Here is a 230,686-nt window from a genome sequence, read left to right on the forward strand (position 1 = left end):
CCTGCCGCTTGCAGGCGCCGCGCAAAACGCTCGACCACCGTGGGCGTTGCTTTGATGCAGGCCTGACGCAGCGGGCTGCTCAACTCCGGCACATCACTCTCGGAGTGTCCCAACCGCCGGTAGCCGACCAGATCGATAAAGACATCGGCGCTGAAGCGGCTGCGATAGGCCAAGGCCAATGCCGCCGCCCGCGCCAGCAGTTCCGGCGCATCGGCGTTCACTCGCAGCACCGGTGCATCGATCATCCGTGCCACATCGGTGCAATAGCGTGGCGCCTGGGCATCGGGCTGCTGGGCTTCGGTGAAACCAACCTGGTTGTTGATGACGATATGCACTGCGCCGCCGATGCCATAGCCCTGCTTGTGCGCCAGCATCAGTGTTTCCATCACCACGCCCTGGCCCGCCAATGCCGCGTCGCCATGCAGCAGCAAGGCCATCGCCCGCCGCCGCTGCGGGCCATCGTCGCCATCTTGGCTGGCCCGCGTCATCCCGCAGATCACCGGTTGCACACTTTGCAGGTGCGATGGGTTGTCTGCCAGGCGCAGGCGCAAAGGCCCGTGCGGCGTCTGCAGCACGCGCTCGGCGCCGCGATGGTAGATAAGGTCATTGCCGTCCGCCGAATCTTTGCCGGATGCGGGCGTCAGCAGCTCGAAGGCCGCCAGCACCCGCTCAGGCGGCAGTCCCAGCAGATTCACCAGCACATTGAGACGGCCGCGGTGCGGCATGCCCATCATCACCTGCTCGACACCATGGGCGCAGGCCGCCTCGAGCACGGCATCGAGCAGCGGCAGCAAGGCCTCCAGCCCCTGCAGCGAGAAACGCTTGCCCTGCGGGAAGCTGTTCGCCGCATGCTGCTCCCAGCATTGCGCCGCCACCAAGCGTTCCAGCAAAGCCAGGGCCTGCTCGCGCTGCTGCAGGTCGGGAGGCGCTTCAGCCTCCATCGCTGCGAACAGCCATTCGCGCCGCGTCGGGTTGCGCACGGCGCTGGCATCGAGCGTCATTTCGCCGCAATAGCAGGCGCGCAAACGCGCTTGCAAGTCGCCGACATCGCTGGCGGCCAGCACCCAGGAATGCCCGGCAAGCTGAGCGCTGGCCCGCTCTGCGCCAAGCTCGTGAGTTGGCTCATCGAGTTTGAGCCCGAACTGTGCCGCATCCAGCTGGGCCGGATCGACCGGGCTGGCCAGCCCCAGCGGATCCAATGTTGCGCAGCGGTGCCCCTGTTCCCGGTAGGCCTCGACCAGCGACTGCAAGGCCAGGCGCAGGCCCGGCCTCGCGGTGATCAACTGCTCACCGAGCAAAAACATCGGGGTGTGCTCCACCCCGCCACGGCCCTCAGGCCTGGCTGTAGTCATGATGGTTCTCCTCCGCCGGGCACCCCGTCGCGGGGCCCCGCCAAGCGGCTACAGCACGAAAGAGCGGACGACCTCGTTCAGCTGCCGCGCCTGGTCTTGCAAGGAGCTGGCCGACGCCGTGCTCTGCTCGACCATGGCCGCGTTCTTCTGCGTCGAGTCGTCCATCTGCACAATGGCCTCGTTGACCTGCTCGATGCCCAGGCTCTGCTCTCGGCCCGAGGCGCTGATGGCCGCCACCACCTCACTGACCTGGCGGATGCTGGACACCACCTGCTGCATCGTCGCGCCGGCCTGCTCGACCATCTGGCTGCCCTTGTCGACCTGCTCCACCGAGTTGTCGATCAGCGACTTGATCTCCTTGGCCGCCACCGCGCTGCGCTGCGCGAGGCTGCGCACCTCGGCCGCGACCACGGCAAAGCCACGTCCATGCTCGCCCGCCCGGGCGGCCTCGACGGCGGCGTTCAGCGCCAGGATATTGGTCTGGAAGGCGATGCCATCGATGACGCTGATGATCTCGACGATGCGCTTCGAGGAGTCGGCGATCGAACTCATCGTCGCCACTACCTGTCCAACCACCTCGCCGCCCTGGCTGGCTACCGACGAGGCCTGCTGGGCCGAGGCATTGGCCTGCTGGGCGTTGTCGGCGCTGAGCTTGACGGCGGCAGTCAGCTGCTCCATCGCCGAGGCAGTTTGCTGCAGCGCGCTGGCCTGCTGCTCGGTGCGGGCCGACAAATCCATATTGCCCTGTGCGACCTGATGCGACGCTGTGGCGATCAGATCAGCGCCCGAGCGCACTTCGGAAACGATGCGATGCAGGCTGTTCACCATATGTTCCAGCGCGCCCAACAAGCGGCCCACTTCATCCTTGCTGCTGTGATCGATGCGGCAGGTCAGCTCGCCCTCGGCAACCGCCTCAGCCAGCGAGATCGCGTGGTCAATCGGCCGGGTAATCGAACGGGTGATGAAGATGGCCGTGCCCACACCCAGCAGCACGGCAAAGGCCGAGAACAGCACCATGCCAAAGCGACCGCGCTGGGTCGCCGCCTTGGCCTCGCTCACATCATCGGCCATGCCCTTCTCCTGGTGGGCGACCATCTTGTCGATCAGCGCGTAATAGCGCGGCTGCAGCGTCGCCATCTCACCTTGATAGACGGCCATCGCCTCCTCGCGCTTGCCTGCGCCCTGCAGCTCGAAGAACTTGCGCACCGCGGCACCATAGGCTTTGCGCGCCTCGGTCTGCTCGGCAAAGATGGCCTTGCTTTCGTCGGTGTGCAGCAGCTTCTCGAAGCGGGCGAAGTTCTCGGTGTTCTGTGCCCGCAGCGCCGCGTACTGATCGATATATTTCTTGGCTTCGTCAGCGCTGTTGGACAGCAGGATGCGGCCGATGGTGACGACACCCTTGTCGCCCACATCCTTGATGGCGCTGCTCAGGGCGATCTGGGCGTAGCGGTCATCAACGACCTGTTCCATCGTCACACTGACATGATTGAGCACTGTGATCCCAGCGGCCAGGCTGGCCAGCAGCAGGGCAATGACGATAGCAAAGGCAAGCCCCAGCCGCGTGCCAATACGCAGATTGTTCAACATCATCTTTTCCCCCTGTTTACCGGCTGCGGCTGCTGAGCCGCAGCGTGACGTCGAGCGTCACCCCCCATACTCTAGGGATATCTAACCACCAGGGGAACTGTCTGACCTTACAGCTTCCTGAGCGGCTGTACCCGCTGGCAGGCGCCGCCAAGGTGACAAAAGGCCAGCTCTGCCGAGCCTATGATCGGCAGTTGACGTTGCCGGCACCAGCGCTCCAGGAGTAGCAGATGAGTATCAACCGCCCGATCCATGCCTATGCCGCCCACAGTGCCGGCGCGCCCCTGCAGGCCTTCAGCTATGAACCCGGTCCGCTGGGCGACGACGAGATCGAGATCCGGGTGGAACACTGCGGCATCTGCCATTCCGATCTGGCGATGATCGATAGCGAATGGTTCCCGGCCAGCTACCCGGTCGTGCCCGGTCATGAGGTGGTAGGCATCATCACCGCGATGGGGCCACAGGCCCGCGGTCGCCAGATCGGCCAGCGCGTGGGGGTGGGCTGGCACAGCAACAGCTGCATGCACTGCAATTTCTGCCTGGGCGGCGAACAAAACCTCTGCGGCAAGCGCCAACCGACCATCGTCGGCCGCCACGGCGGCTTTGCCGACCGGCTGCGCGCCCACTGGAGCTGGGCCGTGCCCATCCCCGATGCACTGGACCCGGCGGCCGCCGGCCCGCTGATGTGCGGCGGTGGCACGGTATTCCTGCCCTTCGTCATCCACTCGATCAAGCCGACCGATCGGGTCGGCGTCGTCGGCATCGGCGGCCTGGGGCATATGGCCGTCAAGTTTGCCCGCGCCTGGGGCTGCGAGGTCACGGCCTTCACCTCGTCGCCATCAAAGCGCGAAGAAGCGCTGGCGCTGGGCGCGCACAAGGCCGTCTCCAGCGTCGAGCTGAAGGAGCTGAAGGCCGCCGCAGGCAGCCTGGACTTTCTGCTGATCACCGTCGGCGCCAGCCTGGAGTGGGACGCACTGCTCAACACCCTGGCGCCCAAGGGCCGCATGCATATGGTCGGCGTGGTGACCGACAAGATGGCGTTCAAGAGCGGCGGCCTGCTGTCCTGGCAGCGCAGCCTGTCGGCCTCGCCGACGCCGCCGCCCACGGTGCTGAGCAAGATGCTGGAATTCGCCGCACGGCACCAGATCCTGCCCCAGGTAGAGCGCTTCCCGATGAGCCGGGTCAACGAGGCGATCGAGCATTTGAGAAGCAACAAGGCCCGCTACCGGGTCGTGCTCGATGCCGACTTCTGAATCCCTCCGGTCGAGTGGCGTGACGATCAGGTTGTCACAAGCCTCTCGATAGAATTCTCCGCTTCTCGCTGCCGGTGCGCCCAAGACGCGCCGTGGCGATCATGGGTCGCCCCGCGAGCGCACCCGTTTCTGCGATATCTGGAGGGAATTCTGATGTACATCGACAAGAACCGCCTGCTGGCGGTCGGCGCCGCCGTGGCTGCCCTGACCTTGAGCGCCTGTGGCGGCGGCGGCGGCGGCGGCAGCGCCGAACCGACCCCTGGGCCAACGCCCGGCCCCGGCCCGATCGCCGCAACGCTGAGCAAGGACAACTACCTCGACGCCTTTGCGCTGGTCAGCTTGGCCGCAATGCGCCTGGATGCAGTCACCACGGTGATCGACGGCAGCTTCCGCGTCGTACTGAGCACCAACGACACGCCCGGCACCTACCCCTGCCCGCAAGGTGGTACGGTCAGTGTCGCTCGCATCGATGCAAACACTCGCAGTTTCAGTACCAACAACTGCAATCTGGGCGGCGTCATTGTGAACAGCGGCAAGCTGACCGCCGTTGGCGCCGGCGCGACCGTGGTCGGTGGCGTCAGCTACCTGGCCGGCGGCGATTTCACGGCCGACCAGCTGCGCTTCACCATCCCCGACGGCATCGTCGGAGAACAAACCTTGAGCGGCCAGATCAAGCTCAAGCGCAATGCCGACCTGACGCTCAGTGGCAGCGGCAATGCCACGGTGCTGCGCAACGGCCGCAGCGATGTCTACAAGGACATCATCGTCGCCACCAGCACGCCAGACAGCCATCACGACGTCAGCATCGATACGCTGAACTTCACACTGGACACGCCGCGCTTCCCGGTGCAGCTGAACGTGAAGGCTGGCGCCACGCTGGCCACAGTAAGCGCCCCGGATGGCGCGCAGCTGCGCGTCGACACCAACGCCAAGGACGACAGCATCAAGCTGGAGCTGCGTCAGAGCGCCACCGCCTCGCCTTCGCTGACGACGACGCTCAAGGCCGCTGAACAAACAGTGCTTGACGCCTTCAGCCGCGTACTGAAGTAAGCCTACCCAGTCGCGCCGCGCCCTCAGCCGGCGCGCTGGTGCAGCACCCGCTGCGGAAACGGAATCTCGACGCCTAGCTCGGTCAGCCGGCGCAGGATGGCGAGGTTCACATCGGAGCGCACGCCGCCCTGGCCGTTGTGCGGATCGGCGATCCAGAACACCACGGTCAGCTCCAGGCCATCGGCGGCGAAATTGCTCAGCTGCACCGAGGGCTCTGGCGTCGCCAGCACGCGCGGCACGGCGCTCACCACCTCGACCAGCGCCGCCATCACCGCCTCGACGTCGCTGCCATAGGCGATCTGCACGACCGTGGTCAGCAGCACCTGCGGATCGGCCAGCGAGGAGTTCTCGACCCGCTGCGTGATCAGCAGCTCGTTCGGGATGATGGCCTCACGGCCATTCAGCGCGCGAACCACCGTGTAGCGAGTCTTGATGTCGGAGATGCGGCCCTCGAAATTGTCGACCTTGACCATATCGCCGATGCGCAGGCTGCGTTCGGCCAGGATGACGAAGCCGCTGATGTAGTTGGCCGCCAGCTTCTGCAAGCCAAAGCCGATGCCGACGCCCAGCGCGCCGCCGAGCACGCCCAAGGCGGTCAGGTCGATGCCGGCCGCGGTCAGCGCGAACAGCAGGCCCAGAAAGAGCAGCACCGCGCGGGTCAGATTGACCGCGATCTTGCGCAGCGACAGATCGGTGGTCGCATTGCGCAGCAGCCGCGCCTCGATCACCGAGGACAGCCACAGCGCCAGCACCAGCACGAAGACGGCAGTCAGACCGCCCTCGATCATCGCCCGCAGCGTGACATGGCTGGCGCCGATCTTGAACTCGATGTTCTCGAACTCCTCCATGATGGCCGGCAGGATGCCGGTGATCCACAGGATGGAGCCGCCCCAGGCCAGCCAGGACACGCTGCGCTCGAGGAACTTCACCCAGCGCGAGTCCGGCATCACCGCACGCAACACCTTGGCACTGAGCCGTATCGCCACCAGGGCAGACAGCACCGGGATGATCAGCTTGAAGACCAGCACCTTCATGCCCAGCAGCGGCATCAGCCGCCGCGCCCCGAAAGCCAGCAGCAGGGCCAGCACCGGGAACAGCACGCCGTCAACCACATGCTGACCGAACAGCACCGAGCCATGGCGCTGCATCACCACCCGCTGCAGCCGTGACACGACCAGCCAGGACAGCGCCATGCAGGCCACCAGCAGGCCCAGCTCCATCAGGGCGGTAGGTTTCAGAAAGGACGCCAGCAGCGCCAGCAGATCGTCAAAGCCGAGGGAGGATTGATTCATTCGAAAACGATCAGGCCGCGCAAAGCGCGGCCGGCAATAGCCAGAACAGGTATTTGCAGGCTGTTGAAAAACGTCGCGAGGACGGCCAGATGCTAGGCGCGCGGCGCACAGGAACCGCAACGTACGCCCTGTACGTGAGGATTCCGAGCACCGCGCAACGACACAGATGGTCGCCGCAGTAGTTTTGCAATAGTCTGCTAGACGCCGGCCAGCACGCGCAGATGCGTCCCCACGCTGCGCGCCAGCGCCCCCAGATGGTAGCCGCCCTCCAGGCAGGAGACGATGCGGCCGCGCGCATGGCGTTCGGCGATGGCCTTGATGCGCATCGTCATCCACTCGTAATCGGCCTCGACCAGACCGAGCTGGCCGAGGTCGTCCTCGCGATGGGCATCAAAGCCGGCCGAGATGAAGATCATCTCCGGCTTGAAGGCTTCCAGTGCCGGCATCCACATCGCTTCGATCATTTCGCGGATCTCGGCGCCACGGGTGTAGGCCGGAATCGGCACATTGACCATGTTCTCGCCCTTGGGCACCGCGCCGCTATAGGGATAGAGCGGGTGCTGGAAGATGCTGACCATCAGCACGCGCTCGTCGCCGGCCAGGATGTCCTCGGTGCCGTTGCCGTGGTGCACATCGAAGTCAACCACCGCCACCCGCTTCAGGCCACGCACATCGAGCGCATGGCGGGCCGCAATCGCCACATTGTTGAAGAAGCAAAAACCCATGCTCTGGTCGCGCGTCGCATGGTGGCCGGGCGGCCGCACCGAGCAGAAGGCGTTCTCGGCCTGACCGTCCAGCACCAGATCGGTGGCCCGTACTGCGGCCCCGGCGGCACGCAGCGCGGCCGACCAGGTGTAGGGATTGGCAATGGTGTCCGGGTCGATGGCCTTGCACTCGCCGCTGGCGGCCAAGGCCTCCAGCTGATCGCGGACCTCGGCGACATAGCCATGGGTATGCGCCAGCTCGATATCGGTGATGCGCGCCGCCGGCGCCTCATGGTGATCCAGCGCGATGTCCAGGCCATTGGCGATCAGCCAGTCGCTGATCGCATCCAGGCGCTGCGGGCACTCGGGATGGCCGGCGCCCATATCGTGGCGGCGGCAATCGGGGTGGCTCAGAAAGGCGGTCGACATGGGCGCGCTTGTCTCCATCGTTATCGTCTGCGCTTTTGCGCTATGGTGCAGGACATCATGCAGGACACCGACACCAGCGCGCTGCTGCAGCAGCTTCGACACCAGATTAGCACGATCATCAAGGGCAAAACGGCACAGATCGACGACTGTCTGACCTGCCTCATGGCCGGCGGCCATTTGCTGATCGAAGACCAGCCCGGTGTCGGCAAAACCACCTTGGCGCACGCGCTGGCGCTGTCGCTGGGCCTGCAATGGGCCCGCGTGCAGTTCACCGCCGACCTGATGCCCTCGGACCTGCTCGGCGTCAGCATCTATGCCCGCGCCGCCGACGGCAGCGGCAGCTTCCAGTTCCACCCCGGGCCGGTGTTCGCCCAGGTCTTGCTGGCCGACGAGATCAACCGCGCCGGGCCACGCACGCAGAGCGCCCTGCTGGAAGCGATGGAAGAGCGCCAGGTCAGCGCCGATGGCCGGCGCCACGCGCTGCCCGAGCCCTTTTTCGTGATCGCCACCCAAAATCCCAGCGATCAGCTCGGCACCCATGCCCTGCCGGAGTCGCAGCTGGACCGCTTTCTGATGTGCATCAGCCTGGGCCTGCCCGACCACGCCGCCGAGCGCGAGCTGCTGACCGGCATCGACAGCCGCGAGCTGCTGCGCCGCCTGCAGCCGGTGATGCAGCCCGAGCAGCTGCTCGCCGTGCAAGCGGCGGTGCAGCGCGTGCATGTGGCCCCGGCCTTGCTGGACTATCTGCAGGCGCTGCTGGCGGCCACCCGCTCGGGCCAGTGGTTTGTTCAGGGCCTGAGCCCGCGCGCCGGCCTGGCACTGCTGCGTGCGGCACGGGCACGGGCGCTGCTGCAAGGGCGCGGCCATGTCTCGCCCGACGATCTGCAGGCCATCTTGCCGCAGTGCATTGCCCACCGGCTGACGCCGCGCGCCGGCAGCGGCCGTGGCGCACGCGAGCAGGTCCGCGCGATGGTCGAAGCCATCGCCCTGCCCTGAGCCTCAAGATGCCACTGCAGGCCTGGCGCCAGCGTGCGCGAGATCGGTGGCGGGCCTGGTGGCAGGCCCGGCATCCGCGCAGCGATGCGCATCTGATGACGCAGCGCAATCTCTACATCCTGCCCACACGGCCGGGCCTGTTCTTCTGCCTGACCCTCCTGGTGCTGCTGCTGGCCTCGATCAACGAGCAGCTGAGCCTGGGCTTCGCGCTCAGCTTCATTCTGGCGGGAGCAGGTTTTGCCTCGATGCACGCCACCCATGCGGTCTTGCGCGGCCTGCGGCTGACGCTGCAAGCGCCGGCCGCAGGGCAGGCCGGCAGCGAGCTGCCGCTGCAGATCCAGCTGCACAACGAGGCCGCGGCGCGCTGGGGCATAGGGCTCAGGGTGCTCGGCGCGAGCGAAGCACAAATCGCCTGGACCGATGTACCGGCCGGCGGCCATGCCCAGCTGCAGCTGCGCCTGCCCGCGCTGCCGCGCGGCCATCACCCGCTGCCGGTGCTGCAAATCGAAACCCGCTTTCCGCTCGGGCTGTTCCGCGCCTGGAGCGTCTGGCGCCCGGCCAGCGCGGTGTGGGTCTATCCGCTGCCCGAGGCGCCCTGCCCGGCCTGGCCGGCGCAGCCTGGCAACAGCCAGCGCGGCCCGGCCCGGCTCCAGGCCGCGGGCGGCGACGATGAAGACGACATCCGCCCCTACCGCCCCGGTGACGCGCCTCAGCGCATTCTCTGGCGCAAGGCCGCCCAGGGCGACGGGCAGGCCGACAGCCTGCTGGTGCGCGAACCGCGCCGCCAGAGCCATGCGGAATTGCAGTTCACTTGGGCCCACAGCGCCGGCCGGCCGCTGGAATCGCGACTCTCAAGGCTGTCCGCCTGGCTGATACGCGCCGAGGCCGAGCAGCAGCGCTATGGGCTGGATTTGCCGGCCGGTCTGTTTGACGGCGGCGAAGCGCTGCAGCTGGCCAGCGCCACCGGCCCGGCCCATCTGGACGCCTGCCTGCGCGCGCTGGCCCGCGTCAGCACCGGGGCGGGAGCGCCGCCATGAGGCTACCCCTGCTGAGCGCCTTGGCCCGCCTGCCCCGCGAGGCGCGCGACACCCTGTTCCTGCTCGCCGCGCTGGCCGCCACCGCCTTGCCCCATATCAGCCACCTGCCGCTGTGGTGCAGCGCGCTGACGGCCGCCGTGCTGCTCTGGCGCGGCCGGCTGGCCTGGCGCGGCGCGCCGCTGCCGGGCCGGCGCAGCCTGCTGCTGGTGCTGCTGCTGACCCTGGTGGCGGGCTGGGCCAGCCACCGCAGCCTGTTCGGGCGCGAGGCCGGCATCACGCTGCTGGTCGTGCTGATGGCGCTGAAAACGCTGGAGCTGCACGCGCGGCGCGACGCCTTCGTCGTCTTCTTTCTCGGCTTCTTCCTGGTGCTGACGCAGTACTTCTACTCGCAGTCGCTGCTGACCGCGCTGTGGTCTCTGGCCTGCGTCTGGGCACTGCTGAGCGCCCTGGTGCTGGCGCAGATGCCGGTGGGCCAGCCGCACCTGGCCCTGGCGGCACGGCAGGCGCTGCGTACCACGCTGTGGGGGCTGCCCATCATGGTGCTGCTGTTCCTGCTGTTCCCGCGCATCGGGCCGCTGTGGGGCCTGCCCAGCGATGCCATCGGCCGCACCGGCTTGAGCGACAAGCTGCAGTTCGGCGCGATGAGCGAAATCGCCAACGACGACAGCATCGCGCTGCGCCTGCGCTTCGAGGGCGCGCGGCCGCCCGGCGCCCAGCTCTATCTGCGCGGGCCGGTGCTGAGCCAGTTCGATGGCAAGACCTGGCTGCCGCGCAGCGACAAGGGCACAGCGATTGGCATGCCCGAGGCGGCGCGGCTGGCCGTCAAGCCCGAGGGCGAGCCGCTGCGCTATGAGATGACGCTGGAGCCGCTGCGCCTGCCGCTGCTGCCGGTGCTGGAGCTGGGCGCCGAGGCCCCGGGCAGCCCGCTGCAGATCGACGAGCTGACGTTGACGCGCGACCGCGAGCTGGTCTGGCAGGCCGACAGGCCCATCACCGAGCGGCTGCGCCTGCGCCAGCGCGCCTGGCTGCAGTCCAGCAGCGGCGTGGGCGCCCGGCCTGGCGATCTGGCGCCCTATCTGCAGCTGCCCGCCGGCCTCAACCCGCGGCTGCTGGACTGGGCCCGGACGCTGCGCGACACCAAGTTCAGCGGCGATCAGCAGGCCGGCGCCGAGCAGCTCGCGGGCGCGCTGCTGGACCATATCCGCCATGGCGACTTCATCTACACGCTGGCCCCGGGCCGCTATGGCGAAGTCACGCCCCATGCGCTGGACGAATTCTGGTTCGACCGCCGGCTGGGCTTTTGCGAGCACTATGCCAGCGCCTTTGTGATCGCCATGCGAGCCATGGGCGTGCCCAGCCGCCTGGTCAGCGGCTTCCAGGGGGCCGATGCCGAGCTGCAGGACGGCGATGTCGTCGTGCGCCAATCCCAAGCCCATGCCTGGGCCGAGTACTGGGCACCGGGCCTGGGTTGGCGGCGCGCCGACCCGACCGCGGCGGTGGCGCCCGAGCGGGTGCTGCGGGGTCAGGTCTTGCGCCCACCGCCCGGCCTGCTGGCCGGCGCGCTGGGCCAGGTCGACCCGCAGCTGTGGACGCGCCTGCGCGGCGCCTGGGAGACACTGGACCACCGCTGGCAGCAATGGGTGCTCAACTATTCGCGTGGCGACCAGTTCCGGCTGCTGGAGCAACTCGGCTGGCAGCAAGCCGACTGGCAGGCGCTCGGCCAGGCCAGCGCGGCGGTGATAGCAGCGCTGGCCAGCGCCGCTGCGCTGTGGTCGGCCTGGAGCAGCCGCCCGCACGACGACTGGAGCCGCCAGCGTGCCTTCATCGTGCGCCGGCTGCGCCGTCTGGGCCTGCCGGCCGAGCCGCATCAGGGGCCGCGGCAATGGACGGAGATGCTCAGGCTGCAATATGGCGATCGTGCAGCGGCTTTGGCCGCACTGCTGCTGGCGCTGGACGCCGAGCGCTACGGCCCAGCCGCTGCGCCAGCACCCCGCTGGGGCTGGGGCTGGCGCTGGCGGCGTATGTTCAGGCAGGCACTGCGTCAGGCTCGAACGCCGGACTGATCGCCTCGCCCTCGATGAACACCTCGCTGACCTGCATCTCGCTGTCCAGCACCACCAGATCGGCCCACTGGCCGACGGCGATCTGGCCACGATCGGCCAGGCCCAGATAGCGCGCCGGATTGCGCGACAGCCGGTTCGAGGCATCGGCCAGATCCAGCCCCAGGCTGAGCAGATTGCGCAGCGCCTGGTCCATGGTCAGCGCGCTGCCGGCCAGGCCGCCGTCAGCCAGGCGCACGCCGCCCAGGCATTTGCAGACCATCTGCGAGCCCAGCGGGTAATTGCCATCGGGCATATCGGTCGCCGCGGTGGCATCGGTGACGCAGTAGAGCTCCGGAATCGCCCGCAGCGCCGCCCGGATCGCGCCGGGATGCACATGCAGCAGATCGGGAATCAGCTCGGCATGGCGGGCATGGGCCAGCGCTGCGCCGACCATGCCTGGCTCGTAATGATTGAGCCCGCGCATTGCATTGAACAAATGGGTGAAGCCGGCCGCGCCGGCCCGCAGCGCCGCCACGCCGTCCTCATAGCTGCCCAGCGTGTGGCCGACCTGCGGCCGCACACCCAACTGCGCCAGCTCGGTGATGATGTCCAGATGGCGCGCCACTTCCGGCGCGATGGTGACCACCTTGATCGGCGCGATCGCCATGTACTCGCGCAGCAGCGCCATCGTCGCTGCGCAGACCTGGCCCGGCTGCGCGCCGAGCTTACCGGGGCTCAGGAACGGCCCTTCCAGATGCACGCCGAGCAGCCGCGCCGCGCCGCTCGCACGCTCGGCGCAGGCGCTGGCCAGGCCGGCCAGCGCGTGGCGGATGTCGCCGTCGGGCGCCGTCATCGTCGTGCCCAGCATGGCCGTCGTGCCATGGCGGGCATGGGCGCGGGCGACCTGCTGGGCCGCATCGCCGCCCTCCATGATGTCGACACCGAGACCGCCATGCACATGCAGATCGATGAAGCCGGGCAGGATGATGGGCAGCTCGGCGCTGGCGCTACTCGATGCGCTCGCATCGGCTTCGATGCTCAGCAGCCGGCTGTCAAAGCGCAGGCTGCCGCCGACCCATCCCGTGCTCGTCAGGATGCGGCCTTTGAGGGTACGGCTCATGGTGTCAGTCGACCAAAATCAGTTCAATGCCCAGGCGCTGCAGGCCTTCGCGGTATTCGGCGCTGATGCCGCCATCGGTGATCACCGCCTGGACACGGTCCAGGCCGATGATGCGATGCAGGCTGACGCGGCCGAACTTGGACGAATCGGTCAGCACCACGGTGCGGCGCGAGCGCTCGACCATTTTGCGATTCAGGCTGGCCTCGCGCTCGCTGTGCGTGGTGATGCCGAACTGCAGGTCAAAGCCGTCGACGCCGAGAAACAGCTTGTCGAAGCTGTAGGCGGCCAGGCTGGCTTCGGCCTGGCTGCCCTGGAAGGACAGCGACTGCTTGCGCAGCACGCCGCCGGTCAGCATCACCTGCACGCCTTCGGCCTCGGCCAGCTCGGAGACGATGTTCAGGCCGTTGGTCATCACCGTCAGGTCCTGGCGATCGCGCAGATAACGGGCCAGTTGGTGGGTCGTGGTGCCGGAGTCGATGATGATGTTGTCGCCCGGCGTGATCATCTCGGCCGCACGGGCGCCGATGCGCTCCTTCAGCGTCGGGTTGAGCGAATCGCGCTGGCGGATGTCCTGCTCGGGCAGGGTCTGGCGGCGGAAGAAGGCGCCGCCGTAATTGCGCGTCACCAGGCCCTGGCCCTCAAAGTGATCCAGGTCGTGGCGGATGGTGACGGCCGAAACGCCCATCATCTCGACCAGATCGGACACCTGCACGCTGCCCTGCTCCATCAGCAGTTTCAGGATCTGTTCACGGCGCTGGCTGGTGTTTCTCATGATGACTCGGGTCCCGGCGGAAGCCGCGACTTTACCCGCGCCGGCGCTCATGAGGGAGCTCCTTCGTGACGATTGTGCTGGCAGGCCCGCGCATAGCGGCCGAGCAGCTGGCCGACCCGGTGCTCGGCCAGCGCCCGCGCCCGAGGCAAGAGCTGCCCCTGTACCACCGCCTCATGCTGCTCGGGCAGGTACTGGCTGAGCAGTGGCAGCGGAATCTGCACGCCGTCCAGATTAGCGAGCAGGCGCTGCAAGGCGGCCTGCACCTCGGCATCGGCCCAGTAATAACGGCAGCGATCGCTGAGCGAGAACTGGCGCAGCAGGCGCTGCTGGGCGGCATCGCCGCCGTAGTACTTCTGCCAGTGGCCGGGCTGGGCCAGCATGCGCCGCTCCAGCACGGCCGGCAGATCGGCCCGGGCCTCGGGCGGCAGCAGCTGGGCCTCGATGGCCGACAGCGCAAACCAGGCCTCGCGCAGCGCAAAAGTCACCGCCGGGCCGACCTTCAGGATGGCGAAGTGATCGTGCACCAGGCGATGCAGCGCCGCCTCGGTCTGGTAGTCGGTCGAATGGGCCTCAAACACCATGCCGGGCAGCTCGGTGCGGCCAAATTCGGCCAGGGCCGCGGCCTGCTCGGGCCGGTAATGCAGCACGGCGCTGTGGTCGAAGTCGACACCGGGCTGCACCACCAGGGCCAGCACCCGCGGCCAGGCCGCGCCCACACCGGCGCGCTCGAAGGCCTCGCGATGCACGGCCACCGTGCGCGCCGCGGCGGCAACCGCGGTCACGGCAATGCCGCTGGCCCCGCTGCCCTCGCCGGTCTCGCCGCCCGGCACCGGCACCTCGGTGCCGATCACATAGACCGGCGCCGGCCGCCCGGCGCGCCTTGCGGCCGCCTCGGCCACAGCGCAGAGCTGGGCCGAGCGCACGGCGATGGTGTCGTCGCTGAGCACGGCCGGGTCATCAGCACAGCGCATGCTGCAATCCAGATGGATTTTTTCGAAGCCGGCCTCGACATAGGCGGCAATCAGATCGCGGGCATGGCCCATCGCCGCCTCGGCCGGCAGGCTTTGCCAGGCATTGGGGCCCAGGTGGTCACCGCCCAGGGCCAGGCGCTCGGCGGCCAAGCCACGGGCTGCCGCCAGGCCCAGCACCCAGTCGCGGAATAGCGCCGGCTGCATGCCGGTGTAGCCGCCGAACTGATCGACCTGGTTGGAGGTCGATTCGATCAGCAGGCCGCTGCCATGGGCCAGGGCCACATCGATGGCGGCATTCAGCACATGCTCATTGGCCGAGCAGACGCTGTACACGCCCACGCTGTGGCCCGCTTTGTGCGCGGCAATGGTGTCAAGAATCCAGGACATTGAATCAGCTCTCCAGCGAGCGCAAGGAAGGGAGTCAGTCGGCCAGCAGCAGCGCCGCCCCCCGGGTGCCGGCCGCATCGCCGTACAGCGGCGGCAGGATGGGCGGTGCCTTGAAGGCGCCGAACAGATGGTTGGCGATCGCTGCCGGCAGGGCCTCGTACAGCAAGCCCAGTTGCGACAGCCCACCGCCCAGCACGATGACCTCGGGGTCCAGCGCCAGCACCAGGCTGGCCAGGCCGTAGCCGAGCAGATCGAGGTAACAGGCCAGCGTGCGGGTGGCCAGTGCATCGCCGGATTCGGCCAGCGCCACGATGCGTGGCACCTGCGCCTCGGGCTCGGCCGCTGAGCCAGCGATGTGCTGATACAGCCGCGCCATGCCGCGCCCGGACACATAGCATTCCAGGCAGCCCATCAGCCCGCAGCCGCACAGCCAGACGGGCAGCTCATGGCGCAGCGCCAGCTTGGCCGGCAGCGACCAATGGCCCCACTCGCCGGCCACGCCCTGGCGCCCGGCGTTGAGCCGGCCCTCGCGGCAGAAACCGCCGCCGGCACCGGTGCCGAGGATGGCGCCGAACATGCTGCGGTAGCCCGCCGCCGCCCCACCATGCGCCTCGGACAGCGCAAAGCACTGGCAGTCGTTGCCGAAGGCGATGCGGCGATCCAGGCGCGCCGCCAGCGTCGTCTGCGCCGGCTGGCCGCGCAGTGCCGGCACATTGCTGCTCAGCTGCAAGCCGGTCTGCGGATCGGCCAGGCCCGGCAGGCCGATGCCCAGCGGCGCGCACTGGCCGAGCTGCGCATCGGCCTCATCGACCAGGCCGCACAGCGCGGCGCAAAAGGCCTCAAAGCTCTCGCTCGGCGTGGCGATCCGTTTGCGCCACAGCGGCTGCAGCGCCGTGTCGTAGGCGACCAGCTCGATCTTGCTGCCGCCGACATCGATGCCGTAGCTGGTCTGCTGCAAACCGGGCATTTCAGCCTCCTGCCAGCGGGTAGATCGTGACACCCTGGACGACGCGGTTGACCGTGCCGCTGGGGAAGGGATTGTCCGGCGTGCAGCCCAGCGCCATCGAGCGCTGCAAGGCCACCTGCTGGGCCAGCAGCAGCCACAGCGGCGCCAGCCAGGCCTCGGGGAAGCTGGCACAGGGGCCGGTGGCGAAGATCAGGTCGTCGGCATCGGCCGGCGCGTCATGGGTCCACAGCGGCTGCGTGCTGATCGCCAGCACCCGGCCGGCCACCTGGTCGCGGCGCAGCTCGGCCAGCAGGTCCAGCTGATAACGGCGTGCATGGGCGTCATTGCCGAAGAACAGCAGCACCACGCTGTGCGGGTTCAACACCGCCTTGGGGCCATGGCGGAAGCCAAGGAAGCTGTCGGCAAAGGCAGTCACGCGGCCGGCGGTCAGCTCCAGCATCTTGAGCGCGCCCTCGCGGGCCAGCGCCTCCAGCGGGCCGTCGCCCAGCAGCACCAGGCGCGAGAATGGCTGCTCGGCCAGCGCCGCCAGCGGCTGCGCCGATTGCTGCAGCAGCTGCTCGCCGGCCTCGGCCAGCTGCGTGAGGCGCTGCAGCCGCGGCGCCCAGGGTTCGCGGCCCAGCACCGTCAGCGCGGCCAGCAGCATCGAGGAGAAGCTGCTGGTCATCGCAAAACCGCGGTCGCAGGTGCCCGCCGGCATCAGCAGATTGAAGCTGTCGGCGCGGCCCTGGCTGCCGCTGTAGAGCTCGCCCTCGGCATTGCAGGTGATGTTCAGAAAGCCGCTGTGGCCAACCTGACCGCGCAGCAGCTCGACGGCCGCCAGACTCTCCGGGCTGTTGCCGCTGCGGGCAAAGGAGATCAGCAGCGTCGGCCGCTCGCGACGCAGGTACAGCGCCGGCTGGGTCAGGAGGCTGGTGGTGGCGATGGCGCGCACCTCGGCCGGCCACTGGCAATTGATCTCATCGGCGACGACCTGGCCGATATAGGCCGAGCTGCCGGCGCCGGTCAGGATGATCAAGGCATCGGGCGAGCTGAGCCAGGGCTGCAGGAACTCGCTGACCGCGGCCTGTTGCTGCTGCAGCTCGGTGGCCAGCTGGCGCCACACCCGCGGCTGGCTCAGCACCTCCTCGGCCGTTGCCAGGCCCTCGGCCTGCTGCCAATCGGAGCTGCTGCGTGTCAGAAGAATGCTCATGAATTTTGCGGTCTGAGTGTTTGATTGTGCGGGCGCGCCACAGTGCGCGAGCGCAGGTACGGGGTTTGCAGGCAGGGGCCGCCTTCAGTGCGGCTGGCGGCCCTGCTTGAGTTGATCCAGCGTGACGGCGATCAGCAAGATGCCGCCGCGCACCACGTATTGGTAGAAGGCATCGATATTGAGCAGGTTCATCGCGTTCTGCACCGTGCCCATGATCAGCACGCCAATCAGCATGCCGAAGATCGAGGCCTTGCCGCCCATCAGCGAAACGCCGCCGAGCACGCAGGCCGAGATCACATTCAGCTCGAAGCCGCTGCCGGCATTGGGCTGGCCACTGGTGATGCGCGAGGCCAGCACCACACCGGCCAGTGCCGCCACCAGGCCCTGGATCAGGAAGATCTGCACCCGCAGCCGCGCCACCGGAATGCCGGCCAGGCGCGCGGCCTCGGGATTGCCGCCGATGGCCAGCGTGTTGCGGCCATAGACGGTCTTGTTCAGCAGCACGCCAAAGACCAGCACGCAAAGGGCTGTCAGCCAGACCGGCGCCGGCACGCCCAGCCAGAAGGCGCTGCCCAGCTCGAAGAATTCATCGCGGGCGATGCCCACCGCCTGGCCGCCGGAGGCGATGAAGGCCAGTCCGCGAACGATTTCCATCGTCGCCAGCGTGGCGATCAGCGCATTGATGCGCAGCCGCGCAATCAGCGTGCCATTGATCCAGCCGATCACCGCGCCGGCGGCCAGCGCCGCGGCCACACCGAGCACGATGGAATCGCTGCGGTTGATGACCACCGCGCAGAGCACGCCGGCCAGGGCCACCGTCGAGCCAATCGAGAGATCGAAGTCGCGCGAGGCCAGGCAGAAGGTCATGGCGCAGGCCACCATGCCGATCTGCGAGACCGACAGCGCCAGGCCGATCATGTTGGGCAGGGTCAGGAAATAGTCGACCGTCAGGCCCAGGCCGGCGAACAGGGCCAGAAAGACCAGGGTCAGGCTGTGCGCGTCCAGCAGCGCGCGAAAGTTCTTGTTCATAGGTCTCGTTCTTGTGTTTGTTGTTGCTGCGGGCCTGCCCATGGGCCTCAGGCCGCGGCCAGCTCCACCGTGCTCATCGGCAGGGGCTGGGCCGCTGGCGGCGCTTCGCCGGCCGGGAAGGCCAGCTGCAGCACGGCCGCCTCGCTGGCCTGCTCGCGCGCCAGCGTGCCGACGATCTCGCCCTCACGCATCACCACGATGCGGTCGGCCAGGCCCAGCACCTCGGGCAACTCGCTGGAGATGATGATCACCGTCACGCCCTGGTCGGCCAGGCCGTGCAGCACCTCATAAATCTCGCGCTTGGCGCCGATGTCGATGCCGCGGGTCGGCTCGTCGATGATCAGCACGCGCAAGGCCTGCTCCGACAACCAGCGCGCCAGCAGCGCCTTCTGCTGGTTGCCGCCGGACAGGCGCTGAATCTCCTGCTCCGGGCCACTGCAGCGGATGCGCAGCCGCTTGATGAAGCGCTCGGCCATCTCGGCCTCGGCCGCTTCGTCGACAAAGCCCCAGCGCGCGCTGTGCCGGCGGCTGGAGATGTTGATGTTTTCGGCCACCGAGCGGCAGCCAACGATGCCGTCTTCCTTGCGATCCTCGGAGCAGAACATCAGCCCGGCGGCAATGCTGCGCCCGACCTCGCCGGCCAGCGGCTGCCCATCCAGCAGCACCTGGCCCTGCAGCCGCGTATCGGCACCGTAGACGGCACGCAGCAGCTCGCTGCGCCCGGCGCCGACCAGGCCGAAGAACCCGAGGATCTCGCCATGCCGCGCCTCAAAGCTGGCCGGCGACTTCATCCGCGCGCTGTGCAGGCCGCTGACCTGCAATCGCACCGCGCCTTGCGGCCGCGGCGCCCAGCCGTAGACATCGCTGATCTCGCGGCCGACCATGGCCTGCACCAGCGCATCGCGGCCTATGCCCTGCAGGCTGTCGAACTCGGCGACGCTGCGGCCATCGCGCAGCACGGTGGCGCTGTCGCAGAGCGCGAAGATCTCGTCCATCCGGTGCGACACATAGACCAGCGCCTTGCCCGCGGCCCGCAGCTCGCGCACCAGGCGGAACAGCTGTTCGGCCTCGCGGTGCGAGAGCGAGCTGGTCGGCTCGTCCAGCGCGATCACGCGTGCATCGCGCAGCAAGGCCTTGCAGATCTCGACCATTTGGCGCTGGCCGGTGGACAGGTCCTTCAGCCGGGCAGCAAGGTCCATGGGCACTCCCATGGCCTGCAAACGCGCAGCGATCTCGCGCACCGCCGTGGCGCTGCGCACAAAGCCAAAGCGCTGCGGCAGCCGGCCCAGCAGCAGGTTCTCGAACACCGTCATCTCGGGCACGTACTGCAGCTCCTGATGGATGACGGCCACGCCGGCCGCCAGCGCATCGGCAGCGCTGTGATAACGCTGCGGCTGCCCGTCCAACAGCAGCTCGCCGCCGTCGGCCTGCAAGTCGCCGCTGAGTATCTTCAAGAGCGTGCTCTTGCCGGCGCCGTTCTCGCCCATCAGCGCGTGAACACGCCCAGGCCGCAGGCACAGCGAGACGCCGTCCAGCGCACGCACGCCGGGGAACTGCTTGGCGATCTGGCGGAATTCGAGCTGGCTCATCACAAGGCTTTCGCAGGCAGGAGGCTCAGAGGCCCAGACGGGCACGGACCTGTTTGACGTTGCCGCGATCAGCCACCTCGCCGGAGGTCAGCGTCAGCGGCGCCGGCGCGCGGCCTTCGACGATCCACTGGTACATGGCCAGTGCGGTGTCATAGCCGTGGCGGCGCGGGCTGATCATCACGGTCGAGGCAAAGCCGGTCAGCTCGCTCTTGGCGAATTCGTTCATGGCCGCGGCGCTGCCGCCAATGCCCACGCCCACCAGCCGGTCCGCGCGCAAGCCCTTGCCCTCGCCGGCCCGCACGGCGCCAAGCACCGCCTCGTCGTTCGGGCCAAAGGCAATCCACTGCTTGAACTGCGGCTTTTGCGTCAGCACCGAGCTGGACGCATTGAAGGCGTTCTCGGTATCGGCCTTGGGCATGGGCGCATTGAAGATATTGGCAGCCGGCAGACCGGCCTTGATCAGCACCGCGCTGGCGCCGTCGGTGCGTTCCTTGGAGGTGGCCAGCTGGTCGTAGGTGACGCGGATGGCGCCCACCTCGGCCAGCTTCCAGCCGCGCTTCTTGACCTCGGCCAGCAGCGCCTCGCCGACCTGTTCGCCAATGCCCTTGGCCGAGATGCCGACATGAGGGACGGCCTCCATCACCGCACCGGCGCCGTTGACCAGACGGTCGTCAACCGTCAACAGCTTCAGACCTGCTTGCCGTGCCCGCGCCACCAGGGCCGGGCCCAGCTTCACATCGGGCACGCAGACCACCATGCCCTGCACGCGCTGGGCGGCCAGGTTGTCGATGGCGGCCAGCAGCTTGTCGCCATCCTGCGCGGCGATCTTGACCAGCTTGAAGCCCTTCTCCTTGGCGGCCATCTCGGCAAAGCGCCACTCGTCCTGGAACCAGGATTCATCAGGCTGCTTGATCACGAAACCGATCTTGACCTCTTCGGCCGCCAGCGCCAGCGGCGCGCTCAGCACGCCAGCCAGACCGATCAGACTGCCCAGCAAGCCCTGCTGCAGGCGACGACGCGCCAGCTTGAATTCCGCACTCATGTCTCTTCCTCTTGGTTTTGTTTGGCAGCGTGGCCAGATGGACGATGGGCCGCAATCAACGGTTGATTGCAGGATTGATCGGCACTTGCTCGAACTCGCGCCCCGATCAGACTGCGTCCAGGGCGGCTTGCCAAGCGAATCGCCAGACACAGATTCCGCTCAGCGATGTATCCGGCCAACGATGTAAAACGAAAGACAACGAACTGAAGTTTAGCAATGGAATGATTTTTTTCGCAAGCTTTCTTTCGTTTCTTTCCGAAGTCAAAACTTAACTAGGTATTTCCTCTAGATGTTTTCTTGTCATCACAAGGAACACAATTCAAACCCAAGGGAAATTACCGGTGTTCCTGCCGTCGTTTTGGCCAACATCGCAGCAAATCGAAAGTTTGCGCAAATATTTCCAAACAAACGAAAGATAAGCTCAAAGGCCTGGTGCCGGCGAGCGCAGCAGGAGCAGTCAACGCCATGAAGCCCAAGATCCACCATGCCCTGGCCCTCAGCCTGCTGGCCTGCCAGTTGCCGCTTGTGGCGGCGACCATGCCGGCCCTGAAGCAGCTGACGCCGGTGGCCGCGCCCGAGGTGGCCGCGCAATGGGACTTGAGCACCCAAGGCAAGGCGCGCGTGCGCCTGCAACTGCTGCAGGACGGCCTGTTCCGCATCTGGGCCAGCCCGAGCAGCGAGTTCAGCGGCGCCGGCGACAAGGCCGCGTCCATCGTCTTGCCGCTGGCCCCAGGCAAGGTCGAGCACCAGTTCAGCGATGCCGGCGATCACCACCTGCTGCGCACGAACAAGTTCGCGCTGCGCATCTACAAGAAGCCGCTGCGCTTTGCGCTCTACAAGGCCGACAACCAGACCCTGCTGTGGCGCGAGCTGCAAGGCCTGGACCTGAGCGACAAGCTCAGCGTACAGACGCTGTCCAGCCAAAAGGACGAGCGCTTCTTCGGCGGCGGCCAGCAGAACGGCCGCTTCGAGTTCAAGGGCAAGCAGCTGGAGGTGTCCTACTCCGGCGGCTGGGAAGAAGGCGACCGGCCCAGCCCGGCGCCCTTTCTGATGAGCTCGCGCGGCTGGGGCATGCTGCGCAACACCTGGAGCAATGGCAGCTACGACCTGCGCCAGCCCGAGCTGATCTCCTTGCAGCACCAGGAAGGCCGCTTCGATGCCTATTACTTCGTCGGCGACTCGATCAAGGACGTGCTGGCCGGCTACACCCAGCTGACCGGCCGCGCCAAGCTGCTGCCTCGCTGGGCCTATGAATACGGCGATGCCGACTGCTACAACGACGGCGACAACATCAAGAAGCCGGGCACCGTGCCCAAGGGCTGGAACGACGGCCCGAGCGGCACCACGCCCGACGTCATCAACTCGGTGGCCAAGAAGTACCGCGAGCACGATATGCCCGGCGGCTGGATCCTGCCCAACGATGGCTATGGCTGCGGCTATACCGATCTGCCCCGCGTTGTGAAGGAGCTGCAGCAGCTGGGTTTCAAGACCGGCCTGTGGACCGAGAACGGTGTCGACAAGATCAGCTGGGAAGTCGGCAGCGCCGGCACCCGCGCGCAAAAGCTCGACGTCGCCTGGACCGGCAAGGGCTACCAGTTCGCGCTCGATGCCAATCAATCGGCCTACAACGGCATCCTGAACAACTCCGATGCCCGCCCCTTCCTCTGGACGGTGATGGGCTGGGCCGGCATCCAACGCTATGCGGTGACGTGGACCGGCGACCAGAGCAGCAGCTGGGACTACATCCGCTGGCACATCCCGACGCTGATCGGCTCGGCGCTGTCCGGGCAGGTCTATGCCAGCGGCGATGTCGATGCCATCTTTGGCGGCAGCCCCGAGACCTTCACCCGCGACCTGCAGTGGAAGACCTTCACGCCGGTGCTGATGGGCATGAGCGGCTGGGCCGAGGGCGCGCGCAAGCACCCCTGGTGGTACGACGAACCCTATCGCAGCATCAACCGCAAATACCTGAAGCTGAAGATGCGGCTGATGCCCTATATGTACACCCTGGCCCAGGAGGCCGAGGCCAGCGGCGCGCCCATCGTGCGCGGCCTGATGTGGGACCACCCCGAGGACGCCAGCGCCTTCACCGAAGCGCATAAATACCAGTTCCTGCTCGGCCGCGATCTGCTGGTCGCGCCGGTCTACCGCAGCCAGGCTGCCAGCCAGGGCTGGCGCAAGAGCATCTACCTGCCTGAGGGCAAGTGGTTTGAATACTGGGACGGCCGTCAGGTCGAGGCCGTCAAGAACGGCCAGCAGATCGATCTGCAGGTCAGCCTGGACAAGCTGCCCGTCTTTGTGCGCGCCGGCGCCATCCTGCCGATGTACCCCGAAATGCTGTTCGACGGCGAAAAGCCCAAGGACCAGCTGACCCTGGACCTCTACCCTCATGGCAGCTCCAGCTACACGCTGTATGAAGACGATGGCCTGACCCGCCAGTACGCCAACGGCCAGCACAGCCGCCAGCTGATCACCATGCAGGCGCCGACGGCGGGCAGCGGCGCCATCGATGGTGACATCAGCGTGCAGGTCGGCGCCGTCGAGGGCGAGTACGCCGGCCAGGAAGCGCAGCGCAGCCTGGCGCTGCAGTTGCACAGCCACGCGGCGCCCACGGCCGTCGAGCTCGGGGGTCAGGTCTTGCCTCAGCTGGCCGACCGCGCAGGCTTTGAGGCCGCCAGCCAGGGCTGGTTCTATGACGCCAGCGCCCAGCTGGGCACCGTCTTCGTCAAGACGGCCAAGCGCAATATCCGCCAGGCCAGCAGCTTCACGATCCGCTTTGCCGCCGGAACTGCGCAGACGATCAGCAGCGACTTCCCCGCCGCGCCGGCCGCCGGCCGCGAGGTGCCGACAGATGCGATCACCGTCGTCAACCGCCCGGCCGAGGAGCCCGGCCACGGCATCGAGCGCGCCTTCGACGGCAAGCCCGACACCTGGTTCCGCACCTCGCGCAACCAGGCCATGCGCGCCGGCCCGCACGAATGGGTGCTGGGCCTGGGCGAGCGCCGGCTGATCGACGGCATCGAACTCGCACCGCGCAACGACAAGAACTGGAAGTACGGTCAGATCCGCGACTACGAGATCTACCTGGGCGACAACAACGGCGACTGGGGCACCCCGGCCGCGAAGGGCAGACTGGCCCTGCAGGAAGGCAAGCAGACGATCAGCTTCAAGCCCGCCGCCGGCCGCCTGCTGCGCTTCCGCGTGCTGTCCACCCACAACCCGGACGGCGAGGAAAGCGCCGGTGCCGATCCGATGGTCACGGCGGCCAATGCGCCGGCAGGCGCTGCCAAGGCCTACAACGCTTTTGCCACCAGCGATGTCGAGCCCATCGTGTTGTCGGAATTCCATGTGCTGGAGCACCGCGGCAGCGACAAGCCCGAGCAGCTGCGCTATCTGTCCGAGCTACCGCTGGCCCTGCCGGCCAGCAAGGACAAGCCCGCCAGCGGCGCCCGCGAGATGCGCATGAATGGCCTGCAGTTCCACAAGGGCCTGGGCGTCGGAGCTAGCAGCCGCATTGATCTGAAGCTGCAGGGCGACTGGTCGCTGTTCCGCGCCGATCTGGGCATCGACGACAGTTGCCGCGCCAACGGCGGTCTGCAGTTCCAGGTCTGGGCCGATGGCCGCCTGATCTACGACAGCGGCCTGGTGCAGGCACCGGCCGTCGTCAAGCCCGAGCTGGATTTGCGCGGCATCGGCCAGCTGAGCCTGCGCACACTGGGGGCGCGCGGCAGCGCAGCAGCCAAGGTGTGCGCCAACTGGGCCAATGCCGCGCTGAGCGGGGCTGACGATGCACGCCTTGAACTGATGCGGCCCGGCCGTTAACCGCGCAGCGACACAGGCGCACTTTTCCACTCCATACCAACGCGTCCCACCCGGGTTGCAGCGCCGCTGTGCCCGACAAACGAGGAGAGAGACAGATGAAACTGAACAAACTGGTGCTCTTGCTGGCCGCCTCCGGCCTGTGCAGCTGGACCGCAGCCCAGGCGGCCGATGAGAAGCTGGAGCGGGTCGAGATCACCGGCTCCAGCCTGAAGCGCATCAATGCCGAAACCGCATCGCCGGTGCAGGTGGTCAATCGCCAGCAGATCGAGGCGATGGGCGCACGCACGCTGCAACAGGTGCTGGCCAATATGCCGGCGGCTGTGGTCACGCTGGAAGACAGCCGCTCGATGTTCACCGGCACCGATGGCGCCTCGCAGGCCAATCTGCGCGGCCTGGGGCCGCAGGCCACGCTGGTGCTGCTCAACGGCCGCCGCATCGCACCCTATGGCGCACCGGACAGCTTCCAATACCTGTTCGTCAATATCGACACCCTGCCCGCCGCCGCCATCGAACGGCTGGAAATCCTGACCGACGGCGCCTCGGCCATCTACGGCTCCGACGCCGTGGCCGGTGTCGTCAACGTGATCACCAAGCGCGACTACCAGGGCTTCGAGATCAGCGCCGGCACCGAGTTCGCCCGCCGCGTGCCGGCCTTTGGCGAGCATCAGGCCAGCGCGACCTACGGCTTTGGCAATATCGATCGCGACGGCTACAACGTCTTCGGCTCGATCAATCTGTTCCGCCGCGATGCCGTCTACCCCAGTGACGATTACGACAAATTCCCGGCCGGCTACTACGTCGACAACCCGGCCTATATCCGCAACTTCCGCATCGGCGACGGCAGCCAGCCCGGCGTGCTCAATCCCGGCACCGAGTTCGTGTTCGACAGCAAGGGCGCGCGCCGCAATATGGCCATGCCGGGCTGCACCAGCGTCGTCGCCTCCGGCAGCAATACCAGCTGCGCCGTCAACACCCTGCCCTATGCACTGGCCCACAAGCCGGCCAGCGACCGCGCGACGCTGTTCCTGAGCGGCCGCTACCTGCTCGAGGGCAAGCAGGAGCTGTTTGCCGACCTCAGCTACACCACGGTGGACATGCGCTCGCACAACACGCCGCGCGCCTTCAACAGCGGCTCGACCAGCACCTGGTATTCGCGCGACACCGGCTACACGGCCAACACCTTCACCGTGCCCTTCCTCGGGCCCAACAACGTCTACAACAAGCTGACGCCGGAATTGCGCGGCCTGATGGGCGGCGTGGCCGGCCTGAACTACATCCCGCTGGATGAGCCCGGCCATTTCGGCCAGCGCAACACCGACGCCAACTACCGCGTGATGGCCGGCCTGCGCGGCAGCTGGGGCGACTGGGACTACGAGACCGCCGCGACCATCGGCGGCGCCAAGTCGGTGCTCTACCAGACCACCAACATCAGCAAGTCTGGCTTCCAGAAGGCCTTCGGCCCGATCACCATCGATCCGGCCACCAAGCGCGCCATCATTGCCGACAAGCCGGCCTACCAGTTCGGCGTGCAGAGCGAGGCCAATGCGGCGCTGCTGCGCGAGGCCTTCCCGACCTTCGACATCCCGTCCTGGACCCAGATCGCCTCGCTGGACGCCAAGATCGAGGGCAGCGTCTACAAGCTGCCGGCCGGCGAGGTGCGCATGGCCGTCGGCGCCAGCCTGATGCATGAGGGGCTGGAGGTGCCGGGCAATCCGCAGGCCGCCGCCGGTGACATCACCCAGCAGGGCGGCTCCTGGTTCAAGGGCTCGCGCAATGTGCTGGGCGTGTTCACCGAAGCCGTCGCCCCGCTGAGCAAGGACCTGGAACTCAATGCCGCGCTGCGCCTGGACAAGTACCCCAACTTCGGCGCCAATCTGGCCCCCAAGATCGGCCTGAAGTACCGCGCCCTGCCCCAGCTGCTGCTGCGCGGCACCTTCTCCGAAGGCTTCCGAGCGCCCAATCTGGCCGAGTCCGGCAATGGCGGCGTGTTCGCGCAAACCGTCGTCAAGGACGATGTGCGCTGCGCCGAGACCAATGCCATCGCCTCGCTGCTGCGCAAGTCGGTCACCGCCGGCGAGGTGCAACGCGGCAACGAGCTCTACAACAGCCAGTGCTCACCGGGCACGGTGATTGGCGGCGTCACTGCGCCGAACACACAGCTCAAGCCGGAGACGGCCAAGATCAGCACGCTGGGCTTTGTGTTCCAGCCGACCAAGGACATCGACCTCTCGGCCGACTACTGGTTCACCTACCGCCGCAACGAAATCATCCGCGAGGATTTCCGCGCCACCTTCCTGGGCGCGACCAAGCAGTACGGCCCCTCGCTCAAGGGTGCACCCAATGCCTTCCGCTCCGAGCTGACCGACAACGACCGCGCCATCGTGGCCGAGGTGGCCGCGATGTGCGCCAACCCGGCCAATGCCGCCGCCTGCGCCGCCAGCAAGCCCGGCTACACGGTGGGCAATCTGTCCGGCGTGATCACCAACTACGTGAACCGCGGCCGCACGCTGATCGACGGCTTCGACATCGACGCCCAGGCGCGCTTCTCGCTCGGCGAGATGGGCAAGCTCAAGCTCGGTGCCAAGCTGACGATCGCCAACCGCAACAAGTTCAATGCCGATGACGACGCGGGCTGGACGGAAAACTTCGTCGGCTACTACTACAACCCCAAGCTGCGCGCGATCTTCAATGCCGACTGGAGCTATCGCAATGTGACCACCAGCGTCTTCGTCAACCACATCGGTTCGCACAAATGGGATGGTGACCCGCGCTACATCAGCTACGACGAGCAGAGCTGCGCCGATGCCGGCGGGGCACTGACCGGCGCGCAATGCGCGGCCGGCACGCCGGCCTACACCACCGTCAATCTGAATGTCGATTGGAAGGTCACGCCGGCGTTCTCGCTCGGCCTCAACGTCAAGAACCTGTTCGGCAAGCAGCCCTACTACGACCCGAACGGCTGGGAAGGCTTCGACCACCGCTTCAATATCTTCGGCCGCATCATTGGCGTGAACGCCAGCTACACCTTCAAGTAAGCCAGCGGGCGGGCGGCCAACGCCGCCGCCCCATCCCCTCCTCATTTCCCAGTCATCCGGCCCCTTGCAGGGGCCAGGTGAGCCCCTGGCGTGGCCGCGAGTGTCCACGCCGGAGCCTACAAGGACGTCTCCATGACCCCGTTCGCCCCGCCGCCTGCCGCCACCGCGCGTCTCACCCCGCTGGCCCGCGCGCTGACCCTCGCCGTGCTGCTCGGCGCCAGCCTGGGTGCCCAGGCCCAGTCCAATGCCACCAGCACCATCTATGGCGCGGTCCCGGCCGGCGCCAGCATCGTGCTGCGCAATCTCGCCACCGGTGCCCAGCGCGTCGTCAGTCCCGATGCCAATGGCAAGTTCCAGGCCACCTCGATGGCCCCAGGCCGCTACGAGGTCCAGCTGCTGCGTGGCGGCACGGTAGAAAGCAGGCTGGAGGTCGAGGCCCGCGTCGGCAGCGGCGTTGAAGCCAATTTCGCCAACGCAGAGAACACGCTGCAGACGGTCACCGTGAGCGGCCGCAGCAGCCGCATCGACGTCAGCAATACCAACAACGGCATCTCGCTGAGCGCCAAGGAGCTGAGCAAGCTGCCGGTGGCCAATGACGTCGCCTCGGTGGTTCTGCTGGCCCCCGGTGTCAACAAGTACAGCCATTCGCAGTACGGCAACGCGGCCAGCTTCGGCGGCTCCGGGGCCTCGGAGAACGCCTTCTACATCAACGGCTTCCCGGTCGTGAACCTGCTGACCCAGGTCGGTGCCTCGGAGCTGCCCTTCGGCGCCATCGCCGATACGCAGATCCTCTCCGGCGGCTACGGCGCTGAGTTCGGCCGTTCGACCGGCGGCGTGGTCAACATCACCACCAAGAGCGGCAGCAACAAGTTCGAGTTCGGCGGCAAGTTCAGCTACACGCCCAATGGTCTGCGCAGCAAGGCCAAGCAGGAGTACTACCCGAACACCGGCGTCAATCCGGAGACGGACGGCAAGCCGGTCGACAACCCCGGCGCTTCGCGCACCGACACCAAGGTCTATGGTCTCTACGCCGGCGGCGCACTGATCCGCAACACCCTGTTCGCCTTTGCCGCGCTGGAACGCACCCGCACCGAGCGCGAAACGCTGGCCGATGCCAATGGCAAGACCTTTCTACCCAGCGGCTTCAGCCGCAGCAACACCGACGTCAACCGTTCGCTGCTGAAGCTGGACTACCACCTCAGTGACGCGCATCACTTCGAGCTGACCAAGATCCTGGACAAGACCACCACGGTGAGCACGTCCTATGGCTACCACTACGACACCCAGACCCGCGACGAGCAGCCCAGCGGCGGCGGCACGCCCTTCGTCAACTGTTGCGACGCTGGCGGCGCTCCAGGTGCCAACAACACGCTGCTGAAGTACACCGGCTACCTCAGCGATGACTGGACCGTCACCGCGCTGTATGGTGACTCCAGCACCAAGCACAGCCGCACGCCGCCGAACTACGACCCGAACCTGGCGCAGACCTCGTCGTCCGCTTCGACCCGCGTGCCCGGTCTGGTCTACAACAGCCCGCAGCTGGTGACCGGCTCGCTGCCGCTGGCGGACTCCGGCGAGAGCCAGAAAGTGCTGCGCCTGGACACCGAGTACCAGCTCGGCAAGCACCAGCTGCGCGCCGGCATCGACTATGTGAAGGTCAAGGCCGTCGTCGGCAGCAGCTCCGCGGGCGGCCGCACCTGGACCTACAAGCGCCAGGCCGATCCGGCCAAGAAGGCCTTCGGCATGACCGAATCGCCGCTGCAGGGTGGCGGCTTCGGCAGCCAGGGCTTTTACGTCAGCGAGGACATCGCCTGGTCCATCGCCACACCGAGCAGCACCCAGTCCGCCCGCTACATCCAGGACCGCTACCAGGCCACCAAGACCCTGTTGCTGGACATCGGCCTGCGCGACGAGCAGTTCACCAACAACAACAGCCATGGCGAGCCCTTCATCTCGCAGCCACACCAGATCGCGCCGCGCTTCGGCGCTGCCTGGGACTATCACGGCGATGGCTCGCTGAAGCTGTTCGCCAATGCCGGCCGCTACCACGTGCCGGTGCCTTCGAATTTGTCGAGCAATGTGGCCAGCCCCTTCGCGCGCTATTCCAACTACTACACGTATACCGGTGTTGACCCGGCGACCGGCGCGCCGACCGGCCTGCATGCGATCAGCGGCAAGGTCTCGGCCAACAATGCCTTCGGCCAGGAACGCGATCCGCGCACCATCACCGCCATCGATCTGAAGCCGCTGTACCAGGACGAGCTGTCGCTGGGCTTCGAGCGCGCCCACTCGCCGAGCCTGAACTACGGCGTCAGCGCGCTCTACCGCACGCTGCGCAGCACCAACGACGACAGCTGCGATCAGCGCCCCATCGATGCCTGGGGCGAGGCCAACGGCGTGGACACCAGCCACTTCGGCTTTGCCTGCGCCATCATCAACCCCGGCGAGGCCAACAGCCTGTGGCTGGACTTGAAGGGCGACGGCAAGCTGACCCGTGTCGACATCAGCGCCGAGGCCTGGGGCAATCCCAAGGTCAAGCGGACCTACACCGCGTTGACCTTCTTCGCCGAGCATCCGCTGCGCGACGGCTGGTACGGCAAGCTGAGCTACACCTGGTCGCGCAGCACGGGCAATATGGAGGGCCAGGTCGACTCGATCGGCGGCGGCGACGTCGGCCTGACCGTCAGCACCGATCACCATGAGCTGATGCTGAACTCGGACGGCTATCTGGCCAACGACCACACGCACCAGATCAAGGCCTATGGCTTCTACCAGCTGCGCCCGGATGTGTCGGTCGGCGCCAATCTGGCCCTGAGCTCGGGCAAGCCGCGCAACTGCCTGGGCTTCCTGCCCGAGTCCATCGCCAAGGACCTGGGCTATGGCGCGTCCTACTTCTTCTGCGACGGCAAGCCGGCCCCACGGGGCAGCGAGGGCCGCGCGCCGTGGATCGCGCAGCTGGACCTCAACGCGGCCTACTCGCCCAGCTTCGCCAAGGGCCTGACGCTGCGGGCCGACATCTTCAATGTGCTGAACCGCCAGACGCCGACCTCCTACTACGAGGTGCACGACAGCGAGGAAGCCGCCATCGACAAGAACTACGGCCGCATCAAGACCCGCACCGCGCCACGCTCGGTGCGCCTGACGGCCGAGTACCTGTTCTAAGCCCGCCCCACCACCCACGCCGAGCCAACGCGCTCGGCGCTTTCGATGACTGCAAGGAAAGCGACCATGTTTGACCTTCGAATTCAGCGTCCCACCCGCGTGCTGGGCCAGCTCGCCCTGAGCCTCGGCCTGCTGGCTCTGGCCAGCGTCGCTGCCAGCGTGCAAGCAGCCAGCAGCAGCCCCGCCGCGACCGTGGCCAAGGCCCCTGCCCCGGTGGTGTCGCCCGTTGGCAATGCCTTCTTCACCCGCTTTGGCGACAACGACGGCGCCTGGATGGACTACGACAGCCGCACGCTGCGCGACTGGAGCGATCCCAGCACCGTGATCAGCAGCTGGGTGCGCGTTGCCCAGCCCGGCAAGCTCAGCGTCGCGCTCAAGGCCAGCCTGCCTCAGGGCGGTGCCAGCACGCTGCGGCTGAGCGTCAACGGCAAGTCGGTGCCGATCAAGCTCAGCGCCGTGCCCGGCCCGGTCGCCTCGCTGGCCAGCTTCGACATCGCCCAGGCCGGCTATGTGCGCATTGATCTGCAAGGCGTCAGCCGCACCGGCCCCGAGTTTGCCGTCGTCAGCGGGCTGGAGCTGGGCGGTACCGCCGCCCCCGGCCTGGTCTATGCCAACGACGCCGAGAACTACTACTGGTCGCGCCGCGGCCCCTCGGTCCACCTGGGCTTCACGACGCCGGCCAACACCGAGTACTTCTACAGCGAGCTGACCGTGCCCACCGGCGAGGACACGCTGGGCTCCTACTTCATGACCAACGGCTTCAACGAAGGCTATATGGGCGTGCAGGTGAACGGCCCGAACGAGCGCTGGGTGCTGTTCTCGGTCTGGGATCCGGCCGTGGGTTCGACCACGTTGCTGCGCAAGGGCCCCGATGTGATCACCAATGGCTTCGGCGGCGAAGGCACCGGCGGCCAGTCGCACCTGGTCTTCCCCTGGGTCGCCGGCAACACCTACAAGTTCATCACCCGCGCCCGTCCGGACGGCCAGGGCGCCACCGACTACTCGGCCTGGTTCTTTGCGCCGGAGCTGGGCCAGTGGCGCTTCATCGCCACCTGGCACCGCCCCAACACCAACACCTGGCTGAAGGGCGCCTACAGCTTCCTGGAGAACTTCTACGACGAGAACGGCTTCGCCGGCCGCCGCGCGCTCTATGGCCAGCAATGGGCGGTCAGCAGCACCGGCGTGTGGACCGAGCTGAACAAGGCCCGCTTCACCGTCGACGCCACTGGCGCAGCGAAGCAGCGCATGGACTTCGCCGGCGGCCTCGATGCCAGCGGCAAGTTCTATCTGCGCAACGGCGGTTTCTTCAACGAAACCGTGCCGGCCAACCAGAACTTCACCCGTCCGCTGACCGGCATGCAACCGCAGGTGCAGCTGAACACCCTGCCCTGAGCGACTTCGCCCCTTACGGAGAAAAACCATGATCACCACCACGCTTGCCCGCTCCACGCTGGCCCTCGCGCTGGGCACGGCCTGCCTCATTGCCCAGGCCAGCACCGGCACCAGCACCAACACGCTGAATGTCGACGTCAGCCATATCGCCAGCCAGGGCCTGCTCGGCGCCAGCGGCAACACCGTGCTGAGCCTCAATCTCGGCGCCAACACCCAGATCAACAGCCTGGACTGGGATGTGACGCTGCAGGCCTTCGCACCCAGCTGGCTGTCCGAGCTGCAGGTAACGCTGAGTTCTTCCGACAGCAGCAGCGCCGTGTCGCTGGCGCCTGGCTTCGGCGTCGACCAGGCCGGCAGCCAGCACTTCAGCGGCCACATCGACCTCACCGAGCAGGGCCTGAACTTCAGCGTCGGCACCGATGGCGTGCTGCGCCTGGAATTCAGCGAGCGCTCGGCCGATGGCTTGTCGCCCGACGGGCTCTGGCAATCCGGCCGCCTCAGCCTGGGCCTGGCGCCCGCCGTCCCCGAGCCAGCGAGCTACGGTCTGATGGCACTGGGCTTGCTGGCCGTGGGTGCGGCGACGCGGCGCCGCCGCTGAGCGGCAGACGTTCGGCCATGGCATGCAGAAGAGAGGAGCGTGCCACGACAAGGGTTTGCGCCGGGCCGGTAGAAGCCGGCGCAAGACCTGACCCCAGCCCTGGCGCCCCCGCGCATCGGTGACGCCAGGCGGCCTTGCCCGCCTCAGCTGGGACGCAGCTTCGCAGTCCCCCTCAACCCTCAAGAAGGTCTGTGCCCATGTTCTACTTCTCCACCGTCGCGGCCCTGTCGCGAACACTGTCCCAGCGGCTGTCGCTGACCCTGCGCCGCTCGGCGCGCTGGGCCGCGCTGAGCCTGCTCGGCGCCTGCGCGCTGGCTCAGGCGGCCAGCAGCGTCAAGCTCGGCGGCAACGCCTACATCACCACCACCGCGCCCAACGGCAGCGAAACCGTCAGCAACAGCGGCCTCAGCGGTTGGACCAGCAGCAGCGCCGTCATCAGCAGCTATGTGCGCGTGGCGCAGCCGGGCAGCCTGACACTGGCGCTGCGTGCCACGCCGGCCAGCGGCACGATCTCCTATGTGCGCGTCAGCGTCGCCGGCAGCAGCTTCACCGTCAAGCTGCAGCCCAACGGGGGAGCGGCTTTCCCGGTTGGCACCGTCAATATCGGCAGCGCCGGCTATCTGCGCATCGATCTGCAAGGCATCAGCAAGAACAGCAGCCAGTACCCCGCGGTTCAGGGCTTCGATCTCAGCGGCAGCGCCAGCACCGGCCTGGTCTATGCCAATGACGCGAGCAATTTCTACTGGTCGCGCCGCGGCCCCTCGGTCCATATGGGCTATACCGCGCCGGCGCAGACCGAGTACTTCTACAACGAGCTGACCATTCCCAGCGGCGCCGATCCGATCGGCTCCTACTTCATGGCCAATGGCTTCGGCGAGGGCAATTTCGGCATCCAGGTCAAGAGCAGCACCGAACGCTGGGTGCTGTTCTCGGTCTGGGACCCGAGCAGCGGCAGGACCACGCTGACACGCAAGGGCCCGGGCGTCGTCGACGCCAGCTTCGGCGGCGAAGGCACCGGCGGCCAGAGCTATCTGGTCTACCCCTGGGTGGCCGGGCGCACCTATGCCTTCATCAACCGCGTGCGGCCCGATGGCCAGGGCAATACCGAATACACCGCCTGGTTCTACCCGCCCGAGACCGGCCAATGGCGCCTGATTGCCAGCTTCAAGCGCCCCAACACGACGACCTGGCTGACCGGCCCCTATTCCTTCGCCGAGAACTTCATCGATACCCAGGGCTATCTGGGCCGCAAGATGCTGATCGGCCGCCAATGGGCGGTCAACAACCAAGGTGTGTGGACCGAGCTGCGTGATGGCCGCTTCACCACCGATGCCACCGGCAATGCCAGACAGCGGCTGGACTACGCTGGCGGCATCGACGCTGCCAGCGGCAAGTTCTATCTGCGCATGGGCGGTTTTTTCAACGACACCGTCAGCGCCGGCCAGAACTTCAGCCGGCCCACAGCCACCAGCCAACCCCAGGTGCAGCTGAACCTGCTGCCCTGAGCAAGGCTACATTCCCAAGCAGGCCACAGATCGGCCTGTGTCTCACCAGCCTTCATCAAGCACCATGCAAAGAAGAGACTTCCTCCGTCACGGCAGCCACGCTGCACTCGCCGCCACCACGCTGGGCAGCCTGCCCGCCCTGGCCAAACCCGGTCGCGACAAGCTGCGCCTGGGCCTGATTGGCACCGGCATGCGGGGTCAGGTCTTGCTGCGCGAACTGCTACGCCGCGAGGACGTGGAACTGGCCGCGCTGTGCGATATTGAGCCCATCATGCTGGGCCGCGCGCTGGCCATGGTGAATAAGGCTGGACGCTCCAAGCCCGAGACCTTTGGCGAAGATGGCGATCTGCAGGCCTACCGCCGCCTGCTCGACGCCAGGAAGCTTGATGCCGTCATCATCGCCACGCCCTGGGAGTGGCATGCCGAGATGGCCATTGCCGCGATGCAGGCCAAGGTGGCGGTCGGCTGCGAGGTGGTGGCCGGGGTCACGCTGCAGGACCACTGGGACGTGCTGCGCGCCCAGCAAAGCACCGGCACGCCCTATATGCTCCTGGAGAACGTCTGCTTCCGCCGCGATGTGATGGCCGTGCTGCAGATGGTGCGCGCCGGCCTGTTCGGCGAACTGGTGCACCTGCAAGGCGGCTACCAGCATGATCTGCGCGCGGTGAAGTTCAATAACGGCGACCCGAGCAAGCCCTATGGCAGCGGCGCCGAATTCGGCGCCAAGGGCTGGAGCGAAGCGCGCTGGCGCACCGAGCATGCACGCCGCCGCAATGGCGAGCTCTACCCCAGCCACGGCATCGGCCCGCTGGCCATGTATGCCAATATCCATCGCGGCAATCGCTTCACCCATATCAACAGCTTCGCCAGCAAGTCGCGTGGGCTGAAAGACTACCTGGGCCGCAAGCTCGGCGCCAAGGACCATCCCAATGCCAAGCTCGACTGGGCCTTGGGCGACATCGTCACCACCACCCTGGCCTGCGAGAACGGCGAGACCATCCTGCTGCAGCACGACACTTCGCTGCCGCGTCCCTACTCGCTGGGCTTTCGCGTGCAGGGCACCGACGGCCTCTGGATGGACCTCAACCACGGCATCCACATCGAGGGCCGCAGCCCGGCCCACCAATGGGAGGATTTCCAGGCCTACCAGGACCGCTTCGACCACCCGCTGTGGAAGAAATACGCCGCGCAAGCAGAAGGTGCCGGCCATGGCGGCATGGACTTCTTCGTCATCCACGCCTTCATCGAAGCGGTCAAGGCCAATGCGGCCATGCCCATCGACATCTACGACGCGGTGGCCTGGAGCGCGATCACGCCGCTGTCCGAGCAGTCGATCGTCGAGGGCTTCAAGACCCTGCCCTTCCCTGACTTCACCGGCGGCCAATGGAAGACGCGCAAGCCGATCTTTGCCTTTGACGATCGCTATTGAGGCGTTCTCGGCCCGCGCCCAGCGGACGCGCCATCTGAGCGTTTCTCCCCATGCCCTGACACCCAGCCCGCCCACCATAATTGCGCCCCAGCAGCGAGGCATCCGCCTCGATTCAACCGGGCGCGCCCTGACCCGCCAGCAGTACAAGAGCAAGACTGCGCGACGCCCCCCTGGAGGGCCTTGTGCGTCAAGCCATTAGTTCTTGCGGTCAGGCAATCGCCGGCCTCAGCCTTGCCATGCTGGCCGCCTGTGGTGGTGGCTCGGGCGGTAGTGTCTCGCCAAGCAGCAACACCACACCACCGCCCGCCGATCCCCCGGTGGAGGTGGGCCGCGCGCTTTTGCGGCCAGCACCCTTGCAAACCGCCGGCAAGTCCGGCGGCACAGCCTTGGCCGAAGTACCACTCGGAAGCCGGCTTGGCGACCTCGCAAGCTTCGCGCGGCTGGCCTTCCAGGTGCAGTTCTATCACCCGTCGGACGGTGTCGCCGAAACCAATTGGGATGAGTTTCTGCAGTACGGCATGTATTCGGTGGCCAGCCGCCCCGCAGCGGAACCGCTCGCGACCAGGCTGTCGGCCTTGTTCTCCACGATGGCGCCGGCCCTGCGGCTGGATCCGGACGCGAGCCCGGCGACGCTGCCCGACGGCCGTGCACTGGTTGCCTGGTACCACCGGGGCTATGTTGACCGCCTCGAACCCTACGATCCGGAGCAGGCTTACGAGAACGTGCGCAAGCTGCTGGACCGCAACAGCCTGGAAATGCCAACGCAAGGCCCGACGCGCAGCCACGCGCGCTATCGGCTTGGCGATATTGAGGTCGAACTGCCGCTGGTACAGGTCTGGCGCAACGAGCATAGCGTGCCGGCCAGCCGTGGCTTCGAACCGCCCGCTGGCGTGCAGCTGGCAGTTCATGTCACCGACCCGTATCTCTGCCTGACCGTGGCCGCCAAGGCTTGGGGCACGCTGCGCCACTTCTTCCCCTACTTCCCCGACCTCCCGCAGCTGGACTGGGAGGCCGAACTCGCACCCCTGCTCAAGGCCTGTGACGCGCCTGCCGCCGAGCGTCCGGAGTCACTGTTCCAGGCCATGCGCCTCGCACTGACCAAGCTGCAGGACAACCATGTCGGCCTCACGCCCCTGGACCTGAACCGTCCGGCTCAAGGCCGGCTGCCGCTGCGCTTCGACCGCATCGAGGGGCGTGCCACGGTCAGCCTGGCACGCGCGGACTTCACCGACGTCAAGGTTGGCGATGAACTGCTGTCCATCAATGGTGTTTCAAGCAGCGACTGGCTGGCACGTGAGATGCCCAAGACGCTGCGCAACCCGCACCTGGGCTTCGCCGCCGCGCTCAACGCAGCGACGCTGGCGCCCAAGGACAGCCTGGTGAGCATGGAGTTCAGGGATGCGAATGGGCAAGTCTATGAACGCCAGCTGCGGGCCAACCAGGGCAGCGACATCATCGTGGAAGGCGCACAGGCCCTGCTCTTCCCCGGCAAGCCCCTGACCTACTGGCTGGACGCGGACACGCTGTATGTCAACCTGTCCGACATGCTGCCCGAGCAGCGCCAGTCGGTGGAGGCCGAGATGGACAAGGCGCGCGCCTGGGTGCTCGATCTGCGCCGCTATCCCAAGACCTTCGCGCTGAACCAGACACTGGCGCGCTTCGCTGCCGGCCAGATCCGTGCGCTGCCCATGAACATGGTCCAGCCCTTCGACCCGACGCAGCCGCCGCGGCGGCTGCCCGAGCTTCAGAACGCCGAGGCCAGCAAGAAGCTGAAAGGCCCGGTCATCGCACTCTGCGCGGCGCAAAGCCAGAGTTTCAACGAGCACATGCTCGGCTTCGCGCAGAGCGCCGGCATCCCGCTGATCGGCGAGCGCACGTCCGGTGCCAATGGCGACATGACCAGCATCCGGCTGAGCCAGAACCCCGCCTTCAATCTGACCTTCACCGGCCTGGAAGTCCGACGCCATGACGGCAGCGGCTTCCACGCACGCGGTCTGCAGCCGGATATCGTGATGCCGCGCAGCACGCAGAGCCTGCGCCAAGGCAGCGACGAAGTCCTGATGGCCGCGCACGCCTGGGTCCGAGAGCGGCTGCCGCGCTGAAGACGCCTGGCGCACCGCCATGACCCCTGACTTTGGTCAGACCAGCGGTGTAGTCCGACCGCACCACCATGCTGCTTTCACCACGCCGTGTAGCCGCAGTCCTCGAAAGCTGCGCTCACGGTCGTGCACGAGGGCGCGCCGCTTTGCGCCTGCGCCCGCCGCCAAGCCTGTGCAGCGCAGTGGCACAAGTTCGAGCCGGCCAGGTTCAGTCAGCTGCTATCACCGAGGCCATCAAGTGATGGCTGTTCGCGAGAACGTTTGTCGTCCGTACTGCACTGCGCGGTCGGGCCGCAGAAGCAAACAATGCACCCTCACAAAGATCAAGTCAGGAAAGCACGTATTTGCGTCAAATGGGCGCTCGACAATAGTCCGCGCTCTGCGTGCCTTTCCAGATTTGCTGTTGCCTTGCAGCCGCCGTTCGCCTGCAGCCATTTTGCTTAGGTGTAGTGGAGCTCTCCCCGTAGTCTGGAGCTCCCAATGTGCCGATCGACATAGCGTCGCCACCGTGCGCCTTAGGTCTGGATAGTCCCGTCGATGCTCAGAGAAGCGTAGTAGAGCCTCTGGTCACGATTGATCGAGACTGCGCCCGAGCTTTGCTGGCGGGCTTCATGTACTGCAGGTCGGGCTCGCCCTTGGAGCGCCCACCTGGTCTGCGGCGATGGACCGAATTTTTCATTCCATCGCAACGAATTGGAGTGTGCGCTGACATGACTTTCCAGTTGATTGACCCGATGCTGCCTCGGCCGCTTTCATTTGCACAGGAGCGCCTGTGGCTGATCGAACAATTCTCAGAGGACAAGTCTCTCTACAACACCGCCATAGTGTTTGAACTGAGCGGCTCACTGGATGTGTCAGTCCTAGAACAGTCCTTCACCGAATTGATGAAGCGCCATGAGGTCTTGCGCACAGGGTTTGAGATGCAGGACGGCGCGGTCCGCATCTGTCTCGCAGAGCCAGCACCGATCGCCCTTGTCGTTCACGATCTGCGCCAAATGCCCGAAGCACGGGAATGGGCCAAGCAAGACCAGGCGCGTGTGCTCAGACTGCCTTTTGATCTGGCCCGCCCCCCGCTCTTGCGCGCCCATCTGTACCGCGAGCATGAGCGCAGGCATCAACTGGCCATTACCGTGCACCATATGGTCTTCGACGGCGCCTCGACCGAGGTGCTGATGAAGGAGCTCGCCAGCATCTATGCCGCGTTGCGGGCTGGAACAACGCACGAGCTGCCCTCGCTGCCTCTGCAGATGCATGAGGCTGCAGCCAGAGAACGCACTCGCATGCAGGGCGCGCGCCGTGAAGCCCTCCTGCAGTACTGGACACATGCACTCGCAGGCGAACTCGCGGTGCTCTCGCTGCCTTCAGACCGTCCGCGTCCACTCGCGCAAACGCACCGCGGTGCAACACTCTGCACCTCACTCTCAGCGGATTGGATGGCGGGCCTGGAGCAGGCCTGCCGTCGTGAGCGTGTGACGCCTTTCATGTACGTGCTGGCCGCCTACGCAGCCTGGCTTGGAGCCTACTCAGGTCAGCAGGACTTGCTGATCGGCTCGCCGTTCAATCTGCGCTCGGACGCTGAATCACAGTCCCTGATCGGCTACCTCGTAAACACAGTGGCACTGCGGGTTCGCCTGCAAGGCCGCAGCAGCTTCAGGCAGCTGCTTTGCGACGTTCGTTCGACCTGCTTGCAGGCCTATCAACACGGCGAACTGCCTTTCGGCGATCTTGTCGCGGCGCTGGGCGGTCAGCGCGATCTGGCACACACGCCGGTCTTTCAATCGATGCTGGTGGTGCAGAGTCGCAAGCCGACGGTGCAGCTCGGACCGGAGCTGAGCCTGCGCTGTGCCGGAGAGGTGCCCGCTGAACACGCGCGCTTTGATCTTGTAGTGGTCCTGGACCCGCAAGACTCCGGTGCAAGGCTGAGCATGGAGTACAGCAGCGATCTGTTCGACGTGCCGACGGCCGAACGCATGCTTGCTCATTTTCAGGCCCTGCTCTCCGACGCCATTGAGAATCCGGGCAAACGCACCGATGAGCTACACATGCTGAGCCGCGCTGAGCGGGAGCGAGCCATCGTGACTTGGAACGCGACCGGTGGCCAGGCGCAGCAGGGCTTGGCGCATCAATTGTTCGATGCCCAGGCTCGGGCAAACCCGCAAGCGATTGCCCTCATCTCCGGCACGACGGTCTGGCGCTATGGCGAGCTCCAGCGTCGTGCCAATCAGCTTGCCAACCGGCTGCGATCTCGGGGCGTCGGGCCGGAAGTGCCTGTGGCTGTGCTTCTGGAGCGCGGCCCCGAACTCGTCTGCAGCATGTTGGCCATCTTCAAGGCCGGTGGCGTCTACCTGCCACTTGACCCCGCGCTTCCCGACGAGCGCATTGCCTTCATGATTGGCGATTCGCGTCCGCAGCAGCTCATCACCGGCAGTGGCCAGCGCCGGCGCTGCACCGCGTTCGAGGCCCTGTTTGTCGACGCCGCCTGTGTCTGGGACTGGGATCACGACAGTGCCGAACTGGCCGAGCAGGCCGAGCGTGCCCCTGCCCCGGCGTTCACGGCCTGCAGCCTGGCCTACATCATCTACACGTCCGGCTCAACAGGCCGGCCCAAGGGCGTTGAAGTCACGCATGCAGCGTTCTACAACCTTGTCTTGGCAAAGATCGAGGGTTTCGGCGTCGACCCGGATAGTTGTGTACTCCAGTTTGTCTCCTTCGGTTTTGACGTTTCCGTCTCCGATGTCTGCATGACGCTGGCCGCGGGCGCAAGATTGCTGCTTCGGCCGGCTGAGATCGTCGGCGGAGACGCTCTGGCGAGCTTTCTGCGTGAACAGGCTGTCAGCATCATCGTCCTGCCCGCGTCCGTATTGGCAACGATTCCCTGCATCGATCTTCCGGACTTGAAATCTGTCATTGCTGGCGGCGAAGCCTGCTCCGCCGCCCTCGTCGACCGTTGGGCACCCGGACGCCGATTCATCAATGCCTATGGTCCGACCGAGGCCACGATCTGCACGACGATGGCGACTTGCAAGCCTGACGGCGGAGCGCCGTCAATCGGTCGGCCGATTCCACATGCCCGGGTCTATGTGCTGAACAGCAATCTTGAACCGGTGCCTCCCGGGGTGACCGGTGAGATCTACATCGGCGGCGCCGGTGTAGCGCGCGCCTACCGTGGCCGACCAGGGCTGAGCGCCGAGAGGTTCATTCCGGACCCGTTTGCCGGCCTCGACCCGAGCATTGCGCCTGGCTCGCGTCTGTATCGAACCGGGGATCACGCGCGCTATCTCACCGATGGTTCCATCAGCTTTGTCGAGCGCATCGATGAGCAGGTCAAGATTCGCGGCTTTCGCATTGAGCTCGGCGAGATCGAAGCAGCACTCACCCAGATTGATGGCATCCAGGACGCCGTTGTCAGCACCTACACCAGCGGCCCAGGCGGCAAGCAACTGGTCGCCTATGTCGTGGCGTTGGACGCCGTGGCCATCGACACGCAGTCATTGTTGCAAGCACTCAGATCCAAGCTGCCCGAGCACATGGTGCCCTCCCGAATCATTCCCTTGCCCGAATTTGTGCGAACGCCAAACGGCAAAGTTGACCGGCAGGCGCTGCCAGCGCCGACGACGCGGGTCCCGACCGGTGGGGCCGACAGCCATATCGCACCTCGCAACGTGATCGAGGAGGTCTTGGCAGCGCTCTATGGCGAGGTCTTGGGTGTGCCGGACGTGAGCGTTGAGCACGACTTTTTCGCATTGGGCGGGCACTCCATTCTGGCAGCCCAGCTCATCGCGCGAGCGAGCGATCGCTTCGAACTCGGCTTGTCCCTGAGGCTGGCATTTGAAGCGCCGAGCGTCGCGGCATTGGCGCTGCGCATCGAAGCACTGCTGACCGCGCAGATCGACAGCATGAACGAGGCCGAAGTGGCGCAGGAGCTGAGCCAGCACGAGCCGCCTCCAAAAACCAGCCCACGGGCCATAGAGGGGATCCGCGTATGAGCGCACAGGACACGCAGGAGGACGCAAGGCGCCGTCTGCTGGAGCAGCGCCTGCGCAAGGCTCAGTCCGCAACGCGCCCCGCCACGCAACTGCTAAAGCGTCCGGCCATGGCGGGCATTCCGATGTCCTCGGTACAACGACGCTTGTGGTTCCTGGATCAATGGCAACCAGGTAATGCGGCCTACAACATTCCGCTTCTGCTGAGCCTTCACGGCGAGCTCGACATGCAACGGCTGAGTGACGCGCTGCTTGCCGTCGCGCAGCGCCATGAAATCCTGCGTACCAGCTACCGGGACCAGGGCGGCGAGCCTGAGCCCTTCCTCCGCGATGTCAGCGAATGTCGCCTGCACATCATCGATGTCGAGCCGGACGTCGCCCTTTCCGAGCTTCAAGCCCTGGCCACACAAGAAGCAGGCCGCGCGTTCTCGCTGGACCAAGAGCCCCCACTGCGGGCTTGCCTCTGGCGCGCCGGCGCGCAGCGGAGCCTGCTGCTCCTCAATCTGCATCACATCGCTGCGGATGGTTGGTCGGTCGGTCTGCTGCTGCGTGAGCTGAGTGCCGCCTACAAGGGCAGAAGCAGCGCTGCAGCACCGGATGCGACGCAGCTTCAGTACGCCGATTTCGCGCATTGGCAGGCACAGACGCTCGACCCGGCGAGTGTTGAGCGCCAACTCGAGATCTGGGAGCGCAAACTGGTCGGGGCACCGGCACTGCTCGAATTGCCCACTGATAGAGCGCGACCACAAGTGCAAAGCAACGCGGGCGCCATTGAATGGTTTCAGCTGGACATGCAGACGCAGCAGCGCTTGCATGAGGTCGCACAGCAGGAGCGCGTCACCCCATTCATCATCTTCCTGGCCGCTCTTGCCACGCTTTACCAGCGCTACACCGGGCAAGGCGATCTGGTACTTGGCACGCCGGTTGCAGGTCGGCATGCGCCTGAGTGGGAAGCGCTGATTGGCTGCTTCGTCAACACGGTGGCCATGCGAGTGAGGCCAGCGCATGTGAGGACGGCTAGGCAGTTGCTGCAGCAAACGCGGGAAGACTGGATGACGGTGCTGGACCACCAATCCCTTCCCTTCGAAAAGCTGGTGGAGCGACTGGCACCGGAGCGCCAGTTCGCGCATACGCCAGTCTTCCAGGTCATGCTGTCCATCAACAACATCCCGCGCGCAGCGCTGGAACTGGAGGGCGTCACCGCGCAAGAGCTGGCGATTGACATCGGCCGTTCCAAGTTCGATCTCAGCTGGGCCATCGACGACCTGCAAGAGGGCCTGGGCGGCTCGGTGACCTACAACACCGATCTCTTCGAGCGCGACACGGTCAGGCGCATGCTCACTCATCTGCAGACGCTGCTGAGCGACATGCTGCAACGCCTGGATGCGCCACTTTCGCAGCTTGCCTGGCTGCCAGAGAACGAGCGCCAAGCCCTGCTGACGCAGTTCAACAACAGCGCGCAAGACTATCCGGAGCTGCGCGACGTCCTCGCGCTCTTCTCAGCCCATGTCACCAGAGCACCAGCTGCCCCAGCCGTCGTTCACGAGGGCAACGTACTCAGCTACCGGGAACTCGACGAGTGGAGCAATCGTGTCGCGGCCTGCCTTCGCGCCAAGGGGGCGGGTCCGGACCAACGCGTTGGCGTCTACATGGAGCGCTCGCACCGGACCGTGGTCGCCATCATGGGCATACTCAAGGCCGGCGCCGCCTATGTCCCGATCGATTCCAGCTACCCGGTCGATCGCGTGCGCTTCATGCTCGAAGATGCGGATGCCCGGCTTTGTCTGACCGAAGCCCATCTGCTTGCCCCGTTCGAGCCGGGCGGTCGCATTGAGGCGATTTGTCTGGATAGGGACGCCGCGATGATTGCGGCCTACCCGCTTGAGCCTGTACCCGTGCTGCACGACGAGCGGCATCTGATGTACGTCTTGTTCACCTCAGGCTCAACCGGACGCCCCAAAGGCGTCGGCGTCGAACACCGGCATTACCTCAACTACCTGCAAGGCGCCATGCGCAGGCTGAACCTGCCGCAAGCCTGCCACTTTGCGATGGTTTCCACCTTCGCTGCCGATCTTGGCACCACCATGCTTTACGGTGCTCTGAGCAGCGGGGGCTGCGTGCATGTCATGTCCCATGCCCGCGTGACCGACCCACAGGCATTTGCCGCCTACATGCGCCAGCACCGCCCTGACGTGCTAAAGCTGGTACCCAGCCATTTCGAGACGCTCAGTTCGCTGGCGCCGCTGGCGGATCTTTTGCCGCAGCGCTGCCTCGTCTTCGCCGGTGAAGCTTGCCACTGGGACATGGTGGCACGCGTACGAGCCGAACGCCCAGGGCTGGACATTCAGAACCACTACGGGCCGACCGAGAGCAGCGTTGCCGCGCTGGCCTACACCGTGCCTGCCGAACTGCCGGCGCAGGAGGGTCCGCTTCCCTTGGGTGAGCCGCTTGGCAATGTTCAGACCTACGTCCTAGACCCAGGACTTCAACTGGTCGGTATCGGCATCCCGGGTGAGTTGCACATCGGTGGTACGGGCATTACCCGCGGCTATCTGGCACGCCCGGCGCTGAGCGCTGAGCGCTTCGTTCCGGATCCGTTCGGTCCGCCGGGTGCTCGCCTCTATCGAACCGGCGATCTTGCGCGCGTGGGCGCCGACGGCCGGGTCGAATTCCTCGGTCGGATTGATCATCAGGTCAAGATCCGCGGCTACCGGGTGGAGACCGCGGAGATTGAAGCCTTGATCACGGACGAAGCCGTGCTCGAGGCGCGCGTCATCCTCCGCGAAGACACGCCGGGAGACAAACGTCTGGTTGCCTACCTGGTATTCGCGCCGACGACGCCGCCATCCGAGTATGTCGAAACGATCGAGGCGCTGCGCCACTCGCTGCGCAAGGTCTTGCCGGACTACATGGTGCCCACAGCCTTCGTTCCGCTCGCAGGGCTGCCCCTTAACGCCAATGGCAAGCTCGACCGCTTCGCCCTGCCCGCCCCTTCCCAAGAGCACCGTCGTTCGGTGGCCACGTCCCGCCCGCCAAGTTCGGCACTGGAGATGGAGATCGCAGGCGTCTGGTCGGCGCTGCTGGGCATCGATTCTTTCGGTGTCGACGAAGACTTCTTTGAACTGGGCGGTGACTCCTTCAAGGCGGTGCGCGCCGTGCGTGGCATAGGGCACGGTCTGAGCGTGATGGACCTGTTCCGCCACCCGACGGTGGCGGCGCTAGCTGTCCATCTGAGTGGCGCTGCGCCCCTGCAGCACGAGGGCCTGCTTCACCGGCTCAGCGCCAATGTGGCGAGTGCAGACGGGGTCAGTTGGGTCTGCGTTCCCTTTGGTGGCGGTAGCGCCATCTCCTACCTGTCACTCTCGGCAGCCATTCCCGACGGAGACGCCTTGCATGCCATTGAGCTGCCGGGCCATGACTTCGCCCGGCGCGACGATCCGCTGCAAGACTTCGATGGCGTCGCCCGGCGCTGCGCCGATGAGATCGTGGACAGCATCCAGGGCGACGTGCTGCTGTATGGCCACTGCCTCGGCGCAGGCATGGCCGTGGCGATCGCGCAGCAGCTCCAAGCCCGTGGCTTCACACGGCTGCTGGGCGTCCTGGTCGGCGGCTCGTTTCCGATGCCACGCCTGCCTGGCCGGATCTTCGACGCCATCAGCCGCGTACTGCCAACCGACGGTTTGATCTCGAATCGATCCATCCTGGACGGCTTGCTGGTGACAGGCGGTGCGGCGGGCGATGAAGCCGAAGAGGAGCTGGAATTCCTGGTCCGAAATATGCGCCATGACGGACGCCAGGCCGAAGATTTCTACACACGCCACTATCGCGCGCCCGATGCACCATTGCTGGATGTGCCCTTGCTATGCGTTGTCGGCGAACGCGACCGTGCGACCGAGTTCCATGCGGAGGAATACCTCGAGTGGCGTCGCTTCAGCCGGCACGTGACGCTGCAAAGCATTCCTCGCGCAGGACACTTCTTCCAGAAGCACCAGGCACGCGAACTCGCCGCGCTTGGCAGCCATCAGGCGCGCATGTGGCGCAGCGCGCAGCGTGAAGCGCCGGCGAGCAGAACCGCTGCGCTCGCGTCGCCGGCTTCCACGCGGCCGGCGCTCGGCACGCTGTGGCCCTTCGTGCTGGTGTCCCTGGGACAGTTGGTATCGGTGATTGGTAGCGGCTTGTCCACGTTTGCACTGGGCGTCTGGGTCTACCAGCAGACGGGTGCGATTTCTGACTTTGCCACCATCTCCGCCTTGGGCATCCTGCCCGGCATCCTCGTTCTACCGATTGCAGGCGCCATCGCTGACCGTTGGGACCGTCGCACGATCATGTTGTGCTGCGACGCCGCCGGGCTGAGCCTTGCAGCGACCGCTGCTGCGCTCGCCTGGAGTCAGCAGCTGAGCATTGCCGCGCTCTACATCGTGGCGACGCTGAGCGCGGTCGCGAGCGCGTTCCGTCAACCGGCCTACACAGCCGCCATCGCCCAACTGGCGCCCAAGCGCTACCTCGGGCACGCCAATGGCTTTGTTCAACTCGGCGGTGCCTCTGGCCTGTTGATCGGTCAGCTATTTGGTGGCGTCCTCATGCTGCGCCTGGGCTTGGACCGCGTCCTGATGCTGGACATCGCCAGCTTTGCATTGGCGTTTGCCGCCCTGCTCGCCGTGCGCTTTCCCCAAGCACTCTTCAAGCGTCAGGAAGAGCCTTTCTGGAAGGAAATGACATATGGCTGGCGCTACATCCTGAAGCGCCAGGGGCTCGTTGCCCTGGCCGTCTTCTTTGCGCTTGGCAACTGCCTCGCCAGCATGGTGCTGGTGCTTGTAACGCCTTTGGTGATGAGCTTCTCCGGCGCCATCCCCCTCGGTGAAGTCATGGCGATGAATGGCGCGGGCATGTTGCTGGGCAGCTTGATCATGAGCATCTGGGGCGGCCTGCGCGACCGTGTCCTTGGTATGGTGGGCTTTGTAGCTTTGTTCGGCGGCTCTGCCATCGCGATTTCCATCGCCCCGCAGCTCAGCTTCGCGATGGCCGGCATGTTCGGCATCGGCCTTTGCACCGCCTTCATCAATGCGCACTGGCTCTCCCTCGTGCAGGTCAAGGTCGGCCTGGAGTTGCAAGGGCGGGTCGTTGCCGCGAACCAGATGCTGGCGCGCTCCTTGATGCCCCTGGGCACCGTTCTGGCGGGCTGGATGGTCGACAGCGTGATTCACCCGCTGTTCAAGGAGGGCGCAGGCGGCACGCTGTTCCAGCAGTGGGCCGCCTACGGGAACTCGCGTGCAGCCGCCGTCATGATCGTGACACTGGGTCTGCTGTCGATCATCCTCACCGCGTTGGGCCTGCTCTATCAGCCCTTGCGGCGCCTGGAGCGCCTGCTTCCAGACGCCATCCCTGACGCCGTCATTCTGGACAAGGACGCGATCCAGCAGCAGGCCGACGCAGCCTTGGCCCGACCGGGATCACCACCCGCGCGCGCCTCAACAAGCACCAGCGGCTCACCGGCATGACGCAAGTTCAAAGCATGTGCTGCGTTCGCTGGCCGCAGCGCAGCGCCGTCCCAGTGCCGAGGCGGCCTCGCCCGGTTCCTGACAGCAAGGCCACTCCCGAGGAGCATTCATGCTAGTTCGACAGCAAGCAGCCTCGTCAACTGCGGCCGCCGCAGGCCTCAGTGTGATGCGCAACAACGCCCCGCTCTTCCCGCCGGCGCGCCACCTGGCTCAAGCCTTCGCCCACGTCGTCCAGGCCCAGCCAGATCGCACAGCGCTGATCGACGGTCAGCGACATCTGAGCTATCGCGAGCTGGACCGACTCTCCGATGTGGCCGCTCAAGCGCTGGTGAAGCGAGGCGTCGGACGCGGCCATTTTGTCGGACTGCACATGCAGCGGTCTGCCGAGGCAGTGGTCGCGATCCTTGCCATCCTCAAGCTAGGCGCGACCTATGCGCCCTTCGATCCTGCAGCGCCGGGTGTACGCCTCGCCGAGCAGGCAAAGGCAGCGCAGATCCAGGTCCTGATGATCGCGCAGGCAGCAAGCGCCCCTTCATGGTTTGTCGGTGAGGTGCTTCGGGTGGACGCAGGCACGGCACAGCGCTGCGAGCCTCTACCGCCGCTGAATCTGCACCCGCTGGAGCTGGCGCATGTGATCTACACCTCGGGCTCGACCAACGAACCCAAGGGCGTGTGCATCACGCATCGCGGCGTGCTCGACCTGATCCAGGGCGCCAACTATTGCGACTTCATGCCGGACGACGTGGTCTACCACGGCATGTCCATCGCTTTCGACGGCTCGACGTTCGAGATCTGGGGTGCTCTGCTCAGCGGTGCCTGCCTCGTCGTCGCCCCCCCGCGCATCACGGGCGAGGAAATGGAGGCCCTGGTCAATCGCCATGGCGTGACGATCATGTTGCTGACCACCGGGCTGTTCAATGCCCTGGGCGGTCCCGCCCTGGCGCGCATGCGCAGCCTGCGTGTGCTGATGGCCGGCGGTGATGTGATGTCGCCGCATGTCGCGAACGACTACCTGGCGTCGGGCGGCCGAACGCTGGTGAACGGCTATGGTCCCACCGAAATCACGACGTTCTCGCATTGTCATGTGATCACGGCCCCATCGACAGAGCCACAGCCCATCCCCGTCGGTTCGCCGGTGCCCGGCACAGCTGCCTATGTGCTCGATGCCGAAGGCAAGGCCGTGGGCGTCGGTGAGGAAGGTGAACTCTTTATTGCCGGGACCGGTCTGGCACAGGGCTATCTCGGCAGGCCCGCGCTCACCGCCGAACGCTTCCTCCCTGATCCGTTCGCGGCCGACGGATCACGGATGTACCGCTCGGGCGATCTGGTTCGACAAAGCAGGAAGCGTTGGCTCGAGTTCCTCGTCCGCGTAGACACCCAGGTCAAGATTCGCGGATTTCGCGTTGAACTCGGTGAAATCGAAACACAGCTTCGCGCGAGCGGCGCCTTATCTGATGCCTGCGTCATCTACGCAAAGCGTGCTGGCGACATGGCGGTCTTGCATGCCTACGTCGTCGCGAATCAGAGTGACGCGGGTGTAGCGGCGCCGGCCCTGCTTGAACAGCTGCGCGCCAGATTGCCGGAGTACATGGTGCCCAGGGGAGTCAGCTTTCTGGACGCCTTGCCGCTCACGATCAATGGAAAAGTCGATCGACATGCGCTGGCCGAGGCGTGGCTGCATGAACAGGAGCGCGGGACGCAGAGGACGCCCGTGGCCGACGCCGGAACTGACGAACTTGAACACGCTGTATTGCAACTTGTTCGGCAGTTGCTGGAACAGCCACTGGCCACACTGGGCGACAACTTTCTCGATCTCGGTGGCGACTCCATCAGCGCGATGCGCTTTTGTGCTGCCGTCAATGAGCAACTGGGCGCCCATCTGCCGCTCATCAGCCTGTTCGAGGCTGAGGACCTGAAGCAACTGGTCAGCCTCGTGCGCCAGGGCAGCGCATCCCCGACGGCGGGCGTGGCGGCACTCAGCCTGGCCTGAAACCGAGGGATGCCAATCCCGGTCCGCCGACCGGATCTCGAACCACGTAGGCCGGATGGCCAAGGAGCCGAACCATGCAAGCAGCAGCTGACGATCACTTCCTCGTGGTCCTGAACGAGGAGTTGCAGTACTCGATCTGGCCCTATGGGCGCGACATTCCCTTGGGCTGGCGAGCGGAGGGCTTCCAAGGCCCGCGCGCCGACTGCCTCTCGCACATCGAGCGTGTCTGGGTGGATATGCGCCCGCTCAGTGTGCGCCAGCACGTCACAGCGACCCGCTGAGCGCGCGCCGGGCTGCCCCTGTCTGGGCCCGAGCAGCCCACCTGGAACCAGCCTCCATGCGGCAGACGCACTCGCATGTGCTGACTTGACCGAATCCCCCTTTGAAAGGGGCATGTAGCCCGACGGCGCGGCGTTTTGCGACGGGCTACTGCCGCGCAGCAGTCGTGGTGCGGCGACCTGATGAACCCTTCAGCCTCAACCTTGAAGAGTCGCACCATGACTGATACCCCAAGCTGTGCGCCAGCACACCCGGTTCTTCCCCCGCTGCTGGCCCTGGATGTCAATGCCGACCTTGGACACCCTGCGGCCCGCTTGATCGCCGATTGGGCCAGGGACTACCTGTGCGCTCCGCATCAGGAGCTCGGCCGCAACGGCCCGGTCTGCCCTTTTGTGCCCGCCTCACTGGCCAAACGTTTGATCTTCGCGACCATTTACGAGGATGCAGACCTGGATCTGAATAGCGTGAAGGCCATTCTCTTGCGTGAGATGGCGCGCTTCATCGCGCTAGAGCCCGTCTCAGGCAACGAAGCCCAGTTCAAATCCCTGATGGTGCTGTTTCCGCGCATCGACGCAAATGATGTCGAGGCCTTGATCGAGCGCGCGCAAGCCGAGCTGCAGCAGCACTTCGTCCCTAACGGCCTGATGGTCGGCGAGTTTCACGCCGGACCGCCGGACAAACGAGGACTCTGGAATCCAGAGTTCCGCCCACTCCACAGCCCCATTCCCATGCTGGTGATCCGCCACATGGTGCCCACGGACATACTGTTCCTGAACAACAATGCGCAACTGTTCCGTGCGTATGCAAATATCTACGGCACCGCCGTCCCGGAGCGCTTTCGGAACCAATTCGAGGAGGCCGCCCAGCGGTTCGACATGAAGATTGCTGCACCAGACCAACGCCCTGCCGCACCGCGAGTCCTCCAAGCCCTGGACGAACAGAAGGCTTCGTACCAGGTGCACTGCCACGATGACTTTGATCGCCCAATTCGTACCCCGGCCGACTTCGCTGCTGCGCTGGGCTACGAGCTCTCCCGCATTACCAAGACCTTGTTTCTGAAAGGACGCACCAGTGCGACGCACTACCTGCTGGTCTGCAGTATGGACAAGCGCGTTGACCTGGCAAGCCTCGCGGACAAGCTGAACGCAGGGCGGCTTGAGATGGCCTCGCTGGATGACTTGCGCGATCTGGTCGGCTACCCCCCGACCTCTGTCACTCCTATTGGCGTGGCGGGCATCCCTGTGTTTATCGACGAGAGCCTGTTCAAGCACGCGACGGTGCTGACCGGCGCGGGCGTCCCTCGTGTCGAGATCGAGGTCTCTCCGGACACGCTCGCAACGCTGTGCCAGGCGCGGTCGATGGCGATGGGCTGAGCACTCTTGTGCCGAGCACGCCGGACGGTCAGGCCGGCGAGGCAACAACGAACCGTTCAAACTGCGCGCGCCGATGTATGCCGCAGCGCAGCGACGCCCAATACTTGGACATCAGAACGCTGGCCGACATTGACGCGGGCCATTGCATCGTTCGTGCTCGCCTGAGCGATGACGCACATCGCGACACAGCCAGACCTGCACAACGCGCTTTGCCGGCGCGTAAGCCCGCAAGCCGATGCCTGGTTCCCGGACCATGTCGACAACACCGATGACATGGCACGGACCCTGTCTATGCAACGGCGCTTCACCGTTGGTGACGACAGCGGTGTGAGCCGCGAGGAAAAGTTGCGGCACGTCGTCACCCTGGGCACCTATCAACGTGGCAACGCCGGCCATGAATAGCGTTCGCTGATTCGCTGCGGTGGCACGAGTCACGAGAGCGGCGCGCCGCCGCCCTCCCGGAGACCTAGCACGGCCCCGTCTCCATTCGCGCGCCGCTTTCTCAACGCCAGCGCCACTCCCTACGATGGCCGCGGCCGCCCTTTCTGGATGGCTTGTTCAATTTTCGCCGCTTCACTACGACTACCGATGCTCATCAGCAGTGATCGACCGGACATCCAAATCTGGCCGATCTCCAATACGCCAAGCACTCGCCCCCGGTTGACGAGAAGGATGTTTCGCCTAGGATCAGCGTCTTTGGCCCACTCGACGTACTCCTTGCCAATACGCTCTCGCGCGGCCTCCGCTATCTCCACGCTAACGACCGCCCAACCTTGTGGCATGCGAGTCACGGGCAGGATTGAAAAGCCCTGCACCTCCGCTGACGAAACCAACGGAACTGAGTCAGCTTCAAATTTCGTTCCAGCATCGGGCGGGGTCTTGCCTTCACTGATCAGATAGTAGTTCGGCATGTAGAACTCGACGCGCGGTACGCCTTGCGGAACCTCTCCCCAATAGCCGTAATAGAACGCCAGATCGAAGTCCGCTCCAAAAGCGGGAGCAGCAAGCAGCGACAGGAGCAAGAACAAGCGCGAGAACATTCGAACCGAACCTTGGTAAATCCAGCGCATGCGTTAGCACCCCCTGGCACGCGGCCCATCGAAGCAGCAAAACTCCGATCGCAAGTGGCGTCACAGCACGGGCAAGGGCGCGATTGTGCACGTGCAGGAACACCGCGCATTGCATGGAATTCCCTTTGGCTTCGCGGCAAACCCAACGAGAGCATGAGTGTTAGCCGGACAGGTGCGCCGCCCATCGGCACGACTCAAGATGCTGTACTCGGCGCCAGCGAGACAGGTCGAGCTCGCAGCATTCCGGAGTCTTCGACCGCTGGCAATGAGGACTGCTAGTGTCCACAGCCTGCTTCCGTTTGGTTCGACGCGGTTGGAGCCACGCTCAACCGCTATGCTGCAAGCCTCGCAAACTGCTGATTTCCGATGTCTGATGCTCTCTGGCGCCGCGCTGCGCCGCTGGCGCTGGTCTTCGCCACGCTGTTGACTCCACCCGCTACTGAAGCCGCACCGCCCAGCGGGCCGAAGCACCAAGCCAAGCACCGGGCCAAGGCCCGGCCGAGCGCCCAGGCCGCCGCAGCGGCCTACGGGCAGCGTGCCGATGTCGTCGCCTTTGCCGAAGTGCAGGCCGAAGGTCTGGGACTCAGTCCCGACGCGCTCGCCCAGTTGCTGGCCCAGGCCAGAAAAGTCCCGGCGGTCCAGAAGCTGATCATGCCGCCGCCGGTGGGTACGGCCAAGGATTGGAGCGCCTACCGCGCCCGCTTTGTCGAGCCCCGCCGGCTGCAGGCCGGTCTGGCCTTCTGGCAGGCCCATGAGGCAGCGCTGACGCGGGCCGAGGAACAGTTCGGCGTGCCGGCCGAGATCATCGCCGGCATCATCGGCGTCGAGACCTTTTACGGCCAGATCATGGGCGGCTTTCGGGTGCTGGATGCGCTGGCCACACTGAGCTTTGACTTCCCGCCCGGCCGCAAGGACCGCAGCGAGTTCTTCCGCAGCGAGCTGATCGAGTTCCTGCGCCTGACCAAACGCGAAGGCCTGGATCCGCTCGCCGTGAAAGGCTCTTACGCCGGCGCCATCGGCTACGGCCAGTTCATGCCGGGCAGCTGGAATCGCCATGCCGTTGATTTCGATGCTGATGGCCGCATCGACCTGATCGCCAGTCCCGCCGACGCCATCGGCTCGGTCGCCAACTTTCTCGCTCAGCATGGCTGGCAGCGCGGCATGCCGACGCACTACAGCGTCCAGCTGCCGGTCGACACGACGGCCCGCGCGGCGCTGCTGGCCCCGGACATCACGCCCAGCTTCAGCGCCGCGCAGCTCGCCGAGCGAGGCGCGCAGTTGTCCGAGGCTGGTCAAGAACATGCCGGCCTGCTCGCCGTGGTCGAGCTGCAGAACGGTTCGGCCGCGCCCAGCTATCTGGCCGGCACGCAGAATTTCTACACGCTGACCCGCTACAACTGGAGCGCCTATTACGCGATGGGCGTGATCGAACTGGGCCGCAGCCTGGCAACGCTGCGCCGCGCACAGTAAGGAGCCGCCACCATGAGTCTTGCCGACAAGATCAGCCAGCGCCAGGGCGGCATCCTGCTCTACGGCATCACGCCGCCCAAGGCCGGCCACAGCGAGGACAAGATCACCGAGATCGCCGCACTGCAGATGCAGCGGCTGAACTCGATCGCCGACGCCCGGCTCGACGGCCTGGTGCTCTACGACATCCAGGACGAGGCCGAGCGCACCGAGCAGGTCCGTCCCTTCCCCTTCATGGCCACGCTGGACCCCTTGCGCTATGCCACGCAAGACCTGGCCCCGCTGGCGCTGCCCAAGATCGTCTATCGCGCCGTCGGCAAATACACGCCGCCAGCCTTCGAGGCCGATCTGCAGCGGCTGGGCGCCGGCCCGGCGGTATTTGTGGGTGCCGCCTCGCGCCAGCAGGCGGTGCAGCTGAGCCTGAAGGACGCCTATGCGCTGCGCCGCAGCCGCCAGCCCGCCCTGCAGCTCGGCGGCGTGGCCATCCCCGAGCGCCATCTGGCCAGCCAGGACGAACACCTGCGCATGGCCGCCAAGGTGGCGCAGGGCTGCAGCTTTTTCATCAGCCAGTGCGTCTACCACGTCGAGGCAACCAAGAACCTGCTGTCCGACTACTTCTATGCCTGCGAGGCCGCCGAGCAGCCCATGGTGCCGCTGGTCCTGACGCTGACGCCCTGTGGCTCGGTGAAGACGCTGGACTTCATGAAGTGGCTGGGCATCAGCATCCCGCGCTGGCTGGAAAACGATCTGGCCCGCTCGGGCGACATCCTGCAGCAATCGCTCAAGGCCTGCACCGCCATCTTTGCCGAGCTGCTCGACTATGCGCAGGCCAAGGGCATTCCGCTGGGCTGCAATGTCGAGAGCGTGGCGATTCGCCGCGAGGAAATCGAGGCCTCGCTGCAGCTGGTGCGTGAAGTCAGGCGCCTGCTCGATTCGAGCCGCATAGCATGAATCGACAAGGCCTTGCCCAGGCAGGCCTTCGCCGCAGCGACTATCTTCTCGGCCTCGATCTCTCACACGCAGTCCACCATGCCTACCCTCTTCTCCGAACTCCAGCTTGGCGCCATCCGCGCGCCCAACCGCATCCTGATGGCGCCGCTGACCCGCGCGCGCGCCGGTGAGGAACATCTGCCCAATGCGATGATGGCGGAGTACTACGCGCAGCGCGCCAGCGGCGGCCTGCTGATCGCCGAGGCGACGATGATCGCGGCCGGCAACTCGGCCTTCTGGAAGGAGCCCGGCATCCACTCGGAGGCCCAGGTGCAGGGCTGGAAGCTGGTCACCGACGCGGTGCATGCTGCCGGCGGCCGCATCGTGCTGCAACTCTGGCATGGGGGCCGCGCCTGCCACCCGCTGCTCAATGGCGGCCAGCAACCGGTGGCGCCCAGCGCGATTGCCATCGCCAACGAGGAAGTCCACACGCCGGCCGGCAAGCAGCCCTACGTCGTGCCGCATGCACTGACCGATGAAGAGATCCCCGGCATCGTCGAGAGCTTCCGCACCGCCGCCCAGAACGCGCGCGCCGCCGGCTTCGACGGCGTCGAGGTGCACGGCGCCAACGGCTATCTGCTCGACCAGTTCCTGCGCGATGGCAGCAACCAACGCACGGACGCCTATGGCGGCAGCCGCGAGAACCGCGCACGGCTGCTGTTCGAGGTGCTGACGGCCGTCAGCGAGGTCTGGGGCAGCGAGCGCGTCGGCCTGCGCCTCTCGCCACTGAACAGCTACAACGATATGCGCGACAGCGATCCCGTCGGCCTGGTCAGCTGGCTGGCCGAGCAGCTGAACCGCTTCAATCTGGCCTATCTGCACCTGATGCGCGCCGACTTCTTCGGCAAGCAGCACGGCGACGTGGTGACGCCGGTGCGCGCCCACTACAAGGGCGTGCTGATCGGCAATATGGGCTACAGCGCCGACGAGGCCGAGGCCGCCATCGCCGCCGGTCAGCTCGACGCGGTCGCCTTCGGCAGCGCCTTCCTGGCCAACCCCGATCTGCCGGCCCGCATCCGCGCCAAGGCGCCATTGAATGCGCCGAATCCGGCCACCTTCTACACGCCGGGCCCCGAGGGCTATACCGACTATCCGACGATGGCCGGCTGAGGCGAGACCGTTCGCCAACGCCGCGCCAGCGACAGGCTCAGCCCTCGGCGCTGACGCAGCAGTTCCGGCCGGCGGCCTTGGCGCGGTAGAGCGCCTGATCCGCGCGTTCGATCAGGCGCTGGTAGTCGGGATGACCATCGTGGGTTGCCACGCCCAGGCTGACGGTCATCGTCAGCTGCTGCTGCTGGCCCAGCGCCACCGGCTCGGCCTGGACGGCCAGGCGAATCTTCTCCGCCACCTGCAGCGCCTGTGCTGCATTGAGTTCCACGCCGACAACCAGGAACTCCTCGCCGCCATAGCGAAACAGGAAGTCGCCGCTGCGGATGCTGTCAACCAGCACATTGGCCAGCTGTTGCAAAAGACGATCGCCGGCTTCATGCCCGTGCTGATCGTTGACCCGCTTGAAGTGGTCGACGTCGAGCAGGATGACAGAGAACTGCTTGCCGGTGTTGCGACACAGGTCAACCTCGCGGGACAGAATCGGTGCCAGGAAGCGCCGGTTCAGCAACTGGGTCAGCGCATCGCGGCCACCTTCCAGATGGACGAATTGGTCGAACAGGGCATCGGTGAGGTAGCGCAGTTGCTCGAGCTCAGACAGCACCTCGGCGACCCGGTGGCGCAGCGTCTCCAGGGCGCCATGCCGCAGTTCAGCCACACACAGGGGCAACATGACCTGATCGACACGGTCCAGCAATTGAAGAATATTGCCCAGCTCACTGCTCTGGCTGAACAGGGCGCTGGCCTTGTGGCGAACCCAGAGGCCATATGAGCATTGGCCGATGCGGACCAGTTCAGCGTCCAGTCGCGCGGTCATCATGGCCTGCAGAAAGCGATTCTCCCAGTCGATCAGCGCATTGCGCTGACGCTCCCGCTCCAGCGACATATTCATCGTGGCCGCATGGCTGCGATAGGCCTCGTCGGTACGCACGGCAGCGTCGTTGGCGCTGCCATACTGCGCGCTCATCAACTCGACGGCCAGATCGATCAGCTGATGGGCGGTCAGCGCGGCACGCGCCGCCAGCGCCGGATCGGCGCCTGCCTGCAGCAGCAAGGGCAGCAGTCCCGATTTGATACGCCGCGCCCCGCGCATCACCAGATCGACCCGCACCCGAATGCGCGCATGGACCAGTCCGATATGGCGTTGCCGCGCCAGGCATTCATCAAGTCGCGAAAGGTCCCACAGGCCCAACAGCTCGATCAACCAGCGCTGCATCGAAGCGTGCAGCCGATGTTCGACATCCTGGTGGCTCAGAAAGGCCCGTGCCTCCTCGTCATCAAGCATCGCGGCATAGAACTGGTCGGCCAACAGTGCCGCCTGACTCTGCACCATCGCTTTCAGCAGCGCCTGCTCGTCAAGCGGCGTTTGCGCCAGAACGCTCTGCCATTGCGACTGCAGTTGCAGCTGTGCCGCTTGGGCGCGTCCATCGAGATCTTTTGCCATTACAGACTGCATCGAACTACTTCCTTCGCCAGCTTCAACAACGCGCCCGGCCAGCATGCGCCCAGCCAGACCGGAACTCAAGCGAAGCCCTATCTAGGGTTCACACGCATTGCCAATGGGCAAGTCATCCAGCCTCTGTGCATCAGGGTGTAGGTACAAGCTCTGGCCCCAGGTCGGCTGGCCGCTCCGCGCCCGTCTGAGCTCGAGTGCTCGGCACTGGCTGCCAATAGCGCCTGTCCAGCTCTCGCTGGCACTGCGGTTCAAGTCCCCAGCTTTGCCAGCGCCAGGCGCCGCAATCGGCACTCAGCAGCAGCGGCACGCCGGCCGCCTGGTAGCCTGCCTGCACGCTGAGCGCCGGGTGGCCGAAGCGGTTGCGGTAGCCAGCCTGCACCAGGCCCCAGCGCGGCGCCACCGCAGCAATGAAGGCCTGGCTGGAGGACGTTTGGCTGCCGTGATGCGGCACCAACAGCAGCTCGCTGCGCAAGCGTGCGGGATCGCGCTGCAGCAAGGCCTGTTCCTGCGCCACCTCGAGGTCGCCGGTCAGCAAGGCGCTGTGCCCGCTGACCGCTTGCACGCGCAGCACGCAGGACAGCGCGTTGGGCTTCAAGCCCTGCTCATACTGGGAGGCCTGCGGCTGCAGCAGTTCAAACAGCACGCCATCCCAGACCCAGTGCTGCCCCGCCAGGCAGCGGGTCGCAGACGAAGCCGCCGGCAGCTGGCGCAGCAAGACATGCCCTGCTTCCAGCGAGCTGGACAGCGCCGCCACCGGCAGGCCGCGCAGCAGCGACGCGGCCCCGCCCACGTGGTCGAGATCGCGGTGCGAAAGCATCAGCAGATCCAGCCGCCGTTCGCCCAGCGCATGCAGCAGCGGCAACAGCACACGCTGGCCAGCATCGGCCGTGGGCGACCACTGCGGGCCGCTGTCGTACATCAGGCTGTGCGTGGCAGTGCGCAGCAGCACGGCGCTGCCCTGGCCGATATCAGCGGCCAGCAGTTCAAACTCGCCCGGTGGTGGTCGCTGCAGCGGCGGCCAAAGCAGCGGCAAGAGCATTGGCAGGCTCAAGGCCCGAAGGCGCCCTGGCAGAGGCAGCACCAGCAGGACGGCCGCCAGCAAGCCGCTCACTTGCGCCCATAGCGGCGCCACCGGCACGACCCACACCGCCAGCGGCCAGCTGGCCAGCCATTGCAGCCAGGCCATCAGGAGCGCAATCGCCCAGCCGGCCGCCACCCAGAGCAAGGGCACCAGGGCACCGAGCAGGGCCAGCGGCGTGATCACAAAGCTAACCAAGGGGATGGCCAGCAGATTGGCCAGCAAGCCGACGATGGACAGCTGCTGAAAGAACAGCAGGCTCAGCGGCGCCAGGCCCAGCGTGGCCACCCATTGAGCCTGCCAGGCGCTTTTCAAGGCGGCCCGCCAGCCTGCCGGTGCGGGCTCGCCCTGGGCCATCAACAAGGCCACAGCCACAAAGGACAGCCAGAAACCCGGCTGGCTCAGCGCCCAAGGGTCGATGGCCGTCACCAGCACCGCGCTGGCCAACAGGCACAGCGGCCAGGGCCAACGCACGCCAATGTGGCGCAGCAGGGCCAGCGTCAATAGCATCCAGACGGTGCGCTGCGAGGGCACGCCCCAGCCCGAGAAGGCCGCGTAGAGCGCCGCCGCCGCCGCGCCCAGCCACTGCGCAGCCAGCGGTGCCGGCAGCCACAGGCAGGCCACCGTGCTGCGCCGCCACAGCCGCCCGGCCAGGCCGCCGAGCAGCCAGGCAAACATCGTCACGTGCATGCCCGAGATCGACACCAGGTGGGCAATGCCGGTGTCGCGGAACAAGGCCCAATCCTCCCGCGAGATCGCCGCCTGTTCACCGAGGCTGAGCGCCGCGATCAACGCCGCCTGGCGCGGGTCGCTGACGCTTCTCTGTATCGTCTCGCGCAGACCCTCGCGCCAATGGTCCAGGCACAGCCAGGGCGATGGGGCCAGGCGCTGCCCGGCGTCGCGGATCACGCCGGTGGCGCGAAAGCCTTGCTCGAACAGCCACAACTCGTAGTCAAAACCATGCGGATTGACCAGACCATGCGGCTGGCGCAGGCGCACCCGCAGCCGCCAGCGCTCGCAGGCGCGCCAGTCGGGCAAGGGGCGGCTGGCGTCGCCATAGCCGACCAGCAACAGGCGTTCAGGCAAGGCGATCGGAGCTCCCTGCCCCTGGGCATCGCGGGCGCCCTCGACGGCAAAGGCAAAGCGCCAGCCAGCCTGGGCCGCCATGCCGCTGCTGGCCGACGGCAGGCTGTCGATACGCCCTTCGACGATCAGGTCCCGCCCCTCCCAGGCCGGGCTCAGCGCCTGATCCAGCCGCAGCTGAGCGCGCCAGCCGCCCCAGGCCAGGGCCAGGCCGGCCGTCAGCAGCGCCATCGCTGGCCACACCAGGCGCGGCAAACGCCAGCGCGTCAGCAGCACGCCCAGCGCGCCCAGCAGAGTGGCGCCCAAGGCCCAGGCCGGCAGCGGCAACTGGGCACACTGATGCAGGCCGGCCAAGGCGGCCAGCCAGATCAGCGCCAAGCCGGCCCAGGCCGATGCGGTGTTCACGCGCTTGCCTCCCTCGGCAGCTTCTTGGCCCCGCGGCTCAGCGCGGGGCGCGGTGTACCATGCGCGCCAACTTTTGCACTTTTCTCTCTCCCTGAGTAGCCCCATGAGCACCACCGACAACGCCAGCAACGCCAGCAACGTCTACGACCGCCTGCAAACCCTGGGCATCAGCCTGCCGCCGCTCGCCGTGCCGGTTGCCGCCTATGTGCCCTTTGTGCGCACTGGCAACCAGCTGTATCTCTCTGGCCATATCGCCAAGAAGGACGGCAAGCCCTGGGTCGGCCAACTCGGCCGCGACACCGACACCGCCACCGGCAAGGCCGCGGCTCGCGCCATCGCCATCGATCTGATGGGCACGCTGCATGCGGCCGTCGGCGATCTGAACAAGGTGCGCCGCATCGTCAAGCTGATGAGCCTGGTCAACAGCACGCCGGACTTTACCGAGCAGCACCTGGTCACCAACGGCGCCTCCGAGTTGCTGGCCGAGGTCTTCGGCGATCGCGGCGCCCATGCGCGCAGCGCCTTTGGCGTGGCGCAGATTCCGCTGGGCGCCTGCGTCGAGATGGACCTGGTCGTGGAAGTGGACGCCGACTGATGTTTCTGCAGCCCTCCAAACTGCCGGCCCAGACGCTTGCCATCACCTGCCTGGCCAGCTTCGCCGCCCTGACCGCCGCCTTGGTGGCTCAACACGCCTTCGGTGTGCGGCCCTGCGCCTGGTGTGTGCTGCAACGCGGCGTGTTTCTGCTGCTCGGCGTGGTGGCCGGGCTCGGCTGGCTGCTGAAGCGCAATACCAGTCTGCGCAGCGTCTTTCTGGCGCTCAGCGCCGCACTGGGCCTGAGCGGCTTTGCGGCGGCCTACTACCAGTGGACGGTGGCCTCGAAGCTGGTCTCCTGTGATATGACGCTGGCTGACCGCATCGTTACCGCCCTCGATCTGGAAACCCTGCTGCCCAAGGTCTTCATGATCACCGGCTCCTGTGCCGATGCCGACAAGTACCGCCTGATCGGCCTGCCCTACGAGGTCTGGAGCGGCCTGCTCTTCGCCGGCCTGACCGTGCTGGCCCTGCTGGCCGTGCGCAAGCGCTGAAGCGCGATCCGCAGCCGACAAGCCCCGCCGATGCGGGGCTTTTTTGTCACTGCGCGGCGCCGCAAGCCATCGCACTGACCGGCATCAAAGCCGCAGGGAGCAGCAAGCGCTAGGCTGGCGCGATGGCTTCCACCTCCCCCGTCCTCATCATCGGCGCCGGCCCGGCCGGCCTCAGCATGGCCTGCGCGCTGGCCGATATCGGCATCGCCTGCACGGTGCTCGAACAGGCCCCGCTGGCCAGCATTGCCGAGCCCGCCGAAGATGGCCGCGAGATTGCGCTGACCCACCGCGGCATGGCCCAGCTGCAGCGCCTGGGCGCCTGGCAAGACCTGCCCCCGGCGCAGATTTCGCCGCTGCGCGCCGCCCGCGTCTTCAATGGCAGCGACACCGGTTTTCTCAGCTTTGCCGCCGAAGGCAGCCAGGATCGCCTTGGCAGCCTGGTGCCCAATCACTGGCTGCGCCGCATTGCCTACCAAGGCGCGCTGCGCCGCGCCGAGCACATCACCCTGCGCGGCGAGTCCCGCGTTCAGGCCATCGAGCTGGGTGCGCAGCAGGCCAGCGTCCGCCTGGCCGGCGGCGAGGTCTTGCAGGCCCAGCTGCTGATTGCCGCCGACAGCCGCTTCTCCAGCAGCCGCCGCGCCGCCGGCATCGGCGCCGAGATGCGCGACTTCGGCCGCAGCGTGATCGTCTGCCGCATGGCTCATCAGCTGAGCCATGATGGTGCCGCGCTGGAATGCTTCCACCATGGCCACACCATGGCCTGGCTGCCGCTGAATGACGAGGCCGAGACGGCGGCGCAGACCGGCCTGCCACACCTGAGCTCGCTGGTGCTGACCCTGCCCAGCGACCACGCTCAGGCCATGCTGGGCTGGGACGGTGACCGCTTTACCGCCTGGGTGCAGCAGCACAGCCAGGATCGCCTCGGCCGGCTGGCGCTGTGCGGGCCGCGCCACCACTACCCGCTGGTGGCCACCTACGCGCATCGCTTCGTTGCCCAACGCTTTGCGCTGATAGGCGACGCGGCCGTGGGCATGCACCCCGTCACCGCCCATGGCTACAACTTCGGGCTCTATGGCGTGCAGACGCTGGCGGAATTGCTGCAAACCCAGCCTGGCGACGATTGCGGCAATGCCGCGCTGCTGGCCCGCTTTGAGCGCATCCACCGCCAGGCCACCTGGGCGATCTACCAGGGCACCAACACCGTCGTGCGCCTGTTCACCGACGAAAGCCCACCGGCCCGGCTGCTGCGCCGTGGTGTGCTGCAGGCGGCCCAGCACCTGCCGCCGCTGAAGGCTGCCATCACCGCCCAGTTGACCGGCCGCCAGCCCCCTTGGCTGCGCCAGCTGCAGCAGCTGGGCGCGAGCTGGCGTTGATCGAGCCCTGGAGTCGCCCGCTTCAATCGCCCAGCACCACCCCTTCGCGTCGCGGGTCGGCGCCGCCCAACCAGCCGCCGTCTCGCCGCTCGATGGCCTGCAGCCCGCTGGTGAATTCGCGTTCCAGCACGATGTGGCCGCGCTCGCGCAGCGCCGCGGCCGTTGTTGCCGGGAACCGGCCGCGCTCCAGCACCGTCGGCCCATTGAAGTTGCCGACATTGGGCAGCTCGATGGCGCGCTGCACGTCCAGGCCCCAGTCGTGGCTGGCCAGCAGGGTCTTGGCAACGAAATGAATGATGGTCTGCCCGCCGGGTGAACCCAGCGTCATCAAGAGCCGGCCATCGCGGCCATCGAACACCAGCGTCGGGCTCATGCTGGAGCGCGGCCGTTTGCCGGGCTCGACCCGGTTGGCCACCGGGCGCCCCTGGTCATCACGCGGCCGCAGCGCAAAGTCGGTCAACTCATTGTTGAGCAGAAAGCCGCCGGCCCGGCCGCTGCCGCCATCGCTCATCAGCCGCGAGCCGAAGCCGGCCTCTATCGTCGTCGTCATCGCGACCGCCCGGCCTGCCGCATCGACAACGCTGATATGGCTGGTGCCATGCTCCTGCTGCGCCGCCTGCGGCGCCCAGGCCAGGCTCAAGTCACCGGGCCGCCCGGCCTCGGCAATGCCCATGCTGCGCGGACCGATCAGGGCGGCACGTTGGCGCAGATAGGCCGGCGCCAGCAGGCTGTCCCAGCGACCGCCGGGCGCCGGCACAAAGTCGGGATCAGCGATGTACAAGTCGCGGTCGGCATAGGCGAGCTTGGCCGCCTCGCTGTAGCGATGCAACCAGCCGGGCGCCTGCAGGCCTTGAGCCAACCCTGTGGCCGCTTCACTGGCCGGCAGCAGGGTCAGGATTTGCATCAGCGCCAGATGGCCGGACGACGGCGGCGGAAACCCACAGACGCGCCAGGCCGGTGCCTCGCGCCAATCAGTGCAGATCGCCTCCCGGCGCTTGACCTGGTAGGCGGCCAGATCGGCCTCGCTGAGCAGGCCGGGATTGCGTTCGTGGCCGCGCACGCGCCGCACGATGTCGGCGGCCACCGGGCCGCGATAGAAAGCATCGGCCCCCTCCTTGGCCAGGCGGCGCAGCACGGCTGCCAGGGCCGGGTTGCGCAAGACATGACCCTCGGGCCAGGGCTTGCCCGCTGAATCAAAGAAATAGGCTCTTGCCTGCGCGTCTGCCGCCAGGGCCGTCTCATCGCGCAACAGAGTGGCCAGCCGCTTGCCGATCGGAAATCCCTGCTCGGCCAAACGTATCGCCGGCTCGAACAGTCGCGCCCAGGCCAGCTTGCCCTTAGCGCGGTGCGCTGCCTCCATCAGCCGCAGCAGACCGGGCGTTCCCACCGAGCGACCGCCCACCACGGCCTCGCCATAGCTCATGCTCTGACCGTTGGGTTTCACAAACAGGGATTCGTCGGCAGCGGCCGGCGCCGTTTCGCGGCCATCCCAGGCAGTGATCTGCTGGCCGTCCCAGCTCATCAGCAGCGCACCGGCACCCAGGCCGCTGGACTGCGGCTCAACCAGCGCCAGCACCAGCTGCGCCGCCAGCGCGGCGTCGACCGCCGTGCCGCCTTCGCGCAGCATCTGCAAACCTGCCTCGGACGCCAGCGGATGGGCCGCAGCCACGGCCTGACGCTGATAGCGCCAACCCGGCTTGGCCTGCCAGCCGCTCGCCGCCTCGGGTTCCACGGGCGGTCCAGTCTCCCGCGCTGAAGCGGCAGGCGCCACCAAGGGCAAGGGCTGCGGCGCGACACAGCCACACAGCACAGCCACCAACAAGGGGACAGTGAACAAACGCATTGGAATAGCAGACCGCTCGCTTTGTCCGAACGGCCGAGAGATGAGCAAGAGCTCGACGATGCTAAGCGAATGCATGCGCCCAGCGCACGCCAGCTTGCTCAGCACTGGACTGCGAGGGCACGGGCCATGTCAACCCTGCGTTTCCCCTTGCGTAATCACCCGGCCCGCGAACGCGGGGTGCCCAGAGGCACAGACGTCCATTACCGTCGCGTGTGCGAACTGTGAACTAGTTCACACATGCAAGAAACTGGCGTTGCCAAACCCTGATGGGCTTTGTTCGCGGCCTATGGCCGCAAAACCGGAGGATTTATGAAGTCTGTGACATCCAAGCTGTTCACGGTCGTTGGTCTGAGCGCCCTGCTCGCCGCGCCACAGGCCTTTGCAGCAAAGACCGGCGTGACCGATCTGCGCGCAGCCGTCGGCCATGCCCAAACCAGCAATGTTGGCCGTCTGCCGACCGCTGCCGGCAGCTACACCATCACCTTCGACGAAGGCCGCGTCGCCGAGGGTGATTGGCTGGACAACCAGTACGCCGACTGGGGCGTGACATTCCTTGCCCCCGCCTTCGAAGGCAATGACAGCCCCAACGGTGCCTGGGCCACCAACACCGACATGACCATCGTCACGATCGGCAATGGCAACCATGGCGGCCTCGGCAGCCCCTCGCTGGCCAGTGGCAACATCTTGCACTCCTACGATGGCTGGCTGGGTGAAGACGGTGATCCGAGCTTCTACCTGGCCTTCTCGGCCCCGATCAAGCACTTCAGCGTCGACTTCGCCGGCGTGGCGCTGCCGGACAGCACCTCGATCCAGGTCTATGACGTCAACGCCAGTTTCCTCGGCTACGCCGTGGCCAGCTCGACCGGCCAACTGACGCTGACTTATGACAGCGCCACCCCAATCGGCTATGTCGCCATCACCGCCGGCGAGTACAACGACTGGGTCGGCGTCGACAACATCAGCTTCACCGTCGCCGGTGTCCCGGAACCCGAGACCTATGCGCTGATGGCCATGGGCCTGGGCGCCCTGGCGCTGGTGCGCCGCCGCCGCCAGCAGTAAGCAGGACCGGCGCACCGAGCGCTCGGTGCACCGCAGCAAAGGGCCGATAACGTCGGCCCTTTTTTCCTTTCCGCAAGCGCCCTGCCGGGGGTCAGGTCTTGCCATAGCCCGGTGCTCAGGCAAACAAGCCCAGATCCTTCAGGCTGTAATTGCCGATCTGCGGCATCACCCGGGGCAGCTCGCTGGCGCTCACCCCCATCCAGCGGGCCAGCGTGGCGCCAAGCTGATCAACTGCGGTGCTCGGCAGCAAACGCCCCTGCCCCACATCGTCCGGCCCGTTGACGGCCACCACGGGCAGCTGTCCCCAGAAGCGCCCGCCCTGGACCGCACCACCGAGCACAAAGTGATGACTGCCCCAGCCGTGGTCGGAACCATCGCCGTTGGAGCTCAGCGTGCGCCCGAAGTCCGAGGCGGTGAAGGCGGTCACCTGGTTGGCCACGCCCAGCTCGACTGTCGCGTTGTAGAAGCTGCTCAGCGCATCGCCCATACTGCTCAGCAGGCCGGGATGCTGCGCCAGCAGGAAATCGTGCAGGTCGAAGCCGCCCAATGAAACAAAGAAGACCTGGCGCGCGGCTCCCAGCGCCTGCCGTGCGGCAATCATCCGCGCCACCATCTGCAACTGCATGGCCAAGCTGTTGGCCGTGTCGAAACTGGTTTTCAGCGCCGGCAGACTGCTCAGGGCCGAGGCGACCGCACTCTGCGCACCGATGGAGCGGCTGAGCACGCGATTGAGCTCCTGCTCCATCCAGTGCGTACGCGGCGCAGTGATCAGGCCGCGCAAGGCATCGGCACAGGCTTGCGAGCCGAACAGCGGACGGCTGATGCCATTGATGGCCACCGCGCCGTTGGTCGACATCTGGTACTGCACCGCCTGCTGGCCCGACATGAAGACCGCGTTGCCGCTCACATTGACGCAGCTGAAGGTCGCATTGCCATTGCTGGCCAGGAACTGATCGCCGATGCGCCCGCCCCAGCCGCTGGTGGCCCCTTCCGGGTTGGAGGCCTGCCAGACGCTTTGCTGATCGTTGTGCGAGAACAGCTTGGGCGGCAGCGGCACGCTTTGCGCCTTGTACTGTGCCAAGGTGGTCGGCTGCACCAGCGTGCCGACATTGAGCAGCACGCCCAGCTTGCCGGCATCAAAAATGGGTTTGAGCTTGGTCAGTTGCGGCGCCAGCGCCAGCTGCCGCCCGCCGGGCAGCGGCACGCTGGGCGTCAGGGCCGTGGCGGCCAGCTGTTCGCGCGGCGTCGCCAGGCTCTGGCGAATCGTGGCATAGGCCTGGTAGCTGGCGCTGTCATAGGGCACGACGGTATTGCCGTAGTCATTGCCGCCGTACAGAAAGACGCAGACCAGCGCCTTGTAGTCGCCCGGCTGCGTCGCCGCCGCGGCCTCGCCGATGGCGGCCAGGTTCAGCGCCCAGGGGCTGGCCACGCCGGCCACCGAAACCGCCGAGGCCCGGCGCAGGAATTCGCGGCGCTGGAGTTGTTGAAGTCTTGTCATCGTCATTGCTCCGCCGCGTTCACTTCTGCACCAGGTACTCGGGCGAGGCCATCACCAGCAGAATGCTGGCCAGCACCCGGTTCAAGCGGCCCGTCTCCGTATCAGCCTTGATGCTGCCGACGGCATTGCTGATGCTCTGCCGCGTCACCGTGCTCAAGCCATCAGCAGCCAGCAGCAAGGCATGGCGATTGACCAGGGCCGGCGCATCAGTGGCCAGCGGTAGCTCCGCCGAGTAGTCGGGCTTGAGCTCGCCGAGGCCGGCGGGCAGCACCGATTGCATGAAGTTCAGGTAGGCCGCGACCGTGCTTTCATTGCAGAGTTGGAACTCCGGCGCGGTGACAGCCTGGCTGCCCAACGTCGAGTTCGGCGGCAGATAGCCAGGCCGGAAGAAGTTGAACGCCGTCGGGCTGCGCAAGGGGCTCTGGCCCAGGCGCGTCGCACTGTTGGAGAGGTCGCCGATATTCCACAGCTCGGTCGGCGACTTCAAACCGAAGCTGCGCGCCCACTGGATGAAGCGAAGCACCGGCTCGCGCAGCTTGCCGCTATCAAGACCTGACCCCACGGTGCGCGCCTCGCTATCCAGCAGAATCGCCTTGATGACGGCTTTCATATCGCCTCGCTGACCCTGGCCGTTGTTGTTGAACGCCTGCGCCACTCTTTGCACATAGGCCGGCGAGGGGTTGGAACAAACCAGACGCTGTATCAGTTGCCTGCCGATGAAGGGGCCCACATTGGCATGGCCGGCCAAGGTGTCCAACGCGATCTTCATGGCCGTGGGCCCATCGGCCGTGGCCGGAATATCGACCTGCAGCACCCGCTTGGCGCCGCTGGAGAATCGCGCCGGCTTGTGTGTCATCGGCCATTGCACAAAGGCCGGATCGGTAGGGCTTGCCCCGTCGGCGTCCCAGCCGGTGAACACGCGGGCCAACTCGCTGATCTGCGCTTGGCTGTAGGTCTCGATCGGCTTGCCAGCCACCAGTCTCGGGCTGCCATCGAGATTCAACTCATACAGACCGATCGTGAACAGCTGCATCAGTTCGCGGGCATAGTTCTCGTCCGGCAGGCGGCCGCTGGCCGCGTCTTCCTTCAGATTGCCACGCAAATTCAGATAACTGCCCATGCCGACCGACAGCGTCACACCCTCGATCAGGGCACGAAAACTGCCGAAGGCGCGGGCCTCCAGCATGTCGACATAGCTGGCCACCGCCAGGCCTCGCCAGCTGATCGGCAGCCCATTCATCGAAACGACAAAGATTTCGCTCAGGGCCAGCACCACCCGCTGACGCAGCACATCGGGCGAGCTGATGAACTTGCGCCACAGCGTGTTGTCGACGCCGGCAAAGTCATTGCGGTGATCGACCGTGGCATAGCCCTTGGCCACCATCCAGTCATAGTGCGATAGCGTGCGCGGCGCGGCAAACTGATCATCCAGCCAGGCCGCATAGCCCGTCGCCTTGACCCGCGCGATCTCGGCCCCGGTAGCCGCAAAGCCGGCCTGCGCCAGAAAACGCGCGGCCTCGGCATCAGTGGCGGGAGGTGGCGGTGAGGGCACCGGTACGGGTACCGGTGCCGGTGCCGGAGTCGGGGCCGGTGTCGGACCGGGACTTGCAGGCTCAGCCCCGCCGCCACCGCAGGCGCTGAGCAGTGCGGCTGCCCCCAGCGCCGTCGTCAGCGCCGCGGCCGATGTGAGCGGCGGCCTCTCGGTGTCGGTCGGTTCTTGCACGGCAGGCGCTCCTCGAATCACTGGACAAAGCCGCGCAGCCTAGCAGCGGCGCAGGCTGCTGCACGGCCGGCAATGTATCCACCGGTAAGCCGGCCGCGAGCAACTCCAGCAACGAAAAAGGGCCGGCAATGGCCGACCCTTGATGCTGAACTTGAGGCTTCTTTAGGCGATGGTGCTCACAGCAGCGGGACGCCAGTCTTGGCCTGCACCTGTTCGCGCGTCACGCCATCGGCCAGTTCGACCAGCTTCAGCCCCTCTGGGGTCACGTCCATCACGGCCAGGTCGGTGATGATGCGATTGACCACGCCCTTGCCGGTCAGCGGCAGCGTGCACTCGGGCAGGATCTTCAAATCTTCGCTGCCATCCTTCTTCTTGGCCACGTGCTCCATCAGCACGATGACGCGCTTGACGCCAGCGACCAGATCCATCGCGCCGCCCATGCCCTTGACCATCTTGCCGGGGATCATCCAGTTGGCCAGATCGCCGCGCGCGGTGACCTGCATCGCGCCGAGAATGGACAGATTGATCTTGCCGCCGCGGATCATCGCGAACGAATCATGGCTGCCGAAGATCGACGAGCCCGGGATGGTGGTGACGGTCTGCTTGCCGGCATTGATCAGATCGGCATCAACCTCGTCCTCGGTCGGGAAGGGACCAATGCCCAGCATGCCGTTCTCGCTTTGCAGCCAGACTTCGACATCAGCCGGCACATGGCTGGCCACCAACGTCGGGATGCCGATGCCGAGGTTTACATAGAAGCCGTCTTGCAGTTCTTGGGCAGCACGGGCCGCCATTTGGTCTTGGGTCCAGGCCATATCGTTCTCCTCAGACGGCAGCGCGAGTGATGCGCTTCTCAATGCGCTTTTCGGGATTCGGGTTGTGCACGATGCGATGCACATAGATGCCCGGCAGGTGGATCGCGTCCGGATCCAGCTCGCCGATCTCGACGACCTGCTCGACCTCCACCACCGTGATTTTGCCGGCCATTGCGGCGGCGGGATTGAAGTTGCGCGCGGTGCGGCGGAAGACCAGATTGCCGCTCTTGTCGGCGATATGCGCCTTGACCAGGGCCACATCGGGCGCCAGCGCCCGCTCCATCACATAGGTCTGGCCGTCAAACTCGCGCAGCTCCTTGCCATCGGCCACGATGGTGCCGACGCCGGTGCGAGTGAAGAAGGCCGGAATGCCGGCGCCACCGGCGCGCAGTTTCTCGGCCAGGGTGCCCTGGGGCGTGAACTCCAATTCCAACTCTCCGGCCAGGTACTGGCGCTCGAACTCCTTGTTCTCGCCGACATAGCTGGAGATCATCTTCCTGATCTGGCGGGTTTCCAGCAGCTGGCCAAGGCCAAAGCCATCAACACCGGCGTTGTTCGAGATCACCGTCAGATTCTTGACACCGCTATCGCGCAGTGCGGCGATCAGCGCCTCAGGAATGCCGCAAAGGCCAAAGCCGCCAACGGCCATCAGCTGGCCGTCTTTGACGATGCCGTCCAGCGCAGCAGCGGCGCTGGGAAAGAGCTTGTTCATCAGGATCTCCAAAAACAATCGGTGACTCAGACCGCGCCGAAGCGTACACCGGAAGCGCGGCACTGGGCATTACGTAGATTTGATTATCGGGTCGTATCAGTTACACAAAAGACTTCAAGTCCGCAGCCTGCCATACGATATGCAGCGAAGGAGCGGCACTGCCCCAGGGATGGATGGGCTGCACCGGTCAAATGGGAGTCAGGATGTTTGAGTGCCTCCTTCGCTGCGGCGGACCGCGCGGCGTCGTGAACCGGACAGTTCAAGCACTGCGGCTTGCGCCGCTGCTTGTGCCGCTGCTGGCGGCCACCACGGCCCATGCCGGCATCGAGGGCGAGGGCTGGTTGCTTGAAGGCTTCGGCAGTCTGGCATTGAACCGCTCCAACGACGCCGTCGCCACCGTCCGCGCCGATCCGCGCAATGCCAGCGGCACCACGCTGGGGCGGCACCAATGGGACGGCGATTCGCTCGCCTCGCTGCAGTTGACCGTCAACCCCCAAGGCAGCCTGCGCGGCGTCTGGCAGGTGCTGGCCAAGGACGATATCGCCGACCGCTTCCGCCCCCGCAGCGAATGGCTGTACGCCAGCTGGGATGCCAGCGCCCAGTGGAACGTCAAGCTCGGCCGCATCGTGCTGCCGGTGTTCATGCTCTCGGACACGCGCAACCTCGGCTATGCGCAAACCAATGCCCGGCCGCCTACGGTGCTCTACGGCGTCAACCCGATCAGCAATATGGACGGCGCCAGCACTTCCTGGACCGGGCGCGCCTGGGGTGGCGTGCTGGCTGCCGACGTCGCACTGGGGCGTACCCGCGTCACGCTGGCCCAGGGCGACCTGCACTTCGATCGCATCGGCGGCCTGGCGGCCCGCTGGAGCCGCGGCGGCCTGACACTGCGTGCCGGCCTCACCTCCTACCGGGCCGATCTGAATTCCCCCACCGTCACCGCGGCGCTGCAGGCGCTGGCCTCGGGCGCCACCGCCTGCATCAACTGCGCCACCGTGCTGGCCGATCGGGTCCGGCAGAAAGGCTTCAGCGGCCGCATCCTCGCCCTGGGCGCCAGCTATGACGCCGGCCCCTATGTGCTGCAGGCCGAGCTGGCACAGCGCAGCAGCAACAGCACCCTGGCCAACAACGCGATCGGCTGGTACGCACTGGCCGGCTACCGCTTCGGCAGCCTGACCCCCTATATCGGCGCCGGCAGCGTGCAGGACCAGGAACCGCCGCTGGGTCTGCAGACCGCACCCGGCGCGCCGCCGCAGGCCGTGGCGGCCAATGCGGCCTTCGAGCAATACCTGCGCTCGCAGGGCGGCCGGCGCAGCACCGAGCTCGGCCTGCGCTGGGATGTGCAGGAGGGTGTGGCACTGAAGCTGCAATGGGAACACCTGCTCAAGGTGCGGGATCGTGTCTACAGCGGCGGTGCCGTGCTGGCCTTCCCGGCGCCGCCACCGATCGGCAGCTACCGCGGGCCCGCCTTTGATGGCAGCGTCGAGCTGTTGACCTTGAAGCTGGACTGGGTCTTCTGAGTCGCGGCCGCCATGAAGTCCCCGCCCCTGCTCCAGCTCCTTACGCCCTGGCTCAAGCTGAGCCTGGTCTGGCTGCTGACGGGGCTGGTCCTCGGCGGCGAGGCCTGGAGCCAGAGCCGCCCGCTGCGGGTGCCCGCCGTGACGTCCTGGGGCATGCCGTTCGCGATGTACCGCGACGGCAAGCTGGTCGGCGGCATCAACTACGACATCGTGCAGGCCGTGGCCGATCAACTGCATCTGCAAACGAATTACATCAGCTACCCGCGGCCGCGCGTCGACCTGGCCGCCGTGGCCGGCGAATTCGATCTGCGCTGCCAGATCAGCCCGGAATGGGTGCGCTCGCCCGAGGCCTATGTCTGGAGCAGTGCCCTGTTCGAGATGACCGACAACCTGATCGGCCATGACGCGATCGGCGCGCCGCGCACACTCGAGCAGTTGCCGGTGGGCGCCGCCATCAGCACGGTGCTGGGCTTTGTCTACCCGCAGCTTGAAGAACGCTTTCAGGACGGCCGGCTCAAGCGGGAAGACACCGTCGCCGTCGATCGGATGCTGCGCAAGCTGAGCCTGCGCCGCACGCCCTACGCGGTGGCCAATCAGCGCGATATCGCCTGGTACCAGCGCAACACGCCCGACCACAATATCGCCAGCTGGCGTCTGCCCGTGGCCCGCTACGACTATCGCTGCGCCGTGCCCAAGGCCAGCCCGGTCGATGCGGCGGAGCTGATGGGCGCGCTGGAGCGGCTCAAGCAGCAAGGCCTGATCGAGAAGATCCTGCAACGCTATGCCTTGCCGCAGTACGTGCTGGCGGTGTCCACACGCAGCAACCTGAACCGCCTGAGCCGCCAGGAGGTGATTGACCTCTTCCTCGGCCAGTTGCGCGAGCTGCCCGACGGCCACACGGCCTTGCTGGCCACGGTAGCCGGCTTGGCCCGCGAGGAGTTCTACCGCAGCCTGCTCGAGAAAGACGCGGCCCAGCTCAAGGCCATCTGGTCGCGCCAGGTCTTCAGCGGCCGGGCCAAGGCACCTAAGGAGTTCGGCGATGCCGAAGCCGCCCGCGCCTGGCTGCTGGCCACGCCCAACGCACTGCTGCTGCTGCCGGCCGAGGCCGTGGACGCCAGCGTGCGCGTGGTGTTCAGTCCCTGAGCCCCCTGTACCGCTGCCCACCGGCGCAAGCTGCGGATATGCTGCAGGGCTGTCACCGCCACTCCTACTTTCCTCATGGACGCCAGCCAGCTGCAAGCGCAAATCCCCGCCATCTTCGCCCCCTGGATCGCCGAACTTGGCCTGCAGGTGCTGAGCGCGGCCGGTGGTCAGGTTGAACTGGAGCTGCCGGTCAAGCCCAGCTTCATCCACAGCGGCGGCGTGATGTGCGGTCAGACGGTGATGGCCGCCGCCGACACCGCCATGGTGCTGGCGATGATGAGCCAACTCGGCGAGTTCCGCCCGATGACGACCGTACAGCTGCAGACCAGCTTCCTGCGTCCGATCAGCACGGCCAGTTGCCGCATCAAGGCCCAGGTGCTGCGCAGCGGCAAGAGTCTGGCCTTCGGCAGCATCGACATCGTCGATGGCGAGGGTCGGCTGGCGGCCCAGGCCACCACGACCTACGCGCTGCTGTGAGGCTGGCTGCATGCCCGGCGTGACGCTCGATTACCGCACCGCCTTCGAACTCGCACCGGTCGGCCTGGTGCTGAGCGAGAACCGGCTGATGCAGGACTGCAATGCCCAGGTGCTGGCGATGTTCGGCGCCGAGCGGGGCCAGTTCATTGGCCAGAGCTTTGAACTGCTCTACCCCAGCTCCGACGAATTCCAGCGCACCGGAGAACGGATCGTCGCCAGCCTCGATCGCCACGGCTACTACGCCGACAATCGCATCATGCGCCGCCTCGGCGGCCCCAGAGCCGGCGAGCTGTTCTGGTGCCACGTCGCCGGCCGCGCGCTCGACCCGGCGCGCCCTCACGCTCAGGGCATCTGGAGCTTCGAGGACCTGTCGCCACAGCGCCAGCAACTCAAGGCGGCATTGACGCCGCGCGAACGCGAGATCGCCGCACTGCTGATTGAAGGCCTGACCAGCAAGCTGATCGGCAAGCGCCTGGCGATCAGCCCGCGCACCGTCGATGTCTACCGCGCCCGGCTGATGAAGAAGTACGGCGCCGCCACCACACCGGAGTTGGTACACAAGCTGATGTTGGGCTGAGCTCAGTCCGGCCCGGTGGCAGGCCTGGCGCCGAGCAGGACCAGCATGGCCGTCAGCACGGCGCCCAGCCCGAACAACTGTCTGGCGCCCAGCATCTCGTCGAGCAGCAGCACCGACAGCAGCATGGCGGAAACCGGCATCAGCGCCGTCAGCATCGCAGCCTCGGCGGCCTGCAGCCGCTGAGCACCGCCATACCAGAGCAGAAAGCCTCCCACCGTTGGCAGCAGCGCGTAATACAGCACGCTGAGCCAGGCTGAAGCCGGCACGTCCCCGACGGCTGCCGCCCCACCCCACCACTCAGCCAGGGCCAACGGCAGCGACAAGAGCAGCCCGCAAGCGGCCATCACGGCGGACAGCTGCAAGGGCGCCAAGGGCTGGCGCAGCGCCTTGTTGAGCAAAATGAAGAGAGCCTCGCAGACGACGGCCCCGAGCAGCAGCAGATGGCCGAGTTGCAGCCCGGCGCCGCGCCCGGTGCCGGCCTCGGCGGCGCTGCCATGCTGAAGGATCAGCACGCCGGCGCTGGCCAGCAGCAGGGCCAGCAGCTGACGTGCGGTCGGCCATTGCCGCACAAGCAACAGCCCCAGCAGCGCGCTGACCGCCGGCAGCGTGCCCGAGATGACGCCGGCTTCGCTGCCCGCGCTCAAGGCCATGCCCTTGATCAGCAATACCGTATAGCCAACACTGCCGGCGCCGGACTGCAACAGCAACAGGCCCAGGTCGCGCCGCCCCAGTCGCGGCCAGGGCTGCGGCCGCCAGCGCATCAGCAGCAGGAACAAGGGCAGCGCCAGCGCGAAACGCAGCGCTGTCGCGCTGAATGGTGGCAAGCCGCCAGCAATCAGCTTGCTGGCGACCACCGTGCTGCCGACCAGCGTCATCGCCGCTCCCGCCATCAGCAGCGCCTTCGATCGTTCAGACATGCCGGCTTCCCCTCGTACGCAGGCAAAAGCGCCTGGCCCGCAGTCTGGCCGCCGCGCGGCATGAAAATCTTGAACGATATTGCGCGAGCGGCTCAGCGCTGTGCGCGGCGGTAGGCGCCCGGGCTCAGGCCGTAGCAGCGTTTGAACAGGCGGCTGAGATGGGCCTGATCAGCGAAGCCCGAACACAGCGCGGCCTCGACGAGGCTGCTGCCGGCGGCGATCGCCCGTCGGGCATGCGCCAGACGCAGCTGTTGCAGATAGGCATGCGGCGGCAGCCCGTAGCAGCGTGTAAAGCCGCGCAGCAGCTGAAAGCGGCTCATGCCGCTGTCAGTCGCGAGCCTCGCCAGGCTGGGCGCTTCCAGCATGTGCGCATGCAAACGGTCGCGCACCTCGCGCATGCAGGGATCGGCACTGGCAGGCGCCAGCCGCCGGCCGGCCAAGGGCAGCAGCGCCGCAAGCAACTCCAGCAGTGCCGCCTCCTGGGCCATCGGCGCAGCGGCCGCGCTGACGCAGCTGTCGAGCAAGCGCAGCAGGCCGTGCCGCGCGGGGCAGGCATCGAAGACCGGCGGCGTCAGCAGCTCTGGCAACGCCGGCTTCTGTTGCAAATCGCTGCACAGCTCGGCCAGCAAGGCCGGTTCCAGGTAGAACATGGTCCAGCGCCGGCCGCGCTCATCGAGCGCAACGCCATCGTGGACCTCGCCGGGGTTGACACTGACCAGTTGGCCCGCGCAGGCCTGCACCGGCCCGCGACCGCTACCCGAACGCTGACCGCCCTGCTCGATCAGGCCGATGCCATAGACATCGTGGCTGTGCCTGGGAAAGCAGTGTGAGCTTTGCATGCGCAGGCCAAACAGGCCGGCGACATGGCTGGGCAGCGCTTGGCTCAGATTGGACGAGGTCATCGGCCGAGCATGCCACGGCCGGGCCTGCGCTGCCGAAACTCACCGCCGGTTCAGCATCGCTCCGGCTTGGCATCGCCGTGATGCCCATCGCCGAGACTCGGCGCGGCGCCGGCGAAGCCGATAAACAGGGCGTTTGGCGGCCGCGTTGGCAAGACATGGCCCTGTTCATCGGCACTGGATGCAAACCCTTGCCAAAAAGCGCCTGTTTATCGGCCACAATACCGCCGCCCGGACTGATCGGGCTCAACCAAACTTTCGACGAATGAACAAGACCGAACTGATCGAACACCTGGCTTCCAAGCACGAGCTGACCAAGGCCGAAGCCGGCCGCATCCTCGAAACCCTGCTGGACGCCGTGGTCACCACGGTGAAGAAGGGTGGCGCCGTGTCCATCCCCGGCTTTGGCTCCTTCAAGCAGCACGCCCGTGCCGCTCGCACCGGCGTGAACCCCAGCACCGGCGACAAGATCAAGATCGCTGCCGCCAAGCTGCCCAAGTTCACCCCCGGCGCTGGCTTCAAGGCTGCCGTGGACCCCAAGGCTGCCGCTCGCAAGGCTGCCAAGGCTGACGCCAAGCCGGCCGCCAAGGCAGCTGCCAAGCCTGCCAAGAAGGCCGCCAAGAAGTAAATCAAGCGCGAGGCCTCGCGGCCTCTGATCGCCTGATCGCTAGCCCGACGCTGCAGCCGCAGCCTCGGGCTGTTTTATTTGCCGGGCCCAGCGCGGCGCCGGCGCGCCACTGCCCCCTTTGACGGTCGGGCCCTGAGATACTTGGGCTCGACGCCCTCCGCCCCGAATGCCTGGTCCGATGTCCGCCCCTGCCCCGCGCGTGCTCTCGCTCATCCCGCCGATGACGCAGCTGAACACGCCCTACCCGTCCACCGCCTATCTGACGGGCTTTCTGCGTTCGCGCGGCTTCGATGCGCAGCAGCGCGATCTGGCCCTGGCCCTGGTGCTGGCGCTGCTGTCGCGCGAAGGCCTCGCCGCGGTGCACGAGCAGGTGCTGGCCAAGCCGGAATTCGAACGCGGCCCGCAGCTGCAGAGCTTTGCGGCGCAGTTCGAGCGCTACCTGGCCACCATAGTCCCGGTGATCGCATTTCTGCAGGGCCGCGACAGCACGCTGGCGCACCGCATCAACACCCGGCAGTTTCTGCCCGAGGGCAAGCGCTTCGAATCGCTCGATGTCTATGTCGACGAAGACGGCGGCGATCCGCTGGCCTGGGCCTTTGGCGCGCTGGGCCTGCAGGACCGCGCCCGCCATCTGGCCACGCTCTACTTGAACGACCTGGCCGATGTGCTGCGCGAGGCGGTCGATGAGCGCTTTGAATTCGTCCGCTATGCCGAACAGCTGGCCACCAGCCAGCCGAGCTTCGACCCGATGGCTGCGGCGCTGTCAGCGCCACCCAATCTCGTTGACCAGACACTGGCGCGGCTGACGCTGCAGGCGCTGGACGAGACCGCGCCGGACCTCGTGCTGCTCTCGGTGCCCTTCCCCGGCAATGTCTATGCGGCGCTGCGCATTGCGCAGACCATCAAGGCCGCGCGGCCTTCGGTGCGCATCGTGCTGGGCGGCGGCTTCGTCAATACCGAGCTGCGCGAGCTGGCCGAGCCGCGCTTGTTCGCGCACATCGACTTCATCACGCTGGACGCCGGCGAGCGGCCGCTGCTGGCGCTGCTCGAGCATCTGCAGGGCCGCCGTTCGCAGCAGCGCCTGGTGCGCACCTTTGTCCGTGACGCCGAGTCGGGCGCGGTGCGCTACATCAATTTCGTCGAGCCCGAGGTGCCCTTCGAGGAGGTCGGCACGCCGACCTGGGACGGCCTGCCGCTGCAGGACTATCTGTCGCTGCTGGACATGCTCAACCCGATGAACCGGCTGTGGAGCGACGGGCGCTGGAACAAGCTGACCGTTGCCCATGGCTGCTACTGGAAGAAGTGCAGCTTCTGCGACATCTCGTTGGACTACATCTCGCGCTACGAGACCGCCTCGGCCGCCACTTTGGCCGACCGCATGCAGGCCATCGTCGCCGAGACCGGCCAGACCGGCTTTCATTTCGTTGACGAGGCCGCGCCGCCCAAGGCCTTGAAGGCGCTGGCCAGCGAGCTGATCGCGCGCGGCAGCAGTGTCTCCTGGTGGGGCAATGTGCGTTTCGAGAAAACCTTCACGCCCGAGCTCTGCCAGCTGCTGGCCGACAGCGGCTGCATCGCCATCTCCGGCGGCCTGGAAGTGGCCTCGGATCGGCTCCTGAAGCTGATGCAAAAAGGCGTGTCAGTCGAGCAGGTGGCGCGCGTCACCCGCGGCTTTGCCGATGCCGGCATCCTGGTCCACGCCTATCTGATGTACGGCTTTCCGACGCAGACGGTGCAGGACACCGTCGATGCGCTGGAATATGTGCGCCAGCTGTTCGAGAACGGCTGCATCCACAGCGGCTTCTTCCACCGCTTCGCCTGCACCGTGCATTCGCCGGTGGGCAAAAACCCCGAGGCCTATGGCGTGCAGCTGCTGCCGCTGCCCGACAGCCCTTTTGCCAAGAACGACGTCGGCTTCATCGACCCTAGCGGTGTCGACCACGATCAGCTCGGCCGCGCGCTGAAGAAGGCGATCTACAACTACATGCACGGCATCGGCCTGGACGAAGACGTGCGCAGCTGGTTCGGCGGCCGCGTGCCGCGCACTACCGTGCCTAGGCACAAGATTGCCAAGGCGCTCAGCCAGCCGGGCTGAGGCCATCGAACTTGGTGCAGAATGCGCGGCAGAAACGGGCGAGACAGCCCGAGGCCGCGGTCGCGGCAGCAGCAGCCGCGCGGGCACAAGGGTCACCCGCGGGCCATCGGTTCTATGCGGAGGAATTCATGCCCAGCCCCATCGACAACTCACTCAGCGCGCGCCCCTGCCCCGCGGCGCCAACACCCCCATCTTTTGCCAAGGCTGTTCAGCACGGCAGCCTGTGGCTGAGCCTCGCGCTGCTGAGCGCCTGCGGTGGCAGCCCCTCGCCGGCGCCAGCGCCAAAGCCCCCCGAACCCGAACCCGTGATCACCGGCCCCGGTGAATTCAAGGCTGCGGCGGCGCTGCCCGCGGTCAGCATCGAGGCCATCAATACCGCGTTGCGCGCGGCCGGCGCCAAGGCACCGGCCATCACGCCGCGCTATGCTGTCACGCCCTACCGGATTGAATACCTGACCATCGATGGCAGCGGCCAGACGGTGCGCGCCTCAGGCCTGGTCTGCGTGCCGGCCAAACCCAGCGGCGCGCTGAGCCCGCTGCTGGCTTACCAGCATGGCACGACCGCGCATGACGCCGAAGTGCCCAGCAACCATGCGGTGGCTGACGAAGCGGCCGTGGTGATGGCCTCGGCCGGCTATATCGTGCTGGCGCCGGATTACGTCGGCTATGGCGTCAGCAAGGGCCAGCCCCACCCCTATCTGTTGTCGGCGCCGTCGGCAGCCGCGGTCAATGACCTGCTGACCGCCTCGGCAACCTGGCGCAAGAGTGTCGGCATCGCCGACAACCAGCAGCTCTTCCTGGCCGGCTACTCCGAAGGCGGCTACACGACCGTGGCGGCCGCGCGAGCGCTGAGCACGGCGACCACCAAGCCACTCAGCACGCACCGCGCGCAGCTGCAAAGTGTGGTCGTCGGTGCCGGCCCCTACCAGACCAGCGTCACCATGGACGAGCTGCTGCGCCTGGTGAAGGCCGACAACCCGCTGCTGGCGGCGGTGCTGAACCCCGGCTTCCTGAAGCTCCTGGGCAGCGATGTGCGCGCCAAGGTGCGCAACGAGTTGCTGAAGAAGGCGCTGGGCAGCGATGCCGATGTGGTCTTCCAGAGCACTTTCCTGGACAACTACCTGGCCGACGATAACGAGGCAATTGAACGGCTCAGCAACGTTCACAACTGGAAGCCGGAAAAGCCGCTGCGCTTCTACCATGGCCGGGACGACCGCACGGTGCCTTACCCCAGCTCGACCGTCACGCTGCAGGCCATGCAGGCCCAGGGCGCCGGCGCCCTGCTGAGCCTGACCGACTGCGGCGCGCAGCCGGCCGGCCACCTGGAATGCGTGAAACCCTACTGGGACTTCATGATGGGCGAATTCGCCCGGGACGCTCGCGACTTGTAAACCGTTCCAAGCCCTACTCGTAGGGCCGCAGCAGGGCCGCCAGCCGGCCCTGCCGCTCCAGCGTCTCGAGCGCGGCATGCAGGCGCTGCAGCAGAGATTCGGGCAGATCCTTGCGGGCATACAAGGCGTAGCTGAGCTCATTGACGACGAAGGTCGGCGCAAACTGGCTCATTTCAAGACCACTCTGCCGCAGCGCGTGCTTCAGCAGATAGTCCGACGAGATCACCGCGTCGAGGCGACCGGCCGCCAACATGCGCACGCCCTGGAATGGGTCGGTGATGCCGAACTTGCGTATCTCATCGTCGTTATTGATGCTCTCCGAATAGAAGGCGCCGCGGGCCATGCCAAGCTGCTTTCCCTTCAGCTGCGAGACTGCCGAGATCGGCGCCAAATGGCGACTGATGATGATCGAGCGAAAGCTGTGCATACGCCCGACCCACACCGCTTCCGCGTCCATCTCGGGGTTCTTCAGCGCCAGCACCAGATCGGCCCAGCCATCCTTGAAACCCCGGATCAGGCGAGCATAGGCGCCCGATCGCATTTCCATGTCCACCTCGGCCTGCTCAGCCAAGGCGCGCATAAGATCGACGTGCATGCCAACGATGACATCGTCTCGACGCCAGGAGTACGGGGCAACATCATTGATCATGACCTTGAGCATCGGCTTCTCGGCCCGCACAGGCAGACCGACGGCGGCTAGCGCCACGCCCAGGCTGAGGCACAGGCTCAGCCGCCGCGCTGAGAAGAACTGACTCATCGGGGGAATACGACGTGGCTCATGGACGCATGACGATGCGGAAGAAAGCCGGCCCTTGCAAAAAACCGGTCGTGGCACAGTTTACGTGCGCATTCCGCCCGCGGGCGCGCCTTCTTCAAGCAAGGCGCCAGCCAGCCGCCAACTTGTCAACAATTCCTCTGGCCAACGGCCCTCCTGCATCAGCGCTGCGAGCGCCTGTGCCTCGGCGTCGCAGACCAAGCCCTGGGCCTGCAGCCAGTGGTCATCGTGATAACTGTGCCGGTAGCGTTCTCCGCCATCGCAGAGCAGCGTGACGATGGAGCCTCGCTCACCACGCTGCCGCATTTGCCGTGCGCAGGCCAAAGCGGCCAGCAGATTGGTGCCGGTCGAGGCGCCCACCGGTCGGCCCAGACGCGCGGACAAGGCCTGCATCGCGGCTATCGACCACAGATCAGGCAGCTTGACCATCGCGTCGATGGCGCGCGGCAGGAACGAGGCCTCAACGCGTGGCCGGCCTATGCCCTCAATGCGCGAGCCCTGTTCGATGCGCAGGCTGGCGTCGCCGCTCAGGTAATAGTCGAAAAACACTGAACGCTCTGCGTCAGCGCCGCAAACGCCTGTCTGGTGGCGGCCGTAGCGTACAAAGCGCCCCATGGTCGCCAAGGTCCCGCCGGTGCCAGCCGAACAAACGATCCAGCGCGGCACGGGGTGACGCTCACGCGCCATCTGAACAAAGATGGACTCGGCGATATTGTTGTTGCCGCGCCAGTCGGTGGCCCGTTCCGCGTAGGTGAACTGGTCCATGTAATGACCGCCAAGCTCGGCGGCCAGACGCTGCGACTCGGCATAGATCCGCGTCGGGTCTTGCACCAGATGGCAACGCCCACCCTGGAATTCGATCGCACGGATCTTCTCTGCCGATACGGTGGCCGGCATCACCGCCACGAAGGGCAAGCCAAGCAGGCGGGCGAAATAGGCTTCCGAGACGGCGGTCGAGCCGCTGCTGGACTCGACCACGGTCGAGCCCTCACGCAGCCAGCCATTGCACAGCGCGTAGAGAAACAGCGAACGCGCCAGGCGGTGCTTCAGGCTGCCCGTCGGATGGCTGGACTCGTCCTTCAGATAGACATCAATGCCATCGAAGCCAGGCAGCGCCAGCGGAATCAGATGAGTATCAGCCGAGCGCTGAAAGTCGGCCTCGATGCGGCGCAGCGCTTCGCGCACCCAGTCGCGCGAACGCTCAGCATCGACGAAAGCAGGTACGGAAAACGACGACGCAGTCATCTCCCGACTTTACCCGGCCCCAGGACGCATCCGGCCAAAAACGTTGCGCCCAAGGCTGGCTGACGCCCTTCAGCGCCCGGGCGTTGACGCGCCGCTATTGAGGACAGTCCGCCCCATGGTGCTCAGTGCATTGGGGCTCTCGCCGTCCAGGACGGTGACACCGATCTTCGCATCCTTCCCCTTGCGCGGGATTCGAGAACCAGTGATCAGCATGCCTTCGTCGCGCTCAGCAGCCGCCACTTCGGACTTGCCGGCGACCTCGGTCGTTGAGCAACCTGGCAGCGTCGACAGCGCCAATATGCCAATGCAAAGCATAGATGCAAGACGCATCTTCATAGAAACTCCCTCAAAACGTTATTGCTGCCGCAGCAGCTTATGTGCGGTCGTTGACCGGCGGTGGAACAGCCGCGCGATGATAATCAGTGCGAAGGCCCACGCCATCGTCCGGAGCCGTTGGCTGGCATTGGACGTGCGGCAGACGCCCAAGCAGCAAGCAGCAAGCAGCAGCTGGCTTTGCCTGGCACCAATCCGCCACGTAAAGCCCCGGCAGCTGCCAGCCGGCACGACGCCCGCTGCCACGGCCACCGGTACTGGTCGATCAGCCGCTCTGTTGATCGCCTATTTCGCGCCGCGTACGTCTGTGCCACTCAGCGGCACGTTGAGCGACTCTCGAATCTTCTCCTTGTCTTCCATAACGCTGACCTTCAGCTTCGACGCCGGTTCGCGCTTCGGGATGTTGGAGCCCGTTACATAGTTCTTTTCCGCCGGCTCATCGGCCGCATCGCCGGTCGGCGATTGCCCTGTGCTCGCACAGCCTGTCAGCCACGCTGCCAGGCTCACCGCGGCAATCAGTTGCACACCAGTTGCTGCATTCATCGTCACTCCCTCCTCATCGCTAGGTTCCGGACACGCATGACGGCAAGCACCGTGCTCGATCAGCTGCATCAGGATCGCTTGATTCTGGCCGGAGACGTGAAGCTTTTGAGTTAGTGCTTCTCACTAAGGCACACACGCCGGGCGGCATTCGCCCAGTGGACACCACGAGCGGGTGGGCAAGCTCAGTCAAGCACGCCGAGCGAGGCGCGCAGCGATGCCAGTTGCGCGCGCAAGGTCTCGACTTCAGCACGCAAGGCACGCTGCTCGCTTCTGAGCGCCTCTATCGCCTCATCGCGCAGCATGCCTTCCGATGCCGCCTCGGCGGCCTCAGGCAGGACCGGCTCACCCGACAGCAGATGCGCCCAGCGCTGCTCCCGAGCACCCGGCGCACGCGGCAGCTTGCGCACCAGCGCCGGCTCACGCTCGGCCAGTTCCTCGAGAAAACCCTCGACCGATGAGATGTCGGCAAAGCGGTGCAGGCGCTCGGTGTGCAGGCGCAGTTCGGCGGCGGTCAAAGGGCCACGCAGCATCAGCAGCGTCAGCAGGGCCTCGGCCTGGCCCGGCACACCGAACACCCGGCGCAGATTGTGTTCAAAGCGAACCACCCGGCTGCCGCTGACCGTGTTGACCAGATGCATGGCCTTGAGTTCGTCGACCGCCTGCAGCACCTCGGCCTCGCTCAGGTTCATCACCGGCTCACGCGCCGTCTTCTGGTTGCACCCCAGCGTCAGTGCATTGGCCGACAGCGGATAGCTGTCAGGCACCGTGTGCTGTTTCTCCACCAGCACGGCCAGCACACGCGCCTCGACGGCGCTCAGGATTCTCAAAGTCATCAGCGATTCACTCTTGTCGTGTCAAGGAACTCAGACACCAAAGCCATCGTCGGCCTGAATCACCGCGCCATTGATGAAGTTGCTTTCATTGGCGCACAGCATCAGCAGCGTGGTGTCCAGATCGCGGGGTTGGCCCACACGCTTGCGCGGCAACAACTCGACCAGCTTCTTGCCCTGCTCGGTGCCCCAGTGGTGGTGGTTGATCTCGGTGTCGATATAGCCGGGGCAGATCGCATTCACATTGATGCCGTACTTGCCCCACTCCAGCGCCATCGCCCGCGTCATGTGGATGACGGCCGCCTTGCTCATCGAATAGATGCCGATCTGGCTCAGCACCCTGAGGCCGGCCATCGACGCGATATTGACGATGCGCCCCCCGGTGAAGGTGCCCGGCGCAGCACCGCGTGCCCGCGCCAGCATCCGTTTGCCGACTTCCTGGGCGACGAAGAAGGCGCCGCGCACATTGGTGTCCATCACGAAGTCGTAATCGTCGGGGCTGACCTCGGTGAGCTTTTGCGTGGTGCTGACGCCGGAGTTGTTGACCAGGATGTCAATCGTGCCCATCTCGGTCTCGGCATGGGCCACGGCGGACTTGATGCTGTCCAGGTCGGTGACATCCAGCTGCACCACATGAGCGTCGCCGCCATTGCCTTCAATCTCGGCGCGCAGGGTCTTGAGCCGCTCGATGCGCCGCCCGGCCAGCACCACCCCGGCGCCAGCCCGCGCCAGCGTCTTGGCAAACTGCGCGCCCAGGCCACTCGAGGCCCCGGTCACCAGGGCCACCCGGCCCTCCAGATCAATGCTGTAACTCATCGCTGCCGTCCTTCAGAAAAGCTGCCGTGACGATAGCATGCAGCCCCTGTTGCGACGGTGAAAAGCAGCCTCTGTGCTGCACTTCAGCGCGGCCCCGACATCGACTCTAGAGCGGCATGACTAGGCATAAAAAGCACGATCGTTCTATTTTCCACTGACACCAGTAGAATGCGCCGCAATCCCACGGTGGCCGATGCCGCATCGACCGCCCCAGCAAACTAGAAGGATCCCCATGACCAGCGCAGAACTGATCGCCCAATACGGCCCCCGAGAGAGCATGGATTACGACGTGGTGATCGTCGGCGGCGGCCCCGGCGGCCTGGCCACGGCCATCCGCATCAAGCAGCAGGCGGTGGCCAAGGGTCAGGAAGTCTCGGTCGTCGTGCTGGAAAAGGGTTCCGAGCCGGGCGCGCATATCCTGTCCGGCGCGGTCATGGACCCACGTGCGATCACCGAGCTGTTCCCGAACTGGAAGGAACTCGGCGCCCCGCTGAATCAGCCGGTCACCGGCGATGACATCCTCTTCCTCAGCGAAACCGAGGCCAAGCGCACACCGGACTGGCTGGTGCCGCGCAATTTCCACAACCACGGCAACTATGTGGTGGCGCTGGGCAGCGTCGTCAAATGGCTGGGCGAACAGGCGGAGAGCCTGGGCGTCGAGATCTTCCCCGGCTTCACCGCCGCGGAAGTGCTCTACGACGACAAGGGCGCCGTGCGTGGCGTGGCCACCGGCAATCTGGGCATTGGCAAGGATGGCGAGCCGCACGACGGTTTCCAGCTCGGCATGGAACTGCTGGGCAAGTACACGATCTTTGCCGAAGGCGCCCGTGGCCATCTGGGCAAGCAGCTGATCGCCAACTACAAGCTCGACCAGGGCCGCGATCCGCAGAGCTTTGCCATCGGCATCAAGGAGTTGTGGGAGATCCCGGCCGAGAAGGCGCAACCCGGCCGCGTCGTGCACACCGCCGGCTGGCCGATGACGGACAACACCTTCGGCGGCGGCTTCCTCTACCACCTGGAAGGCAACAAGGTCACGCTGGGCTTTGTGATCGGCCTCGATTACCAGAACCCCTGGATGAGTCCCTTCGAGGAAATGCAGCGCTGGAAGGCCCACCCCGCCATTCGCGCCCATATCGAAGGCGGCAAGCGCATCGGCTATGGCGCTCGTGCCATCAACAACGGCACACCGCAGGCCCTGCCCAAGACCGTGTTCCCCGGCGGCGCGCTGATTGGTTGCGATGCCGGCTATCTGAACGCCGCGCGCATCAAGGGCAGCCATGCGGCGATCAAGTCCGGCATGCTCTGCGCCGACGCCGTGGTCGACGCCCTGGCGGCGGGCCGCAGCGCCGATGAGTTGAGCGCCTACCCGGCGGCCTTCGAGCAAAGCTGGCTGAAGGAGGAGCTGGACCAGTCGCGCAACTTCAAGCTCTGGTTCAAGAAGGGCCCGCTGATGGGCCCGCTGATGACCGGCATCGAGCAATGGCTGCTGCCCAAGCTGGGCATCGCCAGCCCGCCGTGGACGCTGCATGGCAGCAAGCCCGATCATCTGGCCCTGCGCCCGGCGGCCGAGATGCCCAAGATCGACTATCCCAAGCCTGACGGCAAGATCACCTTCGACCGGCTCTCCTCGGTGTTCATCTCCAACACCAACCATGAAGAGAACCAGCCGGCGCATCTGACGCTGAAAGACGCGTCGGTGCCGGTCAAGCTGAACCTGGCCACCTATGCGGGCCCGGAGGGCCGCTACTGCCCGGCCGGCGTCTACGAATTCGTCAAGAACGACGACGGCAGCGACCGCTTGCAGATCAACGCGCAGAACTGCGTGCACTGCAAGACCTGCGACATCAAGGATCCGAGCCAGAACATCGTCTGGGTCACGCCCGAAGGCGGTGGCGGGCCGAACTACGCCGGCATGTAACGCCGAGCATCGGCGGCCAGGCCTGGCAAGACCTGACCCCAATCCAGTGCGCCCTCAAGCCATCGGCAGGTCGTAGCGCACAAAGCCACGGTGCTCGCCAACGCGGTCATAGAGCGCCCGGGCGCGGGCATTGTCGCGATGCGTGAGCCAGTAGCAGCGCGCGGCGCCCGCCGCCGCGGCACGCTCGCCCACGGCGGCAATCAAGGCCGCAGCCAGGCCCCGACCGCGCGCCGGCTCGGCCACGAACAGGTCTTGCAAATAGCAGACGGAATCGCTCCAGCTGCTGGCATGGAAGAGGTAATGCGCCAGTCCCTGCACCTGGCCATTGACGTCAGCCACCAGCGCCTGCACCTGCTGCCCCAGCTGCAGCTTCTGCCAGGCCTGCTCGTAGTCCTGATCGCTCAGCTCGGTCTCGTAGAAGCGCTTGTAGCCGCGCGCCAGCACTTCCCAGGCGCCACGATCTTCCGGCCGCAGGCCGCGGATCTCCATCGTCATCGCCCTGCCCCTCACAGTCCCAGACGGCGCATCCACAGCGCCAACTCCTGCCCGCGGCCGGTTTGCTGATCCAACTCGGCCAGCAGGCTGGCCCGCTCGCCCGCCGCACGGTTCTGGCTCAGCTTGGCCTTGCATTCCCAATGCTCGACGCGGATGCGAAAGCCGACGATGGCGCGCAGCAGCTGCTGTTGGAAGTCCTGCGGCAGGCGGTCCCAATGGGCCGCATAACCGGGTTCGTGGTCGGCGATCAGGCGTTTCAGCACCGCCTCGGTGGCGGCCTCGTCTTCGAGCAGTTCGATGCGACCGCGCACTTGAACCGCGAGGAAGTTCCAGGTCGGCACGTTCAGCTCGCTGTCGTAATGTCGTGGCGAGACATAGCCATCCGGCCCGGTAAAGACGGCCTGGACCGCCGGCTGCGCCGACAACCACCGCCACTGCGGGTTGCCGCGCGCCATATGCCCTTCCAGCGCCAGCGCGCCATCGGCCGCCTCGATCAGCGTCAGCGGCAGGTGGCTGAGCTGGATCTGACCCTCGGCATCCGGCCCCAGCAGCAGCGCCAGCGGCCGCTCCTGGATCAGCTGGCGCGCCAGGGCAAAGTCATCGACACGAAAATGGCGCGGGGTATACATGGCAGCGTGTGCTCCTCGTTGTTGAAGGCCCATTCTGCAATCCATCTTGGTACGATGAAAGTACCAATCTTTTCTATTTTCATGGAACCAATTTCGGAACAGGCGCTGGCACTGGAGTTCGCCGGCCTGCAGCTTGATCACGGCAGACCGCTGACCCAGCAGCTGCATGCCAGGCTGAAGCAGCTGCTGCTTGCTGGCGGCCTGCGTCCCGGCGCGCAGATGCCGACGACGCGCGCACTCGCGCAGCAGCTGGGCGTCTCGCGCAACACCGTCGTTCACGCCTATGAGCGGCTGCACGACGAAGGCTTTCTGCTGGCCCGCGTCGGTGCCGGCAGCTATGTGGCCGGCCTGCCGGCCGCGCACAGCGTGGCCAAGGACGATGCCGCAACGCCGCCGGCCCGGCCCGACACTGCCATCTGGCAGCAGATGCAGGCCTTGCATCTGCCCCGTGTTCACGGCCCCGAGGCGCAGGCCTTTCGCTACGGGCTGCCGGTCATCGACCAGTTCCCGACGGCCATCTGGGCCCGGCTGCAGGCGCGTTTCTGGCGGCAGAGCGCCCGGCATCAGCTGGGCTACTCCGATCCCGCCGGCCTGCCCCGACTGCGTGCACAGATCGCCGCCTATCTGAGCCATGCGCGCGGGCTGCACTGCGAGCCGGAGCAAGTCATCATCACCAGCGGTGCACAGCAGGCCATCAGCCTGGCCGCGCTGGCCCTGCTGAAGCCCGGCGACCGCGTCGCGATGGAGTCGCCCGGCTATCGCGCCGCCGCTGCGGCGCTGGCGCTGCCCAACACCCAGGTGCTGCGCGTCCCAGTGGATGGCGAAGGCCTGCGCATCGCCGCGCTACAGGCACTGGGCCCGGCGCGGCTCTGCTACGTGACACCGTCGCACCAGTTCCCGACCGGCGTGACGATGAGCCTCGCACGCCGTCTGGCGCTGCTGGACTGGGCCCGCCAGCAAAACGCCTTCATTCTTGAAGACGACTACGACGGCGAGTTCCGTTTCAGCGGCGCACCGCTGGCGCCGCTGGCCTCGCTGGACAGGCATGGCCGCACGCTCTATCTCGGCAGCTTTTCCAAGCTGCTGCTGCCGGGCTTGCGACTGGGCTATCTGGTCGTTCCCGGCGGCTGGGCCGAAGGCATGGCCAAGCTGCGCGGCATGCTGGACCGCCATGCACCGATCGCCGACCAGACGGTGCTGGCCGATTTCATCGAGCAGGGCCACTTCCTGCGCCATCTGCGCCGCGTCCGCCGTGCGGCTCATGCCCGGCGCGATGCGCTGCTGAAAGCCTGGCAGCAGCGCTTTGGCGAGCGACTGCCCTTGGCCGAGGTTTCAGCCGGCCTGCATGCGCTGCTGCCACTGCGCCACGCCGAGCAAGAAAACCGGCTGGCCCAGCTGGCACGTCAGCACCGCGTCGAAGTGGGCCGCCTGCGTGAGATTGGCGAAGTGCCGTCCTGCAGCGGCCGCGCCGGCCTGGTGCTCGGCTTTGCGCCGAGCACACCGGCGCAGATCAGCGCCGCGGTCGACCAGCTGGCACAGGCCTGGCAGACGGCGCTCGACTGAAGCACTGCGCTACTGCAACGCGCTTGCGAGTCAGTGCATCGCCGCCGACTCAGTCGCAGGCTCCACCGGCACCGCCGCGGCCTGGACCCAGGTAGCGCTGCTCAAGCCAACGATCAAAGCGCGGCGCGAGGCCATGCAGCAGACGCAGATTGAGCACGATCAGCAGCAGCATGCCCAGGCTCCAGGCCAGCAGCGGCAGCCAGGGCAGCGGTGTCAGCGCTGGCAGCTGCAACGCCGCGTAGCCGGCAAACGCGAGGCTCAGCACACTGCTGTAAACAAAGGGGCAGTAGACCCGCAGGATCAGCCACTGCAGCAGATGGGCGACGATGTGCAGCGTGTAGGCCGCCAAGAGCCCCGCCCAGACCAGATAGAGCCGCTGCTCGACGCAGACAACGACGATGGCGACCAGCAACAGCAGCTGCTCAAGAATGGCCAGGGCCAGCGCCGAGGGCGACAGCCGCTCGTACAGCATCAGCACCCGCGGGCCCAGGCGCGGAAAGCGCTGCTTGATGCTGCTGCCCTGCTTGGCCAGCCAAGGCTTGAGCATGATCATCTCCTCGAACTCGTGGGCGATGAACACGGCCACCAGCATCCACATCAGGCTCGCCGCGCTCATGGGCGCCGCTCGCCCGGCTCCGGCGCAGCCGCCGCAAAGACTTCCTCATAGCAGCCCTTGAGGCTGCGCGCCGAAATCCCGGCCGCCTCGCAACGCCGCAGGAACTCGCGGATCTCAAGCAGCTGCGGGCTGTCCGGCTCATAGGCCAGGCCCATCAAATGCTTCATCCAGGGCTCCTGGCCCATTGCATAGACGAAAACCTGGCGGCTGCCCAGGGCTTGAAGCGCGGCCCAGGCACGTTCGCAGTTCGAGCCCGAGAAACGGCGCGATTGATCATTGCGACGGCTCAGCGCCTCGGGCAGCAAGGGGCCGTACAACCAGCTGACCGGTGCGCCGCAGCACTCCATGCCAACGAAAAGGATGTCCACCGGCCCGATGCGCTCGACCAGTCGCTCGGTCAGCCGCGGATCGACCGCATCGCTGTCGACCATGAAAAGGATGCTGCGCCCCTGGCAGCGCAGCAGCAGGCTGTGCTTGCTGGCGATGTCCAGCCCGCCATGCTCGCCGACGAAGGGCAGGCTGACGATCTCACCGCCAGCAATAGGCAAGCGCTCAAAGGGCTCCATGGAACGGATCGAGCGGAAGCCCAGCTGCTGCAGCATCAGGCGCAGCGAAGGGTCGGCCAGATTGCCACGGTCGTTGGCGGGAACCACGACGGTGCCGATGCGCTCCCGCAACTGCAGCAGCGTTTCGGCCACCAGATGGTCCTGGTGGGCATGGGAGATCAGCACATAGTCGATGTGATCGGGCAGGTCATCGAAGCACAGCGTGGCGTCTTCGCCCTGACGCTGCCAGGCCGTGACAGGATCGATCAGCACCGCGGTATCGCGGCTCTGTATCAGCACACAGGCATGGCCAAAATAGCGCATGCGCAGGCCATCGCCGCGATAGTCCGGCTGCTGTCGCTGCAGCGCTTCGGTAATGAACATCTGGCGCAAAGTCGCTCTTGGCACGCTGCTTTGCGCGATCAGAGACAACAGCGACTCGGGCAGGCCTGGCCGCCAACGCGTGGCGAGCACCTCGGCCAGCAGTGGATCATCGAAACGCCGGTGAATGAAGAGCCGGTCAGGCGCGTCCAGCAGCGGCGTGCTGAGGAAGAAGGGCCGTTGATCATCGTCCTGCAGGTGCAGACAGACCGACTGGGCATCGCTGATGTCCAGTGGACTGGCATAAAGCAGATCTTCGAACAGCCGCATCGTTGGATGATTATGCAAGTCATAGAGCAGCTCCACCAGGCCGCTCAGACTGGCCGGCAAATCGGCATAGAGCTGGTCCAGCGCGTAGCCATCGGCCTGCTGCTGCAAGGCCTTGTCGAAGGACTTGAAGTCCTCGGCAAAACGCAAGAGAGCGGCATGCTGACGGCGCAGCTGCGCGAGGTAGCGGCTCACCTCATCGAGCGCCGATTCGGCTAGCGCGACAAAGGGGCCACCAAACAGCGCCGGGTCCTTGCAGGCTGCTGCATGGGCCTTTGGCCGCTGAAGAAAGGACTCCAGCAGCGGGATCAGCCGGAAGGCCAGGTTGAAGGCATAGGGGGCTGGCGCCAGCAAATGCGGCCAGAGTGGCCAACGCGCCATCAGCGGCTCCAGCTTCAGTCGTGGAGCCAGGCGCCCCCGCTGGCGCAGGGCATCAAGATCCAGCCCAGCTTCGTCAACACCACCTGGCACTGCGGTCTCATTCATCGCTTTGCTTTCGTTCTGGCAAGAATCTGTGGGAGGGGACGCTTGCGTTCAGCCACGCTCGCCGGCCAGCGAGGTGTTGCGCGCCCGCGGTGAGATGGCCTCGGCCGCCAGCGCCAGGCGCCGGTTGGCGCGCTGCTCGCCTTGCCCCTGCGACTCTGGCAGCGCCCTGCCCTGGTCCAGGAAGCGCGCCAAGGCGACGACGCTGGGATGCTCGAACACGTCGCTGACACTGACGCTGCCCTCGCCGCGCCCTTCATTGATCTGGACCACCAGATCGACCAGGTCCAGCGAGGTGATGCCGATATCAAGCAGATGCTCATGGGGTTGGAATTGCGCACTGCCCAATTTGTGAGCGACCAGACCAAACAGCCAACGTTCCGTCTCGTTCTGGCCCTTCAGTGCCTGCGCCTCGACGGCGCTCGCAGCGGCAAGGCCCGCGAAGTCGATCTTGCCGCTCAGTGTCACGGGCAGTTGCTGGCACAGGCCGATCCGCGACGGCACCATATAGGCAGGCAGCGTCTGCCTCAGCGTTTCACGAAGCAGTGATTCGCTGCAGGCGGCGCTGGACGGGACAACCAGCGCCACCAACGCGGCATCGCTACTGCCTGGGAGCTGCTGCACGCCGACCGCGCAGCACTCAATCAAGCCGCTGGCCTGCAAGGCGGCCTCGACTTCGGCCGGCTCGATCCGATAGCCCCGCACCTTCAGCTGGCGGTCCAGCCGGCCGAGAAAGTCCAGCTGTCCGTCGGCCGCGATGCGCCCGAGGTCGCCGGTACGAAAGCCGGCGCCAGAGGGGGTGTTGATGAAGCGCGCCGCGGTCTCCTCGGGTCGACGCAGATAGCCTTCGCCGACACCCAGCCCGGCGACGACGATCTCGCCCGGCGTGCCTTGCAAGGCCAGCTGGCCATCGGGCCGCAGCAGGTAGATGGCCGCGCCGGCGATCGCTTGGCCAATGATGCTGCGGCGCCCATTCAGATCCTGCTCACGCAAGCGATGCCAGGTGGAGAGGACCGTCGCCTCGGTCGGTCCGTAGAGATTGACAATGGGGCAGTGCTGCAGCGGATGCTGCGCCACCCAGTCACGCAGGCTGTTGAAGTTCAGAGCCTCACCACCCAGGAACAGCCAGCGCGGCCGCAGCCGTCCGCCCTGGCGCTGGTCCTCTGCCACCAGGCCTTTGAACTCGCTGGGCGTGTGATTCATGATGCTGACGCCCTCCTCGTGCAGCAGCCGGTAGAGGCTGGCCGGATCGCGACTGCTCAGATGATCGACCAGCACCAGCTTGCCGCCGTGCAGCAGGCAGGCAAACATCTCCCAGATTGAATAATCGAAGTTGAAAGAGTGGAACAGGGTCCAGACATCGTCGGGGCCGAACGCGAAGTCCTTGCCGCAGGCAAGGATCCGGCTGAGCAGGTTCGACTGCGACAGCACAGCGCCCTTGGGGCGGCCGGTCGACCCCGAGGTGTAGATGATGTAGGCCTCGGCCTCGGGCTCGGCGGGCAGGCCCAAGGGCAGGTTTGGCAGCGCGGCGCAGCCGGTACGGAGCTGCTCCAGCGTCATCCCGTTCCAGCTGCCCGTCAGGCCCTCGCTGATGACATAGGCCTGGCCCAGATCCTCCACCATCATCTGCAGGCGATCGAGCGGCGAGCGCGGGTCCAGCGGCACATAGCATTTGTTCAGCTTGATCACGGCCAGCATCAGCGCCACGGCCCAAGGGCCGCGCTCCAGCGCCACGACGATGCAGGGCTCGGCCTCGGCTTCACGCTGCAGCAAGCGCGCCATCTGATTGGCCAGACTGTCAAGCTGCTGGTAGCTCCAGTCGCTGCCTTGCCAGCGCAGCGCGGTGCGCTGGCCATGCCGGCCAACCACGCGCTCGAAGGCGGCAGCCAGGCTCAGCCCCTCGATGCGCTGTGCCAGGGCCTGCTGCGCGGGCAGGTCGATCATCACGGAGGCTTCCAGCGGCAAGGATTCCAACGCCGCATCTGGCGTCTGCATCAGCCCGTCAAGCAGCGCCCTGTACGCCGCCCCGACATCCAGCTCGCTGAAAAAGCGGCCGAGGTCCAGGGCGAAATGGTAGGCCTCGGCACGCACTTCCACAGTCAGGCGCAACTCGGCCACGAGATGCTCGCGTGCGATGCTCAGCGCGCGGGTTTGGCAACCCTCCAGCGACAAACGCAACTCCTGTGCGTACAGCGTGAACAGGCAGTTCATCCGCGGTGCCAGGCCGGGCCATTGATCCGGGTCGAAGTCCTGGTAACGGTGCAGACGAAACAGCTTCTGGTCAATCTGCCGGGCCAGCTCCGGGAGGCGGTCACAGCCGGCGACGTCCAATAGCAGCGGCACCGTGTTGACGAAGCAACCAATCGCCTGCCGATTGGCCGCGCTGCGGGCCGGCACCGCATAGCCGATCACGGGCGCCGTCTCGGGCACCAGGCGCTGCAGCAAGAGCGCATAGACAGCCAGAAACAGGCGGGTCGGATTGAACCCCTGTGCCTGCATCCAGGCGTCCAGCGGTGCCCGAGGCAGCTGGAACTCATGCATACGGCCGCGCAGTGCGCCCACGCTGTCGCGCGGCTGGGCGATGCTTTCCAGCTCAAGTGCCTGACGACCGGCGAGCTCAGCGTCATAGAACGCCCGGCTACGGGCATCGCTCTGGGCGTCGACCCAGGAGCTCGACTCAGCCGCAGCAGGCCCGCCCGCGCGCAAGTCGCGGTAGCAGCGGGCTACCCGGTCGAGGTAGAAGGCGTAGCCGTATCCATCCAGCAGCAGGTGCGGAATCGACTGCAGCAAATAGGCGCTGCCCTCACCCTCCAAGTACAGACTGACCTGAACCGCCGGCCATTGCACCGGCGGACGCACCCGATGCTGGGCCTGTTCGGCCTCGCGCTGCACATGCTCGGCAAAGGCTTCGACGCTCAGCCCCGCCGCGCGGTGCAGCACCTGGATCCTCACTTCACGGTCCGTGTCGATGCGCTGCCAGGGCTGACCATCACGTTCGACAAAGTCAGACTTGAAGCAGTCGGCACCGTTGAGCACCTGTTGCAAGGCCTGCTCCAACAGGGCCACATCCAGCGGACCTTGGATATGGGTCAGCGTCGTCAGGTTGTAGGCCGAATCACCGGGGTAGAACTGCTGATGCCGGTAGAGGCTGCGTTGGCCAGCGTTCAGAGGACGAAAGGAGATCATGGCAAGCACCTATTCAAAGTCGACGGGATGAGCAGGGTGGACTGACGGCACGGCGGCTGCGTGCCGCACCAGTCAGCCCATCGGCTCCAGCACCTGACGGCAATTGACAAGCAGGTTTTCCATCATCGAGGCGATGGCAATCGGCCCAAGGCCGCCCACCGACGGCGTCACATGACTGGCTTTGCGCAGCGCGGCCTCGACGTTGACACCGGTCTTGAGCACCGGCACCAGCCGCCCCTTGGACTCCGAGTACTTTTCGCCAACCTGGATGGGCAGAAAATCAACCACCACTGCGCCCTGCTTCAGATAGCTGTCGTCGACCAGTTCGGCCGTGGACACCGAGATCACCACCAGATCGGCATTGCGGGTGATCGAGCGGGCCTGCGGGTCCTGGGTGCTGGCGACCGCCACCTGCACGCCAGCCCGCGATGCCATCACCAGGAGGCGCGCAACGATTGGGTTATCTCGAATCCGGTCTTCGGTCAGGAAAACGATGCGGCTGCGCCAGGCGTCAAAGCCGATCTCATCGAGCAGGCGCTGCAAGGCCGTGATCGTGCTGCTGGGCTTGACAGGCGCGGTTTCCGCTTGCGCTGCAGCGCCCTCGCTGTCGTCGTCGTCGCCGTCGAGCAGGCCTTCGAGTTCCTTGCCCGGGTCGATCTCAGCGAACACCGCGCTCTGGTCGATATGCTCAGGCAGAGGCAGCAGCACCAGCACGCCATCAATGGCAGCGTCCCGATTCGCGGCATGGATGGCGGCGATCAGCTCATCCTGGCTTGCCTCGGCCGGCAGGATCTGCTTGCGCACTTGAATGCCCAGCGCCTGTGCCGTGCTCTCATGAATCAGCACCTCACTTTGCTTGGCGACGGTGCCCGGGTCGGCCGTGATGATGGCCAGTCCCGGACGCCGCCCATGTCTGGCATACAGCCCATCGACATCGCTCTTGATGCCGGCGCGAATACGTTCCGCAATTGCTTTTCCCAGTACCAATGTGCCCACGGTCGATTCCATTCTGATCAAAAAGTGAAGGGGAACAGGCGGGCGCTGCGATCGCATCACAGCATCACGCCCTCAACTTGCGCTTGCGCCGACGGCCGGTCGCAGCATCAGCGCCGGTCCGCTGCCGGCGCAGACAGCAGTTCGGCCATCACGACGTCGAATTCACGTGCGAGCAGGCGGACCTTGTCAGCATCGCCAAACATCGTGAAGTGATCGCCGCTCACCGGGCGCAATCGCGGCTCAGCCCCGAAAAACTCGCGCCATAGCGACTTGTCGAGCCGCTCGATCTTCAGCTTCTCAAGCAGGATGGACGGCTCGTCGTCGACGGCCACCAAGACATGAGCCTGGGCTTTGCAAACATGGCCGGGCCGGTGCCGCTTAAGCAGCTCATGCGAGAAGGTCCAGCGCTGATAGAAGCGCGCCACATCGTCGTTGGCAAGCTTGCTGTTCAACACCTCGTGACGGCGCACCAGGGCGATGGCCTGATCCAGCTCCGTCAACTGCGCCGACTCGCTCAACACCTGGTCCAGCAGCTCGGGCTTGAAGTAGGCCGTGACCAGCGTCGGAAACGCACCAACATAGTCCAACGCACCGCCCTGATAGCGGTTGTACGCCTGCGGCACATGGGCATCAAAAAGCACCAGCGCCTGCACCGTGCGCCCGCGCTGTTCCAGCACAGCGCCTACTTCGTGGGCCAGATTGCCGCCAAAGGAATAGCCGCCCAGCAAAAGCGCCCCCTCAGTCTCCTCGGCGTCTATCAGTTCGGCATAGCGTTCGGCCAGTTGCCGCATTGAGCCATAGCCCTGATAACCCTCGGGGAGATCGATCGCGCGGATGTTGTAGTTGCCCTGCAGGTGTCGCGCCAGGCTGCTGTAGCAATAGGTGCTGCCACCTGCGGGATGAATCAGGAAAATGGTTCGCACCGCCTTGGGCTTGAAGCGCACATAGGAAACCCAGGGCATTGAACTGCGCAGCTCCCGGCCCAGTACCAGCTCGGCCATCTGCGTGGGCGTCAGCTGCGCTACCGACATGTCCAGGCCGATCTGGCACTGGAAGCTGCGATTGACCTTGTCAACGATCTCGATGGCCGTCATGGAGTCGGCACCGGTATCGACCAACGGCGTTTCCCCATCCAGGTCGGTCACCCCGGTCAGTTCACGCCAGATGCTCACAATGTCTTCGACCAGCTGTTCATCATGACGGTGGACCGCCAGCGCCGAGGGATCCACGGCCGAGGACGGGGCCTGGGCGTGCCACTCATCGGCCTCGACCCAATGGCGCCGTTCATGGAGTGGATAAGCGGGCAGCGGAATCGAACGCCAGGCGGTGCCGGCATAGAGACCGTCAAGCTGCAAGGCGGCGCTGGCATCCAGGACGGCAAGGAATTCGAACAGTCGGGCCAGCGCCGTCGCGCCGGCACCCGCCCGGCGCTGTTCTTCGTCGAGCAAAGCCGAGGCCAGCGTCGCTGCATGGCCGGCCAGGGCCCGGGCCAGGCCGCTTTCATCGAGTCCACTGGCGACTGCGCAGCGCCGCCCTTGCGGATGGCTCAGCACGCCAAAGCCGATCAACAGCTCGGCCAGCGCCAGCGCGGCCGTGTGCGCCGATGCATCGGCGGGCAGCCGCTTGGCAAACGCCGGCCATCCGGCGGCCAGTTCCTGCAGTTCCAGGGCAGTGAAGCGTGGCAGCTGCCGCAGGCCGGCGTCGGGCTGAGGCAGAGGCGCAGATGCAGCCAGCCAGTTCAGCAGCGCCGCGCGAGAGTCAATCACCACGCTGCGCAGCAGCTGGCGCCGCTTGCGCCGCATCAACAGCGTGGCGGCAACATCCAATAGAGAGGCGCCGCCTTCCAGTGCCGCGGCAACGCTGATGCAATAGGCTTGCAGATCCGCGGCTCTATCGACACTGATGGACACCAGAAACTGTGTGGGTGGCCGGGCGGGCGCCGCTACCGAGGGTGCATGCCTTTCCAGCACCGCATGGGCATTGGTGCCGCCAATCCCGAAGGAACTGACAGCCGCAAATTGCAGCGGCCTCTGGCTTTGCTCTTGTGGAAACTCGAAGCGCGTGCTGGCGGCCGCCTCGCTCACGCGGCGCAAATGCTGGATGGGCGGCACCACACCTTCGGCGAGCACAAAGCAAGCCTTGGCCAGGCCGCTCAGCCCGGCCGCCGCATCCAGGTGGCCGATATTGGCCTTCAAGCTGCCCACCGGGATTCGCTTCTGCGACTGCCCGTAGACCTGGGCCAAGGCGCTGAGCTCAATCGGGTCGCCCAACTCGGTCCCTGTGCCATGCGTCTCGATGTAGTCGATCTGTTCAGGCTTCAACTCTGCATAGGCCAAAGCTTCTTCTATGACCTGACGCTGACCGGCCGCACTCGGCGCGGTGAAACCGAGCTTGTTCATGCCATCGTTGTTGACCGCCGTGCTGCGAATCAGCGCGCGAATCCGATCACCGGCACGCTCGGCATCGTCGCGGCGACGCAGGACCATGACGGTGCAGCCATTGCCCTTGACCGTGCCGCTGGCCTCCGCGTCAAAGGGCCGGCAATACCCGTCCTTAGACAGCACGCCCCCTTCCTTGCGGTAGTAGCCGCCGTCCTGCGGCACGGTGATCGAGGCCGCCGCGACGACGGCGATGTCGCAATCACCCAGCAGCAGGCTCTGGCAAGCGATGTGGGCAGCAACGAGCGAGCTGGAACAGGCGGTCTGCACCGAAAGCGCAGGCCCGTTCAGATTGAGCTTGTAGGCAATGCGTGTCGCAAGCGCGTCTTTGTCATTGCCCAGCAGCATCTGGTAGTTGAGATCGCGAGGATCGTATAACTGACTGCGAATCAGCTGATGCAGCAGATAGGTACTGACACTGGCCGAGGCGTAGACACCGACGCGCTCCCGGTCGGGCAGGCGCTCATAGCCGGCGTCCTCCATTGCCCGATAGGCGCAAGTCAGCAGCAGGCGCTGCTGCGGGTCCATCACCATCGCCTCAAATGGCGTGTAGGCGAAGAAGTCATGATCGAACATGTCGATGTCGCGCAGCTCGAAGTGGCGCGTGACCCGCCCCGACTCGGCGCTTTTATCGTCCGCGCGGAGATCGCTGGAGAGATCGGTATTGGCAACGATGTGTCGCCACAAAGCGGCAGGCGATTCCGACTGCGGGTACCGACCGGCCATCCCGATGATGGCGACATCCCTGCTCCGACTCATGCCTCATCCTTCCCTCAAAGAAGATGCTTGCAATCGCAATGAACGCTGAACGCCAGAGCGCCGACCGTGACTCATGCAGCCCAGCCAAAGGCGCAGCGTTGCCACGCCCGATCACTCGCTCGCTCGCTTGAATCCCTCGATACCCATGCGCCAGTGCGACGTCTTGATGGCTCTATCAAGACAATCCATGCCGCATTCTTGATTTGTTATTTCAATTGAATCATGCGGCTCCAAAGCGGCAATCATCTATAGCAACTTCTTACAGTGTGGCGCGTAGAACGATAGTTAGCACATTGCAAAACGCAGAAAGGAAACCATGCAATGGCAGATCTCATGCCGCGACACATGGAGATGACAGATTTGTGACGCACTTTTATATCGTTATCTGAAAATTTGCCTTGCCTGCACGGAAAGATGAATGCCTCTGAAATTGACGAACTTCCCTTTCCATACCGTCACCGCCCGCAGGGCGCCGGCGATTTTTTGTCGAGACCTCAGGGGGCGGCCGGAGCGCAGGCACTATCGGCGCTAGGGTCGGGGCTAGGGTCGGCACTAGGATCGGCGCCAAGATTCGCCTCACCCGCCGCGGGCCTCGCCGCGCTCTCGGCTGGTGCATGGAGACGCGAGACGATCCGTCACCAGATTGAAGGCTCTTGACGCGCAGGGCCCGCCTCTCCTCTTGGGCCTCGACGGCATTCATACGGGCTGCTGGGCAGGCGGCGAATGCCATGCTCAAGAGCGGTGTGCGGAGCGACGAAGTGCGGCGTTTCTGCGCGAGCGCCCGGGAGGATTAGGCGCATGAGGACAGGTTGCGCCCTTGCTGCGCACAGCCGCCAGGTGATGAAAAGCCCAGACAAGGCGCAAGCCGCCACCACCAACCGCGATTTGGGTAGGCGCAAAGAAGCCGAGTGCCCAAAACACTCAATACGCAGGACCTTTGGTCGCGTTGGAATGTCGGCAAGCACGCCTGCGCCACGCTCGCTCGGCCCCTCGGCAGCGATGGACGTACCGGCCGCCATCGGGCGCGACGAGGGGCCCAGACACGGCCCGGCGGCCCTGCAATAGCTTCCAGTTGACGCGCACCAAGGCTCAAGGTAATTGCGCGAGCCTCGCAGCGTACGACGCAGCAATCACGGCCCCAGGAGAAGCACCTGGCCGCCAAGACTTGCAAGGCGCTTGTCTGTCCGAGGGCGACAGCGGCCGCAAGCTCATCACCCTAAACATAGGGATGTCGCCCGCATTTCGACCCTGGCATCGTGCACGCAGCCATTCAGCTAGCACCGCGATCAGCAGACGCTCGCTGAAGCTGACGCCTGGCATCGCCTTTGGGGTGCCGGTTTTGTCTCGTTCAAGCCTTCGGTGGCTGATCGAGCCCGAGCAAGGCGCCGTTGATCCCGATCCGCAACACCTTTCTTGCAGGGGGCACGCATGCCGGTTCAGACCAGTTACCCAGGTGTCTACGTTCAGGAGGTGCCCAGCGGTGTGCGCACCATCACCGGCGTTGGCACATCGATTGGCTTGTTCATCGGACGCACGCGCAAAGGCGCGCTGTACCAACCGGTGCAATGCCTGTCCTACGAGGATTTCGACCGTGCCTTCAGCGCGCAGTACGTCGGGTCTGAGCTGCCTCGGGCGGTGCGGCTCTTTTTCGCCAACGGCGGCACCCAGTGCTACGTCGCCCGCGTGGCCGATGAGCAAAGCGGTGGCAGCACCCTGGCCACGGCCTCGGTCAAGCTGCTGACCGAGGCCAAGGCCGATGCACTGCTGATCTCGTCGCTCTCTCCCGGCGCCTTCGGCAACGACATCCGCGTGACCATCGACTACAACACCGATGCCCCCGAGTCCAGCTTCAATCTCGAGGTCTGGCGCTGGACGAGCAACAGCCTGGGGGCGCAGGTCAAGACCGATGTCGAGCGCTACCTGGGCCTGTCGATGAATCCCGCGCATCCGCGCTATGTGCAGGACGTCGTCACGCAGCAGTCCAGACTGATCAGCGCCAAGGACGTCAGCACCGCACCGACGGCCGCCGACATCGGCTTCTCGCTCGGCGCACGACCAATCGCCGCCAATAGCGATGCCGTCTTCCTGGCCGAGGTCCAGGCGCTGTTCGACAAGTCCGCAGGCCCACGCAAGAACTTCCAGTTCCGCGTTTCTGTCGATGGCGCGCCTGCGCAGTTGATCGATCTGGGCGACCTCGACTTCACCATTGCGCCCTTGAATACGGCCGCCGGCATCGTCGGCAATCTGGAAACCGCGATCCAGAACCTGATCAATGCCAAGGTCAGCCCGTCGGCCGTGAGCGTCAAGTTCGTCACCGGCCCGAACGGCCAGGTGGCCCCGGCCAACAACGCCAGCACCCGGCTGCTGCGCATTGCCTCGGCCAAGGGCGACGTGGTCGTCGATGCCGGCCCGGATCCAAGCACCGACATTGCCGCCGCCCTGATGCTGGGCACGTCGCGCGGCGGTGCCGAGGTTTCGCGGTGGGCCAAGAACCGGCCGGCGTCCAACGGCCTGGTCTTCCAGCCCGACTACTTCGGCGGCAGCAATGCGGTGGCGTTTGCGCAGCGCCTGCAGAGCGACATCAACGTCATCACCATCGGCGGCCGCCCGGTGCAACTGACGGGTGTGAACACGCTCAGGACCACGCCGACCACAGCGTCGCCGCCGGCCACCGCCATCGGCGCAAACGCCAAGATGTTCCAGGACCTGACGACGGTGCAACCCGCCGCACCGCCGGACATGGTCAGCGACGGGGTGCGCGAAAAATGGCAGATCATCGCCGCGGCCGTCATCGCCGCACGGGCCAACGACCCGGCCTTCGCTTGGAGCGCGCAGGTCTGGGGCTCGCGCCTGGCCATTGTCGCGGCCGACGGCAGCGACAACATCAGTGCCACGCTGAGCACCGGCCCGAACAATATCGGCGGCAGCTTCAACGCCAATGTGCGCGCCTACAGCCTGGGCACGACCGGCGCCGGCGCCTTCCAGGCGGCCGGTGTGCAGGGCAAGGATGGCGGCCCGCCGAGTGCCGCCGACTATGAGCGTGCCTACCAGGAGGTGGACCGCCAGGTGGACCTGTTCAACCTGCTGGTGCTGCCCAAGGATGACGGACACGGCGACAGCACCACCCGTATGCTGTGGGGGCCGGCCAGCGTGTTCTGTCAGCGTCGACGGGCTTTCCTGCTGATCGACCCGCCCAGCAACTGGAGCGACTCACAGGCCGCGGCCGGCCCCATGGTGGGTGTGAACACCTTGCGCGTCGGTCTGGTCAAGGACCACGCCGCCGTCTTCTATCCGCGCCTCAAGATCAACGAAGGCGGCAAGGATGTCTTCGTGGGGCCGGCGGGCGCGATCGCCGGCCTGATGGGCCGCATCGACGGAACCCGTGGCGTCTGGAAAGCACCGGCCGGCACCGAGGCCGATCTGCGTGGCATCACCGGCGTGGAGAAACGCTTCTCCGATGGCGAGAACGGTGTGATGAACCCCAAGGCCATCAACACGATTCGTGTCTTCCCCAACGGCATCGTCAACTGGGGCGCCCGGACCATGGATGGCGACGACGCCTTTGGCTCCGAATACAAGTACATCCCGATCCGGCGCCTGGCGCTGTACATGGAAGAAAGCCTCTATCGCGGCCTCAAGTGGGTGGTGTTCGAGCCCAACGACGAGCCCTTGTGGGCGCAGATCCGCCTCAACGTCGGCGCCTTCATGAACAACCTGTTCCGCCAGGGCGCCTTCCAGGGGCAGACGCCCAAGGACGCCTACTTCGTCAAGTGCGATGCCAGCACCACGACGCAGAACGACCGCAACCTGGGCATCGTGAACGTCGTGGTCGGCTTTGCGCCGCTCAAGCCGGCCGAGTTCGTGGTGCTCACCTTGCAGCAAATAGCCGGCCAGATCCAGGTCTGAAGCGCGGTACCAACTGCTTGGCAGCAAGACCTGAACCCCTCTTGATGGAGCATCGACATGGCCCAGTTTTCCGTCAACACGCACCGCTTCGACCCCTACAAGAACATGAAGTTCCGGGTCAAGTGGGATGGCCGCTACGTTGCCGGCGTTTCCAAAGTCTCCGCCTTGAAGCGCAGCACCGAGGTGGTCTCGCATCGTGAGGGCGGCGACCCGACCTCGCAGCGCCATTCACCCTCGACCTGGAAGTTCGAACCGATCACGCTGGAACGCGGGGTGACGCACGACCCTGAGTTCGAGAACTGGACCAACAACGTCTACAGCGTTGAAGGCGGCAGCGTGCTGACGCTGAAGAACTTCCGCAAGGACATCATCATCGAGCTGCTCAACGAGCAGGGTGTGGTCGCCAAGGCCTACAAAGTCTTCCGCTGCTGGGTGTCTGAGTACCAGGCCCTGCCCGAGCTCGATGCCAACGGCCATGCCGTCGCCTTCGAGCACCTGGTGCTGCAGAACGAAGGCTGGGTCCGCGACACCGACGTCGCCGAGCCGGCAGAGACCTGAGTTCGTGGGCCCGGTCGTCATCATGCCAAGCTGGAGCGAACCCGTCGCGCTGCGCCACGCTGGTGGCCCCGGAAAAGGGCTGCGCCGCGCGCCGCGCGCCCGGCTTCGCGAGCCCACCGGCAGCGATGAACTGGCCTTGACCGGGGTAGACACCGCTGCCGGCGTGGCCTGGCTGGCTGCGCTGCTGGAAGGTGCCTCCGCCCCTGAACTCAGCGCCAGCGACCGCGACGCCCTTTTTGCCGCCCAGCATCGCGCGATCTGGGGTGACCGCATCGTCAGCACATTGGACTGCGCCGCCTGCCACAGCCGCTTCGACCTGTCCTTCCAGCTCTCCGCACTGCAGCGTGAGATCGCGGCGAGTGCTGACAGCACCGAGGCGACCAGCCAGCCCGGTGCCCTCGCCAAATCGCGTAGCTTGCATGACGCGCAAACGCAGCGGCACTGGCAACTCAGCACTGCCGCAGACGAGGTGCTGGCCTTGCAGTGGGGCCAGGAGCATGGCCGGGCCCTGCTGGCGGCCTTGGCGCGCGGCGATTTGTCCAGTCTCGATGAAGCTGAGCTGGAGCGTGCGGGCGACTTGCCCGAAGCGCTGATTGCCGCCGCGGCCGCACGCCTGGAGGCACTCGCACCGCTGCTGGACATTGACCTCGATGCCGACTGCCCCGAATGCGGCTGTGGCCATCGCGTGCGCTTTGACATTCAGTCGTGGGTGCTGCAACGGGTGATCGACGAGCGTCCACAGTTGCTGGCCGATCTTCATGCGCTGGCCGCCGGCTATGGCTGGTCTTTTGCCGAGATCAGCGCCCTGCCGCGGAGCCTGCGCCGTGACCTCGCCGAGCAGCTGCTGGCCGCAGCATCCGGCGCGCGGTTCACCTCCTGAGGCCAGACAAAGTGCCAAGCCTCGCGGACATGGATTACTTCCAACGACTCCTGCTGCGCGCCGGCGCCGAGCCCAGGCCGCCCGCCGAACGGCTGCACGATCCCTTCGCTCAAACAGCGCCATGGCCCATTGACACTGCTCAGAATCCGCCGTCTGCGCACGCTTACAGCAAGGCCGAAGCAGCTCAGCTGGCCACGCCGATTCAGCACGCGCGTGCAGTTGGCGCTGGTGTGCAATGGTCCTCGCCCGACCCTGCCAACAGCCTCGACACGACTGAGCATCCACTCGGCGCGGTGAAGTCTTCCGGGGCCACGGCAAACCCGCCTGCTGCGCCGGCACCGCTGACGATCCAGCAGCCCACGCCGCCCTTGACGCCGCGCCCATCGCCGGCGATGGCGCAGGCGGATGCCTTCATGCGTGCGCTTGGCGTTCCAGGGCGACCAGCCGAAGCCGAGGAGCAGCAAGCCCTGGCAGATCGTTCGCCGGGGGCATCAGGCCTACCGCTGCCTGACTTGCTGGACACAGCGCCACCCAGGTCAGCGGCGCGGCCTTCCCGCCAGATCGCGGAATCGCAAGACGTCCAAGCTGCCGGCGTCCCAGTACGGCTGCTTCGCCCGGCCAGGACGACGGCCCTGGTGCCGCCCGCGCCTGTCCAGCCCGCACATCGGCCCAAGGCCTCGGCGCCATCGGAGCCACCGACCGGGCCCTCGGCCAAGCCGCCCGACACGCGCCCCACCCAGGCAACGCCCGCCGTGGTCGAGACCACCGTCATCGTGCCAGTGATGCCTCCGACCCGGCGTTTGGACGACATCGCCCATGGCGCCAGCGTCGAACGATTCGGCCTGGGCCAGAGTTGATGAGGCGCGTGCACCATGGCCTTGCTTGATCTCAGCCTTGTCACACGCTGCATCACCACGTTGCTGGAAAAGCACATTCCAGTCTTTCCTGATTGGCCGGCGGGCAACACGCTGACCGTCTCGGCGGGCCCTCCGGATGCGGTCAATGCGGCCAACGCGCTCAGCTTTTACCTCTATCACGTGCGCGAAGACGCTCACAGCAAGTCTCAAGACTGGCCGGTACCTGGCGACGCCGTGCCGCAGCGCTTCAAGCCGATGGGCGTGACGCTGTACTACGTGATGACGCCGCGCAGCAATGCGGCAGACAGCCATCTGCGCGCCCTGTCTGACCAGCTGTTGATGGGTTTGGCGATGAAGACCTTGCGCGACCAGCCTTTCATCGACGATCACACGGCCACGCAATCCAAGCTCGGACTGGTGACCGTGATGCCTACGGCAATGCGCGGGCGCGGCAATCGGCTGCGCATCGTCCTGCAACCGACTGCCTCAAACGAGGCCGTACAGTACTGGCAGGCGGGCACGCAGGCGGCACGGCTGGCTGCCTATTACGAGGTGTCCGCCACCTTGCTCGAACCTGATGAGCCGCCCAGCCGCGCCGGCCGCGTGCTGATGCTGGGCGTGCATGCCTTCACGCGCGGCGAGCCCCGGATAGATGAGTCCGGCAGCCAACTCAGCTACAAAATCCCCGGAGAGCCGCAAGCCCGAAAGCTCGACGTCTCGCCGGCTGAGGTACCTTTCGGCGGCACGCTGACGCTGCGCGGCAGCAATCTCAAAGGCGACAGTACTGGCCTGCAGGTCGACCACCGCAGCTTTGCCCAGCCGCTTGAAGTCGACTCGGCTTGGACGCTGCAGACCGACGGCAGCACGCTGACGGTGCGGGTGCAAAAAACCATCGGTGCACAAGCTCTGCTACCGGGCATCTACGGCGCTGTGGTTCGCAGCACGACACGCAAGACCCTGCCAGATGGTAGTCAGCGGGACTTCGATAGCTATTCCAACGAAGTCCCCTTCGCCATCGCGCCACAGATCGCCTCGGTCGCCGTCGCTGGCGCCATCCTGACCGTCAGCGTCGATGGTTTCCTGATCGATGCCATCGATCCCAGCGATCTGTTGGTGTTTGCTGGCAACAGCCGGCTGACGCGGGGCAACGCCAATCCGCCGGCTGCTGGTGAATTCTTTGTGCTCCCCGGCAGCCCGAGCTTGCGCCTTCGCTTTTCATCAACGCTGAGCGCTGGCAGCATCGTGCCGCTGCGCCTGGTGGTGCGTGGTGCGGAGTCACCACCGCTCTGGGAGAGCGTGCCATGACTCTGGCGACCCAGCATGGTGGCGAGCCTCGCGAGGAGGCAGCGGCGGGCACCAGGTCCCCGGCCGCGGCAGCACCCAGCATTGAACGGGAGGCCTGGCGTGAACGCCTGTGCGTCGCGCTGCGCGGCGCTGCCGTCGATGCCGGGCTGGCATCTCCATCGAGCGCCCCATCAGGGCGCTTGCGCGAGCTGGCAAGACGATTCGGCCTCAGTGCGCTGGAGCTCGACATCTTGGCCGCACTCTGGGTAAGCGCCTTTGACGCCGAGCTGCGCGCCACACTGGCCGCGCGAGAGGCCTATAGCGCGCAACTGACCGTGCGCAGCCTGAGCTCCCTGCATGGCCACGCAGCCCGGGTGCGACTGCCCAGCGATTCACCTTTGCTGCTCTGGCAGATGGTGGTCGAGCATGGGCTGATCGATGGCGGCGCTGCGCTGGCGCTCGATCCTGCCTTGCTGCCCTGGCTCGAAGGTGAGCACGAGCTGGACCGTGCCCTGGTCGGCCGCGTCGCCCTGCTGCGCACCGGCGATGCCCTGGCCGACTGGCCGGTAGCCGCCACAGCCGCTCGCGTGCAGGCGGCCTGGCAGCAGGGCCAACCGGTGCGGGTGCACATCGTTGCTGCTGACGCTCTGGCCGGTCCCTGGTTCGCGGCCGCCGTGGGCAAGCGGCTCGGCCTGGCCGTGCTCGCTGCCAGCGCTGGCGCCTTGCGCGACGGCGAACACGACGCATTGCGCTTGCAACGTCAGGCCTGGCTGGACGGCTGCCCGCTCTGCCTGAACCTGGCCGATGTCGCGCTCGCCAGGCCGCGAGGCGTCAAGCCCTACCCGCTGCAGTTCCTCTGCGCGACCGCGACTGCAGCTGCCCAGCCAGGCGAGTCGACGCCGGCATTCCCACAGCAAACCAGCGCTGCCCCGGCCACGACAGCAAGCACAGCCCCCATTGATGACCTCGCCGATGAGTGGCTGATCGCTGGCGAGCCAGCCTGCGTGCTCAGCATCGAGCTCCCCCCGCCCGGCCCTGAGGAACGCCTGCAGCTGTGGCGGTCGCTCTGGCCGCCGGTGGCGGCCTGGCCCACCGCTGCGCTGCAGGACCTGGCACTGAGCCACGACGCCGGACTGGCCGACATCGCCGCAGCAGCGGCAGCAGCACCGGCTGATGCACAGCAGGCCCGTCAGTTCCTTCGCGCGCGCGGTCGTGGCGGGCTTGCTCAGCTGGCACGGCGCATCGATGCTCAATTCGGCTGGGACGATCTGATCCTGCCCGCCGAACCGCTGCAGCGCCTGCATGACATCGCCTTCGAGGCGCGCGAGCGCAACCGGCTTTGGGCCGAAGCCGCCGCTGCCCGCCTGTTCCCCTATGGCCGCGGCCTGGTGGCCCTGTTCGCCGGCCCGCCGGGCACGGGCAAGACCATGGCCGCGCAGGTGATTGCCAGCGAACTCGGCCTGGACCTGCTGGCCGTTGACCTGTCGGCCATCGTCAGCAAATGGGTCGGCGAAACGGCGCAGCACCTGCAAACCCTGCTCAGCGCTCCAGCCGCCCAGCGCGCAGTCTTGTTCTTTGACGAGGCCGATGCGCTGTACGCCAAGCGCGTCGAAGAGGTGCGCGATGCGCAGGACCGCTTTGCCAACCTCGATACCAGCCATTTGATGACGGCGCTGGAGGCTTACCCTGGCATCGTGCTGCTGGCCAGCAATCTGAAAGGCAATATCGACAGCGCCTTCCTGCGCCGGATCCGCCACGTCGTCGATTTTCCCAAGCCCGAGCTTGAAGCCCGCCTGCGCATCTGGCATGGCGCGGTTGCCGCACTCTTCGGTCCGGCCGAGGCAACGCGATTGAACGCAGCGCTGCGATGCGTGGCCCGCATTGAGGCCACCGGCGCGCAGATCAAGAACGCAGCGCTCAGCGCGGCATTCGCGGCTCGTCAGGCGCAACAGGCCGCAGACGCCCTGCTGCTGGGGCGCCTGCTGGCTCGTGAGCTGGCCAAAGAGGGCGCCGGCGTTTCAGAACGTGAACTGGCGGCCATGCTGGCCGCTGACACCGGGAGCGCGTCATGACGCTGACGCAGCGCCTCCGACTCACCCCGTTCCGAGCCGGGAGCGATCTGTGAGCACGGCTCGCGGCGCCCGTGGCAGCGCAAGCAGCCGTGCGCAGGGTGGCACCGCCGCACATGGCAAGGCATTGGCGGCGGCGCAGCGCCCGGCCGTCACGACGCTGCGCTCTGCCCCGAGCGGCGGCGCCGAGCAGCAGGCCGAGCGCGCTGCCGACGCCTTCCTGCGCGGCGAGCAGGGTCTGGCGGGCGGACTCAGTCCGGCGCCCTGGTCCGCATTCAAACTGTCGCAAAGCCTGGGCGAAGCGCTGCCGGCCACTCTGGCACAGCCGCTGGGCGCGGCATTCGGCGTCGATCTGGATGGGCTGCGTATCCACCGCGACGCAGTGGCACAACAGGCGGCCCAGCGACTGGGCGCACGCGCCTTCGCCGCTGGGCGCGATGTCTATTTCGCCAACGCTGCCTTCGATACCGCAAGCGCTGCGGGGCGCCACCTGATAGCGCACGAAGTGGCCCATGTGATCCAGCAAGCGGGCGTGCGCGCCAGTGGTGGCGGCTGGCGTCTTGAGGCCCGTGCCAATGGCCTGGGTGCCGTGCAATGCCAGCCGGCGAGCACGGCGCCGCCGCCGGCGCAGGACGCCGCCGCGGCCTTCGACGACATGGTCAGGCGCACCACCAGCAGCAGCGAAGGTGAACACGCCCGCGCGGCCATCGAGATGGCGCGCCAGGCGCTTGCGGCCGCACCGGACCGACATGGGCGCATCGCTGACGGCACCTTGGCGCAGCCCATCGCTTGGGGCTCGCCATTGGTGGACGCCACACGCCAGAGCGCCTTCATCGCCCTTCACCCGGTGGGCAAGGGCTTCATCGTCGATTGCCTCAAACGCCTGGGCTACTGGGCACGGGCCAAGGAAATCCTGCAAGCCGATACGCGCTTCCAGATCCGCATCGGCCGCTGGAACCAGGATTTCGCCGCCTGGCTCGCCAACGGCGACGCTGCGGTCAACTGGATCGGCACGGCGCTGGCCACGGCCGAGTTCCGCGACATCTGGCCCGTCGCGGCCATGAACCAGTACCGCCGCTTCCTGCTGCGCCCGCACACCGCGCCGCTGCCCCTGCCCGCCAGCGTCGCCAATGCGCACCAGGATGCGACGCAGCGCCTGAACACCGCCCTGCACGAGCACCGCCTGGTGCCACAGGAGGGCGTGGTGCTGGCCTGGCAGTTGCTGGACAGCCTGCACGCCGAGCAGTTCACCCACCTGCAGGAGCTGCAGGCCGAACACGGCGTCATCTCCTCGCAGACCACACCGCTGCATCAGCGCGTGACACTGCTGAGCAATCTGCGGCGGGACTGGCAGGCCAAGCTCGACGCCGCCGACACCCCCGCACACCTGCGCCAGTATGCGCAGGCCTTGCTGGCGCTGATCGACGAGTTGCTGCCCTTCTGGCAGGAGTGCCTGGGCCTGTTCGAGTCCACCGCGGCACGTTTCACCGGCCTGGATGACCGCGACCTGGTGGCGCCATTGCCGTTGGGTGAAGCCGCACCACTGACGCTGCCGCTGGTGCGCGCGCTGCACGACGCGCTGCTGCCGGCCTGGCAGCAGCTGTTCGCGATGGGCGACGATGGCCAACTGCCGAGCAGCGAGGTCTATGCGCGCGCGCTCGACGCCTTTGAGCAGGCGCTCGCCGTGGACGCCCCGGCACCGGCGCACAAGACCTTGCTCGAGCGGATCGACGCGGCGCTGGTTGACGAGTTCGACCGTACCCGTGCCCCGGCCATGCGCCCCGGCGCGCGCGCGCGCCCGGCCCCCGACCGCAGCCGGCTGCGCACGCTGGTGACCCTGGCCTTCTGGCTGGACTTTCTGCGCACCCAGACGCGCCGCTACAACCGCACGGTGGACGACGCCTCGCCGCACTTCGTCGACGAGCGCGCTGGCCACCGTGTGCGCATGGCCCGCCACGTCGGCGCACTGGCGCGCTGGCTGCGCTGGGCTGACGTGCTGGCAAGCTGCGAACCGGTGCTGGCCGCTGACCGCAGCGCCGCTGGCGCGCTCTGGCTGCTGAGCGACTGGGAACCCGATGCCGTGCTGAGCATCGGCCGCCTGGCCGAGGACTTTCCCGAGAACCTCGACCGGCCCTTCCCTGGCACGCCCTTCACCGCGCGCCATCTGGTCGACTGGTTCCGCCTCGACTACAACACCCGCCTGGCCGACACGCTGGACACCCTGCTGCGCGCCGAAGCCCGGCTGCCGGCCGACGACCAGCTTGACCTCAGCGCGCTGGGCAGCCTGGTGCATCAACGCGGGGCCGTCGGCGAGGTCATCGGCGGCGCCGAGGCGCAGTTCAGTGCTGCCGGCGGCGAAGCGCCGGCTCCGGCCTCAGGCAGCGGCATGGGCCTAACGCAGCCGCAGCGCTTCGTCGTGCGTGACTGGGTCGCCAGCCTCAACCCCGAGGCCGAGCTGGACTGGTCGGGCTTGATCGCATCGCGGCCCAAGACCCGGCTGCAGCTTGAGCGCCACCTCGACATCGCCAGCGGTCCCGGCGCCACGGCCGAACGCGCCGACCTCGCCGCGCACGGCCCGCTGGGCACGCTGCGCATCATCTATCCGGTGCCGCCGACGATGGGCGTGTTCGCCTGGGTGCTGCCTTCGCTGGTGCCGATGGTGCGCTTTCTGGCCGGTCTGCGCGAGCCGCGCAACGCCTCGCTGGCCGCTGAACTGGCCTGGTTGCGCGAGCGCGATCCGCTGACCATGTCGCCGGACGACTGGAACCGCTTCAACACGCGCATCCGCGAGCTGCTGGAGCGGCCGCTGCACAGCTTGCAGGAGGCGCTGCCGGACCGCCTGCGCCGCCTCACGGCGCTGCTGCGCCGCCTGGCCACGCGCCGCCTGCGCGCACGCATGGACCGCTTCATCGCCGGCCCCGGCATGGAGAGCGGCGACGAGATGCGCCTGCGCCTGACCACGCCGCAATGGGCCGTAGACCAGGTCGAGGACCTGCGCGCCATGGCCTACCCGCGCGATGAGGCCGAGCTGCAGATGGGCCTGCTGATGCTCAGTCTCGCGCCGCAGGTGTTGGCCTTTGCCCAGCGGCCGCTGGACGCCGCCTCGTTCAACCAGGCCGTGTATGGCGACCTGATCGCGACGCTGGCCATCCTCGACGACCGCGAACGCTTTCAGGCAATGCGCCGCTGCGCCACGCACAGCGAGGACGAGGCCGGCAACATCGTCTACATCGACAGCCGCCTGCGTGAACGCAGCGAACAACTGCGCCAGGCCAAGGCGGCGATGGACGCCGCCGTACTCGAAACCCAGGGCCAGGTGGGCTTTCGCGGCGATGCTGCCCAGGGCAGCAGCGGCACCATCACGCCGCTGGGCCTGTCCACGCCGATCTACGCCAACACCGACGCCTCGCAGGCCGACACCTGGCGCCTGGGCATGCGTGCCGACGCCGACGGCCACATCGACTGGGCCACCGGCACGCGCTACCAGATCCACAGCGTCGCCCACAGCTTCACCTACTACCAGGGCATCGGCGCGCCGACGCCCGCCGGCATGCGCGCCGGCGCCGGCGGCGCCTACGCACCAGCACGCCTGGTCTTCCCCGAGGGCTCGCAACGCCCCGAGAACGGCGAGCCCCGGCTGCTCTTCACGCTGCTGATCGACGGCGTCGCCACCCCGGTCACCGAAGACAATCTTGAGCTGCTGACGCGCCTGAATGACGTCTTCCTGTGGCGCTCCTTCGGCATTGGCATGGAGAACACCGCCGCCATGAGCCAGGCGGCGATGCAGTGGATCATCACCGTCGTCGGCATCGCCCAGCCCGAGTTGGCCTATGCCGAGTTGGCCACCAACCTGATCGCCATGGCCGCCGGCGGTGAATTCGACGAACTCGTCCACCAGCTCTACCAGGACCCGCTGGGCCTGGTGGGCGACATCGTCACGCGCTTTGCCGGCAACGCACTGCGTGCGGATCACCTGTGGCGCTTTCTGATACTTAACAGCGACGCAAACCCGCTGGCACTGTTGGGCAGCCTGGTGCCCAGCAGACCGCGCGCACAGTCGCACCCGGCGACCACGCGGCTGGGACGCATCGTCGCGGCGCTGCGCGACATCGGCCAGCGCTTCGCGGCCGCCGTCGAGCAGCTCAAGCTGCGCACCGCCGGGCCGCTGCGCAGCGCGCAGTCGACCATCTCGCTGCGGCCGCGCCTGGCCTGGCTGCTGCTGCGCGCGGCTGACTTCATCGGCTTCGTCGCCGATCAGGTGCCGCCGTCGGTGCGCGACCGCTTGATCAACGGCGTGGTCGAGCTGGCCAGCGGCGAGGTGGCCGGCGGCGCCGACGCCGACGAGGGCGTGCTGGCCACGCTGGTGGCCATCGTGCGCGAGCAGATCAGCAGCAGCGCCGACGACATGGAGCAGTCCACGCGCCGCCTGCTCGAAGGCCTGGCCACTTACGAGCTGCCGGCCGAGCTCATCGACCTGGAGCTGGCCACCGAGCTGATCATGCAGTTCATCCTCGACCGCTTCGGCCCGCGCGGGCGCGCCTACCGCCTCATCATGGAGTTGTTCCCTATCCCGCAGGAGGACCGCGGCCGTTTCCAGAACATGGACACGCTCTACCACTGGGTATGCGCGCAGATTGCGGGTGCCTGGCGTGGCACGGAGCTCGATCCCAATCGCTATTGGCGCCAGGATGTGCTGCCGCAGATCGCCGGACGTTTCGACCAGACACGCGACGAGCTGGTCGACATGCTTTATGACGCCAGCGACTTCGTCCTCAGCGGCCTGGGCCGGCCGCACTTCCCGCGGCCTGCCGGCTTGGCGCCAACGGTGATCGACCCGGTGCCGCTGGACCCGGCCACGCAGGGCGGCCCGGCGGGCAGCGTGCACCGCTCGCCGGGATGGCATCTGCCGCTCTCCGCCGGCCGGCCGCTGGAACCCGAGATCCGCACTGACCTGGAAGGACGCTTCGGCGTGCAGCTGCGCCACGTGCGCATGCACGACGGCGACGAGGGCCGCCGCGCCACCGAGCCGATAGGCGCACGCGCCGTCACCTCCGGCAGCCACATCTACCGTCATCCCGACGAGGCCGGCGACGGCGCCGCCGCGCAGCGCCTGCTGGCGCACGAGGTGGCGCACGTGGTGCAGCAGATGGGCCCGCGCGCACATGCGCCCGGCTTCGGCCGGCCCGGCGCTGGCCTGATCCTCGATGTCGCGGCCGAGCGCCGCGCCGACGCCGCCGCCGCACGTGCGCTGGGTGGTGCGCCGGCTGCGGCCGCGACGGCGGGTTCGGCATCGCCCGGCGTGCAGCCGGCGTTCGAGACCGTCGTCGCGCGCGACATCCTCAACCTGCTCTCCACCACCGGCTCGACCACCGCCTTTGAGGTGCCTACCGGTGGCGTCGAAGTCCCGGGCATCGCCCAGGCCCGTGCGATCTGGAGCAGCGTACACACCCGCCTGGGCGCCCCTTCACAGATCAGCTTTGCCGCCTTCATGCAGGAAACCGAGGTGCAGGCGGCGCTGCAGGCGCTGCTGAGCAACACCACGCACGTGGCCCAAGTGGAACGCGACCTGGCCGGTATCGCCAACCTGGCGCAGCGGCCGCTGCCGCGTGCGCGGCGCAGCGCCCGCATCAGCACCGAGCTGGATCCGGCGCGCTTCGTCACGCTGCTCGAGGGCTATCTCTTTGCTGCCTTCGGCGTGGCCATGCAGATCAGCGCGGCGGCGCCGGCCTTCGAGGTCAGCGCCCTGAACGTCACCAACGTCGACCTCGGCCGCGTCGCCAGCGACAACGAGCTCTGGAACAAGGCCATGCGCACCTTGCCAGACGCCGGCGGTGTCTACCGCCGCGAGCTGCATGCGCGGCTGGGCGTGATGGGCCCCTCGCGCGTGCCGCAGCCCGGCATGTTCGAGTCCACCCGTTTTGCCTTCAGCAGCGCCTTCGTCGAGGACTTCCGCAGCCTGCAAAACGCGCGCAATACCGCCGCCGTCACGGCGCTGGAAACCGCCGCCAACTACAAGGCCACTGGCCGCAGCGATGTACGCGGCCTGCGCCTGGCGACCCACGGTGAGCTGAAGAGCCGTGGCGTGAGCGAGCAAAAGCGCGAGTCGCACCACATGAGCCAATACCTGCTGGCCCAGTTCTTTGCCAATGTTCACGAACGCAAGTTCATCCCGCCGGCGCTGCGCGACGCGGTCAACGACGGCGTCGGCCCGGCCGGCATCGTCTGGGACGGCGCGATGGTCGCCGAGCTCGGCCTGGGCGGGCGCCGGCTGCGTTTGACGGCGATGGACGTCACCAGCAGCGAGCGCGGCGCCAATATGCCGGCCATCCTGCTGGCCTCGCGCACGCACAAGCGCGGCCGTCTGCATATCGAGCGTGAAGGCCAGTGGGACGCCGATCGCAACGAGACCACCGGCACCCTCTCGCAAGGCAATGCGATCCGCAACGCCTTCAACGCCGCGCTGCCCGCCGACTTGCGCACCGACACCGCCACGCCGGCGCAAGCCGCGCGAATCCGCGCCTGGTATGCCGCGCCGGCCAATATCGGCAAGGGCCCACAGCCCTATTACGACGCGGCCGTGGCCACCTATCACTGGATGTACAGCCGCATGATCCCGGCGCTGGAGACGGCGCTGCAGACCGAAGAGCGCGCCTTCTACAACGGCGTTGCCGCCATCGGCCACCCGGGCGACAGCCACTACCAGCTCAGCGAGGGCGAAATGAGCACCGTCTTCAACGACGCCAAGCGCTACCACGACACCCGCATGCGCACGGCCTTTGGCTGGCCAACGCCTTGACCCGCCCCACAGCGAAGGCGAACGAGATGTCCTACCCCAACGCTCCCCTGCTGCTCAAAGGCGCACTGATCTACTTCGGCACGCCGATGTTGATCCCGCTGCCCAATATCATCGTCTTCCAGTACAACCCGCAGACGCTGACGCGCAGCTTCACGCCCTGGGCGCCGGTCGCCCGTCAGCCCGTTTTTGAGGGCGAGGGGGCAGCGCGCCACCTGGTGGCCGAGCGGGCGGCCTTGACGGCCGAGCAACAGCATTCGTTGGCCCAGCCTTTCGACCCGCAAGAGAGCTTCTCGGTCGTGCTGGATCTCGACGCCACCGACGCGTTGGAGCACCCCGAGTCCCACCCGGTGGCGGTGGCCGTCGGTGTGGCCGACCGGCTGGCGGCCATCGAGATGCTGCTCTACCCGCCCGGGGACAGCCTGCTGGCCAGCGTGCTGCCTTCGGTCAACGTGTCGATCTCTTCGTCTGGTATCAGCGCCAGTGCCTCGGTGGGTGCGCAGCTGCAGCGGCGCGACGCGCCGGTGGTGCTCTTCTTCTGGGGTCCAGGGCGCATCGTGCCGGTGCGCATCACCTCCTTGTCGATCGAAGAAACGCAGTTCTCACCCCTGCTCTATCCGACTCATGCCAAGGCGACCATCGGCCTCAAGGTGCTAGACCCCGACGACCTGGAGAAGATCGATGGCGAGCCGGCCACGGGCGCGGCGGTCCAGATCGCCAAGGCTTGCTACAAGTTCACGCGCGGCCAAAAAGAGGCCTTGGCGATCGCCAATCTGGCCAACGCGGTCGAATCCATCATCGGCCTGCCGCCAACTTAGGGCGTTAACCACGAAAGCATTGCCATGAGCCTGTTTGATGCCAAGAGTCGCTACGCCAAGCTCGGCAAGATCACCCGCATTGACCATCGCGGCCGTGCGGTGGAAGTTGTGCCACCTGCGCCGGCGCTGCAGCAAGCCTTGCTCGGCCGTCATGTACGGCGCCAGGGAGAGCGTGCCGATCACCTTGCGGCCTTGTACCTGTCTGATCCAGCCGGCTACTGGCGGCTGGCAGAAATGAACGACGCGATGACCGCCGACGTTCTGGCCGAGTTGGGCGAAGTGTTGATCCCCACGCGTGCCTGAACTCCCACAGAACTCACCGCTTTTGACTCGAGCACCATGCCACAAGGTTGCGAGATCCTGATCAACGGCGCCAGCGACGCTGGGCTTGACACACCCACGCTGGTGCGCGTCACCGAGGAAGCGGGTGCGGCCAGCAGCTACAGCCTGTTCTTCGACCTTCGCATCGCCGATGGCACGGTGCCGCTGCTGGAAGACGAGCGCTTGGGGCCAGACGCCGATCTGGCCGTGCGGGTGCGCGCCGGCGGTGGCCAGGCCGTGCTGGTTCGCGGGCCGGTCACGGCGCAAGGGATCTCACTCAAACCCGGCGCGGCCGATTCGGTGCTGGAGGTCTGCGGCGCCGATGTGAGCATCAAGCTGGGCCGCGAGGTCAAGGTGCGTGTCTGGCCCACGGTGACCGATGAAGCCGCGATCAGTCAGCTGCTCGGCGATGCAGCGCTCACGCCCAGGGTCACCATGCCGACCACGGTGAGCTATGACGAGAGCAAGAACGTCCTGGTGCAGCGCGAGACCGATCTGCACCTGATCCGCCGGCTGTCACGCCATCAAGGCTGTTGGCTCTGGCTGACTTACGAAGCCGCCAGCGCCGCGCCTAGCGCCCATATTGCGCGCCCTCCCGTCGACGCCGACACCGAGGTTCACTTCTACATGGACGGCGAGCAGCGCAATATCGAAGCAGTGCGGATTGACTGGAACAGCGAGCGCATCACCGCGGCCGACAGCGATGCACGCGACAGCTTTGCCGCTGACGATCTCAGCGGTACGGTTGAACGTTCGCCACTGAGCGCGCTGGCGGACCATGCGCTGGCTGACATCCTGAGCCAGCCGCGCCGCGCCCGCCTGACGGCGGCCGTGGACGAAGCCGGCGATCTGCAAACCCGGTCCGAGGCCGCGCTGATCGAGCAGGCCTGGTTTGTGAGTGCCACGCTGAGCGTCACCGAGCGGGTGCTCAAGAACGTGGTGCGGGCTCCCAGCATCGCCGAGCTGCACGGGGTGGGTCATCGCCACAGCGGCCGTTGGCTGGTCGCACGCGTGGTTCACGAGATCGACGATCAGGATCACCGCATGCAGGTGACCCTGGTCCGCAATGCCTGGAACTGAACATGCTCAATGACGCTCTCATCGATCTTCAACATGCCCAGGTCTCCAAGGTCTATGGCAAGTACGCCGGCAAGGTGATCGACAACCAGGACCCGCTGAACCTCGGCCGCCTGCAAGTGAGTTGCGCGGCCGTGCTCGGCGACGCCAAGGTCTGGGCCCGCCCTTGCGTGCCCTATGCCGGGCCGGGCGTCGGCATGTTCTTCCTGCCCCCCAAAGGCGCCGGTGTCTGGGTGGAGTTTGAGGGCGGTGTACCCGGCCGCCCGATCTGGGTCGGCTGCTACTGGAACAGTGGCGAGCTGCCAGCCGACGCCAGCACACCGGACACCAAGCTGATCATCACCGACACCGCGAGCCTGAAGATCGACGACCAGCAGGGCGAGGTCAAGCTGAGCAACCACAACGAGGCCAGCACCACCTGGGCACAGGACATCAAGGCCGAGGCCGGCAACGCCACCCACACGGTAGGCGCAGCCGGGGTCGTCAGCGAGGCCTCGCCAGGCAAGGTCGAGGTCGGCGCTTCCGGCGTCAGCATCAATAGCGGCGCCTTCACGGTCAGCTGAAGCACAAGGCAAGCACCCAGATGGCCACCGCCTTGCTCACCACCGGCTCGTCGCTGCAGTGTCCGCACGGCGGCACGGTCACGATCGCATCAACCAACACCCAAGCGCGGGCCGGCGTCGCCCTGGCCCTGGCCAGCGACACCTTCAGCATTGCCGGCTGCCCCTTCCAGATTCCGGTGGGCACGGGCAGCGTGCCGCATCCCTGTGTGCAGGTGCGCTGGACGAAGTTCAACCAGAGTTGCAAGGTCAACGGCCAGCCAACGCTGGCGCTGGACAGCAAGGGCATTTGTCTGGCGGCCGACCAGGCACCCCAAGGCCCCGTCTCCATCGTGCAAGCCCAGCCGCTGGTACAGGGCAGCTGAGAGGAATTTCCATGGCCGAACTGCCCTTCACCAGCCTGCGATACCCGCTCTCGGTCGATGCCGTGCGCGGCCGCATCGCCCAGGAGCCCGACTATGCGGCGCATATCGAGCAACTGGTCTTGCAAGTGCTGCTCACCGCTCCCGGTGAACGCATCAACCGGCCCGACTTCGGCTGCGGCGTCAAACGCCTGGTCTTCGCACCCGGTGGCGAGGCCGCTGCAACGCTGGCGCAAAGCGTCGTCTATCAAGCCCTGACACGCTGGTTGCCGCAGGCCATCAGCGTGAGCCAGGTGACGGTGCGTGCCAACGATGCCGAGCTTGCCATCCGTGTGGCTTACACCGTCAAGGCGCGTGGCGAACGGCGCGTGCTCAATCTGCAGGTGACGCCATGAGGAGCCGGCCATGATTGATCGTGTCGACCTGCTGCGCGCCAGCAGCACACTGAGCGGCATTGACTTCATCCAGGTCACGGCGCTCACGGCGCCACCACGCGTGGCGCTCACCCTCTTCTTCCAGCACGATGCGCTGCCTGCCGCCGTCAGTGCGGCCTTGGACGGACTGGCGACGCAGCTTGACCATATCCGTGTGATTGGCGAAGGCCAGGCCGATCCCGCCACGGTCACGGTGCTTGACTACCAACTGCCGCCGCCAGCGCCCATCGACGGGCGTGAGGTGCGCCGTGTGACCGTGGCCTGGCCGGGGGGGCGTGGCTGGTACCGGCTCTTTCTCGACAGCCCGGTGATCGATCCCTACTTCAACGGCACGCGCTTTTCCTTCCACGCGGCCTGCGACAGCGAACTCGACTGCGCACCGCTGCCACACGGCTGTGTCGACGAGAGCGATGTCGACTTCCCCGTCGACTACCGCGCCCGCGATTTCTGGAGCTTCCGCCAAGCGCTGATCGACTTCGCGGCGCAGCGCTACCCTGACTGGCAGGACCGGCTTGAGGCCGATACCGGCATGATGGTGCTGGAACTGCTGGCAGCGCTGGGCGACGAGTTCGCCTATGCCCAGGACCGCCTGGTCCGCGAAGCCAGCCTGGCCACGGCGACGCAGCGCCGCTCTTTGCGCCATCTGGCGCGGCTGGTCGATTACCGCGTGGACAACGGCAGTGGCGCCTTCGCCTGGATCGATGTGCAGGCGAGCGCAGACAGCAGCTTGGATGCAGGCACAGTGATCAGCGACGCCTTGCAGCAGGTCTTCTTCGAGCTCGGCCAGGGGCTGCGCGACACGCCGCTTGGAGCTGCGCCCAAGGCCTATGCGATCAAGATCGCACGCAATACGCTGCAGCCCTATCTCTGGGACGAGAGTGACACCTGCCTGGCCGCTGGCAGCACCACGCTGACCTTGCAGGGCGCCCATGCCGCCGATCTGCTGCCCGACCCGAATTTCGATCCGCACGGTCATTGGGCACTGCTGCGCACCCGGCCACCCACGCCCGATCTGCCGGAGCGGCGTCTGGCCGTGCGCATCATTGCGCGCCACGATGCCGTCGATCCCCTGACCGGCGCGGCGATCACGCAGATCAGCTGGGAGACCCCGACGCCCTGGGAGCTGGATCTGCAAACCCTGGTCGTGCGTGCCAACCTGCTGCCGGCCACCTCGGGACGCACCCAGAGCACCCGCTTTCGCATCGGCGAGCCCAGCGGCCCCGCCGATCCCGAGCCCGATCTGCCGCGCGCCATCGAACGCCTGGGCTGCGCCAGCACCCTGGGCTATCCAGTGCCCGGCTCGGACGAGGATGACGCCGCGCGCGTCAAGTACCTCTTCCCGCTGCCGGGCTCGGACACAACGCCGCTGGCGTGGTTGCCCGTCATCGCGACCGACGGCAGCACCCGCATGCAGCCCGAGGTCGACCTTGTCGGTGATGCCGACGGGCGCTGGGCCTGGTTGGACGCCTTGATCGGCGAGACCACGGCCCTGCCCACCGAGGCTGCCTACACGCTGGAAGACGGCATCTACAAGCGCGTCGTCGGCTTCGAGCGGCTGGGCCGGCTGACCGAGTTGGTCGACTACGCCAGCGGCGCAGGCAGCACGCTGCGCTTTGGCGACGGCGAGTTCGGCCGTCGCCCGCCCGAGCACGCCAAGTTCACCTTGCGCTGGCGCCTGGGCAATGGCAGCCGGATGAATGTCGCCCCCGACACCCTGACCCATTTCCCAGCTGGTGTGCCGGCCGGCGTCGATGCGAGCGCCGGCATCAGCAACCCGCTGGCCGCAGCCGGCGGCGCCGACCCGGAAGATGCCGAACAGATCCGCATCAACGCGCCGCAGGATTTCCGCACGCGCAGCTACCGCGCGGTGCAAGCCGAGGACTATGCACAGATGGCCGAACGCCTGCCCTGGGTGCAAAAGGCCGGCGCGGCGGCACGCTGGACGGGCAGTTGGTCGACCGTCTTTGTCACCCCCGATCCGCGCGATGCCTTCGGGCTCAGCGCCGGTCACCGGCTGGATCTGGAGCGTACGCTGGACCGTGTTCGTCAGGCCGCCCGTGAGGTCAAGGTACGCGACCCACGCTATGCCGATATCGACCTGGAGATCCGCCTTTGCGTCGCGCCCAATGCCTACCGCGGCGAGGTCAAGGCGGCCACGCTGGCCGCGCTCTTTGGTCCGCCGCCGGGCCAGGCGCCAGCAGCGGGCACAGCGCCGGGTGGCTTCTTCGATCCCGATCACTTCAGTTTCGGCACGCCGCTGTCACGCGCCGCGCTGATTGCCGCGCTGCAAGGCGTGCCGGGTGTGAAGGCGGTCGAGGGCATGAGAGTGCGCCGCCGCGGCTGGTTCGACTGGCGCGACTTCACCGAGTACGCGCTGAAGGTCGGTGTGGACGAACTCGTACGCGTCGCCAATGACCGCAATCTGTCCGAGCGCGGCGCGGTGCGCCTGTTGATGGAAGGCGGCGCGTGATGCGGCCACTGACACCCGTTTGCGTCCTGCCTGAGGAGCTGAGATGAGCTGTGCCTGCGACCCTGAACGTTGCGCCACGCCGATCGCCATTGCGGCCGGGCTGGCACTGCTGCCACGCTCGCCCGGCGGCTTCGCTCAGTGGCGTAGGCATCTGCTCGCCGCCATCGGACGCGAGCCGGGCCTGTCGCACTGGCGCGCACGCGAGCCCGGCGACCTTGGCCTGATGCTGGTGGAGATGAGCGCCTACGTGCTGGACGTCACCAGCTTCTACGACGAACTGGTGGCCAACGAAAGCTACCTCGGCACCGCCAGTCTGCCCGACGCGCGGCGCCGGCATGTCGCCTTGCTCGGCCATCTGCCGCGTCCGGCCATGGGCAGCGCCGCTTGGTTGGCGGCCGAGGCCGATGGCACGCGGCTGCTCAGCCTGCCGGCCGGCAGCGCGGTGCGCAGCGGTGCTTTCAAGAGCCCGGCGGGTGCCGAGCAGCCCCAGGTCTTCGAGACCGAGGCCGACGCGCTGATCGAACCGCGTGTCAATCGCCTGGCCGTGGCTCGCGTGCCGGCTAGCTCGCTGCCCAGCCCCTTCGATCACATCCAGGTGCGCGCAGGCAGTGTGCGGGCCCGCGCCGACATGCCCCTGGTCGTCGATATGAACGGCACGCTGGCCGCCACAAGACTGGCAAGCCAGCAGCCGCTGCACCTGCGATCGCGCCAAGCCGCAAGCCGGCTGAGCTTTGCCGGCACACTGACGCCGCCGGCCGGGGCCAGCTACGCGACGACCCGCTTGCTGACGCCAGGCGCACGATGTGGCGCCTGGAAGCTCACGCCCGGCACGGGCGAACTGGCCGTGCTGGACAGCAGCTCCGTCTCGCTGGATGCACGGGTGGCCATCCATATCGGTGACATCGTCGCGCTCAGCGTGGGCAGCAGCACGGTGGCACGGCGGGTCAGCGGCGTCAGCGAGACGGCCTACACCCTGCTGGGGCCGCTGACCAGCGACATCAAGGATGCCGCCAATGCCATCAAGGGGCATCTGACCAGTCCGGCCATCCAGCTCCTTGTCACCCGTTTGAGCTTCGATGCGGCGCTGCCTTTCGCCGCGTCTGACGCTGCCCATCTGAGCCTGCACTACGCCATGGTCGAGGCGGCCACGCCGCAGGCCCCGCTGGCGGACACCCTGACGCAGGCCGACAATGCACCGCTGCCCGACTGCTTCGATGCGCCGCGTACACCGGTCAGCCAGGTGCTGCTTACCGATGTGCATGGCGAGGCCGTGTCTGCCCACGGCGTGCTTGACACGGCCGCACAGCGCTTCACGCCGGATGCATCGCCGCCCTGGGGCCGCGAACTGACTGCGCCGGTAAACCTGTACGGCAATGTGATCGCCGTCACCCGCGGGGAGACGGTGCACGGCGAGGTGCTCGGGATCGGCGATGGCGCACAAGCGCTGCAGAGCTTCCGCCTGAAAAAGAAGCCGCTGACCTACCTCAGTGCCGGCAATGCAGCCGGACGGCGCAGCACGCTCAGCGTCTGGGTCGGGCAGGTTCGCTGGCAGGAGGTAGAGAGTTTCTATGGTGTGGCCAGCGACGCTCGCGTCTATACCGTGCGTCACAACGATGCCGGCGAGACCGACATCCAGTTCGGCGGCGGCGCTCGCCTCCCCACCGGCGCCCGCGTGCTGGCCAACTACCGTTGGGGGGCCGGCGCGGCCGTGCCCCCGGCCGACTCGATCAAGCAGCTCGCCAAGCCAATTCCAGGGCTGCGGCGCCTGTTCAACGCGGTGCCGGCCTATGGCGGCGCCGATGCCGAATCGCCAGCCGAGCTGGCCGTGCGGGGGCCGCAATCAGCGCTGCTGCTGGGGCGGGCCATCTCGTTGGCAGATTTCGAGGCCGCGGCGGCACAGCAAAACGGCGTGCGCGCCGCCCGTGCGAGTTGGCGCTGGGACGCCCAAGGCCTGGGTCCGGCGGTGATCGTTGCCGTCATTGCCGACCCCGGCGTGGTGCCCACGGTGCAGGCCGCACTGCGCGCCTTGGCGGAAGACGGCGCTCCGCTCAGCGTGCAAGCAGCCAGCGCGCAGTCGGCGCGCCTTGATGTGGACGTGAGCATCGCTGCCGATCAGGACCCCGATGCCGTGATCACTGCCATCGCCGCCGCCCTGTGGGCACCGGTCGGCCTGCCTGGCAGCGGCGGCTTGCTGCGAGCCGAGCGGCTCGGACCCGATGGCGTGCTATTTGCCAGCGCGGTGGTCGCTTGCGTCATGGCCGTTCCCGGCGTCACCGGCCTGAATGCGCTGCGTTTGGACGCTAGCGATTTCACCGATATCGGCCGGCGGCCCGCCGCGGGCGCCTATTTCGCCTTCGAGGCCGGTGGTGTCTACATCAACGGCCGCGCTGCCTGAGCGGCTGATAACGCTTCAATTCAAGGGATGAGCGCCATGCCAACTGCACGCGACGGCTACCGCGAGTACTACGCCGAAAAACTCTGGGACTGGGTGCCCGCCATCCACCGCGAGATGGATGCGCAGCAAGGTGGCGATGCGCTGCGCGCCCTGCTGCACGCCATCGCCAGCCAGGCCGCCGTACAGAAGCGCAGCCAGGACCGGCTCTGGGACGATATGTTCATCGAACTGGCCGACGATTGGGCGCTGCCCTATATCGCCCAGCTGGTAGCCACACGGCTGGTCAGCGCCCTCAGCCCGCGGGCACGCCGAGCCGATGTTGCCAAGACGATCTATTACCGCCGCCGCAAGGGAACTCCGGCGGTGCTGGAGCAGCTGGTGGCCGATATGAGCGGCTGGACCGGTCATCTGGTGGAAGAGTTCCGCCGCCTGGGCCGCTTGCGTCATGGCCTGGACGGTGTGGCCCGGCTCGGCCGCCTGAGCGCTACGCCCGAGGGCGGCCTCGCCGATCTGCGCCAGGTGCGCGCCGCGCGCCTGGCCGGCGACGCCTTTGACGAATTCCACTACACGCCCGAGATGCGCCGCCCGGCCTTGCCGGCCGGCCGCCTGGGCCTGCGCGGCATCCATGTGCTGGGCTTCCACCTCTGGCGCATGCAGAGCGTCGCGTTCGATGGTGTGCAACCCGCTCGCGTCATCGACGCGGCAGGCACGCGCGACGGCTACACCTGCGACCCCAGCGGCCGCGATGTGCCGCTGTTCAGTGCGCCCGATGCGAGCGGCAACGCCGGCGTCTCCCCGATGTTCGGCGCTCCGCGCGACTGGTCAGCCTGGCGCAGTGCCGACGAATGGGCGCTGCCTCGGGTGATTGACTGCCGCTTGCTCAACGAAGCGATCTACGAGGTCAATGAGGCAGCGCTCGCCTGGGTCCTGTCGGCCGGCGTCATCACGCCGGCCCAGCGTGCACCGGCCGCCGCCGAGCTGGCCAAGCTGCTTGGCCAGCGTTTTGCCAATAGCGCCGAGATGGCGCGCACCTTGGCTGGCCGCCCCAGCGGCATGGGTGCCGTGCTTGGCGCCGCGGCCGTACTGGACGGCTTGAGGCCCTTGATGCTTCGAGCCGACTGCGGCAGCGCCGCGCTGCTCGCCGACGCCAGCGGCCAAACGGCACAAGGCCGCGCACCGGCGGCCAGCCTGCGGGTGCTGGCGGGCACGCCAGTGCCGCGCGAGCGCAGCCGTGGCGCTCAGCTCAGCAGTTGGACTGCCACCCTGCCCGCCGCCCCGGCCGGCGTTGACTGGCTGTTGGACCCCGCGCTTGGCCGCTTTGTTTACGACAGCGGGGCCGCTGATGCCAACCAACTTCGATTGCGCTACCGCACGGGCCAGCTGGCGCCCATCGGTGCAGGTGCCTGGGCGCGCACTGTCGACGCGACACCCGCCACCGTGCATTGGGCACAGCGCTCGACGGCAGGCGGCGTGCCCGCCTCCGGCATTCTGGAAATCGACGACAACACCCGTTTTGAAGCGCCACCCAACCAAGCGGGAGTGAGCCAACTCAGCGTGCGTGCCGCGGCTGGCACCCGCCCTTATCTGCGCCTGAATGCAGACTGGGTGCTGCAGGCAGCGGGCGCCCAACGCACGCTGCTGCTCGACGGCCTCTGGCTGGGCGCTGCCATTGGCGCAACAGCACGCCTCGTAATTGCCGGCGACTGGGCGCGTGTACAGCTGCGCTATTGCACGCTTGACCCCGGCGGCAGCAATGCCGTTGGCGCCACGCTGCCACCGGTCAAGCTGATCATCACCGGCACGGTCGACGAGCTTGTGGTCGACAGCAGCATCGTGGCCGGCATCCAGCTTGAAGGCGCCGCAGCCAGCGTCGACACGCTGCAGATGCGCGACTGCATCGTCGATGCGCGCGCGGGTGGCCCCATCGATCTGCCAAACACCGCCGTCACGCTGTCGCGCTGCACGCTGCTCGGCATAGACGTGAGCACCTTGTGCCTGCACGCTGAGCGCCTGTGGGCCAGTGACACGCTGATCGCCGGCATTGCTGACATCAGCAATGTGCAGCAAGGCTGCTTCCGCTTTTCGGCGCGCGCACCCGGTTCTCGGCTGCCGCACCCTTACGAATCTCAGCTGATCGATGATGTGCTGCGCCTCTTCGCCACGCGCCGCTTTGGCGATCCGGCCTATGCCAGCCTCTCGCCGCGTGCGCCCGCATCGCTGTTCACAGGTTCAGAGCAAGGCAGTGAGATTGGCGCGTTCTGCGCTTCCCTGTTTCCCATCAAGCTCGACAGCCTGCGCGCCAAGGTCGAGGAATACATGCCCTTCGCACGCCTGCCCGCCTACCTCCTGGAGAACTGAGTCATGTCCACGATCGACCTCTCGCGACTGGCCTTCGATCCGCGCAAGCACTATGCCGGCGTGCGTCTGCAGCAGGGCCGCGTACTCACCGATGACGACTTCAACGATGCCGCTGCCATCGACGCCGAGGAGAACCGGCGCACACGACTGCACACCATCGGCGCCTATGGATCGCCCGATAGCGGCTTTCTGCCGACGGGCTTCACGCTGAGCAACGGCCGCTGCGATTTCACGCTCAGCAACGGCCAGCTCTATCTCGGTGGATTGCGGCTGGAGATGGGCAGCGCCGATCGCTTCAGTGCACAAAAGGACTGGCTCTCCTTCAATGCCGCCGTGGACGCCCCGCTGCCGCCGGCCGATGGCAGCACACGCAAGGATCTGGTCTGGATCGAAGCCTGGCAGCAAGCGGTCAGCGCGGTGGAAGACAGCGAACTCTTCGAGCCCGCGCTCGGCGGGCCCGATACTGGCACACGCTGGCGCACGATGCGCCGCGTTCACGTGGCCAGCGGTGTTGCGCAAGATGACTGCGCCGCCGCCTGGGCCGCTCTCAGCGCCAGCTTCAGCGACGGCCCGTTGGACAGCAGCTTCGAGCTGGTCTCGACGGCGACGCTGACCGTCAGCTTCTCGCTCAGCGGCAGCACCGGCGATCTGTGCTCGCCGCCGCAAGCCGGGGGCTATCTGGGTGCCGAGAACCAGGCCATCCGGGTGCAGATGGTCAATGCCACGCACTACACCTGGGGCTTCGACAACGCGGCCCCGCTCTATCGGGTTCAGGTGTCAAGCCAAGGCGGGCAGCTGGTCAAGGTGAAGCTGCTCACCCAGCCCAAAGACAGCGTTCATTGGCCCATCGCCGGGCAGGTGGTGGAGATCCTGCCTTGGTCGGCTGCGCTGTCCAATGGCCAGCGCATCGCCGAATTGAGTGGCCATCTGTGCCGCGTGGCGGTGAGCTGGAATCCCGATGACCAAACCCTGGTGCTGGACACCCCGCTGCCGACCGGCTTCGGGCTGAACTGGCAGGGCCGCAGCGACCAGGCCGACTTTTTCGATCCGGCCCACGAAAGCCCGAGCTTCTTTCTGCGCGTCTGGAACCGTGGCGATGACCTCAGTTCGCCGGCTGCGGTGCCCATTGGCACGCCAGCCCTGGGCAACACGGGGCTGAGCGTCGCCTTCAGCGGCGCGCCGCTGCGTGCGGCCGACCATTGGGTGATTGCCGCCCGTCCCGCCACGCCGGATGTGCTCACGCCCTGGGTGCTCAAGAGCGGCGCCAGCAGCGCCGGTGTGCGGCGCTGGCGTGCTCCGCTGGCCTTGGTGCAGTGGAGCACCAACGCCGGCGTTAGCGCAGCCAAGCTGCTGCACGACTGCCGGCCCGGCTTCTTGCCGCTGACCCGGCTCAAGGGCTGCTGCAGCGTGACCGTGGGTGACGGCACCGCAAGCCATGGCCAATACAAGTCCATCAACGCGGCGATTGCAGCACTGCCGCCCAGCGGTGGCACGGTCTGCATCCTGCCGGGACGCTATGAGGAAGCGGTCGTACTCAAAGGCCTGCACAACATCAGCTTGCATGGCTGTGGCCCCCGATCGCGCATCGTCGCTCCGGACACCAAGGGCAGCAACGCCACCGCCGTCTTGATCGACAGCTGCAGCGATATCGCGCTGGAACACCTGGCGCTGGAGGGCGGCGGCGGGCCCGTCATTCATCTGATTGCTAGCAGCGCCGCACGCATCACCAGCAACCTGGTGCAGTTCCGCGACGGCATCGAACCCCTCCAACCCTGGCCAGCCATCTTCGCCGAGGCCCAGGGCCTGGAGATCGAAGGCAATGTGATCGAGCCGCTGCCCCGGCAACTGCCGCAGGCGCTAGAGCGCATCTTTGAACACACCGCGGCGGCCCAGCGTGCCGAGCACGCCGACTCCGCACGCGGCGGCATCCAGCTCGCCGGCGGCAGCATGCTGGTGCGCATCGCGAGCAATCTGATCGTTGGCGGCGCTGGCAATGGCATCACCCTCGGCAGCATTCTGAAGTTCGACAGCCAATCGCCCAATGGCGGCGGCCTGCCCGATATCGAGATCGATGATCCCTGCGCGCCCTGCAGCCCGGTCGATCACGGCACACCACCGACCACCAACGGCGGCGATGTGCGTTACGAGTCCGCGGGTGACTTGTACGACATCCTGATCAAGGACAACAGCATTCTTCGGCACGGTGCCAATGGCATCGCCGTGGTGCGGTTCTTCAGTCTTGATCCACAGGCCAAAACGCCCCGGCTTGAACTCGTTGGCGTGCATGGCCTGCGAATCCAAGGCAATGCCATCCGTGCCTGCCTGCGCCGCTCATTGGCGCAGCCCAGCTCCGCCACCCAGCTCTTCCTCGGCTATGGTGGCATCTCGCTGGCCCTGGTCAGTGAGCTGGTCGTAGACGGCAACACCATCGAGAACAACGGCCGAGATTGGCTGAGCCCCGTCTGTGGCATCTTCGCCTTGGCCGTCGATGGCCTGCGCATCGAGCACAACGTCATCCGTGCCAATGGGGTGCGCAGTACTGAAGACCTCAGCAGCGCACAGAAAGGCATACGCGCCGGCATTCACATCTGGCTCGCTTTGCACCTGGGATCGAGCGCTGCAGGCAGCATTCATGGCAGCAGCCACGGCACGGGCAGCACCGCTGCCGCGAGCCTCCCTGCCAGCAGCCCGCAGGCGCAAATCCGTGTGCATGCCAACGTCGTGCAACAGCCCTTGGGTCGAGCCCTCTTCATGCTGGGCGCCGGCCCGATGCTGGTCAGCGACAACCAGTTGCTCAGCGAAGGCGCGGGCGCACCGGCCACCGACCCCTTTGCCACCACCGTGCTGATTGCCAATCTGGGTCTTAGCCGCGAATGGACGATAGGCCTGCTGATGACGCTGATTCTGAAGCTCTACTACGGCGTCGCCGGCAAGGGCAGCAGCACAGGCAGCATCGAGAAACTGCTCTGCACCTACGCCATCGCCTCGGCCTTCACACCGGTCGCGTGGCCCAAGCTGCCCACGGGCAAACTGAACTTCAGCAGCAACCAGGTGAGCTTTCTGATGAAGGATGCACCCAGTGGCATTGACGCCGCAGGCACGCTGCTGCTGGGGCTCGATGACGTCGCCGTGACGGGCAATCAATTCGAACACCACACGCAGGCCCGCTTCGTCATTGCCGACCTGCTCGCTCTCGCCCCGACACTGCGCAGCAGCGACAACCGCTTCGCAGAGACCTGGGCGCGCGCGCTGGCGTCCGTCGCCAGCCTGGCGCTGATGAATACGGCGGCAGACAACCAATCCACCCATTGTCTGCACGCCCTGGGCCTGATGCGTGCCGTCCACCACAACCTGGTGCTGGCCGAGGCCTTCTGCCCTGGCGTTTGCGGCGACAGCCACGGCGCCTTCATCAAACAATTGGCCAAGGGCGCGCAAATGGGCATGACACAGACAGCGGCAGGCTTTGGTGTCGGCAGCAAGGGCGGCTGAGGCCGCACGCGCCTGGCCCTGTCGCATCAACCCAGCTTCCCCCGGTTCCTGAGCCAGACTTCGAACCGCTTCTTCACTCCTCCTGCCAGCGAGCATGCATCATGTCCAGCAACGACTCCTTTGACAGCGAAATCAAGCGTGCCACCTTCAAGGCACAGAGCCAGCAGCGCGTCATGAAGAACGCACAGCTCGGTCAGATGGCCCAGGCCTTTGCCAGCGCAGCCTCCGAATTGCCGGGCGTGCAAACGCTGCAGGCGGCCCTGATCGACGGCCTCGCCAGTTCGCAGGCCCGCGAGGCGAAACGTCTGGCCAGCCGTTTTGGCGCGGAGGACGCGCGTACACAGGCTGCCGCCGCGCGCGCGACTCGCTACACCGTGTTCGCTGAGGAAACAGCGACGCAGCGTTTGCTGGTCGAACGCGCGGTGAAGACCTTTGAGTCCGACGGGCGCTTCAGTGGCTATGTCTACGACAAGGACGGTGCGCCAGCGTCCGGCTATCTCGTACAGCTTGATGTGCGCGCCCCCTCCCGACAATTGGAACTGAGCCGCAAGGCCAGCACCGGCAGCGACGGCTATTTCGAAATCGACCTGGCCTGGCCGCAGGCCACCGGCACCGAATTCAATGCGGACTCAGGCATCAAGCCCGGCAGCACAAAGCCCAGAGGCAGCGCCGCGAAGAGCGCTGCCGCAACTGCGCCCAGCTCTAGCGATGGGGGCCTGGCTGAGCATGAAAGAGCCGCCCTGCCAGACTGGCAAAGCACACTGTTGCACTGGGTAGAAAACCTGAACCTGAGCAAGGCGCCAGGCATCAACAGCACATCGGTAGCTTCTTCCGGCACCGCCACCAGCACTAGCACGCCGCCCGAAAACGCCAACTCAGCTTCAGCGGCTGGGACTGGTGCAAGCGCGAGTTCAAGCACCGGTTCAGCGAGCGCCGACCATGCGCAGTCCCGCGTCCAAGTGCTGGATTCCAGCGGCAAGCTGGTCTACCAAGATCCGCTGCCGCCCGCCTTCGACACACTGAAGTCTGAGTTCCGCTTGTACAGCCTGGCGAACAGCTGAACAGAGACACTGCAAAGAATCGTTAGCTGACTTACCCACCTCGTGGACGCTCGCCGCTGATGCAGCCACCGCGGGCCGGCCAGGGATTGAAATCAATCAGGCAAAGAAAAACCCGCCACTAGGGCGGGTTTTCAATTTTGCTGGCGGAGACGGAGGGATTCGAACCCTCGATGCAGGTTTTGCCCACATACTCCCTTAGCAGGGGAGCACCTTCGGCCACTCGGTCACGTCTCCAGCAGAGCCTCGCAGTATAGCAGTACTTTTCAGGCTCTCAAGGAAATTCAGGAATTTTCTTGGTCGAGATCGAAGGCCTTGTGCAGCGCACGCACGGCCAGTTCCATGTACTTCTCGTCAATGACCACGCTGGTCTTGATTTCGCTGGTCGAGATCATCTGGATGTTGATGCCCTCTTCGCTCAGCGAGCGGAACATCTTGGATGCCACACCCACATGCGAGCGCATGCCGATGCCGACGATGGAGACCTTGCAGATGCGCGGATCGCCCATCACCTTGGCCGCGCCGGTGGCCGGTGCCACCGAGTTCTGCAGCAACTCCATCGTGCGTGCATAGTCGTTGCGATGCACGGTGAAGCTGAAGTCGGTCTTGCCATCGTGCGAGACGTTTTGAATGATGACGTCGATATCGATATTGGCATCGGCGACCGGGCCCAGGATCTGGAACGCGATCCCCGGCTTGTCCGGCACGCCCAGCAGCGTCACCTTGGCCTCGTCACGGTTGAAGGCGATGCCCGACACGACGGCTTGTTCCATTTTTTCGTCCTCTTCAAAACTGATCAGGGTGCCGGACTTGGCTTCCTCGTTGATATCGATGTCCCAGGGCGTGAAGCTCGACAGCACGCGCAGCGGCACGCGGTATTTGCCAGCGAATTCGACCGAGCGGATCTGCAGGATCTTGGAGCCCAGCGAGGCCATCTCCAGCATCTCTTCAAAGCTGATCGTGTGCAGGCGGCGCGCCTCGGGCACGATGCGCGGATCGGTGGTGTAGACGCCGTCGACATCGGTGTAGATCAGGCACTCGTCAGCCTTCATCGCAGCGGCGATGGCCACCGCCGAGGTGTCGGAGCCGCCACGGCCCAGCGTCGTGATGTTGTGCTCTTCGTCGATGCCCTGGAAGCCAGCGATCACGACCACCTTGCCGGCGGCCAGATCGGCGCGCACGCGCTTGTCATCGATGCTTTCGATCCGCGCCTTGGTGTAGGACGAGTCGGTCGACACCGGCACTTGCCAGCCGGTGTAGCTGATCGCCTCCAGGCCTTCGGCCTGCAGTGCCAGCGCCAGCAGGCCCACCGACACCTGCTCGCCGGTCGAGGCAATCATGTCCAGTTCGCGCATGGACGCCGCATTGCTGCTGGCCGGCGAGAGTTCCTTGGCCAGGCCAAGCAGGCGATTGGTTTCGCCGCTCATGGCCGAGGGCACGACCACCATCTGATGCCCGGCGCGCGCCCATTTGGCGACGCGCTTGGCGACGTTGCGGATACGGTCGGTCGAACCCATCGAGGTGCCGCCGTACTTGTGAACGATCAAAGCCATGGAATGTCTTGCATGCGCGGATGGTTCGAAAGAGGGAGTGTGTGCGCCGCGGTCGCAACTTTCGATTCTAGCTGTTGCGATGCAACATGCTTTTTACGCATCAGCTCATGCCCTTGCTGAAAAAGCAAGTCAAGCTTCGTCGGGCACCCAGGCTATCAAGAGGCCGCCAGCACAGCGCTCGACACGCGCATCAAGACCAAGGCCATGCACATAGACCAGAGCGTCCCGGGCATAGAGCAAGGGCGCCTGACGGGCGGAGGCCGGCACCGCGGCGGCCTGCCAGCACTTCTTGAGGCCGCGTGGCGGCGTGCGCGCCTGCAGCTGAAACTGCTCGCCGCCGCTGCGACGGCGCAGCTCGGCCCGGCGCAGCAGATCGGCAGGCAGGCCGGGGTCGGCGGGCATGGCGAGGCGGACGCGCCAAACGCCAGGCCAGCCGGCTAGCCGGTAGTCACCAGGCTGGCTGAAATCCACCGCCTCCACCACCGCGTCCACCAGCGCCCCCGCCGTCGACGCGGCCGGCGGCGGCGGCAGCGGGCGCAGCACGTCGCGGTACAGCTCCAGCATCGGTCCGGGTGTGGGCCAGCGCGCCGCAGCCTGATGCCTGGGGCGCCGCAAGGCTTCGCTCAACAGGCGCTGGACCAAGCTGGCCGGTGCAGGCTGGCCAAGCACGAGTTCCAGCCAATGGCGCAGCAGATTGTTGGCCCGGGCCGGGCTCAAGGCCCGCAGTGCCGCCAGATCCAGCGCATCGGCCCGCCACAGGCCAGCGGCTTCGGCGGCGGCCGCATCGCTGGCCGCGATCTCGGTCTGCAAGGCCAGCGCCTGCTGCGCCCACTGGGCCGTTTGTGCCAGCGCCTGCTCGGCCTGTGGAAACGCCGCCTGCAGCGCGGGCAGCACCTGCAGGCGCAGGCGATTGCGGGCGTAGCGGGTGTCGGCATTGCTGTCGTCTTCGATATGGCTGAGCCGGTGCTGGGCCAGATAGGCTTCTATTGCTTCACGCGGCTGTTGCAGCCAGGGCCGCTGCCAGCTGAGGCCAGCACGTTCCTGCCCTTGCGGCATGGCGGCCAGTCCGGCGACGCCGCCGCCGCGCAAGGCCTGCAGCAGCACGGTCTCGGCCTGATCGCGACGATGCTGGGCCAGCAGCAGCAGCGTCGCGCCGGCCTGCTGCGCCATCTCGCTGAGGGCGCGGTATCGCCCGTCGCGCGCCCAGGCCTCGACGCTGTCACCGCGCGCGGGCGCGCCGGTGAGGCGGCGGGACTGAAAGCTCAGCGGCAGACCTTCGTCCGCCCATTGCTGGCACTGGGCCTGGCAATGGCGCTCCCAGCCATCTGCCTGCGTGCTCAGCCCGTGATGAACGTGCAGTGCCAACACTTGCAGTGCGGCGCCGCAGTCGGCATTGAGCCGCGCCGCGGCGTGGACCGTCGCATGCAGCAAGGCGCTTGAATCGCGGCCGCCACTATAGGCAAGGGCCAGCACCTGGCTGGCCCTTGGTTCACTGGCGAGGCCTGGGCAGGCGTCAGCGGTTCTTGGTGTCGCTGAAGCGGCCATAGGCCTGCAGGCGCTCGTAGCGGCGCTCCAGCAGGGCCGCAGGCTTCAGATCGCTGACCTGGCGCAGCGCGTCAGACAGCGCGCGCTTCAGGTTGGAGGCCATCTGCTTGGTATCGCGATGGGCACCGCCGACCGGTTCGTTGACGATCTTGTCGATCAGGCCCAGCGCCTTCAGGCGGTGCGCGGTAATGCCCAGCGCCTCGGCGGCGTCCGAAGCACGCTCGGATGTCTTCCACAGAATCGATGCGCAGCCTTCGGGCGAGATCACCGAATAGGCCGAGAACTGCAGCATCAGCACCTGGTCGGCCACGCCGATGGCCAACGCGCCGCCGGAGCCACCCTCACCGATGACGGTGGCGATGACGGGCACTTCCAACTGCGCCATCTCGAAGATATTGCGACCGATGGCTTCCGATTGACCACGCTCCTCGGCACCGATGCCGGGATAGGCACCCATGGTGTCGATGAAGGTGAAGACGGGCAGGCCAAACTTCTCGGCCAGCTTCATCAAGCGCAAGGCCTTGCGGTAGCCCTCGGGGCGCGGCATGCCGAAGTTGCGCAGCGCGCGCTCCTTGGCGTCGGCGCCACGCTGGTGGCCGACGATCATGCAGGGCTGGCCATTGAAACGCGCCAGGCCGCCCACGATGGCTGCATCGTCCGCGTAGTGGCGATCACCATGCAGTTCCTGGAACTCGGTGAACACATCGGCACAGTAATCCAGCGTTTGCGGACGCTGCGGATGACGGGCGATCTGGTAAGTCTGCCAGGGCATCACGCTGGCGTAGATGTCCTTGGTCAACTGCTGGCTCTTCTTCGAGAGGCGGTCAATCTCTTCGGAGATATCGACCGCCGACTCGCTCTGCACATAGCGCAGCTCTTCAATCTTGGTTTCGAGTTCGGCAATCGGTTGCTCGAATTCGAGGAAATGCTTCTTGCTCATCCTGCGTTGATCCCTCAGTGATGATGGGCGGCTGGCAGGCGCTTTTTGAGCGCGCGGCAGCCGCGAACAGACGACCTCAGTACTCGACGGGCAATGGGTCCAAACTGCGCCAAATGTACCATGTGGCTACCGAGCGGTAGGGTGCCCAGGCCTCCCCCACTTCACGGGCCTCGGCCCGCGACACAGGCTCGCCCGAGAAGTAATTCTCACTGATACCCTTGAGCAGCCCCAGATCATCCAGCGGCATCACATTGGGCCGCATCAGGTGGAAGATCAGGAACATCTCGGCCGTCCAGCGGCCAATGCCACGGATGGCCACCAGCTCTTCGATGATGGCTTCGTCGTCCATCTGCGTCCATTGGCGCACATGCACGCGGCCGGCCTCGAAGTGCTCGGCGAGATCGCGCAGGTATTCAACCTTGCGCGCCGACAGACCGGCACCGCGCTGCTGTTCGACCGTCAGTGCCAGCACCGCTGCCGGCGGCACGCGGTGCGAGGGACCATCGATCAGGGCCACGAACTTGTCCCAGACCGACTGCGCCGCCTTGACCGATATTTGCTGCCCAACGATGGAGCGAGCCAGCGTCGTGAAGGCATCACCGCGACTCTGCAGCCGCGCCTCGCCAAACTGCGGGATCAGTTTCTTCATCACGCGGTCGCGCTTGGCCAGATGGCGGCACGCCTCATCCCAATAGTCCGGGGTCACCCCGGCGGCTGGAGCGCGCGCCATCAGGCCTTCATCCAGCTCGTACCGGCCGGCGAATCCTGTAGCACGATGCCCTGGGCCAGCAAATCGGCACGGATGCGATCCGCTTCAGCGAAATTGCGAGCCGCCTTGGCGGCCGCGCGTGCATCGATCTGCGCCTGGATGGCTGCCTCGTCCAGCGAATTGCCGGCCTGCAGATAGGCCCGCGGCACTTGCTGCAGAACGCCCAGCGTGGCGCCGAGCGCCTTCAGCAGTCCCGCCTCCTCGGGCGAGCGGCTGCGGTTCAGGCTGGAAGCCAGGTCAAACAGCACCGCCAGGGCCGCCGGCGCGTTGAAGTCCTCGTCCATCGCGGCCTTGAAGGCGGCGGCATGGCCCTGGGCCCAGTCAACTTCCACCGCTGCGGCCTCCACGCCGTCGAGCGCCGTGTACAAGCGCAACAGCGCTTGGCGCGCATCATCCAGCGCGGCATCGCTGTAATTGATCGGGCTGCGGTAGTGGGTACGCAGCATGAAGAAGCGCACCGTCTCGCCGTCGTAGGACTTCAGCACATCCTGTATGGTGAAGAAGTTGCCCAGCGACTTGGACATCTTTTCGTTGTCGACATTCAGGAAGCCGTTGTGCAACCAGTAGCGCACAAAGGGCTTGCCTAAAGCGCCTTCGCTCTGGGCGATCTCGTTCTCGTGGTGCGGAAACTGCAGATCCATGCCGCCGCCGTGAATGTCGAAGGTCTCACCGAGCACGGCGCAGCTCATTGCCGAGCACTCGATGTGCCAGCCAGGACGCCCTGGGCCGTAGGCGCCGTCGTACTTGGCGTCGGCCGGTTCGTCGGCCTTGGCGGCCTTCCAGAGCACGAAGTCCAGCGGATCGAGCTTGCCTTCGTCCACGGCCACGCGCTCACCGGCACGCAGATCGTCAAGGTTGCGTCGCGACAGCTTGCCGTAGCCCTCGAACTTGCGCACGGCATAGTTCACATCACCATTGCTGGCCTGGTAGGCCAGGCCCTTGCGCTCCAGCAGTCCGATCAGGTCCAGCATCTGGCCAACGTACTCGGTGGCGCGCGGCTCGTGCGTGGGCCGCTCGACGCCGAGCGCACCGATATCCCGGTGCATGGCGGCGATCATTTCGTCGGTCAGCTCGCGAATGCTGATGCCGCGCTCCAGCGCCCGCTTGATGATCTTGTCTTCAATGTCGGTGATGTTGCGGACATAGGTGACCCGATAGCCCGAGGCCTTCAACCATCGCTGCACAATGTCAAAGGCCATCATCATCCGCGCATGGCCGATGTGGCAAAGGTCGTAAATCGTCATGCCGCACACATACATCCGCACATGGCCGGGCTCAATGGGGACGAAGACTTCGACCGCACGGGTCAGGGTGTTGTAGATGCGCAGGGACATGGGCTTTTTCGTGATCAGCGGAGACGCTGGCGGGCCGTTGCGACAAGGGCGGGCGATGACGGCAGCGTCATGCACGCAAACCGAGCGCCAGACAGGCGTTCAGCATCGAAACCCGCCCGGCGCGCCGGAACAAGGGCACCGTAGAATCGCGCCAGTATAGCGGCAGCCCCTGGTGCCGCGACCTGCCGAAATGGGCCGTCGGCCCTGGCGCAAACCCTGGCACCCGATGACCCGACCACCCTACTTCGTGCCCCTCCCCGCTGCCTTGATGCTTGGCCTGCTGTTGCTGCTAGCGCCGTTCCGGACGCATGCGGCGGCTTTCGAAGATGCTCAGCAGCAATGGCTGATCGGCCAGCGCGCCCAGGCGATGCAGACCTTGGAAAAGGCATTGGCCGATGACCCGAACAACGCACGCCTGCGCTTCAGCCTGGCTGCGATGCTGCTCGAGTCTGGCGCCAGCGCGCGTGCAGAAGCGATGTTCAAGCAGCTGACCGAAGATTTCCCTGATCTGGCGGACCCGCACAACAATCTGGCCGTGATCTACGCTGCTCGTGGCGAACTCGATGCGGCTTACCTGGCACTGGAGCGGGCGGTTCGACTGCAACCCGAGCATGCCCAGGCGCAGGAGAATCTTGGCGATGTGTTGCTACAACTCGCGGCGCGCGCCTACGGGCGTGCGGCCGACCTCAGCAAGCTGCCAATCGCTCGCACCAAGGGCGACAAGACCCTGCAGCTGCTGCGTGCACTGGGTAACCCACAACGCTGAGAGACAATCGGGCCCAGTCAGCCTGTGCTCCTTGCTGGAGGGGCAGCGCCACACTCCAAGATCACCAACCTAGTTGCGGCCAGGCCGCCCCTACTCTCATGACGCAAGAATTCAAGCGCTTCTGCAGCCTATTGATTGGCAGTGCCCTCGCCCTGTCCTGCAGCCTGAGCCTGGCTCAGGTGGTCAAGCTGAGCACGAACAAGGGTGATATCCGCATCGAGCTCGACGCCGAGAAGGCGCCCAAATCAGTGGCCAACTTCGTTCAGTACGTCAAGGCCGGCCATTACAACGGCACGATCTTCCACCGCGTCATCGATGGCTTCATGATCCAGGGCGGCGGCTTCACCCAGAAGCTCGAGCAGAAGCCCGTGCGGGCGCCGATTCCGCTGGAGTCGACCAATGGCTTGAAGAACGTCCGCGGCAGCATCGCAATGGCGCGCACCATGGTGCCCGACTCGGCCACCAGCCAGTTCTTCATCAATGTGCAAGACAACCCTGGCCTGGACGCCGAGAACGCGCGCGACGGCCGCGGCTACGCCGTCTTCGGCCAAGTCATCGAGGGCATGGACGTGGTCGACAAGATCCGCGCCATCCCGACCCAAGCGATGGGCATGCACCAGAACCTGCCCACCGAACCCGTCATCATCAACAAGGCCATTGTGGAGCCCAAGAAATGAGCAAGCTTGTCGAACTGAAAACCAACCATGGCGTCATCCGCATCGAGCTGGACGACGCCAAGGCCCCGATCACCGTGGCCAACTTCCTCGCCTATGTGAACAGCGGCCACTACAACGGCACGGTGTTCCATCGCGTCATCAAGGGCTTCATGATCCAGGGCGGCGGCTTTGAGCCCGGCCTGAAGCAAAAGCCGACCGAGGCGCCGATCCAGAACGAGGCCAATAACGGCCTGAAGAACGAGCACTACACGCTGGCCATGGCGCGCACCAATGCGCCGCATTCGGCCTCGGCGCAGTTCTTCATCAACACGACCAAGAACGACTTCCTGAACTTCAAGTCCGAGTCGCCCTCGGGCTGGGGCTATGCCGTGTTCGGCAAGGTCGTCGCCGGCACCGAGGTGGTCGACGCGATTGAGAAGGTCAAGACCGGCCGCTCGGGCTTCCACGACGATGTGCCGCTGGAGAACGTGGTCATCGAGAGCGCTGTTGAAGTCACGGCCTGATGACGCTTCCGGGGCTGCAGCAGCTGCAACCCCGCTGATCGCCCCGCCATCGTGGCGGGCGATCGACTTTCTGTCCGATCTGCATCTCAGCCCGAGCACACCGGGCACGCTGGCCGCGCTGCGCCGCTGGCTGGCCAGCACCGATGCCGATGCCGTCTTTCTGCTCGGCGACATCTTCGAAGTCTGGGTCGGCGACGATGCCCGGCATGACGACTTCGAAGCCGCCTGTGTTGCGCTCTTGGGCAGCGCCAGCCAGCGCCTGAGCCTGTTCTTCATGGCAGGCAACCGCGACTTCCTCTTGGGCCGTGACATGGCCGAGGCCTGCGGCCTGCAACTGCTGTCCGACCCCTGTTGCCTGCATGCCTTTGGCCGGCGACTGCTGCTCAGCCACGGCGATGCGCTCTGCCTTGCCGACAGCGGCTATCAAGCGTTTCGCCAGCAGGTGCGCAGCGCCAGCTGGCAGCACGACTTCCTGTCTCGCCCCTTGAGCGAACGGCATGACATCGCGCGCCAGTTGCGCGAAGGCAGCCGGCTCAAGCAGCAACAACAGGGGCCGGAACTCTGGGCCGAGCCCGATACCGAGGCCTGCCTGGCCGCGCTGCGCGAGGCCGATGCCGAGTTGCTGCTGCATGGCCACACCCATCGGCCTGCCATTCATCAGCTCGACCGGCAGCGGCAGCGCTGGGTGCTGTCCGACTGGGACTTCGACGCCGCCGCGCCGCGCGGCGATGTGCTGCGCCTGGATGCTGCGGGACTGCGGCGCCTGAGCGTTTCCTGATCGGCCGCAAGCGCACGCGATGCTCGACCGCTTGATCGCCCGATGGCGCGCCTGGCAGGAAGCGCGTGCACTGCGCCGTCACGCGATACCGGATGGACTCTGGCTGCTGACCTTGGCCCGCTACCCCTTTCTCAGCACACTCGACGATGCCGAGCAGGCCGAGCTGCGCCGCCTCTGCGCCTTGTTCCTATCCGCCAAGGAATTCCACGGTGCGGGAGGCTTTGTCGTCAGCGACGAAGTTGCCGTCGCCATCGCAGCGCAGGCCTGCCTGCCCATCCTGCGCCTCGGCTTGGAAGCCTATGCGGGCTTTGTCGGCATTGTTGTCCACGCCGGCGAGGTGCTGGCACGGCGAGAGTTCATGGACGAGGATGGCGTCGTTCATCGCTACGAGGAAGTGCTCGCCGGCGAGGCGATGGAAGGCGGCCCGCTGATGCTGGCCTGGAGTGAATCAAGCCCGGACGCCCAGGCGGGCGAGCTGCCCTACAACGTCGTCATCCACGAATTCGCCCATGTGCTGGACATGCAGAATGGCGCCGCCGACGGCGTGCCTGCATTGGCTGCCGGCGAACGCGAGGCTTGGCTCGACGTGCTGGAGTCGGAGTGGCAAGCCTTCTGCGATGCGGTCGATGCCGGCGTCGAGACCTTGATTGATCCTTACGGCGCCGAAGCGATCGAAGAATTCTTCGCCGTCGCCGTCGAGGCCTTCTTCGTCGCACCGCTCGCGCTCAGCCTTGAACAGCCTGCCCTCTACCAGCTGCTGCGCGGCTACTTCCACCAGGATCCCGCAGCACGCCTGGCGCGCTGCTGAAACAACAAGGCCCGCAAGCGGCGATGCCGGCGGGCCTTGTCTGGGTGGCTTGGGCTCAGGCAAGACCTGACCCCAATCACGAGGGGAGCAACTACATTCAGGCTGCTGTGGCCGGCTCCGCCTTGGGCTTGTTGTCGCTGCGCTTGCCACCGGACTGGATGTCCAGCAGCACCTCGCCTGCGGCGTCTACATCCACCGTCAGGCGCCCGCCATCGACCAGGCGCCCGAACAGCAACTCGTCGGCCAGCGCACGACGGATGGTGTCCTGGATCAGGCGCTGCATCGGCCGGGCACCCATCAGAGGATCGAAGCCCTTCTTGGCCAGATGCTGGCGCAGTCCGTCGGTGAAAGTGACCTCAACCTTCTTCTCGCCCAGTTGGCTTTCCAGTTGCAGCAGGAACTTGTCGACCACGCGCAGGATGATTTCCTCGTCGAGCGCGCGGAAGGACACGATGGCATCCAGGCGGTTGCGGAACTCCGGCGTAAACAGGCGCTTGATATCGGCCATCTCATCGCCCTGCTCGCGCACGGTGGTAAAGCCGATGGTCGACTTGTTCATCGTCTCGGCGCCCGCATTGGTCGTCATGATGATGATGACGTTACGGAAGTCCGCCTTGCGCCCGTTGTTGTCGGTCAGTGAGCCATGGTCCATCACCTGCAGCAGCACATTGAACACATCCGGATGCGCCTTCTCGATCTCGTCGAGCAGCAGCACCGAATGCGGCTTCTTGGTGATCGCCTCAGTCAGCAAACCGCCCTGGTCAAAGCCCACATAGCCCGGAGGGGCACCGATCAGGCGGCTGACCGCATGACGCTCCATGTACTCGGACATATCAAAGCGGATCAGTTCGATGCCCAGGATATAGGCCAGCTGCTTCGCCACCTCGGTCTTGCCCACGCCAGTGGGGCCGGAGAACAAGAAGGAGCCGATCGGCTTGTCCGGCTTGCCCAGGCCCGAGCGCGCCATCTTGATGGCGGCTGCAAGCGCATCGATGGCCGGCTCCTGGCCGAAGACCACGCTCTTCAGGTCACGATCCAGGCTCTTCAACTTGCCGCGGTCGTCACTGGACACACTGGCCGGCGGAATGCGGGCGATCTTGGCGACGATGTCCTCGACCTCGGCGCGGGTGATGGTCTTCTTCTGCTTGCTCTTGGGCAGGATGCGCTGAGCAGCGCCGGCTTCATCGATGACGTCAATCGCCTTGTCGGGCAGATGACGGTCGTTGATGTACTTGGCCGACAACTCGGCGGCCGCCTGCAAGGCGCCCAAGGCGTACTTGACGCTGTGGTGCTCCTCGAAGCGCGACTTCAGGCCCTTGAGGATCTCCACCGTCTGCTCGACCGAGGGCTCGGTCACGTCGACCTTCTGGAAGCGCCGCGACAGCGCCGCATCCTTCTCGAAGATGCCGCGGTATTCGCTGAAGGTGGTCGCGCCGATGCACTTCATCGCGCCGGAAGACAGGGCCGGTTTCAGCAGATTGCTGGCATCCAGCGTGCCGCCCGAGGCCGCACCGGCCCCGATCAGGGTGTGGATTTCATCGATGAACAGAATGGCGTTGGGCTGATCCTTCAGCTGCTTGAGCACGGCCTTCAGGCGCTGCTCGAAGTCGCCGCGGTACTTGGTGCCAGCCAGCAAGGCGCCCATGTCCAGTGCATAGACCACGGCCTCGGCCAGCACCTCGGGCACCTGGCCCTCGGTGATGCGCCAGGCCAGGCCTTCGGCGATCGCCGTCTTGCCGACACCGGCCTCGCCGACCAGCAACGGGTTGTTCTTGCGCCGACGGCAGAGGATCTGCACCACGCGCTCAACCTCGTGCTCGCGACCGATCAGCGGATCGATCTTGCCTTCTTTGGCCTGCACGTTCAGGTTCTGCGTGAACTGTTCCAGCGGCGAACCCTTGCCGCCGCCGCCCACATCAGCCTCTTCGCGCTCGGCCTCGTTGCCAGGACCTTCTGGGCTGCCTTTGGGCGGCTCGGGCGGCTCGCTCTTCTTGATGCCGTGGGCGATGTAGTTCACCACGTCAAGCCGGGTCACGCCCTGCTGGTGCAGGTAGTACACCGCATGCGAATCCTTCTCGCCGAAAATGGCCACCAGCACATTGGCGCCGGTGACTTCCTTCTTGCCGCTGCCGGTGGACTGCACATGCATGATGGCGCGCTGGATGACGCGCTGGAAACCCAGCGTCGGCTGGGTATCCACCTCGTCACTGCCGCCCACGGTCGGCGTGTTTTCCTTGATGAACTGCGCCAAACTCTTGCGCAGATCATCGATATTGGCGGAACAGGCCCGCAGGACTTCGGCTGCGGACGGGTTGTCCAGCAGTGCCATCAGCAGATGCTCCACGGTGATGAACTCGTGGCGCTGCTGACGCGCCTCGACAAACGCCATGTGCAGGCTGACTTCAAGCTCTTGCGCAATCATGCGGCCTCCATAATGCACTGCAAAGGATGGCCGGCACGCCTTGCGGCGGCCAGCACCAATTCGACCTTGGTCGCTGCCACGTCCTTGGTGAACACACCACAGACACCGCGACCATCGTGATGGATCTTCAGCATGATCTGGGTGGCCGTATCCAGGTCATGGCGGAAATATTCCTGAAGCACCATCACGACAAACTCCATCGGCGTGAAATCGTCATTGAGCATCAACACCTGGTAGAGACGCGGAGGCTCGGTCTTTTGCGGCACGCGCTCCAGGGTGGTCGTGCCCTCACCGTCGCGGTCGGGAACAAGGCCCGGCACGCTACCCGGCGGCACGGGAGGCTGGTTGGGAAGATCTGGCATGAGCCGATTCTATAGACAGGCATAAGCCCTCACATGGAGCCAAGGCCATCTTCCGTCAAGACCCCGACACGGCACAAGTTGAGATGGACGGCAAGCGCGCCTTATTTCACTGCACAGGCCTGCCCGAGACGGCGCATGCCGATCGACACCCCCGGGCAGTTCCTCAATTGACATCTGGGTGACACTGATTTCAGAATCCGCCCCGGTGCGTTAGACACCGGGATGGAGAAGGAAATGCCACAAGGAACTGTCAAGTGGTTCAATGACGCCAAGGGTTTTGGCTTTATCGAACCCGAGCAGGGCGGAGACGATGTCTTTGCCCATTTTTCTGCAATCCAGATGGAAGGGTTTCGTACCCTGAAGCAAGGCAGCAAAGTCAGCTTTGAGCTGATCCAGGGGCCCAAGGGGCAGCTGGCTCAGAACATCACGCCGATGGAAGCCGCCGCGCACAGTCTGGCCGATATGCAGAGCGCCGGCGTCGCCGCCTGAGGCGCCCCAACCGTCTGCCGGCGCCGCGCGAGCGGTGCCTGAATGACAAAAGCCCGCTCAGAGCGGGCTTTCTGCGTTGCCTCGGCACCGGCATAGGGCCGGCGCGGGGTCATCACATATGGTCGATCATCACCTGACCGAAACCGGAGCAGGAGACTTGTGTCGCGCCATCAAGCAGGCGGGCGAAGTCGTAGGTCACCTTCTTCGACAGGATGGACTTTTCCATCGAGGAGATGATCAGGTCAGCTGCTTCGATCCAGCCCATATGGCGCAGCATCATTTCGGCCGACAGGATTTCGGAACCGGGGTTCACATAGTCCTTGCCTGCGTACTTGGGGGCGGTACCGTGGGTGGCTTCGAACATGGCGACGGAGTCGCTCAGGTTCGCACCCGGGGCGATGCCGATGCCACCGACTTGAGCTGCCAGCGCGTCGGAGACGTAGTCGCCGTTCAGGTTCAGCGTCGCGATCACCGAGTATTCGGCCGGACGCAGCAGGATCTGCTGCAGGAAGGCGTCAGCGATCGAATCCTTGATGACGATGTCCTTGCCCGTCTTGGGATTCTTGAACTTGCACCACGGGCCGCCGTCGATCAGTTCAGCACCGAATTCGGTTTGCGCCAGACCATAGGCCCAGTCACGGAAACCGCCTTCAGTGAACTTCATGATGTTGCCCTTGTGCACGATGGTCACGCTGGGCTTGTCATTGTCGATGGCGTACTGGATGGCCTTGCGCACCAGGCGCTCGGTACCTTCCTTGGACACCGGCTTGATGCCGATACCCGAGGTTTCCGGGAAGCGGATCTTCTTGACGCCGAATTCGTCCTGCAGGAACTTGATCAGCTTCTTGGCCTTGTCGCTCTGCGCTTCGAATTCGATGCCGGCGTAGATGTCTTCCGAGTTCTCACGGAAGATCACCATGTCCGTCTTGTGCGGTTCCTTAACCGGCGAAGGCACACCCTTGAAATAACGAACCGGGCGCAGGCAGACGTAGAGGTCCAGCTCCTGACGCAGTGCCACGTTCAGCGAGCGGATGCCGCCTCCAACCGGGGTGGTCAGCGGGCCCTTGATCGACACCACATAGTCCTTCAGGACTTGCAGCGTCTCTTCGGGCAGCCACACATCGGGGCCGTAGACCTTGGTCGACTTCTCGCCGGCATAGATCTCCATCCAGTGGATCTTCTTCTTGCCGCCGTAGGCCTTGGCCACTGCGGCGTCGACCACCTTGATCATCACCGGGGTGATGTCAAAGCCCGTGCCATCACCTTCGATGTAAGGAATGATGGGCTGGTCGGGCACATTCAGGGAGAAGTCAGCGTTGACCGTGATCTTCTGGCCGCCTTCGGGCACCTTGATGTGTTGGTACATGTGTAGTCGTCTCCGCAAGTCGCGAGGTTGGTGCGGTGGGTACCGCCGTAAAAAAACGATTCTAAGCCAGTGATGCTTGCAGGGAACTGATAGCCGGACAACTCTGCATTGACGGCCGTTCCAATCAGCTGCAGAAGGCGGCGATCTGCGCCCAGATGCCGTGGCCCAGCGCCCAGCCCGAGCTCAGCAGCAACCCCAGTCCGGCCAGCCGTACCGCCCAGGCATAGCCGCGCGCCTCGTCAAGCTGGCCCAGCCTCAGCAGCCGCCACAGCGCCGCAGGCCCCACCAGCAGGCCCAGCGCTGAGCCCAGCGCAAAACAGGCCATCACCGCCGCGCCTTGCGCCGGCCCTGACGCCAGGGCCGCAACCACCAGCGCCGACTGCAGCAAGCCGCAAGGCCAGGCCAGCCAGGCCAGCCCGGCCAGGCCCGCCCGGGCAGGCGCTGACACCGCCCGCTGCCCACCCCGCAGGCCCACGATGGCCACCGAGGCCGTGTTGGCTGCTGAAGGCGAGCGCCCTCGCCCCAAGCCATCCAACCACTGCGGCTGCCGGCCACGCCGGAGCAGAAAGAGACCCAGCCCCAGGGCCGCCAGATGCAGCATCACCCAGAAAGGCCGCAACCAGGCTGCCGCCTGCCCCCAATAGGCCAGCATGCTGACGCTGGAAGCGGCAACAGCGCCGCCCAGCGAATAACTGAGCAAGCGACCGGCCTGCAGGCTGAGCATCGCCGGCCGCATGAGCAGGCCGGAGCCCTGAGCGCCAGACGCGCCGCCGCCGAGCGCCGCACAGGCAGCGCCGCACATCGCCACGCAATGAGGAGAACCGGCCAGGCCCATCAGGAGCGCCGAGCCGGCCAGGGCTGCATCCATTTGCCAGGGCCTCGTTTGAAACCGCCGCGTCTGATCCGCGGCTGAGCCTAGATGATGCGCGAAAAGCGTGCGCGGTTGCGATCGGCCTGCAAATAGCGATCGAACACCATGGCCACGGCACGGACAAAGTACCAGCCCATGGCCGTCACCTGAATGGCTTCCGGCTCGACGACGACCAGACCGGTCTCGGCCAGCGAGGCGAGCTGCTCCAACTCAGCCTTGAAGTAGTCGCGCACCTTGATCAGATGGGCCAGCTCGATCGATTCGAACTCCACCCGCCCCTGGCACATCAGCGCCATGATCATGGCCCGGCGCACTAGATCGTCACGGCTCAGCGCCAGGCCGCGCACGATGGGTAATTGCCCCTGGCGCAGCGTGTCGTAATACTCCGGCAGCTCCTTGGCGTTCTGGCTGTAGGTGGCGCCAACACGGCCAATGGCCGAGACGCCCAGGCCGATCAGGTCGCAATCCGCATGGGTGCTGTAGCCCTGGAAGTTGCGATGCAGCCGCCCCTGGCGCTTGGCGACCGACAGCGAATCGGTCGGCAGCGCGAAGTGGTCCATGCCGATATAGGTGTAGCCGTGGCCAAGGAAACCGCTGATGGCGCCAGACAGCATGCGCACCTTGTCGCCCGCGACCGGCAGCAATGCGGCGTCGATGCGGCGCTGCGGCTTGAAGCGCTGCGGCAGATGGGCATAGCCATAGAGCGCAATACGATCCGGCTTCAACGCTGCCACCTGGGCGATGGTGCGGGCGAACGATTCCGGGGTTTGCTGCGGCAGGCCGTAGATCAGGTCGACATTGGTCGACTCGAAGCCCAGCTCGCGCGACTGCGCCATCAAGGTGGCGACGCTCTCGAAGCTCTGAACACGGTGCACGGCTTTTTGCACCGCCGGATCGAAGTCCTGCACGCCAAAGCTCAAGCGGTTGAAACCCAGCTCGCGCAGATGACGCAGGCGCTGCTCGGTGACGGTGCGCGGATCCACCTCGATCGACACCTCGGCGCCGGGCGCCAGCTTGAATCGGGCGCGAATGTCCTGCATCAGCCGCGTCAGCTCGGCATCGCTGAGGAAGGTCGGCGAGCCGCCGCCCAGATGCAGCTGCGACACCGTCTGCGTGCGCTGCAGCTGCGCCACCGTCAGGTCCATCTCCATGACCAAAGCATCAAGATACTCGGCGGCCTTGTCGTGATGCTTGGTGATGACCTTGTTGCAGGCACAGTAGTAGCACACCGATTCGCAGAATGGAATGTGCACATAGACCGACAGTGGCGTGCCGCCACCCACCATGCCGCCCTCGGCGCGTTGCACCAGGGCCTGGCGGTACTGCTCGGCGGTGAAAGCCTCGACAAAGCGATCGGCGGTGGGATAAGAGGTGTAGCGCGGCCCAGAGACGTCGAAGCGACGCAAGACTTCCTCGGTGATGCCCGGCAGGCTGTCAGCGGTTTGAGATTCCATGTCGCCATGGTGCCAAGCCTGCGCGCGCGGGGTTTGACCCAGGTCAAGCTTGCTGGGCAAGCCCGGGTAAACAATGCCCCCAATTCTTGAGGATGGTCATGTTCAATTCCGATTCCCATCTGGCAAACGATGTGCAAAGCGGCAACGGCATTGGTGCAAAGAGCGCTGCCCAGCCCATAATGCGCCACATGAATGCCATCCCGCCGATCAAATCCGAGCCCTTCAAGGTCGCCTGCTCCAGCTGCAATTTGCGCGAGTTGTGTCTGCCCGTTGGACTGAACTCGGGCGACCTCGAACGTCTGGATCAGCTGGTGGCCACCCGCCGCAACGTCAACCGGGGCGATACGCTGTTCCGCAGCGGCGACTCGTTCCAATCGCTTTACGCCGTTCGCACCGGCTTTTTCAAGACCTGCATCTCGGCCGAAGACGGTCGCGATCAGGTCACCGGCTTTCAGATGGCGGGCGAACTGCTGGGTCTGGACGGCATCAGCAATGACCGCCACTCCTGCGATGCCGTCGCGCTGGAAGACTCGCAGGTCTGTGTGATTCCCTACGGTCAGTTGGAAGAGCTGTCGCGCGAGTTCACCGATCTGCAGCACCAGTTCCACAAGATCATGAGCCGTGAGATCGTCCGCGACCATGGCGTGATGCTGCTGCTGGGCTCAATGCGTGCCGAAGAACGACTGGCCGCCTTCTTGCTGAACCTCACTCAGCGCCTGCAGGCCCGCGGTTTCTCGGCCTCGGCCCTGGTGCTGCGCATGACACGTGAAGAAATCGGCAGCTATCTGGGCCTGAAGCTGGAAACGGTCAGCCGCACCTTCTCCAAGTTCCAGGACGAAGGGCTGTTGGAGGTCAAGCAGCGCCAGATCCGCATCATCGATCAGGCCGGCCTGCAAAAGCTGGTCAACAGCGCACACTGCTGATCGGCCACAGCCTGCGGGCTGAACAAAGACGAAACCCGCCTGTGGCGGGTTTCGTTTTAGGGCTGATCAGATGATGGCGCTCAGCGTGGCCAGCCTCGCGGATGGGCGTCATCCGGCGGCTCGGGCAAGGTGGCCAGCGCCAGCGTCAGGCTGGCCGCCAGGCTGATCAGGGCCCAGAAAATCAGGAAGCTCAGCGTGTAGATGGCCTGCCGGGACAAGTCCATCGGCTGCTGACCGAACCAGCTCAGATCACTGGGATCGATGACGGCAAACACCAGCGCCTCGGTCACGCCGGCCATCAGAAAGGCTGGCCACAGCACATACATGGCCCAACGTCCCAGGCCCGGACGTTCGGGAATGCGCTGGGAGGTCGGGGCCAGCATCACTGACCGCCCGTGGCCGCGTGATTGCGTGCCTTGACTGCCGGCTGCATGGCCGCACTCTGCTCGGTGACGCTGTCAGCCGAAAGCCGGTCGCTCTTTTCAATCACCGGATCGGGGAATTTCAGCGCCAGCGCGAGCGTGATGAAACTGGCCACGACGACCACCGACGGGCCACCCACAACCAGCCACATCATCTTCTCGCGCCACCAGGAGGCCTTGCGCTGGCCGTACTCTTGCTCGCTTTGCGTTGATGTCGGCATCTGCCTCTCCTATCGGGGAACCACAAAAGTTGATTTCTCGCGCAGCGCGCGGGCGGCATCACCCGCCTGCGCTTCGCGCTGAATATCGAAATGGATCTCATGCGCGCCGGCGCCCGCCTGGGCAGCAGCCTCGGGTGGCACGCGCAGCGCCAGCGACAACCAGCGTGCTTCGGCCGCTGCCACGGTGACTTCGACGGGCTGCGTCAGCTTCAAACCCGGCAGGCCAGTGGCCTGCACGGTGTAGCGCTGCGGCGTTTCCGTTGCGTTCATGATCTGCAGCCGGTAGACATTCTCGATGTAGCCATCATCGACCAGCCGAGCCAGTGAGGCGCGATCCCGGACCACATCAACCTTGAAGGGCATCCGGGTGGCAATGCTGACCAGCAAGGCCACACACACCAGGAACAGGATGCCGGTGTAGATCAGCACGCGAGGCCGGAACATCCGACGCAGCAACTGCCCTCGGCCGAGGTGCTGGGCCATGCCGTTCTGTGTGTCGTAGCGGATCAGGCCACGCGGGTAGCCCATCTTGTCCATCACGCCGTCGCAAACGTCGATGCAGGCCGCGCAGCCTATGCACTCGTATTGCAGGCCCTTGCGAATGTCGATGCCGGTCGGGCAGACCTGCACGCACAAGGTGCAGTCGATGCACTCGCCCAGGCCCAGCGCCTTGGGATCGGCCTTCTTGCTGCGTGAGCCGCGCGGTTCGCCACGCTCGGCTTCGTAGCTGATGATCAGCGTGTCCTTGTCAAACATCGCGCTTTGAAAGCGCGCGTAAGGACACATGTATTTGCAGACCTGCTCACGCATATAGCCAGCGTTGCCGTAAGTGGCAAAGCCGTAGAACAGCACCCAGAACAGCTCCCAGGGCCCCAGCGAGAGGCTGCGCACTTCAGCGGCCAGCGTCTGCAGCGGCGTGAAGTAGCCAACAAAGGTAAAGCCGGTCCACAAGCCAATGGCGATCCATGTCGCCTGCTTGCCGGTCTTGCGCCAGAGTTTTTCGAAGGTCCAGGGGCCGGCGTCCAGCTTCATGCGCGCGGCGCGGTCGCCTTCGAACTTGTGCTCCACCCACATGAAGATCTCGGTATAGACCGTCTGCGGGCAGGCATAGCCACACCACAGTCGGCCAGCGACTGCGGTAAACAAAAAGAGCGCGTAGGCTGAGATCAGCAGCAGCGCGGTGAGGTAAATGAAGTCCTGCGGATACAGGACCAGGCCGAAGATGAAAAAGCGGCGGCTGCCCAGATCGAACAGCACCGCCTGACGGTCATTCCATTGCAGCCACGGCAGCCCGTAGAAGACGAGCTGCGTGACCCAGACCAGCACCCATCGCCAAGTCGCAAACCAGCCACTGACAGCGCGCGGATAGATCTTCTTCTGCGCCTGGTAGAGCGACACCATTTCTACCGCGGCGTTGTCGCCGGGCCTGATCTCGGAACTGGTGTCGCTACTGCTGCTCATGACTGGAGGGCTTGACTCAGGGGATTGGTACGATCACTTGCCGGCGACAGCTGTGCCTTGCGACAGGCTCCAGACATAGGCCGCGAGCACATGGATCTGCTCGGGGCTCAGGCGCGACGTGTGGGCCGGCATGACATTGTTCTTGCCGTTGTTGACCATATTGATCACCGCCTCTTCGCCCCAGCCATGCAGCCAGACCTTGTCGGTCAGGTTCGGGGCGCCCAGTGCCTGATTGCCCTTGCCATCCGCACCGTGGCAGGCCGCGCAGACCGCGAACTTGGGCTTGCCGAGCTGCGCAGCGATCGAGTTATGCGGGCTGCCCGACAGGCTCAGCACATAGTTCGCCACGTTGCGCACATCCTCGGGCGTACCGACCGCCGCAGCCATCGGCGGCATCACGCCGTTGCGGCCCTTGGTGATAGTCTCGATGATGGTCTCATGAGCGCCACCATAGAGCCAGTCGTTGTCGGTCAGGTTGGGGAAGCCCTTGGACCCCTTGGCGTCGGAGCCATGGCAGCCGGCGCAGGTGTTGGCGAACAAGCGTTCACCAATACCCATGGCCTGCGGATCCTTGGCCAGCTGCTCGGCCGTCTGTGCCTTGTACTTGGCATAGACGCCTTCCAGCGCGGCACGTGCCTTGGCCTGCTCGGCCTCGTACTGGCCGGCGCTGCTCCACTTCAGGCTGCCTTCATTGCTGCCCAGGCCCGGGTACATCGCCAAGTAGATGCCGGCAAAGACGACTGTCAGCACGAACAGGCCCATCCACCAGCGCGGCAGCGGGTTGTTCAACTCACGCAGGTCTTCGTCCCAGACGTGGCCGGTGGTGTTGTCATTGGCCATGACCTTGCGACGGCTGGCAATCAGCAGCAGCACGATACACAGCACCAGACCGAGAATGGTCGCGCCGGCCACAAAGGTCGACCAACCGCCGGAGAAAAAGTCACTCATTCCGACCTCCTTGCGAAGGGGTTAGCAGCGGCCCCACCGTCGTCCATCAAGGGCAAGGCAGCCATCTCATCAAAACCCTGCTTGTTGCGCTTGGAATACGCCCAGACGGCGATCACCACAAACATCAGCAGGGACAGCAGCGTGAAACCCGCTCTCAGATCATTGAGATCCATCTCGATCTCCCTTTACTTGAGCGCGGTGCCCAGCACCTGCAGATAAGCGATCACGGCATCCAGCTCGGTCTTGCCCTTGACTTCATCGCCAGCCTTGGCGATCTCGTCATCGGTATAGGGCACACCGACGGTGCGCAACGCGCGGAACTTCGGCGCCATATCGGCCGGGTTGACCGTCGCCGTGGCCAGCCAGGGGTAAGCCGGCATGTTCGACTCGGGCACCAGATCGCGCGGATTGGTCAGGTGGATGCGATGCCATTCATCGCTGTACTTGCCACCGACGCGATGCAGATCCGGACCCGTACGCTTGGAGCCCCATTGGAAGGGGTGGTCGTAGACAAACTCGCCGGCCACCGAGTAGTGCCCATAGCGCAGCGTCTCGGCGCGGAAGGGGCGGATCATCTGCGAGTGGCAGTTGTAGCAGCCCTCGCGGATGTAGACGTCCCGGCCAGCCAATTGCAGCGCGGTGTAGGGCTTCAGACCCTCGACCGGCTGAGTCGTCGAGCGCTGGAAAAACAGCGGCACGATTTCCACAATGCCGCCAACGATCACCGTCAGCAGCACCAGCACGATCATCAGGAAGTTGCTGGTTTCAATCTTCTCGTGACCAGCGACGGCATGATTTGCATTTGCCATTTGTATTTCTCCGTCTGCTTCAGGCGTGGACCACGGCCGGGATGCGCACGGCTTGCGCCTTGCCCACCTGCACGGTCTTGACCACGTTCCAGGCCATGATGCACATGCCAGTCAGATACAACAGACCACCGCCCAGGCGGATCACATAGAAGGGATAGGTCGCCTTCACGCTCTCCACAAAGGTGTAGACCAGGGTGCCATCCGGGTTGACCGCACGCCACATCAGGCCCTGCATCACACCGGCAATCCACATCGCAGCGATATAGAGCACGATGCCGATGGTGGCCACCCAGAAGTGCAGCTCAATGGCGCGCTTCGAGTACATCTCGGTGCGGCTGAACATGCGCGGGATCAGGTGGTACAGGCAGCCCATTGAGATCAGGCCGACCCAGCCCAGCGCGCCCGAGTGCACGTGACCAACGGTCCAGTCGGTGTAGTGCGACAGCGCGTTGACCGTCTTGATCGACATCATCGGACCTTCGAAGGTCGACATGCCATAGAAGGACAGCGAGACGATCAGGAACTTCAGGATCGGGTCATCACGCAGCTTGTGCCAGGCACCCGAGAGGGTCATGATGCCGTTGATCATGCCGCCCCAGCTCGGTGCCAGCAGGACCAGTGAGAACAGCATGCCCACCGATTGCGCCCAGTCCGGCAGCGCCGTGTAGTGCAGATGGTGAGGACCGGCCCACATATAGGTGAAGATCAGCGCCCAGAAGTGCACGATGGACAGGCGATAGCTGTACACCGGGCGGCCGGCCTGCTTGGGGATGTAGTAGTACATCATCCCGAGGAAACCTGCGGTCAGGAAGAAGCCCACGGCATTGTGGCCATACCACCACTGCACCATGGCATCCTGCACGCCGGCATAGGCGGAGTAGCTCTTGGTCAGGCTGACCGGGATGGCAGCGCTATTGACCAGGTGCAGCAGGGCCACGGCGATGATGAAGGCGCCGAAGAACCAATTCGCCACATAGATGTGCCGGATCTTTCGCGTGCCCACGGTGCCGAAAAACACCACAGCGAACGAGACCCAGACCAGCGTGATCAGGATGTCGACCGGCCATTCCAGCTCAGCGTATTCCTTGCCGGAGGTGATGCCCAGCGGCAGCGTGATCGCCGCAGCCAGAATCACCAGTTGCCAGCCCACAAACGTGAACCAGGCCAGACCGGGCGCGAACAAGCGCGTCTGGCCGGTGCGCTGCACCACGTGGTAGGCCGTCGCAAACAGCGTGCAACCGCCGAAGGCGAAAATCACCGCATTCGTATGCAGCGGGCGCAAGCGCCCGTAGCTCAGGAAAGGGATCCCCAGATTGAGTTCGGGCCAGGCGAGTTGGGCGGCAATGATGACGCCGACCAACATACCGACAATGCCCCATAGAACCGCGGCGAGCGCAAACGCGCGCACGACGCCGTCCTCGTATACCGGCCCCGCCGGCTGCGACAGTCCACCCGGACCAGCCGCTTGAGCAACACTTGCCATTGACGTGCTCCTTCCAACACTAGATTGACGACGGCATTCTTAGGGGATTACTTTGGTCACAGCTTGATCGCCATCAACCTGTGCTGTTTCATCTTCCAGAATGCGCTCACCTTCACGCACCAAATCGTCCATCTGCCCGTTGTTGATCGCCCAGCCAAAGACGCCGACGATCAACAAGACCAGCACCACGGAGAGCGGAATCAAGAGATACAAAATTTCCATCAGCGTCTTCTTGGCTCAGACGGCTCGCGCGCGCACCGACACAGTGGCGCCGCGCGGCGGCGAAGCAGGCTCATGGCGCGGCACAGCGTCAGACAGCGGCCGCCCCAAACGCAAAGCATTGAGGATCACAAACAGGGAACTGGCTGCCATGCCGATGCCCGCTGCCCACGGTGGCAGCAGGCCAAGCAAGGCCAGCGGAATACAAGCCATGTTGTAGGCCGCGGCCCAGGCCAGGTTCTGGCGGATCACGCGACGGGTACGCACGCTCAAGGCACGTGCCAAGGCCAGGTCCATCAGCCGGCCTGACAGCAGCACCGCATCGGCATGGCCGCGCGCGATCAAGGCGCCCTGCCCCATCGCGACGCTGGCATCGGCCTGGGCCAGCACCGGCGCGTCATTGATGCCATCGCCAATCATCAGCACGCAATGCCCGGCGGCCTGCAAGGCGCGCACCTCGGCCAGCTTGCCCTCGGGGCTGATACCGCCACGCGCCTGCTGAACGCCGGCCTGTGCCGCCATGGCCTGGGCGCGCTCAGGCGCATCGCCAGACAGCAGCAGGCTGCGCAGGCCCAGCTCATGCAGGGCTGCGATCGCAGCAGCCGCGTCGGCACGCAGATGCTCGTCAAAACGCCAGCGCAGCAGCGGCTGCCCTGGCTGCCCGAACGCAAGCTGGGCAGCCGCAAGATCCGACGGCTCAAGCGTCTGGGGCGAGGCCAGCGACGCGTCTGCATCCGCCACCCAGGCCGGCGCACCCAGCCGCCAGACGCGGCCTTCGGCATCAACAGCCTGCAGGCCGAGGCCAGGCCACTCACGCACCTGCTGCCAGCGTGCCCTGTCGGCTTCTTCAACCTTGGCAAGGCGGCTCAAAGCCTGCGAGACGGGATGGCGCGAATGGGCGGCCAGCGCGGCCGCCTGCAGCAGCAGTGCCGGCTCGGGCGCGGCAGGCCAGCTGCGCGACAGCAGCAAGCCTTCCTCAGTCAGCGTGCCGGTCTTGTCCAGCACCACGGTGTCAACATCGGCCAGCGTTTCCAGCACGTCGAGCCGCGCCAGCAGCACGCCACGGCGCGCCAGCGTGCCGGTGGCGGCCAACCAGGCCGAGGGTGCCGCCAGCGACAAGGCGCAGGGGCAGGTGACGATCAACACCGACACCGCCACCCACAGCGCACGCTGCGGCTCAATCCAGTACCAGACCAGCGCCCCTGCCAGTGCCAGGGCCAGCACCGCCCACAGGAAAGGCCCTGCCGCGCGGTCTGCCAGCCGCAGCGTGGCGGGACGCTGCGTCAGCGCCTCGCGCATCAGGCGAACAATGCCTTCGTAGCGGGTGTCGGCACCAACGCGCTGCAAGCGCAGCAGCACGGGCGCGAGCAGATTCATGCTGCCTGCTATCGCCTCCTCACCCGGCCCCTTGCTGACTGCTGCGGCCTCGCCACTGAGCAAGGCCTCGTCGGCTGCCGTTTGGCCCTGTTCGATCAATCCGTCGGCCGGAAAGGCCTGGCCGGCAAAAACCCGCACCAGATCACCAACGCGCAGCTGCGCCGGGCTGACCCGCTCGACGCCGCCATCGGCGAGCAGGCGCTCCACTTGCTCAGGCAGGCGCTGCGTGGCCGCCTCCAGCGACTGCGCCACCCGATGCCGCGCACGCAGCTCCAGATAGCGCCCCGCCAGCAGGAAGCTGACGAACATCGTCAGCGAATCGAAATAGACCTCGTGGCCGAAGATGCCACCGGGCTCGAAGCTGGCGCCGGTGCTGGCAACAAAAGTCACCACTAGCCCCAGTGCCACCGGCACGTCCATGCCCAGCCGGCGCGCGCGCAGCTGCTGCCACGCCGCTTTGAAAAAGGGCCCGGCCGAGAACAGCATCACCGGCAGCGTCAGCACCCAGGAGCCCCATTGCAAGAGCTGGCGCAAATCGGCCGACATCTCGCCTGGCTCCGCCAGGTAGATCGGCGTGGCCAGCATCATCACCTGCATCATTAAAAAGGCGGCGACGAAGAGGCGCCACAGTGCCTGCCGGTGCTCGCGCTCACGCAGCTGGCGCGCCGGCGCAGCCACATCGGGCGCCGCGTCATAACCCTTGGCGACGATGGCCTGAAGCAGCTCGGAGATACGTGCCACGCTGGGGTCCCAGCACAGCTGAAGCCGCTGGGCGGCCGCATTCACCTGGGCAGCGACGACACCCGGCTGCGCCACCAGGGCGCGTTCGATGATGCCGGCGCAGGCGGCGCAGTGCATGCCACTGAGCTGCAGCTGAGACACGGCCCGGCGTTGCCCCTGCGGGCCCTGCTCCCAGCGGGTGTAGCTGGCCAGCACGGCCTCGTCGTCAAGGCACGCCCTGGGAGCCGATGCCTGGGCAGTGTCGGTGACGGGCGGTTGTGGGTGGGCGGATGTCATGAGCATTGGGTGAGCGAAGAGCCACCCCGGGGCCTAATCTAACCAAAGCCGACACAAAGCACATGACTTATATCAAGGCAGACCCACGAATGGGCTCAAGCTCACCCAAATGACGCGCAATCGCATCAGTCGGCGTCGTTGATTCAGACCCGCCAGGGCAAAAAAAGACCGGCCTCAGCCGGTCTTTCGTTTTCTTTGCGGTTCCGCTCAGGCGAAATTGGCCTGGGCAAAGTCCCAGTTCACCAGGTGGTTCAGGAAGGCCTCGACGAACTTCGGGCGCAGATTACGGTAGTCGATGTAGTAGGCGTGCTCCCACACATCAACAGTCAACAGTGCCTTGTCGGCCGTGGTCAGCGGCGTGCCGGCGGCGCCGGTATTGACGATGTCAACGCTGCCGTCGGCCTTCTTCACCAGCCAGGTCCAGCCGGAGCCGAAATTGCCCACGGCACTCTTGGTGAAGGCTTCCTTGAAGGCATCGAAACTGCCCCACTTGGCGTTGATGGCATCAGCCAGCGCGCCGCTGGGAGCGCCGCCGCCATTGGGCTTCATGCAGTTCCAGAAGAAGGTGTGGTTCCAGATCTGGGCGGCATTGTTGTAGATCGGGCCGCTCGAGGTCTTGACGATGTCTTCCAGCGACTTGCCTTCGAACTCGGTGCCCTTTTGCAGATTGTTCAGGTTCACCACATAGGCGTTGTGATGCTTGCCGTGGTGGAACTCCAGCGTCTCGGCGCTGTAGTGCGGGGCCAGTGCGTCCTTGGCATAGGGCAAGGCGGGCAAGGTATGTTCCATGAGGAGTCCTCTCTTCTAGCGTTGGGTGATGAACGAATCGGGCTCGCGGGCGAACCGGGTCGGCGCCGATTGTAGGCAGCTACAGCCACGCGGCGCATGACCCTCGGCGGCGTACGCCCTTGCGGGCGTGCCTGCGCTCATTGCGCCTTGGACGCTCGCCGTGTCCTGGCCGGCTTGACCGTCTGCACACGCAGCTGTGCCTCGCCATCGGCCAGCACCGCGTGCAGATCCTGCCCGGGCTGCAGCTGCGCCACCGAAGTCAGCGCCCGGCCCTGACCGTCGTCCAGCCAGGCATAGCCCCGCGCCAGCACCTGCTTGGGGTCCAGCGCCGCCAGGCGGGCCTGCAGCGTCTGCAGCCGGTCGGCCTGATGCTGCAGCGCCTGCGGCAAGGCGCGGCGCCAGCGCTGTTCCAGGTGCTGCAACTTCTGCTGCTGCATGGCCTGCAGCCGAGGCAAGACCTGACCCCAGCGCTGGGCCAGCAAGGCGATACGGCGCCGCTGGCGTGCCAGCGCATCGCTGGGGCGAGCCAGACGCAAAGCGGCGCGATCCAGGCGCTGCGCGTGAGCGTCCAGGCGCTGGTCCATGCGACGCATCAGCGTGCGCGCCAGTGCGGCCAGCTGATCCATGCAGGCGGCCCGTGAGGGCGTGGCCAATTCGGCGGCCGCGGTTGGCGTCGGCGCGCGAAGATCGGCAGCCAGGTCGGCCAAAGTCACATCGGTCTCGTGGCCGACCCCGCAGACCACCGGCAAGGCGGATTCGGCAATCGCCCGCACCAGGCGCTCATCATTGAAGGCCCACAAATCCTCCAAGGAGCCGCCGCCACGGCAGAGCAGCAGCAGATCCACTTCGGCCCGGGCATTGGCCTGCGCCAGCGCCTGCAACAAGGCGGCTGGCGCTTCGGCACCCTGGACCAGGCTCGGGTAGACGATCACCTGCACATGCGGCGCACGGCGCGCCAGCGTGGTCAGCACATCGTGCAAGGCGGCGCCTGCCAGCGAGGTGATGACGCCGATTCGCGTCGCAAATGCGGGCAACTCACGCTTGCGGCTGGGATCAAACAAACCCTGCGCCTCCAGCCGGGCCTTGAGCCGCAGGAACTGCTCGTACAAGGCGCCCGCCCCGGCCCGCCGCATCGCCTCAACGATGAACTGCAACTCACCACGCGGCTCGTAGAGCGCCAGGCGGCCGCGCAACTCGACCCGCTGACCATCGGCCGGCGCGAAATCAGTCAGCGAGGCCGCGCGGCGAAACATCGCACAGCGCAGCATCGCCGCTGCGCCATCGGCATCCTTCAGGCTGAAATAGCAATGCCCGCTGGCCGCCCGCGTGAAGCCGGACAGCTCGCCTTCGACCTGAACCACGGCGAAGCGCGCCTGCAGGCTGTCGGACACCGCGTTCAGCAGCGCAGCAACCCCCCAGCTGAGCCGTGTTGATGCGGGTTTGAAGGGCTCACCCATGCGCAAACCCAGCCGTGGCGCGGGACCGGAACTCCACAAGCGCATGAACACTGGGCCGGCGGGCCGATGCACCCGTCACGCCACTGACACAAAGCGATAAGCGCTTGTTTTGCAAGTTGTTTTTCCTGCTCAAAAATGAGGCAATGTGTGCCAAACCCAGATTTTTCGGCCTCTGGCGCGGCTTCATCAGCGCTTGCCCACAAAGTTATCCACAGCCGCGGTGGATGTCTTTGACGGCAGCCAAAGGGCGGGCTGCGCCCTGTCACAGAACTGTGCCGGCAAGCGCCACGGATGGCGCCATAATCGCGCGCAGCCAAGCCCGCAGCACCGCCCGCTGGGGGCTGAATTGTCCTGATGAGGGGAAGACCTTGCTTTCGATCATACAAGCCGCCGGCTGGCCGATTTGGCCCCTGCTCCTGTGCTCCGTCGTGGCCCTGGCGCTGGTTATCGAGCGCCTGTCCAGCCTGCGGCCGCAACGCATTGCGCCACCGACGCTGCTGGACGAGGTGCTGAGCGTCACCAGCCATCACCTGCCCAATGCCGATGTGATCAACAAGCTGGCCGAGAATTCGCTGCTCGGTCAGGTGCTGGCCAGTGGGCTGCGCGCCGTCGTCGTCGAGCCGCGCATCACTGACGCTCGCCTGCGCCAGACCTTCGAGCTGGCCGGTCGCGCCGCCATCCATCAGCTGGAGCGTTACCTGAACACGCTGGGCACCATCGCCACTGCAGCACCACTGCTGGGTCTGCTGGGCACGGTGGTGGGCATGATCGAGATCTTCGGCAGCCAAAGCCCCAGCGGCAACAACCCCGCCCAGCTTGCTCATGGCATCTCGGTGGCGCTGTACAACACCGCCTTCGGCCTGATCATCGCCATCCCTACGCTGATGCTCTACCGCTACTTCCGCGGCCTTGTCGAGGCCTATGTGCTGGAGTTGGAGCAGGCCAGCGAGCGTTTCATGTCCCACCTGACCCGCTTCAGCCAGGGGGCGCAGCGATGAAGTTCCGCCAGCGAAAGGCCGAGGAGCCGGAGATCAATCTGATCCCCTTCATCGACGTGCTGCTGGTGATCCTGATCTTCCTGATGCTGTCGACCACCTACTCGAAGTTCACCGAGTTGCAGATCACGCTGCCGACCGCCGACGCCGATGCTGCCAAGGACCGACCGCGCGAGATCATCGTCGCGGTGTCGGCCGACGGGCGCTACATGATCAACCGCCAGGTTGTCGAGGGCCGCACCGTCGAGTTGCTGACCGCCGCGCTGGGCCAGGCCGCGCAAGGTCAGCCCGACACCATGGTGATCGTGTCGGCCGATGCCTCGGCGGCCCATCAGTCGGTCGTCAATGTGATGGACGCGGCGCGCCGTGCCGGACTGGCGCGGCTGACCTTCGCGGCCCAGGGCAAGAGCGAGAACTGACACGGCCATGAGTCTGGCCGATAGGCTGCAGCGCGCCTGGCGTGATGACGACGCGCTGGCCCAGGCCTTGCGGCCCCTGGCCGCCCTGCACGGCGCCCTGATACGGCTGCGCGTGCTGCTTTACCGGCTTGGTTTCAAGCGCGCCGCCAGCCTGCCGGTGCCGGTCATCGTCGTCGGCAACTGGATCGTCGGCGGTGCCGGCAAGACGCCCACCACGCTGGCGCTGCTGCGCCGCTGCGCTGCCCTGGGTCTGCGCGCAGGCGTCATCTCGCGCGGCTATGGCCGCAGCGATGAGACGCTAATCCGTGTTGTTAGCGGCGGGGACAGTGCTACGGAGGTTGGCGACGAACCGCTGCTGATCCAGCGCCGCGCAGGCGTGCCGGTGGCTGTGGGCCGCGACCGCGTCGCCACGGCCAGGGCGCTGCTGGCCGCCCATCCCGATTTGCAAGTCCTGATCAGTGACGATGGCCTGCAGCATTGGCGCTTGCCGCGCCAGCTGTCGGTGCTGGTGTTTGACGAACGCGGTCTTGGCAATGGCCGCCTGCTGCCCGCCGGCCCGCTGCGCCAGAACAGGCCCTTGGCCGCCGCACCTGGCAGCAGCAGCGAACAACTGGTGCTCTACAACGCCCCGCAAGCCAGTACGGCCTTGACTGGCCATCTCGCTCAGCGGCGCCTTGCCGGCGCGGTGCGCTTAAAGGACTGGTGGGCCGGCCAGCCCGCCACGCTGCAGGCACTCCAAGCACTGTGCAGCGCACGTGCGCGCCCCCTGCTGGCGGCCGCCGGCATGGCCGCGCCGCAGCGCTTCTTTGCGATGTTGCGAGAACAGGGCTTGGTCATCGACGAACTGCCCCTGCCTGACCACTACCGCTTTGACACCCTGCCCTGGCCCGCTGACACGCCGACGCTGCTGATCACGGAAAAAGACGCCGTCAAACTCTTGCCCGAGCGCCTGCATGGCACCGAGGTCTGGGTGGTAACGCTAGACTTCAGCCCCGAACAAGCTTTTGAGCAAGCGCTGGACAGTCATCTGGCCAGGCTGCTGAACCGATGATGGATAACCGACTGCTGGACATGCTGGTCTGCCCGATTTGCAAGGGCCCGCTGGAATTGCTGCGCCATGAGGACGGCAGCCGCGAACTGGCCTGCCACGCCGACCGACTCGCCTTTCCGATCCGTGACGACATTCCGGTGATGCTGGCCAATGAGGCACGCAGCCTGGACAGCAGCGCGTCTGGCGGCTGAGCAGATTCATGAGCTTCACTGTCATCGTCCCGGCGCGGCTGGCGTCGACCCGCCTGCCTGGCAAGCCACTGGCTGATATCCACGGTCTGCCGATGATCGTCCTCGTCGCCCGGCGTGCCGCACTGTCGCAAGCCAGCCAGGTCGTTGTGGCCACCGATGCGGCCGAGGTCATGGCCGCTTGTGAGGCTCATGGCGTCAAGGCACTGCTGACCCGTGCCGATCATCCCAGCGGCAGCGATCGCCTCGCCGAGGCCTGCACGCAGCTGGGTCTGCAGGGCAACGATCTGGTCGTCAACGTGCAGGGTGACGAACCGCTGATCGCGCCCGCCATGATCGATGCCTGCGCGGCCCAGTTGGCGCTGCGCCCCGAGTGCGTGATGGCCACGGTGGCCCATGAGCTCCGCGATGTGTCGGAGTTCAACAACCCGAACGTGGTCAAGCTGGTGACCGATGCACTGGGCCGTGCCCTGTATTTTTCCCGCGCGCCAATCCCGTGCTGGCGCGATGCTCCGGTTGCTGGCCAGCCAGCCCCTGGCGCGGTGTACCGGCACGTTGGCTTGTATGCCTACCAGGCCGGCTTTCTGCGCCGCTTCCCGACGCTGGCGGCCAGCCCGCTGGAGCAGATCGAATCGCTGGAGCAACTGCGCGTGCTCTGGCACGGTGAACGCATCGCCGTACACATCAGCAGCGAGCGCCCCGGTCCTGGCGTGGACACGCCTGAGGATCTGGCCCGCGTGCGTGATTTGCTGCGTCCGCGCTGATCCAGCATCTGGGATCGCAAGCACGGCGTGGAGGCCATGCCACACCGGCTTTTCAAAGCGCTGTCCTCTGCGGGTTACACCCCAGAACAAGCCGTCACAGCGTCAGCCGAGTGAAGGCTTGTGCGTGCTATCCTCGCCCGCAGTATCCGAGGGCGACTGTGCACCATCCGTGCGACTGGCAGTCGTTCTCATCGAGTATCAAGGAGACCCATGCGACTTATTCTTCTTGGCGCACCCGGCGCCGGTAAAGGCACTCAAGCCGCCTTCCTCTGCCAGAAATACGGCATCCCGCAGATCTCCACCGGCGACATGTTGCGCGCCGCTGTCAAGGCCGGCACCGAAATGGGTCTGGCTGCCAAGAAGATCATGGACGCCGGCGGCCTCGTCAGCGATGAGATCATCATCGGCCTGGTCAAGGAGCGCATCGCTCAGCCGGACTGCGCCAATGGCTTTCTGTTCGACGGTTTCCCGCGCACCATTCCCCAGGCCGATGCCATGAAAGCAGCCGGCGTCAAGCTGGACTATGTGCTTGAAATCGATGTGCCTTTTGATGCCATCATCGAGCGCATGAGCGGCCGCCGCTCCCACCCCGCCTCGGGCCGCACCTACCACGTCAAGTTCAACCCACCCAAGGTCGAAGGCAAGGATGACGTCACCGGTGAAGACCTGGTGCAACGCGACGACGACAAGGAAGAAACCGTCAAGAAGCGTCTGGAGGTCTACTCGGCCCAGACCCGTCCGTTGGTCGACTACTACTCGCAATGGGCCAATCAGGGCGATCCCCAGGCGCCGAAGTACCGCGCCATCGCCGGCCTTGGCTCGGTGGACGAGATCACCGCTCGCGCACTGGCCGCACTGAGCTGAGCGCTGCCACGGGCCTCGTGCCAGTCAAACTGCAAGCCGCTGTTCCAGCGGCTTTCTTTTTGCCCGACAATTGACGTTTACGTTAACGTCACTCAATCAGGAGGCAAGCATGGAAATCGCAGGCAAGGTATTCATCGTCACCGGCGGCGCGTCGGGCCTGGGCGAAGGCAGCGCCCGGATGCTGGCGCGCGAAGGCGCCAAGGTGGTGATCGCCGATCTGCAGGCCGAGCGTGGTGAAGCGCTGGCGGCTGAACTGGGCGGCGCTTTCGTCAAGTGCGACGTCAGCCAGGAAGCCGATGGTCAGGCTGTGGTGGCCAAGGCGCTGAGCCTGGGCAAGCTGATGGGTCTGGTCAACTGCGCCGGCATCGCACCGGCCGCCAAGACCGTGGGCAAGGATGGCGCGCATTCGCTGGCGGCCTTCAGCAAGGTGATCACCGTCAACCTGATCGGCAGCTTCAATATGATCCGCCTCGCGGCTGAGGCGATGAGCAAGAACGAGCCCGAAGCCACCGGCGAGCGCGGCGTGATGATCTCGACCGCTTCGGTCGCCGCCTACGATGGCCAGATCGGCCAGGCCGCCTATGCAGCCTCCAAGGGTGGCGTCGTCGGCATGACGTTGCCGATCGCGCGCGATCTGGCCCGCAACGGCATCCGCAACATGACTATCGCTCCCGGCATCTTTGGCACGCCGATGCTGTTCGGCATGCCTCAGGAAGTGCAAGACGCGCTGGCTGCCAGCGTGCCCTTCCCCTCGCGCCTGGGCAAGCCCGAAGACTATGCCAAGCTGGTGCATCAGATCATCACCAATGACATGCTCAATGGCGAAGTCATTCGCTTGGATGGCGCGATTCGTTTGGCACCAAAGTAAGCTGAGCGTGCAGTCCTGCGGCCCCGCGCCGCAGACGTTCACGGCACAGACACGAAAAAGCCGGCCCGAGGGCCGGCTTTTGCTTTTCTGAGGCTTGAGAGGCCTCAGTCACGCTTCACTTGCCAGCGCGCGCGTGGATCACCCACAGACGAGCCAGCTCGGCGGAGCCGTCGGTACCCTTCACGCTGCGCCAGACTGACTGCGCCTTGGCCGTGTCGCCTGCCATGAACAGGGCAATGCCTTGATACAGCTTGGCGTCCTCGGGACGCTTCAGGCTGTCCTTAGCAATGGCCTGCTCGATCAGCTTGGCGCCCTTGGCAGCATCACCACGGAAGGCGAAGCCCAGGCCCAGGGGGACAAGCGCGTTGCCGTCCTTGGCTTCCTGCGCATCCTTTTCGGCGGCCGATTGGGCAGCCTTGGCCTCGGCAACGCGTTTGGTGATCAGATCTTGCAGGCGCTTGTGACGAGCGCCTTCGCTGCCCTGGCCCAACAGGTTGGCCGAAAAGCCCTTGTCGACAACTTGCTTGGCCTCGTCCGGCACGCCGGCCTGCATGGCAAGCTGGGCCATTTCCATGTAGTCGTTGGCCTCCTTCATATTGCCGGTAGCCAACTTCAGGCGGTAGACGTCCAGCGAGAACCGATCCGAGAAGGTCTTCTTGGTCGGCAGCGTGCCCAGCACCTGCGCCCACAATTCCTTGCGCGGATAGTAATTCAGCAGCTTCTCGGTCGCCAGCGCTTCGGTGCCGCTATCGCCCTTCTTGCTGGCCGCATACATCAGCAGATTCAGTTTGTCTTGCGAAGGTGTGCGACCGGCCTTTTCCTCGGCGGTGATTTCGGCCATGGTGTCCTTCATGACCGCGCCCATATCTCCCGACTTCAGCTGAGCTTGGGTCTGGATGGTCTTCACCGTGGCGCTCGTGCCGCCGGCCTGGAAGTACTTGTTGGACCATTCGAGCGCCTTGGCCGCATTGCCATTACGCAGATAGGTTCCAGCAATCGACTCCATCATCGGCAACTGGTTGGCTGCCGGCAGCTTGCCGGAGGCCTTCATCGCTTCCAGGCCCTTGACCATCGAATCGGCATCGCCAGCACCAGAGGCCGCGGCAACGCGCATGCCCTCGATCGCGTAGTTCTCGGTGCCATTGCGATTCGCCACGCCTTCGGCATCGTGGACCTTGGCCAGCGCATCCTTGTACTTGCCGGCCTTGATCAAGGCACTGGCGTCCTTCAGGTACTTGCCAACCTCGGCACGCACGCCTTCGGCCTGCGCCTGCACGGTCGCGAAGCCGAAATCGCCTTGCGGGCCAGCGCCAAAAGCAAATGCGACGGCACCGACAGCCACGGTCGCCAAAGTTCTGAGTTTCATCCCATCTCTCCTGATAACAAAAAGGACGCGCCACCCTCGCGGACAGCGCGTCCATACATGCATTCAAGCCATTGATACGGCGTGCGTTACTTGACGAACTGTTCGTTGCCGACCATCGCCATCTTGGTGAGCTTCAGACGCTGTGCCGCAGCCATCACCGCGGCCACATGACCATAGTCGACCAGCTTGTTCGGCTTGATGTGCAGTTCGGGCTGTTCAGCCAATTGAGCAGCAGCAGCCAAACGGGCTTCCAGCGCTTGCTGGTTGGCCACCGGCTCGCCGTTCCAGCTCAGGGTGCCATCGAAATCAATGAAGATCTCGACGACCACCGGATCCTTCGGCGGCGTGTCGTTGGGCCGCGGCGGCGGCATGTCCAGGTTCACCGAGTGCAGCTGAATCGGGATGGTGATGATCAGCATCACCAGGAGCACCAGCATCACGTCGATCAACGGCGTGGTGTTGACGTCCATCATCACCTCGGGCTCGTCACCACCCGAAGATTGTCCAACATTCATTCCCATGCGGTACTCCTGAACTCAACCGCCACGCTCGGGCGGCTGCATGACGAAGCTGAACTTCATGATGCCGGCGCGCTGGCAGGCAAACATCACGCGGCCGACCGACTCATAGCGGGACTTGTCGTCGCCGCGGATGTGCACAGCAGGCTGCGGGTTCAACACGGCCACCTTCTTCAGGCGATCCACCAGTGCTTCGTTGTCCGAGACCAACTGGGTGTTCCAGTAGACTTCACCGTCCTTGGTCACCGACAGCTCGATGTTTTCGGGCTTGGTTTCGCGCGGTACGTTGGTCTCCTTAGGCAGAGACAACTTGACCGACTGCGTCACCACCGGAACGGTGATGAGGAAGATGATCAACAGCACCAACATCACGTCCACGAGGGGCGTGGTGTTGATGGTCGAGACCACTTCGTCGTCGCCGCCGGAAGATCCGACGTTCATGCCCATGATGTGGCTCCGGGCTGTTGCTTAGCGCTTGACTTGACGGCTGCCCATCAGCACGCCGTGCAGGTCGGCAGCGAAGGCACGCACTTGGCCCATCACGGCCTTGTTGCGGTTGACCAGCCAGTTGTAGCCCAGCACGGCCGGAACGGCAACGCCCAGACCCAGTGCGGTCATGATCAGCGCTTCACCGACGGGGCCAGCAACCTTGTCAATCGAAGCCTGGCCAGCCACACCAATGGCGGTCAGCGCTTGCAGAATGCCCCACACGGTACCGAACAGGCCGATGAAGGGAGAGGTCGAGCCAACGGTAGCCAGGAAGCCCAGGCCGCCTTGCAGGCGCGAGTTGACATCACCGACAGCGCGGTCGACGTTCATCGTCACCCAGGTGTTGTGGTCGATGTTTTCGGTCAGCGCACCTTCATGGTGGTCCGAAGCCTCAACGCCGGTTTGGGCGATGTAGCGGAATGCACCGGTTTCCTTCAGACCCTTGATGCCTTCTTGCAGGCTGGCCTTCTTGAAGAACGTGGCGCGCACTTCCTTGGCTTCGTTGCTCACCTTCTGCGTGTCCCACAGCTTGGTGAACAGGATGTACCACGAGCCCATGGACATGATGGCCAGCAGAGCCAAGACGCCCTTGGAGACGGCGTCTCCGTGCAGCAGCGCTTGGAAACCGTAGGGGTTGTCTTCCTTCTTGGCAGCAGCAGGAGCGGCGTCAGCAGCAGGAGCGGCACCGTCAACAACTGCAGACGCTGCGTCTGCAGGCTTTTGATCCTGAGCGTGAGCAGTCAGAGGCGAAACGGCCAGAGTCGCAGCAACTGCGATTGCCGCGATCATGGCGGAGATACGAGAGATCATGGAGTCAACTCCTACGCAAAAAGATCTGAGAGATCTGGAAACTCAGGTTTTAAGAAGCGGGCACCCAATTCAGGCACCCCATTGGTCAGCGAACAGGCCGGATCAGCCAGTCCTTAATCAATCTTGAACACGAACGGTTGCTCGAACACGTGGTCGCCAGGGCACTCATACGTGTCTTGCAGGGCCTGTGTGATCGACTGGATCATCGCGCGCTGCGCCTTGCGATCATCAGCCTTGCGGATCACATTGATCTGCACATCAACCACCCGACCTGCCTTCACCGTTGCGGTCGCCAGGAATTCAGCCGTACCGGACCAACTGACACTCGGTGACTCTGGTTTGCCCATCTTGGTGCAAACCATGCCGGCCGTGATCTTGGCCGGCTTGGCTGGCGGCGCCGGAGGCGCAGCAGGAGTCGGCGCTGGCGCGGCATGCACATCGCTGCGCGGCGGAGGCGTGTTGGACTGCACAGCAAGCGGTGGCGTCGGCGGCGGCGGCGCCTGGATCACGACTTCCGGCGGCGGCACGAACGGCGGCGGCGGGGTCTTCAGATCCGGCGGCGGCGGCACCGGCTTCTCCGGCGGCGGCTTGGGCTTTTCGACCTCCTCAACCACCTTGGCCTCGATGTCCTTGACCTTCTCGTAGGCCTTCTTGGCCAAGCCCGAAGCCAGCGCCCAGATCAGCAACACGTGGACCAGGATGACGACAGCAAAACCTGTCAGGCGCGACGAGCTTTGGTTCTCCTGCGCAAAGTTCATGCGCGCTCCTTCATAAGACTATGAAACCCATTCATCTGAACACCTAATGACGTTCAACACAACACAGCGCCGGCGCGACGGGCGCGATCGGTATCCAGACACTCGCCAACAGCTTGAGCACCTTGCCCCAAGGCAGACTGTCCAAACCCAGGCGAGCCACACACCCGATTCAACAAAAAAAACCCGCTGACCTGCGTCCACGGGCATAGCAGCCTGCACCGGCAATGTAACTAAGTTACAGGATCGAGCGCAAACTACCGCGACGAATCATAACCGAGTTGCAGAAGGCGCCTCGCTACGGGCTTACCCGAGGCTTTCAAACGATGCTTTCGCAACTCGCACGGACGATTAGCTCAGCAATCGCCCCGTTGGTATTTTACTGGTATTGGCATCAGGGCGCCCGCGTTGACGCCAGGGTAAACACCAAACGGTTGATCGCGCCCTCCATTGATCGCACAGTGGCAGAGCAGTCCCAGCTCAATCGCTGTGTCCCCAAGCCACCAAGGCGTCACGTCCTTGCACCATCATTTCGACCTTGATGCCGACGGGCAGACTGACCTTGGTGCGCACATGCCCAAACGGCAGGCCGGTGAGGATGGGGGTCTTGGTACGCTGACGCAGCGCGTCGATCGCCGACTTCATGCCATAGCCCTTGTCCAGTGGCGATTTCTTCCAGCCGGAGAAGTCACCGAGGATCACCGCCTTCTGCGCGTCAATGACACCTGCCTGAAGCAGTTGCAGCAGTTGCCGCTCGACACGATAGGGATGCTCATTGACATCCTCCAGAAACAGGATGCCGCCTTTGACCTTGGGGAAGTGCCCGGTACCCAGCAGCGAATTGACGATGCTCAAATTTCCGCCCCAGAGGGTTCCACGCGCCTCCAGGCCATCAAAGCCGGCCTCGGTGCGAAAGCCCACCGCCTCTAGCAGGCCGCTCATCGCTTCGGTGAAGCAGTCCTGGGTGACATCATCCACGCCGCCATCGGCATCGCTGCGGCCGAAGTCGTCACAGGCCAAGGGGCCAGCCCAGCTCATCGCCTTGCAGTGCCTCAGCAAGCCCAGATGCAGCGAAGTCAAATCGCTCAGGCCAACCCAGCGCGTGCCCTTGTCGACGCTCTTGCCGAGCAGCTTCCAGTCGAGTTGATCGAGCAGCCGTGTCATGCCGTAGCCGCCTCGGCTGGCCATGGCGATCGAAGGTGCAGCCTTGGCCACGCGATGGATGGCCTGCAGACGAGTGGCATCGTCGCCGCCAAAGCGCTGGTGCTTGGCCAGCGCCGCCTCGTCGATCTGGACCTCATAGCCGAGCTTGCCCAGGCGCTTGGCAGCCCGCTTCAGGGGCTGCGCTTGGGCCAGCACGCCGGCGGGGGTATAGAGAATCAGGCTGTTGCTCATGGCAGGGGATCGTCCAGGTGTATGGCATCCCCGGTCGGGATGCGTTCGGAATCGGCGGCGCCATCAAGCGGCGTCGTGGGGTCAGGTCTTGCAGGCCGCAGTGCGGCGCGACGCTGACGCGCGGCCTCGCGTCGCTCGGCAAAGAATTCTTTCAACAACTTGGCAGAGGCTTCGGCCATCAAGCCGCCTTGGATCTGCGTGTGGTGATTCAGGCGTGCTTCGCCAAACAGATTGATCACCGAACCGGCCACACCGGTCTTGGCATCCGAGGCGGCGAAGACCACGCGCTTCAGTCGCGCGTGCATCATCGCCATCGCGCACATCGCGCAGGGCTCCAGCGTGACGTAGAGCTCGCACTCCGGCAACCGATAGTTGCCCAGCAGGGTCGCGGCATGGCGCAACGCGACGATCTCGGCATGCGCGGTCGGATCATGGGTGGTGATGGGCCGGTTGTAGCCGGTGGCGATCACCTGGCCCTGGCGCATCAGCACCGCACCGACCGGCACCTCGCCGACCAGCCAGGCGTTGTGCGCCTGATCCAGGGCCAGGCGCATCGCGTATTCGTCGGCGGCGCTGGCCTGCAGCGTATGAAGAAGTGGGGAGGAATCTGTCATGGCGGGAGGAGAGTCAGTGTAGCAAGCAGCACCGCTATGCTTGCTGGATGCAAGACGCCTTGTTTCCAGAAGAGGAGCTGCCGCCTGCGCCACGAACCGTCACTGCTGTCGGTGCCGAGCGCAAGACTGCCGCTGCCGTCCGCCCCGCGCCGGTCGATGAAGCGGTCAAAACGCTGGCGCAGGCCCTGCCCGACCAGGTCTACCTCGGCACCAGCACCTGGACCTACCCGGGATGGGCCGGTCGCGTCTGGGACCGCAGCTACAGTGATAAGCAGCTGTCCAAGCAGGGCCTGCAGGCCTATGCAGCTCACCCGCTGCTGCGCGCCGTCTGCATCGACCGCAGCTTCTACCGGCCGCTGACGGCCAGCCAATACGAGCGTTATGCGCTGCAGGTGCCGCCGGGATTTCGCTTTGTCGTCAAGGCGCCCAGCCTGGTGGCTGACGCTCAATTGCGCGACGAGCACGGCCGCGGCACCGGCAGCAACAGCGCCTTTCTGAACGCCGAACTGGCCGGGCAGGAATTCGTCACGCCGGTGCTCGAAGGCTTGGGTGCCAAGGCCGGTGCGCTGGTCTTCCAGCTCAGCCCGCTGTCGGCTGCCCAACTCGGCGACATCGACACCGTGCTGCACAAGCTGCGCCAGATGCTGCTGAATCTGCCGCCGCTGCGGCCTCGCGCGCCCGACGCCGTCATCGCCGTCGAGGTGCGTGACGCTGCCCTGCTCTGCCCGGCGTTCGTCGACGTCCTTCGCGAAGCCGGTGCCACTTACTGCCTGGGCCTGCATCCGAAGCTGCCGCAGCCCGAGGAACAGCTCTGGCTGCTGCGCCAGCTCTGGCCTGGCCCCTTTGTCTGCCGCTGGAATCTGAACCGGCTGCACGGCCCCTATGGCTACGAGGATGCGCAGCGGCGCTATGGCGAGTATGAACAGATCGTCGACCCCGACCCCGACACGCGAGCGCTGATTGCCCGCGTCGCACGCGCCACGGCGCGTGCTGGCCAAAAGGTCTATGTGACGATCAATAACAAGGCCGAGGGCTGCGCACCGCTGTCGGTCCGGGCCCTGGCCCAGGAACTGCTGAACGAATCAGCGCCCGACTCTCAGGGCAGTGCGTCGGACGCACGCCGCGCCGACTGATCGACCAGCTCCTGCACCTGCTGGCGCACCGCCTCGGGCGTAGCCGGGCGGGGCTGACCGTCCACCGTGGCCCCGACCGCCGAAGCGGCCGGCGCGGCAGGTGCCAAGGCCTTGAGCTGGCTCTTGGCACTGAACAGAACAATGACCAGGACCAGCAGCAGGCTGATCAGACCAAAGGCGGCGCGCATCGCCGATCACTCCCACTCGATCGTGGCAGGCGGCTTGCTCGACACGTCGTAGGTCACTCGGTTGATGCCGCGCACCTCATTGATGATGCGGCCGGAGGTACGCTTCAAGAGGCTGTAGGGCAGCTCGGCCCAATCGGCGGTCATGAAGTCGCTGGTCTGCACCGCGCGCAGCGCCACCACATAGTCGTAAGTGCGGCCGTCGCCCATCACGCCAACACTCTTGACGGGCAGGAAGACGGTGAAGGCCTGGCTGGTCAGCTCGTACCAGGTCTTGCCGCTCGCCTCGTCGCGGGTGTTGCGCAGCTCTTCGATGAAGATGGCATCGGCACGACGCAGCAGGTCGGCGTATTCCTTCTTGACCTCGCCCAGGATGCGCACGCCCAGGCCGGGGCCCGGGAAGGGATGGCGATAGACCATCTCGGCGGGCAAGCCCAAAGCCACGCCCAATTCGCGGACTTCATCCTTGAACAGCTCACGCAGCGGTTCCAGCAGCTTCAGGCCCAGTTGCTCGGGCAGGCCGCCGACATTGTGATGGCTCTTGATCGTGGTGGCCTTCTTGGTCTTGGTGCCACCGCTCTCAACCACATCGGGGTAAATCGTGCCTTGCGCCAGGAAGCTGGCTCCCTTGTGCCCTTGCCCGCTGGCCTTGAGCTTCTCGGCTTCAGCCTTGAAGACATCGACGAACAGGCCGCCAATGATCTTGCGCTTCTTCTCCGGGTCGGTCACGCCGGCCAGCTGGCCAAGGAACAGTTCGCTGGCGTCAACGCGAATCACCTTCGCATGCAACTTGCCTTCGAACATCTCCATCACCATATCGCCCTCGTTCAGGCGCAAGAGGCCGTGATCGACGAAGACGCAGGTCAGCTGGTCGCCGATGGCGCGATGAATCAGCGCCGCAGCGACCGAGGAGTCAACCCCGCCCGACAGGCCGAGGATGACTTCCTCATCGCCAACCTGCTCGCGAATCTTGGCGACCGCTTCCTCGATATAGCCTTCCATCACCCAGTCGCCCTGACAGCCGGCGATGTCGCGCACAAAGCGGGTCAGCAGCGCGGCGCCTTGAACGGTGTGCGTCACCTCAGGGTGGAACTGAACCGCGTAATAACGCTTTTCCTCATTAGCCATACCGGCGATCGGGCAGCTGGGCGTGGAGGCCATCAGCTTGAAGCCCGGCGGCATGGCAGTGACCTTGTCGCCATGGCTCATCCAGACCTTGAGCATGCCATGGCCCTCGGGCGTGGCGAAGTCCTGCAGGCCCTTGAGCAGCTCGGTGTGGCCATGGGCGCGCACCTCGGCATAACCGAACTCACGATGGTCGCTGGCCTCAACCTGGCCGCCCAGCTGCACCGTCATCGTGAACATGCCGTAGCAGATGCCCAGCACCGGCACACCCAGTTCCCAGACTGCCTGCGGCGCCCGCAGCTGATGGTCTTCATAGGTCGAGGCATGGCTGCCCGACAGGATGATGCCCTTGGGCGCGAAGCTGCGGATGAACTCGTCGCTGACGTCGTTCGGATGGATCTCGCAATAGACATGGGCTTCACGCACGCGGCGTGCGATCAGCTGCGTCACTTGGGAACCGAAGTCGAGGATCAGGATTTTGTCGTGCATGGTGTCTTCTTCACTCACTCAGGAACCGGTGGCCGGCGCTTCAGCCACGGCGACGACCGGGGTCGCGCGGGCGAAATGGCGCCAGGCAAAAATCAGCGAAAGCGCCTGCAGGCAGGCACAGAAATAGAAAGGCAAGCCGATGCGCCAGTCGCCGGCCGGCAGATCGGCCACCAGCGTCATCAGCCCGGGGCCGATGACCGGTGCGGCGACCGCCATCATGCTGTTCAGCGAGGAGATCGCGCCCATGGTCTCGCCTTGGTTGCGCGCATCGGCGGCATTGGAGATCAGGCTCTGGATCGCCGGGCCGGCCGCATAGCCGAGCACGCCCACTCCAATGGCGGCATACATCATCCAGCCGGCGTTGGACCAGCCCCACAAGGCGTTCGTCAGCACTGAAGACGCCAGGCCCAGCAGGATGATGCTGCGCGGCGCCAGCCACTTCATGATGTGCTTGAGCAGCACGCCCTGCACCAGCACCGCCATCACGCCGACGGCGAACAGGCTGAGGCCGTTGTCGCGCGGACCCCAGCCGAATTTGTAGTGGGTGTAGAGCACCCAGCTGCTTTGCAGCACCATCTGCGCCAGGCCACTGAGCGCCACCACCCAGATCATCGGGCCCACGCCCTTCAACTGCCGCACGCGCGACAGCGAACTCAGCGGATTGACCTTGCGCCAATCAAAGGCGCGGCGGTGTTCCGGCTTGAGCGACTCCGGCAGCACAAACATGCCATAGCACCAGTTGACGATGGCCATGCTGCCGGCCACATAAAAGGGCAGATGCAAATCGATATCGCCCAGCAGGCCACCAATCACCGGGCCCAGGATGAAGCCCATGCCAAAGGCCGCGCCCAGCATGCCGAAGCGCTTGGCCCTGTCCTCGGGCGGCGTGATATCGGCCACATAGGCATTGGCCACGGCGGCATTGGCCTGCATGGCGCCGGAGAACAGGCGCACCGCCACCAGCATCCACAGTGCGGTGGCCATCGCCGTGACGAAAAAGCTCAGGGCCAGGCCGCAGAAGCCGATCAGCAGCACACGGCGGCGGCCATAGCGGTCAGACAGCGCGCCCAGAAAGGGCGAGCCAAAGAAGTTGGCCACGCCGAATGCCAGCGCCACCAGTTGGTAGGCGTGCAGATGCTCGGCCGGCGTGCTCGCGAAACTGCCCACCAAGGGCGGCAGCACCGGAATGATCAGGCCGATGGAGATCATGTCGATCAACACCGCCACCATGATGAAGCCCATGCCGGCAGCCCGCGGCTTGCGGCCGGGGCTGTCAGCGATGGCTTGGGGATCAGTCACTGCGTCTCCTTTGCGAGGCGGGCTTGAATGAAAAAGGGGGCGATGAACATCGCCCCGCCCCCTTCTTCACCTCAGGCTCATTCCGAACGGTAGTTCGGCGCCTCCTTGGTGATTTGCACATCGTGGACATGGCTTTCGCGCATGCCCGCCGAGGTGATCTCGACGAACTCAGCCTTGCTCTGCATGTCGGCAATCGTCGCGCAACCGCAGTAGTGCATCGAGGCCTTCAGGCCGCCGGCCATCTGGAAGATCACCTGCACCACCGAGCCCTTGTAAGGCACCTGGCCTTCGATGCCCTCGGGCACCAGCTTGGAGGTGTTGGGATTGTTGGCCGAGGTGTCCTGGAAGTAGCGATCGGCCGAACCCTTGGCCATGGCACCCATCGAGCCCATGCCGCGGTAGCTCTTGTAGGAGCGGCCTTGGTAGAGGATCAAATCGCCGGGAGCTTCCTCGGTGCCGGCAAAGGCGCCGCCCATCATCACGCAGTCCGCACCGGCGGCGATGGCCTTGGCCAGATCGCCCGAGTAGCGCACGCCGCCGTCGGCGATTACCGGTACGCCGGTGCCGCGCAAAGCCGTGGCCACGTTATCGATCGCGGTGATCTGCGGCACACCGACACCGGCAACGATGCGGGTGGTGCAGATCGAGCCCGGGCCGATACCGACCTTGACGCCATCGGCACCGGCTTCAACCAGCGCCAGCGCTGCTGCGCCGGTGGCGATATTGCCGCCGATCACGTCCACGCCGGGGAAGTTCTGCTTGACCCAGCGCACGCGTTCCAGCACGCCGGCGCTGTGGCCATGGGCGGTGTCGACGATCAGCGCATCGACACCGGCCTTGACCAGCAGGCTGACGCGCTCTTCGGTGTCGTCGCCAAAACCAACGGCGGCACCGACGCGCAGCTTGCCCTGGGCATCACGGGCGGCGTTGGGGAAGCTGGTCTGCTTGGTGATGTCCTTGACGGTCATCAGGCCACGCAGCTCGAAGGCATCGTTGACGACAACCACACGCTCCAGCTTGTGCTTGTGCATCAGCGCCTTGGCTTCTTCCAGCGAGGCGCCTTCCTTGACCGTCACCAGCCGTTCGGCCGGCGTCATCATCTCGCGCACCGGCAGATCCATGCGGGTCTCGAAGCGCAGATCGCGGCCGGTCACGATGCCGACGACTTTCTTGCCTTCCAGCACCGGGAAACCGGACACGCCATGCTGGCGCGACAACTCAACCACTTGGCGGACTGTCGCATCCGGCCTGATGGTGAAGGGCTCGCGAACAACGCCCGACTCATAACGCTTGACGCGGGCCACCTCGATGGCCTGCTGCTGCGCCGTCAGGTTCTTGTGCACGATGCCGATGCCACCCTCTTGCGCGATGGCAATGGCCAGGCGCGCCTCGGTGACGGTGTCCATCGCAGCGGACACCAGCGGCAGATTCAGTTGGATATTGCGCGACAGACGGGTCGCAAGACTGGTGTCGCGGGGCAACACTTGGGAGAACGCTGGCACCAACAACACATCGTCGAAGGTGAGCGCTTTTCCTAGAAGGCGCATGAGGGAGGCTCCAGACGCAAAGCGGCATTATACGGAACCGCGAGCACTCCTTGAATTTGCGCAAAAATTAGCTGCGCCGATGTGCCAAGCTCCGCACAATTCCTGACACTTGCACGCCCCGGGTACGGCGCCGGCCATTGTCACCGGCGCTACACTGAAACGAAGTCCATCGCGTTCAACGCCGCCCATCACGACATGCTCATCGCGCCCCGCCCCGCTCATCGCACCACATCGGCAGCCCTGCTCTGCATCGGCCTGCTTGCATTGACGATGGCCCTGCCGGCGCAGGCGCAGTGGAAGTGGCGCGATGCCGGCGGCAAGATCCAGTACAGCGACCTCCCGCCGCCCAGCGGCGTGGCCGAGAAGGACATCCTGCAGCGCCCGCCAGGCCAGCGCCGCATCATCGTGGCGCCGGTGCCGGCGCCGGGCGCACAAGCCGCCAGCCAGGCCGCCTCGGCCGCGCAACCGGCTGAACGCGCCGCGTCCAAGCCTGACGCCGATCAGCAGGCCCGCCAGCGCCTGGAGCAGGAACTGCAATTGCGCCAAAAGGAAGAGCAGCGCAAGCAGGCCGAGATCCGCGCCGAGAACTGCAAGCGGGCGCGCAGCCAGCTGCAGTCGCTGGACAGCGGCATTCGCATCACCCGCACCGATGACAAGGGCGAGATCAGCTATCTCGACGACAAGCAGCGCGCCGAGGAGGCCCGTCGTATTCGTGACTTGATCGGCAGCGACTGCCGCTGATGCCGCGCGCTCAGCGCGTCGTCTTGCCGCCCAGCGGCCGATGGCGCGACACGATGCGCGTGCCGGTCGCCCGATAGCGCTGCCGGCGCGCCTCCTTGGGGTCGACCGTCAGCGCCCGATAGACCTCGATCCGGTCACGGTCACGCAGCGCGTGGTGCAAGGCCTGCTGGCGGCCCCAGACGCCGATGCGCAACTGCTCCAAGGGCAGCTCATTGCTGGCACCGAATTCGCCACAGCCGCGCAAGGCCGACTCAATCGTGGCGCCCAGCGGCAGGCTCAGCACACAGCGCCGCACGTCGCCGCGGCGCGGGCTCCACACCAGTTCGACGCTGATCTCAGCGCTGGCCATAGACCTGCTCGGCACGCGCCACGAAACGATCAACAAAGGTATTGGCCACCCGATCGAACACCGGGCTGACCACCGCTTCCAGCGCTGCGCTGGAAAAGGCATAGCGCAGCTCGAACTCGATCTTGCAGGCCTTGGGCGGCTCGCCATTGGCGCCGGGCTTGCCCAGCGGCACAAACTGCCAGACGCCGTCAAGCAGAGAGAAGGGCCCGTCAATCAGCTGCATGCCGACGCGGCGATTGGTGTCGTGCTCGTTGCGGGTGGTGAAGGCGTGGCGCACGCCGGCATAGGCCAGGCCCAGTCGTGCGGTCATGCCTGCCTCGTGCGTTTCCAACACCTCGGCACGGTCGCACCAGGGCAGGAACTCGGGATAGCGCTCGACGGCGGTCACCAACTCATACATCTCGGCCGGCGAGTACCACAGCAGAACAGACTTCTTGACGTGCTTCATACAATGGCGGGATTGTATTGGCGACAAGCTCGTCGCCCGCCCACCAGATTGAGCCCCATGTCCATCGCTGAAAACCGACGCGCCCGATTCGAATACCACATTGAAGAAACGTTCGAGGCCGGCGTGGTGCTGGAAGGCTGGGAGGTCAAGGCCATCCGCGCCGGCCAGGTGCAGCTGACCGATGGCTATGTGCTGATCCGTGACGGCGAGCTGTTCCTAATCGGCTGCCGCATCAACCCGCTGCGCACCGCCTCCACCCACGTTCATCCGCAAGCCGACCGCACCAAGAAGCTGCTGATGAAGAAGGACGAGATCCGCCGCCTGATTGGCAAGGTCGAGCAACGCGGCTTCACCCTGGTGCCCTTGAATCTGCACTACAAGGGCAGCCATGTGAAGGCCGATATCGCATTGGCCAAGGGCAAGGCCCAACACGACAAACGCGAAACCGAAAAGAAACGCGACTGGGAACGTGAAAAGGGCCGGCTGATGCGACATGTGGTCGCATCAAACCCGAAGGGTTGAGACCCGCAGGGGCGCGCCGGACGTTTCGCAAAAAGGGCCGGCTGATGCGACATGTGGTCGCATCCAACCCGAAGGGTTGAGGCCCGAAGGGACTCGCCGGAACTTTCACCAAAAGGGTCGGCTGATGCGACATGTGGTCGCATCCAACCCGAAGGGTTGAGACCCGCATGGACTCGCCGGACCTTTCGCAAAAAGGGCCGGCTGATGCGACATGTGGTCGCGTCCAACCCGAAGGGTTGAGGCCCGAAGGGACTCGCTGGAACTTTCACCAAAAGGGCCGGCTGATGCGACATGTGGTCGCATCGAACCCGAGGGTTGAGGCCATTGCAGCCTTGCCGGTGACCAAGCCCTCCGATCAGGCATTGCACCGGCGCGAGGTCAAGCAGGGATACTTGCAGGCCAACGACCCGGAGCCTCACGCATGGCCGCCATCGACTTCTCCGCCATCCCCCGCAGCGCCCTGCCCGCCTTGCTGCAGGCGGCGCCCAAGGCCGAGTTGCATCTGCATATCGAAGGCTCACTGGAGCCCGAGCTGATGTTCGAACTGGCACAGCGCAATCACATCCAACTGTCCTACCCCGACGTCGCCAGCCTGCGCCAGGCCTATGCCTTCAGTAATCTGCAGAGTTTTCTGGACATCTACTACGCCGGCGCCTCGGTGCTGATCACCGCGGCAGACTTTGAAGCCATGTGCTGGGCCTACTGCCAGCGCGCCGCGGCCGACGGCATCGTGCGTGCCGAGTTGTTCTTTGACCCGCAGACCCACACCGAGCGCGGCATCGCCCTGGCCACCGTGCTGGAAGGCTTGCTGGCCGGCATCAAACGGGCCGAGCGCGAGCTGGGCCTGAGCCTGGATCTGATCCCCTGTTTCCTGCGCCATCTCAGCGAGGCCGAGGCGCTGCAGACGTTGCAAGCGCTGGAGCCTTTTCGTGAACAGATCATCGGCGTTGGCCTGGACAGCAGCGAACGTGGCCACCCGCCGCTGAAGTTTGCCCGCGCCTTTGCCGCGGCACGAGCCATGGGCCTGCATGTGGTGGCCCATGCAGGGGAAGAAGGGCCGGCCGCCTACATCTGGAGTGCGCTGGAAGACCTGGGCGTCGAGCGCATCGACCATGGTGTGCGCTGCCTGGAAGACCCTGACCTGGTGGCCCATCTGCGGCAGCAGCGCATCCCGCTGACGGTCTGCCCGCTGTCCAACGTCAAGCTGCGCGTCTTCGACAAGCTGCAGGAGCACTGCCTGCCGCGTCTGCTCGACGAAGGCCTGATGGTGATGCTGAACTCGGACGACCCGGCCTACTTTGGCGGTTACCTGGGCGAGAACCTGCGCCAGTGCTTCGACGCCCTGCCACAACTCGGCGCCGAACAAGCCTACCGCCTGCTGCGCAACAGCCTGGAAGCCAGCTTTGCCACGGACGCCGACAAGCACACCTGGATTGCCCGGCTCGACGCCTGCTTTCTGGCCGCGGCCGGCCAGTCATCGCGTTAGGCTTTCGCCAACGTCGCGTTCAGCGCCTGCTCCAGGTCCGCGCGCAAATCGGCCTCGGCCTCCAGGCCGATGGCAAAGCGCACCAGCCGGCCAGCGGCGTAGGGCAGACCCAGCGAGCGGCTGCGGCTCATGTCATAGGGCACGGCCAGGCTCATTGGGCCAGCCCAGGAATAACCGATGCCGAACAGCTGCAGCGCGTCAACAAAGGCGTCCACGTCGGCGGCGCTGTACTCCGGCTTGAACACCACCGAGAACAGGCAGGCGGCACCGCCACTGCTCAAGGCTTGCCAATATTCATGTCCCGGTGAGCCCGGCAGCGCCGGGTGCAAAACCTGCGCCACCTCGGGGCGCGCCTGCATCCAGCGAGCCAGTGCGCGGGTGCTGGCGTCCTGCGCCCGGTAGCGCAGCTCCAGCGTAGGCAAGCCGCGCAGCACCAGTTCCACGTCGTTCTGACCCAGGCCATAGCCCAGATGCTCATGAGCATCATTCAGACGGTTATGCAGCTGGCCGTCGCGGGTGCAGACGGCGCCCATCAGCACATCCGCACCGCCGGAGGCGTATTTGGTCAGCGCCTGCATCGAGATGTCGACACCTAGGCCAGGATGGCTCTGCGGCGCGATCTCAAAGGCGTTGAAGGCCACACCCGAGCCCCAGGTGTTGTCGATGGCGGTGATCACGCCGCCATGCGCCTTGCAGGCTTGCAGCAGGCCGATCAGGTCCGGGAATTCCAGCGTGATCGATCCGGCCGCCTCTAGCCAGACCAGCTTGGTCTTCTCACTGAGCAGGCCGGCAAAGGCCGCGGCGTCCAGTGGGTCGTAGTAGCGCCGGGTGATGCCGAACTGCGGCAGGAAGCCATCGCTCAGATAGCGGTTCTGGCCGTAGACGTTGTCCGGCACCAGCACCTCGTCGCCCGGGCGCAGCAGCCCCAGGCTGATCAGCGTGACCGCCGCCAGGCCGCTGGGCACCAGCAGGCACTGCTCGGCTCGCTCTAGACCAGCGATGCGCGCCGCCAGCGTGTACGAGGTGGGCGTGCCGTGCAGGCCGTAGCGATAGCTCAGGCCATCGCGAGGGCGCGGCTTGTGCAGGTCCGCCGTGTCCTTGAACAGGACGGTCGAGGCCTTGTAGACGCCCACGGGAAAGGCATCCCAGCCCTCAGGCGCCACATAGGGATGATGAATCTGCTCGGTGCTGATCGCGTGCTTGCTCAAGATTGGGCCTCGCTGGCAGGGCGCGAGGCCGGCGATGCGGGCTCGCGTGAATCAGAAAGCTCGCCGATACGGGCTGGCGCCGTGGCGCGCGCGCCCTTCGGGAATCAGACCGGCATGCCGATCAGGTCATGGCCTTCAACGGCTACGATGCGCGCCTTGGTGAACTCGCCCACCTTCAGCGTCTTGCTGGCCTTCTCAGGCGGCAGCAGGCGCACGGTGCCGTCGATCTCCGGCGCGTCGGCATAGGAGCGGCCCACACCGCCCTTGCGCCCCAGCGCCGGCGCGGAGTCGACGAGCACCTGCATGGTCGCGCCCACACGGCGGCCCAGCTTGGCGATGGACACGGCTTCGGCCACTTCCATGAAGCGCGCACGGCGCTCATTGCGCAGCACGTCGGGCAGCGCACCCGGCAGCTCATTGGCCGAGGCGCCTTCGATCGGCGAATAGGCAAAGCAGCCGGCCCGGTCGATCTGCGCTTCCTTCATGAAGTCCAGCAGGTACTGGAATTCGGCCTCGGTTTCGCCGGGGAAGCCAGCGATGAAGGTCGAGCGGATGACGATGTCCGGGCAGGTCTCGCGCCAGCGCAGGATGCGCTCCATATTCTTCTCGCCATTGGCGGGCCGCTTCATTCGCTTCAGCACATCGGGATGAGCATGCTGCAAGGGCACATCCAAATAAGGCAGCACCAGGCCTTCGGCCATCAGCGGCAGGACCTCATCCACATGCGGATAGGGGTAGACGTAGTGCAGTCGCACCCAGGCGCCATGGGCCTTGGCCATCTCGCCCAGCTGGGCGACCAGATCAAACATCCGCGTCTTGACCGGCTTGCCATCCCAGAAGCCGGTGCGGTACTTGACGTCGACCCCGTAGGCGCTGGTGTCCTGGCTGATCACCAGCAATTCCTTGACGCCGGATTCGAACAAGGCGCGTGCCTCGTTGAGCACATCGCCAATCGGCCGCGAGACCAGATCGCCGCGCATGCTCGGGATGATGCAGAAGGAGCAGCGGTGGTTGCAGCCCTCGCTGATCTTCAGATAGGCGTAGTGCTTGGGCGTCAGCTTGATACCGGCGATGCCGCGAGACTCCGGCACCAGATCGATGAAGGGGTCGTGTGGCTTGGGCACATGGGTGTGCACCGCATCCATCACTTCTTGCGTGGCATGCGGGCCGGTAACGGCCAGCACGCTGGGATGCATCTCGCGCACCAGGCTGCCGGCATCGCTGCTGCTGGCACCTGCCTTAGCGCCCAGGCAGCCGGTGACGATCACCTTGCCGTTCTCGGCCAGCGCCTCACCGATGGTGTCCAGGCTTTCCTTGACCGCGTCATCGATGAAACCACAGGTGTTGACGATGACCAGGTCGGCCCCGGCAAAGGTCTTGGAGGTTTCGTAGCCCTCGGCGCGAAGCTGGGTGAGGATCAGCTCGGAATCGGTCAGGGCCTTGGGGCAGCCCAGGGACACGAAACCGATCTTCGGCGGGGCGCCCGCAGGCGCGGCAGCCGCGTTCGCGGCTTGGGTGCTGGATTCAGTCATCCGGCGATTTTAGTTCGGGCGGCCTGCCTGGGCGCAGTGCGGGCCGCCTGGCAAGCGCTATTTCTTGGCACCAAAGCCAGGCATGCCCGGCATCGTCGGCATGCCGGGGAACAGGCCACCGGCCTGCTTCATCTGTTCCTGCATCTGCGCCAGCAGCGTCTTGGACTGCTCCATATAGTTGCCCATCAGGCCCTGCATCATTGGCGACTGGCCGCCGAGGAACTGGGTCCACAACTCAGGGCTGAAAGGCAGGCCAGCGCTTTGCTCGGCAAACTTGGCCTGCAACTCGCCAAAGGTCTGCATGTTCTTCTCGAGATAGGCACCCATCACGCCCTGCATCGCGTTGCCATAGAAGCGGATGATCTGCTCCAGCAGCTGCGTGGTGAACATCGGCACGCCGCCGGTTTCCTCTTCCAGGATGATTTGCAGCAGGATGGCGCGGGTGAGGTCCTCGGCCGTCTTCGCATCCCGCACCTCGAAGGCAATGCCATCGAGCACCATCTTCTTCACGTCACTCAGGGTGATGTAGCTGCTGGTGTGGGTGTCGTAGAGCCGCCGATTGGGGTACTTCTTGAGCACCCGCGGGCCCTTGCCCACGGCCGCCTTGGCACCGGCTGCCGCTGTCGATTCGCCTTGCTCGGCATGCTCGCCTTGTTGTTCGTCGGCCTTTGCAGCCTTGCCGCGACGGGCAGTGACCATGAATACTCCCAGAGATAACCGTTCTGATTGCGGGGATTCTAGGAGTGCGTCAACGCCACTTCGAACGGGTTTACCCCCGCCAACAACAATCGCTGCAGCAGCGCTGCTGAAGCCAGCAGGTGCATCGAGCCAGTTCAGCGGCGTCGCGAAGTCTGCGATCCGCGGCGCCAACGCAAGGCCAGCACCATGAGCCCGGTGGCCAGCAAGGCGGCCGGGCTGGGTTCGGGCACCGGCGCCGCAGGATTGATCAGGGCGAGCTGGTTGATCGCAAAATCGGTCGGCAGCCCACCCTGTGGCAGCACCCAGACCTCGATGCGCGCAATGTCGGCCTGACTGCTCTGCAGGCCGACAAAGGCGGCAGACCCGTCCTGCTGGCTCGACCAGCCGCCCACGGTGTCATAGGGGTAGGGGTTGCCGAAGCTGTCGGTGTAATGATCACTGCGCGCCAGCAATTGGCCCTGACTGTCAAAGGCCTGCAACTCAATCTGGAACGAGGTGGGGCCGGTACCGCGCTGGACCTGGAATCCCACGCCGCTGACCGGCGTCCAATTGCCGCTGATCAGATCGCGAAAGCTGAGCGTGAGCGTGTAGCCGGTGCTGTTCCACAGCAGATGATCACCCAGCGAGAAATTGCCAGTCCAGCCGAGCCCCTCGTCCAGCCGCAGCAGTTGCGGCGTGGCCGGTGAAATCGGCGCCAGCGTCGAGCCCTGCAGCCACAAGCCTGCGGCACTCTGCCCGGCGAAGAAGATCGGGCTGATCGACGTTCCGCTGCTGCCCAGCTGTACCCAGTCAAAGCTGTCGTTGGCGCCAAGCGCGGCACGGCTGTCCACAAAGCTGGTATCGGCCACTGCGCGGGTAGACGCGCTGAGGCTGACAAGGGCAGCCAGGCTGAAGAGCGCAATATTCGAAGAAAGGCGAGAGGCGCTGGTCATTGCGGAACTCCTTGGCGGCAGCTCTACCAGAGGCGCTGAGCCCTCATCAATCGGGCAGCCCAGGCAGAACAGAGCGATGCTGCGCCTGCGCCGTGGCGCTGAACATCCCTTGCTCGGTGGCCTGGATCGGCTTGAAATCTGATCACAAATCGACAGGCAGGCCAGGCAGAGCGAAGAAGCAATCGCTTTCCACGCGGAAAAGCAAAAAGCCCGACAGATCTGAGATCTACCGGGCTTTGCTTTGGGACTCTTGCCGAGGCAAGGCCTACCAGAATTTGGTAGGCGCGATTGGATTCGAACCAACGACCCCCACCATGTCAAGGTGGTGCTCTAACCAACTGAGCTACGCGCCTGAAGAGCTTCGCAGTATAGCATGCTTTTCTTGCCTTCCCAGGAAATTCGCAAAATCTTTAGCAGAACTTGCTTCCTGAGACGCCTGCCAGCGGTACTGCGCGTCAAGCCCATGATCATACACCAGTTTTTTCAATCGCCGCAAGCAGGCACCAAAAATCGTTCAAACAGATCGACGAAACGCCAAGCGACAGCGACGCCTTACCGCCGCCAGCCAGCGGCCTCGCGGCGCTCCGTTCAACCTCATCAGTTCAACCTCCCCGGATCACTCACTTCAGAGCATCCAGGGCAGGCGGCCGCAAAGCTCACTTGCGCCGCGCGCTGCGCACACCGTTGACCTGCGCCACGCTGCGCAGTGCCTGAGCCAGGCGTGCCGAGTCGCTCACTTCAACCGTCAGGTTCATCCAGGAGTTCTCACCCTTGGATTGCTTGGACGGCTGCAGCTTCATCTCGGTGACGTTCATCTTCTCCTTGGCGAAGACTTCCAGCACATCGCGCAGCAGGCCGCTGCGATCAATCGCATCGATCACGACGTCTACCGCATACACCGTGCCACCGCGGCCCTGCTTGTCGGGGCTGCGCTGCTCGCCCCAGGTGACGGCGATCACCCGCTCCCCGGCACGCTGCGCCATCTCGCGCAGATTGCTGCAATCCTTGCGGTGGATGGCCACGCCCTTGCCGCGGGTCACATAGCCGGCGATGGCGTCCGGTGGCGCCGGCCGGCAGCAGCGCGCCAGATTGGTCAGCAGCGAATCAACGCCGACCACCAGCACCCCGCCCCCCTTGCTGGCCCCGGGGCGGCTGCGGCGTTGCGCCAGCAGCTCGTCGGGATCGGGCGCAGGCTCGGGCGGGCGCAGCAGCAGCTCGATATTGCGCAGCGAGTATTCGTCCTTGCCGACCACCTCGAACAGCGCGTCAGCATTCTTGAAGCCCAGCCGCGAGGCGAGTTCTTCCAGCTTGATCGCCGTCTTGCCTTCGCGCTGCAGGAATTTCTCGACCAGCTCGCGGCCCTTGGCAATCGTCTGCTGCTGCTGCTGGGCATTGAACCAGGCGCGCACCTTGGTGCGGCTGCGCTGGCTTTGCAGATAGCCGAGTTCCGGATTGAGCCAGTCCAGCGAGGGGCCACCCTCCTTGATCGCGGTGATCTCGACCGTCTGCCCGCTCTTGAGTGCCGTGTTCAGCGGCACCATCTGGCCATCGACCTTGGCGCCGCGGCAGCGATGGCCGAGGTCGGTGTGCACCTGGTAGGCGAAGTCTACCGGGGTCGAGCCGGCACTCAGCTCGACGATGGCCGCCTGGGGCGTGAAGACATAGATGCGATCGTCAAAGGCGGCCGCCTGCGCGCCCTCGCCTTCAACGAAATCGCGCTCCCAGGCCAGCAGCTGGCGCAGCACCGCCTTGCGCGCCTGTGCCACTTGTTCTTCGAAATCACCCGCGGCGCTGACGCCGGCATAGCCCTTGGTGCCCGCCTCCTTGTAAGCCCAGTGCGCGGCCACGCCGTGCTCGGCATGCTCGTGCATGGCGCGGGTGCGGATCTGCACCTCCATGGTCTTGCCGTCGGCACCGCTGACCACGGTATGCAGCGACTGGTAGCCATTGGGCTTGGGGCGGGCGATGTAGTCGTCGAACTCGCCGGCCACCGGCGTGTAGAGCTCGTGCAGGCGGCCCAGCGCCGTGTAGCAATCGGCCAGCTCGGGCACGATGACGCGCAAGGCACGCAGGTCAAACACCCGTTCCAAGCTCAGGCTCTTGCCCTGCATCTTTTTCCAGATGCTGTAGAGATGCTTGGGCCGCCCCTGCACCTGGGCGGCGATGCCCAGGGCCTGCAGCTCGCGTTCGACGGCGCAGCGTGCGGCTTCGACCCGCTGTTCGCGCTCGATCCGCTTCTCGTCCAGCGCACGCGCAATCTCGCGGTATTTCTCGGGCTCAAGAAAGCGGAAGGACAAGTCCTCCAGCTCCCATTTCATCTGCCAGATGCCCAACCGGTTGGCCAAGGGCGCGAAGACCTGCTGTGACTCCGCCGCCAGCGCCTGCGGGCAGTCCTTTTTGCAGGCCGCGAAATAGCGCAGCGTCTGCAGCCGCGAGGCCAGGCGCAGCAGCACCACGCGCAGATCGCGTGAGAAGGCCAGCAGCATCTTGCGCACCCGCTCGGTCTGCTCCTGCAGCCGCTCATCCTCGACGCGGGCCTCGCGGGCCGCGCGTTGGATCTGCACCAGCCGCCGCGTGTGCGTCACCAGGCTCGCATAGCTGTCGCCAAAGGCCTTGGCGACGATCTCCTCGGGCTTGTTCAGGAAATCGCCGGCATAGACCAGATAGGCCGCGGCCTGCATCGCCGGCGCCGCACCAATGCCGGCCAGGATGGCGGCCACGCCATCGGCATGGCCGAGCGCATCCTCGCCGGTGTCGAGCTGTTGGGCGCTGAGCAAGGGCTCGGCAAAGGCGCGCGCGCGCTGAATCGGGTCAGGGCTTGCCTCGCCCCCCGCCACGCTGCTGGCATCGGGCAGGCGCCGCGGCAGATCGGCATCCAGCAGCGCGACGATGGGCGCCGCCTGCTCGGCATGGTGCTGCAAGCCGGTCTTCATGCCTTGTTCAGAAAGCCTTCCACCAGGGCAATCTGTTCGGCCGCCACCAGCGTCGGCGCATGACCGACACCCGGCAGCTCGTGCAGCGTGGCGCGCGGGCCGCGCTGCGTCATCGCCTCGGCCGTCTCGCGGCTGAGCAGATCGGAGTCGGCGCCACGCAGCAGCAGGGCCTCGCAGCGCAGATGATCGTAGGCGGCCCACAGCGCGGCCTCGCCGGCAGCGGCCAGCTCGGGCGTCACCGCGGCAAAGGGCACGGCGATGCGCGGGTCGTAATGCAGGCGCAGCTTGCCATCGACGGCGCGGAACATCGGTCGCGACAGGGCCAGCCACTGCTCGGCGCTGTGCGGCCCAAAGCCCTGCGAGATCCCTTGCAGATACGCGGCGCCCTGCTCGGCGGTTTCAAACTCGACCGGCTGGCCCAGATAGCTGCCGATGCGCTGCAAGGCCTCGTAGCGGATCGAGGGGCCCACATCGTTCAGCACCAGCCGGCGCACCGGACTGCCCGGCAGAGCAGCCAGCCCCAGGCCGATCAGCCCGCCCATCGAGGTGCCGACCCAGTCGACCTGCTCGACGTCCAGCCGCGCCAGCAGGCTGACCATATCGGCCACATAGTTCGGGATCTGGTAATGCGCCGGATTGGCCAGCCAGTCGGAGCGGCCGCGGCCGACCACATCGGGGCAGATAACGCGGTACTGCGCGCTCAGGCGGCGGGCCAGGGCGTCGAAGTCGCGGCCCTGGCGGGCCAGGCCATGGACGCAGACCAGCACACGCGGGTTGTCACGCTGCCCCCACTCCCAGTAGGCCATCCGATGCAGACCCGCCGGGCCCAGGCATTGCAGCGATTTCAGCAAGGGTTCAGACATTGTTTGTATCCTCAGGCATCCGCCCTCGACGTCTGCCTGCTGTCACACGGCAAGTCCAAGGGGCTGGCCTGATCCATTGTCTACGAAGCTTCACCCAACTTTCGGAAGGAATCCTGCATATGTTGAAAGGCAAAACCGCCTTGGTCACCGGCTCGACCAGCGGCATCGGTCTGGGCATCGCCCTCTCACTGGCCCGCCAAGGTGTGAACATCGTGCTCAATGGCTTTGGCGATGTTGAAGGCCCCAAGGCCGAAGTTGCAGCCCTGGGGGTCAAGGTCGGCTATCACGGTGCCGACATGAGCAAGCCCGAGCAGATCGCCGAGATGATGAGCTATATCGACCGCGAATTCGGCGGCTGCGATGTTCTGGTCAACAACGCCGGCATCCAGCATGTGGCGCCGGTGCAGGACTTCCCGGTCGAGCGCTGGGACGCCATCATCGCCATCAATCTCAGCTCGGCCTTCCACACCACAAGGCTGGCCCTGCCCGGCATGCTGGCGCGCGGCTGGGGCCGCATCATCAATCTGGCCTCGGTGCACGGCCTGGTGGCCTCGGCGCAGAAATCGGCCTATGTGGCGGCCAAGCACGGCCTGGTCGGCTTCACCAAGGCAGTCGCGCTGGAAACGGCCACCTCGCCGGTCACCGTCAATGCGATCTGCCCCGGTTGGGTGCTGACGCCGCTGGTGCAAAAACAGGTCGACGCTCGCGCTGCCGCCGATGGCGTCGATGACGCCGAGGCCAAGCGCCGCCTGCTGGCTGAGAAGCAGCCCTCGCTGCAATTCACCACGCCGGAGCAATTGGGTGAGCTGGCCGTGTTTCTGTGCTCGGATGCGGCAGCTAATGTGCGGGGCCAGGCTTGGAGTCTGGATGGGGGGTGGACGGCGCAGTAGTGATGGAGCCCCTCGTCCAGCGGGTACGCTGGACGGTCCCCCGAGGGGACGGCCTCCGCTGGAGGCCATCGCGGGCCGGCTTGGGAGCGGCCCGATGGGAGCCTCTACTTCGTCATCACGACGACGCCGGTGACGTTGACGCTCACCGTGGCCTTGCCGGCTTCGACGGGCAGGGCTTCGTCTTGGACGGCCATGGCGGTTTTCAGGCGCGGGGCGGCGGCCATGGCGTAGGGCATGGCGTCCTGGGTGTTGACGCTGACTTCGCCGATCTGATAGCTGCCGTAGCCGAACTGGCGGGCGTAGTCGCCGGCCTTGGCCTTGAAGCGGGCGATGGCCTGGGCGACGACCTCGGCCTCATGCTTTTCGCGCGCCTCGCGAGACAGATTGAAGCTGACACGCGCGATGCTCATCGAGTTGATGCGACCGGTCAGCTGCGAGATTGCCAGCTGATCGCGGCCTTCAACCAGCAGTTCCACCGTGCCCTGCCAGCCGGCGATGCCGTTGCCGCCGTTCTTGTAGCGCGGGTAGATCGAGAAATTGCCGGTCTGCACCTCGACCTGGCCCGGCTTGGCAATCTTCTTGGCCTCGGCCAGCGCGGCGTCCAGCGCCAGCTTCAACGCGTTCTGCACCGCGGTGGCATCGGCACCGTCCTTGCTGGTGGAGAAAGCCAGGCTGATGGTGTCGCGCGGCACCTCGATCTGCGCGGTGGCGCTGAGATTCAGCGCATCACGGCGCGGTGCCGGGTCGGCCTGGGCATTGGACGCCACCGCGGCGAGGCTTGAAGCGGCCAGCAAAAGCGTGAGAAATTGTTTCATCGAAATCCTCTGAGTCGGTGCACCCTGCGGCGCAGGTTCTAGCCGAACCAGCTTAGCGCGCCGCTGACGGCAGCGGTTGACCCGCGGCAGAAAATGGCCTGCACCAAGTTGTTACCGAGCTGTAACGCCTGGCGCCGGACGGTGAAAGGCGGCGCCAAATCGCCGCCACAATGCCGTTGTTACAAATTCCGGAGTAGTTCATGAGCAGCAACCGAGCCAATCGCATCCTGGTGGTCGACGACGACGCCCGCATCCGCGATCTGCTGCGCCGCTATCTGGCGCAAGAGGGCTTTGAGGTGCTGCTGGCCGAAGACAGCAAGGCGCTGAACAAACAGCTGACCCGCGAAACGGTGGACCTGATCGTGCTCGACCTGATGCTGCCCGGCGAGGACGGCCTGTCGATCTGCCGCCGCCTGCGCGCGGCCAATGACAACACGCCCATCATCATGCTGACGGCCAAGGTCGAGGAAGTCGACCGCATCGTCGGCCTGGAGGTCGGTGCCGACGACTACCTGGCCAAGCCTTTCAACCCACGCGAACTGCTGGCCCGCATCAACGCGGTGCTGCGCCGCCGCCCGGCGCTGGAAGCGCCCGGCGCGCCAAGCAAGGAACCGATGACGGTCACCTTCGGTCCCTTCGAGTTCGATCTGGCGCTGCGCCGCCTGTCCAAGAACGGCGAATTGCTGTCGCTGACCACCGGCGAGTTCTCCATGCTCAAGGCCCTGGTGCGCCATCCGCGCCAGCCGCTGTCGCGTGACAAGCTGGCCCAGCTGGCGCGCGGCCGCGAATTCGAACCGTTTGACCGCAGCCTGGACGTGCAGATTTCGCGTCTGCGCAAGCTGCTCGAGGCCGACCCGGCCCAGCCACGCTACATTCAGACCGTCTGGGGCGTCGGTTATGTCTTCGTGCCGGAAGAGACCTGAAGCCCGTCAAGACCTGACCCCACCCCGCTGCCGCTGATCCCGCCCCTGCCTTGGCCACTCCCTCGACCCTGCTGCGCCAGCACCTGGCGCTGAACCTGTTCTGGCGCACCTTCTTCCTGATCGCGGTGCTGCTGCTCGGGTCCATCATCGCCTGGCAGCAGACCTTCAAGGCGCTGGACGCCGAACCGCGTGCGATCGAGACGGCCCACCAGCTGGCCGGCCTGGTCAATCTGAGCCGGGTGGCGCTGTCCAAGTCCGATGCGATCAACCGGGTGGCGGTGATCAAGTCGCTGACGCACAGCGAAGATGTGATGGTGCAGGTTGCCGAGGCCACCGACCAATGGCTGCCCTATGACACCACGCCCTTTGCCAAGAAGCTGGTCGCGGCGCTGAAGAGCCGTCTTGGCGACGAGATTGCCGTCGCGCGCAGCCTGAACAAGCAAACCGGCCTGTGGGTACGTTTCGACATCGGCAGCGACAGCTTCTGGCTGCGCACGAGCGACACGCCGGTGTCGGTCAGCGGCGTGAGCAACTGGTGGTGGTACCTGATCGCGCTGCTGGCCACGGCCGCCGGCTCGGCCATGATTGCCCGGCTGATCAACCAGCCGCTGCGCGAACTGTCGATCGCCGCCGGCCGCATTCGCGAGGGCGAGTACGACTCGCGGCTCGACGAGAACACCCGCACCAGCGAGATCCGCGAGGTCAATATGGGCTTCAACCGCATGGCCCGCGACCTGGCCAAGATGGAAGAAGACCGCAGCGTGATGCTGGCCGGCATCTCGCATGACCTGCGCACACCGCTGGCGCGCTTGCGGCTGGAGGCCGAGATGAGCGTCGTTGACGAGCAGGCCCGGCTCTATATGGCGCAAGACATCGACCAGCTCGACGCCATCATCAACAAATTCATGGACTACGCGCGGCCCAGCGAGCTGGTGCTGCATGCGCTGCCCTTGTGCGAGCTGATCGAGCGCGAGGTGCAGGGCTTTCGCGATCCGCTGCAGATCCGTATTCACAACCATGTGTCGCGCGCCATCATGGTCTGGGCCGACGAGGTCGAGCTGGGCCGCGTGATCACCAATCTGCTGGAGAACTCGCGCCGTTATGGCCATGCGCCCGACGAGGCCGCCGAGGTGCATATCAGCGCCGAGGCCTTTGGTGCCGAGGTGCTGCTGCGGGTGCGCGACCATGGCCCGGGTGTGCCGCCGGACAAGCTGTCCAAGCTGACCACGCCCTTCTTCCGCGGTGACGCCGCGCGCACGGCCGCCACCGGAGCCGGCCTGGGCCTGGCCATCGTCGAGAAATCCGTTGCGCGCATCGGCGGCGAGCTGCACATCAACAATGCCGATGGCGGCGGCTTGATCACCAGCCTGCGGCTCAGGCGCGCGCAATAAGAGCGTTAGCGATTTCGAATCAGTTTTCGAATCAGTTCGACAACAGCAGGCAGACCGCCCGCGCTTCGATGGCCCGGCCCTCGCCCACCGGCCCCATCTTCTCGGCCGTCTTGGCCTTGACGTTGACCTGAGCCACCGCCACACCCAGCACCTCGGCCAGGCGCTCGCGCATGGCCATGATGTGTGGCGCCATCTTGGGCGCCTGGGCGATGATGGTGCTGTCGATATTGGCCAGCTGCCAGCCCTGCTCACGTACACGGCGCCAGGCCTCGGCCAGCAGCACCATGGAATCGGCGCCCTTGAACTCGGCCGCGGTGTCGGGGAAGAGCTTGCCGATATCGCCCAGCGCTGCAGCACCCAGCAGCGCGTCGGTGATCGCATGGGCCAGCGCATCGGCATCAGAGTGGCCCAAGAGGCCGTGGCTGTGCGGAATGGTCACACCGCCCAGCACCAGCGGCCGCCCGCTGACCAGTTGATGGGTGTCCCAGCCTTCACCAATGCGTAGTGCGCTCATGCCTGCGACTCTTCTTTCTTCTTCAACAAATCGTAAGGGGCCTGCCAAGCGGGCAACCCCGCAATGCGCGCCAGCCAGGCTTGCAGGTGCGGCAGGTCAGCGGCGTCGAGCCCGGCCTGCTCCAGCCAGAACAAATAGCCGCAGCAGCTGAGGTCAGCGATGCTGGGCTCATCGCCGAGCAGGAAATCGCGGCCGGCCAGCGCCTCATCGAGGGTCTGCAAATCGGCACGCGCTCTTGCCTCCAGCCAGGCCATCACGGCAGGCGGCTGCGGGCTCCAATGCCGAGCAAAGCGCAGATTGGGCACCGAGAAGCCAATACGGTTCGCCTCCCAGCACAGCCATTCCCGCGCCGCTGCCGCATCGCCGCCCCACCACTGCGGGTGCTGCTCGGCCAGGCTCAAGAGAATCGCATTGCTCTGGCAGTACGCCCTGCCCTGCCAGACCAGCACCGGCACCTCACCAAAGCGGCTGGCCGCGCGAAAATCCGCAGGCCGCGCTTCGCGCGGTAGTTCCAGATCGATCCAGCGGTAGCGATGGGGAATGCGTGCCAGCGCCAACAGCAGCGCGACCTTGTAGCTGTGCCCCGACTCGTGGTTGCCGAAAAACACCGTGCTCGAATCCATCAGCGACTCCTCAGCAGGCGCTCAGCCAGTTCGAAATCGGCCGGCCAGGTGACCTTGAAGTTCTCCATCGTGCCCTCGACCAGCTTGGGCTGCAGGCCCAGCGCCTCGATCGCACTGGCCTCGTCGGTGATCTCGGCTCCCGGGCGCGCGAGCGCTTCACGCAACAGCCCCAGGCGAAACATCTGCGGCGTCTGCGCGGCCCATTTGCCGCGGCGGTCCACGGTGGTGGCGATACGCCCCTCAGGCGTGGACTGCTTCAAAGTATCGGCCACCGGCAGCGCCAGCAAGCCACCAACGGCGTCGCCGCGGCAGCCAGCGATCAAAGCCTGCACCGCCTCAGCGCGCAAGAGGCAGCGAGCGGCATCATGGACCAGCACCCAGTCGTGTTCGCGCGCACCACGCGCCAGCAGCGCCTCAAGTCCCGCTGCCACGCTCTCAGCCCGGCTGGCCCCGCCACAGTAGGCCTGCCAGCACGCGGCGGCACTGGCTGCCGGCATGCTGACGGTGAAACTATCGTCGTCGGAAGCCAACACCACCAGCGTGGCATGCAGCTCGGGCACCGCCGCCAGCGCGTCGACGGTGTGTGCCAACATGGGACGGTCCACAAGGGTGACGTATTGCTTGGGCTGGCTGGCGCCAGACCTCGCGCCAACGCCCGCAGCAGGGACCAGGGCGTAGAAACGGGACTCGGCAGTGCCGACGGCTGCCGACACTGCGCCGGTATCAGGCGAAATCATGCGGCGATTCTAAGGAGTCAGCATTGCCGCACAGGCAAGTTGGCTCGGCGCGCACAGCGCACACGCCCATCCCCACCCCCCTCATCCAAGGGGTCGCTAGGCTTTGCCCGCATACGGTGACACCGAGCACAGCCCTAGAGTCAAAGCTCGTACCTCGGGGTGGGTCCAGCTGGCATTGGCAGACACATGGCCTGACAGCAGCCTCGGGGAGCAGCTTTTCGTATCGAGAGTGAGGGGCATATGAAACTCGCAAGCAAACTGGCCTTGGCAGCGGCAAGCCTTGCCATCGCCGGCGCCGCGCACGCGGACTACACCGAGAGTTTTGACGATCTGGCCAGCAGCGGCTGGTCGCTGGTGAATCTGAGCAGCCCGGCAGGTCTGTCCTGGTTCCAGGGCAACGACGGCATCTTCGCCAGCCACTCCGGCGCCGCGAATTCCTTCGCAATGGCCAACTTCAACAGTGCAAACAACGGCGTTGGCAGCATCGACAACTGGCTGATCAGCCCTGTGATCAACCTCGGCGGTGCCACCCAACTAAGCTTTTATGCCCGCACTGAGAACACCACTGGCTTCCAGGACACGTTCAACGTGATGTTCACGACCACGGCTGCGGGTACTGCCGGCTTCGCGCCCGTGCTCGCCGCCGTGCAGGCCGAGGCCTCGGGTTGGACCAAGTACACGGTTCAGCTCCCTAGCGCCGCCACCGGCCGTATCGCCTTTGAATACACGGTCGCCAACGCCGACAACGCCAACGTCCTGGCCGTCGACACCGTCAGCGTCACCGCCGTGCCGGAACCCAGCAGCATCGCGCTGATGGGCCTGGGCGTTGCCGGCCTGGCACTGCTGCGCCGCCGCAAGCAAGACTGATCGCAGGACCACGAGTCCTGCATCGATTTCTCATTTGGCATTCCATTGAACAAGGATCTCGCCATGAAAAAGACTTTGACACTGGCCGCCGCGCTCGCCGCTGCGGCCATGCTGTGCAGCCCGGCGCACGCCGCCGGCTCCGGCATGCGCGTCACCAAGGACGCTGAAACCGGCAAGCTGCGCGCTGCCACCGCTGAAGAATCCGCCCGCCTCGATGCACTGGCCGGCAAGGCCATCAAGGAGCCGCGTGGCCTGCTGACCGGCAAGGTCGCACCCAAGGCCATCAAGCACGCCGATGGCAGCGTTGAGCAGGAACTGGACGAAAGCTCGCTGAGTTTTTCCGTCGTGACCCGCAACACCGATGGCTCGCTGGATACGCATTGCGTGACCGGCGCCGAAGCCGCTGACGCCCTCGTGTCGGGCAAGCAAAAACCGGCCAAGGCCGCCAAGGCAGCAAAGGAGCATCGCCATGACGACAAATAAGTACGCCCTGCTCAGCGCCGCTGCACTGGCTGCCGCCGCCTTCGTCGGCCAGGCCCAGGCTGCTGCCACCATCGTCATCAACAATATCAATGCCGCTGGCGTTGGTTTCAACGACGCGACGCCCGCTGCCCCCATCGGTGGCAACTCCGGCACCACGCTGGGCCAGCAACGCCTGATCGCGTTCACGCATGCTGCGAACATCTGGGGCGCCACGCTGACCAGCTCGCAGCCCATTGTCATCAACGCGCAGTTCACCGCACTGACCTGCACGGCGTCCAGTGCCACGCTGGGCAGTGCCGGCGCCACCTCGGTGTTCCGTGATTTCGCCAACGCCCCCAAGAGCGGCACTTGGTACTCCTATGCGCTGGCGAACAAGCTGTCCGGCAGCTATCTGGGTACTGCAAACGCGGCACAGATCAACGCCCGTTTCAACGTCAATCTGGGCAACACCGGCTGCCTGGACGGCACCCGGTGGTACCTGGGCCTGGACGGCAATCACGGCACGGACATCGACTTCGTCGTGACGCTGCTCCATGAAATGGGCCACGGCATCGGCTTCCAGACCTTCACCAACGGTTCGACCGGCGCATTCCTGTCCGACGGCGTCAACGGCTACCCTGCGGCCTGGGACCACTACCTGACCGACGCCAGCACCGGCCTGACCTGGGCGCAATCGACGGCGTCGCAGCGTGCGGCATCGGCGCTGAGCGTCGACAAGCTGGTCTGGAACGGTCCGATCGTCAACAACGAGATTCCGAACGTGCTGCGTCAGGGCAATCCGGGCTTGATCGTCAGCGGTGCGGCCAGCGGTGCCTCCGCCGGCAACTACGCCGTTGGCGAGGCCTCTTTCGGTCCAGCGCTGTCGACCACGCCGCTGGTGGGTCAAATCATGCCGGTGGTGACCTCGACCGGCACCTTGGACCTGGCCTGCAATGCCTTGACTGGCAACAGCGCCCTGGCGGTGAAGAACAATATCGCCCTGGTCAGTCGTGGCACCTGCGGCTTCGCCATCAAGGTGAAGAACGCTCAGAACGCCGGCGCCATCGGCGTGCTGATTGCCGACAACGCCCCCGGCGCACCGGCAGGCATGAGCGGCACCGACCCGACGATCACCATCCCCTCGGTGCGCATCGAGCAGGCCACTGGCGTCAAGCTGTTGACTGCACTGGCCAAGCGCAGCCGCACGTCCTCGGGCGTCGTCGCGACGCTGGGTATCGTTGGCACCCGCTACTCTGGTGCTGATGCTCAAGGTCGGATGATGATGTACGCGCCGGCCACCTTCGCCAGCGGTTCCTCGGTGTCGCACTTCGACACCACGGCCACTCGCAATCTGTTGATGGAACCGGCCATCAGCGGCGATCTGACGCACAACGTCATCCCGCCTTACGACCTGACCTTCCGCCTGCTGCAGGAAATCGGTTGGTAATCATCTGTCTCTAGCGCTTGCTCGCAAGCGCTGGTTCAAACAAGACGGCACTGCCTTCAAGGGCAGTGCCGTTTTTCTTTGCACTCAGCGAAAGGTGACGGGCTCAGAAGCCCTTGCCCTCGAAGTGCACCAGCTGGAATTCAACGCCCTTGCCGCTGCCGGGCTCAATAGACACAGCGCGGAAGTCCTTCTTCTTGCCGGCCTTGAAGCTCAGCGTGCCCTTGGCGGGCTTGCTGTCGTCGCAGCGCAGCTGATCGCTGTCCTTGCCAGCTTCGGCCTCACGCGGCGCACCCGCGCTGCAGTCCAGCACCTTGCCGTAGCGGGCCAAGGCATCGCGATAGAAGCGCGCCACGGCCTCGGCCGAGTCGCTGCTGCTGAATTTGGCCGCCTGCAGCTTGACGCCAAAGCTTCCGCCCCAAACGCCCATGCTGACCGCTGATTTGTCGTCACCACTGTCCTTGCGAGGCTGCGCACCGGGATACAGCGGCAGACCGATTTCATCGATGCTGGCCTGCGTCTGGAAGTCGATGCCGGCCTTGAAGGTGTCAGCGGCCTGCGCCTGCGTGGCGAGCACCAGCAGTGCCGTTCCAAAAGACAGGGCCAGGGTTTTGCTCATGTTCATCATGCACTCCTGATCAAGGACATGGCATCGATACTAGGCAGCGACGTCTCCGGCACCAAGCTGCAGTCGATGAAGCGAAGCGCAGCGCGCCTGGACTGCAATCGTTGCCGACGAAGCGGCTGATGCGCTGTGACGCGGGCAGAGCCGCCGCCCTGTCCCTACAATCAAGCCGGCCCCGCGTCCGGGGCTGTTCTCATTTGTGCGCCATGCAGCTCCCTTTGATCGTTCCCGGCAAGAAATTCAACCAGCCCCGCCCCATCGGTTCGGCCGATGCGCTGATCCTGGCCCGCTTTGCCCGCCAGCAGATGGCCGCCGGACGGCTGACCGCCATCATCACCGCCGAGCCGGGCGACACCCAGCGACTGGAAGACGAGTTGAAGTTCTTCGCGCCGGAGCTGCGCGTGGCCGTCTTCCCCGATTGGGAAACCCTGCCCTACGACAGCTTCAGCCCGCACCAGGACCTGATCTCCGAGCGCCTGGCCACGCTGTGGCGGCTGCTGCAGTCGCGCGGCCTGCCGGCCGATCAGCGCGAGGCCGATGTGGTGCTGCTGCCGGCCACCACGGCGCTCACGCGCTTGGCCCCGCCGGCCTTTCTGGCCGCCACCACCTTCAACTTCAAGCTCAAGCAGCGGCTGGATGAAGCCAGCCTGAAATCGCAGCTGACGCTGGGCGGCTACAGCCATGTCAGCCAGGTCGTCTCGCCCGGCGAGTACGCGGTGCGCGGCGGGCTGATCGATCTCTTCCCCATGGGCTCGCTGGTGCCTTACCGCGTCGATCTGTTCGGTGACGAGGTCGATTCGATCCGCACCTTTGATCCCGACAGCCAGCGCAGCCTCTACCCAGTGCCCGAGGTGCGCCTGCTGCCCGGCCGCGAGTTCCCGATGGACGAGGCGGCGCGCCAGGCCTTCCGTGCCCGCTGGCGCGAGAAGATGGATGGCGACCCGAGCAAGGCCCGCATCTACAAGGACATGGCGCAAGGCATCGCCACCGGCGGCATCGAATACTTCCTGCCGATCTTCTTCGAGCAGACGGCGACCATCTTCGACTACCTCGGCGAGCAATGCGCGCTGGCCCTGCACGGCGAGATCGACGAGGCGCTCGGCCGCTTCTGGACCGACACCCGCGAGCGCCATCGCTTCCTGCAGCACGACCCCGAGCGGCCCATCCTGCCGCCGGAAGAGATCTACCTCAAGGTTGAAGAGTTCTTCACCCTGACCCATGCCCACGCGGTGCTGGCACTGCGTGGCAACGAGGCGGTCGACTATGCACGGCCGCTGCCCGATGTGAGCGTCGAACGCGGCGCGCAGGAGCCCTTGGCAAGACTGGCCGCGCATCTGAAGAGCACGCCACATCGCGTGCTGCTGCTGGCCGAGAGCGAGGGCCGCCGCGAGAGCCTGCTGGAACTGCTGCGCGACAACAAGATCGACCCGCCCTCGGTGTCAGGTCTTGCCGAGTTCCAGGCATCGGACGAAAGGTTCGCCATCACGGCGGCGCCGCTGGCGGCGGGCTTCTTCTGGCATGAGCCGGAGGAAGGCCAGGACGCCGCAGGCGGACGTGGGGGCACGGTCATCCAGCTGTTCACCGAGACCGAACTCTTCGCCACCACGCCGACCACGCGGCGGCGGCGCAAGCAGGAGCAGGTGTCGGACGTCAACGCGCTGATCAAGGACCTGTCCGAGCTCAAGGTCGGCGATCCGGTCGTGCACAGCAATCACGGCATCGGCCGCTACCAGGGCCTGATCAATATCGATATCGGCGACGGTGCGTCCGAGTTCCTGCATCTGGAGTATGCGGACAAGGCCACGCTCTATGTGCCGGTGGCCCAGCTTCATCTGATCAGCCGCTACACCGGCGTGTCAGCAGAGGAAGCGCCGCTGCACAAGCTCGGCTCGGGCCAATGGGAAAAAGCCAAGCGCCGCGCCGCCGAGCAGGTGCGCGACACGGCCGCCGAGCTGCTCAATCTCTATGCCCGCCGCGCCGCCCGCGAGGGCCATGCCTTCCGCTACTCGGGCCATGACTACGAGGCCTTTGCCGCCAGCTTCGGCTTCGAGGAAACGCCGGACCAGCGGGCCGCCATCCATGCGGTGATCCAGGACATGATCTCGCCAAAGCCAATGGACCGCCTGGTCTGCGGCGATGTCGGCTTTGGCAAGACCGAGGTGGCGCTGCGCGCCGCCTTTGTCGCGGTGATGGGCGGCAAGCAGGTGGCCGTGCTGGCGCCGACCACGCTGCTGGCCGAGCAGCACTACCAGAACATCGCCGACCGCTTCGGCAAGTGGCCGGTCAAGGTCGCCGAGATGAGCCGCTTCCGCTCCAGCAAGGAGATCAAGGCGGCCATGGAAGGCCTGGCCGACGGCACCATCGACATCGTCATTGGCACACACAAGCTGCTTTCTTCGGATGTGAAGTTCGCGCGCCTGGGGCTCTTGGTGATCGATGAGGAACACCGCTTTGGCGTGCGCCACAAGGAGGCGATGAAGGCGATGCGCGCCGAGGTCGACGTGCTGACGCTGACCGCCACGCCGATCCCGCGCACGCTGGGTATGGCGCTGGAGGGCCTGCGTGACCTCAGCGTGATCGCCACCGCGCCGCAGCGCCGCCTGGCGATCAAGACCTTTGTCCGCGCCGAGAGCAGCGGCACCATCCGCGAGGCGGTGCTGCGCGAGTTGAAGCGCGGCGGCCAGGTCTACTTCCTGCACAACGAGGTCGAGACGATTGAGAACCGCCGGCAGAAGCTGGAGGAGCTGATTCCCGAGGCGCGCATCATCGTTGCCCATGGCCAGATGCCCGAGCGCGAGCTGGAGCGGGTGATGCGCGAGTTCGTCGGCGGCAAACACAATGTGCTGCTGTGCTCGACCATCATCGAGACCGGCATCGACGTCCCCAGCGCCAACACCATCGTCATCAGCCGGGCCGACAAATTCGGCCTGGCCCAGCTGCACCAGCTGCGCGGTCGCGTCGGCCGTTCGCACCACCAGGCCTATGCCTATCTGATGGTGCCGGACATCGAGGGCCTGACCAAGCAGGCCGCCCAACGCCTAGAGGCCATCCAGGCCATGGAAGAGCTGGGCTCGGGCTTCTATCTGGCCATGCACGATCTGGAGATCCGCGGCGCCGGCGAAGTGCTGGGCGAGAACCAGAGCGGCAACATGATGGAAGTCGGCTTCCAGCTCTACAACGACATGCTCAGCGAGGCCGTGCGCTCGCTGAAGGCCGGCCGCGAGCCCGATCTGCTCTCGCCGCTGGGCGCCACCACCGAGATCAATCTGCATGCGCCGGCGCTCTTGCCCGACGCCTATTGCGGTGATGTCCATGTGCGCCTGTCGCTGTACAAGCGCCTGGCCACCGCCGAGAAGGCCGAGCAGATCGACGCCATGCTGGAAGAAATCACCGACCGCTTCGGCAAGCTGCCGGCCCAAGGCCAGACCCTGTTCGACACGCACCGCCTGCGCGTGCTGGCCAAGCCCTACGGCGTGGCCAAGATCGACGCCGCACCGACGGTGATGAACATCAACTTCCGCCCCAACCCGCCGATCGACGCGATGCGCGTGATCGAACTGGTGCAGAAGAACAAGACCATCAAGCTGGTCGGCAACGACAAGCTGCGCATCGACAAACAGCTCAGCGATCCCAAGGACCGCGCGCAGGCCATCCGCGAGGTGCTGCGACTGCTCGGCGCCCCGATAAGGCAAGACTGATATGCAAGACCTGACCCTCCCGCCGCTGACGATCCGGGGCTTCACCCCGCCGCTGCGCCTGGCCGACTTCCGGCTCGCCGCCTTCGACATGGACTCGACGCTGATCACGATCGAGTGCATCGATGAGATCGCCGCCGCCGCGGGCCGGAAGGCCGAGGTGGCTGCCATCACCGAGGCGGCCATGCGCGGCGAGATCAGCGATTTCAAGGACAGCCTGCGCCGCCGCATGGCCTTGCTCAAAGGTGTGCCGGTGGCCGCGCTGGAGCAGGTCTTGCGTGAACGGCTGCAGTTCAACCCGGGCGCCCGCGAGCTTTGCGCGGCGCTGAAGGCGGCAGGCCTGAAGCTGGTGCTGGTCTCGGGCGGCTTCACGTTCTTCACGCGTTATGTCGCGGCTGAACTGGGCATAGACTGGGTGCGCAGCAATGAGCTGGAGATCCGCGACGGCGTCCTCACCGGCGGCCTGGTGATGCAGGCCTGGGGCGAGATCTGCGATGGCGAAGAAAAGCGCCGCATGCTGCTGCAATGCGCAGCCGAGATCGGCGCCACGCCAGCCCAGTGCATGGCCATCGGCGATGGCGCGAACGACCTGCCGATGATGGGCGCTGCCGGGCTCTCGGTGGCCTATCAAGCCAAGCCCAAGGTGTGCGAACAGGCCATGGTGGCGATCAACGCGGGCGGGCTGGATCAACTGCTCACGGTGCTGCAATGAGAGTCGCCGTGCCGCTGGACAAGGCCAGCCGCATCCTCAACCACGGGCCGACGGTGCTCGTCACCAGTCAGCACGCTGGCCGCCGCAATGTGATGGCCGCGGCCTGGAATATGACGCTGGACTTCGTGCCGCCCAAGGTCGCGGTGGTGATCGACAAGCAGACACTGACGCGTGAACTGATTGCAGCCAGCCGCAGCTTCGTGCTGGCCGTGCCCTGTGTGGCACAGGCGGCGATGGTCACGGCGGTGGGCCACAACAGCGGCCGGGATCTCGACAAGCTCGCGCAGCATGGGCTGCAAAGCACGCCAGCGTCGCTCGTCGATGCGCCTCTGATCGACGGCTGCCTCGCCTGGCTCGAATGCCGCGCCTACGCCGAGCCGCACAACGAGCAGGTCTACGACCTCTTTCTTGCCGAAGTCGTGGCCGCCTGGGCCGAGGACTGGGCCTTCGCCGACGGGCGCTGGATCCCGCAGGCAGACGAATCGCGCCGCACGCTGCACCATCTGGGCGGCGGGCGCTACCTCAGCAGCAGCGGGCTGATCGATACTCCCCGCTAAGGGCAATTGCACGGCCGCGGCGATGGCTCATAGTTCGAAACGCATGCAGTTCGCCTGCTTCAGCCCCGAGGGTCGGGCGCCTGCCCCCCCGTATTTCGCTGCCGCATACTCAACGTTGCAAGGCAGGCGCTGCGGAACCGCCGTCAAGACATCTGCGCAAGAACTCCCGGTTTATTGCATCACCCTGCCACGAACGCCTGGTGGATTTATTACGTCGCACAAACTGGTAATCGCCTAGCGAATAACCATTCAAGCGCAACACGGCTGAAGGTCCGAAGTCCAGATCCTTGGGCAAGCTGTCGACGAGCGGCACACCTCTTCGGTAAACCGCGTCACTGTAGCTCAGCAAAATGCCGCCATCACTGAGCACCTCTCCTATTACAAAGCCCCAGCCTCTGATGTATTCGTCTTGTTCCCACGTACCGCAGATCCGTCGACCGAACAGTTCCAAATGCAAGTCGAACCAAGCGAGTGTCTGCTCACCAATTGCGCAATCTTCGCCGTATGCGACATCAACCAAGCGGGGATTGCACCAAAGACGGTAGCTCCGCCAATCGGCTGCCGGGCCATTCGGTCGTTCGCCACGATTCCAAATTGGCATTGGCAACTCCGAGGTCTTGACTCGCGCGACATCTTCATGATGGCTGGCAAGCCCAACAAACATCAGGCATCCAGCCCGGTACTCAAACACGAAGTCCCCGAGCCACTCGTCGTTCGGGTTGTATACAGCCACTCTCGCACCTGACGACTCGCCCTCGCGCACCGCGACGGTGTACCCAGCCAACGGTGCCATGAGCAACGGCTTGATGTCATCCAGGCGGCTTAGCATTCTTTCCCCAGTACGTCCCGACGATGAAACACCGTCGAGGTCCGCAACGCATTCGCTTCCGCGCTTAACGCCATTGGGACACTCCCAAAGGTAGTCCGTGAACCGATCCGTCATTCGTGTGCGGAGGTCTATCAAGCCAAGCCTGGCATCGCGAAGAAATGAATCTACTGATTCTGGGTGCTTCTCATTGCATTCAATGCCGCCTGCACGTGCCGAATTGCCAGCTAGCAATTGCGCGAGCACCCCAATGAGCAGAGCGCTCACAAGACGAATTAGCATCGCCACCCCCTAACGTGTCTGGCGCAGTGTAACGAGGTCATGCATTCGCTTTGCAAGCGCCGACACCCGCCCCTGTCGTGACGCTCGCAGCTCCTTTGGCACGCCAGTCCGACTGTGCGACGACTTTGTCGCTCAATCGGCCTGCCGGCGGCCGAACTGGGCATGGACTGGGTGCGCAGCAATGAACTCGAGATCGTCGACGGCGCGCTCACCGGCGGCCTGGTGATGCAGGCCTGGGGCGAGATTTGCGATGGCGAGGAAAAGCGCCGCATGCTGCTGCAATGCGCGGCCGAGATCGGCGCCCAGCCCTCGCAGTGCATCGCCGTCGGCGACGGCGCCAACGACCTGCCGATGATGGGCGCGGCCGGTCTGTCGGTGGCCTATCACGCCAAGCCACGGGTGCGCGAGCAGGCCATGGTGGCCATCAATGACGGTGGGCTGGACCGACTTTTGACGCTGTTCCACTGATTTCCAGCGCCCGAGCCGGCTATCCTGTGCGGATGCGGCCGGCAGAGCCGCGATCAATCATGCCAGTGACCAGGAGACAAGATGCAGCGACGCTCGATACTGCGCCTCGGCGGTGCAATGGCCAGCGCCAGTCTGGGCCTCGGCTGCGCGCCACGTGGCCCGCTGCGCATCGGCTTCATTGGCGGCCTGTCGGGCAAGTTTGCCGACCTGGGCATTGCCGAGCGCAATGGCGCGCTATGGGCCGTCGAGGAGGCCAACCGCCAGGGCGGCGCCCGGGGACGCAGCATCGAGCTGGTCGAACGCGACGATGCGCAGGACAAGGAGCAGTTGCTCAAGGGCCTGCGCGAGCTGGCGGCGCTCGATGTGCTGGCCGTCGTCGGCACGGCGACCAGTTCGATGGGGGTGATCGCCGCACCGGCTGCTGCCGAGCTGGGCCTGACCTTGGTCTCGCCAACGGCCACCACCGCCGCGCTGACCGCCAAGGACGATGCGATGGTGCGCGTCTGCAACGATGCTGCAGCCTACGGAGCCGCCTCGGCCCAGACCTACACCCGGCACCTGGGCATGCGCCGCGTCGCCACGCTGGCCGATCTGGCCAATGCCGACTATGTGCAGAGCTGGACGGGGGCCTTCTGCGGCACGGCGAGCCAGGCCGGCGTTCAGATCGTCGCCAAGCTCGAATTCAACTCCACCAAGTCGCCAGACCACGGCGCGCTTGCGGTTCGACTGCTGGAAGGCGAGCCTGATGTCATCGCGCTGGCCTGCAGCGGCGTGGACACCGCGGTGCTGATCCAGAAGCTGCGCCAGCTCCGGCCCGAGCAGGCCATCGCCAGCTCCGGCTGGGCCTCGACCGGCAGGGCGCTGGAACTGGCCGGCCGCGCCGGCGAAGGCGTCTACTTCGAGCAGTACATCGACTTCTTCGACCAGCGCCCCGCCTTTGTCGAATTCAACCGCCAGTATCAGGAGCGCTTTCGCCAGCCGGCCGGCTACCCGGGTCTGCTGGGTGCCGATGCGGCCGGGCTGCTGATCGCCGCCGCGCGCGCCGACGTCAGCCGCGCCAGCATCAAGACGGCACTGATCAATCGCAAGCACCAGGGCCTGCAGGGCGAGTTCGCAATTGACGGCTTTGGCGACACCCAGCGGCCGGTGCATTTCACCGTGGTCAGGAATGGCCAGTTTGCCCCTGTCGATTGGCCCCGCTGAGATTCGCCCGTTTGACATGTCGCTGCTGCGCCCCCGCCCCACTGAACGGCTGAACCAGCTGCTGCTGCGCCGCGTGCTGGTGCTCACCAGCCTGCAGCTGCTGCTGGGCCTGCTGGCCGTCTGGCTGCTGCTTGCGCCCGAGCTGGAGCGCCAGGCCGGCGTGGCCATGCAGACGGCCGCCGAATCGATCGCCAAGCGGCTGATCGCCCAGGTGGCGCAGGCCGACAGCAGCGTGCAAAGCGCCGCGCAACTGCTGGCCAGCGGCCGCAGCGGCGATGCGCAGTTGGAGCAGGCGGTGCTGAACATGGTCAGCGCGCAGTCGCCGGCCATTGTGTCCAGCTATCTGCTCAACAGCGACGGCATCGTCCGCGCGATGAGCAGCAAGGAAGCCGCTGAAGCACAGCGTCAGCAACAGATCGGCATGGACCTGTCGCGCAGCCCCGTGTTTGCGATGCGCAGCCGGGCGGGCGGTGGTTTTTCGGAACCGTATTTGTCCACCGTTGGCGAGCGCCTGACGGTCGCCGCCGTCCACGATGCTGGCACCAGCGGCCTGATGATCGGTGAGCTGAGCCTGGCCGTGCTGTCGCGCGAGCTGGGCCAGGCCGCCGGCGAATCGGGCTTCAGCGCAATGATCATCGATGCTCAGGGTCGCGTGATCGCCCATCGCGACGCACTGGCCGCTCAGCGCTCGGTGCAACTGAGCGTTCAGCAGCTGCAAGAACTGGAGCAAGAGACAGGGCTCAAGCCGCTGCGCATGGACGAGCGCGACTGGCTGGCCGTCAGCAGCTCGGTGCTGCAGGCCCGCGGCCTGGGTTGGCGGCTGCTGATCCTGCAGCCGCGCGAGGCCTTGCTGCGGCCCGTGCGCCAGGTGGTCATCGGCGCCATCGTCATTGGCCTCTTGATGGTCAGCGTGCTGATGGCGGTGGCCCTGGGCTTTGGCCGTCGCCTGGCGGCCATTGCCAGTCGGCTGGCCGATCATGCCGACGAGCTGGCCGCCGGCCGCGTGCTGCCGCCCAAGGTTCAGGGCATCGAGGAGTTCGACCGGCTGATCGAGCATCTTGACGCGATGGCCAAGGCCGTCAAGGAGCGCGAGCTGGCGCTGCAGCAGCTCAATGCCGGGCTGGAAGAAAAGGTCAGCCTGCGCACGCAGAGCCTGGAGCAAACGCTGGCCCAGCTGAAGGAGACGCAGGATGAGCTGATCCACTCCGGCAAGCTGGCCGCACTGGGCTCGCTGGTGGCCAATGTGGCCCATGAGCTGAACACGCCGATCGGCAATGCGCTGATGGCCGCCACCACGGTCAAGGAAGGCGCCGCGCAGTTCAGCGAGAACCTTCAGGCCGGCAAACTGACGCGCAGCCAGGCCAGCAGCGCGCTGGAACACCTCAGCGAAGGCGCCAATATCGTCGAGCGCAATCTCTACCGTGCCGCCACCCTGGTGCGCTCCTTCAAGCAGGTGGCGGTGGACCAAACCTCCGAGCAGCACCGGCCTTTCGAGCTGGCCACGGTGTTGAAGGAAATCGCCACCCTGGTCAGCCCGACCCTGAACAAGACCCGCGCCGAGCTGCGTTGCAGCGCCGCCGATGAGATCGAGATGGAAGGCTATCCCGGCCCGCTGGGCCAGGTGCTGACCAATCTGGTCGAGAACGCCGCACTGCACGGCCTGGAGGCCGGCGCCGGTGTCATCGAGGTGGAGGGGCGGCTGCTGGATGCCGACACGGTCGAGCTGCGCGTGCGCGACCACGGCAAGGGCATGGACGAAGCCACGCTGCAGCGCATCTTCGACCCCTTCTTCACCACGCGCCGCCAGCATGGCGGCACCGGCCTGGGCATGACCATCGTGCACAACCTGGTCAGCGGCATCCTACGCGGCCAGATCAGCGTGCAGAGCCAGCCCGGCGAAGGCACCGAGTTCAGCGTGCGGCTACCCCGGGTGATTGCCGCGCCGGAGCACTGACGAAGCCCCCGACAAGCTGCTGGCGCCTGCTTCAGTGCCGCAGCGCCAGCTGTACCGCTGCACTGGCGGCGCGAATATCGGCGGCGGCCTGCTCGCGCACACGGCGCTGATCATCCTGCACCCGCTGCAGCTGAGCCGCGTACTTGTGCTGCAAGGCCTCGTCGCCGCTGGCCGAGCTCCATTGCAAGGCACTGCGCAGCACCTGCTCGCGCAGCAGCGCGTTGGCGCCGAGCAATTCCTCGTGCGCCAGCAGCTCATGCAGGCGCTGGCCGGCCAGTTCCAGCGCCCCCTGGCGCAGCGCCAGCTCGGCCATCGCATGCAGCGCCGATTGGCGCGGCAGCACCAGTGCCGGCGCCTGCAGCAGCTGCAGGCTGGTGCCCAGCAGCTGCTCGGCCTCGCCGAGACGGCCGGCGCTCATCAAGGCATGGCCCAGGTTCAGATGCAGGATGGCGCGCTGAACCTCGCTCATGAACGGTTCGTTCAGGTGTCGGCGCGCCTGCGCCGCCAGCACCAGCAGCCGCTGGGCCCGCGCCTCCAGCAGCTGGGGCTGGCCCTGGTGGCGCAGTTCCTCGCAGGCCAGCACGCCGTCCATCAAGGCATTCGCGTAGCAGCGCACCAGCAACTGCCCGTCACCCGCCTCACGGGCGCGCGACAAGGCCTGCAAATGCAAGAGCTCGGCTTCGGCAAAGGCGCCCAGATTGGCCTGCACATGGGCCAGGGCATTCAGTGCCGACACCATGCCCTCGAACAAGCCCGCCGCGGTGGCCAGCGCCAGCGCCTCGCTGGCCAATGGCAGTGCATCGCTGGGCAGGCCTGCCGAGCAGGCGGCCAGCGCCGCATGGGCCAGCATGGCGACCTGATCACCGGGCCGCTGCAAGGCTTCAAACAACGCTGCCGCGCGCAGCGCCGCGCCGTGGCTCAGCGCATGTTCGCCGCAGGCCCAGTGGGCCTGGGCCGCCAGCTGGGCCGCCGCGGCGGCGCAGGGCCGCACTTCAGCGCGGCGATCACAGCAGGCCTCTGCCCGCAAGGCCAGCTTGGCCGCGGCCGCGGCACGCTGCGCCTGCCAGGCCTCCTGCGCGCGCTGCAACAAATCCTCGCAGCGCTGTTCGCCACGGACCTCGCTTGCGGTATCAGTCTCCAAGCCCTGCCTCCTTTGCCCTGCCCGCAGCTTAGGCCTATTCCGCTAGGAACGGGTTCATCTGCAAGCGCCGCTGTCGGTCATCAGCCGCTGTGCTGGGCCGTGGCGCTGATCAACACGCCATCGTCGTCGGCATACAGCCATTCGCCCGGGCGTATCGGCAGGCCATGCAGCTGCAGCGCCACATCGGTGATGCCCTGGCCCTTGCGGTCGGTCGGCATCGGCACATGAGCCAGCGCAAGGATGCCGAGAGGCGCGGCACGCAACTCGGCCAGATCGCGAACACAGCCGTGGATCAGCAGCCCCGCCCAGCCGTTGGCTGCCGCCGCGCGGGCGAGCTGCCCACCGAGCAGGGCCCGCTGCATCGAGGCCCCGCCATCGACCACCAGCACCCGCCCCTGCCCGGGGCTCTCGACGGCAGCCTTGACAGCGGTGTTGTCGTCCAGGCAGCGCACCGTGCTGATGGTTCCGGCGAACTTGGCGACGCCGCCATAGCTGCGGTAGAGCCCGCCGGGCATCACCCGCAAGGCACCGCTGGCGTCGCTCTTGTGGGCATCACAGAGATCGCAGGTCGAGAACTCCATCGCTCGGACTCTTTGGCTTCAGGGGGCCGGGCGCAGCGTGATCACTGTGCCCTGCGCTTCAACACGCTGGCCGGCGCGCATCTTGGCCGTCTTGCGGCTCTCGGGCTCGCCGTCGACCCGCACCAGGCCCTCGGTGATCATCATCCGGGCGTGCCCGCCCGATTCGGCCAGGCCGGTGGCCTTCAGCAGCTTGTCCAGCTCGATGTATTCGCCGCGCAGTTCGAAATCAATTGCATCCATGCCCCATTGTCGCCGCAAGGCCAGACGCCATGCCTCACGATGAGGCCCGCCGCGCCGCCCAGCGGCTCCAGCGCGAGGGCTGCTCACGCAACCGCAGGCCCTGGCGCACGCCACGCCCCCAGAACACCAGCAGCCCGACCGCGAACATGGCCGCCATGGTGAACTCCAGATTGCCGTTCGGCGGCGATTCGCGCAGCTCGCCGCTACCGTCCTGCCGCTGCCAGAGCCTGATGCGCTCGCCAACCTGCGCATGCCGCAACGAGCTTTTGCGGCCTGCGGCAAAGCCCAGGCGGGTCTCGCGGCCGGCGCTGTCGGTATGGCTCAAGCTCAGGCGGACGTAAGACTTGCTGCCCTTGTCGACCTCGGCGCGTGCCAGCACCACCAGCTCCAGCTCCCGCGCCTGGCTGCGGTAGCGCTCGCCCTCCAGGTCGCCCCAGTAGCCCGCTGCCGCGAACAGCGCAGGCAGCAGCATCAGCAGGAGCAAGGCACGCAGCCAGTAGAACCAGCCGGGCGGCCTGGGCTCTTCAGGACGCTCCGCGTCACCGCCCTGCCATCGCCGCCCCTGCCGCCAGGGTGCATTCGCCCCATTCGCACCGCCGCAGGCCAGGAAGGCGTGCAGGCGGCGCAGCAGTTCGGCGCGGCTGATGTCGTCGCGCTGGCTGCGCAGCACCGACTCATCGGTCTCCAGACACTCCAGCGCGAAGCCGCTGCGCGTATCGCCGGCGGCCTGCAGCACCCGGCCCGACGGCGCTTCCAGCACGACGAAGCTACCGGGCTCGCGGCCCGACCAGCCCGCCAGCGCTTCGCTCAGGCCGGCGGCATCGCTGACCTGAAGCCGCCCGCCCGGCTCCAGCGTCAGCCACATGGGGCCACTCAAGCGCCGCCTGCCAGGCGCTGTTCGGCCGCCGCGCGGATGGCGCTGAGCGTGCTGCGGCTGGTCGAGACATCGGCATCGAGCTTCAAATGCAGCAGCGTCGGCTGCTCGGGATGCGCGAGCGCCTGTTCCAGTGCCGCCGCGAAGTCCTCGGTGCGCGTGACCCGCGCCGAACGCCAGCCATAGGCCAGGGCCAGCGCCGCGAAATCGGGGTTGAACAGATCACTGCCGGACACGCGGCCCGGATACTCGCGCTCCTGGTGCATGCGTATCGTGCCGTAGGTGCCGTTGTCCACCACCACACAGATCAGGCGCTGGGCGCCATAGCCGGTCGCCGTGGCCAGCTCCTGGCCGTTCATCAGGAAGTCGCCATCACCGGCGATGTTGACCGTCCAGCGCTGCTGCAACAGCGCGGCGGCGACCGCCGCCGGCAGGCCATAGCCCATCGCACCGCTGGTCGGCGCCAGCTGCGTGCGGCCTTGCTGATGCAGGCCGGTGTAGCGGTGGAAGCGATGCAGCCAGCCGCTGTAGTTGCCGGCACCATTGGTGAAGATGCTGCCCGCGGGCAAGGCACTGGACAGGCACTTGACGACCTCGGCCATGTCCAGCGGCGCCACCGCTTGAGCGACCAGGTTGGCCTCGTAGTCGGCGTGCGCGTCGCGGGTCCAGTCCTGCCAGGCGCAGACGGCCGGCGGTGCGAGCGTGACCAGCGCCGGCGCGGCGCAGCGCATGCTGGCGTTGATCATCAGCTCGGCGCTGTAGACACGGCCCAGCTCTTCGGCGCCGGCGTGGATATGGATCAGGTCCTGATGCGGCCGTGGTGCCTGCAGCAGCGTGTAGCCGCCGGTGGTCATCTCACCCAGGCGGGGGCCGATGGCCAGGATCAGGTCGGCATCCTTGACGCGCTGCGCCAGTTTGGGATTGATGCCGATGCCGACATCGCCGGCATAGAGCGGGTGGCGGTTGTCGAACAGGTCCTGGAAGCGGAAGGCGCAGCCCACGGGCAAGTGCCAGGCCTCGGCGAACTGCTGCAGCGCGGCCGTGCTCTCGGCCGTCCAGCCGCCGCCACCGGCGATCACGAAGGGGCGCTTGGCGGCGGCCAGGCGCTCGCGCAACTCGGCCAGGGCGGCGGGGCTGGGCGCCGCTTCGGCCACACGCACCTGCGGCAGCGCCGGCGCGCGGGTGGCACGGGTCAGCATGTCCTCGGGCAGCACCAGCACCACCGGGCCAGGCCGGCCCTGCAGCGCGGTATGGAAGGCCCGCGCCACATACTCGGGCAGCCGGTCGGCATCCTGCACCTCGCCCACCCACTTGGCCATGCCCAGCGTGCCGGGGCCGAACATCTGCCGGTAGTCGACCTCCTGGAAGGCCTCGCGGTCGCGCTGATCGCTGGCCACCTGGCCGATGAAGAGAATCATCGGCGTCGAGTCCTGAAAGGCGGTGTGCAGGCCGATGCTGGCGTTGGTGGCGCCGGGCCCGCGCGTCACGAAACAGATGCCGGGCCGGCCACTCAGCTTGCCCTGCGCCTCGGCCATGAAGGCCGCCCCGCCCTCCTGCCGGCAGGCGATGAAGCGGATCTTGTCGGCATGCTCATGAAAGCCATCAAGCACGGCCAGATAGCTCTCGCCGGGCACACCGAACACGGTGTCCACGCCTTGGGCGATCAGGGCCTCGACCAGCACATGGCCGGCCAATCGGGAGACGCCGTCACTGGACGGCTGGGGCGCAGGGATATTCGTCATGCGGCAACTGTAGCCGCCGCTTCAGCGAAGGCCGTTGCGCTGTGGCAAGGCGGCGATTGGGGCATTCCCGGGGTTGGCCGCCGTTGTATCAACCTACCTTCAACGCCGCCGCACCAGGCCCACCAGGCCCGCGGCCCCAATGCCCATCAGCAGGGCCAGCGCTGCGCCATAGAACACGGCGCTGTGCAGGCCGTGGTCGAGCAAGGCGCCGAACACCGGGGCGGCCATGGCGAAGCCGACATCCAGTCCCGAGTAGACCGTGCCATAGACGCGGCCGGTGGCCCCCGGCGGCGCGGCGCGCTTGATGAGCATGTCGCGCGAGGGGCCGGCCAGGCCGGTGCCAAAGCCGGCCAAGGCGGCCACCGCGGCCGCCAGCAGCGGCGGCAGCCAGCCGCTGGCCGTCAACAGCAGCAGCAGCGCCGCCACACTCATCGCCCAGGCGATATTGCGCTCCAGCGCGGCCGAGCGGGCCACCCAGAAGCCGCCCAGCAGCATGCCCGCCGCGCCGCAGAGCATGTAGCCGGTGACGACAAAGGCCGTGGCCTTGATCGGCAGTCCATACATCTGCGCCAGGGCCGGGCTGGCAAAACTCTGGATCGCCGACAGCGCGGCCGTGCTGAAGAAGAAGAACGAGAAGCACAGCCACACCGAGGGCAGGCGCAAAAAAGCCAGCGGATGAGCCTCGGGCACGGCCGCCGCGCCGGCTTTTTCATGGGCCCAGGCGCCCTGGCGGTCGTCTATGGCCTGGCGTTTGACGAACAGCAGCGCGATCAACGCCAGCGCCAGCAGCGCGGTGCCCAGATAGGCCAGGCGCCAGTTGCCGCTGGCCTCGGCGATGCCGATGCTGAACACCGGCGCCAAGGCCCAGCCCAGATTGCCGCTGATGCCATGCACCGAGAAGGCGTGGCCCAAGCGCGGAGCGCTGACGCGCTTGTTCAGGATGGTGAAGTCCACCGGATGGAAGGGCGAATTGCCGAGGCCGGCCAGCGCCGCGGCGAGCAGCAGGCCGCCAAAGCCACCGGCCAGGCCGGCTGCAATCGAGGCCAGCACAAAGCAGCTCAGCGCCGCAAACAGCACCGGCCGGGCGCCGCGGCGGTCGACCAGAAAGCCGGCCAGCGCCTGGCCGATGCCGGAGATGACAAAGAAGGTGGTGACCAAAAGCCCCAGCTGCGAGTAGCTGAGCCCGAAGTCGCGAATGAAGGCCGGGAACAGCGGCGGCAGCAGCATGTGGAAGAAGTGCGAGGTGCCGTGGGCCAGGCCGATCAGGCTGATGGTCGCGGCATCGCGCCGGGCGCTGCTGGCGGCATCGCTGCCGGCGGGGGACTGCAAGGTGGCGGTATTCATGCGCCCACTGTAGGAACAGTGACGCCGGCGCGGTTACGATAGTTCGCCAGATTCTTTCGAAATCACGCCATGCCCGCTTCAGCCCGCCGCCAGACCTTCCCGCCGGCCGATCCGGCCCGCTACGCGCCCTCGGCCGAGCGCCCGGTGCGCGGCAAGTCGCGCCTGATGGAGCACCAGATGGACATCCAGCCGCATCAGCACGACTGGGGCCAGCTGGTGTTTTCGCTGGCCGGCGCGGTGCGGGTATCGGCCGCCGGGCCGCACAGCGACTACAGCTACATCGTGCCGCCCTCGCGCGCCGTCTGGATTCCACCCGGCACCGTTCACGCGGTGACGGCGATCGAACGCGCCGAGCTGCGCACGCTGTACCTGCACGAGACAGCAGCGCAGGCGCTGCGAACTGCACAAGCCGAAGCCGGCGAGGCAAGACCTGACCCCTGGGACGGCTGCCGGGTGCTGGAGGTGTCGCCGCTGCTGCGCGAGCTGGTGCAACAGATCGCCGCCGATCTGGAGCAGGCGCTGCTCGCGCCGCAAGGCCTGGACGCGGTGCGCGAGCAGCATCTGGCCGCGCTGATCATCGACGAGCTGCGCCGCGCCCGCGGCCTGCGCCTGGGCCTGGACCTGCCGCGCGACAAGCGCCTGCGCAAGCTCTGCGAGGCGATGCTGGCGGCGCCGCAGCGCCATGCCGATCTGGACGGCTGGGCCGGCGAGGTGGGCGCCAGCGCCAGAACACTGTCGCGGCTGTTCCGCGAGGAGCTGGGCACCAGCTACAGCCAGTGGCGCCAGCAGCTCTTGCTCAACCAGGCGCTGGCCCTGGCCGCCCGCAAGCAGCCGATGAACCTGATCGCCGCCGAGCTGGGCTATGCCAGCGCCAGCGCCTTCTCGGCCATGGTCACCCGCGCCGTGGGCATGCCGCCGAGCCGCTTCTTTGAACGCGCCTGATCAGCCCCCCTCAAGGAGCGGTCTTGGCTGACCGGCAAAGCCGGATCAGCGAGACCCGCTGGGCAAAACCGCCATCCAAATGCCCTGCCCCCGAACCGGCATCGCCCCGCCACCTAGAATTCCGCCATGGAACAACAGCTGTTTGATTACACCCGCCAGGCGGCCGATGGCCAGACCTGCACCGCCCATGCCTGGGCCAAGGTGCCCGCGCCGCTGAACAAGCCCGAGCGTGAGGCGCTGAAGCGCCGCGCCGCCGAGCTCTTGAAGGCGCGCGGCGCCGTGCTGGTGGCGCATTACTACGTGGACGGTGATCTGCAGGACCTGGCGCTGGAGACCGGCGGCATCGTGTCCGACTCGCTGGAAATGGCCCGCTTCGGCCGTGACCATGCGGCGCAGACGCTGATCGTTGCCGGCGTGCGTTTCATGGGCGAATCGGCCAAGATCCTGAGCCCCGAGAAGCGCGTGCTGATGCCCGATCTGGACGCCACCTGCTCGCTGGACCTGGGCTGCCCGGCAGAGGACTTCACCGCCTTCTGCGACGCCCATCCGGACCGCACCGTGGTCGTCTATGCCAATACCAGCGCCGCGGTGAAGGCCCGAGCCGACTGGATGGTGACCAGCTCCTGCGCGCTGGAGATCGTCTCGGCGCTGAAGGCCGAGGGCAAGAAGATCCTCTGGGCCCCCGACCGCCATCTGGGCCGCTACATCCAGGAACAGACCGGCGCCGACATGCTGATGTGGAACGGCGCCTGCATCGTCCACGACGAGTTCAAGGGCCTGGAGCTGGACCTGCTGCGGGAGCAGCATCCGGGCGCACAGATCCTCGTGCACCCGGAATCGCCGGCCAGCGTGGTGGCGCAGGCCCATGTGGTGGGCTCGACCTCGGCGCTGATCAAGGCGGTGGTCGAGGGCACGGCGCAGGAATACATCGTGGCCACCGACAACGGCATCCTGCACCGGATGCGCCAGCTGGCGCCGGGCAAGACGCTGATCGAGGCACCCACCGCCGGCAACAGCGCCACGTGCAAGAGCTGCGCCCACTGCCCCTGGATGGCGATGAACGGCCTGCAGGGCGTGGTCGACTGCCTGGAGCGCGGTGTCGGCGAGATCGGCGTTGACGAGCCGGTGCGCGTCAAGGCGCTGGCCTGCATTGAGCGGATGCTGGACTTCACCGCAGCGCTGAAGCAGCGCCAGGCGGCCGGCCTGGTACCCGGCATCGGTGCCGCCTGAGCCCCGCTTTCCAGCCCTCAGGCAAACCCTGATCAAGCCCCGCTCGAATTAGCGCGAGCGGGGCTTTCTTTTCGCCTGCTCCCAGCGCTATAAAGCGGCTATCGTGTCGGCCAATCGTTGACCGGCACAACCACCACGAGGCTTGATCATGTCCGCAGACTTCACATCGTTGTACAACCATCACGAACGCGAGGTCTTCGCTGCGGTGACGGCTGCTGCCCCGCAGTACCCGGCCATTGCGGCCGATGCCGATCTGATGTGCGATGTGGCCTGCGTGGCGCTGAACCGCCTGCCGCCGCGCTACATCCGCCATGCGGTGGACTACGCCTTCTACCTGACCGAGCCGGAGCGGCTGGAAACCGACGCGGCGATTGCCGAAGCCGTGGGCTACGCCTTCAACTTCGTCCAGGCTCGCACGGCATTGCGCGCCAAGCAGCGCTGACGCGACGACGCTGAAGTGGCGGCCCCTGGCGTGCGCACCAGGATTCTGTGTCTTGGCCTGCTGTGCTGTGCCCTGCTTGCCAGGGCGCAGGGCCAGACCGTTCGATTGAACTACGCTGACTACCGCCCCTACAGCTGGCTGGACCAGGGCCGAGCCGCCGGGCTGGAACCAGCGATCGCCAGCGAGCTGTTCAAGCGCCTGGGTTTGCCGGTTGAGCATCGCATCCGCCCCTGGGCACGCGCACAGTCCGAGGTGGCCAACGGTGAGGCAGACGGCTTTTTCGCCACCGTCACGACCGAGCGCCAGCAGTACGCCCAGCCACTGGGCAAGGCCGTGGTCATTTCGCAAATCGTCGCTTTTGCCCACCCCGATGCGGTGGCGATGCCTGGCTTCAGCGGCGCGCTCGCGCCCGAGCTGTGCAAGCACAAGCTCGCTGCCGTGCGCGGCAATGGCTGGGTCAAGGCACAACTGCAATGCGCAGCGGTACAGGCCAACAGCACCGAGGCGTTGCTGGGCATGCTGCAGCGCAAGCATGTTGAGCTGGTAATCGAGGATCGCCTGGTGTTTCGCGACGCCGCCCAGCAGCACCCGGAGTTGCCACCGTTCCGCGAGCACCCCCTGGATTTCAGCGCGGCGCCGATCTTCTTCATGATCAGCAAGAAGTCAGCGCTGCTGGCCCAGGCGGCACGGATCGAGTCGACACTTGCCGACATGCAGGCAGACGGCAGCCTGCTGGCCATCGTCCGCAAAGAGACCGGCGGCCCCTGAGGGCCTCGGCCACGCTGCCCTTCAGTGCTTGCGCAGCCCGCGCTCAGCGATCAGCACGGTCGGGAAGCTGACCGGCAAGGTGCGCGGATAGTCGCGGCTGAAATGCAGGCCGCGGCTTTCATGGCGCAGCAGCGCTGAGCGCACGATCAGCTCGGCGCAGTCGACCAGATTGCGCAGCTCCAGCAGATCGCGGTTGACGCGGAAATTGGCGTAGTAGTCGTCAATTTCGCTGCGCAAGAGCGCGATCCGGTGCAGCGCCCGCTCCAGCCGCTTGGTGGTGCGCACGATGCCAACGTAGTTCCACATCAGGAGGCGCAGCTCGTCCCAGTTGTGGGCGATGACGACCTGCTCGTCGGCATCCTCGACCTGGCTTTCGTCCCAGGCCGGCAGCGGCGCTGCCGCCAGCTCGGGATGCGCAAGGATGTCCTCGGCGCAGGTCTGGCCCAGCACCACGCATTCCAGCAGCGAGTTGCTGGCCAGCCGGTTGGCGCCATGCAGGCCGGTGTAGGCCGTCTCGCCCACGGCGTACAGCCCCGGCATATCGCTGCGGCCGAGCAGATCGGTGACGACGCCGCCGCAGGTGAAGTGCACCGCCGGCACCACCGGGATGGGCTGGCGCGCGATGTCGATGCCCAGCGCCAGGCAGCGGGCATGGATGGTCGGGAAGTGTTCCTTCAGGAAGGCCTCGCCGAGATGGGTGGCGTCGAGCCAGACATGATCCAGGCCATGCTTCTTCATCTCGAAGTCGATCGCGCGGGCCACGATGTCGCGCGGCGCGAGTTCGAGGCGATCATCGTGCGCCGCCATGAAACGCGTGCCGTCCGGCAGTTTGAGATGCCCGCCCTCGCCGCGCAGCGCCTCGGTGATCAAAAAGCTGCGCTCCTGCGGGTGATAGAGGCAGGTCGGGTGGAACTGGATGAATTCCATGTTCGCGACCCGGCAGCCGGCGCGCCAGGCCATCGCGATGCCATCGCCGGTCGAGGTGTCCGGATTGGTCGTGTAGCGGTAGACCTTGCCGGCGCCGCCGGTGGCCATCACCACCGCGCGGGCTGGGAGGGCCTCGACGCGGCGGCTGTCGATGTCCAGCGCGTAGATGCCATAACAACGTGGTTCCTCGTCTCGCTGCACATGACGTGAGGTGATCAGGTCCAGCGCCATCCAGCGTTCGCGCAGCTGGATGTTCGGGTGCGCGCGGGCCGCGGCGAGCAGCTGGTCGTGAATGGCCTTGCCGGTGGCATCGGCCGCGTGGGCAATGCGGCGCACCGCATGGCCGCCCTCGCGGGTCAGGTGCAGGCCCAGCGGGCCGTCGTCGTCGGGCGTGAAAGGCACGCCCTGCTCGACCAGCCATTCCACCGCGCGGGCGCTGCGCTCGGCGATGAAACGTGCGGTGGCCTCGTCGACCAGGCCGGCGCCGGCATCCTGGGTGTCACGCACATGGCTCTCGATGCTGTCATCGCGGCCCAGCACGCCAACGATGCCGCCCTGCGCCCAGGCCGTGGCCGCCTCGGTCAGATCGCGCTTGGCCAGCACGATCACGGGCACCTGGTCGGCCAGATGCAGGGCCACCGTCAAACCGGCCAGGCCAGCTCCGACGATGACCACGGCAGACGCTTCAGCAGCAGCAACACTCATTGCAAGAACCCAACGCCTTCATCAGGACGTCATAGAAGAAAGGGCCTTGATTCTAAGGAGCTTGGCCACAGCCACTCAGCAGCCTTGAGCTTCAGCTCGTACGCCGTCCAGCCGATATGCTTTGCTGGGCTCGCGCAGGCAGTACGCGCCCCATCCCACAACAACAGGACCCCATCGATGCAAAGCTACGCCGCCACCCGCCAGAACCCGGAACTGCCCAGCCTGCCCCAGCATGACAGCGAGGCCGTGCGCGAAGCCCGCGCCTTCCAGCTCTCGCTGGCCCGCACCAGTTACAACTACATGCAGAGTTATCTGGAAGGGGTGCCACTGTCGGCCGATCTGCCCAAGGGCGAGGAATTCAGCATTGGCTACGAGGCCAAGGTGGTGCAGGTCTTCATCCCGCTGGCCGAGAATTTCAAGCGTGTGGTCGTCAAGCTGCTGGAGCGCGAGCTGGAGCAAGACCTGCCCACCGCCGCGCTGGAACAGGTGCGCGACAGCTATGCCAAGCTGGTCAATGAATTCAGCCTCTTGCACCCGCTGCGCGATCAGCAAGATCTGGATGCCTTCTTCAAGGCGCTGGCCGCGCTGCCTGAGGCGATGAAGAATGTGATCAACATTCCCAAGGATGTTGCCAAGATGGCCACCGGCCTGGCGCAGGTGTTTGACGAGTTCATCAAGAACGGCCCGACTGCCTTCCTGAAGTCCACACTGTTCGACATGCTCAGCACCGAGCAGGGCCGCAACTACCTGCTGCCGCAGTCGCTGGACGACTACGAGATGCTGTTCGACAGCCTGCCCAAGCCGCTGATGCTGACGCTGGCACAACAGCCCTGGATGCCCGCCAACGGCGAAAAGCCTTGCGAGCAGGACTGGTTCTTCGGCAAGCTGCAGACCGGCGGCTTCAACACCACCAATCTGCGCGGCATCGTGCTGGAACGCAGTGATCAGCCGGGCGAGCAGACCGTGGTGCTGGCCGAGCTGCAGCAGAAGTTCCCGATCAACGATGCCATCCTGCAGAGCGTCAGCGGCGACCGCGACATCACGCTTTCCAAGGCCGCGCGGCTGCACCGCCTGTATGTGTGTGACTACGCGCTGATGGACGGCGCCAAGGCCAACCAGCTGCACGGGCAGCAACGCTATCTGGCCGCGCCGATTGTGCTGTTCTACTGGAACCCGACACCGCCGGCCGGCTTCCCGCCCGCCGAGAAAGGCGTGCTGCAGCCCATCGCCATCCAGCTGGCCCAGCGCCACGATGCCGAGACGGCCCCGATCTTCACGCCCAACGACTGCGCCCAGGCCAATGACGCCAATGGCCTGAAGTGGCGGGTGGCCAAGTACTTTGTCAACGTGGTCTGCGCCATCCAGCACGAAGCGATTGCCCATCTGGGCGACTGCCATCTGATCATCGAGCCGATCGCCGTGGCCGCGCATCGCCAGCTGTCCACCCAGCACCCGATCCTGAAGCTCCTGATCCCGCATTTCCGCTTCACGATCAATATCAACGACTCGGCCATCCACAGCCTGATCATTCCCGGCGGCGTGGTCGCCACCAATGTCGGCCCGGCCATCGAGTCGACGCTGGAACTGCTGGCCCAGGCCCACCAGGCCTGGCGCTGGGATGCCAACAGCCCGGAGCGGGTGTTCAAGCTGCGCGGGGTCGACCAGCTGCCCGACTTCCCCTATCGCGACGACGCCATGCTGCTCTGGCCGGCGATCAAGGATTTCGTGGCCGGCTATCTGCGCTGCTATTACGCCAACGATGCCGCCGTGCGTGAGGACAGCGAGCTGCAAGGCTGGATTCGCGAAATGGTGGCACCGCGCTACGCCGGCTTCAAGGGGATGGAAGGCCTGGCCATCACCGGCGACGAGCGCCAGCCGCTGTGCATTGACAGCCTGGACTATCTGATCGACATCGTGGCCCAGATCATCTTCATCGCCGGCCCGCAGCATGCCTCGGTCAACTATGCGCAGTACCCGCTGATGTCTTATATGCCCAGCGTGGCGGGCACCATCTATGCGCCGCCGCCCGAGCGCAGCACCGAGCTGCACAGCCCGGCCGACTGCATGCGCTGGTACCCGCCGCTGGATGTGTCGCTGTACACCTTCTCCTTTGAGTACCTGCTCTCCGGCGTGCAATACGACAGCTTTGGCTACTACGAGGACAACCCGCGCACGCCCTATTTCACCGATCCGCGCGTGCAGCCGCTGGTGGCCGACTTCCAGGACCGGCTGGCGCTGGCCGAGATCGAGATCCGCAAGCGCAACCGCTCACGGGCCCTGCCCTATCCCTTCCTGCAGCCGACGCAGATCCCGAACAGCATCAGCATTTGAGCCAGCGTGAAGGCGGGCGCGCCGGGCGTCCGCTTCAGCGCCAGCTTCAGCCTCAGCGCCGCAGTGCGTCGAAGGCCACGGCCTGGTTGCGCCCCGCCCGCTTGGCACGGTAGAGCGCCTGGTCGGCCTCGGCCACCAGCTGCTCTGGCGTGCTATCAGGCGCCACCTGCACGGTGCTGTGGCCCACGCTGATGCTCACCAGCGGCGCAGCCGGCGAACGCTCATGCGGCAGGGCCAGCCGATTCAAGGCATCGATGCAGGCCTGGGCCATACGCGCAGCGGCTTCCGCGTCGCTGTCAGGCAGCAGCACGGCGAATTCTTCCCCGCCGTAACGCGCCACCAGATCACCGGCACGCGCCGCCTCAGCCGCCAGGGCTTGGGCCACCAGCTTGATGCAACGGTCGCCTTCGAGATGGCCGTAGTGGTCGTTGAATTGCTTGAAGTGGTCGATGTCTATCATCAGCAGCGACAGCGGCAGGCCCTGGCGCAGGCCGCGCCGCCATTCGATGCTGAGCCGCTCGTCAAAGGCGCGGCGATTGGCGATGCCGGTCAGGCCATCCTTCATGCTCATCTGGCGCAGCTCTTCGGTGCGCTGCTGCACCTTGGCTTCCAGGTTTTCGTACAGCCGCGCATTGACCAGCGAAATGGCCGCCTGTGCGCTGAGCAGTTCCAGCGTCTGCTGATGCCGCGCGGTGAAGGCGTTCTCAAGCAGATTGTTTTCCAGGTAAACCAGCGCGACCAGCTTGCCCTGGTTCAGGACTGGCAGGCAGATCACCGACTTGGGCCGGCGCTCACGCAGATAGTGATTGCGTGCAAAGCGCTCATCGCTGGCCGGGTTGTTGAGGATGAGGGTGCTGCGGGTCAGCTTGACGAACTCGATCAGCGCACTGGGCAGCAAGGCGTGCGGCTCACCGGCCAGTTCGCGCAGTGGCAGGCTGATGCGCTGGCAGCTGATGCCTTGGCCGCTGTGCAAACCGCCCAGCGCCTCGACGATCAGCTGGTCGTCCTCATCGAGCACGATGGCGCCCTGCTCGGCGCCGGCGCTCTCCAGCAGCACGCCCAGCATCTGCTGCAGCAGCGATTCCAGCTGCAGTTCCTTGGCCAGCAGCTGATTGGCCTTGAGCAGCGAATGCAGATCAAGCTGGCCCGTGCCTTCCGAGCTGCTGCGCAGCGTGGTGGTGCGCCCGCTGCCCAGCGGCCTTTGCTCGGACAGCTTGAAGGCGATCTGCGGCCAGCGCTGCTCCAGCTGGCGGCACTTCTGCCAGGCACCCCAGCGGCGGTAGTGGTAATGCGCCTCGCGAATGAAGTTGCTGGCCAGCTGTTTTTGCTGCTGGGCCAACCAGAACTCGGCATAGCGCTCATTGGCCAGTGCCTCGCAGGCAACAAAACCGCTGGCCGCCGCCGCGTCGATCGCCTGGGCAAACAAGTCCATGGCGGCCCGCTCCTCGCCACGCACACGGGCCAGCTCGGCGGCAATCAGCAGCTGCTTGTGCAGGAAATTGCTCTCGCAGCCTTCGGCCCACTGCGCAAACAGCGCCAGCTGCTGCGCGGCCTGCGCCACCGCCTCGGCCCGCTCGGCGGGCTCGACAAAGCCCTCGCGCAGCCGGCCCAGCGCCACATAGAAATTGGCCTCAACGACCGACGGCCCGTCCGGCAGGCATTGCCCAATCAGCGCCAGATTGGGCGCGCATTGCTGCCACAGCGAAGCGCTGTCGAACAGATAGGCATGGCGCAGCATCGCCGTGCTGTACAGCGCCAGCGGAATCGAGGGGCTGCGGTAGTCGCCATTGAAGAAGGCGCTGCTGGAGCAATCCTCACTGTCGAAGGACAGCGCGCCCGTGGTGCGACCGCGCAGGGCCCGCAAGGGCTGCAACACGCCGTAGCGCAGCATGGCTTCGGTATGCGGCTGGCGGCTTTGCTGCAGGAAGCGCAGGCCCAGCTCGCTATCGATCTCCAAGGCCTCCAACTCGGCGCCGTGAACAAATCGATTGACCGCCAGCAACAGGGTCGCGTAGCCGGCCGACAGCGGATTGATGCCCAGCTGCCCCAGTTCCATGCCGCGCTGCAGATAGGGAAAGCTATCGGGCAGCGCTTCGCACCAGTGCTGGTAGAAGGCCGGAAAGTACTGGTAGACGGTGAGCCGGAAGTAGGGGTTGTCGCGCTGCTCGGCCAGGCTCAGCGCCAGCTTGCCCATGCGGTAGCAGTCCGGATAGGGCCGCTTCATCACCGACATCGCCGTCATATAGGCCACATAACCGATGCTGCTCAAATCGCCCTGACCATGCAGCAAGGTCGTGTGCACCATGCGGCAGGCCACCAGCACAAAGGCGGCGAAACGACCGGTCTGGTAGCTGCTGTGCGTCAGCGCGTAATAGAGCCGCATTTCCAGCAGACGCTCGGGCGCATTCATCTCGGCAGCCTGCAGCAATTCGCTCACGCTGCGCTGGGCCAGCAAGGCCTCGGTCTCGCCGAATTCCTGCTGGAACAAGGCACCGGCCGCCGCTTCGTCGTCGGGCAGCGGCCGCTCCAGCCATTGCAGCGCCTGCAGCAGCACCGGATGGGCATCGCCAAAGCGGCCCTGGATGTGGTACTGGTCGGCCTGTACCAGCGCCAGCTGAACCTTGGCCAGCGCATGGCCGCAGGCGGCGATGGCACCTGGATAGATCGCCTCGGCAGCGTCGAAATTGCCGGCCAGGTATTCGGCCTCGGCCAGCTCGCGGTAGACGGCCAGCGTCTGTTCGGGCTGCTGCTGCCAGGCGCGCTCGCCCAGCAGCGCAAGGGCCTGGCGCAGCAGCGCCACCGCCGCCGCAAACGCCGATGCCGCCTTGGCGCGAACGCCGCCACGCAAATTCAGCGCCAGCAACTGCTGGCGCTCGGCCGGGTCGGCCATCAGCGCGCTGGCCTGGTTCAGGCATTCGAGGATGATGAAGAGGCGCTGCTCCAGCTCGTCCGCAGAACTCGCCGCCAGCAGCGCACGTCCGCATTGCAGCTGCAGCGACGGCAGTTCGGCCGCCGGGGTCAGCTCATGTGCGGCCTGCTGCACACGGTCGTGGAGGAAGCGATAGCGAGCTGACTGCAGCAGCTCCGGGCTGTCCTCGAACTTGTAGTCCTCGTTCAAGGGCAGCACCAGCCCCAGCTGCAGCGCCGGCCAGAGCAAGGCGGCCGTCACCTGGGCATCGGCGCCGGCAATCGCCATCAGCTCGCGCAGATCAAAGCTGTCGCCCAGCAGCGCGGCGCGGGCCAGCAGGGCCTGGGTCGGCTCGGCCAGCGCGCGCAGCTTGTCCAGCATCAGCGTGACGACGTTGTCCGTCATGCCGCGGCGGCGGATCTGCTCGATATTCCAGCGCCAGACGCCCTCGCCACGCACATAGTGGATGTCGCCCTGCTCATGCAGGCTGCGCAGGAACTGGCCGAGGAAGAAGGGGTTGCCGCGCGTCTTCTCGAGGCACAGTTCGACCAATGCCTCGATCGCGCCGAGCTTGCAGCGCAAGGTGTCGGCCACCATCGCGGCCACATCCAGCGGTGCCAGATGGCCGAGTTGCAGATGCTCGACGCGGCGCCGTGCCAGCGCGGCGCGGCTGATCGCCAGCGGATGCTGTTCATCCACTTCGTTGTCGCGGTAGGCGCCGATGATCAGCACGCTGCGCTCGCCCTCGGCGCTCAGCAGATGCTCCAGCAGGCGCAGCGTCGGCGCGTCTGCCCATTGCAGGTCGTCAAGAAAAAGCAGCAGCGGATGGCTGCGCCGTGCCAGCGCGCGAACAAACTGCGCAAAGGCGATGTGAAAGCGCTTCTCGGTCTCGGCCGCCGGCAGCGCCGGCAGCGGCGGTGGCGCGCCAATCAGGAGGCTGAGATTGGGGATGATGGCCGCCACCGCGCCGGCCTGTTCACCGAGCGCCTCCTGCAGCTCGCTGCGCCAGTAGTGGCGGCGTTCCTCGCCCTCGATGGCCAGCTGCTGCATCAGCTGCTGGAAGGCCTGGATCAGCGCGGCATAGGGCTGGTTGCGGCTGTACTGGTCGCATTTGCCGCGCAGGAAATAGCCGCGCCGCGCCACCACCGGCCGGTGCAGCTCGCTGACCAGGGCCGTCTTGCCGATGCCCGAATAGCCGCTGACGAAGAGCAGCTCGGCCTGCCCGCTGCTGGCGCGCTCGAACGCCGCCAGCATCGTGGCCAGCTCCGCATCGCGGCCATAGAGGCGCTGGGCGACGCAAAAGCGCTCCGGCGTGTCGGCCTGCGCCAGCTCGAAGGGCTCGATCTGCTGGCCATGCAGCCAGCTCATCGCGCAGCGCTCAAGATCATGCTGCAGACCGAAGCTGCTTTGGTAGCGCTGGTCAGGGTGCTTGTCGAGCAGCTTTTGAACGATGGCCGACAGCGGCTCCGGAATGCCGGGGTCGAGCTGGTGCAGCGGCATCGGCGTGACGGCCAGCTGCGCATGCAGCAGGGTCATCGGGTCGCTGGATTGAAAGGGCTTGCGGCCACTGAACAGCTCGTAGAGCGTGACGCCCAGCGAATAGAAATCGCTGCGGTAGTCGACCTCCAGATTGGTGCGCCCGGTCTGCTCCGGCGCCATGTATTCCAGGGTACCGCGCAAGAGCACATCATCGCCGCGTTGCTGGGCATGCTCCAACCGGCTGGCCAGGCCAAAGTCGCACAGCTTCAGCCGCAACGTGGCCAGATCCACCAGCACGTTCTTGGGCGCGATATCGCCGTGGATCAGATGGTGCTGATGCACGGCGCTGAGCGCCCGGCACAGCTGCAGCGCCAGGCCCAGGCGGTCAGACAGATCCAGCGCCTGCCGCGCAATCAGCTCAGCGAGATTGGTGGCGGCAAAATCCTCCAGCACCAGCACCAGGCTGTGTTCAACCGGCAGCAGCGCCTCGGCCTTGATGATCCATGGCGAGTCGATGGCACTGAGCAGCTGGTACTCGTGGCGCCACCGCGCCAGCTGTTCCGGTGCTGGCTGCGCACTTTGCAGGTATTTGAGGACCACGCGCTGGCCTTCGGCCGACACGGCCGAGGCCACCACCGTCTCACCGACAGAGTAGATGGTGTCCTTGAGGGTAAAACCGGCAAGCTGCATCGGGTGGACCTGGCTAGGGCCTGTTAACACGACGTCTGTCTGTGCGAAAGGGGCTCCAAGGGCCCCAATCCAGGCGGACGACGCTGCCCAGGCTGGCCGCCTGGGCAAGGCGTTCAACACCGAGTGGGGCACTTGGAGCCCCTTTCCCGAAGGGTTGCCACACAAATCGCCGTGCTCGTCGTTGCAAAGCCTCGCCGGGGGATTGGCCCCGGCTTCGCTCATTGAAGCATTGGGCGCCTCGTTCACGGCGATTTGTGTGGCAACGCATCAGACAGACGTAGTGTTAACAGGCCTAGTCACCTCGGGGGCCGGCAAGCCGGTCCCACCCCGGGTGACTTTGTATCTTTAAGTACGCCGGATTATCGGCGTCGCCCCCGACAAGCTTGTGTCGGCGATAACAGCACTTGCGCAAAGGTCCGCTTTTGGTTCTGAGATCGCACGGCGGTGCGAGGGCCGGCCAGTTTTGGCGCTTGAGCCTTCGTTTTTTGCCGCTGCGCCTGCCCCTGCTCAGGGCAGCACCGCCGGGTCGGCCGCACCCAGCAACTTGTTCTGCGCCGCCAGCCAGGCCTGCAGTGGTGCGAAGTATTCGGTCAGCGCCGAGGCATCGAGCCGGCGCTCGCCGCTGAGTTGCTGCAAGGCATCGGACCAGGGCTTGCTGGCGCCCAGCGAAAGCATGGCCTGGAACTTGGCGCCGGCGGCCTTGCTGCCGTAGATCGAGCAGCGGTGCAGCGGCCCGGTCTGGCCGGCCTCGCGGCACAGCGCACGGTGGAACTGGAATTGCAGGATATGGGCCAGGAAGTAGCGGGCATACGAGGTGTCGCTGGCCACGTGGTACTTGGCCCCGGCATCGAAGCCCCCTGCCTCAGCCGGCAGCGGCCGGCGCACACCCTGCACCTGCTCACGCAGCTGCCACCAGACGCGGTCGTAGTCGTTCGGCGCCACCTTGCCGGCATAGACCTGCCAGCGCCAGTTGTCGACCAGGTAGGCAAAGGGCAGGAAGGACACCTTGCGCAGCGCCTGCATCAGCAGCGCGCCGGTGTCGTCGCCGCTGTCGTCCTCGGGCCGCATCAGGCCCAGCTGCTGCAGATAGGCCGGCGTGATCGACAGCGCCACGGTATCGCCGATCGCCTCATGAAAGCCGTCGTTGGCCCCTTCGCGGAACAGCTTGGGCTGCTTGCGATAGGCCAGGTCGTAATAGACGTGGCCCAGCTCGTGGTGGATGGTGTTGAAGTCCTCGTCATTCGGACGGATGCACATCTTGATGCGCACATCCTCCTGGGTATCGATGTCCCAGGCCGAGGCATGGCAGACCATTTCGTGGTCCGTGGTCTTGCTGAACACCGAGCGGGTCCAGAAGCTGGCCGGCAGCGCCTCCAGCCCCAGCGAGGTGTAGAAGCCTTCACCAATGCGCACCATCTGCTCGGGGCTGGGCTTGCGTTCGGCCAGCACGCGGCTCAGCTCATAGTCGCCGCCAGGCGTGCTGGGCTTGAGCAGCGGATAAAGGTTCTCCCAGCTCTGGCTCCACATATTGCCGAACAGATGGGCGGGGATGGGGCCGCTGGCCGGCACCACCTCGTGGCCATAGGCCTGACGCAGCTTGTAGCGGGCGTACAGATGCAGCGAGTCGTAGAGCGGCCGCACCTGCTGCCAGACGCGCTCCATATCGGCCGCGAAGGCCGCCTCGGGCATGTCGTAGCCGGAGCGCCAGAAGGCGCCGTTGTCGGCAAAGCCCATCGTCCGCGCGGCCTTGTTGGCCAACGCGATGTACTCGGCGTAATCGGCCTTGTAGGCCCGCGACTGGCTGTGCCAGCCGGCCCAGGCGTCCAGCAGCTGGGCCGGATCGCGGCTCTCGGCCAGTATCTTTTCCAGCGCGGCCAGGTCCTGGCATTCGACCGTTTGGCCGGCCTTCGCCGGCGGGCAGTACTTGGCCTTGCCATAGGCGCCATTGAGCTTGGCCTGCAGCAGCGCGAGGCGCTCGCGCTCGGCATCGCTGGCCAGGTAGGCGCTGTGGCGCAAGGCCTCCAGCTTGCGGGCCTCGGCCGGGCTCAGGCCCTTGCTGCTCAGGCGCCGCGCCGCCAGCGCCAGCTCGCCCGCTACCTTGGCCAACTGCTCGCCGGCCTGGGCGGTGATCAACTCGGTGTCATCGGTGATGAAGGTATCGGCCACCCACTGCGCGCGCTGCGCCTGGATGCCCAGCTTTTCCAGGCGGGCCTCGGCGTCGGCGATAAAGGCTCGCGTGCGCTGCGTGGTCGATGCTGCCGTCGCGGCCTGCGCGGGCTGAATACACAAGAGGACCAGCAGCGTGGCTGCCGCCGCCGTGAACGTGCGCCTGACGCGCGGTAGGTGACAAAGGCTGGTCATGGTGATCGTTGGAAGCGAGCAAGGCGCGCAGTGTAGCCAGCCGCCGTCGACGGGCCCAAAGCCACAGCAAGGGGTAATGAGGCTGGGCTTCAGGCCCCAAGCTGCAAGGCCTGCGTCCGAAGCAAAGGTCAATCGCAGGCTGCAGATGCGCCCAGCTCTGTTAAAAAGCGGGGATAGGGAGTTCACCCACGCAGTGGAACGTGCCAGCCGCAGCCTGATGGACTGCGGCTCGCCGTCCGCGCGAGGAGTCCGCCATGGCCGCTGCTGCTTCCGGCTTTGCTGCGCTCCCGCCTTTGCCGCCGGAGCGCGAGCGGCGCGGCGGCTGGCTGGCAGCACTGCGACAGGCCTATCTTGAGGCGCCAGATGAGTTGCAGCTTTGGTTGCCACTCGCCTGGCAAGCGCACGAGCTCGATCTGACAGAACAGTCCCAGGGTGCCGAGGCCGATGCATGCAGCCTGGATCTGGTCCTGTTGCTGTGCGAGTTGCTGCTGCAAGAGCGCCGATTTGATGCGGTGACCCGCTTACTCGAGTTGGCGCTTTCCTGGCCGGTGGCGGCAGATGAGCAAATTGCGCAGGCCGCGCTGCTGGGCCTTCAATGCCGCATGCATTGGCTGTTCCAGCGTCATGGCGAGGCCTTGCACTGCCTGGCCCGATTGACCGAACTGACGCAGCACAAGGCAGCCCCCTTGGCGCAGGCCCACCAGCGGCGCGCCTTCGCGCAGTCCTTGTTCGCGCAGCGTGAATACCGCCGCGCCATCGAGCTGTACCACGAGGCCATTGCCCTGCATCGCCAGGCCGAGCCGCACGGCGCCTGGATCAGCATGTACTCGCTGATTGCGGCCGCTCAGCGCAGCCTGGGCAACAGTGATGCAATGCTGCAGGCCTTCAGGAAGAACGCCGACGAAGCTGCCAAGCAAAGGCGCTGGTGGGCAGCCAGCAACGCCTGTACCGGCATCGCCGAGGAATATGCCGAGCGTGGCGAACTCGCGCTGGCCGAGCAAGCGCTGGCTGAGGCCCAAGCCTTCGCCGAACGGCCAAGCCAACGCCCCCTGTGGCTGGAAAAGGAGTTGTGGGCGGTCGACGCTGTCTGCGCGGCCCTGAGGCAGGACCACGCGCGCGCCGTGGCGATGATGAAGCGTGTCATCGCCCACAGCGATAGCAGCAGTTGGCGCGACAAGTCACGGCGCCTGCGCCAGCTGGTGCCTTGGCAGCTGAGATTGGGACAGGCCGCAGACGCCATCGCGACATTGGAGCAAGCCCATGCCCTGGAGCTCGAAGAGGCGCATGAGGTGGACCGCAAGGAGTTGGCCAGCCGGCTGCAGCGCGTCGAGCTTGAGCATGCCCGCGCCGAGCAATTGCGCAATGCCCAGCATGCGGCTGTGCTGGAAGCGCGCAACCAGGCCTTGGAACGCGCCTTGGCCGTGCAGCACGAACTGCAGACCGAGCTGATCGAGGCCAGCAAGCTGGCCACCCTGGGCCATCTCCTGGCCGGCATGTCACATGAACTCAACACGCCACTGGGCGTCACACTGACGGCCGTCAGCACCGTGGCCGATCTCAGCCGCCAGCTGGGCTCACAGATCAAGCAGGGCTCGATCTCCCGCCGCGAGTTCGTCCAGGGTCTGGGCCAGTGTGAGAACGGCGCCGAACTGGCGCGCAACAATCTGGAACGGGCCCTGGAACTGATCGCCACCTATCGCCAGCTGGACAGCCAGCCCCGCCATGAGCTGTGGGCGCAGGCGCAACTCGACGAGCTGATTCGCAGCACCTGGGCGCGCAGCGTCGATCCGCGCAGCGCCTTGCAACTGCAGGTCGACGCCGATCTGCGGGTGCCGGTGCACCAGGAAGCGCTGTGTGAAATCCTGCGCCAGCTGTTCCAGAACGTCGAACGCCACGCTTATCCGCCGGGCAGCAGCGGCCAGGTGCTGGTGCAGGCGCAGCGCCTCGGCGAGACGGTAAGTCTCAGCGTGACCGACCAGGGCCGTGGCATCGCACCGGACTTTCTGCCGCGCATCTTTGACCCCTACGAGTCCACACAGTTCGGCCAGGGGCGTAGCGGCCTGGGTCTGTTCGTCGCGCGGGCAGCTGCCGTCCAAGGGCTGGAGGGCAAGCTGCGCGCCAGCAGCCAGCCTGGCCTGGGCTGCCGCTTCGAGCTGAGCTGGCCGATCGGGTCGCTGACCAGGCCCGCCTAGGGCGCCGCCAGGGCGCCGCCAGGCCGCCGCCAGGCCGCAAAGGCGCGCAGAACCGGCGGCCACCCCGGCGACCCCATGCCTGGCGAGGCTGCCGTACTCGTCGCTTTCGGCCGCTTGACCATGAAGTGACTACAGGGTTTCAAATGCTGAGGCCCGCTCTTGCCGAGCCCTGCCTGTCCCGCTTTCGACGCGGCGCACCAATGCCGATTCACGCCCACCTCATACCCCTCATGCGCACCGACTCCACCGACCCGCTCCTGGCCTCAACCCCCCTGCTGGACCTGCAGCACCCCGCGATTCAAGGCCTGATCCAGCACCGCGGCTGGCACGATCTCAGCGATGCGGAGCAAATCGGCGCTGCCTATGATTTCGTCCGCAACGAAATCCGCTTCGGTTACAACCGCCGCGATGAAACGCCCGCCAGCGTCGTGCTGGCTGAGGGGATGGGCCAATGCAATACCAAGGCCATCCTGCTGATGGCCTTGCTGCGCGCGCTGGGCCGGCGCTGCGTGCTTCACGGTTTCACGATAGACAAGGACTTGCAACGCGGCGCCGTACCGCCCTGGGCCTGGCCGCTGGCGCCGCAACGCATCGTGCACAGCTGGGTCGAGGTCGAGTTGGACGGGCAGCGGCTGGAGCTCGAAGGCTTCATCCTTGACCAGGCCTATCTGGCAGCGCTGCAGAAACGTTTCCCGCTGCAGCAGCGCTTCTGCGGCTACGGTGCAGCGACGCCGGATCTGCAGAACCCGGACGTCGCCTGGTCAGGTCGATCGACCTACATCCAGCGCGACGGCATCGCCGAGGATTTCGGCTGCTATGACAGCCCCGACGATTTCTTCGCACTGCACCGCCAGGCACTGGGCCCGATACGCCAAAGCCTGTACGAGCATTTCATTCGCCACCGGATGAACGCCCGCGTGGCGACCATCCGTTCAGGCGGTCGGGTGGGCGATGCAGGCAGCAACGGCCTCAGTGCACCACCCGCCCGAAGCTGAACTCGCCGTCCAGCACATCGACCGGAATCACATCCTTGGGGCCGAAGCGGCCCTGCAGGATCAGCTTGGACAGCGGGTTCTCGATCCTTTGCTGGATCGCCCGCTTCAGCGGCCGGGCACCGAAGACCGGGTCGAAGCCCACCTTGGCCAACTCGGCCAGCGCTTCCGGGCTGACGTCCAGATGCATCTCCAGCTTGTCCAGCCGGGCATCGAGCTGACGCAGCTGAATCTTGGCGATGGCGGCGATGTTCCTGGCGTCCAGCGCGTGGAAGATCACCGTCTCGTCGATGCGGTTCAGGAACTCGGGCCGGAAATGCGACTTCACCTCGCCCCAGACCGCCTCGCGAATCACCTCCTGCGGCTCGCCTTGCAGCGCCATGATGTGCTGCGAACCGAGATTGCTGGTCATCACGATGACGCAGTTCTTGAAGTCCACCGTGCGGCCCTGGCCATCGGTGAGCCGGCCATCGTCCAGCACCTGCAAGAGCACGTTGAAGACGTCCGGATGGGCCTTCTCCACCTCATCCAGCAGCAGCACGCTATAGGGCTTGCGCCGCACGGCCTCGGTCAAATAGCCGCCCTCGTCGTAGCCGACATAGCCCGGGGGCGCACCGATCAGGCGCGACACCGAATGCTTCTCCATGAATTCGCTCATGTCGATGCGCACCATATGCTCTTCGCTGTCGAACAGGAAGCCGGCCAGCGCCTTGCACAGTTCGGTCTTGCCGACGCCGGTGGGGCCCAGGAACAGGAAGCTGCCCAGCGGCCGGTTCGGGTCGGACAGGCCGGCGCGCGAACGGCGGATCGCATCGGCCACGGCGCTGATCGCCTCGTCCTGGCCGACCACGCGCTGATGCAGCTTGGCTTCCATCTGCAGCAGCTTGTCACGCTCGCCCTGCATCAGCTTGGAAACCGGGATGCCGGTCGCGCGCGACACCACCTCGGCGATCTCCTCGGCACCCACCAAGGTGCGCAGCAGCTGCGGCGCGGCAGCGCCCTTGCCATCCTTGCCGGCCGCCTTCTTGCCGGCCTCCTTGGCCTGGGCCTCGGCCAGGCGCTTCTCCAGCTCGGGCAGCTTGCCGTACTGCAGCTCGGCGACTTTGTTGAAGTCGCCCTTGCGCTTGAGCTCCTCGATCTGGCCCTTGATGCGGTCGATCTCTTCCTTGACCTGGGCCGAGCCCTGGGCCTGGGCCTTCTCGGCCTTCCAGATTTCTTCCAGGTCGTTGGCCTCGCGCTGCAGCTTCTCCAGCTCTTCCTCGATCAGGCCGAGGCGCTTCTGTGAGGCCTCGTCCTTCTCGCGCTTGACCGCCTCGCGCTCGATCTTCAGCTGGATCATGCGGCGATCCAGCTTGTCCATCACCTCGGGCTTGGAGTCGAGCTCGATCTTGATCTTGGCCGCCGCCTCGTCGATCAGGTCGATGGCCTTGTCGGGCAGGAAGCGGTCGGTGATGTAGCGGTGCGAGAGCTCGGCCGCGGCCACGATGGCCGGGTCGGTGATCTGCACGCCATGGTGCACCTCGTACTTCTCCTGCAGGCCGCGCAGGATGGCGATGGTGGCCTCGACGCTGGG

Annotated in this window: 181 protein-coding genes, 2 tRNA genes and 1 pseudogene (2 of these 184 only partly in view); 90 read left to right on the plus strand and 94 right to left on the minus strand. The window is 66.0% G+C overall.

Translation table 11 applies throughout. The features are described from left to right. Positions 1-1,352 carry the 5' portion of a 2-oxoglutarate dehydrogenase E1 component gene (locus RQP53_RS07275; RefSeq protein ID WP_315649555.1) on the minus strand. The gene continues 1,324 nt to the left of window position 1, outside the view, so the window shows 1,352 of its 2,676 coding nt (coding positions 1-1,352); its start codon is at positions 1,350-1,352; the stop codon falls past the left edge of the window. Positions 1,353-1,400: 48 nt separating this feature from the next. Then, positions 1,401-2,939: a methyl-accepting chemotaxis protein gene (locus RQP53_RS07280; protein ID WP_315649556.1), complete on the minus strand. Its 1,539-nt coding sequence runs from the start codon at positions 2,937-2,939 to the stop codon at positions 1,401-1,403. 227 nt (positions 2,940-3,166) lie between these two features. Here RQP53_RS07280 and ahr point away from each other — a divergent pair, with 227 nt between their 5' ends. Both ahr and RQP53_RS07290 read left to right on the plus strand, forming a co-directional pair. Next, positions 3,167-4,189, plus strand: coding sequence for an NADPH-dependent aldehyde reductase Ahr (ahr, locus tag RQP53_RS07285; RefSeq protein WP_315649557.1), 1,023 nt, complete (start codon positions 3,167-3,169; stop codon positions 4,187-4,189). A gap of 153 nt (positions 4,190-4,342) precedes the next feature. Then, entirely contained in the window at positions 4,343-5,239 is an 897-nt protein-coding gene (locus tag RQP53_RS07290; protein ID WP_315649558.1) for a hypothetical protein, read from the plus strand. 23 nt (positions 5,240-5,262) lie between these two features. Here the strand turns inward: RQP53_RS07290 and RQP53_RS07295 are convergent, their stop codons facing one another. Together RQP53_RS07295 and RQP53_RS07300 are read right to left on the minus strand one after the other, a co-directional pair. Beyond that, positions 5,263-6,531 (minus strand): mechanosensitive ion channel family protein, encoded by a 1,269-nt coding sequence (locus tag RQP53_RS07295; protein WP_315649559.1) that lies wholly within the window; start codon positions 6,529-6,531, stop codon positions 5,263-5,265. 197 nt (positions 6,532-6,728) lie between these two features. Further along, positions 6,729-7,664, minus strand: coding sequence for a histone deacetylase family protein (locus RQP53_RS07300; RefSeq protein WP_315649560.1), 936 nt, complete (start codon positions 7,662-7,664; stop codon positions 6,729-6,731). Positions 7,665-7,721: 57 nt separating this feature from the next. Here RQP53_RS07300 and RQP53_RS07305 point away from each other — a divergent pair, with 57 nt between their 5' ends. Genes RQP53_RS07305 through RQP53_RS07315 form a run of 3 tightly spaced genes read left to right on the plus strand, consistent with a single transcriptional unit; the run spans position 7,722 to position 11,760 of the window. Next, positions 7,722-8,660, plus strand: coding sequence for an AAA family ATPase (locus RQP53_RS07305; RefSeq protein ID WP_315649561.1), 939 nt, complete (start codon positions 7,722-7,724; stop codon positions 8,658-8,660). An 8-nt stretch (positions 8,661-8,668) separates the two neighbouring features. Then, entirely contained in the window at positions 8,669-9,697 is a 1,029-nt protein-coding gene (locus RQP53_RS07310) for a DUF58 domain-containing protein (protein WP_315649562.1), read from the plus strand. After that, positions 9,694-11,760 (plus strand): transglutaminase TgpA family protein, encoded by a 2,067-nt coding sequence (locus tag RQP53_RS07315; RefSeq protein ID WP_315649563.1) that lies wholly within the window; start codon positions 9,694-9,696, stop codon positions 11,758-11,760. The genes RQP53_RS07310 and RQP53_RS07315 overlap by 4 nt, the downstream gene beginning before the upstream one ends. Here the strand turns inward: RQP53_RS07315 and nagA are convergent. The 8 genes from nagA to RQP53_RS07355 all read right to left on the minus strand — a co-directional run bounded on the left by nagA (position 11,723) and on the right by RQP53_RS07355 (position 20,805). Then, complete coding sequence (nagA, locus tag RQP53_RS07320; RefSeq protein WP_315649564.1) at positions 11,723-12,859, minus strand: N-acetylglucosamine-6-phosphate deacetylase; 1,137 nt, start codon at positions 12,857-12,859, stop codon at positions 11,723-11,725. The two genes, RQP53_RS07315 and nagA, sit on opposite strands and share 38 nt — an antisense overlap. Before the next feature lie 4 nt (positions 12,860-12,863). Beyond that, complete coding sequence (locus tag RQP53_RS07325; RefSeq protein ID WP_315649565.1) at positions 12,864-13,631, minus strand: DeoR family transcriptional regulator; 768 nt, start codon at positions 13,629-13,631, stop codon at positions 12,864-12,866. A 47-nt stretch (positions 13,632-13,678) separates the two neighbouring features. After that, complete coding sequence (locus RQP53_RS07330; RefSeq protein ID WP_315649566.1) at positions 13,679-14,989, minus strand: D-tagatose-bisphosphate aldolase, class II, non-catalytic subunit; 1,311 nt, start codon at positions 14,987-14,989, stop codon at positions 13,679-13,681. Positions 14,990-15,023: 34 nt separating this feature from the next. After that, complete coding sequence (locus RQP53_RS07335) at positions 15,024-15,956, minus strand: ROK family protein (RefSeq protein WP_315649567.1); 933 nt, start codon at positions 15,954-15,956, stop codon at positions 15,024-15,026. Between the two features lies 1 nt (position 15,957). Further along, complete coding sequence (locus tag RQP53_RS07340; RefSeq protein WP_315649568.1) at positions 15,958-17,145, minus strand: AgaS family sugar isomerase; 1,188 nt, start codon at positions 17,143-17,145, stop codon at positions 15,958-15,960. Positions 17,146-17,229: 84 nt separating this feature from the next. Then, positions 17,230-18,216, minus strand: coding sequence for an L-arabinose ABC transporter permease AraH (araH, locus tag RQP53_RS07345; RefSeq protein WP_315649569.1), 987 nt, complete (start codon positions 18,214-18,216; stop codon positions 17,230-17,232). Positions 18,217-18,221: 5 nt separating this feature from the next. Further along, positions 18,222-19,766 (minus strand): L-arabinose ABC transporter ATP-binding protein AraG, encoded by a 1,545-nt coding sequence (gene araG / locus RQP53_RS07350; RefSeq protein WP_434064064.1) that lies wholly within the window; start codon positions 19,764-19,766, stop codon positions 18,222-18,224. A gap of 22 nt (positions 19,767-19,788) precedes the next feature. After that, on the minus strand, positions 19,789-20,805 hold the full coding sequence (locus RQP53_RS07355) for an arabinose ABC transporter substrate-binding protein (RefSeq protein ID WP_315649571.1): 1,017 nt from the start codon (positions 20,803-20,805) through the stop codon (positions 19,789-19,791). 465 nt (positions 20,806-21,270) lie between these two features. Between RQP53_RS07355 and RQP53_RS07360 the strand changes: the two genes are divergently transcribed. From RQP53_RS07360 to RQP53_RS07425, 14 genes are all read left to right on the plus strand, one after another. Then, positions 21,271-24,627 carry a TIM-barrel domain-containing protein gene (locus tag RQP53_RS07360; protein WP_315649572.1) on the plus strand — a complete coding sequence of 1,119 codons (3,357 nt, stop codon included), beginning with the start codon at positions 21,271-21,273 and terminating at the stop codon, positions 24,625-24,627. A gap of 95 nt (positions 24,628-24,722) precedes the next feature. Beyond that, complete coding sequence (locus RQP53_RS07365) at positions 24,723-27,662, plus strand: TonB-dependent receptor plug domain-containing protein (RefSeq protein WP_315649573.1); 2,940 nt, start codon at positions 24,723-24,725, stop codon at positions 27,660-27,662. Between the two features lie 132 nt (positions 27,663-27,794). Further along, a complete protein-coding gene (locus RQP53_RS07370) occupies positions 27,795-30,824 on the plus strand; it encodes a TonB-dependent receptor (protein WP_315649574.1) in 3,030 nt (1,009 codons plus the stop codon). Between the two features lie 66 nt (positions 30,825-30,890). Continuing rightward, positions 30,891-32,216: a DUF3472 domain-containing protein gene (locus tag RQP53_RS07375; RefSeq protein WP_315649575.1), complete on the plus strand. Its 1,326-nt coding sequence runs from the start codon at positions 30,891-30,893 to the stop codon at positions 32,214-32,216. A gap of 28 nt (positions 32,217-32,244) precedes the next feature. Then, positions 32,245-32,814 (plus strand): PEP-CTERM sorting domain-containing protein, encoded by a 570-nt coding sequence (locus tag RQP53_RS07380; RefSeq protein ID WP_315649576.1) that lies wholly within the window; start codon positions 32,245-32,247, stop codon positions 32,812-32,814. A gap of 197 nt (positions 32,815-33,011) precedes the next feature. Then, positions 33,012-34,319 (plus strand): DUF3472 domain-containing protein, encoded by a 1,308-nt coding sequence (locus RQP53_RS07385; RefSeq protein ID WP_315649577.1) that lies wholly within the window; start codon positions 33,012-33,014, stop codon positions 34,317-34,319. Positions 34,320-34,383: 64 nt separating this feature from the next. Beyond that, positions 34,384-35,748, plus strand: coding sequence for a Gfo/Idh/MocA family protein (locus tag RQP53_RS07390; RefSeq protein ID WP_315649578.1), 1,365 nt, complete (start codon positions 34,384-34,386; stop codon positions 35,746-35,748). 236 nt (positions 35,749-35,984) lie between these two features. Then, entirely contained in the window at positions 35,985-37,850 is a 1,866-nt protein-coding gene (locus tag RQP53_RS07395; RefSeq protein ID WP_315649579.1) for a S41 family peptidase, read from the plus strand. Between the two features lie 707 nt (positions 37,851-38,557). Then, positions 38,558-41,833 (plus strand): non-ribosomal peptide synthetase, encoded by a 3,276-nt coding sequence (locus tag RQP53_RS07400; protein ID WP_315649580.1) that lies wholly within the window; start codon positions 38,558-38,560, stop codon positions 41,831-41,833. Further along, the gene (locus tag RQP53_RS07405; RefSeq protein ID WP_315649581.1) at positions 41,830-47,328 is read left to right on the plus strand and encodes a non-ribosomal peptide synthetase/MFS transporter; all 5,499 of its coding nucleotides are present in this window, start codon (positions 41,830-41,832) and stop codon (positions 47,326-47,328) included. The genes RQP53_RS07400 and RQP53_RS07405 overlap by 4 nt, the downstream gene beginning before the upstream one ends. Positions 47,329-47,437: 109 nt before the next feature. Continuing rightward, positions 47,438-49,318, plus strand: a complete 1,881-nt coding sequence (locus tag RQP53_RS07410; protein WP_315649582.1) for a non-ribosomal peptide synthetase — start codon at positions 47,438-47,440, stop codon at positions 49,316-49,318. Between the two features lie 74 nt (positions 49,319-49,392). Then, a complete protein-coding gene (locus tag RQP53_RS07415; RefSeq protein ID WP_315649583.1) occupies positions 49,393-49,599 on the plus strand; it encodes an MbtH family protein in 207 nt (68 codons plus the stop codon). 216 nt (positions 49,600-49,815) lie between these two features. Next, entirely contained in the window at positions 49,816-50,970 is a 1,155-nt protein-coding gene (locus tag RQP53_RS07420; RefSeq protein ID WP_315649584.1) for an aminoacyl-tRNA deacylase, read from the plus strand. Positions 50,971-51,138: 168 nt separating this feature from the next. Next, the gene (locus RQP53_RS07425) at positions 51,139-51,372 is read left to right on the plus strand and encodes a hypothetical protein (RefSeq protein WP_315649585.1); all 234 of its coding nucleotides are present in this window, start codon (positions 51,139-51,141) and stop codon (positions 51,370-51,372) included. 119 nt (positions 51,373-51,491) lie between these two features. Here RQP53_RS07425 and RQP53_RS07430 read toward each other — a convergent pair whose 3' ends face one another. Then, positions 51,492-52,040: a hypothetical protein gene (locus RQP53_RS07430; protein ID WP_315649586.1), complete on the minus strand. Its 549-nt coding sequence runs from the start codon at positions 52,038-52,040 to the stop codon at positions 51,492-51,494. Between the two features lie 366 nt (positions 52,041-52,406). Here RQP53_RS07430 and mltB point away from each other — a divergent pair, with 366 nt between their 5' ends. The 3 genes from mltB (at position 52,407) to RQP53_RS07445 (ending at position 55,607) form a co-directional block, all read left to right on the plus strand. Further along, complete coding sequence (mltB, locus tag RQP53_RS07435; protein WP_315649587.1) at positions 52,407-53,510, plus strand: lytic murein transglycosylase B; 1,104 nt, start codon at positions 52,407-52,409, stop codon at positions 53,508-53,510. A 12-nt stretch (positions 53,511-53,522) separates the two neighbouring features. Continuing rightward, positions 53,523-54,458 carry a methylenetetrahydrofolate reductase gene (locus RQP53_RS07440; RefSeq protein ID WP_315649588.1) on the plus strand — a complete coding sequence of 312 codons (936 nt, stop codon included), beginning with the start codon at positions 53,523-53,525 and terminating at the stop codon, positions 54,456-54,458. Positions 54,459-54,536: 78 nt separating this feature from the next. Next, positions 54,537-55,607, plus strand: a complete 1,071-nt coding sequence (locus tag RQP53_RS07445; protein ID WP_315649589.1) for an alkene reductase — start codon at positions 54,537-54,539, stop codon at positions 55,605-55,607. A 37-nt stretch (positions 55,608-55,644) separates the two neighbouring features. Here RQP53_RS07445 and RQP53_RS07450 read toward each other — a convergent pair whose 3' ends face one another. Together RQP53_RS07450 and RQP53_RS07455 are read right to left on the minus strand one after the other, a co-directional pair. Then, a complete protein-coding gene (locus RQP53_RS07450; protein ID WP_315649590.1) occupies positions 55,645-57,048 on the minus strand; it encodes a GGDEF domain-containing protein in 1,404 nt (467 codons plus the stop codon). 142 nt (positions 57,049-57,190) lie between these two features. Beyond that, positions 57,191-59,626, minus strand: a complete 2,436-nt coding sequence (locus RQP53_RS07455) for a DNA internalization-related competence protein ComEC/Rec2 (protein ID WP_315649591.1) — start codon at positions 59,624-59,626, stop codon at positions 57,191-57,193. A 103-nt stretch (positions 59,627-59,729) separates the two neighbouring features. On the opposite strand from RQP53_RS07455, the gene RQP53_RS07460 reads away from it, so the two are divergent. The 3 genes from RQP53_RS07460 (at position 59,730) to ubiM (ending at position 62,085) form a co-directional block, all read left to right on the plus strand. After that, positions 59,730-60,221, plus strand: a complete 492-nt coding sequence (locus RQP53_RS07460) for a RidA family protein (protein WP_315649592.1) — start codon at positions 59,730-59,732, stop codon at positions 60,219-60,221. Next, the gene (locus RQP53_RS07465) at positions 60,221-60,712 is read left to right on the plus strand and encodes a disulfide bond formation protein B (protein WP_315649593.1); all 492 of its coding nucleotides are present in this window, start codon (positions 60,221-60,223) and stop codon (positions 60,710-60,712) included. Before RQP53_RS07460 ends, RQP53_RS07465 begins: the two co-directional genes overlap by 1 nt. Before the next feature lie 122 nt (positions 60,713-60,834). After that, positions 60,835-62,085, plus strand: coding sequence for a 5-demethoxyubiquinol-8 5-hydroxylase UbiM (gene ubiM / locus RQP53_RS07470; protein ID WP_315649594.1), 1,251 nt, complete (start codon positions 60,835-60,837; stop codon positions 62,083-62,085). Between the two features lie 22 nt (positions 62,086-62,107). On the opposite strand, the gene RQP53_RS07475 is transcribed toward ubiM, so the two are convergent. Beyond that, positions 62,108-63,928 (minus strand): gamma-glutamyltransferase family protein, encoded by a 1,821-nt coding sequence (locus tag RQP53_RS07475; protein WP_434064065.1) that lies wholly within the window; start codon positions 63,926-63,928, stop codon positions 62,108-62,110. Between the two features lie 309 nt (positions 63,929-64,237). On the opposite strand from RQP53_RS07475, the gene RQP53_RS07480 reads away from it, so the two are divergent. Beyond that, a complete protein-coding gene (locus RQP53_RS07480) occupies positions 64,238-64,987 on the plus strand; it encodes a PEP-CTERM sorting domain-containing protein (RefSeq protein WP_315649596.1) in 750 nt (249 codons plus the stop codon). A 115-nt stretch (positions 64,988-65,102) separates the two neighbouring features. On the opposite strand, the gene RQP53_RS07485 is transcribed toward RQP53_RS07480, so the two are convergent. The 4 genes from RQP53_RS07485 to RQP53_RS07500 all read right to left on the minus strand — a co-directional run bounded on the left by RQP53_RS07485 (position 65,103) and on the right by RQP53_RS07500 (position 69,735). Beyond that, on the minus strand, positions 65,103-66,485 hold the full coding sequence (locus RQP53_RS07485; protein ID WP_315649597.1) for a DUF1501 domain-containing protein: 1,383 nt from the start codon (positions 66,483-66,485) through the stop codon (positions 65,103-65,105). Positions 66,486-66,504: 19 nt separating this feature from the next. Further along, a complete protein-coding gene (locus RQP53_RS07490; protein WP_315649598.1) occupies positions 66,505-68,208 on the minus strand; it encodes a DUF1800 domain-containing protein in 1,704 nt (567 codons plus the stop codon). A 176-nt stretch (positions 68,209-68,384) separates the two neighbouring features. Then, positions 68,385-69,023 (minus strand): CoA transferase subunit B, encoded by a 639-nt coding sequence (locus tag RQP53_RS07495; RefSeq protein WP_315649599.1) that lies wholly within the window; start codon positions 69,021-69,023, stop codon positions 68,385-68,387. A 10-nt stretch (positions 69,024-69,033) separates the two neighbouring features. Beyond that, positions 69,034-69,735 (minus strand): CoA transferase subunit A, encoded by a 702-nt coding sequence (locus RQP53_RS07500; protein ID WP_315649600.1) that lies wholly within the window; start codon positions 69,733-69,735, stop codon positions 69,034-69,036. A gap of 245 nt (positions 69,736-69,980) precedes the next feature. On the opposite strand from RQP53_RS07500, the gene RQP53_RS07505 reads away from it, so the two are divergent. The 4 genes from RQP53_RS07505 (at position 69,981) to RQP53_RS07520 (ending at position 73,452) form a co-directional block, all read left to right on the plus strand. Beyond that, on the plus strand, positions 69,981-71,255 hold the full coding sequence (locus RQP53_RS07505; protein WP_315649601.1) for a hypothetical protein: 1,275 nt from the start codon (positions 69,981-69,983) through the stop codon (positions 71,253-71,255). Positions 71,256-71,267: 12 nt separating this feature from the next. Next, a complete protein-coding gene (locus tag RQP53_RS07510) occupies positions 71,268-72,398 on the plus strand; it encodes a substrate-binding periplasmic protein (RefSeq protein ID WP_315649602.1) in 1,131 nt (376 codons plus the stop codon). Between the two features lie 75 nt (positions 72,399-72,473). Next, on the plus strand, positions 72,474-72,875 hold the full coding sequence (locus tag RQP53_RS07515) for a PaaI family thioesterase (protein WP_315649603.1): 402 nt from the start codon (positions 72,474-72,476) through the stop codon (positions 72,873-72,875). Between the two features lie 10 nt (positions 72,876-72,885). Beyond that, on the plus strand, positions 72,886-73,452 hold the full coding sequence (locus RQP53_RS07520) for a LuxR C-terminal-related transcriptional regulator (protein WP_315649604.1): 567 nt from the start codon (positions 72,886-72,888) through the stop codon (positions 73,450-73,452). Positions 73,453-73,454: 2 nt separating this feature from the next. Here the strand turns inward: RQP53_RS07520 and RQP53_RS07525 are convergent, their stop codons facing one another. Then, positions 73,455-74,369: a DMT family transporter gene (locus tag RQP53_RS07525; RefSeq protein ID WP_315649605.1), complete on the minus strand. Its 915-nt coding sequence runs from the start codon at positions 74,367-74,369 to the stop codon at positions 73,455-73,457. A 92-nt stretch (positions 74,370-74,461) separates the two neighbouring features. Beyond that, positions 74,462-75,271 carry an AraC family transcriptional regulator gene (locus RQP53_RS07530; protein ID WP_315649606.1) on the minus strand — a complete coding sequence of 270 codons (810 nt, stop codon included), beginning with the start codon at positions 75,269-75,271 and terminating at the stop codon, positions 74,462-74,464. Between the two features lie 262 nt (positions 75,272-75,533). On the opposite strand from RQP53_RS07530, the gene RQP53_RS07535 reads away from it, so the two are divergent. The 3 genes from RQP53_RS07535 (at position 75,534) to RQP53_RS07545 (ending at position 79,379) form a co-directional block, all read left to right on the plus strand. Continuing rightward, positions 75,534-75,896 (plus strand): HU family DNA-binding protein, encoded by a 363-nt coding sequence (locus RQP53_RS07535; protein WP_315649607.1) that lies wholly within the window; start codon positions 75,534-75,536, stop codon positions 75,894-75,896. A gap of 178 nt (positions 75,897-76,074) precedes the next feature. After that, entirely contained in the window at positions 76,075-77,988 is a 1,914-nt protein-coding gene (locus RQP53_RS07540) for a B12-binding domain-containing radical SAM protein (RefSeq protein ID WP_315649608.1), read from the plus strand. Positions 77,989-78,116: 128 nt separating this feature from the next. Further along, a complete protein-coding gene (locus tag RQP53_RS07545) occupies positions 78,117-79,379 on the plus strand; it encodes an alpha/beta hydrolase family protein (protein WP_315649609.1) in 1,263 nt (420 codons plus the stop codon). A 13-nt stretch (positions 79,380-79,392) separates the two neighbouring features. Here RQP53_RS07545 and RQP53_RS07550 read toward each other — a convergent pair whose 3' ends face one another. The 6 genes from RQP53_RS07550 to RQP53_RS07575 all read right to left on the minus strand — a co-directional run bounded on the left by RQP53_RS07550 (position 79,393) and on the right by RQP53_RS07575 (position 83,921). Next, positions 79,393-80,136, minus strand: coding sequence for a substrate-binding periplasmic protein (locus RQP53_RS07550; RefSeq protein WP_315649610.1), 744 nt, complete (start codon positions 80,134-80,136; stop codon positions 79,393-79,395). A gap of 81 nt (positions 80,137-80,217) precedes the next feature. Beyond that, positions 80,218-81,399, minus strand: a complete 1,182-nt coding sequence (locus RQP53_RS07555) for a PLP-dependent cysteine synthase family protein (protein WP_315649611.1) — start codon at positions 81,397-81,399, stop codon at positions 80,218-80,220. Positions 81,400-81,468: 69 nt separating this feature from the next. Beyond that, complete coding sequence (locus RQP53_RS07560) at positions 81,469-81,735, minus strand: hypothetical protein (RefSeq protein ID WP_315649612.1); 267 nt, start codon at positions 81,733-81,735, stop codon at positions 81,469-81,471. 282 nt (positions 81,736-82,017) lie between these two features. After that, positions 82,018-82,275 carry a hypothetical protein gene (locus RQP53_RS07565; protein ID WP_315649613.1) on the minus strand — a complete coding sequence of 86 codons (258 nt, stop codon included), beginning with the start codon at positions 82,273-82,275 and terminating at the stop codon, positions 82,018-82,020. A gap of 182 nt (positions 82,276-82,457) precedes the next feature. Then, the gene (locus tag RQP53_RS07570; RefSeq protein ID WP_315649614.1) at positions 82,458-83,108 is read right to left on the minus strand and encodes a YceH family protein; all 651 of its coding nucleotides are present in this window, start codon (positions 83,106-83,108) and stop codon (positions 82,458-82,460) included. 30 nt (positions 83,109-83,138) lie between these two features. Next, entirely contained in the window at positions 83,139-83,921 is a 783-nt protein-coding gene (locus tag RQP53_RS07575) for an SDR family oxidoreductase (RefSeq protein WP_315649615.1), read from the minus strand. A 232-nt stretch (positions 83,922-84,153) separates the two neighbouring features. Between RQP53_RS07575 and RQP53_RS07580 the strand changes: the two genes are divergently transcribed. Next, complete coding sequence (locus tag RQP53_RS07580) at positions 84,154-85,839, plus strand: electron transfer flavoprotein-ubiquinone oxidoreductase (RefSeq protein WP_315649616.1); 1,686 nt, start codon at positions 84,154-84,156, stop codon at positions 85,837-85,839. A gap of 54 nt (positions 85,840-85,893) precedes the next feature. Here RQP53_RS07580 and RQP53_RS07585 read toward each other — a convergent pair whose 3' ends face one another. Both RQP53_RS07585 and RQP53_RS07590 read right to left on the minus strand, forming a co-directional pair. After that, positions 85,894-86,334: a GNAT family N-acetyltransferase gene (locus RQP53_RS07585; RefSeq protein ID WP_315649617.1), complete on the minus strand. Its 441-nt coding sequence runs from the start codon at positions 86,332-86,334 to the stop codon at positions 85,894-85,896. 11 nt (positions 86,335-86,345) lie between these two features. Beyond that, a complete protein-coding gene (locus RQP53_RS07590) occupies positions 86,346-86,963 on the minus strand; it encodes an FMN-binding negative transcriptional regulator (protein ID WP_315649618.1) in 618 nt (205 codons plus the stop codon). An 81-nt stretch (positions 86,964-87,044) separates the two neighbouring features. On the opposite strand from RQP53_RS07590, the gene pdxR reads away from it, so the two are divergent. Next, positions 87,045-88,526 (plus strand): MocR-like pyridoxine biosynthesis transcription factor PdxR, encoded by a 1,482-nt coding sequence (gene pdxR, locus RQP53_RS07595; protein WP_315649619.1) that lies wholly within the window; start codon positions 87,045-87,047, stop codon positions 88,524-88,526. A gap of 49 nt (positions 88,527-88,575) precedes the next feature. Here the strand turns inward: pdxR and RQP53_RS07600 are convergent, their stop codons facing one another. The 6 genes from RQP53_RS07600 to RQP53_RS07625 all read right to left on the minus strand — a co-directional run bounded on the left by RQP53_RS07600 (position 88,576) and on the right by RQP53_RS07625 (position 98,443). After that, entirely contained in the window at positions 88,576-89,142 is a 567-nt protein-coding gene (locus RQP53_RS07600; protein WP_315649620.1) for an HXXEE domain-containing protein, read from the minus strand. Then, on the minus strand, positions 89,139-90,821 hold the full coding sequence (locus RQP53_RS07605) for an MBL fold metallo-hydrolase (protein WP_315649621.1): 1,683 nt from the start codon (positions 90,819-90,821) through the stop codon (positions 89,139-89,141). The genes RQP53_RS07600 and RQP53_RS07605 overlap by 4 nt, the downstream gene beginning before the upstream one ends. A gap of 48 nt (positions 90,822-90,869) precedes the next feature. Beyond that, positions 90,870-94,004 carry a non-ribosomal peptide synthetase gene (locus RQP53_RS07610; protein WP_315649622.1) on the minus strand — a complete coding sequence of 1,045 codons (3,135 nt, stop codon included), beginning with the start codon at positions 94,002-94,004 and terminating at the stop codon, positions 90,870-90,872. A 72-nt stretch (positions 94,005-94,076) separates the two neighbouring features. Next, the gene (locus RQP53_RS07615; RefSeq protein WP_315649623.1) at positions 94,077-95,000 is read right to left on the minus strand and encodes a tetrahydrofolate dehydrogenase/cyclohydrolase catalytic domain-containing protein; all 924 of its coding nucleotides are present in this window, start codon (positions 94,998-95,000) and stop codon (positions 94,077-94,079) included. A gap of 107 nt (positions 95,001-95,107) precedes the next feature. Further along, positions 95,108-98,197 (minus strand): beta-ketoacyl synthase N-terminal-like domain-containing protein, encoded by a 3,090-nt coding sequence (locus RQP53_RS07620; protein WP_315649624.1) that lies wholly within the window; start codon positions 98,195-98,197, stop codon positions 95,108-95,110. A gap of 111 nt (positions 98,198-98,308) precedes the next feature. Further along, positions 98,309-98,443 carry a hypothetical protein gene (locus tag RQP53_RS07625; RefSeq protein WP_315649625.1) on the minus strand — a complete coding sequence of 45 codons (135 nt, stop codon included), beginning with the start codon at positions 98,441-98,443 and terminating at the stop codon, positions 98,309-98,311. A gap of 1,182 nt (positions 98,444-99,625) precedes the next feature. Here RQP53_RS07625 and RQP53_RS07630 point away from each other — a divergent pair. The 18 genes from RQP53_RS07630 (at position 99,626) to RQP53_RS07715 (ending at position 129,889) form a co-directional block, all read left to right on the plus strand. Further along, positions 99,626-102,103, plus strand: coding sequence for a phage tail sheath family protein (locus RQP53_RS07630; RefSeq protein WP_315649626.1), 2,478 nt, complete (start codon positions 99,626-99,628; stop codon positions 102,101-102,103). Between the two features lie 57 nt (positions 102,104-102,160). Continuing rightward, positions 102,161-102,661, plus strand: coding sequence for a phage tail protein (locus tag RQP53_RS07635; protein WP_315649627.1), 501 nt, complete (start codon positions 102,161-102,163; stop codon positions 102,659-102,661). Between the two features lie 22 nt (positions 102,662-102,683). Next, positions 102,684-103,541, plus strand: a complete 858-nt coding sequence (locus RQP53_RS07640; protein WP_315649628.1) for a hypothetical protein — start codon at positions 102,684-102,686, stop codon at positions 103,539-103,541. A gap of 635 nt (positions 103,542-104,176) precedes the next feature. Beyond that, positions 104,177-104,398, plus strand: a complete 222-nt coding sequence (locus tag RQP53_RS07645) for a hypothetical protein (protein WP_315649629.1) — start codon at positions 104,177-104,179, stop codon at positions 104,396-104,398. A gap of 15 nt (positions 104,399-104,413) precedes the next feature. Continuing rightward, complete coding sequence (locus RQP53_RS07650) at positions 104,414-105,703, plus strand: Pvc16 family protein (RefSeq protein ID WP_315649630.1); 1,290 nt, start codon at positions 104,414-104,416, stop codon at positions 105,701-105,703. After that, a complete protein-coding gene (locus RQP53_RS07655) occupies positions 105,700-107,754 on the plus strand; it encodes an ATP-binding protein (protein ID WP_315649631.1) in 2,055 nt (684 codons plus the stop codon). The genes RQP53_RS07650 and RQP53_RS07655 overlap by 4 nt, the downstream gene beginning before the upstream one ends. Before the next feature lie 49 nt (positions 107,755-107,803). Beyond that, on the plus strand, positions 107,804-114,547 hold the full coding sequence (locus RQP53_RS07660; RefSeq protein WP_315649632.1) for an eCIS core domain-containing protein: 6,744 nt from the start codon (positions 107,804-107,806) through the stop codon (positions 114,545-114,547). A 26-nt stretch (positions 114,548-114,573) separates the two neighbouring features. Next, positions 114,574-115,362: a hypothetical protein gene (locus RQP53_RS07665; RefSeq protein ID WP_315649633.1), complete on the plus strand. Its 789-nt coding sequence runs from the start codon at positions 114,574-114,576 to the stop codon at positions 115,360-115,362. Between the two features lie 24 nt (positions 115,363-115,386). Continuing rightward, on the plus strand, positions 115,387-115,665 hold the full coding sequence (locus RQP53_RS07670; protein WP_315649634.1) for a hypothetical protein: 279 nt from the start codon (positions 115,387-115,389) through the stop codon (positions 115,663-115,665). A gap of 36 nt (positions 115,666-115,701) precedes the next feature. Then, positions 115,702-116,763: a hypothetical protein gene (locus RQP53_RS07675; protein ID WP_315649635.1), complete on the plus strand. Its 1,062-nt coding sequence runs from the start codon at positions 115,702-115,704 to the stop codon at positions 116,761-116,763. 2 nt (positions 116,764-116,765) lie between these two features. Then, on the plus strand, positions 116,766-117,323 hold the full coding sequence (locus RQP53_RS07680; RefSeq protein ID WP_315649636.1) for a phage baseplate assembly protein V: 558 nt from the start codon (positions 116,766-116,768) through the stop codon (positions 117,321-117,323). A 20-nt stretch (positions 117,324-117,343) separates the two neighbouring features. Beyond that, complete coding sequence (locus RQP53_RS07685; RefSeq protein ID WP_315649637.1) at positions 117,344-117,685, plus strand: hypothetical protein; 342 nt, start codon at positions 117,344-117,346, stop codon at positions 117,683-117,685. Between the two features lie 11 nt (positions 117,686-117,696). After that, complete coding sequence (locus RQP53_RS07690; RefSeq protein ID WP_315649638.1) at positions 117,697-118,077, plus strand: GPW/gp25 family protein; 381 nt, start codon at positions 117,697-117,699, stop codon at positions 118,075-118,077. 10 nt (positions 118,078-118,087) lie between these two features. Continuing rightward, positions 118,088-120,586, plus strand: coding sequence for a baseplate J/gp47 family protein (locus RQP53_RS07695; RefSeq protein ID WP_315649639.1), 2,499 nt, complete (start codon positions 118,088-118,090; stop codon positions 120,584-120,586). 43 nt (positions 120,587-120,629) lie between these two features. Beyond that, positions 120,630-122,981, plus strand: a complete 2,352-nt coding sequence (locus RQP53_RS07700) for a baseplate J/gp47 family protein (RefSeq protein WP_315649640.1) — start codon at positions 120,630-120,632, stop codon at positions 122,979-122,981. Between the two features lie 36 nt (positions 122,982-123,017). Beyond that, a complete protein-coding gene (locus tag RQP53_RS07705) occupies positions 123,018-125,339 on the plus strand; it encodes a hypothetical protein (protein ID WP_315649641.1) in 2,322 nt (773 codons plus the stop codon). Between the two features lie 3 nt (positions 125,340-125,342). Further along, entirely contained in the window at positions 125,343-128,828 is a 3,486-nt protein-coding gene (locus RQP53_RS07710; protein WP_315649642.1) for a DUF6519 domain-containing protein, read from the plus strand. Between the two features lie 101 nt (positions 128,829-128,929). Further along, positions 128,930-129,889 (plus strand): hypothetical protein, encoded by a 960-nt coding sequence (locus RQP53_RS07715; RefSeq protein ID WP_315649643.1) that lies wholly within the window; start codon positions 128,930-128,932, stop codon positions 129,887-129,889. 141 nt (positions 129,890-130,030) lie between these two features. Here RQP53_RS07715 and RQP53_RS07720 read toward each other — a convergent pair. The 6 genes from RQP53_RS07720 to cysS form a co-directional block, all read right to left on the minus strand. Next, positions 130,031-130,123, minus strand: a tRNA-Ser gene (locus tag RQP53_RS07720). Positions 130,124-130,170: 47 nt separating this feature from the next. After that, complete coding sequence (locus tag RQP53_RS07725) at positions 130,171-131,439, minus strand: aspartate kinase (RefSeq protein WP_315649644.1); 1,269 nt, start codon at positions 131,437-131,439, stop codon at positions 130,171-130,173. A gap of 129 nt (positions 131,440-131,568) precedes the next feature. Continuing rightward, a complete protein-coding gene (tilS, locus tag RQP53_RS07730) occupies positions 131,569-132,912 on the minus strand; it encodes a tRNA lysidine(34) synthetase TilS (protein ID WP_315649645.1) in 1,344 nt (447 codons plus the stop codon). A 40-nt stretch (positions 132,913-132,952) separates the two neighbouring features. Further along, positions 132,953-133,924, minus strand: a complete 972-nt coding sequence (locus RQP53_RS07735) for an acetyl-CoA carboxylase carboxyltransferase subunit alpha (RefSeq protein WP_315649646.1) — start codon at positions 133,922-133,924, stop codon at positions 132,953-132,955. A gap of 76 nt (positions 133,925-134,000) precedes the next feature. Further along, positions 134,001-134,654 carry a DNA-3-methyladenine glycosylase family protein gene (locus tag RQP53_RS07740; protein ID WP_315649647.1) on the minus strand — a complete coding sequence of 218 codons (654 nt, stop codon included), beginning with the start codon at positions 134,652-134,654 and terminating at the stop codon, positions 134,001-134,003. After that, positions 134,654-136,027 (minus strand): cysteine--tRNA ligase, encoded by a 1,374-nt coding sequence (gene cysS, locus RQP53_RS07745; RefSeq protein ID WP_315649648.1) that lies wholly within the window; start codon positions 136,025-136,027, stop codon positions 134,654-134,656. The genes RQP53_RS07740 and cysS overlap by 1 nt, the downstream gene beginning before the upstream one ends. A gap of 226 nt (positions 136,028-136,253) precedes the next feature. Here cysS and RQP53_RS07750 point away from each other — a divergent pair, with 226 nt between their 5' ends. From RQP53_RS07750 to RQP53_RS07770, 5 genes are all read left to right on the plus strand, one after another. Further along, positions 136,254-136,793 carry a tetratricopeptide repeat protein gene (locus tag RQP53_RS07750; RefSeq protein WP_315649649.1) on the plus strand — a complete coding sequence of 180 codons (540 nt, stop codon included), beginning with the start codon at positions 136,254-136,256 and terminating at the stop codon, positions 136,791-136,793. Positions 136,794-136,891: 98 nt separating this feature from the next. Then, positions 136,892-137,470, plus strand: coding sequence for a peptidylprolyl isomerase (locus RQP53_RS07755; protein WP_315649650.1), 579 nt, complete (start codon positions 136,892-136,894; stop codon positions 137,468-137,470). Further along, a complete protein-coding gene (locus tag RQP53_RS07760) occupies positions 137,467-137,973 on the plus strand; it encodes a peptidylprolyl isomerase (RefSeq protein ID WP_315649651.1) in 507 nt (168 codons plus the stop codon). The genes RQP53_RS07755 and RQP53_RS07760 overlap by 4 nt, the downstream gene beginning before the upstream one ends. Further along, positions 137,957-138,751: a UDP-2,3-diacylglucosamine diphosphatase gene (locus RQP53_RS07765; protein WP_315649652.1), complete on the plus strand. Its 795-nt coding sequence runs from the start codon at positions 137,957-137,959 to the stop codon at positions 138,749-138,751. Before RQP53_RS07760 ends, RQP53_RS07765 begins: the two co-directional genes overlap by 17 nt. 31 nt (positions 138,752-138,782) lie before the next feature. Next, positions 138,783-139,559, plus strand: a complete 777-nt coding sequence (locus RQP53_RS07770; RefSeq protein ID WP_434064070.1) for a M90 family metallopeptidase — start codon at positions 138,783-138,785, stop codon at positions 139,557-139,559. Positions 139,560-139,656: 97 nt separating this feature from the next. Here the strand turns inward: RQP53_RS07770 and clpA are convergent, their stop codons facing one another. Continuing rightward, complete coding sequence (clpA, locus tag RQP53_RS07775; RefSeq protein WP_315649654.1) at positions 139,657-141,981, minus strand: ATP-dependent Clp protease ATP-binding subunit ClpA; 2,325 nt, start codon at positions 141,979-141,981, stop codon at positions 139,657-139,659. Further along, positions 141,978-142,343, minus strand: coding sequence for an ATP-dependent Clp protease adapter ClpS (clpS, locus tag RQP53_RS07780; RefSeq protein WP_315649655.1), 366 nt, complete (start codon positions 142,341-142,343; stop codon positions 141,978-141,980). The genes clpA and clpS overlap by 4 nt, the downstream gene beginning before the upstream one ends. 234 nt (positions 142,344-142,577) lie before the next feature. Here clpS and RQP53_RS07785 point away from each other — a divergent pair, with 234 nt between their 5' ends. Continuing rightward, positions 142,578-142,832, plus strand: a complete 255-nt coding sequence (locus RQP53_RS07785) for a cold-shock protein (protein ID WP_315649656.1) — start codon at positions 142,578-142,580, stop codon at positions 142,830-142,832. Positions 142,833-142,944: 112 nt separating this feature from the next. On the opposite strand, the gene icd is transcribed toward RQP53_RS07785, so the two are convergent. From icd to hemN, 3 genes are all read right to left on the minus strand, one after another. Continuing rightward, a complete protein-coding gene (icd, locus tag RQP53_RS07790) occupies positions 142,945-144,198 on the minus strand; it encodes an NADP-dependent isocitrate dehydrogenase (protein WP_315649657.1) in 1,254 nt (417 codons plus the stop codon). Between the two features lie 124 nt (positions 144,199-144,322). Beyond that, positions 144,323-145,066: an urease accessory protein UreH domain-containing protein gene (locus RQP53_RS07795; protein WP_315649658.1), complete on the minus strand. Its 744-nt coding sequence runs from the start codon at positions 145,064-145,066 to the stop codon at positions 144,323-144,325. A gap of 47 nt (positions 145,067-145,113) precedes the next feature. Further along, positions 145,114-146,523, minus strand: coding sequence for an oxygen-independent coproporphyrinogen III oxidase (gene hemN / locus RQP53_RS07800; RefSeq protein WP_315649659.1), 1,410 nt, complete (start codon positions 146,521-146,523; stop codon positions 145,114-145,116). Between the two features lie 188 nt (positions 146,524-146,711). Between hemN and fnr the strand changes: the two genes are divergently transcribed. After that, positions 146,712-147,446: a fumarate/nitrate reduction transcriptional regulator Fnr gene (gene fnr / locus RQP53_RS07805; protein WP_315649660.1), complete on the plus strand. Its 735-nt coding sequence runs from the start codon at positions 146,712-146,714 to the stop codon at positions 147,444-147,446. Between the two features lie 80 nt (positions 147,447-147,526). Here fnr and RQP53_RS07810 read toward each other — a convergent pair whose 3' ends face one another. The 11 genes from RQP53_RS07810 to xseA form a co-directional block, all read right to left on the minus strand. Further along, entirely contained in the window at positions 147,527-147,829 is a 303-nt protein-coding gene (locus RQP53_RS07810) for a hypothetical protein (RefSeq protein WP_315649661.1), read from the minus strand. Beyond that, complete coding sequence (locus RQP53_RS07815; RefSeq protein WP_315649662.1) at positions 147,829-148,089, minus strand: hypothetical protein; 261 nt, start codon at positions 148,087-148,089, stop codon at positions 147,829-147,831. The genes RQP53_RS07810 and RQP53_RS07815 overlap by 1 nt, the downstream gene beginning before the upstream one ends. A 9-nt stretch (positions 148,090-148,098) precedes the next feature. Beyond that, a complete protein-coding gene (gene ccoG / locus RQP53_RS07820; RefSeq protein WP_315649663.1) occupies positions 148,099-149,550 on the minus strand; it encodes a cytochrome c oxidase accessory protein CcoG in 1,452 nt (483 codons plus the stop codon). Positions 149,551-149,583: 33 nt separating this feature from the next. Further along, positions 149,584-150,498 carry a cytochrome-c oxidase, cbb3-type subunit III gene (gene ccoP / locus RQP53_RS07825; RefSeq protein WP_315649664.1) on the minus strand — a complete coding sequence of 305 codons (915 nt, stop codon included), beginning with the start codon at positions 150,496-150,498 and terminating at the stop codon, positions 149,584-149,586. Next, on the minus strand, positions 150,495-150,671 hold the full coding sequence (locus RQP53_RS07830; RefSeq protein WP_315649665.1) for a cbb3-type cytochrome oxidase subunit 3: 177 nt from the start codon (positions 150,669-150,671) through the stop codon (positions 150,495-150,497). Before RQP53_RS07830 ends, ccoP begins: the two co-directional genes overlap by 4 nt. A 12-nt stretch (positions 150,672-150,683) precedes the next feature. Next, positions 150,684-151,307, minus strand: a complete 624-nt coding sequence (gene ccoO / locus RQP53_RS07835) for a cytochrome-c oxidase, cbb3-type subunit II (RefSeq protein WP_315649666.1) — start codon at positions 151,305-151,307, stop codon at positions 150,684-150,686. 19 nt (positions 151,308-151,326) lie between these two features. Then, positions 151,327-152,790, minus strand: a complete 1,464-nt coding sequence (gene ccoN, locus RQP53_RS07840; protein WP_315649667.1) for a cytochrome-c oxidase, cbb3-type subunit I — start codon at positions 152,788-152,790, stop codon at positions 151,327-151,329. Positions 152,791-152,829: 39 nt separating this feature from the next. Next, positions 152,830-153,012, minus strand: coding sequence for a cbb3-type cytochrome oxidase assembly protein CcoS (ccoS, locus tag RQP53_RS07845; protein ID WP_315649668.1), 183 nt, complete (start codon positions 153,010-153,012; stop codon positions 152,830-152,832). Positions 153,013-153,027: 15 nt separating this feature from the next. After that, positions 153,028-155,403: a heavy metal translocating P-type ATPase gene (locus RQP53_RS07850; protein WP_315649669.1), complete on the minus strand. Its 2,376-nt coding sequence runs from the start codon at positions 155,401-155,403 to the stop codon at positions 153,028-153,030. Positions 155,404-155,610: 207 nt separating this feature from the next. Next, complete coding sequence (locus tag RQP53_RS07855) at positions 155,611-156,192, minus strand: superoxide dismutase (RefSeq protein WP_315649670.1); 582 nt, start codon at positions 156,190-156,192, stop codon at positions 155,611-155,613. Between the two features lie 137 nt (positions 156,193-156,329). Further along, complete coding sequence (xseA, locus tag RQP53_RS07860) at positions 156,330-157,649, minus strand: exodeoxyribonuclease VII large subunit (protein WP_315649671.1); 1,320 nt, start codon at positions 157,647-157,649, stop codon at positions 156,330-156,332. A 368-nt stretch (positions 157,650-158,017) separates the two neighbouring features. Between xseA and RQP53_RS07865 the strand changes: the two genes are divergently transcribed. The 7 genes from RQP53_RS07865 (at position 158,018) to RQP53_RS07895 (ending at position 162,798) form a co-directional block, all read left to right on the plus strand. After that, complete coding sequence (locus RQP53_RS07865; protein ID WP_315649672.1) at positions 158,018-158,647, plus strand: MotA/TolQ/ExbB proton channel family protein; 630 nt, start codon at positions 158,018-158,020, stop codon at positions 158,645-158,647. Beyond that, positions 158,644-159,063, plus strand: a complete 420-nt coding sequence (locus tag RQP53_RS07870) for an ExbD/TolR family protein (protein ID WP_315649673.1) — start codon at positions 158,644-158,646, stop codon at positions 159,061-159,063. The genes RQP53_RS07865 and RQP53_RS07870 overlap by 4 nt, the downstream gene beginning before the upstream one ends. Positions 159,064-159,070: 7 nt before the next feature. After that, positions 159,071-160,114 (plus strand): tetraacyldisaccharide 4'-kinase, encoded by a 1,044-nt coding sequence (lpxK, locus tag RQP53_RS07875; protein ID WP_315649674.1) that lies wholly within the window; start codon positions 159,071-159,073, stop codon positions 160,112-160,114. Continuing rightward, positions 160,114-160,305, plus strand: coding sequence for a Trm112 family protein (locus RQP53_RS07880; protein ID WP_315649675.1), 192 nt, complete (start codon positions 160,114-160,116; stop codon positions 160,303-160,305). Before lpxK ends, RQP53_RS07880 begins: the two co-directional genes overlap by 1 nt. Before the next feature lie 8 nt (positions 160,306-160,313). Beyond that, positions 160,314-161,066 (plus strand): 3-deoxy-manno-octulosonate cytidylyltransferase, encoded by a 753-nt coding sequence (gene kdsB, locus RQP53_RS07885; protein WP_315649676.1) that lies wholly within the window; start codon positions 160,314-160,316, stop codon positions 161,064-161,066. A gap of 210 nt (positions 161,067-161,276) precedes the next feature. Beyond that, positions 161,277-161,930: an adenylate kinase gene (gene adk / locus RQP53_RS07890; RefSeq protein WP_315649677.1), complete on the plus strand. Its 654-nt coding sequence runs from the start codon at positions 161,277-161,279 to the stop codon at positions 161,928-161,930. Between the two features lie 109 nt (positions 161,931-162,039). Next, positions 162,040-162,798, plus strand: a complete 759-nt coding sequence (locus RQP53_RS07895; protein WP_315649678.1) for a 3-hydroxyacyl-CoA dehydrogenase — start codon at positions 162,040-162,042, stop codon at positions 162,796-162,798. 115 nt (positions 162,799-162,913) lie between these two features. Here the strand turns inward: RQP53_RS07895 and RQP53_RS07900 are convergent, their stop codons facing one another. The 7 genes from RQP53_RS07900 to tadA form a co-directional block, all read right to left on the minus strand. Continuing rightward, positions 162,914-164,164 carry a hypothetical protein gene (locus RQP53_RS07900; RefSeq protein ID WP_315649679.1) on the minus strand — a complete coding sequence of 417 codons (1,251 nt, stop codon included), beginning with the start codon at positions 164,162-164,164 and terminating at the stop codon, positions 162,914-162,916. 86 nt (positions 164,165-164,250) lie between these two features. After that, on the minus strand, positions 164,251-164,685 hold the full coding sequence (locus RQP53_RS07905) for an ExbD/TolR family protein (protein WP_315649680.1): 435 nt from the start codon (positions 164,683-164,685) through the stop codon (positions 164,251-164,253). Positions 164,686-164,700: 15 nt separating this feature from the next. After that, entirely contained in the window at positions 164,701-165,129 is a 429-nt protein-coding gene (locus RQP53_RS07910; RefSeq protein WP_315649681.1) for an ExbD/TolR family protein, read from the minus strand. Between the two features lie 21 nt (positions 165,130-165,150). Beyond that, a complete protein-coding gene (locus RQP53_RS07915; RefSeq protein ID WP_315649682.1) occupies positions 165,151-165,735 on the minus strand; it encodes a MotA/TolQ/ExbB proton channel family protein in 585 nt (194 codons plus the stop codon). Positions 165,736-166,094: 359 nt separating this feature from the next. Then, entirely contained in the window at positions 166,095-166,640 is a 546-nt protein-coding gene (locus RQP53_RS07920) for a hypothetical protein (protein ID WP_315649683.1), read from the minus strand. A 576-nt stretch (positions 166,641-167,216) separates the two neighbouring features. After that, positions 167,217-168,131, minus strand: coding sequence for an LD-carboxypeptidase (locus RQP53_RS07925; protein WP_315649684.1), 915 nt, complete (start codon positions 168,129-168,131; stop codon positions 167,217-167,219). Beyond that, positions 168,128-168,745: a tRNA adenosine(34) deaminase TadA gene (tadA, locus tag RQP53_RS07930; protein ID WP_315649685.1), complete on the minus strand. Its 618-nt coding sequence runs from the start codon at positions 168,743-168,745 to the stop codon at positions 168,128-168,130. The genes RQP53_RS07925 and tadA overlap by 4 nt, the downstream gene beginning before the upstream one ends. Before the next feature lie 47 nt (positions 168,746-168,792). On the opposite strand from tadA, the gene RQP53_RS07935 reads away from it, so the two are divergent. Then, on the plus strand, positions 168,793-169,878 hold the full coding sequence (locus RQP53_RS07935) for a DUF72 domain-containing protein (protein WP_315649686.1): 1,086 nt from the start codon (positions 168,793-168,795) through the stop codon (positions 169,876-169,878). Here the strand turns inward: RQP53_RS07935 and RQP53_RS07940 are convergent. The 4 genes from RQP53_RS07940 to guaB all read right to left on the minus strand — a co-directional run bounded on the left by RQP53_RS07940 (position 169,842) and on the right by guaB (position 174,523). Beyond that, positions 169,842-170,066, minus strand: coding sequence for a hypothetical protein (locus RQP53_RS07940; protein ID WP_315649687.1), 225 nt, complete (start codon positions 170,064-170,066; stop codon positions 169,842-169,844). The two genes, RQP53_RS07935 and RQP53_RS07940, sit on opposite strands and share 37 nt — an antisense overlap. A 6-nt stretch (positions 170,067-170,072) precedes the next feature. Then, the gene (gene guaA, locus RQP53_RS07945; protein WP_315649688.1) at positions 170,073-171,677 is read right to left on the minus strand and encodes a glutamine-hydrolyzing GMP synthase; all 1,605 of its coding nucleotides are present in this window, start codon (positions 171,675-171,677) and stop codon (positions 170,073-170,075) included. Positions 171,678-171,695: 18 nt separating this feature from the next. Beyond that, positions 171,696-172,976 (minus strand): MFS transporter, encoded by a 1,281-nt coding sequence (locus RQP53_RS07950; protein WP_315649689.1) that lies wholly within the window; start codon positions 172,974-172,976, stop codon positions 171,696-171,698. A 77-nt stretch (positions 172,977-173,053) separates the two neighbouring features. Then, the gene (guaB, locus tag RQP53_RS07955) at positions 173,054-174,523 is read right to left on the minus strand and encodes an IMP dehydrogenase (RefSeq protein ID WP_315649690.1); all 1,470 of its coding nucleotides are present in this window, start codon (positions 174,521-174,523) and stop codon (positions 173,054-173,056) included. 195 nt (positions 174,524-174,718) lie between these two features. Here guaB and RQP53_RS07960 point away from each other — a divergent pair, with 195 nt between their 5' ends. Then, positions 174,719-175,264: a DUF4124 domain-containing protein gene (locus RQP53_RS07960; protein ID WP_315649691.1), complete on the plus strand. Its 546-nt coding sequence runs from the start codon at positions 174,719-174,721 to the stop codon at positions 175,262-175,264. A 10-nt stretch (positions 175,265-175,274) separates the two neighbouring features. On the opposite strand, the gene RQP53_RS07965 is transcribed toward RQP53_RS07960, so the two are convergent. Further along, positions 175,275-175,613 carry an RnfH family protein gene (locus RQP53_RS07965; RefSeq protein ID WP_315649692.1) on the minus strand — a complete coding sequence of 113 codons (339 nt, stop codon included), beginning with the start codon at positions 175,611-175,613 and terminating at the stop codon, positions 175,275-175,277. Then, positions 175,600-176,061: a type II toxin-antitoxin system RatA family toxin gene (locus RQP53_RS07970; RefSeq protein ID WP_315649693.1), complete on the minus strand. Its 462-nt coding sequence runs from the start codon at positions 176,059-176,061 to the stop codon at positions 175,600-175,602. The genes RQP53_RS07965 and RQP53_RS07970 overlap by 14 nt, the downstream gene beginning before the upstream one ends. Positions 176,062-176,118: 57 nt before the next feature. Between RQP53_RS07970 and smpB the strand changes: the two genes are divergently transcribed. Next, positions 176,119-176,583, plus strand: a complete 465-nt coding sequence (gene smpB / locus RQP53_RS07975; RefSeq protein ID WP_315649694.1) for an SsrA-binding protein SmpB — start codon at positions 176,119-176,121, stop codon at positions 176,581-176,583. Between the two features lie 421 nt (positions 176,584-177,004). After that, complete coding sequence (locus RQP53_RS07980) at positions 177,005-178,069, plus strand: adenosine deaminase (RefSeq protein WP_315649695.1); 1,065 nt, start codon at positions 177,005-177,007, stop codon at positions 178,067-178,069. On the opposite strand, the gene RQP53_RS07985 is transcribed toward RQP53_RS07980, so the two are convergent. The 7 genes from RQP53_RS07985 to RQP53_RS08015 form a co-directional block, all read right to left on the minus strand. After that, positions 178,066-179,277, minus strand: coding sequence for a PLP-dependent transferase (locus RQP53_RS07985; protein ID WP_315649696.1), 1,212 nt, complete (start codon positions 179,275-179,277; stop codon positions 178,066-178,068). The genes RQP53_RS07980 and RQP53_RS07985 overlap by 4 nt on opposite strands. Before the next feature lie 104 nt (positions 179,278-179,381). Continuing rightward, positions 179,382-180,809 carry a 30S ribosomal protein S12 methylthiotransferase RimO gene (gene rimO / locus RQP53_RS07990; RefSeq protein WP_315649697.1) on the minus strand — a complete coding sequence of 476 codons (1,428 nt, stop codon included), beginning with the start codon at positions 180,807-180,809 and terminating at the stop codon, positions 179,382-179,384. Between the two features lie 57 nt (positions 180,810-180,866). Further along, a complete protein-coding gene (gene phaR / locus RQP53_RS07995) occupies positions 180,867-181,508 on the minus strand; it encodes a polyhydroxyalkanoate synthesis repressor PhaR (protein WP_315649698.1) in 642 nt (213 codons plus the stop codon). 134 nt (positions 181,509-181,642) lie between these two features. Then, on the minus strand, positions 181,643-182,440 hold the full coding sequence (locus tag RQP53_RS08000; RefSeq protein WP_315649699.1) for a PEP-CTERM sorting domain-containing protein: 798 nt from the start codon (positions 182,438-182,440) through the stop codon (positions 181,643-181,645). A 276-nt stretch (positions 182,441-182,716) separates the two neighbouring features. Further along, positions 182,717-182,793 (minus strand) — tRNA-Val (locus tag RQP53_RS08005). Positions 182,794-183,096: 303 nt separating this feature from the next. After that, the gene (locus RQP53_RS08010; protein ID WP_315649700.1) at positions 183,097-185,373 is read right to left on the minus strand and encodes a RelA/SpoT family protein; all 2,277 of its coding nucleotides are present in this window, start codon (positions 185,371-185,373) and stop codon (positions 183,097-183,099) included. Further along, positions 185,370-186,236: an alpha/beta fold hydrolase gene (locus tag RQP53_RS08015; RefSeq protein ID WP_315649701.1), complete on the minus strand. Its 867-nt coding sequence runs from the start codon at positions 186,234-186,236 to the stop codon at positions 185,370-185,372. The genes RQP53_RS08010 and RQP53_RS08015 overlap by 4 nt, the downstream gene beginning before the upstream one ends. A gap of 119 nt (positions 186,237-186,355) precedes the next feature. On the opposite strand from RQP53_RS08015, the gene RQP53_RS08020 reads away from it, so the two are divergent. Next, positions 186,356-187,126 carry a 3-hydroxybutyrate dehydrogenase gene (locus RQP53_RS08020; protein ID WP_315649702.1) on the plus strand — a complete coding sequence of 257 codons (771 nt, stop codon included), beginning with the start codon at positions 186,356-186,358 and terminating at the stop codon, positions 187,124-187,126. A gap of 104 nt (positions 187,127-187,230) precedes the next feature. Here the strand turns inward: RQP53_RS08020 and RQP53_RS08025 are convergent, their stop codons facing one another. Further along, positions 187,231-187,941, minus strand: a complete 711-nt coding sequence (locus tag RQP53_RS08025) for an SIMPL domain-containing protein (protein ID WP_315649703.1) — start codon at positions 187,939-187,941, stop codon at positions 187,231-187,233. Between the two features lie 200 nt (positions 187,942-188,141). Here RQP53_RS08025 and ompR point away from each other — a divergent pair, with 200 nt between their 5' ends. Together ompR and RQP53_RS08035 are read left to right on the plus strand one after the other, a co-directional pair. Next, on the plus strand, positions 188,142-188,864 hold the full coding sequence (gene ompR / locus RQP53_RS08030) for an osmolarity response regulator transcription factor OmpR (RefSeq protein WP_315649704.1): 723 nt from the start codon (positions 188,142-188,144) through the stop codon (positions 188,862-188,864). A 50-nt stretch (positions 188,865-188,914) separates the two neighbouring features. After that, on the plus strand, positions 188,915-190,255 hold the full coding sequence (locus RQP53_RS08035; RefSeq protein WP_315649705.1) for an ATP-binding protein: 1,341 nt from the start codon (positions 188,915-188,917) through the stop codon (positions 190,253-190,255). A gap of 31 nt (positions 190,256-190,286) precedes the next feature. Here the strand turns inward: RQP53_RS08035 and ispF are convergent, their stop codons facing one another. Genes ispF through ispD form a run of 3 tightly spaced genes read right to left on the minus strand, consistent with a single transcriptional unit; the run spans position 190,287 to position 192,129 of the window. Continuing rightward, complete coding sequence (gene ispF / locus RQP53_RS08040; protein WP_315649706.1) at positions 190,287-190,769, minus strand: 2-C-methyl-D-erythritol 2,4-cyclodiphosphate synthase; 483 nt, start codon at positions 190,767-190,769, stop codon at positions 190,287-190,289. Then, positions 190,766-191,392, minus strand: coding sequence for a glutathione S-transferase family protein (locus RQP53_RS08045; protein WP_315649707.1), 627 nt, complete (start codon positions 191,390-191,392; stop codon positions 190,766-190,768). The genes ispF and RQP53_RS08045 overlap by 4 nt, the downstream gene beginning before the upstream one ends. After that, positions 191,392-192,129, minus strand: coding sequence for a 2-C-methyl-D-erythritol 4-phosphate cytidylyltransferase (gene ispD / locus RQP53_RS08050; protein ID WP_315649708.1), 738 nt, complete (start codon positions 192,127-192,129; stop codon positions 191,392-191,394). Before ispD ends, RQP53_RS08045 begins: the two co-directional genes overlap by 1 nt. Before the next feature lie 240 nt (positions 192,130-192,369). Here ispD and RQP53_RS08055 point away from each other — a divergent pair, with 240 nt between their 5' ends. The 3 genes from RQP53_RS08055 (at position 192,370) to RQP53_RS08065 (ending at position 194,905) form a co-directional block, all read left to right on the plus strand. Continuing rightward, complete coding sequence (locus tag RQP53_RS08055; RefSeq protein ID WP_315649709.1) at positions 192,370-192,996, plus strand: choice-of-anchor J family PEP-CTERM protein; 627 nt, start codon at positions 192,370-192,372, stop codon at positions 192,994-192,996. 63 nt (positions 192,997-193,059) lie between these two features. Continuing rightward, on the plus strand, positions 193,060-193,479 hold the full coding sequence (locus tag RQP53_RS08060) for a post-PEP-CTERM-1 domain-containing protein (protein ID WP_315649710.1): 420 nt from the start codon (positions 193,060-193,062) through the stop codon (positions 193,477-193,479). Next, a complete protein-coding gene (locus RQP53_RS08065) occupies positions 193,466-194,905 on the plus strand; it encodes a PA domain-containing protein (protein WP_315649711.1) in 1,440 nt (479 codons plus the stop codon). Before RQP53_RS08060 ends, RQP53_RS08065 begins: the two co-directional genes overlap by 14 nt. A 103-nt stretch (positions 194,906-195,008) precedes the next feature. On the opposite strand, the gene RQP53_RS08070 is transcribed toward RQP53_RS08065, so the two are convergent. Then, positions 195,009-195,527, minus strand: coding sequence for a hypothetical protein (locus RQP53_RS08070; RefSeq protein WP_315649712.1), 519 nt, complete (start codon positions 195,525-195,527; stop codon positions 195,009-195,011). A 206-nt stretch (positions 195,528-195,733) separates the two neighbouring features. Between RQP53_RS08070 and mfd the strand changes: the two genes are divergently transcribed. The 3 genes from mfd to RQP53_RS08085 are packed head-to-tail and all read left to right on the plus strand — an operon-like array spanning position 195,734 to position 200,491. Next, positions 195,734-199,225: a transcription-repair coupling factor gene (mfd, locus tag RQP53_RS08075; RefSeq protein ID WP_315649713.1), complete on the plus strand. Its 3,492-nt coding sequence runs from the start codon at positions 195,734-195,736 to the stop codon at positions 199,223-199,225. Position 199,226: 1 nt separating this feature from the next. Further along, positions 199,227-199,934 (plus strand): phosphoserine phosphatase SerB, encoded by a 708-nt coding sequence (gene serB, locus RQP53_RS08080; protein WP_315649714.1) that lies wholly within the window; start codon positions 199,227-199,229, stop codon positions 199,932-199,934. After that, positions 199,931-200,491: a flavin reductase family protein gene (locus tag RQP53_RS08085; protein WP_315649715.1), complete on the plus strand. Its 561-nt coding sequence runs from the start codon at positions 199,931-199,933 to the stop codon at positions 200,489-200,491. Before serB ends, RQP53_RS08085 begins: the two co-directional genes overlap by 4 nt. Positions 200,492-200,600: 109 nt before the next feature. On the opposite strand, the gene RQP53_RS08090 is transcribed toward RQP53_RS08085, so the two are convergent. Next, on the minus strand, positions 200,601-201,584 hold the full coding sequence (locus RQP53_RS08090) for a hypothetical protein (RefSeq protein WP_315649716.1): 984 nt from the start codon (positions 201,582-201,584) through the stop codon (positions 200,601-200,603). 171 nt (positions 201,585-201,755) lie between these two features. On the opposite strand from RQP53_RS08090, the pseudogene RQP53_RS08095 reads away from it, so the two are divergent. From RQP53_RS08095 to RQP53_RS08105, 3 genes and pseudogenes are all read left to right on the plus strand, one after another. Beyond that, positions 201,756-202,067, plus strand: a pseudogene (locus RQP53_RS08095) (HAD family hydrolase); the annotation flags it as partial. An 81-nt stretch (positions 202,068-202,148) separates the two neighbouring features. Continuing rightward, positions 202,149-203,270: an ABC transporter substrate-binding protein gene (locus tag RQP53_RS08100; protein ID WP_315649717.1), complete on the plus strand. Its 1,122-nt coding sequence runs from the start codon at positions 202,149-202,151 to the stop codon at positions 203,268-203,270. A 16-nt stretch (positions 203,271-203,286) separates the two neighbouring features. Next, positions 203,287-205,224, plus strand: a complete 1,938-nt coding sequence (locus tag RQP53_RS08105) for a sensor histidine kinase (protein WP_315649718.1) — start codon at positions 203,287-203,289, stop codon at positions 205,222-205,224. 31 nt (positions 205,225-205,255) lie between these two features. Here the strand turns inward: RQP53_RS08105 and RQP53_RS08110 are convergent, their stop codons facing one another. The 6 genes from RQP53_RS08110 to RQP53_RS08135 form a co-directional block, all read right to left on the minus strand. Continuing rightward, a complete protein-coding gene (locus RQP53_RS08110) occupies positions 205,256-206,365 on the minus strand; it encodes a tetratricopeptide repeat protein (protein WP_315649719.1) in 1,110 nt (369 codons plus the stop codon). Between the two features lie 80 nt (positions 206,366-206,445). Next, the gene (gene rraA, locus RQP53_RS08115) at positions 206,446-206,946 is read right to left on the minus strand and encodes a ribonuclease E activity regulator RraA (RefSeq protein WP_315649720.1); all 501 of its coding nucleotides are present in this window, start codon (positions 206,944-206,946) and stop codon (positions 206,446-206,448) included. 18 nt (positions 206,947-206,964) lie between these two features. Beyond that, the gene (locus RQP53_RS08120) at positions 206,965-207,186 is read right to left on the minus strand and encodes an RNA-binding S4 domain-containing protein (protein ID WP_315649721.1); all 222 of its coding nucleotides are present in this window, start codon (positions 207,184-207,186) and stop codon (positions 206,965-206,967) included. A gap of 34 nt (positions 207,187-207,220) precedes the next feature. Further along, positions 207,221-208,051: a hypothetical protein gene (locus tag RQP53_RS08125; protein WP_315649722.1), complete on the minus strand. Its 831-nt coding sequence runs from the start codon at positions 208,049-208,051 to the stop codon at positions 207,221-207,223. Between the two features lie 8 nt (positions 208,052-208,059). Continuing rightward, positions 208,060-209,802 (minus strand): thiamine pyrophosphate-binding protein, encoded by a 1,743-nt coding sequence (locus tag RQP53_RS08130; RefSeq protein WP_315649723.1) that lies wholly within the window; start codon positions 209,800-209,802, stop codon positions 208,060-208,062. Between the two features lie 99 nt (positions 209,803-209,901). Beyond that, positions 209,902-211,146: an MFS transporter gene (locus RQP53_RS08135; RefSeq protein WP_315649724.1), complete on the minus strand. Its 1,245-nt coding sequence runs from the start codon at positions 211,144-211,146 to the stop codon at positions 209,902-209,904. A gap of 69 nt (positions 211,147-211,215) precedes the next feature. On the opposite strand from RQP53_RS08135, the gene RQP53_RS08140 reads away from it, so the two are divergent. The 4 genes from RQP53_RS08140 (at position 211,216) to RQP53_RS08155 (ending at position 214,528) form a co-directional block, all read left to right on the plus strand. Then, complete coding sequence (locus RQP53_RS08140; RefSeq protein WP_315649725.1) at positions 211,216-212,088, plus strand: AraC family transcriptional regulator; 873 nt, start codon at positions 211,216-211,218, stop codon at positions 212,086-212,088. 126 nt (positions 212,089-212,214) lie between these two features. Continuing rightward, the gene (nadA, locus tag RQP53_RS08145; RefSeq protein ID WP_315649726.1) at positions 212,215-213,318 is read left to right on the plus strand and encodes a quinolinate synthase NadA; all 1,104 of its coding nucleotides are present in this window, start codon (positions 212,215-212,217) and stop codon (positions 213,316-213,318) included. Between the two features lie 148 nt (positions 213,319-213,466). Beyond that, positions 213,467-213,760: a late competence development ComFB family protein gene (locus RQP53_RS08150; RefSeq protein WP_315649727.1), complete on the plus strand. Its 294-nt coding sequence runs from the start codon at positions 213,467-213,469 to the stop codon at positions 213,758-213,760. A gap of 105 nt (positions 213,761-213,865) precedes the next feature. Beyond that, a complete protein-coding gene (locus tag RQP53_RS08155; protein WP_315649728.1) occupies positions 213,866-214,528 on the plus strand; it encodes a substrate-binding periplasmic protein in 663 nt (220 codons plus the stop codon). A 21-nt stretch (positions 214,529-214,549) separates the two neighbouring features. Here the strand turns inward: RQP53_RS08155 and nadB are convergent, their stop codons facing one another. Beyond that, positions 214,550-216,160 (minus strand): L-aspartate oxidase, encoded by a 1,611-nt coding sequence (nadB, locus tag RQP53_RS08160; RefSeq protein ID WP_315649729.1) that lies wholly within the window; start codon positions 216,158-216,160, stop codon positions 214,550-214,552. A gap of 177 nt (positions 216,161-216,337) precedes the next feature. Between nadB and RQP53_RS08165 the strand changes: the two genes are divergently transcribed. Continuing rightward, a complete protein-coding gene (locus tag RQP53_RS08165; RefSeq protein ID WP_315649730.1) occupies positions 216,338-218,491 on the plus strand; it encodes a lipoxygenase family protein in 2,154 nt (717 codons plus the stop codon). 52 nt (positions 218,492-218,543) lie between these two features. Here RQP53_RS08165 and RQP53_RS08170 read toward each other — a convergent pair whose 3' ends face one another. Both RQP53_RS08170 and RQP53_RS08175 read right to left on the minus strand, forming a co-directional pair. Then, positions 218,544-223,568: a diguanylate cyclase domain-containing protein gene (locus RQP53_RS08170; protein WP_315649731.1), complete on the minus strand. Its 5,025-nt coding sequence runs from the start codon at positions 223,566-223,568 to the stop codon at positions 218,544-218,546. A 507-nt stretch (positions 223,569-224,075) separates the two neighbouring features. After that, the gene (locus tag RQP53_RS08175; protein WP_315649732.1) at positions 224,076-225,929 is read right to left on the minus strand and encodes a M2 family metallopeptidase; all 1,854 of its coding nucleotides are present in this window, start codon (positions 225,927-225,929) and stop codon (positions 224,076-224,078) included. A gap of 254 nt (positions 225,930-226,183) precedes the next feature. Here RQP53_RS08175 and RQP53_RS08180 point away from each other — a divergent pair, with 254 nt between their 5' ends. Next, positions 226,184-228,121 carry a sensor histidine kinase gene (locus RQP53_RS08180; RefSeq protein ID WP_315649733.1) on the plus strand — a complete coding sequence of 646 codons (1,938 nt, stop codon included), beginning with the start codon at positions 226,184-226,186 and terminating at the stop codon, positions 228,119-228,121. Between the two features lie 230 nt (positions 228,122-228,351). Continuing rightward, positions 228,352-229,116, plus strand: a complete 765-nt coding sequence (locus tag RQP53_RS08185; RefSeq protein ID WP_315649734.1) for a transglutaminase-like domain-containing protein — start codon at positions 228,352-228,354, stop codon at positions 229,114-229,116. Here the strand turns inward: RQP53_RS08185 and clpB are convergent. Further along, positions 229,091-230,686 carry the 3' portion of an ATP-dependent chaperone ClpB gene (gene clpB / locus RQP53_RS08190; protein WP_315649735.1) on the minus strand. Its footprint extends 1,017 nt past the window's final position, so the window shows 1,596 of its 2,613 coding nt (coding positions 1,018-2,613); its start codon lies beyond the right edge, outside the window; the stop codon is at positions 229,091-229,093. The two genes, RQP53_RS08185 and clpB, sit on opposite strands and share 26 nt — an antisense overlap.

The organism is Roseateles aquae (assembly GCF_032337115.1).
GTDB lineage: Bacteria > Pseudomonadota > Gammaproteobacteria > Burkholderiales > Burkholderiaceae_C > Roseateles_C > Roseateles_C aquae.

What these genes read in the sequence shown, in the direction of transcription:
- RQP53_RS07280 (WP_315649556.1), bottom strand. Translation starts at nt 2,939, where the DNA reads ATGTTGAACAATCTGCGTATTGGCACGCGGCTGGGGCTTGCCTTTGCT.
- ahr (WP_315649557.1), top strand. Translation starts at nt 3,167, where the DNA reads ATGAGTATCAACCGCCCGATCCATGCCTATGCCGCCCACAGTGCCGGC.
- RQP53_RS07290 (WP_315649558.1), top strand. Translation starts at nt 4,343, where the DNA reads ATGTACATCGACAAGAACCGCCTGCTGGCGGTCGGCGCCGCCGTGGCT.
- RQP53_RS07295 (WP_315649559.1), bottom strand. Translation starts at nt 6,531, where the DNA reads ATGAATCAATCCTCCCTCGGCTTTGACGATCTGCTGGCGCTGCTGGCG.
- RQP53_RS07300 (WP_315649560.1), bottom strand. Translation starts at nt 7,664, where the DNA reads ATGTCGACCGCCTTTCTGAGCCACCCCGATTGCCGCCGCCACGATATG.
- RQP53_RS07305 (WP_315649561.1), top strand. Translation starts at nt 7,722, where the DNA reads ATGCAGGACACCGACACCAGCGCGCTGCTGCAGCAGCTTCGACACCAG.
- RQP53_RS07310 (WP_315649562.1), top strand. Translation starts at nt 8,669, where the DNA reads ATGCCACTGCAGGCCTGGCGCCAGCGTGCGCGAGATCGGTGGCGGGCC.
- RQP53_RS07315 (WP_315649563.1), top strand. Translation starts at nt 9,694, where the DNA reads ATGAGGCTACCCCTGCTGAGCGCCTTGGCCCGCCTGCCCCGCGAGGCG.
- nagA (WP_315649564.1), bottom strand. Translation starts at nt 12,859, where the DNA reads ATGAGCCGTACCCTCAAAGGCCGCATCCTGACGAGCACGGGATGGGTC.
- RQP53_RS07325 (WP_315649565.1), bottom strand. Translation starts at nt 13,631, where the DNA reads ATGAGAAACACCAGCCAGCGCCGTGAACAGATCCTGAAACTGCTGATG.
- RQP53_RS07330 (WP_315649566.1), bottom strand. Translation starts at nt 14,989, where the DNA reads ATGTCCTGGATTCTTGACACCATTGCCGCGCACAAAGCGGGCCACAGC.
- RQP53_RS07335 (WP_315649567.1), bottom strand. Translation starts at nt 15,956, where the DNA reads ATGCCCGGTTTGCAGCAGACCAGCTACGGCATCGATGTCGGCGGCAGC.
- RQP53_RS07340 (WP_315649568.1), bottom strand. Translation starts at nt 17,145, where the DNA reads ATGAGCATTCTTCTGACACGCAGCAGCTCCGATTGGCAGCAGGCCGAG.
- araH (WP_315649569.1), bottom strand. Translation starts at nt 18,216, where the DNA reads ATGGGCAGGCCCGCAGCAACAACAAACACAAGAACGAGACCTATGAAC.
- RQP53_RS07355 (WP_315649571.1), bottom strand. Translation starts at nt 20,805, where the DNA reads ATGAGTGCGGAATTCAAGCTGGCGCGTCGTCGCCTGCAGCAGGGCTTG.
- RQP53_RS07360 (WP_315649572.1), top strand. Translation starts at nt 21,271, where the DNA reads ATGAAGCCCAAGATCCACCATGCCCTGGCCCTCAGCCTGCTGGCCTGC.
- RQP53_RS07365 (WP_315649573.1), top strand. Translation starts at nt 24,723, where the DNA reads ATGAAACTGAACAAACTGGTGCTCTTGCTGGCCGCCTCCGGCCTGTGC.
- RQP53_RS07370 (WP_315649574.1), top strand. Translation starts at nt 27,795, where the DNA reads ATGACCCCGTTCGCCCCGCCGCCTGCCGCCACCGCGCGTCTCACCCCG.
- RQP53_RS07375 (WP_315649575.1), top strand. Translation starts at nt 30,891, where the DNA reads ATGTTTGACCTTCGAATTCAGCGTCCCACCCGCGTGCTGGGCCAGCTC.
- RQP53_RS07380 (WP_315649576.1), top strand. Translation starts at nt 32,245, where the DNA reads ATGATCACCACCACGCTTGCCCGCTCCACGCTGGCCCTCGCGCTGGGC.
- RQP53_RS07385 (WP_315649577.1), top strand. Translation starts at nt 33,012, where the DNA reads ATGTTCTACTTCTCCACCGTCGCGGCCCTGTCGCGAACACTGTCCCAG.
- RQP53_RS07390 (WP_315649578.1), top strand. Translation starts at nt 34,384, where the DNA reads ATGCAAAGAAGAGACTTCCTCCGTCACGGCAGCCACGCTGCACTCGCC.
- RQP53_RS07395 (WP_315649579.1), top strand. Translation starts at nt 35,985, where the DNA reads ATGCTGGCCGCCTGTGGTGGTGGCTCGGGCGGTAGTGTCTCGCCAAGC.
- RQP53_RS07400 (WP_315649580.1), top strand. Translation starts at nt 38,558, where the DNA reads ATGACTTTCCAGTTGATTGACCCGATGCTGCCTCGGCCGCTTTCATTT.
- RQP53_RS07405 (WP_315649581.1), top strand. Translation starts at nt 41,830, where the DNA reads ATGAGCGCACAGGACACGCAGGAGGACGCAAGGCGCCGTCTGCTGGAG.
- RQP53_RS07410 (WP_315649582.1), top strand. Translation starts at nt 47,438, where the DNA reads ATGCTAGTTCGACAGCAAGCAGCCTCGTCAACTGCGGCCGCCGCAGGC.
- RQP53_RS07415 (WP_315649583.1), top strand. Translation starts at nt 49,393, where the DNA reads ATGCAAGCAGCAGCTGACGATCACTTCCTCGTGGTCCTGAACGAGGAG.
- RQP53_RS07420 (WP_315649584.1), top strand. Translation starts at nt 49,816, where the DNA reads ATGACTGATACCCCAAGCTGTGCGCCAGCACACCCGGTTCTTCCCCCG.
- RQP53_RS07425 (WP_315649585.1), top strand. Translation starts at nt 51,139, where the DNA reads ATGACGCACATCGCGACACAGCCAGACCTGCACAACGCGCTTTGCCGG.
- RQP53_RS07430 (WP_315649586.1), bottom strand. Translation starts at nt 52,040, where the DNA reads ATGCGCTGGATTTACCAAGGTTCGGTTCGAATGTTCTCGCGCTTGTTC.
- mltB (WP_315649587.1), top strand. Translation starts at nt 52,407, where the DNA reads ATGTCTGATGCTCTCTGGCGCCGCGCTGCGCCGCTGGCGCTGGTCTTC.
- RQP53_RS07440 (WP_315649588.1), top strand. Translation starts at nt 53,523, where the DNA reads ATGAGTCTTGCCGACAAGATCAGCCAGCGCCAGGGCGGCATCCTGCTC.
- RQP53_RS07445 (WP_315649589.1), top strand. Translation starts at nt 54,537, where the DNA reads ATGCCTACCCTCTTCTCCGAACTCCAGCTTGGCGCCATCCGCGCGCCC.
- RQP53_RS07450 (WP_315649590.1), bottom strand. Translation starts at nt 57,048, where the DNA reads ATGGCAAAAGATCTCGATGGACGCGCCCAAGCGGCACAGCTGCAACTG.
- RQP53_RS07460 (WP_315649592.1), top strand. Translation starts at nt 59,730, where the DNA reads ATGAGCACCACCGACAACGCCAGCAACGCCAGCAACGTCTACGACCGC.
- RQP53_RS07465 (WP_315649593.1), top strand. Translation starts at nt 60,221, where the DNA reads ATGTTTCTGCAGCCCTCCAAACTGCCGGCCCAGACGCTTGCCATCACC.
- ubiM (WP_315649594.1), top strand. Translation starts at nt 60,835, where the DNA reads ATGGCTTCCACCTCCCCCGTCCTCATCATCGGCGCCGGCCCGGCCGGC.
- RQP53_RS07475 (WP_434064065.1), bottom strand. Translation starts at nt 63,928, where the DNA reads ATGCGTTTGTTCACTGTCCCCTTGTTGGTGGCTGTGCTGTGTGGCTGT.
- RQP53_RS07480 (WP_315649596.1), top strand. Translation starts at nt 64,238, where the DNA reads ATGAAGTCTGTGACATCCAAGCTGTTCACGGTCGTTGGTCTGAGCGCC.
- RQP53_RS07485 (WP_315649597.1), bottom strand. Translation starts at nt 66,485, where the DNA reads ATGACAAGACTTCAACAACTCCAGCGCCGCGAATTCCTGCGCCGGGCC.
- RQP53_RS07495 (WP_315649599.1), bottom strand. Translation starts at nt 69,023, where the DNA reads ATGGCCTGGACCCAAGACCAAATGGCGGCCCGTGCTGCCCAAGAACTG.
- RQP53_RS07500 (WP_315649600.1), bottom strand. Translation starts at nt 69,735, where the DNA reads ATGAACAAGCTCTTTCCCAGCGCCGCTGCTGCGCTGGACGGCATCGTC.
- RQP53_RS07510 (WP_315649602.1), top strand. Translation starts at nt 71,268, where the DNA reads ATGAAGTCCCCGCCCCTGCTCCAGCTCCTTACGCCCTGGCTCAAGCTG.
- RQP53_RS07515 (WP_315649603.1), top strand. Translation starts at nt 72,474, where the DNA reads ATGGACGCCAGCCAGCTGCAAGCGCAAATCCCCGCCATCTTCGCCCCC.
- RQP53_RS07520 (WP_315649604.1), top strand. Translation starts at nt 72,886, where the DNA reads ATGCCCGGCGTGACGCTCGATTACCGCACCGCCTTCGAACTCGCACCG.
- RQP53_RS07525 (WP_315649605.1), bottom strand. Translation starts at nt 74,369, where the DNA reads ATGTCTGAACGATCGAAGGCGCTGCTGATGGCGGGAGCGGCGATGACG.
- RQP53_RS07530 (WP_315649606.1), bottom strand. Translation starts at nt 75,271, where the DNA reads ATGACCTCGTCCAATCTGAGCCAAGCGCTGCCCAGCCATGTCGCCGGC.
- RQP53_RS07535 (WP_315649607.1), top strand. Translation starts at nt 75,534, where the DNA reads ATGAACAAGACCGAACTGATCGAACACCTGGCTTCCAAGCACGAGCTG.
- RQP53_RS07540 (WP_315649608.1), top strand. Translation starts at nt 76,075, where the DNA reads ATGTCCGCCCCTGCCCCGCGCGTGCTCTCGCTCATCCCGCCGATGACG.
- RQP53_RS07545 (WP_315649609.1), top strand. Translation starts at nt 78,117, where the DNA reads ATGCCCAGCCCCATCGACAACTCACTCAGCGCGCGCCCCTGCCCCGCG.
- RQP53_RS07550 (WP_315649610.1), bottom strand. Translation starts at nt 80,136, where the DNA reads ATGAGTCAGTTCTTCTCAGCGCGGCGGCTGAGCCTGTGCCTCAGCCTG.
- RQP53_RS07555 (WP_315649611.1), bottom strand. Translation starts at nt 81,399, where the DNA reads ATGACTGCGTCGTCGTTTTCCGTACCTGCTTTCGTCGATGCTGAGCGT.
- RQP53_RS07560 (WP_315649612.1), bottom strand. Translation starts at nt 81,735, where the DNA reads ATGAAGATGCGTCTTGCATCTATGCTTTGCATTGGCATATTGGCGCTG.
- RQP53_RS07565 (WP_315649613.1), bottom strand. Translation starts at nt 82,275, where the DNA reads ATGAATGCAGCAACTGGTGTGCAACTGATTGCCGCGGTGAGCCTGGCA.
- RQP53_RS07570 (WP_315649614.1), bottom strand. Translation starts at nt 83,108, where the DNA reads ATGACTTTGAGAATCCTGAGCGCCGTCGAGGCGCGTGTGCTGGCCGTG.
- RQP53_RS07575 (WP_315649615.1), bottom strand. Translation starts at nt 83,921, where the DNA reads ATGAGTTACAGCATTGATCTGGAGGGCCGGGTGGCCCTGGTGACCGGG.
- RQP53_RS07580 (WP_315649616.1), top strand. Translation starts at nt 84,154, where the DNA reads ATGACCAGCGCAGAACTGATCGCCCAATACGGCCCCCGAGAGAGCATG.
- RQP53_RS07585 (WP_315649617.1), bottom strand. Translation starts at nt 86,334, where the DNA reads ATGACGATGGAGATCCGCGGCCTGCGGCCGGAAGATCGTGGCGCCTGG.
- RQP53_RS07590 (WP_315649618.1), bottom strand. Translation starts at nt 86,963, where the DNA reads ATGTATACCCCGCGCCATTTTCGTGTCGATGACTTTGCCCTGGCGCGC.
- pdxR (WP_315649619.1), top strand. Translation starts at nt 87,045, where the DNA reads ATGGAACCAATTTCGGAACAGGCGCTGGCACTGGAGTTCGCCGGCCTG.
- RQP53_RS07600 (WP_315649620.1), bottom strand. Translation starts at nt 89,142, where the DNA reads ATGAGCGCGGCGAGCCTGATGTGGATGCTGGTGGCCGTGTTCATCGCC.
- RQP53_RS07605 (WP_315649621.1), bottom strand. Translation starts at nt 90,821, where the DNA reads ATGAATGAGACCGCAGTGCCAGGTGGTGTTGACGAAGCTGGGCTGGAT.
- RQP53_RS07610 (WP_315649622.1), bottom strand. Translation starts at nt 94,004, where the DNA reads ATGATCTCCTTTCGTCCTCTGAACGCTGGCCAACGCAGCCTCTACCGG.
- RQP53_RS07620 (WP_315649624.1), bottom strand. Translation starts at nt 98,197, where the DNA reads ATGAGTCGGAGCAGGGATGTCGCCATCATCGGGATGGCCGGTCGGTAC.
- RQP53_RS07625 (WP_315649625.1), bottom strand. Translation starts at nt 98,443, where the DNA reads ATGATTGCCGCTTTGGAGCCGCATGATTCAATTGAAATAACAAATCAA.
- RQP53_RS07630 (WP_315649626.1), top strand. Translation starts at nt 99,626, where the DNA reads ATGCCGGTTCAGACCAGTTACCCAGGTGTCTACGTTCAGGAGGTGCCC.
- RQP53_RS07635 (WP_315649627.1), top strand. Translation starts at nt 102,161, where the DNA reads ATGGCCCAGTTTTCCGTCAACACGCACCGCTTCGACCCCTACAAGAAC.
- RQP53_RS07640 (WP_315649628.1), top strand. Translation starts at nt 102,684, where the DNA reads ATGCCAAGCTGGAGCGAACCCGTCGCGCTGCGCCACGCTGGTGGCCCC.
- RQP53_RS07650 (WP_315649630.1), top strand. Translation starts at nt 104,414, where the DNA reads ATGGCCTTGCTTGATCTCAGCCTTGTCACACGCTGCATCACCACGTTG.
- RQP53_RS07655 (WP_315649631.1), top strand. Translation starts at nt 105,700, where the DNA reads ATGACTCTGGCGACCCAGCATGGTGGCGAGCCTCGCGAGGAGGCAGCG.
- RQP53_RS07665 (WP_315649633.1), top strand. Translation starts at nt 114,574, where the DNA reads ATGTCCTACCCCAACGCTCCCCTGCTGCTCAAAGGCGCACTGATCTAC.
- RQP53_RS07670 (WP_315649634.1), top strand. Translation starts at nt 115,387, where the DNA reads ATGAGCCTGTTTGATGCCAAGAGTCGCTACGCCAAGCTCGGCAAGATC.
- RQP53_RS07675 (WP_315649635.1), top strand. Translation starts at nt 115,702, where the DNA reads ATGCCACAAGGTTGCGAGATCCTGATCAACGGCGCCAGCGACGCTGGG.
- RQP53_RS07680 (WP_315649636.1), top strand. Translation starts at nt 116,766, where the DNA reads ATGCTCAATGACGCTCTCATCGATCTTCAACATGCCCAGGTCTCCAAG.
- RQP53_RS07685 (WP_315649637.1), top strand. Translation starts at nt 117,344, where the DNA reads ATGGCCACCGCCTTGCTCACCACCGGCTCGTCGCTGCAGTGTCCGCAC.
- RQP53_RS07690 (WP_315649638.1), top strand. Translation starts at nt 117,697, where the DNA reads ATGGCCGAACTGCCCTTCACCAGCCTGCGATACCCGCTCTCGGTCGAT.
- RQP53_RS07695 (WP_315649639.1), top strand. Translation starts at nt 118,088, where the DNA reads ATGATTGATCGTGTCGACCTGCTGCGCGCCAGCAGCACACTGAGCGGC.
- RQP53_RS07700 (WP_315649640.1), top strand. Translation starts at nt 120,630, where the DNA reads ATGAGCTGTGCCTGCGACCCTGAACGTTGCGCCACGCCGATCGCCATT.
- RQP53_RS07705 (WP_315649641.1), top strand. Translation starts at nt 123,018, where the DNA reads ATGCCAACTGCACGCGACGGCTACCGCGAGTACTACGCCGAAAAACTC.
- RQP53_RS07710 (WP_315649642.1), top strand. Translation starts at nt 125,343, where the DNA reads ATGTCCACGATCGACCTCTCGCGACTGGCCTTCGATCCGCGCAAGCAC.
- RQP53_RS07715 (WP_315649643.1), top strand. Translation starts at nt 128,930, where the DNA reads ATGTCCAGCAACGACTCCTTTGACAGCGAAATCAAGCGTGCCACCTTC.
- RQP53_RS07725 (WP_315649644.1), bottom strand. Translation starts at nt 131,439, where the DNA reads ATGGCTTTGATCGTTCACAAGTACGGCGGCACCTCGATGGGTTCGACC.
- RQP53_RS07735 (WP_315649646.1), bottom strand. Translation starts at nt 133,924, where the DNA reads ATGAGCAAGAAGCATTTCCTCGAATTCGAGCAACCGATTGCCGAACTC.
- RQP53_RS07740 (WP_315649647.1), bottom strand. Translation starts at nt 134,654, where the DNA reads ATGGCGCGCGCTCCAGCCGCCGGGGTGACCCCGGACTATTGGGATGAG.
- cysS (WP_315649648.1), bottom strand. Translation starts at nt 136,027, where the DNA reads ATGTCCCTGCGCATCTACAACACCCTGACCCGTGCGGTCGAAGTCTTC.
- RQP53_RS07750 (WP_315649649.1), top strand. Translation starts at nt 136,254, where the DNA reads ATGACCCGACCACCCTACTTCGTGCCCCTCCCCGCTGCCTTGATGCTT.
- RQP53_RS07755 (WP_315649650.1), top strand. Translation starts at nt 136,892, where the DNA reads ATGACGCAAGAATTCAAGCGCTTCTGCAGCCTATTGATTGGCAGTGCC.
- RQP53_RS07760 (WP_315649651.1), top strand. Translation starts at nt 137,467, where the DNA reads ATGAGCAAGCTTGTCGAACTGAAAACCAACCATGGCGTCATCCGCATC.
- clpA (WP_315649654.1), bottom strand. Translation starts at nt 141,981, where the DNA reads ATGATTGCGCAAGAGCTTGAAGTCAGCCTGCACATGGCGTTTGTCGAG.
- clpS (WP_315649655.1), bottom strand. Translation starts at nt 142,343, where the DNA reads ATGCCAGATCTTCCCAACCAGCCTCCCGTGCCGCCGGGTAGCGTGCCG.
- RQP53_RS07785 (WP_315649656.1), top strand. Translation starts at nt 142,578, where the DNA reads ATGCCACAAGGAACTGTCAAGTGGTTCAATGACGCCAAGGGTTTTGGC.
- icd (WP_315649657.1), bottom strand. Translation starts at nt 144,198, where the DNA reads ATGTACCAACACATCAAGGTGCCCGAAGGCGGCCAGAAGATCACGGTC.
- RQP53_RS07795 (WP_315649658.1), bottom strand. Translation starts at nt 145,066, where the DNA reads ATGGATGCAGCCCTGGCCGGCTCGGCGCTCCTGATGGGCCTGGCCGGT.
- hemN (WP_315649659.1), bottom strand. Translation starts at nt 146,523, where the DNA reads ATGGAATCTCAAACCGCTGACAGCCTGCCGGGCATCACCGAGGAAGTC.
- fnr (WP_315649660.1), top strand. Translation starts at nt 146,712, where the DNA reads ATGAATGCCATCCCGCCGATCAAATCCGAGCCCTTCAAGGTCGCCTGC.
- RQP53_RS07810 (WP_315649661.1), bottom strand. Translation starts at nt 147,829, where the DNA reads ATGCTGGCCCCGACCTCCCAGCGCATTCCCGAACGTCCGGGCCTGGGA.
- RQP53_RS07815 (WP_315649662.1), bottom strand. Translation starts at nt 148,089, where the DNA reads ATGCCGACATCAACGCAAAGCGAGCAAGAGTACGGCCAGCGCAAGGCC.
- ccoG (WP_315649663.1), bottom strand. Translation starts at nt 149,550, where the DNA reads ATGAGCAGCAGTAGCGACACCAGTTCCGAGATCAGGCCCGGCGACAAC.
- ccoP (WP_315649664.1), bottom strand. Translation starts at nt 150,498, where the DNA reads ATGAGTGACTTTTTCTCCGGCGGTTGGTCGACCTTTGTGGCCGGCGCG.
- RQP53_RS07830 (WP_315649665.1), bottom strand. Translation starts at nt 150,671, where the DNA reads ATGGATCTCAATGATCTGAGAGCGGGTTTCACGCTGCTGTCCCTGCTG.
- ccoO (WP_315649666.1), bottom strand. Translation starts at nt 151,307, where the DNA reads ATGGCAAATGCAAATCATGCCGTCGCTGGTCACGAGAAGATTGAAACC.
- ccoN (WP_315649667.1), bottom strand. Translation starts at nt 152,790, where the DNA reads ATGGCAAGTGTTGCTCAAGCGGCTGGTCCGGGTGGACTGTCGCAGCCG.
- ccoS (WP_315649668.1), bottom strand. Translation starts at nt 153,012, where the DNA reads ATGGAAATTTTGTATCTCTTGATTCCGCTCTCCGTGGTGCTGGTCTTG.
- RQP53_RS07850 (WP_315649669.1), bottom strand. Translation starts at nt 155,403, where the DNA reads ATGACATCCGCCCACCCACAACCGCCCGTCACCGACACTGCCCAGGCA.
- RQP53_RS07855 (WP_315649670.1), bottom strand. Translation starts at nt 156,192, where the DNA reads ATGGAACATACCTTGCCCGCCTTGCCCTATGCCAAGGACGCACTGGCC.
- xseA (WP_315649671.1), bottom strand. Translation starts at nt 157,649, where the DNA reads ATGGGTGAGCCCTTCAAACCCGCATCAACACGGCTCAGCTGGGGGGTT.
- RQP53_RS07870 (WP_315649673.1), top strand. Translation starts at nt 158,644, where the DNA reads ATGAAGTTCCGCCAGCGAAAGGCCGAGGAGCCGGAGATCAATCTGATC.
- lpxK (WP_315649674.1), top strand. Translation starts at nt 159,071, where the DNA reads ATGAGTCTGGCCGATAGGCTGCAGCGCGCCTGGCGTGATGACGACGCG.
- RQP53_RS07880 (WP_315649675.1), top strand. Translation starts at nt 160,114, where the DNA reads ATGGATAACCGACTGCTGGACATGCTGGTCTGCCCGATTTGCAAGGGC.
- kdsB (WP_315649676.1), top strand. Translation starts at nt 160,314, where the DNA reads ATGAGCTTCACTGTCATCGTCCCGGCGCGGCTGGCGTCGACCCGCCTG.
- adk (WP_315649677.1), top strand. Translation starts at nt 161,277, where the DNA reads ATGCGACTTATTCTTCTTGGCGCACCCGGCGCCGGTAAAGGCACTCAA.
- RQP53_RS07895 (WP_315649678.1), top strand. Translation starts at nt 162,040, where the DNA reads ATGGAAATCGCAGGCAAGGTATTCATCGTCACCGGCGGCGCGTCGGGC.
- RQP53_RS07900 (WP_315649679.1), bottom strand. Translation starts at nt 164,164, where the DNA reads ATGAAACTCAGAACTTTGGCGACCGTGGCTGTCGGTGCCGTCGCATTT.
- RQP53_RS07905 (WP_315649680.1), bottom strand. Translation starts at nt 164,685, where the DNA reads ATGGGAATGAATGTTGGACAATCTTCGGGTGGTGACGAGCCCGAGGTG.
- RQP53_RS07910 (WP_315649681.1), bottom strand. Translation starts at nt 165,129, where the DNA reads ATGGGCATGAACGTCGGATCTTCCGGCGGCGACGACGAAGTGGTCTCG.
- RQP53_RS07915 (WP_315649682.1), bottom strand. Translation starts at nt 165,735, where the DNA reads ATGTCCATGGGCTCGTGGTACATCCTGTTCACCAAGCTGTGGGACACG.
- RQP53_RS07925 (WP_315649684.1), bottom strand. Translation starts at nt 168,131, where the DNA reads ATGAGCAACAGCCTGATTCTCTATACCCCCGCCGGCGTGCTGGCCCAA.
- tadA (WP_315649685.1), bottom strand. Translation starts at nt 168,745, where the DNA reads ATGACAGATTCCTCCCCACTTCTTCATACGCTGCAGGCCAGCGCCGCC.
- RQP53_RS07935 (WP_315649686.1), top strand. Translation starts at nt 168,793, where the DNA reads ATGCAAGACGCCTTGTTTCCAGAAGAGGAGCTGCCGCCTGCGCCACGA.
- RQP53_RS07940 (WP_315649687.1), bottom strand. Translation starts at nt 170,066, where the DNA reads ATGCGCGCCGCCTTTGGTCTGATCAGCCTGCTGCTGGTCCTGGTCATT.
- guaA (WP_315649688.1), bottom strand. Translation starts at nt 171,677, where the DNA reads ATGCACGACAAAATCCTGATCCTCGACTTCGGTTCCCAAGTGACGCAG.
- guaB (WP_315649690.1), bottom strand. Translation starts at nt 174,523, where the DNA reads ATGCGCCTTCTAGGAAAAGCGCTCACCTTCGACGATGTGTTGTTGGTG.
- RQP53_RS07960 (WP_315649691.1), top strand. Translation starts at nt 174,719, where the DNA reads ATGCTCATCGCGCCCCGCCCCGCTCATCGCACCACATCGGCAGCCCTG.
- RQP53_RS07965 (WP_315649692.1), bottom strand. Translation starts at nt 175,613, where the DNA reads ATGGCCAGCGCTGAGATCAGCGTCGAACTGGTGTGGAGCCCGCGCCGC.
- RQP53_RS07970 (WP_315649693.1), bottom strand. Translation starts at nt 176,061, where the DNA reads ATGAAGCACGTCAAGAAGTCTGTTCTGCTGTGGTACTCGCCGGCCGAG.
- smpB (WP_315649694.1), top strand. Translation starts at nt 176,119, where the DNA reads ATGTCCATCGCTGAAAACCGACGCGCCCGATTCGAATACCACATTGAA.
- RQP53_RS07980 (WP_315649695.1), top strand. Translation starts at nt 177,005, where the DNA reads ATGGCCGCCATCGACTTCTCCGCCATCCCCCGCAGCGCCCTGCCCGCC.
- rimO (WP_315649697.1), bottom strand. Translation starts at nt 180,809, where the DNA reads ATGACTGAATCCAGCACCCAAGCCGCGAACGCGGCTGCCGCGCCTGCG.
- phaR (WP_315649698.1), bottom strand. Translation starts at nt 181,508, where the DNA reads ATGGTCACTGCCCGTCGCGGCAAGGCTGCAAAGGCCGACGAACAACAA.
- RQP53_RS08000 (WP_315649699.1), bottom strand. Translation starts at nt 182,440, where the DNA reads ATGACCAGCGCCTCTCGCCTTTCTTCGAATATTGCGCTCTTCAGCCTG.
- RQP53_RS08010 (WP_315649700.1), bottom strand. Translation starts at nt 185,373, where the DNA reads ATGAAGACCGGCTTGCAGCACCATGCCGAGCAGGCGGCGCCCATCGTC.
- RQP53_RS08015 (WP_315649701.1), bottom strand. Translation starts at nt 186,236, where the DNA reads ATGTCTGAACCCTTGCTGAAATCGCTGCAATGCCTGGGCCCGGCGGGT.
- RQP53_RS08020 (WP_315649702.1), top strand. Translation starts at nt 186,356, where the DNA reads ATGTTGAAAGGCAAAACCGCCTTGGTCACCGGCTCGACCAGCGGCATC.
- RQP53_RS08025 (WP_315649703.1), bottom strand. Translation starts at nt 187,941, where the DNA reads ATGAAACAATTTCTCACGCTTTTGCTGGCCGCTTCAAGCCTCGCCGCG.
- ompR (WP_315649704.1), top strand. Translation starts at nt 188,142, where the DNA reads ATGAGCAGCAACCGAGCCAATCGCATCCTGGTGGTCGACGACGACGCC.
- ispF (WP_315649706.1), bottom strand. Translation starts at nt 190,769, where the DNA reads ATGAGCGCACTACGCATTGGTGAAGGCTGGGACACCCATCAACTGGTC.
- RQP53_RS08045 (WP_315649707.1), bottom strand. Translation starts at nt 191,392, where the DNA reads ATGGATTCGAGCACGGTGTTTTTCGGCAACCACGAGTCGGGGCACAGC.
- ispD (WP_315649708.1), bottom strand. Translation starts at nt 192,129, where the DNA reads ATGATTTCGCCTGATACCGGCGCAGTGTCGGCAGCCGTCGGCACTGCC.
- RQP53_RS08055 (WP_315649709.1), top strand. Translation starts at nt 192,370, where the DNA reads ATGAAACTCGCAAGCAAACTGGCCTTGGCAGCGGCAAGCCTTGCCATC.
- RQP53_RS08060 (WP_315649710.1), top strand. Translation starts at nt 193,060, where the DNA reads ATGAAAAAGACTTTGACACTGGCCGCCGCGCTCGCCGCTGCGGCCATG.
- RQP53_RS08065 (WP_315649711.1), top strand. Translation starts at nt 193,466, where the DNA reads ATGACGACAAATAAGTACGCCCTGCTCAGCGCCGCTGCACTGGCTGCC.
- RQP53_RS08070 (WP_315649712.1), bottom strand. Translation starts at nt 195,527, where the DNA reads ATGAACATGAGCAAAACCCTGGCCCTGTCTTTTGGAACGGCACTGCTG.
- mfd (WP_315649713.1), top strand. Translation starts at nt 195,734, where the DNA reads ATGCAGCTCCCTTTGATCGTTCCCGGCAAGAAATTCAACCAGCCCCGC.
- serB (WP_315649714.1), top strand. Translation starts at nt 199,227, where the DNA reads ATGCAAGACCTGACCCTCCCGCCGCTGACGATCCGGGGCTTCACCCCG.
- RQP53_RS08085 (WP_315649715.1), top strand. Translation starts at nt 199,931, where the DNA reads ATGAGAGTCGCCGTGCCGCTGGACAAGGCCAGCCGCATCCTCAACCAC.
- RQP53_RS08100 (WP_315649717.1), top strand. Translation starts at nt 202,149, where the DNA reads ATGCAGCGACGCTCGATACTGCGCCTCGGCGGTGCAATGGCCAGCGCC.
- RQP53_RS08105 (WP_315649718.1), top strand. Translation starts at nt 203,287, where the DNA reads ATGTCGCTGCTGCGCCCCCGCCCCACTGAACGGCTGAACCAGCTGCTG.
- rraA (WP_315649720.1), bottom strand. Translation starts at nt 206,946, where the DNA reads ATGGAGTTCTCGACCTGCGATCTCTGTGATGCCCACAAGAGCGACGCC.
- RQP53_RS08120 (WP_315649721.1), bottom strand. Translation starts at nt 207,186, where the DNA reads ATGGATGCAATTGATTTCGAACTGCGCGGCGAATACATCGAGCTGGAC.
- RQP53_RS08125 (WP_315649722.1), bottom strand. Translation starts at nt 208,051, where the DNA reads ATGTGGCTGACGCTGGAGCCGGGCGGGCGGCTTCAGGTCAGCGATGCC.
- RQP53_RS08130 (WP_315649723.1), bottom strand. Translation starts at nt 209,802, where the DNA reads ATGACGAATATCCCTGCGCCCCAGCCGTCCAGTGACGGCGTCTCCCGA.
- RQP53_RS08135 (WP_315649724.1), bottom strand. Translation starts at nt 211,146, where the DNA reads ATGAATACCGCCACCTTGCAGTCCCCCGCCGGCAGCGATGCCGCCAGC.
- RQP53_RS08140 (WP_315649725.1), top strand. Translation starts at nt 211,216, where the DNA reads ATGCCCGCTTCAGCCCGCCGCCAGACCTTCCCGCCGGCCGATCCGGCC.
- nadA (WP_315649726.1), top strand. Translation starts at nt 212,215, where the DNA reads ATGGAACAACAGCTGTTTGATTACACCCGCCAGGCGGCCGATGGCCAG.
- RQP53_RS08150 (WP_315649727.1), top strand. Translation starts at nt 213,467, where the DNA reads ATGTCCGCAGACTTCACATCGTTGTACAACCATCACGAACGCGAGGTC.
- nadB (WP_315649729.1), bottom strand. Translation starts at nt 216,160, where the DNA reads ATGAGTGTTGCTGCTGCTGAAGCGTCTGCCGTGGTCATCGTCGGAGCT.
- RQP53_RS08165 (WP_315649730.1), top strand. Translation starts at nt 216,338, where the DNA reads ATGCAAAGCTACGCCGCCACCCGCCAGAACCCGGAACTGCCCAGCCTG.
- RQP53_RS08170 (WP_315649731.1), bottom strand. Translation starts at nt 223,568, where the DNA reads ATGCAGCTTGCCGGTTTTACCCTCAAGGACACCATCTACTCTGTCGGT.
- RQP53_RS08175 (WP_315649732.1), bottom strand. Translation starts at nt 225,929, where the DNA reads ATGACCAGCCTTTGTCACCTACCGCGCGTCAGGCGCACGTTCACGGCG.
- RQP53_RS08180 (WP_315649733.1), top strand. Translation starts at nt 226,184, where the DNA reads ATGGCCGCTGCTGCTTCCGGCTTTGCTGCGCTCCCGCCTTTGCCGCCG.
- RQP53_RS08185 (WP_315649734.1), top strand. Translation starts at nt 228,352, where the DNA reads ATGCGCACCGACTCCACCGACCCGCTCCTGGCCTCAACCCCCCTGCTG.